Consider the following 229153-nt stretch of genomic DNA (forward strand, 5'->3'; position numbering starts at 1 on the left):
ACCAGGCCGCCGCCTCCGGCCATCGCGGCCGGTCACGGAGCGAGGGCGGTGAACCGCTTGAGGTAGGCGAGCTCGTCCTCGTCGAGCCTGCGGGGGCGGGCCTCCGCGGCGTCGTAGGCCACCAAGACCGTGCGTGCCTCGGCGTAGAGCGTCTCGTCGTCGCGGATCTCGTACGCGAGGGTGAAACGCACACTGGAGATCTCGGTGACCCACATCTCGACGCGGACGGGATCGGCGCGGAAGGTCAGGGGCCGCCGGTAGTCGATCTCATGCCGGGCGACCACCAGGTCCTGCCGGCGGCCGGCGAGCTCGCGCGGCCGCTCCCACAGCATGGACACCCGCGCGTCCTCAAGGTAGTCGAGGAAGCGGACGTTGTTGACGTGGCCGAAACTGTCGATGTCGGCGAAGCGCACCTTGCGCTCGAAGACGAAGCGGGTCAGCTGCTCTGGAGGATGGCGTAGCTCGGTCACCGGTCAAACCTAACGGGCCCCCGTCCCCCGCCGTGGCGGCGGGGGACGCAGGCGACAGGCCCGCGAACGGGCAAGGGAACTCGGATCAGTCGCGGGTGAGCTTGCGATAGGTGACGCGGTGCGGGCGGGCGGCGTCCGCGCCCAGCCGCTCGACCTTGTTCTTCTCGTAGTCGGCGTAGTTGCCCTCGAACCAGAACCAGTTCGAGCCCTCTTCCCACGCCAGGATGTGGGTGGCGATGCGGTCGAGGAACCACCGGTCGTGCGAGGTGATCACCGCGCAGCCCGGGAAGTCGAGCAGCGCGTTCTCCAGGCTGGACAACGTCTCGGTGTCGAGGTCGTTGGTGGGCTCGTCCAGCAGCAGCACGTTGCCGCCCTGCTTGAGGGTGAGGGCGAGGTTGAGCCGGTTGCGCTCGCCGCCGGACAGGACCCCCGCGAGCTTCTGCTGGTCGGGGCCCTTGAAGCCGAACGCCGCGACGTACGCCCGCGAGGGCATCTCGACGTTGCCGACCTTGATGTGGTCGAGCCCGTCGGAGACGACCTGCCAGACGTTCTTGTTCGGCTCGATGCCGGCCCTGCTCTGGTCCACGTAGGAGATCTTGACGGTGTCGCCGACCGTGATGGACCCGGTGTCCGGAGTCTCGGACCCCGTGATCATCCGGAACAGCGTGGTCTTGCCGACGCCGTTCGGGCCGATGATGCCGACGATGCCGTTGCGCGGCAGGTCGAAGGACAGCTCGTCCATCAGCAGCCGGTCGCTGAAGCCCTTGCTCAGCTTCTCGGCCCGGATGACCGTCGTGCCCAGGCGGGGGCCCGGCGGGATCTGGATCTCCTCGAAGTCGAGCTTGCGGTACTTGTCGGCTTCGGCGGCCATCTCCTCGTAGCGCTGGAGACGGGCGCGGCTCTTGGTCTGGCGGGCGCGCGCGTTGGAGCGCACCCACTCCAACTCCTCCTCCAGGCGCTTCTTGCGCTTGACGTCCTTCTGGCCCTCGACCCTCAGACGCGCGGTCTTGGCCTCCAGGTAAGTGGAGTAGTTGCCCTCGTAGGCGTAGCACCGGCCGCGGTCGAGCTCCAGGATCCAGCCGGCCACGTTGTCGAGGAAGTAACGGTCGTGGGTGACGGCCAGAACGGTGCCGGGGTACTTCTCCAGGTGCTGCTCCAGCCACTGGACGCTCTCCGCGTCGAGGTGGTTGGTGGGCTCGTCGAGCAGCAGCAGGTCGGGCTGCTCCAGCAGCAGCTTGCACAGGGCGACCCGGCGCCGCTCGCCACCGCTGAGCGTGGTCACCTCGGCGTCGGGCGGCGGGCAGCGCAGCGCGTCCATGGCCTGTTCGAGCTGGCTGTCGAGGTCCCACGCGTTGCTGTGGTCGAGCGCGTCCTGCAGGCGGCCCATCTCCTCCAGCAGCTCGTCGCTGTAGTCGGTGGCCATCTGCTCGGCGATCTCGTTGAACCGGTCGAGCATCGCCTTGGTCTCGGCGACGCCCTCCTCGACGTTCCCGAGCACGGTCTTGGACTCGTTGAGTGACGGCTCCTGCAGCAGGATGCCGACGGTGAAGCCGGGCATCAGCCGAGCATCGCCGTTGGACGGCTGCTCCAGGCCCGCCATCATCTTGAGCAGCGTCGACTTGCCCGTGCCGTTCGGGCCCAGGACACCGATCTTGGCGCCCGGCAGGAACGACAGCGTGACATCGTCAAGGACCACCTTGTCACCGTGCGCTTTGCGCACGCGCTGCAACGTGTAGATGTACTCCGGCATACCTTCAAGCCTAGGGGATCGCACCGGCAGCGCCGTCCGCGCTGCGCGGGGGTGGGGCCACTGGGGCGGCGGGGAGGCAGACCCTGTCCCTGCCGAGCTCCTTCGCACGGTAGAGCGCGAGGTCGGCCGCGGCCAGCAGTTCGATCAGGTCCTCACCGTGAACGTTCATGATGGCCACCCCGGCGGAGACCGTGACCGTGACCATCGCCTGCTCGGTGGGGACCACCATCCGGCCGACGCGGGTGCGCAGCCGCTCGGCCACCCGCCTGGCCTCGTGGACGTCCGCGCCGGGCAGCAGCACGACGAACTCCTCTCCGCCGAACCGCCCCACCACGTCGTACTCGCGCAGCTGCGTCCGGAGGGCGGCCGCCATCTGGGCGAGGACCTGATCGCCCACCAGGTGGCCGTAGGTGTCGTTGACCTTCTTGAAGTGGTCGATGTCGACCAGGACCAGCGCGAGGGCGTCCCCGGTCCGCTGGGCCCTGGCGATCTCCGTGTCCGCCTCCCGCTGCCAGGCGGCCGCGTTCAGCAGGCCCGTCTTCGGATCCGTACGGGCCGCGGCCTGGAGCTGGGCGTGCAGCAGGCTCCGCTGGAGAAGCACGACGGGCGGCAGCACGAGCAGCAGCAGCGCCAGATTGAGGCCGCAGACGACCGCGACGAGCACGCCGAGGCAGAGCTCGACCGCGTCGAGCAGGACGCGTTCGCGGTCCCACAGGACCTCGCACCAGCGGCCCTCCGGGTCGGACGCGTGCGCCGCCACCGCGATCAGAGCGGTGTTGAGCACCGTGAACAGCACCGCGCAGGCCGCCGCGACCGCGATCGGCCCGCCCTCCCCCGCCGACAGGTGTTGCGGGACGTGGACCCAGTGATGGAAGACGACCGAGGCGGAGGCCGCCGCGAGTCCGATCGCCGCCGCGCTGAACACGCGGCGGTACAGCACGGTCGCCCGCACCCTGAGCTGCAGCAGGATCTGCATCGGTATGGGCGCGAGCAGGGCGTAGACCGGCGGAAGCAGGAACGCCACCGGCAACCACCAGGCGGACAGCAGGTCGCGGGACACACCGGCGGGCATGCCGAGGCGGCGGGTCGCCTCGATGCACACCGCACCGCACGCGGTGAGCGCCCCGAACATGGCGAGGTGGTGAGCGTGGAGCGGGGTCGCCTTCGCCAGCACCGCGATGAGGACCGCGTCGAAGGCCACGATCGCACAGACGTAGGCCACGAGGGCGGGCGGCTGGGCCAGCAGCGGCCAGCGACTTCGCAAGCAGATCGCGCTTCGCGGCCTGGCCGAGGTCTGACCGGTTGCCGTCATCCCGCCCCCCAGTAGCCGAAGCCAGTCTCACGATGAGTAACACAATAGTTGCGGAGTGTGCGATGCGCGACGGGAACCACTACCTTGGCACGATGGCCATCTGCATCCGATGGGCCGAGGAGGCGTCTGCGGCGGTTTACCCGACCTGCCTGGCGCCGGCTCCGGCGCAACCGGGTCGCGCAGGCTGCGCCCGTGCCCGCGGAGTCGCCCAGGGCGGCCAAGAGGCGGCCGAGAGCAGGCCGGCTCCACCCGCCGGATGCTACGCGGTGGGGGGAAGCGGCGGCAACGGCAGGGGCAGACCCGGCAGGCCGTCGACACTGGTCGCGACGTGCTCCTTCTTGTGGAAGTACGCGTCGAGCGACTCGTCGGTCTCGCGTTCGAACCGCGAGCCGTGCAGCGGACGGTCCCCTTCGTAGGTCATGAACGGGACGGCGTACCCGCACGTGTCACGGATCTTCTCGGCGGTCACGACGATGATCGCGCGCAGGCCGTGCCGGGCGGGGTCGATGTCCGGAAAGCAGCGCATCAGACCGGCCCAACGGGGATCGTCGCGGAAGACCGGCTCTCCGCGACCGTGCACCCGCACGATGGTGGGAGGGCCGTCGAAGGCGCACCACATCAGGGTGATGCGGCCGTTCTCGCGGAGGTGGGCGATCGTCTCGGCGTTGCTGCCGGCGAAATCCAGGTAGGCCACGGTGAGTTCGTCGATCACGGCGAACGAACCGGTCAGGCCCTTGGGTGAAAGGTTGACGGTGCCCTCGCCGGCCAGCGGCGCGGTCGCGGTGAAGAAGATGTGCTGCGCCTCTATAAAGGCGCGCAATCTGCCATCTATCCGCTCGTAGCTCTTCCCCATGGCCCGATTATGACCGGGGCGCGACGCAGAGGCGGGGACGGCGCGGTGGGAGCGAGGGCGTGGGAGCGGGGACGGCTCAGGGTCGCGAACACCGAAGTCCTCGGCGGGGTCCCACGACGAGGGATGCGGGTCAGACGCCCGGCGGGGCGAGCACGATGTCGAAGCGCACCCTGGTCCAGGTGCCTTCGATCATCCGCCCGTCGGGGGTCGGAGTGCCGGCCGGCTGCCGATCGAACTTCTTGATCAGCGACTCCTTGACCCCGAAGACGGAGTCGTTCCAGCCGATCGGGTCGCCCTCGGGAAAGACGTGCGTCACCAGCGTGCGCCCGCTTTCGTGGCTGACCATGAAGTGCAGGTGCGATGCCCGCAGCGGGGAGCGGCCGACCGCGGTGAGCATCTGCCCGACCGGGCCGTCGTCCGGGATCGGGTAGGGCGTCGGGGTCAGCGCCCAGAACCGGTAGCCGCCGTCCTCGGCCGAGAACAGGTGACCGCGTGCGGAGCGCCTGGGCACGTCGTACTGCACGTCATAGAGGCCGGCCTCGTCGGCCTCCCAGACCTCGATGCGCGCGCCCTCGAGCGGGTTGCCGTCGGTGTCGGTCACCGTGCCCTCGACCCAGCAGGGCTCTCCCGGCGCGCCCAGGGCGACGTCGCCGCCGAGCCCGACGTGCGGGGCGTCCTCGACGAAGAACGGGCCGAAGACCGTCGCCTCCGTGGCGTCCTTGTACGCCGCGTTGTTGACGTTGATGGTCTGCATCGAGGCACCGAGGGTGTCCGACAGCAGGATGAACTCCTGACGCACGTCGTTGGTGATGTGACCGGCCCTGGTGAGGAAGTCGATCGCGGCGCCCCACTCCTGCTCGGTCAGTCGCACCTCGCGGATGAAAGCGTGCAGGTGCTCGACCAGGGCGACCATCAGCTCCTTCAGCCTCGGGTCGGGGCAGTCGGCGAAGGAGGCGACGACGTTCTCGACCAGCTTGGCCTCGACGGCCTCCTGCCCGGCACCGATCTCCCGATGGACGCGGCCCTGAGTGCCGGCCTGGGCCGATCCCGGGTTCCCATGGATGCTCATCGACGCTCTCCTTCCCACGCGGCACGCAACAGCGCAGTGAGGTTCTCTTCGGTCACGGGGGTCGGGTTGCCGGCCGGTAGGGCGGCCATGATCGGCGCGACCGCCTTGGTGATGCCTTCTTCGGGCATCCCGTAGTCCTTCAGCGCACGCGGCGCGCCGACCTCCGCCCGCAGCGCCGCCAGCCCCTCGACTGCGGTGGCGGCGCCGAAGGCCGCCGCCATGCGCCGCTCGGCCTCGGGCGCGCCCGGAGCGTTGAAGGCCAGCACGTGCGGGAGCACGACAGCGTGGGTCTGCGCGTGGGGCAGGTCGAACATGCCGCCGAGAACGTGGCAGATCTTGTGGTGCAGTCCCGAGCCGGCCGACGCGAACGCGACCGCGGCGAGGTAGGCGCCGTACAGCGTCTGCTCGATGCCCTCGATCGCGCCGCCGTCCGCCGTGACGACGGGCAGCCCGGCGGTCAGTGCGCGGATGCCCTCGCCCGCCAGCGCCCGATCGACCGGGTCCGCCCGCGGTCCCCACATCGAGTCGACGCAGTGGGCCAGTGCGTTGAGCCCCGACGCCACGCTCATGTCCGCGGGCAGCAAGGTGAGCAGCCCGGCGTCGTAGACGATCGAGCGCGGCAGCACCTTGTCGTCGGCGCCGGTGGTCTTGGTCCCGCCCTCGGTCAGGCCCCAGACGTTGGTCGCCTCGGAGCCCGCGTAGGTGGTCGGGACGGCGATGACCGGCAGGCCGGTCGTCATGGCGACGGCCTTGCCCAGCCCGGTGGCCGACCCCCCGCCCACGGTGACCACGACGTCGGCCTCGGCGGCCGCGGCGGCCCTTCGCGCCCGGCCGGCCACCTCGACCGGGACGTGCATGACGACCTCCTCATGCCGCAGCACGACCGGCAGCCGTGCCGCGATCGAGTCGGCGAGGGCGGCCGCGCGGCCGGAGGCGATCAGCATGACCCGCCGGGCGCCGAGGAGGGAGACCTCCTCGGCCACCGCCTCCGGCGAGGCGCCGGAGGCGAAAACGACGCGCTGCGGCAGCGTCGCGTGGACGAACCTCATGCCCGCCCCAGCGGCTTCGGCGGCGCCGCGCACAGAGCGCCGGCCGGGTCGTCGGGCAGGCTCATCGCACGCCGGGCGATGTGCGCGTCGGGGCGGACCAGCAGCACGCCTGACTCCTCTGTCTCTCGAAGTTTGGCCCGGTCATAGTACAGATCGGTGATTTCAGGACAGGGATCGACCCGGCCAAGACCCGTGAGGCCCTGAGGTCCGTGGACACCCCACTAAGCCGCCAGTGCGGGCGGGAGCCAGGCGGCGTCGCCGTTGTCCCGCACGGCACGTTCCGGGTCCGTCGCCCCGTCCGAGGCCGGGTCCGTCACCCCGTCCGTCGTGCTTCCCGTTGTGCCTTCCTCGGCGTCGATCTCCGCCGCTCCGCCGGTCCGCGGCGCCTCGTCGCCCTGCCAGGCTCCGGCGGCCGCCAGCGTTCCGGCCACCGACGAAGCCGCGTCGTTCGCGCCCCGCGCGCCGACGAGGGCGTCGAACGCCTCGTCGTCTCCGCCGCCAACGGACGCCGCGCTGGGCCCACTGAGCCCGCTGGAACCGCTGGGAGCGGTCAGCTCCCATTCCCGCGTCGCGTCTTCCATCGCGTGGCGCTCGCCGTCGCTCGGCGCTCCCGCCGAGTAGGCCCGGATCGGCTTCTCGAACGTGGCGATGCCCCACTTCAGGTCATGGCCCACCGAGCTGGCCTCGATCTCCGCCCAGAACCGCTGCTCGCCGTCGCGCTCGAACTGCTTGATCCGCAACTTGCCGTACACCACGACCGGGTGTCCCCTGCGGATCGACTGCTGCACGTTGTCCGCCAGCCCGCGGTAGCAACGAACGGTGTAATAGGTGGTGTCCCTGGTCTGCCAGGTGTTGGTCTGCTGGTCGAGGACGCGCCTGTTGACGGCCATCCGCATCGAGGTGACACGCGAGCCGTCGCGGAACTGATACTGCCGGGGGTCGTCGGTGACGTTCCCGCTCAGCGTGACGTAGATGTCGTTCATCGAAGTGCCTCCCCGGCCCGGTCACTCGCCGGGCTCGGGGGACACACTGGCCGCGCATCGCACCGCCTCACGGGCCAGAAACCCGTTCTGTGGACGAGGCCACGCCTGTGGACAACCCGCCTGGTCGCCTGCTGGTACGCAGGCGGGCGGCGGACCGTTCAGCGCCGGGTGGCCGCCATCGCGCCGAAATACTCGTTGTAGCGGTTCAGCTCGCGCTCGACCGGCTCGACGACCATGTTCTGCGCCAGGACGCCCACACGGCGTCTCATGTCGCGCTCAAGCCGGTCGCGTTCCTTGCCCGCGGCGAGCACCACGAAGTTCTTGCTCGCCATGGCCGAGAACAGGCCGAGCCCGAGGACGCTGATCATCATCAGCCCCACCCAGGGCAGCACGGCCACGTCACCGAGGACCTCGGCCGGCGGACGGCCCGCCTTGAACACGCCGTACGCCAGGATCGCGCCCGCCCAGACGAGGCTCGCGACGAACATGACCACCAGGAGGTACTGCCAGATCTTCAGGAGCCACCACCAGACGGGCACCCGGTCGAGCGGCGGAGCCACCTCCGCCAGCTCCTCCGACAGCGCCTCGGGAAGCTCGTCCACCCGCGAGCGGGCCGCCTCGCGGACGCCGTCGCGCCACACCTCCGGCATGCCGGCCGTCAGCCCGTCGGCGAGCGCCTGCACCGCGTTGTCCACTTCGGCGGGCTGAGCGGTGACCGAACTCGCGACAAGGCCGCGGATGTCGTCCTTCACGCCCCCCAGCCGCAGGCTCTTGAGCGGATCGGGCCGCAGCCGGGCCGCCCAGCGCGCGTACGGCCAGCCGACCCAGTCGGCCGACCGGACGGCGTGCACGTTCTCGAGCGCCTCACCGAGAGCGGAGACGCCGACGGCGTCGCACAGCGCTTCGGCCAGCCCGGCACGCCGCGCGCCGTCCACCGTGGACTCCACCCGCAGCAGCTCCGGCACGTCCTTCACCAGGCGCAGCACCAGCCGGTCGAGGTCGGCCTCCAGGCGCTGGTAGGCCGCCCGCCGGGCGGCCACGGACTCGGCCAGGACGGCCTTCAGGCTGTCGACGCCCTTGCCGGTGGTCGCGGACGTCGCGACCACCCGGGGATGGGCCACGCCCTCGCGCCGGAGAAGGTCCTCCAGGTCGGCCACGCACTCCGCCTGCTCCTCCGGGGTGAGCCGGTCGGACTGGTTCAGCACGAAGACCGTCACCGCGTCGTGCCCGGTCAGCTCGGTCACGTAACGCCGGTGCACCGAGGCGTCGGCGTACTTCTGCGGGTCGAGGACCCACACGATGAGGTCGGCCGTCTGGATCAGCCGGTGGGCCTCGTGGTCGGTGAGCGCGCGGATCGAGTCGTGGTCGGGCAGGTCGAGCAGGATCAGCCCGTGCAACTGGCTCTCGCCCTTGTCGAGGGCGCTGGCGCGGGCGAACCGGTGCCGCCACTGGATCTGCAGCCAGTCGAGCAGCGGGCCCGCGCCGTCGATGCCCCACACGCAGGCGTGGGTGCGCGCGGTGGTCGGCCTGCGTACGCCGATGGGCGAAAGCTCCAGCCCGGAGACGGCGTTGAACAGGGACGACTTCCCGCTGCCCGTGCCACCGGCGAGCGCGACGACCGTGTGGTCGGACGACAGCTTGAGCCGGTCGCCCGCGCGCAGCAGGAGCTGGGCGGCATCCGTGACCAGCGCCGGGTCGAGCCGGCCCTGCCCCAGCTCAACGATCCTGGCCAGGGCGGCGAGCCTGGAGCCGAGCCCGTGCCGCCTCTCGGCGGTGCTGACAGCCGTCATGGATTCCTCACCGTGGTGCCGGAGACGTACCCGAGCGTGATCTGCCGGATCGGCTGCGTCATCGTGCGACCTCGAGGTTGTACGTTGCCTGGTAGAGCCGCGTCGCCGCGGCCTCGTCCGGGATCCCGGCGCTGTCGAGCACGTCGACATACCGGAGGGTCTCCTCGTCGAAGAGCAGGCCGACGCGGGCGCGCAGATCGCTGCGGGCCTTGGCGCTGATGTTGCGCAGCGACTCGGCGCCGAGCAGGCCGCGCAGCAGCCGCTGGGGCAGTGCGCCGGCGCCCGCGCCCGCCGGCGCGTCCGTGGCGCCGTAGCCAAGCAGGCCGATCATGAAGATCAGCGAGAGCGACTCGACATCGAACGAGATCAGCTTGGCCACCGACCGCTTGGTCACGCCCTCGGTGCGGATCAGCTCGGTGACGTGGTCCTGCCAGGCGGCGATGGTCCTGGTGGTCCTGCGGGCGATCTCCTCCGCCGGGCGGCCGAGCCCCGGAGTCGCGGCCAGGCGGTCGCCCGCGCCCGCCCGCTGCCGCCAGCGCGCCACCGCCTCCTCGGTGGCCTGCTGGACGGCCGAGTTGACCAGCGCTTCGAGGCCCGCCCGCACGGCGGCCCTCAGCCCGCGCACCCGCTCGGGGCCCTGCGAGTGGCCCTTGCCCCCGCGGCGCAACCGGAGGGTGCGCATGAGGTCGCCCGAGCCGGCGAAGTCCTGCCACCGGGCGAGCACCTCCCCGCGCAGCAGCGAGCCGTCCCTGGTCGCCTCGTCGATCCGCGCCAGGGCGCCCATGTAGGCCGCGTCGACGTCGGAGCGCAGATCGGCGCGCAGGGCGACCTGGGTCTCAAGGTGCCGGGCGAGCGCGGGCAGCCGGGTGCGGAAGCTGTTCAGCACGCCGTTCAGCGTCGCCTTGACCGCCGCGTCCCGCCGCTCGTCGTCGACGGACAACGCCGACAGCCACATGCGGAGATCCGCGATCTCGATCTCGGGCAGCCGCCCGTCACGTACGGACGTCTCGTTGATGACGAAGCGTTCGACCTCGCCCAGGCCGTACTCGTGCAGCATCCGGCCGAAGTGCTTCACGACGACCTCGCGGGACCTCGGCGGCACGCGGGACAGCACGATGACCAGGCGCGCCCCGCGTTCCTTGGCCCGGCGCAGCAGGCTCCAGGACGGCGCATCGGCGTACCGGGACGCCGTGGTGACGAAGACCCACAGGTCGGCGGCGTCCAGCATGCGGTGCGCGATCTCGTGGTGCTCCTCCACGACCGAGTCGATGTCGGGCGTGTCGAGCAGCGCGATTCCCCGGGGCAACGACGGGCTCGACGTCAGCACCACGCTGTCAGCCGGGGCGTCCCGTGTGGGTTCTGCGAGCCTTTCCACGCCTCCGAGAAGATCTCCGCGCGCATACCACTCGCGGTTGTCGGGGTGGCAGACGATCAAGGGCGTCGACGTGGTCGGGCGGCGTACTCCCGTGGCCGAGACCCTCCCCCCGGCGAGCGAGTTGACGATGGTGGACTTGCCCGCTCCCGTCGAGCCGGCCACGGCGATCAGCGCGGGTGCGGTGCTCATGTGGACGCGCGGGATGACGTAGTCGTCGAGTTGCGCCAGGACCGCCGCCTGCGCCTTGCGCGCCTCATCGGAGCCCGGCACGTCGAGACCGAAGTGCAGGCCCTTCACCGCCGTGCGGAGCTGGTTGAGCGCCTCGGTCAGCGCCGCCGAGACCGGCTCTGGCATCGCGAATGAACCGGCCCGATCGCCGTCGGGATCGTCGCCGTCAAGCTCGTCGGTGTCGGGATCGTCGGTGTCTGGATCGTCGGCGGCGTGCTCCGTGCCCTCGGCGTGCTCTGTGTGCTCGGCCCGCTCTGTGCCCTCGGCGTGCTCTGTGCTGTGCTCGGGGTTCTCGGCGGGCTCAGCGTGCTCGTCGGCGTCTTCAGCGCCCTCCGGGCCGTCCTCAGGGTCCGCCGAGTAGTCGGCGTCCGCCGGGCCTTCGGCGTCCGCCGAGTCGTCGGCGTCTGGTGCGTCCTGTTCGCCGTCGCCGGCCGCCGGCCCGCCGTCGGTCTCCTCGGCCGCCGCGTCGGTCGGGGCCCTGCCGGGCCCGGCGGGCCGTACGGGGTCGTCCTCGGCCTCGGGGACGTCCTCATGGGAGGGCTCGCCCTCGGTCGCGTCCACGGCGAACCCGGCGTACGGCCGCCCGCCCGGACCCGAGTGAGGCGAAGTGAGCTCCGGCGCGGGCTCGTCGTCGCGAATCGGGCGGAACGCGATGGTCTGCTCACCCGGCGACTCCGGGTGCTGCGCCATGTCCGGCTCCTCGGTCACAGCATCGCCGGAACCCGCCCCGGCCCCGTGGTCGGGCGTGTTCCTGGCTGCCGATCTCACGGGACCCGCTCCGCTCGCACCATTTCGATCTCCTGGCCGACCTTGACGACCTCGCCGACGATCACGATCGCCGGAGGCCGCACTCCGGCCGCGGTCATCCGTTCCGCCACAGTCGACAACGTCGCGGCAACGGCTCGCTGGGTCGGAAGAGTACCGTCCTGTACCACCATCACGGGAGTTTCCGGTGAACGTCCGTCTCGGACCAGCGTTTCGGCGATCTCCTTGATCCTTTCGACCGCCATGAGAAATATCAGGGTTCCCGTCGATCGCGCCAATCCGGGCCAGTCGACGGTGGACGCGGGGTCGTCGGGCGCGACGTGCACGGAGATGACGTGGAACTCCTGGCTCACCCCACGATGGGTGACCGGGACTCCGGCCGCCCCGGGCACCGCGACCGCGCTGGTGATCCCGGGCACCACGATCACCGGGATGCCCGCCCGGGCACAGGCGATCATCTCCTCGCCGCCCCGGCCGAAGACGAACGGATCCCCGCCCTTCAGCCGTACGACGAACCTGCCCTTGCGGGCGTGCTCGATGAGCAGTTCGTTGATCTTCTCCTGGGGCAGCGACCGGCCGTAGGGCACCTTCGCCGCGTCGATCAGCTCGACGTCGGGCGACAGCTCGTCCAGGAGCGCGCGGGGCGCGAGGCGGTCGGCCACGACCACGTCGGCCTGGGCCAGGAGCTGGCGTCCCCGCACGGTGATCAGGCCGGGGTCGCCGGGACCGCCGCCCACCAGTGCGACACCGACCGGCTTGGTGCGGTGCCGCCGGGCGTCCACGGTGCCGTCGCGCAGCGCGCCCACGATCGCGTCGCGGATGCCGGCCGCCCGGCGGGGATCGCCACCGGCGGTGACCGCCACGCCGACCTCGTCCACCCGCCCGCTGGCGGGGGTCCAGGCCGCGGAGGCGTCCTTGTCGTCGGCCCGCACGCACCAGATGCGCTTGGCCTCGGCCTCGGCGGCGACCGCGGTGTTGACGTCGCGGTGGTCGGTGCAGGCGTGCACCAGCCAGGCACCGTCGCAGTCGCCGACCTGGTAGGGCCGCCGCTCCCAGGTCACCCGGCCCGTGGCGATGAGATCGTCCAGCGCCGGGGTGACACTGGGCGAGACCAGGGTGACGGAGGCCCCGGCGTCGAGCAGTGCGGGGATCCGTCGCTGAGCGACGTGTCCGCCGCCGACCACGAGCACACGCCGCCCATCGAGGCGGAGGCCGAGCAGGTAGGGCGCCATGACCCCTGTCTCCCTATCGCGTCAAGCGTGCATTGTTAGGAGGCAAACCTACCCGCTGGGCTCGGGCGACATTCACGGGATGAGACTTGTGAGTCCACGGGGCGGTCGCCCGCGCCCCGCGCGGCGCTCACTCGCCCTTGTCCGCCACGCCCGCGGAGTCGAAGGTGGCGACCTCGTGCATGACCCGCGCCGCCGCGCTGACCAGAGGGTGGGCGAGCAGCCCGCCGGTTCCCTCCCCGAGGCGCAGCCGCAGGTCGACGAGCGGGTCGAGGCCCAGGTGGGCCAGCGCGACCGCGTGACCGGGCTCGGCCGAGCGGTGCCCGGCCAGGCAGTAGCCGATCGCGTCGGGCGCGAGCGCGCCCGCCACCAGGGCCGCGGCTCCGGCGATCACCCCGTCGAGGATGACGGGCACCCGGGCCGCGGCGGCGCCGAGCACGAAACCGGCGATCGCCGCGTGCTCCAGGCCGCCGACCGCCGCGAGCACCCGCAGCGCCTCGTCGGGCCCGGTGGGTACGGCTGCCGCCTCGGTGATCCCGTTGGCCCGCAGGCCCCGCCGTACGATTTCGATCTTGTGCTCATAGGTGGCGTCGTCGACGCCGGTCCCCCGGCCGGTGACCCCGGCGGCGGGCCTGCCGGTGAAGGCGCAGATGAGGGCGGCCGACGCGGTGGTGTTCGCGATGCCCATGTCGCCGGTGACGAGGCAGCGCCCACCCGCGTCCACCAGGTCGCGGGCGACCTCGATTCCGGCCGCCAGGGCGGCGGTGGCCTGCTCCCGCGTCATCGCGGGCCCCTGCGACAGGTCGGCCGTGCCGTACGCGACCTTGCGGGCGAGCAGCCGGGGCGCGGGCGCCAGGTCAGCCGCGACGCCCACGTCCACCACGGTCACCGACGCGCCCACCTCGGCGGCGAAGGCGTTGGCGACCGCTCCTCCCGCGGTGAAGTTGGCCACCATCTGCGCGGTGACCTCCTGCGGCCAGGGGCTGACCCCCTGCGCGTGCACGCCGTGGTCGGCGGCGAAGATCGCCAGGGCGGCCGGGACCGGGAGCGGCGGCGGGCACGTCCCGGCGATGCCGGCGAGCCGCACCGCGACGTCCTCGAGCACTCCGAGCGAGCCGCTGGGCTTGGTGAGCCTGTCCTGGTAGGCCCTGGCCTCCGTCATGGGGCCGGGCTCGACCGGGCGGATGGCGCCGATCGTCTCGCCGAGGGACGTCATGCTCTCTCCTTCTGCGCGGCGGCTACACCGCGCTGGCGATTCCGGGCTGGGGGAGCGGCCCGTCCGGCGCATCGCCGCGGGGCTCCTCCCCCGCCTCGCCGCGGCCGGCCACGCCGATCATGCTATCGGCCTCGATCTCGCCGTCCGTTTCCGGTTCCGGCGTCCCGGCGCCGAGCGTATCGGCGTCGAGCGCCTCGGCGCCGAAGACGCCCACGCCGAGCGACTCCAGCTCCAAGGGCGCAGGGTCGGCAGGCTCGCGGCTCAGCGGCTCTGCGCCGGCGTTCCGGGTCGCGTCCAGCCGAGCGCCGATGTCGGTCACGCGGCCGGCGCCGTTCCCGGCGTAACCCGCGGCAGGCCTATGCCCCGGGGGGAACGGCCGGGCCGGCGACAGCACCGCGGACGGGCGGCGCGCGGCCGGCGCCGAGGACTGGCCGCCTCCGGCGAGGGCCTCCTCATACCTGTCGATCACCACGTCGGCGAGGCCCTCGCAGTCACCGATCACCTCGGCGCAGCGGATGTCGAGGCCCTCGTGGTTGGCGCCGTACGCCAGCGCCTGCGCCCAGATGCGTTCGAGGACTCCGCCGGCGAACAGGACGTACGGCAGGACGATCACGCGCTTGGCGCCGAGCCTGCGGCAGCGCTCCAGGCCGCCCGGCACGCCGGGGCGGGTGTGCGACACGTAGGCGGTCTCCACGGTCAGCAGGTCGGGGGCGTGGGTCTCCCAGAACAGCCGCGAGACCCGGTGGACCTCGGCGTTGACGGCGGGGTCGGTGGAGCCGTGCCCGACCAGGACGACCGCGGTCTCGCCGGGCGCGATCTCGGCGGGCGGCTCGTCGGCCACGAACCTCGGCATCTCGGCGCGGGCGTCGGCGAGCCGCTCCGCGAGCAGCTTGAGCACCCGCGGGTCGGGCCCGAGGGGGCGGCCGAGGTCGTATTCGAGCGTGGGGTGCCGCTCCTGCTCCAGGGCCATGGTGCCGGGGATGTCCCCGAGCGCGCGCCGGTCGCCGGTCAGGCTGAGCGGCACAGCGATCAGGTGGTGGTGCCCCCGGGCCACGAGAGAGGCGATGGAGTCGCCGAGCGGGGGGCGGGCGTTCGTGATGAAGCCGCCGCTCACCTCGGCGGGAAGCCCGTCGAGGCGGCAGCGAAGGCGGTGAACGAACCTGCCGAACTCGGCGACGCCGGTCTCATCGTGGGTGCCGTGGCCGATGAGCAGCAGCGGCGGTTTCATCTAGCTGATCTCCCCTGCAGTTGACCTGCGTGTCGTTCACAATCCCCCGCCCCTGCCCCCGATCCGGGCCGGCGCCGCCCGTGCGCATGCCCGGACGGAGTCTCCCGCTTCTGGACGCGCGCTCACCGGCCTGCGGGAGGGTCACGGCTGGCGAGGATAGCCTTCCGGCCCCCAATCATGGTGGCCGCTTGACCGATGGCACAGGGACTAGGGGGATTCTTTACCTATTGCCAGGAAATTTCCCCGTTGAGCATGCCGAACAGGACGGCGTCGGCCCAGCCCCCCGGGATCGGCAGCACCTGCCGCATGATGCCCTCCTCGATGAACCCGGCCCTCCTCGCGACCGCCTGACTCGCGCGGTTGCCCGTCGCGACCAGCAGGTGAACCCGGTGGAAGCCGAGGTCGAACAGGTAGGCCGCCGCCAGCTGCGTGGCCTCCACCGCGTACCCCTTGCGGCGGGCCCACGGCGCGATCCAGTACCCCAGTTCGGCGTCCCCGCGTTCGTGGTCCTCACGCTGCACGCCGATGGCTCCGGCGAGCCGTTCCCCGTCCTTCGGCTGTATCGCGAAGTTGCCACCATAGCCGGGGCCGTTCGCGTGCGCGAGCCGGGTGCACCACTCCAGCGCGCGCTCCAGCGTGTAGCCCTCGGCCCACGGCATCCAGCGGGCGATCTCGGAGTCGCCCTTCACCGCCTCGACGACGTCGAAGGCGTCCCGCCGGGCGAACGGCCGCAGGACCAGCCGCTCGCTCTCGATCCTGCGGCGCGGGACCCAGCGCTCGTCGCCGCGCAGCCGGCCGAAGACCACCAGGTCGTGCGGGCCGTCGTCCTCGAATCCCGCGCCGCGGAGCAGTCCCTCACGGGTGAAGCCGGCCTTCTCCGCGACCCTGACCGACGCGAGGTTGTCGGCGTTGGCCCGCAGCTCGATCCGCCTCAGCGGGCCCTCCCCGAGCAGGCGGCCGACGAGCCCGCGGACCGCCTCGGTCGCGTAACCCCGGCGGCGGTAGGCGGGGTGCACGCCGTATCCCACCTCCGCGGTGCCCGCGCCCCACAGGGTCTTGAAGACGCTGATCGACCCGACCACGCCGTCCCGCGCGTGCATCGCGAGGTGGATCCCCTGGCCCGAGCGCCACAGTTCGTGCACGCCGTGGGACAGCCACTGGGCGATCGCGGACGGGTGCCCTGGCGCGCCCGGCGGCAGCGCGGTGGGGTGCGCGCCGTCCTCGATGACGGCTCGCACCTGGCCCGCGTCCCCAGGCCCGAACGGCCGCAGGATCAGCCGTTCGGTGTTGATCGTCAGCCGCTCGTCGAACAATGCGTCACTCCATCACATAAGCGGATTTTTCGCCCGCCGCAGATTATGTGGGGCACAGCCTCACCTGGCCCGATGTTTGGGGCAGGCGGTCCGGGTACGAGGCACGTCAGTGACCCTAATCGGGAGGTGAGGTCATGAGTATCCAACGCGGCAGCGCCAAGCACGGCCGCCGGATCGACGAGGAGCAGAAGCACGAGACGCAAGGCCTCGTGCAGGGCGGCGGAACCAGCCGGGCGGAGGAGTGGCGCGAACCCGAGCCGACGCAGCAGCCAGAAGAGGACATGTCACCGCCGCGCCGGCAGCCGCCCGGCCGCGAACCCGGGACCCCGCTCGGCATCACCCCCGCCGACGTCGAGCGCCGCAGCCACCTCGCCACCTGGCTCAGCGACACCGGTTTCCCCGCCGACCCGGCCAAACTACTCGCCCACGCGGAACGCAAGAACGCCCCCGAGGCCGTGATCGACGCCGTACGGCGGCTGCCCGACATGAGGTTCCACAACATCGGGGAGGTGGCGGAGGCGCTCGGACTCGGAGTGGAACGGCAGCGCTGGTAGGGAGGGCCCGTGAGACTGGACTTCATTCGCCGGCTGTACGAGCGGGGCGGCCCGTACGCCTCGGTGTACGCGGACACCGACCGGTCCTCCGAGGGTGCGGCCAGCGTGATCCAGCGGCGGTGGGCCCATCTCAGGGAGCGGCTCGCCGAGGAGGGAGCGCCCGCCTCGGCCCTCGACCCCATCGGCGAGCTGCTGCTCGATTCCGGGTGGGCCGCTCCCGGACGCGCCGCCTTCGCCGTGGAAGGCGCGGTGCTGCTCACCGAGCCGCTCGCCGCCCGGCCGCGCCGCCAGACCGCGCGGTGGTCGCCGCTTCCCCACGTGGTGCCGCTGCTCGCGCAGCGCGGCGAGCACGTCCCGCACGTCGAGGTGCTGGCCGACCGGGCCGGAGGCGACGTCGCCGTCGTGGCCGACGGGCGGCGGCGCGAGCTGACGGTGGAGGTGGCGGACCAGGACCGGCCGCTGCAGAAGACCGGCCAGGGCGGCAGGTCGCAGGCCAACTTCGACCGGGAGGTCGAGGAGGGCTGGCGCCGCAACGCCGTGGCACTCGCCGAGGTGGTCGAGAAGGAGGCGCACGGCATCGGCGCGGAGGTCGTGGTGCTGGCCGGCGATCCCAAGGCCCGCGCTCTCGTGACCGACCACCTCGCCAAGGACGTCCTACGGCGGCTGACGGTGGCCGAGCGCGGCAGCCGCGCCCCGGGCGCCGACCTGGACCACTTCCGGCAGGAGGTCGAAAGGGCCTGCCGGGCCTGGACGGATCGGCGCTGCGAGGAGCTGCTGAACACGTACGCCGCGGGCAACGCCGTGACCGGACTGACGGAGACGGCGCGCGCGCTGCGCGACCGGAGGGTGGGCGCGGTGCTGATGCACGACGACCCGTCCTCCACGGCCACGATGTGGATCGGGCCCGAGCCCACGCAGTTGTCCACCGACCCGGAGGAGCTGGCCGCCTGGGGGGTCGAGGAGCCCATGCGGGAACGCGTGGACGCCGCCCTCGCCCGGGCGGTCGCCGCGACCGACGCCGAGCTGTGGTTCGTCCCGCGCCTCGAGTCGCCCGACGGGATCGGCGCGCTGCTGCGCTTCTGACCGCGCCGTGGCTCAGTCCACGATCAGCACTTCGAGCGTGCGCGGGCCGTGGACGCCCTCGACCCGGTTCAGCTCGATGTCGCTGGTCGCCGAGGGGCCGCTGATCCAGGTCTGGGGCCGCGCGGGGGCGAGCCGGGCGACGGCGTCCGGCACCCCCGCGACGACCTGGGCGGCCCGCACCACGCACAGGTGATAGTCGGGCACCAGCGTGAGCGCCCGCCGGCCCTGGCCCGGCCCGGTGTCGAGGACGATAGTGCCGGTCTCCGCGATCGCGACCGCGCAGGTGGTGACCACGCCGTCCACGGCGTCGAGGTCGGCGGCGCTCAGCGGCGGGTCGTCGGCGACCGCCTCCACGTCCGCGACGGCGAGCCATCGCGGGGGGAACCCCGCGGGCACGACGACCCGTCGCGCCCCGCGCCCGGCGAGAGACAGCGCGACGCGCTCCGGCACACCCGCCTCGTCCACGAGGTGGACGACGGCGCGGTAGTCGCGCACCCGCTCCTCGAACAGGCGGATGTCCCCCGGCGTCTGCGAGGGCCCGCGATAGGCGCGGGTGATCTCGACGTCGGGCGCGCCCGCCAGGGCGCGGCGGACCCGGGCGAGGATCAGGTCGCGGGAGCTCATCGGCGTCCTCCGTCCGTGCGGTCCCACCAGGCGCGGAACGACTCTTCCGGCACCTCGGGGAGGTCCCTGGTGTCGGTCCAGCCGCCGAGCGGCCCCGGCAACCGCCGAGGGATGAGCCGGTGCGGCCCACGGGGCGTGAGCCGGCGCAGCAGTCCCCCGGCCCGCTGCAGGCGCGCCAGCCGTCCCGACCGCTCGAACACCCATCCGGCCGCCGCCATCCCGGCGCGCTCCGGCCAGGGGTGGCGGGCCCGGGTCCGCAGGTGCACCAGCACGGACGGGATGTCGATGGCCACCGGGCAGACCTCGTAGCAGGCGCCGCACAGCGAGGAGGCGTACGGCAGCGAGCGGTCGAGCTCGGAGCCCATGCCGCGAAGCTGCGGCGTCAGGATCGCCCCGATCGGCCCGGGATAGACCGACCCGTACGCGTGGCCGCCCACCCGCTCGTACACCGGGCAGACGTTGAGGCAGGCCGAGCAGCGGATGCAGCGCAGCGCCTGCCGCCCCACCTCGTCGGCGAGCACGCCGGTGCGGCCGTTGTCGAGCAGCACGAGGTGGAACTCCTGGCCCTCGGCGGCGCCGGTCCACATCGAGGTGTAGGGGTTCATCCGCTCCCCGGTGGAGCTGCGGGGCAGCAGTTGCAGGAAGACCTCCAGGTCGCGCCAGGTCGGCAGCACCTTCTCTATGCCGACCACGCTGATCAGCGTGCGCGGCAGCGTGAGGCACATGCGGCCGTTGCCCTCGGACTCCAGCACGACCAAGGTGCCGGTCTCGGCGATCGCGAAGTTGGCCCCGGAGATCGCGACCTTGGTCTTCAGGAAGCGCTCGCGCAGGTGGAGCCGGGCCGCGTCGGCCAGCGCGGCGGGGTCGTCGGTCAGGTTTTCGGGGGCGGGCCGGCCCCAGCCGGACATGTGCTCGGCGAAGATCTCCCGGATCTCCGCGCGGTTGCGGTGGATCGCGGGAACGAGGATGTGCGAGGGCCGGTCGTCGCCCAGTTGCACGATGAGCTCGGCGAGGTCGGTCTCGTAGGCGGTGATGCCGTGCTCCAGCAGCGCCTCGTTGAGGCCGATCTCCTGGGTGGCCATCGACTTGACCTTGACGACCTCGGTCTCGCCCGTGGCCTTCACCAGCTCGGTGACGATCCGGTTGGCCTCGGCCGCGTCGGCGGCCCAGCGGACATGGCCCCCGGCCGCCGTGACGGCCTCCTCCAGTCGCACCAGGTATCTGTCGAGGTTGCGGAGCGTGTGCTCCTTGATCGCCCGGCCGGCCTCGCGCAACTCGGCCCAGTCGGGCGCCTCCGCGACGACGCTCGCCCGCTTGGCCCTGATCGTCCGAGTCGCCTTGCGCAGGTTGAACCGCAGCTGCGAGTCCCGCAGGGCTCCCGCCGCGTTGCGCGGGAAGGGCCGGGTCGCCGGCATCCCGAGGAAGGTGACGCTCATCGGACCCCCGCCGTTTCGGTCGCGCACAGGATCTCGGCCAGGTGCATCACCCGCACGCCCGACTTCTGCCGGCCGAGCATGCCGCCGATGTGCATGAGGCAGGAGTTGTCGGCCGCGCACAGCACCTCGGCGCCGGTGTCGAGGACGGCCCGCACCTTGTCGGCGCACATCGCCGCCGACACGTCGGCGTTCTTCAGCGCGAAGGTGCCGCCGAAGCCGCAGCACTCCTCCGCGCCCGGCAGCGGCACCAGTTCGAGCCCCTTGACGTGGCGCAACAGCGTCAGCGGACGGTCGCCGAGATGGATGCCGCGCAGGGAGTGGCAGGTCGGGTGGTAGGTGACCCGGTGCGGGAAGTAGGCCCCCACGTCGGTCACCCCCAGCACGTCGACCAGGAACTCGGTCAGCTCGTACGTCTTCGGCACGACCTGCGCCGCCGCGTCGGCGAAAGGACCGGACGACCCGGCCAGCTTCGGATACTGCTCGCGGATCATGGCCGCGCACGAGCCCGAGGGGACGACGACCGCGTCATAGCCGCGCAGCGCCGCCACGCTGCGCCGGGCCAGCCGTACGGCCTCGTCCCGGTAGCCGGTGTTGGCGTGCATCTGGCCGCAGCAGGTCTGGGCGCGGGGGAAGTCGGCCTCGACGCCGAGACGACGCAACAGGCGCACGACCGCCCGCCCGGTGTCCGGGAAGAGCGTGTCGTTGACGCAGGTGACGAACAGGGCTACCCGCACATGCCCTCCCGGCGTGTATGGTCAGACCAAATATGGTCAGACCATACATCCTGGTCTGCCCCCGGCGACACCGGCATCACGAGGAGCCGTAGTGACCACCGACGAACGCCGGCGTCCCGACGCCCGCCCGCGCGCCTTCGAGGAGGTGCTCGCCCGCATCGAGGAGCGGATCGGGGCCGACGGCCTGACCGTGGGCGACCGGCTGCCGGGCGAACGGCAGCTCGCCGAGCAGCTCGGCGTCGGCCGGTCGTCGGTCAGGGAGGCGCTGCGCGTGCTGGAGACCCTCGGGGTGGTCGCGTCGCAGGCCGGGCGGGGCCCGGACGCCGGGGCGGTGCTCACCTCCCGCCCGGGAAACGCGCTCACCGACCTGCTCCGGCTGCATCTCGGCCTCGCCACGCTCTCGATGCGCGAGGTGATCGACACCCGGCTGATGATCGAGCAGTGGGCCGCGGCCCGCGCGGCGACGGCCACCGCGGCGGCCAACGCGGCGGCGGAGGCGCGCACCGCCGAGGCAGAGACGGCGACGGCGCGGATGGCGGAGGCGGTCGCGGCCATGGACGCCGCCCGCGACCCCGCCGAGTTCGTCGAGCACGACATCGCGTTCCACCTGGCCCTCGCGGAGGCGGCGGGCAACCGGCTGATCGTGGCGGTCATGCGGGCGCTGCGCGACGCCCTGCGCCGCTACGCCGTGGACGCGGTCGTACGGCTCGGCGACACCGGCGGCCTGCAGGACGACCACCGGCGCATCCACCGGGCGATCGAGGACGGCGACGCCGGAGCCGCGGCGGCCGCGGTCGCCGAGCACCTCGCACGCGCCTATCCGGACTCCGGCCCGGATTCATAGAACGCGTTCCGATCACGCGTGTGGCCGACGATCCGAGACCCGGGCCGGACCACCTCAGAGCCGTACGGAATCTGGTCCTCGGCTGAGCGCCGCCCGGTCGGCGGCAGCGGCGGCGAACGCGCGCACGAGCGGATGGGGCCGCTGCTCGGCCAGCTCGGGCTGGAACAGCGTGACCAGGTAGAAGGGGTGGCCGGGCAGCTCGGCCACCCGCGTCTCCCCCTCCTCGTCGTGACCGGTGAAGCGCAGGCCGTGGGCCTCCAGGGTCTCCAGATAGGCGGGATCGGGGCCGTAGGAGCAGAAGTAGCGCTCCACGGTCCGGCCGGCGCCGACGATCCGCTCGGCCAGTGAGCCGGGGACGAGCCGCACCGCCGCCTCGTGCCCGGCGAGGGAGCAGGCGAGCTGTCTGATCAGCGGGTCCGGGGCGTCCGGGTCGTTCTCCGCGTGGCTCACGCTCAGCCCGCACACGTTGCGGGCGTACTCGAGCAGCGCGTGCTGGAAACCGGCGCAGGTGCCGAGCAGCGGGATCGCGTTCTCCCTCGCGGTCCTGGCGGCCGTGATCGCGCCCTGCTCGCTGCGGTAGGGGCTGCCGGGCAGGATCCAGACGCCCTCGAACCCGCCGAGATCGCCGACCTCGTCGGTCCTGATCCAGTACGCGTCGAGGTCCAGCCCCTCCCGCTCCCGTAGTGCGTCGAGGATGAGCGGGATGCGGGTGTGGGAGCGTACGGCGGGTGACCGGTCGCCCACCAGCGCGATGCGGGGTCTCATGACCTCCATGCTGGCGACCTGTGAACTTAATGACAAATGATGATTTCTGCGGTCCCCATAAGCGATTCTGATGTCGTGGATCCTCATCTGCTGCGCACGTTCGTGACCGTGGTCGCCGAGGGGTCGTTCTCGGCCGCCGCGGATCGGCTCGGCTACACCCAGCCGGCGGTGTCCCAGCAGATCGCCGCGCTGGAGGCCGACCTCGGGGTGCCGCTGCTCACCCGCCGCCCCGTACGGCCGACCCGGGCGGGCGAGCGCCTGCTGGAGCACGCGGGGCCGCTGCTGCTGCGACTGCGAGCCGCGCGGGCGGACGTGGCACGGCTGTCCGCGCAACCGCGGACCCTCACCGTCGCCGCGGGCCCGCTCACCCTCACGGCCGGTACGGCGGCGGCGCTGGCCGGGGTGACGACGCTGCGTATCGCCTGTGCGGCGGCGGCCGTGGCGCTGGTGGCCTCGGGCGAGGCCGACCTCGCGCTGGCCGACGGCCCGGCCGCGCCCTCCGACCCGCTGAACCTCCCCGACACGGGACCGCTCACCACCGTCGGCGTGCGGGAGGAGGAACTGGTGGTCGTGCTGCCGGAGGGGCATCCGCTGGCGGGCCGGACCGGACTGCGTCTGGACGACTTGGCCGACGCCCTGTGGGTGGACGCGCCGGAGGTGATGCCGCTCGACCGCCTGCGCGCGGCGGCACGGCTCGACGGGCTGCGGCACGGCATCCGTTACGAGGGCCACGACCCGGCCGTCGCGGCGCGCCTGGCCGCGGCCGGGCACGGCCTGACCCTGCTGCCCGCGTCCGCCGCGCCGTTCGGGGTGCGGGTGCCGCTGGTCGCGCCGAGAATCGTCCACCGGGTCGAACTGGTGCACGCGGCCCTCCCGCCGGGCCCCGCCGCCGAGGTCGTCCGCGCGCTCACGTCCTGAGCCCGCCCTGAAGGGGAGCAGCGGTACTTCGCGCGGTGACGGAATCAGCCGGACAGGTCGCCCACCGCGTCGGCGTAGTAGACCGACCCGCCGAGGTGGAAGGCGACCTGGCGGAGCGTCCAACCATCCCCCGGCGAGTGGTCGAGCTGCTCCGGAGTCAGCGCCTCCAAGCGGGCCGTCCAGATCCGGGCGAGCCGGGTGAGCCTGCTGCGGGCCTCGTCGTGGTCCTGCTCGGTGAACGGGGCGAGATCGGCCGCGGTCGTGATCATGGATGCGTGCCAGTGGTCGGGCAGGGGCGCGCGGCCGGCCAGCCGGTCCTCGATCTCCGCCAGGTGGTCCACGAGGTGATCCGCCACCCGGCGGATCGCCTTGTGCGGGGTGTAGATCCGGTCCTCCGACGGCACCGGACGGCCGTCCCAGGCGGTCCAGGTCGCCGCCAGGCGGAGCACATGGTCGATCATCTCGGTCACGACCCGCGCGGGCTCTCGATCGTCGGTCAGCGGGGCGTCGGTCATGTGCGGCCTCCAGGGTGCGAGGGGATGTGCCCGTGCAGGCTAGGGCCGTGTCGTTCGACGCCCGCCGAAAGATCCTGCCGAGTCCGGAAACAGGCGACCGTGCCATCCGAGGCGATCGCCCAACTCCCGGCCAACCGTGATCACGACGGGAAAGATCTGGATCGACGGACAGGTGAAATCGGATATCGGCTCATGAGGATGCCGCATGGTGGAGAGAGTTAAAGAGGATGAATCCAGGTAGAAGCCTTGCATTCGTGAGTGGGTGACGGCTTGCCCGCAAAGGGGATGTCACGACGACGGAGGCCCCGCAGGCTCCTCCGGCCTCGCACTTGACACGGCCGACATTTGGGTGATTTATGGATTTATGGGGCATTTGGCCGATGCCGATCATATAACTGATGAAGGGTCCGATTTCTGTCGATCATCGTGGCCCGGCTGGCGTGGCCGCGCCCGGGAGTGGACGATCATCACCGGATTACTGCAGGAAGCCCAGGCAGGCCGGGGCGCCGTCCTACTGGTCGAAGGCCGGTCAGGCATCGGGAAAAGCCGCATGCTCCACATAACGACCACCGCGGCAGCGAGGGCCGGGCTAGGAGTCGCACAGGGCGCGGCGGACGAACTCACCCAGCTGATCCCCCTCGCTCCGCTCACAACAGCGCTCGGGAACACCAGCCGCGTGCTCCCCCCGACCTCTCACATCAACCTCTGCGGTCAAGCCGACCAACGACTGCTGCTCGTAGAACAACTGCAGGGACAGCTGGAACACCGGGTGGCCCAGAAACCGACACTCCTCGCGCTGGACGACCTGCACTGGGCCGATCCGATCACTCTGCTGGCGCTGCGGTCGATGACCAGAGACCTCGCCTCCTACCCACTGGTCTGGATGCTGACCCGCACGACCGGCAGCGCCGACTGCCCCCGCCTCAACCGCCTGTACGACCTGCTGGAACATGACGGCGCCATCCGGATCACGCTGGGAGCCCTGGACCGGCAAGCCGTGACGGACGTCATCACCGACATCCTCGGAGCCACACCCGAGCCGGACGTGCTGGCCCTGGCCGGCATAGTCGACGGCAACCCCTTCCTGCTCGTCGATCTCCTCGAGAAGTTCAAAAGCGAGGGCGTCTTCCACATCACCGAAGGTCATGTGCGGATGGCGGCGTCCCCGCCGCGTACTCACGCGATCATGCAGGAACGCCTGGAAGGGCTGTCCGCACGAACCAGGTATCTGCTTCAGTGCGCCGGGATCTTAGGTCGCTCGTTCTCAGTGAAGGACCTGACCGAAATGCTCGGCGAACCGACCAACACTCTGCTGCCGATGCTGGAGGAGGCGATGTCGGCGGGCATCATCGAACCCGCCGGAGGCGAACTCGCGTTCCGGCACGACCTGCTGTGGCAGGCGGTGGTCAAAACCATCCCCGACTCCGTACGCCGGGCCATGCACCACGACGCGGGAAAGATGCTGCTCAAACGTGGCGGGTCGGCTGTTCCCGCCGCTGCGCACCTCATCCACAGTGCCGGCCGCGGTGATACGCCCGCGCTGCTCGGGCTCGACCGAGCGGCGCGCGAGGTGCTGCGGTCCTCACCGCAGACCGCCGTCGACCTCGCCCTACGAGCACTTGAACTCAGCGACTCCACCGACCCCGACTGGTTCGGTCGCGCCGCCACAGCCGTCGACGCCCTGACGGTCATCGGACGGCTGCCCGAGGCGGCCGATCTCGCCCGTTCCGCACTCGGCAGGGCCCCGCCCCGCCACGCCCCCCGCCTGCGATGCGCGCTGGCGCACATCCTGCTGTTGAGCGGCCGACCAGCCGATGCGATATCCGAGACCGAAAACCTGCTCACCCAGAAAGACATCCCCGATGACCTTCGCGGCATCGCCGAATGGACGATGTTCTGGGCGCTTACCTGTCTGAACGACTTCCGGAAAGGACGGCGGCAGGCGGAAGCCGTTCTGGCCGATCGCGAGCGGCACGCCGATGCCGCGGTCGTCGGAGCACTCCTGCTGCTCGCTCAGTTCGCCATGGCCGATGGGCGGATCGCCGACTCGTTCACGCACCTTTGCGAAGCCCTGCGCATCACCGACCGCGGCGCCGTCGAAGCCATCCAGCGCCCGTATACGCGCCTGATACTGAGCCTCTACTACAGGGCCATGCGCGAGTTCGACGCGGCCGACATCGCCATCCAGGCCGCCGAGGAAGAGATCAACGACCTCGGGCTGACCGTGCTCGCCGCACAACCCGCGCTGTTCCGCTCCGTTCTGCACCTGGGCACCGGCCGACTCGACGACGCCGCCGCCGAGGCCCAGGCCGGGAGCATGACCGCCGAAGAACTCGGCACCCACGGGTTCATCCGCGTCGGGCTGTCCATACTCGCTGTCATCGCCCTGCGGCAGGGCGACATCGACGCCGCGGTCCGGCACATCGAACGCTTCCAGTCCATCCAGGCCGCGCCCGAGATGTTGTACGGATCCGTGTGGGAGAAGTGGGTGATGGCGGCGGTGGCCGAAGCCCAGGGTGATCCCGGGCGCGCGGTCGACATACTCGACGCCATCTACACCGACGAGGAGAAGCGGCGCTGGGCACTCCTCACGACGCCTCTCACGGCCGCCTGGATGACCCGGCTGGCCCTGGCCGCGGCGAACCGTCCATATGCGCGGGCCATCCTTGACACGGCCGAGTACCTGGCCCGGAACAACCCGGACTACCCCGTCTTCTCCGTCACGTTCGCTCACGCCCGCGGCCTTTTCCACCAGGACCCCGGTGCGCTGGCCGCCGCCGCTGATCAACCCGAACCGTGGGCACGCGCCCTGGTCGCCGAAGACCTCGGCGTCCTGCTGGCCACCACGTCCGGCACCGATGCCACCGCGAAGGCCGTCGACAGCCTGGATGAGGCGCTCGACGGCTATGAGCGCATCGGTGCGCTCTGGGACGTGGCCCGGGTGCGAGCCCGGCTGCGGGCGCTTGGTGTGCGGCGCCGCCACTGGGGCCAATCCCAGCGGCCGGCCTTCGGATGGGAGAGCCTCACCGACACAGAACGCGCCGTCGCCAGCCTGATCATCAGGGGGATGACCAACCGCCAGATCGCCCAGCGGATGTTCCTGTCGCCGCACACGGTGTCCACCCACCTTCGCCGGATGTTCGGCAAACTCAACATCGCGTCCCGCACCGAGCTGGCCCGAATCGTCGCCGAAATGTGCCCCGAGCTCATCAAGGATGGTTAAGCGGGTCTTCACGGTGGAGCGGGGTTGCGCTCTCGCTTGATCGCTGAGCGTGATCGCCGTTTTGTTGCTGTTCGTTGCGGGCGCCGAGTCGTGCGGGTGGAGGCGTCGCGGGAGCGATTCTCCCAGTGACCCCCAATCAGCCTCGAACTAAAGAAGAGCCGCAAATGCCGTAGACCACCCTTCCTCGCGAGGTGATCCCGGACCGGATTAGCGCGATCGCGGACGGGATAAGAGTGAGGCAGGTCACACACCCGGCGCGGGGGGAGAACACATGCGGTCCACGTCGTCAGCGGTGAGCCGGGCGGCCGCCGGCGTGTACGCGGCCCTCGCCGCCCAGGTCGTCTCGGTGGCCGCGCTCGCCGTCTTCGAGGAGACCCGGGGCACGCGGCTGGCCACGCAGATCGCGGCCTTCGGCGGCGATCCCGCCTCCCCGGCCGCCCGCACCGTCAGCGGCGCGGCGACGACGTTCGCCGTGCTGGTCCTGGTGGTGATCGGCGCCACCGTGGCGTGCGCCGCCGCCTACCTGTCCTGGCTGCGGCGGGTGCGCCCGGCCACGCCGCCCGTCGCGCTCGCGGCGGCGTGCCTCGTGCCCGGAGTCAACCTCGTGGTCCCGCCGTTCCTCGCCGACCTGGCCTGGCGCGAGGGCCCGGCGGGCCGTACCCGGCGAAGCGGCGGCCCTGTGCACAACGGCGGGCCTGTGCGAAGCGACGTCCCTGTGCGAAGCGGCGGCGTCGCGCGGGACGAGCCGTACAGCGGCAGGGACCGGACGCGGTGGCTGGTCGTCCTCGCCTGCTGGTGGGTGAGCTGGCTGGCCGCGCTCGGGCTGGTGTTCGCCGGCCCGGCCCGGGACGGGCTGACCGGCCTCGGTACGGCGCAGGCCGCCGCGGTCGCCGTCGCGGCGCTCCTGTGCGCCTCGGCCGTCCGCGAGGTCACCGCCCGGCACACCGGCGCCGGACGCAAGCCGGCGGCGCGGCCCGCCGTCCGGCCGCAGGTCCGCCTCGGCAACGGCGAACGGCCGTCCGGCATGCCGACAACACCCACGGCACCCACGGCACCCACCGCACCCACCGCACCCACCGCACCCACCGCACCGGCAGCACCGGGAGCACCGGCGGGAAGCCGGGCGGGCGCCGCCCTCGCGGACGGCGGCGGGGAGGATCACCGGCCGGGCGGCGGCCCGGAGCTGCCGGAGCTGGCGTGCCAGAGCCGCCGCTGGGGCGCGGACGGGTTGCCGAGGAACCGCCCCTCGCGGACGGCCGGAGGGGCGCCGTTGTCGGAGTAGGGCGACACCCGGAAGCCGTTGCCGTACTCGATGGGCCGTCCGCCCACCCCGGCGCCGGGCACGGGCACCTCGCTGATCACGGCGCGTACGGCGTCGAGCCCCTGGGTCCGCCACACGCGGTCGAGGTCGGCGAGGTTCCAGCAGTGGACGGCGCGCAGCGAGACCGCCCTGCCCCCGGTGCGCCGCACCACTCCCCTGGCGGCGAGCAGCCACGACCCGAACACGGTCGCGGCCGTGTGCGCCTGCACCGACTCGAAGAACGTCAGGTCGATCGGGCCGGTGGAGTCGTCCAGGGTGGTGAAGATGACCCGCTGCCCCGACCGCACGGCAGGCGTCTGAGTGGCGACCTTCACCCCCGCGACCAGGATCTCCGCACTGTTGCGCTGCCCGAGCAGATCCCCGGCCCGCGTCACGCCGAGCGCGTCGAGCAGGTCGCGGTAGAAGTCCATGACGTGGTGGCTCACGTCCATGCCGAGGATCTCCAGCTCGGCCTCGACGGCCTCGGCCTCGCTCATCTCCGGCAGTTCTCCAGGCATGACATGTTCGGTGAACCCCATCGGAAGCTGCCCCGCCGCGCCCACCGGAGAGCCGCGGTCGAGCGCGCCGACCTGGGCGATCAGGTCGCGCCTGGTCAGCCGTCCCGGCCGCCAGCGCGGCTCCCCCGGCCGCAGGCCGTGCAGCGCGTCGAACCCGCCGACCTCCACGATCCGCTCGGCGATCGGCCGTGAGGGCCGGGCCCGCTCCCAGAAGTCCGCCAGCGAGGTGTAGGGCCGGCCCGCGACCATTCGGTCCACCTCGGCTTCGCTCACCCCCCGGACGGCCGAGAACGGCACCCGCAGGCCGTGTCCGCGGCCGAACCCCCCGGGACCGTCCTGCGCCGGATCCGTACGCTCGACCAGCCAGGTCTTCCCCGAGCGGTTGACGTCGAGGGGCAGGACGTCCACCCCGCACCGGCGGGCCTCGTCGAGGATGACCCGGCTCGGGTACATGCCGGGGTCGTGGGTGAGCACTCCCGCGAGGAACGCGGCCGTGTGGTGCCGCTTCAGCCAGGCCGACTGGTAGGTGGGCAGCGCGAACGCCGCCGCGTGCGCCTTGCAGAACCCGAACCCGCCGAACGCGTCGAGCACCTTCCACGCCTGCTCGACGACGTCGGGGGCGTAGCCGTTCTCCCTGGCCAGCGGCACGAACCAGGCGCGTACGGCCGCGCGGCCCTCCGGCGTCCCGAGGGCGCGGCGGGCCCGGTCGGCCTCCGACAGCCCCGACCCGGTCATGATGTCGATGACCTTCATGACCTGCTCGTGGAAGACGACCACCCCGTTGGTCTCCCTGAGCGCGTCGCGCAGCGACTCGTGCGGGTAGCGCGCCTCGCGGAAGCCGTGCCTGGTCTCCAGGTAGGGCGTGACCATGTCGGAGTTGACCGGTCCCGGGCGGAACAGCGAGATGTCCACGATCAGGTCGTGCATCGTGCGCGGCTCCAGCTTCGCGACCAGCTCGCGCTGCCCCGGCGACTCGATCTGGAAGCAGCCGATCGTGCGGCTGACGCGGATCATGTCGTAGGTCTCGGTGTCGTCGCGCGGGACGGCGTCCAGGTCGATCTTCCGGTTCTCGACCCGTTCGACCTCCTGGAGGGCGTACGCCAGGGCGGACTGCATGCGCACGCCGAGCACGTCGAGCTTGAGCAGGCCCGCCTCCTCGACGTCGTCCTTGTCGAACTGCGACATCGGGAACTCCAGCAGGCTGCGCTCGACCGGCGTGCGGTCGCGCAGCGTGGAGTTGCCGATCAGCACGCCGCAGGGGTGCAGCGCGATGTGCCGGGGCAGCCCGTCGAGCCGCTCCGCCAGGCGGAACACGGTCTCCAGCGACCGGTCGTTGAGCCCGCTGTCGCGCAGCTCCGGCAGGTCGGACAGCGCGGCCCTGATCTGCCTGGCCCGCACCTGCGGGAACGCCTTGGCGATGACGTCGATCTCGTGCGGCGGCAGGCCCATGGCGGCGCCGACGTCCCTGATCGCGCTGCGGGCGCGGTAGGTCTCCATCATCGACACGCAGGCCACCCGGTCCTCGCCGTACCTGTCGAGGATCGCGCGGTAGCAGTCGAGGCGGCGGGCCGACTCCACGTCGATGTCGATGTCGGGCAGGCCCTTGCGGCCCTCCGACAGGAAGCGCTCCATCAGCAGGCCGTGTTCGAGCGGATCCACCTCGCCGATGCCGATCAGGTAGTTGACCAGGCTGCCCGCCCCCGAGCCGCGGATCGCGCACCGCACGCCCATCCCCCGGATCATGTCCGTGATGCCGGCGACGGACGTGAAGTAGCCCGACAGCCGCTTCTTCTCGATGACGTGGAGCTCGGCGGCGAGCCGGTCGCGGGCCTCGGCCGAGCGCTCCAGGCCCCGCCGGGCCAGTCCCTCCTCACAGCGGCGCCGCAGCAGGGGCACCGGGTCCTCGCCGACCTCCGGCAGGTGGAGCCGGGGCCGCTCGGGGTCGAGCAGGGGCACGACCTCGACGGGGTCGAGCACGCACCGGTCGGCCACGCGGCGCGTCTCGGCCAGCAGCCGCGCGGCCCGGCCGGTGTCGCCGCCGCAGATCCGCGCGGCCACCCGGGCCATGCCGGCGCCGTCCTTGAGGTACGCGTGAGCCGTGGGGTCGTCGAGGTGCCGCCCGTCGAGGGGCACCAGCTTGCGCGCCGCGTCGAGCACGTTGCCGATCTGGTGGTCGGCGGCGTCCAGGTAGCGGACCGCGTTGGTCAGCACGACCGGCACGCCCATCGAGTCGGCCAGCCCGATCATGCGGGCGGCGGTGTTCGCGTCGCGGTAGCCGTACAGGTCGGAGACCTCGACGACCAGGTCGGGGACCACCGCGCGCCAGGCGGCCAGCAGGGCGCGGGCCTGGTCGTCGCGCCGCTCGGCCACCGCGCGGCCGACGCCGGAGCGGGGCCCGAGCAGCACGGTCAGCCGCGGCTCCCCGTCCGGGCCGGTCGCGTGCTCGGCCACCATCCCCGGCGTGACGTACGGCGCGCCGCGCTCCCCCGCGTAATGGGCGGCCGTGACCAGGCGGCACAGCGCGGCCCAGCCGTTCGTGCGCGCGAGCACGACGACCCGCGCCGGCTCGGCCGCCGTCCCTCCGCCGTGCCCAGGTCCGTGCCCGTGCCCGTGCCCAGGTCCGTGCCCGTGCCCGGGTTTGGGTCCGTGCCCGTGCCCGGGTTTGGGTCCGGTGCGGCGGCCGGACGGCAGGCCGCCTCCGAACAGGTCGTCCGGCGTGGAAGAACCCGGCGTGGAAGAACCCGGCGTGGAAGAACTCAGTGTGGAAGAACCCGGCGTGGAAGAGGCGCCGTCGAGGGCGAGATCTACCCCGACGACCGGGCGGACGCCCTGCTCGTGGCAGGCGATGACGTGCTTGACCGCGCCGTAGAGGCCGTCGCGGTCGGTCAGCGCCAGCGTGTCCATGCCGTGCTCGGCGGCCCGCCGGACGAGGGCGGCCGGGAACGCGGTGCCGTACCGCAGTGAGAAGGCGGACGCCACGTGCAGGTGGGCGAAGGCGTGCGTCACAGGCGCACCCCCGTCCGCCCCCCGGCCCGTCCGGCGTTCCGTCCTCCAGCGGCCCGTCCCCCGGTCGTGGGGAGCTGGAGCGTTCCCATCAGTCCCAGGCCCTCAGCAGGAGCCAGCCGCCGCTGGCGGTGTCGAAGCGCAGTTCATAGGTCCCGACCTCCTTGCCGGCCGCGGCCCCCACTCGCCAGAAGCGCCGCTCGCCGGGATCGGCGTCCGAGGTCTTCCACCATTCCCTGACGACCACCCAGTGGTCCTGGATCTCGCGGACGGTGTAGAGCCGGTCACGCCAGACGAACTGAGCAGGGCGCCCGTCCCGGACCCACACCTCGATCGGATCGCCGTAAAGTCTGCTCAAGACTCCTTCTCCCTGTGGCTTCGTGGCCACCCGGGGGAAGACGGGCGGATGATTCGGGCAGAATCGCCGCTACTTCGAACATACGTTCCCAGCGGGGTGAACGCAAGTCGGCGCGGCCCGTTCCCGGGTGCGAAATCCCAGGAAGCGCGCCCGCCGGCGGATCACTCGCCGAGCCAGATCCCGCCGCCCCGGTAGGGCGGCTCCTCCGCTTCGGTGTCGTCCGCCACCGCCGCCCAGACGCGCGCCGCCCCCGGCTCGCCGACGATGGCCGCCACCCGGGTGTGCCCGAGCGGGCCCGCCGGAAACGTCCCGTACGTCCACTTTCCGCCCGACAGGTGACCGACCGCCGTGTTCCACTCGTTCTTCGCGTAGAACAGCCAGAACCCGCCCTTGCCGTCGGCCTCCAGCCGGAGCTGGGGATCGAGCTCGGGCTCGGACGGCAGGCTGTAGCTCCACCGTCCGTTCTCCCGCCGCAGGAACAGCGTGCTGCCGCAGTAGGTCACGTCCTCCTCCTCGGTGCCGCAGACCCACGCGACCCAGCCGACGGCGGCCACCCCGCCCGACTCGTCCACCGCGATGTCCACGAGCTCGGAGAGCTGGCCCCCGTGCGGTGCGGAGGCTCGGTGCAACGCGGGGACCGCGGGGAGCGGGACCGTGCTCCAGGACCAGCCGTTCCATCGGGCGACGGCGGCCCTGCCGCGGCTGGAACCGGCCACCCAGACCTCGCCGCCGGGCAGGCCGTCCAGTCCCTTGGCCACCAGCGGCGGCCGGGCCGTGCGCCATCTCGTGCCGTCCCAGTGCCGCAGCTCCGCCCGGGACTCCCAGGCGCCCTCGGCTCCCCCTGCTCCGTACAGGAAGTTCGCGTTCAGGATCGCCCAGACGTCGCCGGAGGCCGTCGCGTGCACCCGCTGCGGCTCCGCACCCGGACCGGGCGCCACGGTCCACCTCCGGCCGTTCCAGCGCGCGGCGGCGTTCTCGCCGAACAGCCACACGTCGCGGTCGGATGAGGCGGCCACGGCGCGCGGCTCGGTCAGCGGCGGGGCCGGAACCTCGCGCCACCGCCCGCCGTCCCCGCGCAGCACCAGCGGCGCCTTCGTCTCGGGTCCGCACGGCTCCGGCACGCGCGCGCCGGCCGCCCACACGGTCCCCTCGCGGGTCACGGCCAGGCCCCTGATGCGGTCACGGTAGTCGTAGTAGGCGACGCGCCACCCGCCACCCCGGATGGGGCTCGGCCGCGGCGTCGGCGAGCCGGTCAGGCAGGAGGGCGACGGCCGCTCCCGCGCGGCGGCCGAGGCTGCCGCGGCGTCGGTCTCGTTCCAGGTCTCCAGATCGCGAGGCGTGGTCGACGCGCACGCCGCCGGCAGCACCATCGCGGCCAGCGCCGCCGTCACCCACAGAATCCGCGTCCGCATATCCGTAGGACGCGGCGGGCGGGCATCCGGTTCTGTCGCACCCACCCGTGCCGGCCGTGCCCGGTCGATCAGCAACGTGGCGATGCGTGCAAGAGAATCGATGAATCGTCGAACGATCCTCTGGATTCCAGGGGAGGTGAGCGAAGGAGCCTCGCGTGAACCGACCCTCCGGCACCCAGACGGCCTCATCGGCCGCCGCGGTGGTCGCGGCCGTGCGGGCCCGCGATTGCGGCCCGCCCGTGCCCCGTATCGGCCTGGCGCCTTTCGTGGAGGAGAGGGCGTGAACGCGCGGCTGCACCGCTGTGGCGAGCACGCGGTCCTGGTCGAGCTCGACCGGCTCGAGGAGGTGGTCGCCCTCTACGACGCCCTCGTGGCCGGCCCCCCGCGGGGAGTCGTCGACATCGTCCCCGCGGCGCGGACGCTGCTCGTCCGGTTCGAGCCGCCGGCGCGCCACGCCGAGGTGGAGTCCGCCGTCCTGGCCGTACGGCCGGCCGGAGGGCGCCGCACGACGACCGAGGAGGTGGTGATCCCGGTGGAGTACGACGGCGACGACCTCGCCGATGTGGCCCGGCTGACCGGGCTCACCGAACGCGAGGTCGTGGCGGCGCACACCGGGACGCCGTGGACGGTCGCCTTCTGCGGGTTCGCCCCAGGCTTCGGCTATCTGATCGGCGGCGACTCCCGGCTCGCCGTACCGCGGCGGCCGGAGTCGCGCGTACGCGTGCCCCCCGGCGCCGTGGGGCTTGCCGGGGAGTTCAGCGGGGTCTACCCGCGCGAGTCGCCGGGCGGCTGGCAGCTGATCGGGCGCACCGCGACCGTGGTGTGGGACACCGCGGCCGACCCGCCCGCCCTGCTGCGCCCGGGGGTCCGGGTGCGCTTCGCGGAGGCGCTGTGAGCGGGGCGACGGCGAACGGGACGACGGCGAACGGGACGACGGTGAGCGGGGCGACGGTGCGCGGGTCTCGGCGGGCGCTGGTGGTGCTGGCCCCCGGCCCCCTCACCACGGTGCAGGACCTCGGGCGGCGCCGGCACGGCCACCTCGGCGTCGGACGCTCCGGCGCCGCCGACCGGGGCGCGCTGCGGCTGGCCAACCGCCTGCTGGCCAATCCCGAGAACGCCGCCTGCCTGGAGGTCACCCTGGGCGGGCTGAAGGTGCGCGCCACCGGCGACCTGCTCGTCACGCTCACCGGCGCGCCGTGTCCCGCCACCGTCACCTGCCCCGAGGGGCGCACGCGCGGCATCGGGCACGCGTCGGTCGAGCGCCTGCCCGACGGGGCGACGCTGCGGCTCGGCGTGCCGCCCCGCGGGCTGCGGACCTATCTGGCGGTCCGCGGCGGGATCGACGTGCCCGAGGTGCTGGGGTCACGGGCCACCGATCTGCTCTCGGGGCTCGGCCCGGAGCGTCCGGCGCCCGGATCGGTGCTCCCGGTCGGGCCGGCGCCGGCGGAGTTTCCCGTGGCCGATCTCGCGCCGGCGCCCGAGCCGGAGTCCGGCGTCCTCATGCTGGACGTGCTGCCGGGACCACGCCACGACTGGTTCACGCCGGGGGCGCTGGCGGCCCTGTGCGCGGAGCCGTACGAGGTCACCGCGCAGAGCGACCGGGTCGGCATGCGGCTGCGCGGGCCGCGCCTCGAACGCGCGCGCGACGGGGAGCTGCCGAGCGAGGGCATGGTCCCCGGCGCGCTGCAGGTGCCGCCGTCGGGACAGCCCACGCTCTTCCTCGCCGATCACCCCGTGACCGGCGGATATCCCGTCATCGCGGTGGTGCGTGACCATCACGTCGACCGGGCGGCGCAGGCCCGCCCCGGCCAGCGCATCCGTTTCCGGATGGCCGGCGACCATCGATTCACCGGCAGGTGACCGACCGGCGGGACGCCCGGCCGGTCGGTCACGGAGTCAGTCGCCGGCGCGGCGGACGAGGGGGTTGGCGGCGGTGGAGTTGCGGATGCTGAAGGTCACGCTCCCTGCGCGGTAGCGGTCGTCGGAGGACTCGACGGGCCGGCCCTCCTGCGTGGTGGTGACGCGGCGCTGGCGCAGCAGGGGGCTGCCCCGTCGCACGCCGAGCAGCCGGGCGTCCTCGCTGCCGGCCGCCACCGCGTCGATCAGGTGCTCGCCGTAGGCGAAGACCAGGCCGACGGACTCGTAGAGCTCCTGGGTCACCGACTCGCAGCCGGGGTCGAGCCGCTCCACGGCGGGGGCGATCCACCCGGCGTAGACGGTGCGCTCGACCAGCACCGGTTCGCCGTCGAGTCGCCGCAGCCGCAGCACGTCGAGCACCTCCTCCCCCGGCTCCAGCGACAGCCGTACGGCCTCGGAGGGCGAGCACGGGCGGCGCTGGGAGGACAGCACGGTGCCGCTGGCGCGGTAGCCCATCGAGCGGGCCCACTGGGCGAAGCTGTGCAACTCGGCGAAGCTCTGGCTGCGCTCGCTGCCGAGCACGATGCGCCGCGCGCCCTGCCGGGACCCCACCAGCCCTTCGGCGGCGAGCAGGGCGACGGCCTGGCGAACGGTCCCGCGCGCCGCCGAATAGCGTATGGCCAGCTCAGCCTCGGAGGGAAGCTGAGCGCCTATCGGATAGCCGCCCCTGACGATGGCGTCCCGCAGGTCACTCGCAATCTGTTCGTAGCGCGCCATCGTGCTGAGCCCTTCCGTTCACGCGACCGACATCGATATGCGACTTACTAGCTCTGGCTTGTTTGTACAAGTTCGCCTAAGTTCGATCCACGCACCACAGTGGGAGGGACAGTTGTCCACACGTACCGCCGGCCTCGTGGCCGCGCTCACGATAACCACCTCAGTGATCGCGGCATGCGGCGCCGCCCCCACGACCGCCGGCGGCGGCTCGGGGGCGGGTGATTCCAAGGCCGCCTCCGCGACCTCCGCCCAGGACTTCGGCGGGCTGGACAAGCTGGTGGAGGCCGCCAAGAAGGAAGGGAAGCTCAACACCATCGCGCTGCCTCCGGACTGGGCCAACTACGGCGAGGTCATCAAGGCGTTCGAGGCCAAGTACGGCATCAAGATCACCAGCGACAACCCCGACGGCTCCAGCCAGGACGAGATCAACGCGGTCAAGACCCTCAAGGGCCAGGACCGCGCCCCCGACGTGCTCGACCTCGGCAGCGCCTTCGCGCTCAGCGGCGCCCAGGAGGGCCTGTTCGCGCCCTACAAGGTGCAGAGCTGGGACAAGATCCCCGACGGCCAGAAGGAGACCGGCGGCGCCTGGTACTACGACTACGGCGGCTACATCTCCATCGGCTGCGACGCCAAGCGGGTCAAGACCTGCCCCGAGACGTTCGCCGACCTGCTCAAGCCCGAATACAAGGGCATGGTCGCGCTGAACGGCGACCCGACCAAGGCCGGCGCCGCCTTCGCCGGCGTCTACGCCGCCTCGCTCGCCAACCAGGGCTCGTTCGACGACATCCAGCCCGGCATCGACTTCTTCAAGAAGCTCAAGGAGAACGGCAACTTCAACCCGGTCGAGGCCACCCCCGCCACGGTGGAGAAGGGCGAGACCCCGATCACCCTCGACTGGGACTACCTGCAGGCCAGCTACGCCAAGGAGTTCTCCTCCAAGGGCGTGGACTGGAAGATCGCCATCCCCGCCGACGGCCAGTACGCCAACTTCTACGCCCAGGCGATCAACAAGTGGGCGCCGCACCCCGCCGCCGCCCGCCTGTGGCAGGAGTTCCTCTACAGCGCCGAGGGCCAGAACCTGTGGCTGAAGGGCTACGCCCGCCCGGTGCTGCTGCCCTCCATGCAGGAGGACGGCAGCGCGGACGCCGCCATGGTCGCTCAGCTCCCCAAGGTCGAGGGCACCCCCACGTTCCCCACTCCGGACCAGGTCAACAAGGCCAAGGAGGTCCTGGCGAGCGGGTGGGGCGCGGCGGTCTCGGGCTGAGATCGTGCGCGACAGCCGTACGCGATCGAAGAGCCGGTGGGCGGCCGTTCCGCTGCTGGTCTTCGTCGTCATCGTCTTCGGTGTGCCGATGCTGGTCCTCCTCGGTGGCACGTTCACCAAGGAGGGCACGCTCAGCACCGCCAACCTCACCGAGTCGCTCCAGGGCGCGTACCTGACCGCCCTGCTCGGGAGCGTCAAGATCTCGGCGCTCGTGGCGGTGCTGGGCGGGGTGCTCGGCACCTTCCTCGCCCAGGCCGTGGTGACCTCCCGGTTCCGCGCGCTGCGCGAGGCGGTGCTGACCGCCTCCGGCGTGCTGGCCAACTTCGGCGGCGTGCCGCTGGCCTTCGCCTGGATCGCCACGCTCGGCAACTCGGGCGTCGTCACCACCACGCTCGGCCTCGGCCAGCACGGGTGGAGCCTGTACAACTTCTGGGGTCTCACCCTGGTCTACCTGTACTTCTCCATCCCCCTTCAGGTCCTCACCGTCGTGCCCGCGCTCGACGGGCTGCGCCCGCAGTGGCGTGAGGCCGCGCAGAACAACGGCGCGAGCACCTGGCAGTTCTGGCGGTACGTCGGGATTCCGGTGCTGACCCCGGCGCTGCTCGGCGGCGTCGTGCTGCTGTTCGGCGGCGCGTTCTCCGCGTACGCGACGGCGCAGGCCATGGTCGGGTCCACCGTCCCGCTGGTCACGCTGAAGATCGCCGACGCGCTCACCGGCAACGTCCTGATCGGCCACGAGAACGTCGCGCTGGCCCTCAGCCTCGACATGATCGTGGTCGCGGGCCTGGTCATGGCCGTCTACCTCCCGCTGCAGCGAAGGAGCGCCCGATGGCTTCGCTGACCCCACAGGTGACTCCCGGGACGGCGCCCGGCGCCGCCCCGGCCCCCGCACCCTCCCGGCCCGGCCGGCCGCGGCGTCCCCGGGTGTGGCGCGGGGCGGTCCTCCTGCTCGCCGCCGTCTACTTCCTCGTCCCGCTGATCGCGTCGTTCGTCTTCACGGTGAAGGCGCCGGGCCAGGGCTTCTCACTCGACGCGTACGGCCAGATCTTCTCGGCCGAGGGCTTCGGCGGCAGCCTCCTGCTGTCGCTCGGGCTCGGCGTCGCCACGATCGTGCTGGTGCTGCTGCTGACGCTGCCCGCCGTGGTGGCCGTACGGCTCGGCGCGCCGCGGCTGCGGCCGGTGCTCGAGGTGGTCTGCACGCTGCCGCTGATCGTTCCCCCGATCACGTTCGTAGCCGGGATCAGCACCGTGCTGCGGTGGGGGCCCGACTACCTGGCGACCACGCCCCTCTACCAGACGATGATCGCGGTGCAGAACCCGGACTTCCCCGTGGTGCTCGTGCTCGCCTACGTCGTGCTGGCGCTGCCGTTCGCCTACCGCTCGCTCGACGCGGGCCTGGGCGCGATCGACGTGCGCACGCTGTCGGAGGCGGCCAGGAACCTCGGGGCCTCGTGGCCCCACGTGCTGCTGCGGGTGATCATCCCCAACATGCGGTCGGCGATGGCGAGCGCGTCGTTCCTCACGCTGGCGCTGGTGCTCGGGGAGTTCACGATCGCCCGGCTGCTCAGCTTCGAGACCTTCCCCAACTGGATCTACCGGATCTCCGGCTCACAGGCGCAGGTGTCGGTGGCCGTCTCGGTGTTCAGCCTGCTGATCACCTGGCTGCTGCTGCTCGCCCTGTCGTCCGCCGGCGCGAGACAAAGGAGTGGATCATGAACAGCGCCCGGGTCGAGTTCCGCGGCCTGCGGCGGCGGTTCGGCAGCACGGTCGCGCTGGACGGGCTCGACCTCACGGTGGAGCCCGGCGAGCTGATCGCGCTGCTCGGCCCGTCGGGATGCGGCAAGACCACCGCGCTGCGCTGCCTGGCCGGCTTCGAGCAGCCCGACGAGGGCGAGGTCCTGGTGGACGGCTCCGACATCACGCGCGTGCCGGCCAACCGGCGCGACGCCGGCATGGTCTTCCAGTCCTACAGCCTCTTCCCCAACCTCAACGCGCGGGACAACGTGGGCTTCGGCATGCGGGTGCGCAAGGCGCCCGCCGCCAGGCGGCACGCCCGCGCGCAGGAGCTGCTGGAGCTGGTCGGCCTGCCCTCGGTCGGCGACCGCTACCCCCACCAGCTGTCCGGCGGTCAGCAGCAGCGCGTGGCGCTGGCCCGCGCGCTCGCCCTGGAGCCCAGGGTGCTGCTGCTGGACGAGCCGCTGTCGGCGCTCGACGCCAAGGTGCGGGTCACGCTGCGCGAGGAGATCCGCCGCCTGCAGCTCTCCCTCGGCATCACGACGATCTTCGTGACGCACGACCAAGAGGAGGCGCTGTCGATGGCCGACCGGGTCGCCGTGCTGCGCGACGGCCGCCTGGAGCAGGTCGCCGATCCCGCCACCCTGTACGACCGGCCGGCGACCCCGTTCGTCGCCGAGTTCGTCGGAGCGATGAACCACCTGCCCGGCCTGGTGTCGGGCGACCGGGTCACGGTCCTCGGGCAGAGGCTGCCGGTGGAGGGCCCGTCCCCGGACTCCGCGCGGGTGGACGTGCTCGTACGGCCCGAGGCCGTGCTGGTCACGCCGGTCGACGCGTCCGGCGGCGAGGGCGACGGGATCGTCATGGTGTCGTCGTTCCGCGGCTCCACCGCGCGTCTTCGGGTCCGCCTGGACGACGGCACCGAGGTGCTGGCCGACGTCCCCGGGCACGACTCGGCGCGCTTCGCGCCCGGCACCGCCGTACGGGTCGGGCTGGTCGAACGGCCGGTGCTCGTGGCGGCCCGTCCGGAGACCGCGGTCGCGGCGGCGATCCCGGAACCCGATGTCGTCTAGGGAGAGCCCGGCGGCGGTCCTGTTCGACATGGACGGCACGCTGGTGGACACCGAGGACCTGTGGTGGGACGCCTGCGTGGAGGTCGCCGGCGGACTGGGCTCCCCTCTCGGGGAGGCCGACCGGGAGGCGCTGTTCGGCCTGTCGGTCGAGGACGCCGCCCTGCACATCTCCGGAGGTCCGGGGGCGGGGGCCGTGGAGTCCCTGCTGACGGACGCGTTCACCCGCCGGCTGAAGAACGGGGTGACCATGCTTCCGGGCGCGGTCGCGCTGCTGGAGGCCCTACGCGCGGCCGGGATCCCGGCGGGGCTGGTCAGCGCGTCCCCCCGGCCGGTCGTGGACCTGGTGCTCGAGACCGTCGGCGGGCACCGCTTCCGCCTGTCGGTGGCCGCCGGGGACAGCGCCAGGAACAAGCCCGCGCCCGATCCGTACCTGGCCGCCGCCGCGCGGCTCGGTGTCGACCCGGCCGCGTGCGTGGCGATCGAGGACAGCCCGACGGGCGTCGCCTCGGCCCGGTCCGCCGGGTGCGCCGTCATCGTGGTCGGCACCTCCGGCGCTGCCGGCGGCGTGACGGCCGGCGGCGTGAGGGCCGGCGGTGTGACGGCGGGCGGCATGACGGCGGGCGGCGTGACTGCGGTGCCGACGCTGGAGAGCGTCGACCTGCCGCTGCTGCGCCGGCTTGTCTCCGATCCCGGGCCGGTCACTCCTCGGACCTAAGTTCCTTATGGATATCGTCGCAGCATGCACATCGAGAGCACCGTTTGCGAGGACCCGAAGGACGTCTACTCGGCCGCCTGCCCGTGCCGCAACATGCTCGACCTGCTGGCCAACAAGTGGAGCGCGCTGGCCCTGGGCGCTCTGGAGGACGGACCGCAGCGTTTCGGCGCGCTGCGCGCCCGCCTCCAGGGCGTCAGCCCCAAGATGCTCACCCAGACCCTGCGCCGCCTGGAGGACCACGGTCTCGTCCACCGCGACGTGTATCCCGAGGTGCCGCTGCGGGTGGAGTACAGCCTCACCCCGCTCGGCCGGGACGCCAACGTCCCGCTCGCCCACCTGCGGACGTGGGTGGAGCGCAACATCGCACGCTTCCCTGACCAGGGCTGACCCTCTCACCTCGATGGTTCCCGAGAGGTACTCGCCCTCCTTGCGGGTAACCAGGCGTGGGTGGGTACCGTGCAGGTCATGCCGCCGAACCGTACGAACGGCACGAAATCCTTAAGCACAGGGACAGACATGATCGAGAACCAGAACGGGACCATGCCCGCCGTCGCCTTCCGGCGCAGCCTTCCCATCGACGACCCGGAAAGCCTGCTGGACGTTGAGCTGCCGGTGCCCGAGCCCGGCCCGCGCGACCTGCTGGTCCAGGTGGAGGCCGTCGCCGTGAACCCGGTGGACTACAAGGTCCGGCGCAACAGCGATCCGGGCGGCGAGCCCAAGGTGCTCGGCTGGGACGCCGCCGGCACCGTGGTCGCCGTGGGCGACGAGGTCGAGCTGTTCGCGGTCGGCGACGAGGTCTACTACGCCGGTGCGCTCGACCGGCCCGGCGCGAACTCCCGCTTCCACGTGGTGGACGAGCGCATCGTCGGCCACAAGCCCGCCACGTTGTCCTTCACCGAGGCCGCCGCGCTGCCGCTGACCTCCCTCACGGCCTGGGAGGGCCTGTTCGAGCGGCTGGGCCTGCGCGGCGACGCGCTCGGCCAGACCGGGACGCTGCTGGTGACCGCGGCGGCGGGCGGCGTCGGCTCCATCGCCGTGCAGCTCGCCCGCGCCCTGACCGGGCTCACCGTGATCGGCACGGCCTCCCGCCCCGAGACGGTGGAGTTCGCCCGCCGGATGGGCGTCCACCACGTCGTGGACCACCGGGGACCGCTGGCGAAGCAACTGGCCGAGGTCGCGCCCGGCGGCGTGGACTACGTCTTCAGCACGATCGGCACCGACCGCAACCTCCCGGCCTACGCCGAGACGCTCGTCCCCTTCGGCCAGATCGTCGCCATCGACGACCACGACTCCCTCGACATCGGCGTGCTCAAGCCGAAGAGCATCTCGTTCCACTGGGAGCTCATGTTCACCCACTCGCTGTTCCCGACGCCGCGTCAGGTGGACCAGCACCGCATCCTCGACCGGGTCGCCCGGCTCGTGGACTCCGGGGTCCTCACCACCACCGCCAGCCGCGACCTCGGCCCGGTCAACGCCGCCAACCTGCGTGAGGCCCACCGGATCCTCGAATCGGGCACCGCCATCGGCAAGCTCACCCTGACGGGCTTCTGAGGCCCGCCGCGCCGGGCCCCCGCCGTACGGGCCCGCCGCAGTGGCCACCGCACTGGCCCACCGCACTGGCCCGGTGAACAACGGGGGCCGGGGAACAACGGGTACGGCCCGGCCGGTTGGCACCACAGGAACCGAGCCGAAGACAACAGGAGCCGCGCATGCACGCCATCGTCATCCCCGCTTACGGTGATTCCTCGGTGCTGGAGTACGCCGAGCGGCCCGACCCCGAGCCCGGCCCCGGCGAGGTGCTGGTCGAGGTCGCGGCGACGGGCGTCAACTTCATCGACGTCTACCACCGCGAGGGCCGCTACCCGCTGCCGCTCCCGCTGATCCCGGGTTCGGAGACGGCGGGGACCGTCACGGCGGTCGGGCCCGGCGTGACCGACGTGGTGCCCGGAGACCGGGTCGCCTCCGCCAGTGCGGTCGGCGCGTACGCGACCAAGGCCGTGATCCCGGCGGACAAGGCGATCCGGCTGCCCGACGGGCTGTCGCCGGATCTGGCGGCGGCGGTGATGCTCCAGGGGCTGACCGCCCACTACCTGACCCACTCCACGTACGCGATCCGGTCGGGTGACGACGTGCTCGTGCACGCGGCGGCCGGCGGCATGGGCCTGCTGCTCGTCCAGATGGCCAAGCTCCGCGGCGCCCGCGTGATCGGCACGGTCTCCAGCGCCGAGAAGGAGAAGCTCGCCCGGCAGGCGGGCGCCGACGAGGTCGTCGGCTACGAGGGCTTCACCGACGCCGTGAAGGAGATCACCGACGGAGCCGGAGTGCACGTCGTCTACGACGGGGTCGGCGCCGCCACGTTCGACGGGTCGCTCGCGTCGCTGCGGCCGCGCGGCATGATGGCGCTGTACGGCGCGGCCAGCGGGCCCGTCCCGCCGTTCGACCCGCAGCGGCTCAACGCGGGCGGCTCGCTGTTCCTGACCCGGCCCACGCTCGGGCACTACACGGCCACCCGCGAGGAACTGCTGTCACGGGCGGACGACCTGCTCGGCTGGGTCGCCTCCGGCGCGGTGAAGGTGCACGTCTCCCAGCGCTACCCGCTGGCCGAGGCCCGGCGCGCCCACGACGACCTGGAGGGCAGGCGGACGACCGGCAAGCTGCTGCTCACGCCCTGAACGTCCACTCGGCGGCAATGTCGGCCATGTCGGCCAGACGTCGTCACCGGGGTCTTACCGCAAGTCCCCCCGCCGCCTTTACGTTGACAGTGGCGGGGGGACGCCTCGATCAGACCAGAGGGTGGGCCGGCCACTCCAGGAGGCGGGCCCCGAGCACGGCCGTCTCCAGCGTGAACCGCTGGGTGGGGTCGCTCGGCGAGAAGCCGGTCAGCCTCCTGATCCGCTCCAGCCGGTAGGTGATCGCCCGGGTGCTGACGCCGAGCCTGCGCGCCGCCGCCGTGTGGTTGCCCTGGGAGGCGAAGACGGCCTCCAGCGTCTCCAGCAGCGCCTCTGGCCCGCCGCGGGCGGAGGTCAGCGGCCCGAGCACGGTGGAGACGAGGTCCACGATCGCCTCCCTGTCCCGCAGCAGCACCGGGAAGACCAGCAGGTCGGCCGCCTTCAGCACCTGCGCCCGCAGGCCCAGCCGCTCGCCGAGGTCGATGGCGCCCGCCGCCTCCCGGTAGGAGGTGACGATGCCGCCGGGGCCCTGGTGGGGGCGGCCCACCCCTGCCCGCCAGTCCGTGAGCGCGGAGCGTACGTGGTGGGTGAACTCGCCGCTCGCGGCGGTCAGCGCGCCCGGCGACACACACACCAGCAGGCCGTCGCGGACGGCGACCAGGATGTTGTGCGAGCCGAACCTCGCCACCAGCGCCTGCTCGATCCCCTTGACCAGCGGGTCGCCCGCCGTCACCGGGGTGCCGGGCCTGACCACGGTCACGACGTACGCCCCGGCGAGCCGCAGGCCGAAGTGCTCGGCCCGCTCGGCGTCCGCCCTGCCCTGCAGCAGGTCGTCGACGAACAGGCGGCGGGCCTCCTCCTCGTGCCGGAGGGCGGCCCGCTGGGCGTCCTCGTATCCCTCGATGTAGGCGGCCATGCCGCGGCGCACGGCGCCGAAGGCCCCACCGGCGGTGATCTCGGCGGCGTGGAGGCAGGCGTCGGCCAGCACCCGCAGCGGGATGCCGCGTTCGGCGGCGAGGCCGCCGCACTCACGCAGGCCGTCGATGTCGGCGCGGCCGGGCAGCCTGCCGGTGGCGGCCGACGCGGCCAGAACCGACAGGAACCCGCCGAGTAAGTCGGCGGGCACCCCGGTCGCCTCGCTCACGCGAGCGAGAACGCTGTCCATCAGACTCCTACGTCACGCCGTTCGAAGGCGAGCAGCGCCGTCATGAGCAGGACGGCCGTCGCACCCAGCAGGACAAGGTAGTCACCGTACGGCCAGCCCTGATAGAGCGGCCTGCCGTCGAGGTAGTAGTGGACGGGCGAGAGCCAGCGCAGCCAGGAGATCGCGTCGATGCTCCTGCCCATGGTCTCCACGATGTACCCGGCCACGCCCCAGACGCCGACCACGGCGAGCGCGATCTGCTTGCGCCCGAAGGCCGCGCCCACGCACAGTGTCAGCGTCCCGAAGAACAGCACGAGCAGGAACAGCCCGGTGTGCGCGGCGAGGATGCCGCCGAACGGCACCTCCATGTGGGCGGCGGACGACGCCCCCGTGGCGACGGCCAGCGTCACCAGCGCCACGGCGAGCAGGCCGAGCGCCAGCGCGGCCCAGCGCTCCAGGAGCAGCCGCCTGCGGTCGATCGGCAGCGTCAGCGTGAGCTCCAGCGTCTTGGCCTCCTCCGGGCCGGCGATGGCCCGGTTGCCGAGGATCGCGGCGCACATGGTGAACAGCAGCGGGCCGAGGAGCTGGTAGGCGACCGCCTGCAGGTAGCCGCGTCCGGTCGCGATGTCGGACATGCCGCCCATCAGGTCCTTGAACGCGCCCGGATACTTGGCGATGGCCTGCTTGCTGAACGTCTCGGGGTCGTTCATCATGCTCGCGTAGATCGAGATATACATCCCGAGGAACGCGCACAGCCCGACCGTCCACCCGATGAGGGCGCGGCGGTACTCTCCGAGGCTCTTACGCACCAGCGTGGGCATGACGGCCCTCCTCCTCGCTGTAGTAGGTCAGGAAGATCTCCTCCAGGTCCGGCTCCGCGCTGACCATGTGAACCACCGTGTAACGGGCCGCCGCCTTGATCAGCGCGTCGGGCCTGCCGTCGATGGTGCAGCGCAGGCTCGTCCCCTGGACGACCACGTCCCGTACGCCCGGGAGCCCGTCGAACGACTCCCTGGGGACCGGCGCGTCGAAGTGGAGCTCCACGTGCCGTACGGCCCGCTCGCGCAGCGCGGCGATGTCCTCGACCGCGACGAGACGCCCCGCGCGCACGATGCCCACCCGGTCGGCCACGTGCTCCACCTCGGCGAGCACGTGCGACGACATGAGGATCGTGTGGCCGGCCGTGCGCGCCTCCCGGACCATGGCCAGGAACTCCTGCTGCACCAGCGGGTCGAGCCCGCTCGTCGGCTCGTCCAGGATGAGCAGCTCGGGCTCGTGCATGAACGCCTGGATGAGCCCGACCTTCTGCTTGTTGCCCTTGGACAGCTCGCCCATCCTGACCGACAGGTCGGCGTCGAGCCGCTCGGCCAGCTCGTCGATCCTGCCGCGGCTCACCCCGCCGCGTACGTCGGCGAGGAACTGCAGGTAATTGCGGGCCCGCTCCCTGCCCTCCAGGGCCAGCTCGCCCGGGAGGTAGCCGATCCGGGCGCGCACGCGCGGATCGCGGGTGCCGGCGCCGAGGACGGTCGCCCGGCCGGACGTCGGCCGGATCACGTCGAGGAGCAGCCGGATCGTCGTCGTCTTACCGGCGCCGTTGGGGCCGAGATAGCCGAAGACCTCGCCCGGCCGGATTTCGAGGGTGAGGTCCTCAAGGCCCCGCCTCGCACCGTAGAACTTCGTCAGTCCTTCGGTTTCCACCACTGCTGTCATGCCGCAATGGTGGCGCTCCCGTCAGGCGCGGGGTATGCCCGCTTCCGGACACTTGCCGGTCGCGTTCGTTCCCACCTTCGGCAAAGCGGCGGTCAGGACGTGCGGCAGGTGGTGGAGCCGGGCAGCAGGTGCCGGTAGCGGGAGACCAGCCGGTAGCCCGCCTCGGCGAGCCCGCTCACCGGCGGGGCCAGCATCACCCGGCCGGCCGCGCGCCAGGCCACGCTCGGCTGCAGGGCCAGGAGCAGCGCGACGGCGCGCGCGCCGTGGGCGCGCAGCCCGTTCGGGCCCAGGAGCTGCACGGACGTCGCGACCTCCTCGCGCGTCAGGCCCACCGCGCCGAGATCGAGACCCTGCCACGCCCGCACGGCGGGCATGTACGGCAGGAACCGGTGCCCGGCGTTCACGCACGTCTGGCAGAAGGCGCAGTCGCCGTCGAAGACCAGCAGGATCCGGTTGTCTCCGCTTTGTCCGCCCATGCCGTCGAACCTACCAATCCTGGGACGGATCATTCCGATCGCGCGGTGGCGGTGGCGGTGGCGGCGGTGGCGGTGGCGGTGGCGGCCGCCGTGAGGCCCGCACCGCCAGCACGACGATGAGGATCACCGCGACCGCGAGACTGAAGACGACCGCGACGACCAGGAGCAGGACGAGCGCACTCATCGTCGATCCCTTCGCCGGCTCCGGGTGAGGGCGAGCCGGGCGGCGACGGCCAGGCCGACCGACGCGTACGACACCGCGCGCGCCAGCCGTACGGACCTGGGGATGTCGGCGACGGCCGGGCGGGGACCGTCGCCCAGCTCCGGGCGGCGCTCCACCCTGCCGCCGTAGTCGTTGGCCCCGCCGAGGCGTACGCCGAGGGCGCCGGCGAAGGCCGCCTCGCAGCGCCCGGAGTTGGGGCTGGGATGGCGGTGACCGTCCCGCGCGAGGACGGCCGCCGCGCGGCGCGGGGACCCGCCCGCCAGACCGGCGAGGCCCACGGTGAGCAGGGCCGTCAGCCGGGCCGGCACATAGTTGGCCACGTCGTCCAGCCGGGCCGAGGCCCAGCCGAACCTCTCGTAGCGCGGCGACCGGTGGCCCACCATCGCGTCCAGCGTGTTCACCGCGCGGTAGCCGAGCAGGCCGGGAACGCCGAAGACCGCGCCCCACACGAGCGGGGCGACGACGGCGTCTGATGTGTTCTCCGCGATGGACTCGACCGTGCCCCGCGCGAGCTCCGCGGCGTCCAGCCCCGACGGGTCGCGCCCGCACAGGTGCGGAAGGCGTGCGCGGGCGGCGGCCAGGTCGCCCTCCTGCAACGAGTGGGCCATCAGCGTGCCCTCCCTGCCCAGGGTCGTGCCGCCGAGCACCGCCCACGTGGCGGCGGCGGTGACCGCGGTCCGCGCGATCGGGCGTGCCCTGGTCATCCGCTCGGCGAGCAGCCCCGCCGCCGTCGCCGCGCCGACGCAGACCGTGGTGTAGGCCAGGCCCGCCAACCTCGAATCACGATATATGCGCTTTTCGAGGGCGGCGGCACTGCTGCCGAACACCGCGACGGGGTGACCCCGCCGGGGATCCCCCACCGCGGCGTCGATCGCGGCCCCGGCGAGCAGCCCTGCCATCGTGGCACCGTCCATGATCCGGGTCACGCACGCATTCTGCCGTACGTGCGTATTTGTCACGCTATGGGCTCATCGCCGAGGAGACGGCGCTGGATCGCGTCCTCGTTGGCGTCGAGCCAGGCCGCGGCGCGCCTGATCCGTCCGCCCGCGCCGCCGTCCCACATGCGCGCCCAGCCGCCGCCGAGGGTCCTGGCCCGGTCGCGCATGAGCGCGTAGGAGCGGCCGAACCGCATCCTCGCCGTCTCCACCAGCATGAGCCGATCCCGCGCCGGCAGGCCGTACGCGTCGCAGAACGACCGCACCCGGGCCGCCGCGTCCAGGGACCGCTGCAGCGGGTCGCGGTCGAGCGGATCGGCGAGCGGAGCCCAGTGCCGCACCGTGGTGACCACGTCGAACAGCCGCGTGGTCGGCCTGGCCATGTCGAAGTCGATCAGTGCGTACGGCAGGAGCCCCGAGCCGGGCCGCTCACGGAAGACGACGTTGGCCGGGGTGACGTCGCAGTGACCCACGAGTTCGGGAGAGCCCTCCGGCGCCGAGCCGTCCTCCCAGGCGGCGCCGGGAGGCGGGCGGAACGAGGCCGCCGCGTCGTGGAAGCGCCGCAGCAGCCGGGCCAGAGTGGTCAGCGCCTCGTCGCCCACCGCGTACGCCGGCAGGGGATGCGCGGGCACCACGCCCTCGACGTACGTGAGGATCATCCTGCCCCGCTCGTCGATCCCGCGAACCCGCGGCGCCCGGTCGAACCCCACGGCCTCCAGGTGCCGCAGCAGCGCGTGAACCGACGGTGACGTGGGGCGCATCGGCCGCCGCACCGTCGCCCCCACCCGCACGACCCCCTCGGAGACGTCTCCGATGAGCGGGATCTCGCGTACGGACATGGCGAAGCAGTGTAGCCGCGAGATCGCTCAGACGCAGGCGAGCAGGCGACGTTCCCCCTCGTTCCCCCTCGCGCGCTGATCGGGCGCCCTCCCGGAACCTCGTCTCGCGGCCGGCGGCACCGGACGCCCTCACGGAACCGCCCTGCACGAGGGGCCTGAACGGCGTCGGCCAGGGGCCGACCGGGCATCTCCGACGAGCATGACCACCAGGCCCGTGGCCCGTGCGAGGCATGGTGTGGCCCATGTCGGGGAAACCGGGTGTGTACCCGGTCCCCGGATCATGCAGAATTAGGCACGAGCGCCCTTAGCTCAGCTGGATAGAGCATCGGACTTCTAATCCGACGGTCGGGGGTTCGAATCCCTCAGGGCGCGCTCACGAGCCGGTTGACGACCGCGCGTAGGGCGAGGATCGCCCCTCGGATCTGATGCTCGGTCATCTCCTGGCTGCTGTCTGTGCCGTACCGCTCCAAGTCGTCGTGGACCAGGCGGGCCGACGTCGATGTCGTCTCGGCCGGCTACTGGTCCGCGGCGCAGCTCGGCTATGAGGTCGAGGTCGAGCACCCGGTGGCGGTGGACAGCCAGCCCAGGGCTGGCTCACGGAAGAAGTCGTCGGGCCTCACGTTGGCTCCTGCGTGGGCGGGGCGCTACCTGGGCCGCTGCCTCGGTTAACCGCCGCTGCCGCTGAAACGTGGGCAGCCTTAATAACGATCGATGGTGGGAAGGCACGCGGTCTCCCCGCTACATCCGGTAGCCGCGGCGTCCCGGGCACGGGTTGCCGAAGCTGTCCTTGTGCGGGCGAATGACGGTAGAGGTTGTGTCGCGATCAAACACGCGCTGGCAGTAGGCGCACCGCACTCGGTAACGGGGCTCATGCCGTGCCCTCGGCCGGGTGGATCGGCGGATTCCGGACCTGTTCGAGTCGAAGGTCGTGCGCGTGGCGTACTCGCCGGCCTTGGCCAGCTCGATCTCAAAGCGGGGCTCGAACTTAATGTCGGTCCGCACGAGATCCGTGATCTTCCAGTTGAAGAGGCTCTTGATACCAGGGCCGGAGTTGCCACCGGTCACATCCCAGACATAGAGGTACTCCTGGCCAACCCCGCCATTACGCCACTTGAACGCAAGCGAGTAGGGCTCGACGAGCCGTTCGACACCGTCGTAGGTGACCCGTAGCAGGGTCTGGGTACGTCCGGCCTCCATGATCGGTGTGCGCAGCTCGGCCGGGAAGAACGCCAGCTGCCTGGCGTCGCCGTACTGGAAGGTAGAGAAGAGCGACTTCAACTCGCCCTTGAAGCGCTCGACCGCGGTGGTGAAGTCCAGAAGGCTCTCCTCCGCACAAATGATCTTCCCCCAGAACACGCGCATGACTTCGAATGGAACCGCAAGGAGAAGGCCGAGCGCGGCCTGCGGGCTGGGCTCGAAGATGGTCTTGCGCAGAAACGTCTTTACGATCGTGGCCTTGTCGACCGAAACGTCGTTGTTTACGAAGATCGAGTAGACGAGGTCGAACAGGTCGCTGGACATGTGCCGCTGCAACAGGCACTTCAGCTTGTCGGCTAGGGCCTCCTCCAGGCTGACCACCTCGATGCTGGTGGCGCAGTCGGCCTGGTCGGAGTAGGGGTGGATCAGCTTGCGCTGCTGAATCGGGAGATAGAGCCGGCCGTACTCGGTGACGTCCATGCGCATGCTGATGGTCATCTTGCTCGCGTTGCCGTAGAAGTCGTTGAAGTACAGCGCGAATTTGTGCACCGTCTTACCGCTGTCGATCGAGCGCTGATCGACCTGTCGGTTGCGGTCCAGGTCGAACGTGACCCCGGTCCGTGCCCCGATCATTCGGCACACCTCATTGAGGGTGCGCAACAGCTGCTCGGGGTCGAGACCCGTCGGGGCCGTGAAGTCGAGGTCCCCGGAGAAGCGGGTAGCCACGAAGTAGCCCTTACGGAAGGCGTTGCCGCCTTTGAGGACGAGCCGGTCGCGCAGCAGCGGGCTATCGCCGTAGAGGCCAGCGAGCAGCCATCCATACAGGTAGTCCCTCTGCACGTCGGAGGTATTGACGCCGAGCAGGCGGCTCGTCGCGTCGATCTCATCCCGGTCGATCACGCAAGGATTCTCCTCGCCCGCCTGACCCGCGCCAACTGGATATGGCGGGTCAGCGCTCCGGCGGCTCCTGCCCGGGTCAAGAGCCAGTGCCGGAGCAGCGTCGACGCCGCGCACCCGAGGCTGACACAGGAGGATAATCAAGGACCCAAGCCATCCGACGAAGGTGAAGTGTGCACGAAAACAAAACAGTGGTCGTGATCACTCCCATGAACCTTGAGTACAAGGCGATGCGGGCACAGCTCGTCGACCTCCAGCAACGGTGGCATCCGGAAGGCACCTCCTTCGAAGTGGGGACGGTACCCGGAGCTCCGTGGCAGGTAGCGATGATGCTGACGGGCGAGGGCAACATGAACGCGGCGGTGCTGGCCGAACGGGCCATCGCCTCGTTCAATCCGCGAGCGTTGCTCGTCGTTGGCATCGCCGGAGGACTCAAGGACGACATCGAGCTCGGCGACGTGGTGGTGGCGACGTGGGTGCACGGCTATCACGGCGGTAAAGAGGACGACGCGGGGTTTCGGGCGCGTCCACGCGGCTGGGGCGCGGCGCACCGGTTGGAGCAGGTCGCACGGATGGTGGACGTGCGAGGCGAGTGGATAGACCTACTGCCCTCGTCGGTCAAGCCCGCGGTGCACTTCAAGCCGATCGCGGCGGGCGAAGTCGTCCTCAACTCGCGCAACTCGGCGCTCGCCACCCAGTTGCGGACGCACTATGACGATGCGGCCGCCATTGAGATGGAGAGCGCCGGTACTGGGATCGCAGCTCATCTCAACGAGTCACTGCCCGTCCTTACGATCCGGGGGATCAGCGACAAAGCCGACGGCGAGAAGCACCTCAGCGACGCGGCGGGGCTCCAGCCCCGAGCGGCCTCGCACGCCGCGGCCTTCGCAGCCGCATTCCTCAAGGACCTGGCGACCGCCGAGGACGCTGTCGCGGATGCCCCGGCCGAAAGCACCGTACCGAGCGCGGGGGCAGGCGTCGAGACCATCTGGAGGCCGCTGGGCGAGGCCCTGCCGACCTCCTGGCTATCCGAGCTCGGCCTCGAGAACTCGACCATATCGGCCACGCTGGAGTTGCACGTCGTTCCAGCTGACAGGACCCGACGGTTGGAGGCCCGCAGGTTGGCTGCGCTCAAGGACGAACTCGCGGCTCTGGGGCGTGCAGAGCGTCTATTCGCAGTGACAGAGGGGCTGCGGATCTCGGATCCGGCGGTGGTCGTCGCACCGTCCGGGGCCGGGCTGGCGGTCACGCGTGACGGTCAGCGCTCAGTCTGGCAGCCGCTTCCGAAGGACATGCTGGGGGCTGTGCTGGACCCGGCGGACCTCCTCGACCGTCTGACGGCCCTGCTGGCGCTACTCGTCAAAATCGAAACGCCGATCTCCGCGGAGGTAGGCCTCGCGGCCGGTCTCACCCGGAGCCACGCCATCGCGGAAGGCCGCGTGTCTGACCTTCCGCGGACGAGAGCCGCCCTTCGGATGTGGCCGATGCCCGTACGCGTACCGGCAGACGATGCCCTGCCTTTCGCGCACCTCCTCTCTGACCCTCGGGACATCGCAGAAGAACTGTGCGCCCGCCTGCTACGCGCCTTTCGAACGGAAGGCCGATGACGCAACGATCGGTTAGCGCTCAGACGCGCTGATGACCTCGGCGATGCCGTAGGCGTCGAGGAGCAAGAGCTCGTCCAGCAGATCGAGGATCTGCCGCCGGAATCCCACCGCCGGCGCCTGGGCGTAGGCCCTGATTAGCAGTTCACTGACGGACTGCGCGTCGGCTGCAGCCCCGAACCTGATGTCCCCCGCCTGCGCGCCATGTACCTCGATGAAGCGCCGGGCACAGGCCAGCGCAAGATCGTCCACCCGATCCGGTGCCTGCTCGATCGTGATCAGAAGCTGGGGCAGGGCAGGTTCGAACGCGGCCGAATGGAGGAGGCGGATGAGGGTCCTACGAAACGGCCGCAGCCGCGACGCACGTAGGGCGGCCGCGATCTCGGCGGCGGCTTCGCGCACCTCTTTTTCAGGATCGTCAAAGAACGGATCGAGGGCTCGCTCGGCTGTCGCGGTATCGGAGGTGTTCGACAGCCGGTGTGCGCAGACGCCTGCCGCGCCTTTTCGCTGAGCGAGGTCGTGACTGTTCAACACCGCGTCAAGTAGCTCCGGCATGCCCCATTGCATGGCGGCAAACGCGGCGATTCGTCCTCCCGCCGCCCTGGTCTCGAAGGTAGCCGAACGCAACATACGTTCGACCACTGGTCGGACGACTTCGGGATCCTCATTGCCGAGGCGGATCATCAAGCCTTCCATCGGCTGTGTGGCCAGAAGCAGGTCATCGGTGTCGATCAGGAGCTGGAACGCGTGCATGGCCTGCGGTCGAGCATGCCGTAGGGCCGCATGCACAAGATAGGCAGCGCAGGGGCGGACGGTTACTGTCCGGTCGGTGGCGATCACATCTAGGTGAGGAAGGACGAGCGCTGTGCGTGAGCCGTCGGCGTCATAGCTGAGGATGTCCGCCAACGCTTGGGCGGCAATACCCCTGGCGCAGTTGATCGCGGCCATATGGAGGTTCTCGTCGCCGTCGTGTGCACCGTCGGAGTGGTGCACACGGTCGGTGGCCGGATCAGGAGAGCTGGTCGCACGGTCGACGAGGATCTCGATGATGTCCGGCGGGACCGCAGCCAGGTGCTTGCTCAGCGGCCAGCTCAACCAGCGGTCGTTCTCAGTCCTGCGCAGCTGGGCGATATGACGAACGGCGTCGAAGATCGGCGCCGCGTGCTCCGGCCGGTCGGCCTCGCGAAGTCCCATGAGGACGGCGTTCGCGTAGGCGGGATTCATCTCGCGCGTCAGCCGCAGAGCCAGCCGAGCGAACCGTACCGGGTCCTGTGCAACCTTTTCCTGCAGGACCTGAGCGAGTGAAGATGCGCCTCCAGTGAAGGTCTGCCAGTCGGAGTTGTCTTCGGCGTGCTTGGTCATGGCACGAAGCCACTGGTCGTCCGTCATCCGTTCGGCGGCCTCGGCCCGGATCGGTGACCGGAGACCGCCAGCCCGCATGCCCCTGGGCTGGGGAGGCTGGTCCGTTCTGTATGCCCTGCGCAGCTCGGCCAAGCGCCTGCGGCCGAGGTCGGACAGCGGGCCGGCCTCCATCGCCGAGAGCAGCGTGAACACGTACGGGCCTGAATTCTGCCTCGCATGCGGGAGAGAGAAGCCTAGGACGGCCGTCTCGAGGCGAGCAAACACCTCACTCTGAAGCGATGTACTGATCGCGAGGAGGACCTCACGGGCGGTCCATAGCGAGTCGGACACGTACCCGCTCAGGAATCGGTACGGGCCTTCAAGCATGATCTCCGCCGCCCAGGAAGCGAGCTCTTCACCAGCCGCGGCCAGACCCTGGTACAGGAGCCACTGCGCTGCGTCATGTGGATCATCGACCAGTTCTTCGAGGAAAGTCTTCGCCGTACCGGGATCGGATCCAGCGACGGACTTTATCGCGGCGGCCGCCTGGTACAGCAGCACGTCATCGAGATTACGCTCAGTCTTGTCGGGAAGGCGGAAGCCGAAGTGGGGATCCCTGACAGGCCGATCACCGACTTTCCCGGTCATGGCCATCACCCGCTGCATGTAGGGCAGGAACAATCTACAGAACAGTTCCGGAGCGTTCTGCGCCCCCACGCGCAGGAGTTCGAGCGCGCTGTGGTCACCGTTCGTTAAGGCGGACACCTTGCCCTCGCTGTTGAGGGCCAGCGCGTCTGGCCTTTCGAGATGCGCTGCCATGAGCTCCAGCGCCCACTCTGGTCGCCGTTCCCCGAGCTCGTGGACGGAAATCCACAGGTCGCGCTCCGCCCTCGCGTAGTGGCCTTGACGTACGGCCGACAGGACCAAGTCGAATAGAGCTCGGCTGTCTGCCACCGAGGCTGCCAGTACGATCCAGCGCAGCCACCCTGGATACGCCTCGGCCGCCGTGTACGCACCGAGGATCTCGGCCACGCGATTTGGATGCTTCCTGACGCCGCCGCCCATGATCTCGACCGCGCGCGTGCGGAACGCATCGTCCGACCCGATCAGCCACTCCTCGACCAGGCCCTCATCGTCGAACCGCCAAAACCAATCACCGGTGCGCAGCGCGAGCCAGAGCCGGTCGGCGAAGCGCGGACATGTCTGCAGGACTTCAACGACCGAAGCGCACTCCAAGGCGGTCGGCGCGGAAAGCTCGCCCAGCAGCACCAGCGCCACCTCCTTGAGGTGGTACCGCACGGTCGGAGCCAGCAACAGCTCTCGCATCTCGCGGACAAAGCGTTCCTGATCGAGCTCACGGAGATGGTTCATGATCTGCCGGACCTGGGCGCGCCGGAATAGCTCCTGCTCTCCGCCAGCCAGAAAGTCGACCAGCTTCTGGTCGCGCGTGACCCAGCCTCGGGCGAAGGCATGGTCAAAGAAGCTCTCGTGGAAGAAGGCGATGTGCTGGCCATCCCGCACGAGCACATGCTCTGACAACAAGATGTCGGCATCGACCGCCAACTCGTCCTCGTCAAGCACCGCGCTCGGGACGTAGAGCCGCTGACGCTCACTCATAGCCTCGGTCAGCGTCGTGACGACTTTCTGGAAGCGTACGGAGTCGTTCCGCTGCCTGCACTCTAGGAGCTTCCGCCGCCAGAAGGCGTCGAAGAGCTGACGCGTCGTCTCAAAAGAGAGGGCCTCGGCACCGACGCTCTTCAGCAGGGCCAGGTTCAGCGGCACTCGGAGCAACCGCCGCTGCGGCTCGCTGAGCCTCGCCCCGTCGAGGCCCATGTCGGCCACGGACTTCGCCACCTGCGCGTCAGAAAGCTCCGCCACCTCCACCCGCCGCGCGCGGACGTCGTCGGCAAGAGCACGGATGCGATGATCATGATCTGCGTCGAACTTGCGGCAAGCAAGCACGACTCGCATCTCCGGAAAGGCCGACGCCTCATGGACCAGGTCGGCGATCACCTCGAAACTCTTCGGCATCCGGCCCGATAGCAGGCTGACCGCATCGAGCTGGTCGACGATCAGGACGCACGGTGCGTCACCAGCCACCGCCGCAAGCGCGCTCACCGGTGAGTTCCCGAGATCCAGGAGCTCCCCGAGCCCACTCGTCGAAGAGAAAGCGTCGAGACGGTCCAGCCGGAAGCCGAGCGCCGGGATGCCCAGGTTCGACGCCACCTCATACAGCGCCGAACTCTTCCCACCCCCCGCCGGGCCCGTCACCAGGAAGAGTCGATCCGAGCCGCTGAGGAGCTCCACCAGCTCATTGGCCTCCGTCCTGGGAATGAACGGCCGCACGAGCTGACGCCCGATACCGTCGATCCATCCCGCAGTGAGAGCGCGTACTCGCGCACCCAGGCGATCCTCGGGCCTCGTGATAGCTCGCCGCAGGCCATACGCGTCCAGACGCGCCGCGATCGCGGCGGAGTCGAGCCGGACGCCCAGATTCTGAACGACCAGATCCCCCAGGCCCGCGGCGGCGAGTTCGCCGGGAGCACCCTGCAGGAGAAGCCCTGCCAGCGCAGCATTCGTCCGGGCAAGGTTCTGTTCGTCGTACCACTCAACCCACAGCAGTCGTAGCGTCTTCCAGGCCGTCTCCACCGACCCGAAGACGTTAGCCGACGCGAGCTCGTCGAACGGCGCGCGGAGGTCGTCAGAGAGCCAGTGCTCCAGGAACTCGGCTGGGCTCCCCGAGCGCCTGACCCGGTCACTCAGCTCCTGCACGGGCCGGGCCGGGATCGTCGACACGAAGTGGAAGTGCCGCCCGGCCTCCGCGTGTCGTGCAGCTGCGGCCCAGATTCCCTTAGCCCGCAGTGATGCCACCGTCCAAGCGTTGGCATTCCCCTGCTGACGCTTGACCTGGTGGACCTCGATCGCCCCGGCCCGCCGGAGGGTGAATTCGGCACCCTCGGCTCGCTCGCCGACATCCTCGACTGTGATCGATTCGGCACCGCCTTGCAGCACATACAGGAGGTGCTGAACGGTCCAGGCGCTCTCATATCGATTGCCGACCTTGTCGGCCTCACCTGCCGGCCGAGGGCTCATCGTCACTCCGGTGGTCGACTCCAGACCCATATTCTCGCGTACCCGGATCAGCCTGAGGACGCTCAATGACCGACCGGAACCTCACTCGATCGCAGCAATGGAGGGATCAACAGCGACGCGACTCCTCTTCGATAAAGGGCCGCAGGACGGCCAACTTCGGGAAAGCGGCGCTCACCTGTGGGTTCAAGAAACCCGTCCGTTCGTGTCACCTTCCTGCGGAAGTTACTCGGGTCGAGCTTGAATCCCCATACAGCTTCGTAGATGCGGCGCAGGTCGCCGACGGTGAAAGGTTCGGGGCAGAACGCCGCGGCTACCGTCGTATGTTCAAGCTGCCACCTGGCCCGCTCCAGTCCATCGCGGAGTATCGCAGCATGATCGAAGGCTAGCGGCATGCCACCTCCGAGAGCGGTTGAGACAGGCATCCATTGCGCCGCTGCGGCATCCGTGCCTGCGACGGGCAGTGGCAGGTCGGGCCCAAGTGCCAGATAGGCCACCGTGATTATCCTGCCCCGCGGGTCGCGCTCCGGGTCACTGTAGGCGTGCAACTGCTCCAGATGCAGTTTCCGACCGTCGAGCGCGGTCTCCTCCCGCAGTTCCCGCAGTGCTGCCTCATCTAGGGTCTCGCCGTCGCGAACGAAACCGCCTGGCAGCGCAGCACAGCGCCGGTAGGGCTCGTTGCCGCGCTCAATCAGCAGGACCTGCAGTTCGTCCTGCCTGACAGTGAAGATCACCAGGTCCACCGTCATAGTGACCGATGCCGGCGGACGTCGGCTGGACCTTTCTGACACGATCCCACCCTAGCTAAAGGTCACCTTGACTTGAACCAACGGGGCGACTTATGGTCAATTCGACCTAAACAGGAGTGCAGGAGGGCGGCATGGCCCGATTGGGAACGGCACCAGACAAGGACCGGCACGACGGGGCCCTGAGGAAAGATGCCGCCACCCGGCACCTCTGCGCGGGCGTGCACTTCGACCGCACCTTCCGCGGCATCGTCCTTCGGCAGGTGCACAACGACACGGCGCACATGATCGCTCCGTCATACGGCTTCGACCTCGTGCCCGTCGTCAGACACGCATGGTGGGCCTGGGGCCTAGAAACGGCTCAACATCTGTGCGTCCTGATGGTTTTCGCCCTCGGTTGCGCCGTCAATGCGCCGGCCGCCCTCTCCGTCGTCAGCGGACTCGGATTCTGGTTCATGGCCCGCCTGGTGATCAGGAGCGCCCGCACGGTGCTGCCGCTCCGGGCAAAAGCAGCAACAGACAAGTGGCTACATCGGACGAGGTGGAGAAGCGAATCGGACGAGTTGCGGCAGCAGACGCGTCTTCTCCGCCTCAGTGGTGTCGGATGCGTCGTCCTCGCCATGACGCCACCCCTCATGGCCGGGTTCTCCCGCATTCCGCTAGGCGAGATGACGAGAGCGACGGCACTCTTCGCGCTGCTGATCGCCCTCGTGGTGGGCGGAAAGGGTGCAGCCGAGCGGATATGCCTCAATCGAATGCACCATGCTGCCTCATTGCGACCGCGGAAACTCACCCTACGGCAACAAGCGATCCATGATCAACAGTCTCACCCCTACGTGGTCTACCGCAGGCCCTCGCCACCGGAGCCTGAAGCAGACCCGGAGAGATTCACCTTCGAACTGATCGACGAGGCCCGGAGCCCGTTCGTGGGCAGCGGCGAGCTCGTGCACCGATGGCTTCCCCCGCTCACGATCCAGCTGATGCGATCGGCGAAAGGCCTGGAGAATCCCCTGGAACACACGTCGATGGAGGAGCGCGAATATCCCAAAGCCCCCTTCGAGACCCACGAACTCGTCGCCCACCTGAAGAAGGCCATGGCGCCCATGGGGGACAGTGACGATCCGACCGGGTTACGCGGGTTCTCCATGCGCGACCGGCTGTACATAGCAGAATCCGACGTACTACCAAGCCCCGAATGGCTCAGGAAGCGGCCTAATCAGAACGACATAGACAAGACCATCAATGATCCCTACGACCGCGTTCACCACTTTCTGGAGATCGGCGCCAACGTCGCCGGAGAGCTGGTCACCACGGTCTTCCTCCGGGTGACCGTCAAGGGCCGGGCGCTCAGTCTCGACTTCGCCACATGCGCGCTGACACGAACCCCCGTCGACTACCAGGTGCTCAACGCCTTCGCGGAGAGCGGGACAAGCGCGGTGATGCGCTCCACCTTGCGCGGACTGTTCGACCTTCCGTCCCAAGTGGCAGAAATGTGGCGTCTTGTCGAGGCTCCCCTGCTCCTAATCGGTGCCGTACGCGCCCGAAAGAATCGCATGCTGAAACCACGGCGCGGGATGGCCATCGGCCCCCAGCTGAGCATCCGCGAGGAGAAGTCAACCCCGTGGAAGCACGCACAGCTGGACGAGGTCACGATCCACGACCATATGAAACTCATCGAACAGCGTCTACTCAAGGCGACCGAAGACTTCCTCGAAAAACACAAGCTCGATACCTCCGCGTTCAAGAAGAAAGCGGACAGCATCATCAACACGGGCGTGCTCAACATGGGCGGAAAGACCGAGATCAAACAGTCGGCGATCGGCACCAAGGCCCAGGTCCGCCCGGACGCCCGCGAGCCCGACAAGAACACCGAACAGTCCTCGACAAGCGATGAGGGAGAACGATGAACGGCAACAGCGGCATCGTCAACTACGGAGGTTCCATGGACATCAGCCAGTCTGCAGTCGGACACGGGGCGACGGTGAACGTACCGGCCCGCGAAATGGCACCGCCGGACGCCGAACGTGCCGACGTAGGAGTGATCACCATCCTTGGCAAGGAGGCCGGCGCGGTCCACGAAGTGCTCGGCCTGCGGCGCGTCCAGACCGGCGGGCTTCCCTTCTTCGAGGGAGCCGTAGACGTCCGGGGGACGATCACTCGGATCGCCGCGATCCGCGCCCTGTCCCAGGGGCAGCGGTCGACCGTTATGGCCTTCGATCACCTGCGGCGGCACTACAACCCCGCCGTCGTCGTGCTGACCGGTATCGGCGGAGGCATCCACAAGGACACCGCGATCGGCGACGTCGTCGTAACCACCCGGGTCGTCTACTACGACCTGCGCAAGGAAACCCCGGACGGGCCGCGGCGCAGAGGTGAGGAGCGGGAAGCCCCCGCCCCGATCGGCCACGCCGTCAACTCCTTCTTCACCGACTACGGTGAACCGGCCAAATTCCAGGCCACCTACGGCAGCGGCATTAGGCGTGACTACCTGGTGCACAATGGGCCAATCGGCTCAGGTGACGCGGTGATCGCAGATGCCGAATCAGAGATTATCCGGTACCTCAGAGCCTTCAACGACAAGATCCTCGCCGTGGACATGGAAGCCGGTGGCCTCACCCAGGCCTTCCACGAACAGGACGGGCCCCAGGCGGTACGCGGCTGGGCCATCGTGCGCGGGATCTCCGACGACGCCAGCCCGAGCAAAAACGACGACAACCACGACATCGCCGCACGACACGCTGCCACGGTCCTGCGCAGCCTGCTTCCCTATCTCCCGATCGACAAGAAGTGACACTCTGCCTCCTCCTGGCCGCCGTCGATGAAGGAGACGAACATGGATGCGTTCACGCTCGGCGTGGTGAGCTCCCTCCTCGCGACCGCACTCACCGTCGCTGGAGGCTGGGCCTTCTCCATGCGTTCCCGCCAGTGGCCGATCGCGCTCCTCTCCCGTCTGACGGGCCTGGGCGTACGTCGCGTCTTAGCACGTCAACGCCTGGCCTCTCAGGATCTGGAGACTGAGTTGGCCCGTGCGCGGTGGGTGCGTGTCCTCGCTGGACGCGGAAACGAATTGACGCGCGACGGATTCACCGCCGTCTGGGAAAACGCGGGCAGGGGTCTCGATTCTGTACAGGTGCTCCTGCCCGACGCCGACCTCGGCCCCGACTCCTGGCTCGTCAGACGAGAGGATGAGATGCGTCGCGTTGACTTGGGTTTCGCCCCGGGCCTGCTCGCCGAACAGGTACACATCAACGCTGCCTACATCAGTGAGATCGCCCGGCACCGTCCAAACGTCTCGCTGCGGTTCTATGACCTGCCCAACGTGCATCGGGTCATCGTCACGGACAATGTCGCTTTCCTAACCATCTACCAGCATGCGGAGCACGGCCGGAACTCTCCCTGTCTCATCGCACGCCGCCCGGGTCTCATGTATGACTACGCCCTGCTCCTTTTCACGACAGCATGGGATCATGGCCGCCCGGTGAATTGACACTCATCAGCGTGCTCGGTGTGTGCTCGCATGTCCCGAAACCCACCGTCACCATCCACCACGATCCGTAATCAATTCCGGATGAGTCGCGGATGAAACGTCATCTGTCGACAGTGGGAAACCCGAAACTACCACGACCAACACGCGACCGATCTTGCTTCTAATCCGACGGTCGGGGGTTCGAGTCCCTCAGGGCGCGCTCCTCCCATCAGCCCATCCCCTGCCTGACCTGGACTTTTGCTTGATTGTGTCGTGATCGCGTCGGCCCCACCCGCCAGCACGGCTGTCGACGGCGGAGCCAGCCGGAGAGCCGCAACCACAGGGCAGAGCAGCTGCCAGGCGATGGTGTCCGGCCCGGCGTCCAGGCCCTGGCCGGACAGGTCCTTGCGCAGGCGGAGGATCAGTTCGACCGTGGCGGCGTCGATCGCCGTGGGTGAGGTCTTGGGTCGTCTGGATCGCGGCTCGAAGGCACCCTCGCCCTGCTGCCGGTAGCGGGCGACGAGCTTGGACACCCAGCCTTTGGACACGCCGTAGGAGCGGGCGACCTCCGCCTGCGAGCGGCCCTCGACGACGACCGCCGTGATGATGAGTTTGGCCTTCGACACGGGCCGACTGTCGACCGCCCGCAGGTCCTAACTCTCTGTGTTTCCTATCTCTGGAGACATGCTCCACCGGGGTTTCCTATGTCTCGAGACACCCGTTTCCTATGTCCTGAACCAGAACACTGCAGGGCGCGCTCCTATCATCAGCCCATCTGGGCTCTGAGCTGGGCTTCTGCTTGATCACGCCGCGATCGCGCATGCAGCCGGGCGCCACCAGAAGCAGCCCCAGGCGGCCACTCCCGAACATATCCGAAATGATGTTGGTCACGTTTCCGCAGGTCACCAGGCGGATTCCGCCAGCTTCCGGAGCGATCCCGAACCCAAGCACGCCGCAGGGCCCGGCGGAGAACCGGGCCCTGCGTAAGGTGTGATCATGGGCGTCGACGCCATGCTGATGCGGGTGGAACAACCAGGGTCCAGCCCCAAGAGCAGGAGGCTTACGCCCGCTGCCGTGGCGTTGGACCACAATGATTCGTTCGTTCGCCTCGTCGATCAGATCCGTGGGCGCAGCGTGAATCCGATGCTGGAGAGGATCGACCCGTACGGGAGCGTGATCCTGACATCGGCTGAGATGACGCAGTTCATCGAAGAGCTTGCCCGGCTTCGAGCCTTCGCTGTGACAGCCGAAGACATCCGGGTGATCCAGGAGTTCGGGGACCTTGCCCGAGAGTGCGCAGCAAATCCCGCGCTGGAGCTTCATCTGGACGGCGACTGACAGGGCCACCCGACGAGCGCGCTCTATATTCACTGGTTGGCGACGTCGCGTTGGCCGTCGAGGCACTTGGCGTAGACCCTGAGCATCACGTCCACCCCGTGGCCGGCTCGCTCGGCGGCTTCGGGCGCGTGGACCCCTCGTCGGGCCCACAGGCAAGGGCCTGCCCACTGTGGCCGGTCGTGATGGGCTGAGGTAGTGGCCTGACCACCCCGCCCGCCACCGATCCGGGACAAGCCGAGCAGGCCAGGGCGTGCGCGCCACGCGGGAAGGGCCAGGTCGCAGGCTGATCGTCGTTCAATTCGCCAGGATGACAAGGGGACAACCACGATCGCTCATGACCGGCCCCACGCGCGGGTCAGCGCCTCTAACGGCCGTGATCCCTGCTATTCCCATGACAGCGCGGACTCGCTTACGGCCCGATCAGATGGAGCCAGTACTCGCCGGAGTTGTCGCGAACTTCGCAAACTCAGCGACCATCTCGGCCAGGTTCAAGGGACCACACGCGCCCTGGAACAGCCGGCCGTCGCTTCTGATGTGGATCCAGTCATCCTCGGTCCGGTCGAGGGATCGCCAGCCGAAGGCGTGGCCCTCGAGATCGGTGCCGACAAGGTCCACTGCGATGTTCCACCCTGGGTTGTCGAGCGTATCGATCTTGACACCATAGGCGTGCTCCCATTCGCCATCGCACTGAGCGGCATACCACCGCTGCAGGAAGCCAAAGGGATCGCCAGTCATCGCGGCATCTGAGCCCACGGATATTTACGGGATGATCTTCGCTACCAACCGTCCTTCATCACCCGGCTTGGCGGTTCAGAGGCCCTATAGCCCGGTAGACGAGTCATCCAATTCCAATCCGACGGTCGGGGGTGCGAATCCCTCAGGGCGCGCTCCTCTCCCCAGCCTATTTAGCCTCTGACCTAGGCCTTTGCTCGGTCGGGCTGTGATCGCATGTGCAGCCCGTACGCTGCCGAGAGCCGCCGTTTGTCGCCAGTCGCGGGATATACGCAAGATGATCTCGGGTTGCGGGTTGGAGCTGCCGGTACCGACCGACACCTTCAAGCGGCAGACACGGTGCGAGCGTATGACCAAGGTTGAGCGAGCTGCCGTACCTACGGTGATACCGATCCGGAGCGCCGTTTCTACTGGTCAACATGGATGTTCGGCGGCTGTCACCCTGGTCGGCGGCCGGGCCCGCGGGTGACTCGGAGCCGGTTCACCGCCTCGACGACGGGCGCCGCGCCGTCCTCTGCCGAGACCCGGACCGACAGGGCCTGGGCGCGCTGCCGGTAGGCCGGGTCGGTGACCGCGCTGGTGAGCGCGGCGGCCAGCCGCGCGGGCGTCAGGCGGCGAAACGGGATCGCGGCCGGAGCCACGCCGAGTGCCGTCAGCCTGGACGCCCAGAACGGCTGGTCGTTCATGACCGGCACGGCCACGGCGGGCACGCCCGCCCGCACCCCGGCCCCGGTGGTGCCGGCGCCGCAGTGGTGGGCGACGGAGGCCATACGAGGAAAAAGCCAGTCGTGCGGTACGTCGCCGACCGCCAGAACGTCGTCCGAGATGTGTCCCCGTAGGCCGGTCTGCAGTACGCCTCGCAGCCCGGCTCGCCGCAGCGCCTGCACGGCCAGATCCGTGTACTGCTCGGCCCGCGTGCCCGCCAGGCTGCCGAAGCCGACGAAGACCGGGGTGGGCCCCGACGCGAGGAAGTCGCGCAGCACCGGATCCGGCCGCCAGTCCCGCGGCTGGAGCGGCCACCAGTAACCCGTGATCTCCAGCCCCGGCCGCCAGTCGGCCGGGCGCGGCAGCACCAGCGGGCTGACCCCGTGGAAGACCGGCCAGCGTGTGCTCTCCCGGCGCCGGTAGAGGTCGCGCGGGGTCATCGGGGGCAGCCCCAGCCGGGCCCGCATCTTCGTGCTCATCCCGGCGAGCAGCGGGCCGGCGGCGGGCACCTCGAACGCGAGCCGGGCCGCCCTGCGGTTCCCCCACCGCCCGAGCGACCCCTGGAACAAGCTCATGACCGGCGGGAAGTCACCCGTGGGATCGATCGGCTGCAGGTGCACCCCCATGCTCGGCACGCCCATCGCCTCAGCGACGTGAGAGCCCTGCGCGCCCGCCACACCCAGCAGGAGCAGGTCCGCCTTCTGCTGCTCGGCGATCTGAGTCAGGCCGTCCATGAGCTGCTCGCTGTACTCCTTGAACGCGCCGATGGAGATTCGGTCGGTCAACGCGGCGAGCGGATCTCCGGGAAGCGGCAGATGTTCCAGGCCCGCATCGGTCACCGGATCCGCGTACGGCTCGTGCGCGGCGATGGCCACCTCATGCCCGGCCTCGCGTAAGCGCACCCCCAACCCCGCGTACGGTGCCACGTCCCCCCGCGTACCGACTCCTATGATCAGAACCCGCATCCCACGTCACCTGCCTCCTTTTCTCATGCAGTCGCATGATAAAACGAGACGATAAGCTTTTACCATGCAGTCGCATGAGAAAGTGGTGGGTCGTGCCGAAGATTGTCGATCATGACGACCGGCGGCGGCACATCGCCGAGGCCGTGCACCGCATCATCCATGACAGGGGCATGGAGAGCGTCAGCCTGAGGGAAGTCGCCGCCGAGGCAGGAATGTCCATGGGCGCGGTGCAGTACTACGTCACGACGAAGAACCAGATGCTGCTGCTGGCACTGGAACACATCGGGATCTGGATCGGCAACAGGGTGGCAGCCGTGGCCGCGCGCCGGTCCACGCCGCTCGACCTGCTGCGGGACACCGTGCTGGAGCTGTTGCCACTGGACGACGAGCGCGGCTACCTGAACCGCGTCGGACTGGCGTTCCAGGCCAGCTCGGTGGTGGACGACCACCAGGCGGTGGCGATGCGAATGGGGTACTCGCACCTGCTGTCCTTCTTCGCCGAGCAGATCAGGGCCGCCCAGGCCGCCGGGCAGCTCGCCGCCCACCTGGATGCCGCCAAGGAGGCGAGCATCCTGTACGCCTTCGCGCAGGGCATCGTGAACGCCACCCTGGTCGGGCACTACACGCCCAAGGAGGTCGCGGCGTTGCTCGACTACCACCTGGCGCGGCTCCGCGCGGGGTGATGGCCGTAGCGGCAATCTTCGGCCGGTCCAAGCCGTAGCCGACCAATAGGCGTGCGGGATATACACGGGATGATATTGGGCGCATTTCCGCAGGTCGCCAGGCGGATTCCGCCGACTTCCGGAATGATTCCGAGCTTCCCGGAACACGCCGAAGGGCCTCGGCATGGACCGAGACCCTTCGGCAGTGCGTGCTCATATCGCCTCATCCGTCGAGAGCTTTTATGATCCGCTGATTGGCGACGTCGCGTTGCCCGTCGACGCACCTGGCGTGGACCTCGAGCATCACATCCACTCCGTGACGAGGCTGCGACTCGGGCCGCCCACCGCTTACCAGTCGCACCATGCCCTGCACACTCGTCACAGTCAGCACGTGCCCCGCATCAAGCGAGAAAGCCCTGCAATGTCGCTGCACTCGCCCGCCCGAACTGAGCAGACCGGTCGCAGGGCGGTCGGCTTCCGAGCATGACGCAACGTTCGTGTGGCTCCCCTGCCGATCTTGCAGCCCCTTGCGGGCAGGAGGATCATCTGATCATGAATGTGCGGGTAAAACATCTGTTGTGGGGCCTGGCCGGTGTAGTCGCAGCTCTAGCCGCCTATGTTGTCGTGGCCTTCTTTCTCTTCCTACTGACGTTCAGCCTCTACACACTTCCAATTATCTTCGTGTACACGCCGCTTGCTTTTCTGGCAATCGGCGTGCTGGGAGGCGCCGTATCCATGAAGGTGCTGACACGAGCACAGTCAACGACACCGACAGCCCTACCGCCCTTGTCGTTCTGGTGCGGTTGGGCGATATGCCCGACCGGATATCTCCTCCTCCTCCTCTTCGCAAGCTGACGATCAACTAAACGTTTTCGCGTGCGCCGTGCTCGGCCCGCGCCCACGGGAGAGTCGCCCCTACTACCCCGGTTCACACACCAGGGGGTGACCTTCAGCTCCACGAGCCAACCACTGCTGTCGAACCGCGCGCCCCCGAAGCGCCACTCCGACCAGCCACTCACTCATGGTCTTCCTGAACAAGTGCTCCTGCGCCTCGGCATCGTCAATAGTCGTCCGGAAGCCGGAGCTTAACGGCGATAACTCAGTGACGAGGTGGCGGGCTACCTCGACCAGATCAACCGCCTCACTAACGACCTCACCGAGGAGGGCCCCGAGCCCTGGAGCACCGAAGGGCTGCCTGCAATGCCATTCCACTTGGGAGCGCCTGAGAATCCTCGCTCGGGCGGCCCTTGCCCTCATGCCTCCAGCACCTTGGGCCAACTGGTCAGACGACTAATCCCTCCTACATCGAGGGTGCTCTGGCGCTCGCTGAACGACGCACCGGCGTCCGATTGGAGCCTCGCCACCTCCAGCCCGGTGGTTTACCTCACCGCGCCTCCATCGCCCGCTACTACGAAAGCCCTCAAGGCAAATTTCCCGAGCTAGCGTGACATCGGTGTGTGCGACTCGGGTGACGGAAGATTCGACTGGAGAGGCATTCGCACGCCAAGATACATGAGCTCACTCGAGTTGCAGTCGACACTACGTCGAAACTGAGTGGATAGTTGGGTGGAAGGTGTCGATGTCAGAGCCAACACGAATCGATGTAGAGCAGCTCAGGCGGGTGCTTGAGGTGCTCATGAATCACGTAACCGGGGAATCCCGCACCGAGATAACTATCTCCAACGAATATTTCTGGTCGGTTCCATCACCTGAGATTTACAACGCGTACGAGCAGCCGACCGGGCTTACCATCGGACAGATCTCCGAGTCGTGGGACAACCTGCAAAGGATGGTCGAAGACGACGGCGTGATCGGCTGGGGGCTGGTGTGGCTCGGCGACATTCTCCGGGCCATCGGTCACGAGACCATTGGCTGATCGCCCGACGGCCGTCGGGCAGGAGGCAGATAATGTTGCGTCAGCGTAGGTCGATGACAGGGCGGGTGGAGAAGTCCTCGTACATATCCTCGCCGTCCGGCCCATGCACGAACTCGGCGACGCTCGGGTTGTGATTTGCCGTGGCGAGCGGTAGCCAGGCCAGCAGGGTGCCGTAGCCACCACAAACCGCCTCGCCGCCGTCGCCGCCGTGGATCGCGTCGGGGTCACTGGTGACCTCGGCACTGTAGACGCTGTCGGCAATGCGGAGACCGAAGGCGTTGGGTTGATGCTGCGGGCCGGCCTTGTCGCCATAGGGAATTCGGTCCAACGGGCACCAGTCACCCCACCTGAACAGGGTGGCGGCCCCCGCGCCGCAGGCGTGCTCCCACTCGTCGGGGTGGGGCAAACGGAGCCCGCGGCTGGTCAGCGCCGTCGGCATCTCCTCAGGCGGAGCAGTCAGTGGTTCGTCCTCTACCGCCATCAGCAACGTCGGCACGGTGACCGTGCGTCGCGAGCTGAGGTACTGGCCGAGGTGCACGCGCAGGTCCGGGTCGAAGCCGTACCCCTGGCTGAGGCTCTGCTCGCGGTAGCAGTCCAGCATGTCGGGCGCTGGCTGCCATGCGGCCAGGTCGAAGCCGACCGTGACCTTCCCCCCGGGTATCAGCGAGAACACCTGGCCATCGCGCTCGATCAGCACGCGGTGCAGCGTGGTTCCGAGGTGCTCGACTGATTCGACCCGGTCGAGGCGGCCCTCTGACTCGGCGGCAGCCTGTTCGGCGATCCGGGTAGCGGCAGCGAGTTCGAGGCCGCGCCATTCGTTGAAGGTGAGAGATGCCAGGGACACGAGCGAGATTCTGGCATGAGCCGCCGGCAGCGGGGCGGTCGTAGTCCCCCGAAGAAAGACGGCCCTGTATTGCCGTGGGGACACGGCAGTACAGGGCCGCTTGCTTCAAACAGGGCGCCGGCTCGCGGCAGATCAGGGTCGCCGCTTCGGTCAGTGAGGAGCCGGCCGGAGAAATGCTGGGGCTGAAGCCGGTCGCCGTCGAGCTGGATGTATGCGGACCCGGCGTGGGGACTGTCCGGCGAACGGCTCCATCCCGTAATCGGCTCCATCCCGTAATCGGCTCTGTCCCGTAATCGGCTCTGTTTCGCAGGCGGACCCCGAACCGGGGAAGCCGCAGAATGATGGTCGCTCGGAAGGCCGCTCACGATCCTCGCGGGTGGCTTTCCCGCTGATCGTGCGGACGACCAGCCCAGTCAAGCGCCGATTGCCACAGGCTCCATGATCTCGCGGTCCTGGTCGGCGTCGGAGCGGAAGTGCTTCGATTGGTGTGCGGCGATCAGGGTGATCAGAGCATTGGCGCCCATGAAGATGGCGATCGGCCACCAGTGTCCGGCGCCCGCGTACAGGGCCGTCGCTATCAGCGGTGCCAGGCCACCGAGGATCGCGCCGGTGATTTCCCGAGCGAACGCGATGCCGGAATACCGGGTGGCGGCGGGGAAGAGCTCGGTCAGGAATGCGCCCTGCGCGGCCACACCGGTGGACGCCACACCCACCCAGCAGATGATCAGGCCGGCCGCGACGAGCCACGGGTTCCTGGTGTCGATGAGCAGGAACATCGGGACCGTCCAGACGATTCCGAAGCATGCGGCGAACATCAGGAGCTTGCGGCGGCCGATCCGATCACCGAGTTTGCCGAAGTACGGCAGGAACGGGGCCCCGACGAGAAATATCGCCGCGTTGATCGCGAGCCCGATTCCCGCGGCCATGCCGAGGTTGTTCGTCAAGTAACTGAGCGCCCACACCTGGGGGATGTAGGTGAAGCCCGACAGCAGGAAGTTCGACCCCAGTGCGACCAGCAGTCGTCGCTTCTCGGTGGCCAGCAACGTCACGAGGGGGATCTTGTGGGCTGCTTCGCCCGCGGCCTCGTCGCCGGGTTGCCGGGTCTCCGTGACTCGGAGCCGCACGTAGAGACTGATGGCGAGAACAATGATGCTGGCCAGGAACGGGATGCGCCAACCCCAGACGAGGAAGCCATCGCCGGTGAGAGCGTCGAGCGCGTTGAAGGTCAGCAGGCCGAGTGCGCTGCCCAGCCACAGGCCGACTCCGGACCAGGAGGAGTAGAAACCCCGTCGCCCCGGGGTGGACGCCTCAGCCGAGAGGGTGATCGCGCCGGCATACTCCGCCCCCGCCCCGAGACCCTGAATCACCCGCAGCGCGACCAGCAGCACCGGCGCCAGCACTCCAGCAGTGGCGTAGGTCGGCAGAGTGCCGATCAGCGCTGTGCAGATACCCATGATCAGCAGTGTCGTGATCATGACGGGCTTGCGACCGATCCGGTCACCGAGATGGCCGAACACGATGCCGCCGATCGGCCGGGCGAAGTAGCCCACGGCGAATGTCGCGAACGCGGCGAGCAGGCCGGTCAGCTCGTTGTCAGCTCCGAAGAACTGATCCTTGAAGATCAGGGCCGCCGCCGCCCCGTAGAGCGCGAAGTCGTACCACTCGATGAGCGTGCCGACGAGTGCGGCCCCCGCCGCACGGCGGGCCGTCCGCCGACCCGGCGTCGATGCGGTTCCGGTAGCCACAGCGTCCTCCGATCATCTCTTGGGTATAGCGAGTTCCGTAGAATGGGACCATGTTCCGCACTGTAACGGATCCAGTGTGGCGGCGACCACAGTCCCGGCGACGGACTTCTCACCCTCCGGCCGCGTACGGCACGCCTCGCCTGAGGCAGAGCGGCGAAAGCGCGCTAGAGGTGCGGATCCAGCAGCCGGCGAATGCTCGGCTCACTCAGCCGAGGGGCGACTTCGCGCAGATCCTCGCGCAGCACGCCCGCCTCGACGGCCATCCGCTCCGCGATGGCGGCGATACGCTCCGGCCCCATCCGAGTCTCGACGGCGGCGACGCTGAGCGAGGCGATGGGCAGACCGTCCTCGGCCAGCACGGGGACGCCGACACCGACCGCACCAGGCACGATACCGCCGTTGTTCACCGTGTAACCGCGCTCACGTGCCGTACGCGCGGCCTGCAGCACAGACGCGGCGTCCGGCCGCGGATAGCGCGAGCTGGAAGGTGAGCTGGCCAGAACCGCCTCGATCTCGTCGTCCGGCAGCCAGGCGAGCAACGCCATCGCGCCGGCGCCGACTCCGAGGGGGCGCCTGTCGCCGACCTGCAAGGTCAGGGTGCGAATCGGGAAGCTGCCGAGCACGCGGTCCACGCAGAGCGATTCGATGCCGCTCCGGGTGGACAGGAAAACCGTGTCGTGTGTCGTGCGCGCCAGCGCGGCCAACCGCGGCCCGGCTATGTCGACGATCCCGTGCCGGTTCAACGCCTCGGTGCCGAGACCGACGAGCTTGGGGCCGAGGTGGAATGAGCCGGCCTCGGTCTGCTCCAGCCAGCCGAGCTCGGTGAGCGTCGCGAGGATCCGGTGCACCGTGGTCTTCTGCAGGCCGGTCGCGGTCACGACATCCATCAGCCGCGCCCCTTCGGCGCCCCCGTTGGCCACGACGTCGACGATCCCTGCCGCGCGCGTGACGCTGCGAACGCTCTCCATGAGCGACTCCTTCCAATACCCAACGATTCTATCGCTGGTTCCACCTGGCAGTCCGTAGTTCCGAGAAGTGGTACGTTCACCCTATGGATGACGGCTGCAATCAGGTGAACCCGTCGGCGGCCCTGATCGATCTTCGACCTGTCACCGTGCTTGACAGCATTACCGAACTGCAAGCGGGAGATCGTCACAAGGTCGCCGTCACGGGTTCCCACGGCGGGCTGGCCAGCGGACGGCATGCGCTCGCCCACGGTGTCGCGGCGGTGATCTTCAATGACGCCGGCGTCGGACTGAACGGCGCCGGCACGCGATCCCTGGCGGACCTCGACCGTTGGGGAGTGCCGGCCGCCGTGGTCTCGCACCTTTCCGCTCGCATCGGCGACGGCCGGGACACCATGCGGTCGGGAGTCGTGTCCGCGTGCAACGGCACCGCCCAGGCGCTCGGAGTGCGCCCGGGCCACAGCTGCCTCGCCGCGGTGGCCGCGCTCCGCACGTCAGCCGCTCACGCACAGGAGACGGATACGGCCGGCTTCGCCTCGGCGAGCCGTCAGGTCGGCCCTCACCACGTGGTCATCCTCGACTCGGCTTCACTGATCGGGCCGGATGCCGCGGGCAGCGTGGCGGTGACCGGATCGCATGGGGGGCTGCCGGGGCGTCGAGCCGCCAGGGCGCTCAAGCACCCGGCTCGCTTCGCCGCCTTCAACGACGCGGGCGTCGGAAAGGACCAGGCCGGCATCGCGCGGCTTGAGGTGCTCGACTCTCAGGGCGTTCCCGCGGTGACGGTTCGCCACGACAGTGCCGAGATCGGCGACGGGTCGTCGACTCTGCGCTCCGGTGTCGTCTCGTACGCCAACAGCCTCGCCATTCGAAGCGGTGCGCGGGCCGGCGCATCGCTGATCGAAGTGATCCGCCGGTTGCCGGAATAATTCGCGAATCAAGGATGGAGTCAGATGATCATCAATAGCCAGGAGTCCACAAGGATCTGTTCCGGTGGCCGGGCGATCGCCGAGATGATCAAACTCTACGAGCCCGGGCCGATATTCGGCATGGGCGGGTTCCAGATGCTCCCGTTCTACGAGGGGGCGCGTCAGCTCGGGATGCGTCACATCCTGATCAACGATGAGCGAGCCGGTGCGTTCGCCGCCGACGCCTACGCCAGGGCGACCGGGCGACCCGGATTGTGCGACGCCACGCTGGGGCCCGGCGCCACCAACCTGGTGACCGCGCTGGTCGAGTCGTTGAACGCGGGAATCCCGATCGTCGCCTTGGTCGGCGACACCCATCGTTCCCACTCCTGGAAGAACATGACCCAGGAGACGCGGCAGGAGGAGCTGCTGCGACCGGCGGTGAAGGAGTACCTGCGGGTCGAGGACATCGCCCGCATTCCGGAGTTGGTGCGCCGAGCGTTCTCAGTCGCCACGTCGGGCCGGCCCGGCCCGGTCGTCCTGGCCGTTCCGGAGGACATCGCGCACGCCGAGCATCACTTCGCCGCCGCCGACTTCTGGGCCGATCAGCGTGCGACGCGCGTCCCGTCCACCCGGTCCAGCCCCGCGCCCGACGCCGTACAGGACGCTGTCGCTGTGCTCGAGGGCGCACAGCGGCCGGTGATCCTCGCCGGCGGAGGCGTGCACCTGGCCGACGCGTACGCCGAGCTCGCCGCTCTCGCCGAAACGCTCAACGCGCCGGTCGCGCACACCCTCAGCGGAAAGGGCGCGCTCTCCTGTCTCGACGACCGGTCGATCGGACTGTTCGGACGGTACAGCCGATTCGCCAACGAGATCATCGACTCGGCCGACGCGCTGGTCGTCGTCGGGAGCAAGCTGGGTGAGATCGCCACCAAGCGCTACACGATTCCGCGGGCAGGGATCCCGATCGTGCACCTGGACAACACCGCCGAGGAACTCGGCCGCTACACCAAGATCGATGTCGCCCTCTGGGGAGACGCCAAGGAGGGTCTGAGCCGTCTCCACGAGGCGCTGTCGGACCGCGTCCCCCCGCAGCGGACGTCGTTCTGGCAGGAGATCGCCGAGCGGCGCACGGCCTGGGAGCGGGAGGCGGAACCGCGGTACGCCTCCGCGGACAGCCCGGTTCACATGGCCCGGCTGATCAACGAGATGAACATCTTGCTGCCGCCTGAGGCGGTGGTGGTGGCGGACGGCGGTTTCGCCAGTCACTGGACCGGACTGTTGTACAACACCAAGCAGGCCGGTCGCGGCTACATCAGCGACCGCGGGTTCGCCTCGATCGGCTATGGGCTGCCCGGAGCGATGGGCGCCTTCCTGGCGGGCCGGTCGCCGGTGATCGGCCTCACCGGAGACGGTGGGTTCAACATGACGGTCGGGGAGTTGGAGACGGCGGTCCGGGAGAAGATGGAGTTCGTTCTCCTGGTCGTGAACAACGCCGCTTCGGGATACGTCAAGGCGCTGCAACACGCGGTGTACGGACCTGGCAGCTACGAGTCGAGCGACCTGAGCGAGCTGAACTACGCACGGATCGCGGAGGCGTACGGTTGCCTCGGGATCCGGGTGGACGACCCTGGTCAGCTCGCCGGCGCGCTCACCCGAGCCCTCGCCGAACGCGGACGGCCGGTCGTGATCGATGTCGCGGTGACCCGGGATCCGGCGCAAATGCTTCCTGCCGTCGACAGCCGGACGCTCAAGGTCGAAGCCGGGGACAGACCGGCCTGATGAGTCCGGCCTGATGGGTGAGGCGTCAAAGGAGCCGCAAGGAGGATCATGATGGGACCGAACCAGCTCCGCGAGGTCGCGCAGGTGACCGGGCCGGGCGGCAGGCTGCAGGACCGTGTTGTCGTCGTCACCGGCGCCGGCGCGCTCGGCGACGAGATCGGGAACGGGCGCGCGATCGCGATGCTCGCCGCCTTCGAAGGCGCCTCGGTAGTGATCGTCGACCGGGACGCGGCGTCGGCCCGGCGCACGCGCGACCTCCTGGGTGAGGAGTACGCCGATCGGACGCTGGTCGTCCGTGCCGACACCACGTCGGTGGAGGACACCCGCAGGGTCGCCGAGCAGGCCTCCGAGAGGTTCGGCAGGGTCGACGGACTGGTGAACACCGTCGGTGTCATAGGTGCGCCCGGCACCGCGGCCGACGTCGACCCCGCCGAATGGGCACGTGGGCTGGAGATCAACATCACCTCCACGATGCTGATGAGCAAAGCCTGCCTGCCTGACCTGACGCGCGGCGGTGGAGCGATCGTGAACATCGCTTCGACCGCGGCCCTTCGCGGCGGCCACCCGTTCCTTCTCTACCCGACGTCCAAGGGCGCCCTGATCAACATGACCAGGGCGATGGCGGCGCACCATGGGCGGGCCGGGGTCCGCGTGAACGCGGTGGCGCCGGGGCTGGTCGAAACACCGATGGTCGACGCCGCGTCGATGACCGAGGAGTATCGCGAAACGCGCCGGGCGGCGTCACTGCTGGGCACCGCGGGAACCGGATGGGACGTCGCGCGGGCAGTCGTGTTCTTGCTCAGTGAGGACGCGCGATGGATCACCGGAGTGACGATTCCCGTCGACGCAGGATTGACCGCGGCGGCCACCGACCTGCCGCTGGACGTCGAACCGACCAATTGAGACGGCGGAGGGCAGGGCGTTGACGACGAAACAGGACCGGATCGCGGCTCAGTTGGATGGGATCGACCGGCTCAACGGTTCCTACCATGCGGTGATCAGCAAGCTGCCCGAAGCAGCTGTCGTCGCAGCGGAGCTGGACAGGCCCGGCAGCTCCCCCGGACCTTTGGCCGGGCTCTCGGTGGGATTCAAGGACGTGATCGCGACCGCCGGACATCCGACCACGATGGGCTCGGCGATGTATCGCGATCACGTTCCGGATGCCGACGCCGAGGTGGTGGCACGCATCAGGGCGGCCGGCGGGGTGGTTCTCGCCAAGACGAATCTCTCGGAGTTCGCCATGGGCGCCACGTCGCACAACGAGCACTACGGCAACGTCGGCAACGCGTGGGATCCAGCGCGTGTTGCCGGCGGCTCAAGCGGAGGGTCGGCCGCGGCCGTGGCTCTCGGACTGTGTGACGCCGCGCTCGGCACGGACACGGGCGGGTCGATCGTGATCCCTGCGGCTCTGAACGGGTTGACGGGTCTGCGCCCGAGCCTCGGCCTGGTCTCCAACCGAGGCGTCTTCCCCGTCAGCAGCAACTTCGACACCACCGGCCCGATCGCCCGCTCCGTGGGTCAGGTGCGCCGTCTTCTCCAGGTCATCGCCGGATGGGACCCGGATGACCCCGACCAGCCGCCGACGGCCCGTGAGTGGGACGCCGGGCACTGGGACGCCGGGCACAAGGAGACCCGCCTGCCCGGGCTTCGCATCGGGGTACCACGCGGCCACTTCGTCGCCGAAGAGCCGGAGATCGCGGCCCGGTTCGAGGAGGCGCTCGGCGTTCTCGCCGGGCAGGGCGCCAAGCTGGTCGAACTCGAACTGGCCGCCGCGTCCGAAGCGCTGCCGAACATGGCCACCCAGATGTTCACCGACTTCTACGGTGTGCACGCCGAGCGATTCACCACGCACCCCGAGCAGTACGGCTCCGACCTGACTCACAGGTTGCGGCTGGGTGGCGCGACGACCGGCGTCGAATACTCCACGAGCAGGCGCTGGACCGAGCGCTGGCGACATTCACTGGCCCTGACATTCGAGCAGGTGGACGTGATCGTCACCCCGGCCACGTCGATCAGCGCGCCGCTGATCGACGATTCGGCGATGGCCACGACCACGCCACTGCTGACGCGCTTCACCCACCCCTGGTGCCTGTCGCTCGGTCCGACGCTGAGCGTGCCCATCGGTGCGGGTCGCCACAGCCCGGTCGGCATGTTGATCACCGGCCCGGCCTTCGGCGAACGGTTGGTGCTCGAGGTGGGCGATGCGTACCAGTCGATGACCGAATGGCACCACCACACGCCGGAGGCGCGCATCGACATCCCGTGACAGCACGGGCCAAGCCGCCGATCATCACGTCCACACGCTCGCAGATCGGATCAGAAGCGGGGCCTCCGGCCCCGCATGTGCGCGGTCACGACATGGTCCCGGTGAGCTGGGCGTGGAGGCGTCTGCACTCGTGGACGAAGCGCGTCGTCCGGCGGCTCCGCGCGAACTCGCCGATGACCGGGATCTCCCCGCGCGCGCCGGTCCAGCGTGCCACGTCCGCCGCGAAGGCGACGAGTGCGGAATGAGTCACGGTGGCGCGCTGCCCCTCGCCCGGCAACATCCCGGGTAGCAGTGTGCGCAGGATGCGCCACACCTCGTGATGGCCGCCGGCGTCGGCCAGCTCGGTCAGGGCCGCGATGGCGGGACGGGTCTCCCGCCAGGTGCGGCGCAGCACCAGCGCGAGCTGGCGGCCGATCGCCTCGGCGGGCAGTTCGCCCCTGGCGGCCATGCGCAGGACCAGCGGAATCATGTCGGGCACGCCGCCGGCCAGGAGGAAGGCGAGGATCACCGCCGTTGACTCGCCCATCGGGCCATCGGCGATCTCCAGGCCGGCGACGTCCGCCGGAGTCACCCGCCCGCCCCAGTGGCCGCGCAGCAGGAACGGAAGGAAGTTGACGGCCGCGACCTCGCGGTGCGAGGGCAGCATGCCGGGCCATGCCCTCAGCGTTCCGTCGGACTCGTCGATCGTCCAGTCGAACGGCTCACGCAGCAGCACCTCGTCGATCAGCCGATGACCGGTCGGGGCCGTCATCCGCAGCACGGGCCGCAGTCTGACCTCGGTGAAGTGTTCCGGTTCGCCGTCGCCGAAGTCGACCATGGAGGCGTTGACCATATGGCGCCACACGTGGCCGCACTCGGGGTCGGCCATGCCGTCACCGGCGAGCCAGCGGGCGGCCGAGCGCGCCGCCTCCGAGTCGACCTTCGCGGCCCGGTCGGCCGCGGCCTGGTGGCGGCCCCTGGGCAACCGCAGCAGCGCCTGCGCCAGGTCGGCCGGGGGTGGCTCGACGTCGGCGGCGGCGCAGGTCTCCAGCCGGTCGATCAGCACGTCGGGGTCGAGGCGGCCGCTCATCCAGGTCGGCGTGGCCAGCAGCACCGGCGGCAGGGTGCCGTTGCGGAGGGCCTCGGCGAGTTCCGCGTAGCGGTGCAGCAGGAAGTCGTGGGGCGGGGAGACCCGATTGGGATGGGGCAGTTGGTTGCGCCGACGCCACTCGTCGTGCTCGGGCAGTTCCTTGGGCATGAAGGAACGCAGCCGGGGCGGAACGAAGACGACGGTCACCTCCACGAGCGGTTCGCCCGATTGCGGCGGAGGCACCGGCTCCCCCTTTCGCATCGCCGCGATACGGGCGGGGTTCACGCCGAGCTCGGCCATGTGCTCGTAGGCGCGGTCGAGGATGAAGGACGGCATGGCCTCCACGGAGTCGTCGTACAAGGCGCCTGGTCTCGTCCGCACCGGATGGGGGCGATCCGGCAGTTCGTCGTCCCAGATCTCCTCGTCCTCCTCCTCGGCGCCGTCATGCCACGCCTCTTCAACGTCGGTCGGGGAGCCGTTCAGGTGGATCCGGCCCCTGGCGAAGGGGATCCGCCGGTCACCTTCGTGGGCCACCGCTCCGTCAGGGCCGTCGTCACTGGTCCAGGTGATGAAGAAGGCGCGCAGCGGAGTGTCGTCGTCGAGATAGCGGCCAGGCCGGTAGACGCCGCCCACCGTGATTCGCCGGGGCGACGGCTCTGGCTCGGGCTCCTCGCTACGGGTGAGCAGACGCAGTCTCACGGAGTGGTTCGCACTGTCCCAGAATCTCTCCGGCCCGATCGGCGGTAACTCCGGCACGCTGCCGGGGGTGACGAACTCGGCGGACAGCGCCGACTGCCAGTCGCCGGGGTCGGTGCGCACCTGTCTGGACCGCCAGTAGCCCTGGTTCTGCTCGACGTGGGGCTTGAGCGTGCGACGCAGTCCCTCCCGGTCGTCGGCGATTCCGGCGACGAAGGCCGCCAGCCAGCGCTCCTGGCCGACCCAGCGCTCCTGGTAGTCGGGGAAGATCGACGGCTCGGGGAACCGCCGCGTCTCCGCCGGCTCGGGCAGCGGCGGGAAGTCCTTCTGCTCCGGCAGTTCCTCGACCGGGGTGTCCCCGCCGAACTGCCCGGCCAGCTTCGCGGCCAGGTCGGCGGGGAGGTGCCGGGCGCCGTCGAGGATCGCCTCGGCGTGGTCGGCGAACAGGCCGGCGTATTTCAGGGTCAGCTCGACCGCGCGGCCGCGCACGTCGAAGGACTTGTGCGCGTACGCCGTGGTCAGCGCGGTCACGAAGTCGGCGGCCGCCTCGGGCGTGGCCCGGATCGCCTGGTCGAGCCAGCGCAGGCCCGTGGCGGCGAGCTTGGACTCGTCCCGGAAGGTGAGCGCGTCGACCGCCTCGGCCAGGTCGGCGTGGTCGAGCGGCATCGCCCCGCGCACCTGCCCGGCGGCCAGCTCCGCGACCGTGCCCGGAGCCGACGGCAACAACCGCAGGTAGTCGCGCAGGCGAGGCGCGGACTCCGCGGGCGTGGGGTCGAGAAGCGTGTGCAGCCGGACGAAGAAGCGCAGGTCCTGCGCCTCGCCGCCGCGCAGGAAACGGCGCACGCATCCGTCGAGCACCTGCTCCCTGGGCAGTTCGCGGGCGGCGGTGGCCAGCCAGCGAGTCGGCCGGGGCTCCAGCCGCTCGTCACGGAGAGCGCGGCCCGCGCCGTCAGCGGTGAAGACACGGGGCAGCAGCACCGGGGTCAGCGGGTCATCGGCCACGCTCGGCGCGGCCAGCCAGGCGGCCACGAGCGGGTCGTGGTCGGGAGGCACGGCGCCGGACTCGCGCAGCAGCGCCACCGCCAGCGGCGCGATGCGGTCGGTGGGACGGCGCACCCGCTGAGCCAGCCGGACCGCGACATCGCGACGCCACTCCAGGGGACGGGTGGCCGCCACCCGGCACACCTGAGCGATGTTGGGGTCCTCGGCCCAGCGGCGGTTGACGTCGCGGCCGGTCATCCACGTCACGGCGGCCGCCGGGCCGGTGATCACGCCGACACCGGTCAGCAGCAGCGCGCCGGCCAGTTTGTCGAGCAGGTCGCCGACCTCCCAGGAGGCCAGCTCCTCGAAGTCGTCGGGATGCTGGGCGCGCACCTGCTCCGTGCGGGCGTGGCGCAGCTCCTTGACGAGGCCGGGCAACCGTCCGCCCAGCTCGGCGCGCTCCTCCTCGGTGAGCGTGACCAGCCGGTCGGCCAGGCGGGAGACGTGGTTACCGCTGATCAGATCGCGGATCTCCGTCCAGACGGTCATCGGGAGACCTCCACTGCGGCGCGGGCGACGATCCGGGCGGCCAGCACGTGTTTGCACGGCCCACGAGAGCCGCGATGGTCCCACCACCACTCACAGGTGCAGGAGCCGTCGGCCAGTGAGACCCGGCGCGCACCGCCCGGGGTGCGGACGGTGGCCGACTCCCCTTCGAGGTGCACGGCGCCCGCGTCGACAAGCGTGCGCGCCTTGGCCAGCCGGGGGTTGAGCAGGATCACGTTGTCTTTGTCATAGGGCAGCTCACGGTGGAAGTGGGCGGCCTCCGCCAGGTCGTAGCCGACCCGGCCGGCGACGCCGAGCTGCGTCAGCGCGGCACGCACCCGGTCGGCGGGGATGCCCGCGCGGCCCGCCAGCAGGCCGATCTCGACCTCGGGCTCGAAGTTGAGCAGCATGCCCACCACGTCGGCGTCGTTCTCGGCCTCGTCGGTGGCCAGGTCGTCGAGAACCGCGCCCTCGCCGGAGAAGCCGCGCCAGCGCTCGGGCGAGAGGGTGAGCGTGTAGCGCATGCCCGGCAGCTCCAGCTCCCAGGCGCTGGAGGCGGCGTCGGCCGGGCCGTACACCCGGAGGGCCTTCGCGAAGCGCAGCAGCGGCAGGAGGGTGCCGAGCCGGTTGGAGCCGGCAAGCCGGACCGAGCCCGGAACCTGGCGGTCGGAGACCTTCAGCTCACGCCCCGCCTGCGCCACCCACACCGTGCCCTTCCTCGGCAGCCCGCGCAGGAACCGCACCGCCGCCATGCCGGTCAGCTCACCGCGCTGATCCATGCCCGAGGCGATGACCTGAACCTCGGCGAAGCCGCGCAACCACCGCTCGGGCAGCGGCACCTTCTTCTCCACCACCGCGCCGTCCATCGTGGTCACGACCAGCTCGTCGAGGCCCACCCCCAGATGCAGCGGGTCACGCGTGCCGATGCGCGCCAGCGCCTCCCGGAGCGGCGCGTTCACGTCGACGTTGGTGGTGCCCCGGTCGAACACCTCGCCGTCGAGGGTGCCGTTCAGCAGATCGAGCCGGGCATACACGCCGCCACAGGCTGAGAACGACTCGAACCGTAATCGGTCTCCGTTGCACGTCACCACCGGGTCCCGCACCCAGCCGGGCCGCGCCTGCGGCTGGTGGTAGCGGGCCAGCGCCACGTCGGCGACGCCGAGCAGGCCCGCAGCGGCGGGGGCCGCCTGGGTCACCACGCCGCTGAAGAACCGGGGGGCCGTGGCCGGGCCGGACAGGGCCCGGCCGCCGGAGGTCGCCAATCCGAGGCGACCGTCGACAAGGGAGGAGGGCGCGGCGTACGTGTACGCCTGCGTCGCTGGAGTCATGGCCGGGACATTAGAGCGCCCCACCGACATTCAGGCTCGCTCGTGAGCTGCCAGGGCACTTTGGCTGTTCGCGCAGTGTCCGGGCGGGTCCTTCCGATACGGCTTCCGTACCGGCTGTCAGCCCCATCGGCGGGTGAGGGGCCGCCGGGTCGCGGCCTGCGGTGCGGCGGGGTGTTCCGCACCGCAGGCCACAGGTGCGGGCTATCCGTTCCAGGTCCACTTCTGGTTGGCGCCGCCGTGGCAGGAGTACAGCTGGATCTTGGTGCCGTTGCTGTTGGCGGCGCCGACGGCGTCGAGGCACAACCCGGACTGGACGCCCTGGATGGACCCGTCCGAGTTCACCCGCCACTTCTGGTTGTCGCCGCCCCAGCAGGAGTAGATCTGCACCTTGGCGCCGTTGCCGGTGCCGGCCGCGTCGAGGCACTTGTTGCCGTACACCCGGATCTCACCGGCGGAGGTGGAGGCCCAGGTCTGGTTGGTCTGGCCGTTGCAGTCCCAGATCTGCACCTGCGTGCCGTCCGCGGTGCTCGCGGCGGGGACGTCCAGGCAGCGGCCGGAGGCCACCCCCCTGATCGCCCCGCTACCGCCACCGGGGGTCGGAGACACGGTCGGGCTGGGGGACGGGCTGCCGCTCGGTGACGGGGAGGGGGAGGAAGTGCCGCCGTCGAGCGTGAGGTTCTTCTGCTGGACCTGCCACTGGGTGTTGCACAGACCGCAGTTGGAGCCGACGAAGTTGGCGCCGGCCGTCGTGTCGCCCTTCAGCCGCCACTTGAGGTACAGCACCGCCACGCGGCCGAACTCGCCGCCGTTCGTCTGGTCGTAAGTGCCGCCGTGCCCCACGTTCAGGTTGCCCATGAACGCGGGCAGCCCTGACGGCAACTTGCCCCAGTCGTCGATGGCGTTCGGATAGGCGATGTCACTGGGCCCGCCGATGAAGTAGGCGATCGGCTTCGTCAGCCGGCGGAGCTGGTAGTCGTCGGAGTCGTTCAGCAGCCCGCTGCTGAAGATGGTCGTCGTGGTGACACGTGAGTCGTTGGAGACGGCGTAGGCCTCCAACCCTCCGCAGGACCAGCCCCCTACAGCGATCTTTCCGGTGTCGATCCTGCCGTTGTATTTGCTGCCCTGACGGCTGTTCTCCGCGACCGCCCAATCGATGGACTGCGTGAGCATCTGGGACGTCGTCGAACCGGAGCCGTTCGGGCTGCCGCTGGCGATGACCAGGAACCCGTGCGAGGCGATCTCGCGGAGGAAGTTCAACTGCCCCGTCCCGTTGGCGGAGCAGCCACCGTTGCCCCAGACGAAAACGGGGAGCTTCTCGGACGGGAGGGTTCCGGGCCGGTAGATGGTGTGATTGGGCAGGCTGTTCGAGGTCTCGTAATCAGCCGGGTAGGGGCCCGAGCCACCGACCGCCGCGGCGGCCGGGGTCGTGGTGAGCGCCACTACTCCGGCGCAGACCGGGGCGATCGCGGCCGCCAGCACTGCGCTGATGATCGAGCGTTTTCTCATTTCGCCCTCCGAGGGGGTGACGACGGCGCTCTGTGTCGGATCTGGATCACGCGGCTACACGCCGAAGGAGCGCGGCAACGGCACATGACTGCCACCGCGGCCAGGTGGTCGGCGCCGACCGGATCTGGGGATATGGCGGGCCATCGACGGCGAGTCGCGCCCCGCGCCAGGCGAAACAGGCCGATGAGAGCAGCGTGCAGTTAATATCACTACGGTCACCAAAAGTGTCAAGCGACCGTGGTCCGGCACGTCGAGCGGCGCCTTCGCGGACAGGACCCGCCCCTGACGCATTCGGGTGCGGGGTGCAGGCCGATCCTCGGGATGGCGTAGCCGCTCCCCTGCCCGGCGCCAGGAGGACGGACCGGGGTGGAGGCGGCTCCGGCGCAGGTCACCACGACCGGTCTGCCGGAGACGCCGGGGAAACCTCGGTGGGCGGCGGCCGGCCGAAAGTGGACGCGTCGCGACGGTCGCGAGAGACGTTTCCGGGAGCCGGGCCGGCGGCCGAGCGCGTGAAAGTTTCTTCAGCCGTCCCCGCCGGCCCGGGCCGAGACGAAGTTCTCCGCTGCGTGGAAGTGGGTGATCCATGACGCGGCGTCCGGCCAGTACGGCGTCGCTACCTGGATGAGCCGCGCCTCGGCGAGCGAACCCAGAGCCGAATGGATTTCCAGCATGAGGTCCCTGGCGGTTTGGCGGGGCCACGGTGCCGGCAGGAGGTGCTCGGGCAGGTTCGGGTCGATGTCCGGAAACCTCCGCCAGGAATCCATGACGGAGGTCCGGGCCACCAGCGCCCGGCTCGCGTCGATCTCACCGTCGCGGACGGCCACCCGCAGGTCCGAATACTGCGCGATGAATGCCTCGTAGGCCGCGGCGAGGCCGGCCAGGTCGTAGGCGGCGGCCGGTCCATGCGGGCCGGTCTCCTCGTCGAACCGGGTGTGCATCACCGACCATCGACCACCGTCGACGTCGTCCAGAATGTCGTGCAGCGCCTGAGTCACCGGCCCGGTGTCGGATCCGGGCCGGATCCACACGCTGTCGTACAGCCGCGCGAACCCCAGCGACCCCAGAGCCTTGCGGACCGCGTGCCGTGGGGCCTGGCCGGACCACGCCTGGCCGGACTGTCCCTGGCCTGACCGCGCCTGACCGGATTGGGGGATCGAGAACGAGACGGTCACCCAGTCGCCGGTCCACTGCGGCGGGTGTGCGCCGAAGCCGAGGAAATGATCCATCCGGGACCGATGCCGGGCGATCGCCTGAGGCGTGAGGTGATACACGGGTGGCCGTCCGGATCCCCGCACGGCGATCAGGCCACGCTTGGTCAGCCGGGACAGCGCGGCCCGCGCGCTGGACTCGCTGATACCGAACTCCCCGAGCATCGCGACCACCGCCGTCGACGGGAGGCCCGCCTCCGAGGAGTCGAGGTACTCACCGAGCAAGGTCGCCAGCAGGTGCTGCGGGTTGGGGCCGGCCTGCGCACGTGGGGCTCCGGCATCGTCCGGAGGCACATGGACACTCACGTCATCAGCTTGCCTCACGACAACACCCCTGCCGGACGACTCCGGCCCCGCACCGTCGCCCTGGAACGGCGAAGAGCCGCACGGCGGTCCCGGCATCGCGCTGGTCGGCAGCCCGGAGTCGGTCGCCGCATGCATCCGCGAGTATCACGCCCTGGGAATCGACTCGTTCATCGTCTCGGGCAATCCACTGCTGGAGGAGACGTACCGGTCCGATGAGCGCGGGAAGCGTCCCGCTTATGGCGAAAAGGCGACTTCTGAAAATCAGCTCGCCGGCCTCCGTGGCCGTCGCAATCCCGCCTTTCAGAATTTCACCGATCAGCTCAATAGGTGTTGCGCACAAAAGCGCAGACATATCGCGCGATTGCCGCGATACAGTGCGGACATGCCCCTCGCTCCGCTGACGAAAGCAGTTCCGCTGAGCCGAGCGTGGCTTGCCGTTGTCGTTGTCGCCTCCCTCTTCGCCGGCGGTTTCATCGCGACCCGGCTGCCTTTCGGCACCGCGCCGCTCCGCGTGGCCGAGGGTCATGCGTTCCTCACATCGGAGGGTGAGAAGGGGGCTTTCCAGGCGGACAACGGAGTCAGCTCAAGCTTTTACGGCAACCTGGTGTGGACGGATGCCGGTCAGCCCACGGTCGGCGGTCGCCCCTCCTGTCTCTGGGACAAACAGACGAACAGCCCACGACCTGCGGGCGCCAGAGTCGAGGCGGGATACCGATGGGTCAGGACACCGGACGGAGTGAGCCTGCCCATCGTGGCCTGGCTGAAGTGCCTATAGCGTTTTGTCGTGTCCGACGACGGGAGGCCAGGAGATGAAGATCGCTGTCATCGGCGGGACCGGCCTCATCGGATCCCGGGTGGTCGAGATCCTGAACACCCGCGGGCACGAGGCGGTGCCACACTCGACGTCCACCGGAGTGGACCTGCTCAGTGGGCGGGGCCTGCCCGAGGCGCTGGCGGGCGCCGACGTCGTCGTCAACCTGTCGAAGCCGCGGACCTTCGACGACGCCTCGCCCGCCTTCTTCCGGAAGACGATGGACAACCTGCTGGCCGGCGCCGAGGCGGCCGGCGTCGGCCACGCGGTCATCCTGTCGATCGTGGGCGCCGAGCTGGTGCCCGGATCGGTCTACTACCGCGCGAAGGTGCTGCAGGAGGACCTGCTCAAGGCGGGCCCCGTGCCGTACTCGATCGTGCGTTCCACGCAGTTCTTCGAGTTCATCGGCACGGTGCTGTCCTGGACCTCCGACGAGCACACGGTCCGCCTGCCCGCCACCCTCATGCAGCCCATCGCCGCCGACGAGGTCGCCCGGGCCGTGGCCGACGTCAGCGGGGGCGTCCCGCTGCGTGGCACTCTGGACATCGCAGGCCCCGAGGTCCTCGCGCTCGACGAGCTGGGCAGGATCGCCCTCGCCGCCCGTGGCGACCACCGCACTGTCGTCACCGACGACAGCGCCGGCATGTACGCCGCCGTCTCGGGCCACGCCCTCGTCGCCAAGGACGGCGCCGTCATCGCCGAAACCACCTATCGGGAGTGGCTCACGCGCTGACCGGACCGCACCCCACCCCCAACCCACCGGTGCCCGTTCCGCGCATTACCGCAGCCGGAAACGCGCGATCCCGGCGCCGCCTTGTCACAGATCGAGACTCTGCTCTGTCTTCGGGGCGGACCGTACGTTGCACAGCGACAGGAGCAGGACCTTGCCCCCAGCAGGCACCACGATCCGGATCCGGGTCCGGATGAGCGCCCGTGCCATCGATGAGCCGCACCGCGTTTCGAGTCAGCTCGAGCTGCTGTTCGATCTCACCTTCGTGGTCGCGGTCGCGGCCGTCACCGCGCAGTTCGCGCACGACATCGCCGGCGGTCACGGCCTGGCCGGGCTGGTGCCGTTCCTTCAGGTGTTCTTCGCGATCTGGTGGGCGTGGATGAACTTCACGTGGTTCGCCTCGTCGTACGACACCGACGACGTCGCCTACCGGCTGCTGACCATGGTGCAGATGGCCGGCGTGCTGGTCCTCGCCGCCGGCGTGCCCGCCGCGGCGAGCCACTCCGCCTACGGGGTCATCACGCTGGGCTACCTCGTCATGAGAGTCGGGCTCGTCGCCCAATGGCTGCGGGCCGGTCTCGAAGACCCGGCGCGGCGCCGCACCGCGTTTCGCTACGCCGGCGGCATCGCCTTCCTGCAATTGGGCTGGCTGTCGCGGCTCGTCCTCGTGGAGACGGGAGTGCTGCCCGCGTCCTTCGGCCTGCCGTTCTTCGTCTGCCTGGCCGCCCTGGAGCTCGCGGTGCCGTGGTGGGCGGAGCGGGCCAGGGCCACCAACTGGCACCCGCACCACATCGCCGAGCGCTACGGCCTGTTCACGATCATCCTGCTCGGTGAGAGCGTGCTGGCCGCGAGCAGAGGGGTCGGAAGAGCGCTGGAGGCGGACGCGGTCGGCGGTCCCTTCGTCGTGATCGCGGTCGCCGGTCTCATCCTGCTGTTCGCTCTTTGGTGGCTGTATTTCCTCGGGCCTGCGGGGGACGGTCTCAGTGATCGTCGCCATCGGTCCTATTTGTGGGGATATGGCCACTATGGAATTTTCGCGGCTCTGGCAGCCCTCGGCGCCGGGCTCGAGGTGACGGTGGAGAAGAGCGGGCACGGCGTCGCGGCGTCGCCGGCGCTCGGCTACGCGGTCGCCGTCCCGGTAGGGGTGTGTCTCGCCCTGCTGTGGGCGGTGCACGTGATTGTCGTCGCAGAGCCCGTCATGTACCCGGCCGCTGTGTTGGGGTGCGTCGTCATCGTCCTGTCGCTGCCACTCGCGACGCCCTGGATCGGCGTGGCCGGCATGGTCGCGGCGATCGCGGCCGTCTGCGTTCTGCTGGTCGCCGTCACGATCTGGACGGCGGCCGCCGGGTCCCGCACCGGAGCACGCCGTCATGACCACGTGACCGATGACGAGTTGACGTGAACCTGCCGGTTGCCGTCACAACCCCGAGGGCTGTCCGGTCTTAGCTGGCGACCGGGTGACGACGAAGTGACCCGGCGGACAGAAGGAGAGCGCAGTGAAGATCGTGGTAATCGGCGGCACCGGCCTGATCGGGTCCAAGCTGGTGAAGAAGCTGGGCGAGCACGGCCACGAGGCGGTCGCGGCATCGCCGAACACCGGCGTCAACACGCTGACCGGTGAGGGGCTGGCCGAGGTGCTGACGGGCGCGAAGGTCGTGGTCGACGTGTCGAACTCACCGTCGTTCGAGAGGGCCGCGGTGCTGAAGTTCTTCGAGACCTCCACGGGCAACCTGCTCGCCGCGGAGGCGGAGGCGGGCGTGGGTCACCATGTCGCGGTCTCGATCGTGGGAACGGAGCGGATGCCGGAGAACGGCTACTTCGCGGCGAAGATCGCCCAGGAGCAGCTGATCGAGAAGTCGGGGATCCCGTTCTCGCTCGTGCACTCGACCCAGTTCTTCGAGTTCGCCCGGGGCATCGCGGACGACGCCACGGTGGACGGCAAGGTGCACATGGCGCCGGTGCTCTTCCAGCCCATCGCGGGCGACGATGTCGCCCAGGCGGTCGGCCGGACCGCGGTGGGGTCGCCGCTGAACGGCAAGATCGAGATCGCCGGGCCCGAGCAGTCCCTCATGGACGAGTTCTTCCGGCAGGCGCTGATCGCCTGGGGTGACCCGCGCGAGGTGGTCACCGACCCGCACGCGCGTTACTTCGGCAGCGAGCTGACCGAGCGGTCGCTCGTTCCGCTCAACGACGACGACGCGGCCCTCGGCACGATCCGCTACCACGACTGGCTCGGCCGCACCTCCACCGGCAAGTAAGCCGACCAGGCGGTTCATCCCCCCGAGGGCGCACGCGATGACCGCGATCACCGGCCACACCGCCGCTCCGGCCGCGCCGCAGTACCGGCTGCGCCGCGGTCTCCCGCTCCGCTGCTGTCCGGCTGCGCTGCGGCTCGGCTGCGCTGCTGTCCCGGCTACGCGGTGCAGGTCGCCGCGGTCATCGCGTCCCGCCCCTGCCGAGCCATCCGCACAAGACACGGAGAGAGGAACGATGGCCGTTCCGAGCGACGAGAACGAATTCCTGCACGAGCTCGAAATCGAGGTCGAGGCGGAGGTGATCCAGGTCGAGTCCAGCCGTCCGGAGGACGCCGCCGCCCTGCCAGTCACCGACTGGCTCTTCGACCCGGCGGACGCCGAGCGCGAGGAGATCGGCCTGCGGGGTCTGCTCGCCGCGGTGGAGGTGCTGGAAGACGACCTCCGGCCCGGCGATCCCGCCGAGTAGAGCGGTCTAGCAGCGGGCGACACCGACGGCGAGCAGCTCTTCCAGCTCAGCAAGGTCGCCGGTCTGCGCGGCGGACAGGAACGTCCGTACGAGGCGCCGGTGCCCGGTGGTGCTCACCGGGGTGTGCCTGCCGGTGGCGAGGTGGTGGCGGGCGCGCCGCAGGAGTTGCCGCGCGTGGTCCTCGCTCAGATGGAGGATCTCGGAGATCCTGCGGTAGGGGTAGTCGAAGGCCATGCGCAGCAGATAGACCGCTCGTTCGGCGGAGGTCAGTCTCTCCAGCAGCAGCCGGATCGCGGCCTCGACCGCCTCATGCCGTTCCGCCGCCGTCTCGGGGCCGACGGAGCGGTCCGCCGTCTCGGGCAGCCAGGCGCCGGCAGTGGTCTCCCGGCGCCTGCGCGCGGACTGGGCGACGTTGAGGGCGAGCCTGGTGGTGGTCAGCGCGAGGAACGCGGGCGGATCGACGACGATCGAGCGGTCGGCGCGGGCCCAGCGCAGCCACGTCTCCTGCACCACGTCCTCGGCCTCGCCCACGTCGTGCAGGACACGCAGGCCGATCGCGAAGAGCCGGGGTGCGACGCCGGCGAACGCCGAGGCGGCTCCGTCCCATCTTCCGATCGATCCCTGGCCGGTCCGGTCCGCGTGGTCCCCGTGGTCCCCGTGGTCCCCGTGGTCCGCGTGGTCCGCGTGCGGGCCCGACAGGTTCATCGTCACGATCTCGGCTCCGTTCACACCCGGCATCCGGCGGTTGCCGCTGTGCTCACGGTCGCGCCCGGAGCCCTCTCATCGCGCCCTGGAGAGCACGTGGTCGACACCCTGGCCCGCATGCCGCGGGTCCCCAGTGGACCCGGGGCGAACGCCGGGGGCGCGGCAGGGGGGCGGCAGGGGGCGCGGCCCGGGCCGCTTCGCACCGAGGTCGTCGCGCTGGTCGTTATAGGCAGAGTCACCCTGACCGCCGATAATGACCAGGCTGGTGGTGATTGCCGGGTTAACACCGGAAAGGTGGCTGCGCGCCGATCCGAGAGGAAGCGCGGGTAGCCTCCTACGTCCGGCGGTCGACGGTCAACGGTCAACGGTCAACGGGTGAAGGGTCGGCGGGGGCAGTGCCCATGACAGGCGGAGGTTCCGAGTCGCGGCTTCGTGGGCGGCAGATCGAGTGCGAGACGCTGGACCGGCTCATGGCGGCCGTGCAGGCCGGCAACAGCTCGGTCCTGGTCCTGCGCGGCGAGGCCGGCATCGGCAAGACGGCACTGCTGGAATACGCACGAAGCAGCGCGTCCGGCTGCCGGACGGCCAGGGTGGCGGGCGTCGAGTCCGAGATGGAGCTGGCCTTCGGCGGCCTGCATCAGCTGTGCGCCCCGTTCTTGGATCACCTCGGTCACCTGCCGGGCCCGCAACGCGACGCGCTCGGTACGGCGTTCGGCCTGAGCGCCGGACCTCCGCCCGATCGCTTCCTGGTCGGGCTCGCGGTGCTCAACCTGCTGGCCGACGTGGCCGGGAAAGGGCCGCTGGTCTGCCTCGTCGACGACGCCCAGTGGCTCGACGAGGTCTCCGCGCAGACCCTCGCCTTCGTCGCGCGACGCCTGCTCGCGGAGCCGATCGGGCTGGTGCTCGCAGTGCGCGAGCCCCACCTCGAACACGAGCTCACGGGGCTGCCGCGACTCGACGTGGGGCGGTTGAGCGACGGCGACGCCCGCGCGCTGCTGGACACCGTGATCCTTGGGCGGCTCGACGAGCGGGTCCGTGACCGGATCGTCGCCGAGGCCCAGGGAAACCCGCTGGCCCTGCTTGAGCTGCCGAAGGGGTTGACGGCCACCGAACTGGCGGGCGCGCTCGGGCGGCCCGGCGTGCGGGCGCCCGTGGGCCGGATCGAGCAGAGCTTTCTGCGGCGGGTCCGGTCGCTGCCGTCCGAGACACAGCGGCTGCTGCTCGTCGCGGCGGCCGAGCCGGTGGGCGACGTGACGTTGCTGACGCGGGCGGCGGAGCTGCTCGACATCCAGTGGGCCGCGGCCGCCCCGGCCGAAGCGGCGGGGCTGATCACCATCGGCGCCCGGGTGCGTTTCCGCCATCCCCTCCTGCGCTCGGCGGCCTACCGCGTGGCAGCCCCGCAGGACCGGCAGGACGTCCACCGCGCGCTGGCCGACGCGACCGACGCCCGGTCGGATCCCGACCGCTGGGCATGGCACCTGGCCAACGCCACGGCCGGCCCCGACGAGACGGTGGCCACCGAGCTGGAGCGCTCCGCCGATCGGGCGCAGGCGCGCGGAGGCGTCGCGGCGGCGGCGGCGTTCCTGGAGCGAGCGGCCGAGCTGACCCCCGATCCCGCCCGCCGAGGCGCCAGGGCGCTGGCGGCTGCACGGGCCAAATACCAGGCCGGCGGCTACGACGCCGCGCTCGAACTGCTGGACGCGGCCGAGCTCGGCTCCCTCGACGATCACCAACTCGCCCAGTCCAGCCTGCTGCGCGGTCAGATCGTGTTCGCGTCCAGAAGTGCCGGCGCTGCCCTGCCACTGCTGCTCAGAGCCGGGAAGCACCTGGAGCCGCTGGACGCCGGGCTGGCCCGTGAGACCTACCGCGACGCGCTGTACGCGGCTCTCACCGCAGGCCGTCTGCCGAGCGGCGCCCAGTTGCCGGATGTCGCGGAGGCGGTGCTCGGCGCGCCGCCGGGGCCTCGGCCGGGGCGCGACGACCTGCTCCTGAACGGCCTGGCCGTGGTGGCCACCGAGGGCTACCCGGCGGGCGCGCCGATGTTGCTGCAGGCCCTGAGCGCCTTCCGGGCCGAAGCCGTCTCCGCGGAAGAAGGCCTCGGCTGGCTCCCGCTCGCATGCCGCATGGCCCATAACGTCTGGGACTTCGACAGCTGGTCCGTGCTCTCGGCGAGGCTGGTCGATTTGGCCCGCGAGACGGGAGCTTTGTCGGTGCTGCCGTCGGCTCTGCTGCTGCGCCTGTCGAATCGGGTCTTCGCCGGCGAGCTCGACGTCGCCGGCACGCTGGCCGCCGAGGCGATGACGATCGGTGAGGTGACGGGCAGCCGCTTCCTCGCCCAGTACGGCGCCCTGGTGCTCCACCCGTGGAGGGGCCGGGAGGCCGCGACACGTCAGGTGATCGAAGCGATCACCCGGGACAGGGCCCTCGAAGGAGAAGGGAAGGTGCTGACCGCCACCCAGTGGGCGAGCGCCGTGCTCTACAACGGCCTCGGCCGCTATGAGGAGGCCTACGTCGCGGCCGAGCGTGGCTGCGAGCACCCGCAGGAGCTGGGGCTGGCCTCCTCGTCCATGGTCGAGCTCGTCGAGGCGGCCGCCCGGAGCGGACGGCCGGCCCGTGCCGCGGAAACCGCCCGGCGACTCGACGAGATGGCCCGGGCCGGCGGCACCGACTGGGCTCTTGGCACCTCGGCGAGCGCGCGCGCCCTGGTGAGCGACGGACCGGCCGCAGATGCTCTGTATCGCGAGGCGGTCGAGCGGCTCGGCCGCACCGAGGTCCGGACGACGCTCGCCCGCACCCGGCTGCTCTACGGCGAGTGGCTGCGCCGGGAGAACCGCCGCGCCGACGCACGCGAGCAACTGGGCATGGCGTACGAGATGCTCAGCGACATGGGGGCCGAGGCGTTCGCGGAACGTGCCCGGCGCGAGCTCCAGGCCACCGGCGAGACGGTACGCAAACGCACCGTCGAGATGCACACCGCTCTCACCGCCCAGGAAGCGCAGATCGCGCGCCTGGCCGGTGACGGGCTGACGAACCCCGAGATCGGCGCTCAGCTCTTCATCAGCCCGCACACCGTCGAATGGCACCTGCGCAAGGTCTTCGCGAAGCTCGGCATCGCGTCCCGCAGGCAGATCAGCACCGCGCTACTCGAAGGGACCGGGGCCACGGCCTGAGGCCCGGCGGCCGCTGCCGGCCGCGCCCGGCCCCGCCTCGGTCAGGAACCCGCCGCTGCCGAGGTGACGCGCATGGCTCAGGAACCCTCTGCCGCCGAGGTGACGTGCATGGCGACCGGCCGAAGGGCCAGGCCGTCGGTCCATGCCACCGACTCGGGCGAGTCGGTCAGGCGGAGAGCGGGTCGCCCGGTGACCAGGGCTCTGATCGCCTCGGTGAGCTCGACCCTGGCGAGACTGGCGGCGAGGCAGCGGTGCGGACCATAACCGAAGGCCACATGGGGGTTGGGAGGGTGGTCGGTGAAACGGTGGATGTCGAACCGGCCGGGCTCGGGGAACGCCTGCGGGTCGTGGTTGGCCGCGTTCAGGTTCGGCATGACGACCGTCCCCGCGCTCAGCGAGCCGCCGGGCAGGTCGGTGTCCGCCGTGATGCGGCGCATGAAGGCGTTGGCGGGCGGCCCGTCGAAGCGCAGGATCTCCTCGACGGCGGTGGCCGTCAGGCCCGGGTCCGCGACCAGCTCGTCCCACTGGCTCGGGTGGAGGAGCAACCGGAAGACGCCTCGGGCGATCATCGAGGCGGTCGTCTCGTAACCGGCCGTGATCAGGGAGAAGACGGTGTTGACGAGTTCGCCCTCCGACAGCCGGTCCCCGGAGTCCCTGGCCTGGATGAGCAGGTCGATGAGGTCCTCGCCAGGCGAGAGGCGATGCTGGGCGACCAGCTCGGTGGCATAGGCCATGAAGTCGCTGTAGCCCTCGTAACGCGCCTGCTCGGTGGCCGTGGAGGTGGTCAGGAACATGTCCGTCCAATGGACGAACTGCTCGTAGTGGTCCATCGGCACGCCGAGCATCGCGCAGATGACATGGGCGGGCAGCCGCAGCGCGTATCCCTGGACCAGCTCGAAGCGGTCGCCCAGACCGTCGAGGAGCTCTTGGGCGATCGCCGCGACGCGGGGACGCCAGGGTTCGATCTGGCGCGGGGTGAAGGTGCCCTGCATGATCCTGCGGTAGCGCGTGTGCTCCGGCGGATCCTGATTGATCAGCGCGTCCGGGTCGTCGTCGATGCCGACGCCGCTCACGAACCGCGGCAACCCGGGGATGCGTAGATTGCGGCTGGATGTGGGCGAGGCCAGCAGCGCGCGGACGTCCTCGTACCGGACGGCCATCGGGACGCGGTCGCCGCTGGGCATGGTCGCCGGCTCCAACGGCCCCGACTCGCGCCTGCGGGCGAACTCCGGTGGTGGCGTGGCAAGCGGCCCCGGCACGATATCCGGCCCGACGCCGGTCTCGATGGTGGGCCCGATGGTGGGCTCACTCCCGTGCGGATCCAGCTCGGCGGTCATTGCAACCCCTTCCGGTCCGGGTCGCCCGGGGTGCGGCCTACGCGGAACGTACGAAATGCCGCACCATCCGTCAACGGACGGATTCCGAGGAGGAGCTCATAGACCGCGAAGACGTTCGCGGCGGCTGTCACAAGTCCGGCGGCTGTCCGGTCTTAGCGTGCGACCGGCCGGCACCCCGGTGTCCGGCACCCCCTGAGACCCATGCCGCCGGGCGGTCATCTCGCACAACGACCACTTCTGCCAGTGAGGTAGGACTTCGATGAAGGATCTGACACCCCAGAGGACTGTGGCTACCGGGCCGGCGCCGATCACCACTCTCGACGATCTGCGTGAGCACCTTCAGTGGGCGGTCGAGCTGGAACACGCGACGTTGCCGCCATACCTGTGCGCGCTCTACTCCCTGGAGCCGGAGCACAATCCGGAGGCCGCGGAGGTGGTGGGCAGCGTCTTCGCCGAGGAGATGCTGCACCTGGCGCTGGCCGCGAACCTGCTCAACGCCGTAGGCGGCCGGCCGCGCCTCGACATGCCGGAGATGTTGCCGCCGTATCCCCGGCGGCTGCCCCACAGCGACCTGGAGCTGTCGTTACTCCCGTTCGGCCCGCAGGCCCTGGAGATGTTCCTGCGGCTGGAACGGCCGGCCCCGCCCGGCGCGCCGGCGGAGGCCGACGGCTACGAGACGATCGGGCAGTTCTACGCCGCGATCGAACAGGGTCTGCGCCACCTGTGCGAGCGGCTGGGCGAGCGGGAGGTCTTCTGCGGCGACCCCGCGCGCCAGGTGAGCGGCGGCCGTTTCCGGCACACCGCGGGGGGCTTGTTCGCGGTGGAGGATCTGGAGTCGGCGCTGGGCGCGCTGAGGGAGATCGTCGAACAGGGCGAGGGCACGGCCCGGGGTGAGGTCTGGGACGGGGACCAGGACATCTTCCACCCCGATCGGGACGAGGTCGCCCACTACTACCGCTTCCGGGAGCTCCAGCTCGGCCGGCGCTACCGGCGTGGCGACACCCCGCAGTCCGGGCCGACCGGCGAGACGATCTCGGTGGACCCTGCCGCCGTGCGTCCGATGCGGCCCAATCCGCGACTGTCCGACCACGCCCCGGGCAGCGCGATCCGCACCGCTCAGGACGGGTTCAACCGCGTCTACTGCACGCTGTTGAACCAGCTGGAGCAGGCCTTCAATGGCGACCCGAAACGGCTCGGGGCCGCCGTCGGCACGATGTACGCGCTCAAGGCCCAGGCCGACGCCCTGATGCTGATGCCCGACGTCGACGGCACCACGGCCGGCCCCACCTTCGGCTACGTGCCGCCGGAGTCCCGCTCATGAGCGTCTACCGCGCTTCGGAGTCGAGCTCGGCGAGCGCGGTCTTCAGCTCCGCACGCCCTCTGATGCCGAGCTTCGTGAAGACCTTGCGCAGGTGGTATTCGGCGGTGCGCGCGCTGATGAACAGCCGCGCGCCGATGTCCCGGTTGGTGAGTCCCTCACGCGCGAGGCGCGCCACGTTGAGCTCCTGCTCGGTGAGCCGCGCCGACGACCCGTGCACGCGTACGCGCGGGGTCTCGCCGCTCGCGCTCAGCCCGCGTGCGGCGCGCTCGGCGAAGCCGTTCAAGCCACAGCCCGACAGCGCCTCGTGGGCCGCCCGGAGCTGCTCGCGCGCCTCGGCGTGCCGGCCCGCGCGGCCGAGCGTCTCTCCGTACAGCAGGCGGCAGCGCCCCACCATGATCGGAATTCGCTCGTGCTCGAAGCGCTTGATCGCGTCCCGGTACAGGCTCTCCGCCTCGTCGCCCTCGCGCAGCTGCGCCTCCGCCATCGCCAGCACGCCCAGCGCGTAGCCGGTGCCCGCCGGCCGCGTGACGCCCACCAGCCGCTCGAACGCCTGCTCGGCGAGCGCGCGCTCACCCGTCCGCACGGCCGCCTCCACCAGTTCGAGCAGGGTGCGCATCGCGTGGCTCAGCTCGTGCGTGTACGGGAGCTCGCGGCGGCCCGAGGCCACCGCGTCGGCGAAACGCCCGAGGCCGTTGTAGAGGATGGCCTCCGCGAAGTTGACCGCGCTCAGCCCGTAGCCCTCGCCACGGGCGTACGCGTCGGCTCGGATCTGCTCCGCCCAGCGTTCCGTCTCGCCGGCCTGCCCCCGGTAGGCCGCCAGGAAGAGCCGCCCGTACTGCGGCAGCGGGTGCCCTGTGACGTCCTTGATGGCGTCGATCTCGTCGCAGGAGGCCTCCGCCGCGTCCAGGTCGCCGTCGACCGTCTGCGCCAGCATCAGCAGGCTCAGGGCGATCGGCAGCACCGTCACCACGCCGTCGGCGCGGGCGAGCTCGACCTGCCGGTCGGCGAGCACGCGGAGCATGCGGGTGTCCCACAGATCCTGCGCGGCGCGGGAGGCGAACCACATCCAGTGCAGTTCGAGCGAGTCCGGGGCCTGTTCGAGGAACGCGCGCTGCGCGCGGCGCAGGACCGCGATCGCGGCCTCCTGCCCCCTGGCGGCGAGCAGCGCCTGGCCGCGCAGGATCAGGTCCCGCGCGCGGTCGGACGCCTCGGCGCCGGGCGTCGCCTCCAGGATCGCGTTCGCGACGGCGGCCACCTGCTCGGCGTCGCCGAGGCGGCCGCCGTAGATCGCGGCCGCCAGCGCCTCGATGTAGGTGTCGCGGGCGAGTATCGGGTCGAGCCCTTCGAGACCCTGCGCTGCGGCGAGGAGGAGCGCCGCCCCGCTGCTGTCGCGCCGCAGCGCGTATCCGGCGCGGGCGCGCAGCCGGGCGACGAGCGCCTCTTGCAACGCGGTGAGAGGAAGGTCGCGGGCGGTGTCGAGCAGGCGCAGGGCCGCCGCGGGTGCGCCCGCGTCGTGCTTGGCCTCGGCGGCCGCGATCAGCCGCTGCGTGCGGCGGAACGGCTCCGGCGTCAGCTCCGCCGCCCGCTCCAGGAACGCGCCCGCAGCGGCCGCGCCGCCGCGGGTTCGCGCCCGCAGCGCGGACCGCTCAAGGTCGGCGGCGACCTCCTCGTCCGGGCGCAGCGTCGCGCTGGCCCGATGCCATGCCCGGCGATCCGGGTCGTGCCCGGCGCTGGTGACCTCGGCCAGCGCGGCGTGGACACGCCGCCGGTCCTCCGGCGAGGCCGCCCGGTAGACCGCCGACCGTACGAGCGGATGGCGGAACCCGACGCGCGTGCCGACCACGAGCGCGTCGGCGTCCGTGGCGGCGTCGACGTCCTGCGGGCCCAGCCCCAGCACCGTGCTCGCACGCCACAGCAGCCCGGGATCACCGGTCGGGTCCGCGGCCGCGAGCAGCAGCAACAGGCGCGCCGACGCGGGCAGCGGTTCGAGCTGCGCGACCAGGCTCTGCTCGATGCGGCTCTCCAGCGGCAACGAGCGGGTGAGAGCGAACCCGCCGGCGATCTCGGCCGGGCTCAGCGCCCGGGGCAGCTCCCGCAGTGCGAGCGGATTGCCGCGCGCCTCCGCGATCAGCTGGTCGCGCACCCGCCGGTCGAGGCCGCCGGGGGCCGCGAGGCGCAGAAGTTCACGCGCGTCGTCGTGGCTCAGTCCCTCGACGACCATCTGCCGAAGCCCGGTGAACGCCTCGCCCACCGTACGCATGGCGAGCACGATGGCGACTCCCTCGGCGTCGAGGCGCCGGGCCGCGAACGCGACGGCCCGCGCCGACGCCTCGTCGAGCCACTGCGCGTCGTCGACGACGCAGAGCAGCGCCCGCCGGCCCGCCGCCTCGGTGAGCAGCCCGAGCAGTGCGAGCCCGACGAGGAACGGGCTGGGCGCGGAGCCCTGGCGCAGGCCGAACGCCGCCTCGATCGCCTCGCGCTGCGGGGCGGGCAGCCGCCCGGCCGAGCTCAGCATGTGCCCGCACAACTGGTGCAGACCGGCGTAGGCCAGCTCCATCTCGGACTCCGACGCGACGATGCGCTCGACCCGTACGTCGATCGCGGTGCGCGCCGCCATGTGGTCCAGGAGCGCGGTCTTGCCGACGCCCGCCTCGCCGGAGACGACCAGCGCACCGCTGCGGCCGGCGCGGGCACGGTCCACCAGCGCGTCCAGCTCCGCCGACTCGCGATGCCGTCCCCGCAGCGGCACGGTCTCGGTCACGCGTCACCTTCGCTGGGATCTACCGATGCATGCTGTCCCTGGCGACCAAGATCTTATCTGAGGCGTCGGTGACGCAGGAGCGAGGGCGGCAGGCCAGGGGCGCGCCAAAGCCGAAGGCGGGAACCCGATCCGGTTCCCGCCTTCTCCGCTCCCGCTTCCCCTGCTCCCGCTTCCCCTGCTCCCGCTTTCCCTGCTCTCACGGATCCGCCGTGCGGGCGAGTGCGAGCAGATCACGGACGAGCGCGGTCAGTGCGGCCCTGGTCATGAACGCGGCGCCCGACGGTCCCGCCGAGCTTCCAGCTCCTCCGGGCCGACCACGGTCAGCATCGGCTGCCCGGGCGCGCAGAACATCGTCACCACGAACGCCGACTCCTCGTCGGCGAGGTGGTTGCCGTCCTGGTAGTGGATCACGTCGCCGCCGGGCTCCCAGAACGTCTCACCGGCCCGGACGACCCGCGCGGGCTCGCCTTCGAGCTCGAAGTCCATCGCCCCCTTGACCACGAATCCGTACACCGGCCCGGAGTGGCGGTGAGGCGGCGTGCCGGCGCTGTCCGGCGGCAACGTCACCAGGATCGTCATCGCCTCGGCCCCCTCCGGCACTTGCGGGGCCTCCGGAACGTTGCCGACCATGTCGATCTCCGGCGGCGGACCGCTCTTGCCGTAGTTCTCATAGTGGTGAGCGTGATCGGTGCTCATCGGGCCTCCTTCGCGACACGGTGGCCGACTGGTTCCGGCCGTACACCAGCTCAGACAAGGCAGCTTCCCGATGTGTGACACGTGCCCACGACCGAGGCCGTCACCCGCGAGTCGCACACCATCCGCGGCCTGAGCCTGCCTGCCCCGCTGCGGCCTGAGCTGACGCTCCTCGTCCGCGCGGGCTCGGCAGGCGACCGGATCACCCGCGCTCCGCGACGCCCAGGAGGACAGACTGGTCGTGACCGCGAAGGTCGGCGGTGAACCCCGACAGGAGTGTGTGCCGATGCCGCGAGTGCCACAGGTCGTCGTCATCGGAGGGGGCCTCGGCGGGCTCTGCCTGGCCCACGGCCTGCGGATGGCCGGGATCGGCGTGACGGTCCACGAGCGCGATCCCTCACCCGGCCACCGGCCGCAGGGATACCGCCTCCACCTCGACTCACGCGGCGCGGGCGCGCTGCACCAGTGCCTGCCGCCCCGCCTGTACGAGCTGTTCACCGCCACGGCCGGGCTGCCCAGCAGGCGGGTCACCGTCCTCGACGAACGCCTGCGGGAAGTGCACGCCGTGACGTTCGACAGCGTCTCCGCTGGGGGCGTGCCGGCAGAGGGTGGGTCGGCGGAGCGTGGGTCGGCGGAGCGTGGGTCGGCAGAGGGTGGGTCGGCAGGGGGCGACCCCGCGACCTTCAGCGCTCCGGTCGACCGGATGGTGCTGCGCCAGGTTCTCCTGGCCGGGCTGGACGACGTGGTCAGTTACGGCGCCGAGTTCACGCACTACGAGCACCAGGGCGAGCGGGTGCGCGCCTGGTTCGCCGACGGCGGCAGCGTCACGGGGGACGTGCTGGTGGGCGCCGACGGCGTCGGCTCACGCGTACGCGCGCAGCTCCTGCCACACGCGCGGATCAAGGATCTGGGCACCAGATGCGTCTACGGCAGGACGCTGCTCGACGAGCGGGTGGCCGCCCTGCTCCCTCCCCGGCTGCACGAGGGCTTCGTGTCGGTGCACGCGCGCCGGGCCGGCCTGGCGCTGGGTCTGGTGCGGCTGCGCGAGGATCCCGCGGAGGCGGCCGCCGGGCTCTGGCCGGGGCTGCGTCCACAGTGGCCAGGCGACTACGTGATGTGGGCGCTGACGGTGGACGCGCGCGAGCTGCCGGGCGCCGGCGCCGAACTGCCGGCCGCCGGAGGGCTGCACGAGTTCGTGAAGCGGCGCATCTCCACCTGGCACCCCGACCTGGTGTCCCTGGTGGCCGCCGCCGAAGTGGATCAGACGGCCTGTGTGGCGATCAGGAGCTCCGTCCCCGTCGGGCCCTGGAGACCGTCCAACGTCACCGTGCTGGGCGACGCCGTTCACGCGATGAGCCCGGCCCAGGGCTCGGGGGCCAACTGCGCGTTGCTCGACGCGGCCGTCCTGTGCCGTGCGCTGTCCGGCGCCGTCGCCGCGGGCCTGCCGCTCGACGGCGCGATCGGCGACTACGAACGGCGGATGACCGGCTACGGATTCGCCGCGGTCCGGGCCTCGGAGCGGGCGGCGACGGCGGGGAGCGGCCCTCTGGCCAGGGCGATGTTCCGGCTCGGGCGAATGCTCCGCTAGGACCTTTCCGAGACTCCGTAGCCGGACGCGCGGAAGAGGAAGGAGGCCCAGGAGCGGTAGGGCCGCCATGCCTCGGCCGCCTTCCGGTACGCGGCGGGCGGGGCGTCCTCCGGCAGGCCGTACGCCTCGCGCAGGATCGCGAACAGCCGTGGTTCGTCGCCCGGGAACGCGTCCGGCGCGCCCGCGCCGCGGATCAGGATCAGACCGGCGGAGAACGGCCCCACGCCGGGCAGGGCACGCAGCTCCGCCAGCGCCTCCTGGGGGTCGAGCGCGCGCAGATGCTCGGAGGTGAGCACGCCGTCGAGCGCCGCCCGGGCCAGCCCGCGCAGCCACTCCTCCTTCTGCGCGGGCAGGCCGAGACCGCCGGCCTGCAACAGCGTCATGGGCGGAGGAAAGGCGGTGTAGGTCGCCCCGTCCACCACGACCTTCGCGCCGTATCGCTCCGCGATGCGCTGTTTGAGCCGGGCGGCGATGAGCATCGACGAACGCTGCACGATCACCGCCCAGCAGGCCGCCTCCCAGGGGCTCCAGAAGCCCAGCGGGCGCAGCCCGGGGCTCTTGCGCTGCAGGTCGCCGAGCACCGGGTCGGCCTCGCCGGCCGCGGCGAAGCCGGAGCCGTCCACGTCGAGGGACAGGATGCGCGCCACCTCGCCCCGGATCGGTGGCCCGGCGGCCCGCGTCGTGGCGACGGCGACCCCGTCCGGCGCGGCGGTCACGGTCACGCCGAGCGGCAGCCAGTCGGACTCCGCGCAGTAGGCGAAGCGCAGCGCGTGCCCGTCGGAGGGGAGCCCACTGGTAGCGGGCCAGTCCTCGACGAAGCGCAACGTCGCGCCGAAGTCGAACGGGCCCTGCGCCGTGAGCGTGAAACCGTGCCTGGTCATGCGCGCATCGTACGAGGCCCGACCGACAGACGATCATGCCGGGCGGCGTGGGCACGACCCCCCCGCGGGCCGTACCGGATCCGCCCCGCAAGACGCCCTGCGATCCCCATGCGATCCGCCCCGCGATCCGCCCCATCGGATCCTCGGGAACGAGGACCCCGGCGAGAGCGGGGAAGTACCATGTCGGCAACCGTCCGCAGGATGATCACGTTCGGCGTATCGGAAAAGAGGTGGCCCCGCGCCTCGGAAACGCCTTCCTTCGAAAGCTTTCGGCAGGAGACTTGCGACTTTCACTGTCGCCTCTCCGCTCCTGTTGCCTATTCTTCCGTTGCACGGCGACGTCCGGCGTGACCAAAACCCGGACCAACTGGCATGTCCGTGTCGATCATGGAGTGGGCATCGTGTCGAAACTTTTCGGTGACAGCATAGAGACCGGCCGCGGCGGCGAGCCGGCCTTCCAGGGGATGACGGGCTCATGGTGACGGTGGCGTTCAGCGGCACGCGGGAGGGCCAGGCACCGCTGACCTGGGGACAGCGGCTGATGTGGCGGGCGGTCCACCTGATGGGCGACAGCCAGACCTTCCTGAGCTGTCCATGGGTGCTCCCGGTGTACGGCAGGCGTGACCTCGGCAGCGTCCTGGACGCGCTGCGCGTGCTGCTCGAACGCCACGAGAGCCTGCGTACGACCTTCGCTCTCACCCCGGAGGGGCCGGTGCAGCGGGTCGGCCGCGGCGGCGAGCTCACCGTCGACCTGGTCGACGCGGGACAGGACCGGGCGCTGCGGGTCGCCGAGCGGCTCGCGGGCGAGCTGGGCCGGACGCCCTTCGCCCACGACCGGGACCTGCCCCTGCGCTGCGCCGTCGTCGTCAAGAACGGCCGCCCGATGGCGCTGGCGATCGCCTTCTCCCACCTGGCGGTGGACTTCCAGGCGCTGAACACGCTGTCGGAGGAGTGGAAGGTACTGCTGCGGGGCGAGGGACTGCCGCCCGCCGAGTGGCAGCCGATGGACCAGGCGGCCGCGGAGCGCGAGGAGCCGTACCCCGCCCGTTCGGCCAAGTCCGTCCGATACTGGCACTCCGTGCTGGCCGAGGGGCCGCTCGACGTGTTCGACCATCCGCCGCGTGAGGCGGACGACCCGCGGTTCATCGAGGTCGGCATGGAGTCGGTGGCGCTCGCCATCGCGGCGCAACGGCTGGCCGAGCGCTGGACGATGAGCACGACCAGCGTGCTGCTCGCCGCCTGCGCCACGGTGCTCACCGTCGTGAGCGGCCGTCCGCGTGCGGTCATGCAGCTCGTGCACAGCAACCGCCGCGACGCGCGCGTCCGCGCGATGGTCGCCACCGTGGAGCAGGACGGCCTGTTCGTGCTCGACCTGCCCGCCACGGACTTCGCCGCCGTCTGCCGGGCCGCGCAACGCGGGGCGCTCAGGGCATACCGCAACGCGCACTACGACCCCTTCGAGATGCAGGCGATGCGGGAGGAGATCGGCCGCCGCCGCGGCCGGGAGCCGGATCTCGACGCGTTCTTCAACGACAGGCGGACCGTCGGCACCTGGCCCGGCCTGCCTCCCGTCGGCCCCGACGAGGACGTGGCCCGCCTCACCGAAAACACCACGACGTACGTCACGAACGCCTGGCCGGGTGTCCGGTTCAAGGCGTTCTTCACGGTCGTCTCGGCCCCCGACACCGGGAAGCTCAGCCTCATCGTGGACACCGCCTACCTGCCCTCCGGCACCGCCGAGGCGATGCTGCGCGGCGTCGAGAACCTACTGGTCCGCGCCCTCACCGAGGAGGTGCCGATCGCCGCCGTCCCCGAGGTGTGCGGGATCGGCCCCTACGATGAGCGGCTCAGGACTGCTGGGTCGCCAGGCGCAGACCGAAGCCGATGACGACGAGGCCGGTCAGCCGGTCCAGGGCGCGCCCGACCGGCGGCCTGCGCAGCCACCCGCGCACCATCCCGGTGAACCCGATGAGCACGGCGCTCCAGACCAGCGCCTCGCACACGTGGACGCCCGCCAGCAGCACGCCCATCACCGCGTGCGGCACGCCCCGGGGCATGAACTGCGGCAGCACCGCGACGTAGAACGCGCCCACCTTCGGATTGAGCAGGTTGGTCAGCAGGCCCCGCCGGAACGCCCGTCCCCATCCGGCCTCCGGCGGGCCGGGCGGCGCCGCGTCGTCCGCCTGGCTCGTGCGGCTGTGCCAGAGCATTCTGGCGCCCATCCAGATCAGGTACGCGACGCCCGCCCACCGCAGCACCTCGTACGCCACCTGGGAGGCGGTGAGGAGAGCGGACAGGCCGGCGGCCGTGAGCATCCCCCACGACAGGGTGCCGCCCTGGATGCCGAGCACCACGGCCCAGGCCGATCTCCGGCCGGCGAGCAGCGACGTACGCAGGATCAGCGCCGTGTCCAGGCCCGGCGTGAGCGTGAGCAGCGCCACGATGGCGGCGAACGAGGCGAGCGCACCATAGACGTCCACGGGCGGTCACGGTAGCCCACGCCCCTGCACAACCGACACCCACCCGATCGCCGTGGATTATCGCGGCAGGCCAGGAAAGCCATCGGCGGCTTAGCATCGAAGGCATGGACGAACCGCAGCCGGTCACGCTCCCCAACGGCCGCAATCTGAAATGCGACACGTGCGAGAACGAGCTGTTCGAGCCACGCCGGTGGAAACTCCAGACCACGGGCATGACGTTCATGAATCTCGACTGGGCCAACCGCGACGCCACCTGCTTCGTGTGCAGCAGTTGCCGCCGTATTCACTGGTTCCACTGGTGATCGGAGATCAGAGGTAGCCCCAGGCGGCGGCGATCTCTCGCAGGGCCCCGGGCACCTCCTCCGGGGCGGGGAGCGGACGGCCCGGCTGGACCCGCCCGCTGCGGATCTTGTCGCGCCAGTCGCCGATGCCCTTCACGAAGTCGCCGTGGTCCTTGTCGCCGTACCGGACCATTCCGGGCTCGTACTCCACGCCCAGCCAGGCGCACAGCCGGCGCAGCTCGCCTTCCGTGTCGTCGACGAGCCGCTCGTATCGGACGTCGATCCCGTCGTGACGGCGCCTGGCATCCTCCAGGTGGCGCATGTACTGCAGCGTGTGCCGCACGGCCTCGTCCATGGGCCGGGCCCGCGGGTCGGCCTCGTGCCACGACCGGGCGATCGACGCGGGGTGGCGCAGGAGGAAGACGAATCGAGCATCCGGCCAGCACGTCGTGATGCGGCGGCAGGCGAAGACGTTGCTGGGCGTCTTGTCCACGATGACCTCCTTTCCGCTCCTGACCAGCTCCCGATGCAGCAGTCGGTCCCACAGGATGTGCTCGATGTCGCTCGTGCGGTGACCGGCCGCCTCCATGGCCTGCCGTACGGGATCGGTGGTGAGGGTGACGGCGATTCGCCGGACGTGCAGTTCGTGCGGTGCGTGGATCCTGCTGTGGCTGTTCAGCAGCACACGCAGGAGCGTGGAGCCGGACCTGACCGGTGAGAGCACGAAAACGGGCGCGCGCAGCAGGCGGTCGGCGGCGGGATCGGCGGGCGGGCGTGGCTCGTCTCGCGGCTCCGCGGCCGGTACGGCCCGTGGCCTGGCTCGTGTGATGACGTAACCGGTCATCCCCTCGACGGCGGCGTTGACCCTGCTCTTCCATGCCATGGCCGCGACCGTAGGCAGGCGTGGTGGCCTCGCGGTTAACGGAGGCTGGGGATTTCCGAAGTCGAGGCGGCCGAACCGGATGCGCAGGTCACGGTCACGCGGGCGACAGGACCAGGACCGCATAGCCGGGCGCCACGCTCGCCAGCCGCAGGCGGATGTCGCCGATCCTGCCGGGCCGTCCCGGGGCCAGCGTCAGCCCGCCCTGCGTCCGGCAGCGGCCGTTGACGCAGTCCTGGCTGACGCCGGTGTTCATGCCCTCGACGCGGAAGGCACCCGCGCCCGCCTTGAAGCGCAGCCGCAGCTCGCCCTGGTCGAGCGAGACGATCGTGATCGCGTCGAGGCCGGTCTTCCGGTCGAGCCGCAACCGATCCCCCGGGCGCACCGCCACCTCGCAGGCGGCGTTCCGGCACGCCTCCGGATGGTCAGCGGCCGAGACGGCCGACGGGCCGGGTGAGGGTGAGGCGGGAACCGCGGTGGACACGGGATCGCCCGGGGACACCAGACCGCCCGGGGACGCCGGGCCGTCCGTGGCCACGGGCCGCGGCCGCATCTGCGGCTCCGGGGTTCCGCACGCCGTGAGCAGCACGATCACCGGTAGGGCGACGAGGCCGGCCCAGCCGATCAAGCGGGACGCGTACGGTCCTCGACGCATGACTCTCCCCGAGACCACGACGACTCCGCCGGTTCCTGACACCGGCGGGCGGAGCGCCCCAGGCCCAGGCCGCTCGACGCGTTCGAGCCTTCCCCGAGCCCGGCGGCCCCAATCCCCGAAACGGGGATCACATGAGGAGGGCGCCGGTGATCTGGTGCGCGGTCCTGCGCACGGCCGCGCCCATACGCGGCAGCGCCGCCGCCCCCACCGGCGCGGCGACCGCGACGGCCATGCACACGCCGCCGTCCGGGCCGAAGACGGGCGCGGCGGCGCAGCACACCCCCTCGGCGAACTCCTGCCGCGCGTACCCCACGCCCTCGCCGCGGATGGCCGCGAGCTCGCGTTCCAGCGCGGCCGGTCTGGTCACCGTACGGCCGGTCATCCGCCGCAGGGCCGGGGCGGCGAGGAACGCGGCGCGCAGGCCCGCGTCGTAGGCGAGCAGCACCTTGCCCGTGGCCGTGCAGTGCAGCGGCGCCCGGTCGACGCCGTCCGACGGCGACGTGACCCGGTTGTGGCCGTACAGCCGCTCGACGTACGCGACCTCGAACTCGTCCCGCACGGCCAGGTTGACCGTCTGCCGGGTGGCCTCGTACAGCTGGAGCAGATGCGGCAGGACCACCCTGCGGGAGCCCGGCAGGCGACGGCCCTGGACCGCCCAGCCGCGCGGAGGCACGAGGTCGGCGAGGCGTCCGCCGACCGTGTAGTCGCCGCCCGTGCGCGTGACCAGGCCCCGCCGCTGCAGGCTCCCGAGCAGGCGATGCGTGGTGGTCTTGGAGAACCCGGTGGACCGGTGCACCTGGGTCAGGTTCATCGGCCTCATGCCGGCGGCGAGACACAGGAGGATTTCCATCCCGCGTTCCAGGCTGCCCAGGGCGGAGGCCGCCTCCGCCCGGCGGGCGCGATCCAACGGTACGAACAACCTCACCCCGCGACGCTCGTGAATCACATCTTGATCGGCCAGCGGTCACCTTAGCCGTGCAGCACGGCGCATGAGGGGCGAACGCGGTTGCTACGCCGAGGCCGCGAGCTCGACCTGGCGGCCCACCCCGTCGCATTCGGCCGCGGCCAGCACGGGAGCGAGCAGCCCGGGGAACCGGGTCTCCAGGTCGTCGCGGCGCAGCACGACGAAGCAGCGGGTGCCCTCCTGACGCGTGCGGGTGATCCCGGCATCGCGCAGAACCTTGAGGTGATGACTGAGCGTCGACTTGGCGACCGGGGCCCGCAGCTCTCCCCATCCACGCTCCCGCCCGTCGGCCAGCAACCGGACCAGACCCACCCGGATCGGGTCACTGAGCGCCGCCATGACCGCGGTGAGGGAAATCTCGTCCAGTTGGGGGTGGTGCGCCTGCTTCATGCACTGATGGTAGCTTGTTCGATGTTTGCCGAACATCGAACAATGGGAGTCGCGTTGACCGGACAGCCAACCGGCCGCTTCGCCGGCCGGATCGTCGTCGTCACCGGTGCGGGCTCGGGCATCGGGCGCGCCACCGCCCTCGCCTTCGCGGAGGCCGGCGCCCAGGTCCTCGGGGTCGGCCGCCGCGCCCAGGCCCTTGAGGAGACCGCCCGGCAGCACCCGCGCATCGCCGCACTCGCCGCCGACGTCCGTGTCGCGGGCTCGCCCGAGACGATCGTGCGTACGGCCGTCGACCGCTGGGGCCGGTTGGACGTGCTGGTCAACAACGCCGGCGCGACCACGGTCATGCCGCTGGCCGAGACGACGGCGGCGCGCGTCACCGACCTGTTCGACCTCAACGTCACCGCGCCCAGCCTGCTCGCCCGGGCGGCGCTGCCCCACCTGCGCGAAACGGGCGGATCGATCGTCAACATCTCGAGCACCTTCGGCCACCGGCCGCTGCCCGGCGCGGCGCACTACGCCGCGTCGAAAGCCGCGATCGAGCAGCTCACCCGCAGCTGGGCGGTGGAACTCGCCGGAGACGGGATCCGGGTCAACGCCCTGGCCCCCGGGCCGACCGAGAGTGAGGCGCTCACCGCCGCCGGTCTTCCCGAGGCCGTCGTCGAGCAGACCAAGCAGGACGAGGCCCGCCGCATCCCCCTCGGCAGGCGTGGCGAGCCCCGCGAGGTGGCCGAGTGGATCCTCCACCTCGCCGACCCCGCCGCGACCTGGCTCACCGGCCAGGTCCTCACCCTCGACGGCGGTCTTGAGCTCACCTGATCCGGGGAACCGCCTCCGGCCGGTGCGCTCGAAGAGCACCCCGGCCGGAGGCGCACCTCAGTTCACCTCGACGCTTTCCAGGATGCCGAGGGCGTCGGGGACCAGGACGGCCGCCGAGTAGTAGGTGGTCACCAGGTAGGAGAGGATCGCCTTTTCGTCGACGCTCATGAAGCGCACCGACAGACCGGGCTCGTACTCGTCCGGCAGCCCCGTGCGGCGCAGCCCGACGACGCCCTGTTTGTCCGCCCCGGTGCGCATCACCAGGATCGAGCTGAGCCCTCCCTCGCTGATCGGGATCTTGTCGCAGGGCAGTATCGGCACGCCCCGCCAGGCCATGACCGTCGCCCCGTTCACCTCGGTGACGTCCGGATACACGCGGCGCCGCGTGCACTGCCGTCCGAAGGCGGCGATGGCCCGGGGATGGGCGAGGAAGTAGTGCGAGCTGCGCCGGCGGGCGAGCAGCTCGTCGAGGTCGTCGGGGGTGGGCGGGCCCGAACGGGTGTGCAGGCGCTGCTTGAGATCGGCGTTGTGCAGCAGACCGAAGTCGCGGTTGTTGACCAGCTCGTGCTCCTGACGCTCCCGCAACGCCTCGATCGTCAGCCGCAACTGCTGCTCGGTCTGGTTCATCGGCTCGTTGTACAGATCCGCCACCCGCGAGTGCACCCGCAAAATCGTCTGCGCCACACTCAGCTCGTACTCACGCGGACCCAGCTCGTAGTCCACGAACGTCCCCGGCAGCGTCGCCTCACCCACATGCCCCGCCGCCAGAGCGATCTCCGCCTCGCCGTACCGGTTCACCGGCCGCGCCTCGGCGGGACGGCCGAGATGCTCGCGCAGGCCGCCGGCCAGCGCGGTCAGATTGTCCAGCGCCGACCGGTCGAGGACGAGAACGATGCAGGAGGTGACCGCCTTGGCGGGCGGGGCCCCCGGGCCGGTGAGGTCCCCCAGGTGGTCTCCGTCGGCGAGGACCTGGAGCAGGGCCTCACCGCCGTACGCGCCCGCGCCGACGCGTGCGACCTTGCCGTGGGCGACGAGCACCACCTGTCCGGGTGGCACCGGCTCGCCCGGACTCAGGTCGTGCTGGACGAACCGGTCGGCCAGCGCCCGGAGCGTGTCCAGGTCGCCGTAGTCGTGCAGGGACGGCAGTTCGCACAGCTCGGCCGGGATGACCCGCACCCGCGCCCCGGTGGAGACGAAGCTCACCCGCCCGTCCCCCACCGTGCAGGTGAGCCGGCGGTTGACCCGGTAGACGCCGCCCTGGACCTCCGTCCACGGGAGCACCCGCAGCAGGTGCCGGGGAGTGATCTCCCGCATCTGCGGCGGCGTCTTGGTGGTCGTCGCCAGGTTCCGCGCGGCGGCCGTGCTCAGGGTCAGGCGCGACTCGGTCATGGCGCCCCCACCGGCAGCGCGTGAGCCGACAGCGACCCGTGAGCCAGGGAAGCCGGTGAAGCCGGCGGAGCCAGGGAAAGAACGCGTGCGGTGGCCGTGCCGAGGCCCGTCGGGCCCTGGGACCACCGGGCCGCCGGACCCCTGCGCAGCTCCTCCTCGAAGTAGCGCCGGGACCGCTGGTGCCAGCGCAGGATCGCCGCCATCCAGTTGCGCAGGTCGGCCACGTATCCCCCGACCGACTCCCGCACGGCCTCCCCCACCTCGATGCGGTCGAGCAGGGCGGGCAGGTCGACGGTGGTGATGTGCTCGAACTGCCTCATCCGGCTGGTCATGAGCGCGTCCACCACGGTCACCGCCTCGCCCGGCGCGCAGTCGAGGAAGGTGCCCAGCACCACGACGCCGTTGTGCAGCTCACCCTCGAACTGGGTCTCCTTCTGGTAGGAGAACAGGTCGTTCAGCAGGCACGCGTAGTCCTGCGCGGCGTCGGTCATGCCGAGGAACTCGCGGGTCCGGTGGATCTCGTCGGGGATGACCCGGCCCGGCGCCAGCCTGGCCAGGCTCATCGTCATCTGCGAGCCGAACGTCCTGCGCCGCATCTCGATGTAGTCGACCGGATCGGGCACACGGTTCTGGGCCTGGTTGGCCAGCTCCCACACCCAGCTGTCGATCATTTCCTCGACCGCGACGCGGAAGGCCTGGCGGGAGCCCTCCGGCAGCGGCCCGGCGGTGCGCCGCCACAGGTCGGCCAGCCCGCGCTCCAGCCCCGTCATCGGGGTCAGGCGCGGGACGAGGTCCAGCGGCATGAACTCCTTGAGCCGCCGGTTGCCGAGCTTCGCGCCGACCAGGTCGCGCGCCGCCCCGTAGACCCGGGGATAGTAGTCGTCGCCGTACGTCCCCCAGGCCAGCCAGTTGGTGGCCAGGATCAGTTCGTCGGCCGTGGCGTCCGGGTTGATGCCGGACGCGCACAGGGCGAGGTCGAAGCCGACGAGTTGCGGTTCGTTCCACACGGCGGTCGCCGGGATGCCGGGGACCCCGTCGAAGAAGCCCATCTCGGCACACCATTCGACGTCCGCCGCTCGCGCCGCGTCCAGGTGCGGGTTGTCGCGCACCTCGAACGGCATGTACGGCTGCGGCAGCCGCACCGCGGCCTCGGTGAAGGGCCGATGGGTGTGGTTGCGCAGGCCGCCCGCGCCCGTGAGGTGGGCGCGGGCCACGTTCATCCCGAAGAACCCGGCCTGTCCCGCGGTCTTGGTGTAGCGGCTGGAGGCGGTGTGCCAGGCGTGTCCGCCCGCCTGCCAGTCCTGCAGTCCCTTGACGTAGCTCAGGACCAGCGCCTGCTCGGGCGGCAGCACCCCTTCGTCGGCGAACAGCGCCGGAAGCTCGGTCAGCGCGGTGTGCTCGAACTGGTGCAGCCGGGAGGTGAGCAGGTCATTGGTGATCTCCACGGCGCGCTCGGTGTCGCAGCCGAAGAAACGCTCGCTGACCAGCACACAGTTGGACAGCTCGCCCTCCCGCAACACCTCCCGTTCGTAGGAGAACAGGTCGTTGCGCAGGTGCACGGCGTCGGCGAACGACTCCGTCAGCACCCGGATCGGCCGGGAGTCCGCCAGCCGCGCGGGCAGCTCCGCGCCGGCCGCGTGCTCCACCAGCGCGGCCGACCACGGGGCGCCGCCGACCTTCCTGCGTTCCTCGATGTACTCGATCGGGTTGGAGACGGCCTCGCGCTCGATGTGGAACAGCTCCCACATCGACTCCTGAAGGAGGTCGCGGGTGACCCGGACGAACCGGCGCCGCCACGCCTGCGACATGGCCGGCACGGTGCGGGGCCACAGATCGGCCAGGCCCCGCTCCACCGGGTTCGTCGGCTCGGGCGGGTCGTCCGCCATGAACGCGTCGAGCCGGTCCAGGTAGTCCTGGGCGCCGTCCAGGTCCCTGCTGCGTTTGAAGGTCTCCAGGAAGTGGTCGTCGAAGTAGAAGACCCACACGTACCAGTCCGTGACGAGGTCCAGTTCGGTGGCGGAGCAGTCGGGATGGGTGTAGGCGCACATCAGGCCGTAGTCCATCGCGTCGAGCGACTCCCCGGTCCAGATGTCCGGGTCGTCGAGCATGCCCATGTCCGCCGCCCACCCCCGCGTGTGCGCCCGGGCGGTCTCCACGTGCGGGTTCAGCCGGGGCGGATAGGGGAGGTAGAAGTCCGGCAGCCGGTAGGAGGACATCACAGGACCTCGACGCTCTCCAGGACGCCGAGGGCGTCGGGGACCAGGACGGCCGCCGAATAGTAGGTGGTCACCAGGTAGGAGAGGATCGCCTTTTCGTCGATGCTCATGAAGCGCACCGACAGACCGGGCTCGTACTCGTCCACCAGTCCGGTGCGGCGCAGGCCGACGACGCCCTGGTCCTTCTCCCCCAGGCGCATGACCATGATCGAGCTGATGCCCTTGTCGTTCACCGGGATCTTGTTGCACGGCAGCATCGGCACCCCGCGCCAGGCCGGGGCCTTCTGACCGTTGAACTCCACGGTCTGGGGGTAGATGCCCCGGGCGTTGCACTGGCGGGCGAAGGCCGCGATCGCCTTGGGGTGGGCGAACATGACGTTCGGGTTCTTCCAGACCGTGGCGAGCAGCTCGTCGAGGTCGTCGGGGGTGGGCGGGCCCGAACGGGTGTGCAGGCGCTGCTTGAGATCGGCGTTGTGCAGCAGACCGAAGTCGCGGTTGTTGACCAGCTCGTGCTCCTGACGCTCCCGCAACGCCTCGATCGTCAGCCGCAACTGCTGCTCGGTCTGGTTCATCGGCTCGTTGTACAGATCCGCCACCCGCGAGTGCACCCGCAAAATCGTCTGCGCCACACTCAGCTCGTACTCACGCGGACCCAGCTCGTAGTCCACGAACGTCCCCGGCAGCGTCGCCTCACCCACATGCCCCGCCGCCAGAGCGATCTCCGCCTCGCCGAACCGGTTCACCGGCCGGTCCGGGTCCTCCCGATAGGCCTGCACGTGCTCGCGCAGGCCGTCCGACAGCGTGAGCAGCCGTTCGAACTCCTCCCTGCCGAGGGCGAGCACCGTGCACGCCGTCACCGCCTTGACCGTCCACTCCCACCGCGCGTCCGCGTTCACCAGCATGTGCTCGCCGACGTACTCGCCGTCGGCCAGCACCCCGAGCCGCGTCTCGTTGCCGTACTCCCCCTCGCCGAGCCTGTCGACCTTGCCGTGGGCCAGGAGCAGGACCTCGTCCATCGGGGTGCCGGCCCGCTCGATGACCTGGCCGGCCTCGTACTCCCGCTGGGTGAACAGGTCGGCCATGGCGGCGAGCACGTCGGCGTCGGCGAAGCCGCGCAGGGCGGGCAGCTCGCACAGCTCGGCGGAGATGACCCGCACGTCCGCCCCGGTCGAGACGAACGTCAGCCGCCCGTCGGCCATCTGGTAGGTCAGCCGCCGGTTGACCCGGTAGGCGCCGCCCACCGCCTCGACCCAGGGCAGCACGCGCAGCAGATGACGGGAGGTGATCTCCTGCATCTGCGGCGGCGTCTTGGTCGTCGTGGCCAGGTTGCGCGCGGCCCTGGTGCTGAGGCTCAACCGGTTGTCGGTCGGCATCGTGTTTTCGGTCACGGCACATCACCCCATCTGTGATCGGCACGGCGGCCGGTTGTTCGGTGACTGGACACGCTCGTCGCCGAGCGGCGGAGGGGGAAGGAAAGATCAGAGTCGTACCGGCCCGCACAGGGCCGCGCCGCGTGCACCGGCGGCATCGCCCGCGCCGCCTGCGCCACAGGCACGGGCTGCGCCGCATCCCCCAGGCGCCCGTACGGCGGATGCCCGTACGGCGGGTGCCCGAACGGCCGCGTGCGGAGGCCGCCGGAGCGTTCTGGTGGCGGGCGTTCCGGTGGCGGGCGTTCCCGTGGCGGGCGTGAGGAGACAGGCGGGCGTTCCGGTGGCGGGCTTGCGGAGACAGGCGGGCGTACCGATCGCGCGCCTCACCGGACGCGGCGGGTGAGCCGCTCCGTGAGCACCGCGAGCGCCCGCGCCGCCTCCGGGGCGATCGCGCAGTCGCGCAGCGCGTCGAGCGCCTGCACGGCCCGCAGGGCGATGAGGCCCTCGACCTCGCCGAGGGCTCCGGTGTCCACGATGATCTGCCTGAGCTCGGCCGCCCGCCGTTCGTCCAGGTCGGGGGCACCGTGCCAGGTCCGAAGCCGGTCCCGTTCCGGTCCTCGCGCCCGCGCGAACGCGTACGCCATGAGCACGGTCCGCTTTCCCTCACGCAGGTCGTCGAGCACCGGCTTGCCGGTGACGGCGGGGTCACCGAAGACACCGAGGACGTCGTCGCGCAGCTGGAACGCCTCCCCGAGCGGCAGGCCGAACCGGGAGTACGCATCCAGCAGGGCGGGCGGGGCCCCGGCGAGCGCCGCGCCGATCTGCAGCGGGCGCTCCACCGTGTATCGGGCCGTCTTGTAGCGGATCACCGTCAGTGCCCGTTCGACGTCCGCGTCCTCGCGGGCGTGCGCCAGGATGTCGAGATACTGCCCGGTGACGACCTCCGTGCGCATCCGGTTGAACAGCTCGCGCGCCGCCCGCCCCCGCGAGTCGGCGGCGACGGCGTCCGCGAGCAGCTCGTCCGCCCACGCCTGCGCGAGCACTCCGAGCAGGATGGCGGCGGACTGGCCGAAGGTCTCCGCGCCCGTCCAGCGCGGGGCCCCGGCGAGCCCCCGGTGGATGGTGGGGCGCCCGCGGCGCAGCTCGCTGCCGTCCATGACGTCGTCGTGGATCAGCAGACCGGCGTGGTAGAGCTCCAGCGCCGCGCCGGTGATGACGGCCCGCTCCTCGTGCGGCTCCTCGCCGCCCGCGCCCCGCCAGCCCCAGTAGCACAGCAGCGGCCGGATGCGCTTGCCCCCCTCGACGACGAACTCGCGCAGCAGCCGGTAGCCCTCGGCGACGTCCGGATCTCCGACCGGGGGGCGCCGGGCGTCGAGGAAGCCGGCCAGCAGCTCGTCGACCCGTCCCCGGACGGCGCTCGTGACGGCGGCGATTCCGCCGTCATCACCGATGCCGGTGGTCCCCTTGATGGACGTGTCCACGGTGTCCGCGGTCATGCTCGGCCTCCTCGCTCGGCGAGCCGGTATCCCTTGCGGAAAGTTACTTAATGAACACGCAAAGTAGAACCGGCCGTTCCGATAGTCGGAACTTCTCGCCGACGAGTGCGGCTCAGTTCGGTTCGGTCCGCTGCTCCGCACCGCGTTCACGAGGGCCGTGGCGCCGGACGACCCCGGAGGGGAGGGCGATCAGCAGTGCGATCGCGACGAGAAGCGCGCTCACCCACAGTGGGCCGAGGTCCGCGGCCCCTTTGCCCAGGGCGGCGGTGCCGAGGGTGGCCGCCGCGAGGAGCGGCCCGGCGGCGGCGCCGACGTTGAGCGCCGCCGTCGCGTACGAGCCGGCCATGGTCGGCGCTCCCGCCGCCTCATAAAGCACCCGCGTGATCAAGGTGCTGCCCAGGGCGAACGACAGCGCGCCCTGGACGAACACCAGGATGAGCAGAACGACCGGCTCTCCGGCCGTGACGGCCAGCGCGGGCCAGCCGATGAGGAGCAGCGGACCGCCGATCGCGAGAACCAGTCCGGGGTGCCGGTCGGACAGCCGTCCCGCGATGGCGACGCCCACGAACGAGCCCACGCCGAAGAGCACCAGGACGACCGGGATCCACAGCGGCTCCAGCCCCGCGGTGCCGGTCACGATGGGGGCGAGGAAGGTGAAGCTCGCGAAGGTCGCCGCGTTCACCAGCGCGCCGAGCAGCATGACCAGGATCAGGCGCCGGTTCCCGAGCTGTGCGAGTTCCGATCGCAGGACCCGCCCGTCGGCCTCGCCCGCCTGCGCGGAACGCGCCGGGATCCCGCGCAGGATGCCGACGGCCGCGGGCACGCAGAGGACGGCGACGGCCCAGAACGTGACCCGCCATCCGAGCAGCGTGCCGAGGACCGCCCCTCCCGGGACCCCCGCGACGGTCGCCACCGTCGTTCCGGACAGCAGCACGGCGACAGCCCGCCCCTTCCGGTTCCCGGGGACGAGAGCGGCGGCCGTCGTCACGGCCACGGCGAGGAACCCCGCGTTCGCCAGCGCGGCGACGATCCTGGCCGCGAACAGGACGGGGAAGCCGGAGGCGGCGGCGCCCGCGACGTGGGCCGCCACGAAAACGAGGACGAAGCCGAGAAGGCCGGACCGGGGAGACCGGTCGCGGGCGAGCCCGGCCATGAGCGGGGCGCCGACGATCATTCCGATCGCGAAGGCCGAGGTGAGCGTGCCGGCCGTTCCGACGGTCACGCCGAGGTCTGAGGCGATGTCCGGAAGAAGGCCGGCGAGCATGAACTCCGAGGTGCCCATGGCGAAGACCGCCAGGGCGAGCGAATACAGCGGAAGAGGCATCGAGTGGCTCCGAGGCGATGAGAAGCACGAGAAGGAGACGTCTCGTCACCGCGGTCAGCACCCGGGAGCGCGTTCGTCCGGCCGCGGACGCGGCGGGACGACGGATTCACGAACTCAGTGGTGCAGGGGGCTGACGGCGTGACCGAAAGCCCCCTTCTTGGATGCCTCAGGGCTCGACATGGCCCACACCATAGCGAACCGGCGCCCGTCGGCGTCCATCGGCTTCACACACCCCTGCCCGTGCCGTCGGACGCTCAGTCGGCTCTGCCGCACTGTGCTGATCAGTCGGCTCTGCCGAACCGCGCCGATCAGTCGGCTCTGCCGAATTGTGCGATCGCGGTCGCCAGCAGGGCGAGCCCGAGGACCGCGAGGACGGCCACCTCGACGAGGATGGGCACGTGCCACCCGCCCCACGTCAGCCCGGGCGCGAGCCGGGCCCGTACGGCGGGCGTCAGGTTCAGGTGCGCGAAGACCAGCCGCCTGATGGGATCCACGGCGTACGAGAGCGGATCGATCCGGTTGAGCACGGTCAGCCACGCGGGCAGGTTCGACGCGGGGAACATCGCGCCCGACATGAAGTACAGCGGCATGATCAGCAGCTGGTTGAGCGCCATGAACGACTGCATCTGCTTGACCCGCACGGACATCGCGACACCGAAGGCCGTGATGGTGAAGGCCAGCAGCACCTGGATGCCGAACACGCCGAGCATCAGGCCCGGCGCGTACGGCACGCCCACGGGACCGGCGATGCAGATGACGACGAGGCCCTGGAAGGACGCGACGGTGGCCCCGCCCAAGCATTTGCCGAGGACGATGGACCCTCGGGACACCGGCGCGACCAGCATCTCGCGCAGGAAGCCGAACTCCCGGTCCCAGACGATCGAGGCGGCCGAGGACATCGCGGTGAACAGGACGGCCATGGCGAGGATGCCCGGGTAGAGGAAGGTCCGCAGGCCGAGCCCGCCGGTGCCGCCCGAGGTGAGCTGGGACAGGCCGGTGCCGAGGACGAACAGGAACAGGAACGGCTGCACGAGAGAGGTGAGGATGCGCAGCGGGCCGTTGAAGAACCGGATGATCTCGCGCTGCCAGACCACCTTGACGGCGCGCAGCTCGCTCGTCGCGCTGCGCCCGGGCACCCGGACCGCCGTGACGGGCAACGTCATCGCCGGCCTCCTCGCGCCGCGGCGAGCGCGGCCGGGCCGCGTGCGCCGCCGGGCGACTCCGCGTCGCGGATCGACCGGCCGGTGTAGGACATGAACACGTCGTCGAGGCTGGGCCTGGCCACGCTGACGGACCGGATCGGCAGCCCCGACCGCGAGAACAGCTCCGGGACGAACCGCTCCCCCTCGTCCACGTGGAAGACGACCACGCCCCCGGACGCGACGGCCTTGATGCCGAACCGATCGTCCAGGGCGGCGACGGCCGCCGTACCGTCATCGGTCTCGATCTGGACGCGGTCCTTGCCGACACCGGCCTTCAGCGCCGCGGGGGTGTCGAGCGCGATGATCTGGCCGCCGTCCATGATGGCGATGCGGTCGCAGTGCTCGGCCTCGTCCATGTAGTGGGTGGTCAGGAAGACCGTGATGTCCTCGGCGTCCTTGAGCTCCCGGATGTAGGACCAGATGGAGCTCCTGGTCTGCGGGTCCAGGCCCACCGTGGGCTCGTCGAGGAACAGCACCCGCGGCGAGTGCAGCAGACCGCGGGCGATCTCCAATCTTCGTCTCATGCCGCCCGAGAACGTCGCGACCCTGGCGTCGCGCCTGTCCCACAGCCCCACCATCTCGAGCACTCCGCGCAGCCGTGGACCGACGTCCGCGCGGGGCACGCCGTACAGCTCGGCGTGGAAACGCAGGTTGCGCTCGGCCGTCAGATAGCCGTCCAGCGTCGGGTCCTGGAACACCAGCCCGATCGAGCGCCGCACGCTGTCGCGTTCGCGCACCACGTCGTGTCCGGCCACCCGCGCCTCGCCGGACGTGGGCGTGGTCAGCGTGCAGAGCATGCTGATCGTCGTGGACTTCCCGGCCCCGTTCGGGCCGAGGAAGCCGAAGATCTCCCCTTTACGCACGGTCAAATCGATGCCGCGCACGGCCTCGACGTCGCCGTAGTGCTTGGCCAGGCCGGTGGTGTGCACCGCCGGATGCGTCATCCTGCCTCCCCATTTGTTACACTTGGTGCAACAGTACACCAGGTGTAACCAACGGAGGCCGATACGCTGTGCCCATGAGTGCGGGCGGGCTGCGGGAGCTGAAGAAGAACCGGACCCGGCAGCTCATCGCCGACACCGCGAACGCGCTCTTCCGGGCCCGGGGGTTCGACGAGGTCACCGTGGACGAGATCGCGGCGGCCGCGCAGGTGTCGAAGAAGACGGTGTTCAACCACTTCCCGACCAAGGAGGACCTGGTCTTCTACCGGGCCGAGGACCGGGAGGCCATGTCGCTGGCGGCGGTCACCGACCGCCCGGACGGGTTCTCCATCCTCGACTCCTTCCGCGCGCTGTGCCTGGCGCAGACCAGGTTCATCCCGGGCATGCGGCGCGACCTCGTCCATCCGCGCAGCTTCTTCGACCTCGTGAGCGGCAACCCGTCCCTTGAGCGGAAGATGCACGAGGTCAACGAGCGCATCATCCGGGTGCTCGCCGACGCGCTGGCGGCCGAGGCGGGCGCGGAGCCCGGCGACCCGCTGCCCCGCATCGTCGCCTCAACGCTGGTCGGCGCGCAGCGGGCGCTCTACCGGCGGCTGCGGCAGCGGGTCCGGGAGGGCGGGTCCGACGAGGAGATCGGGCGCGCCCACCGCGCGGACGTCGAACGGGTCTTCGGCCTGCTCGGCAACGGCCTCGGCGGCTACCCGCCGGTCTGATTCGTCCGGGCAGGCCTCATTCGGCCACCGCGACCCTGGCCTCCTGATCCTCTGCGGTCACGGCGTGCTCGCGCCGCCAGGGGCCGTGGAACAGGAAGACGGCAGGGGCGAACAGCGCCAGGCACACCAGGGAGACCACCAGCCAGGTCTGCCAGCTCGTGGCCTCGACCACGTGCGGGATGACCAGCAGGCCGACCACGGCGATCGCCTTGGTGAGGAAGCCGAACAGGCCCCACGCCGTGCCCTGCAGCCGGGGGTCGACGTCCTCGGCGTCCTCGGAGTAGTTGGCCATCCAGGGGGCGTACGCCACGCCGAGCGAGCCGCCGAGCAGCGCGCCGACGATCATGAGCATGCCGCTGGAGACGCCTTCGCCGCCGAGGATGTACGCCAGGTAGGCGGTGACCACCACGGCCGCGACGGTGCCGACGAGCGTGATCGGCTTGCGCAGCTGGGTGCGGTCGGAGACGCGGCCGGCGACGATCAGCGTGATCAGGTTGAGGCTCCAGAAGCACGCCATGATCGTGGACGCCTCGGCGGTCGTGATGCCCAGGGCGCCGACCAGCATGGTCTGCCCGAAGAGCGTGAGCGTGATGTAGAGCACCAGCCACAGCGAGATGCCGACCACGTGGGCCCAGATGTTGGGCCGTACGAACAGCGAGGAGACCCTGGCCGGCCTGGTCAGGTCGACGACGTCGGCGGCCTTGCGCTCGGTGTGCTGGATCTGCGCGCGCAGCTCGGGCGACAGGTCGGCGATGTTGAAGGCGATGACGATCGAGATGACCAGCGAGAAGCAGCCCATGATGACGAACTGCGACCGCCAGGAGTCGTCGAAGATCGGCAGCGTCCAGCCCGCGACGGCGGCGGCGAGGAAGTTGGCTCCCACCGGGCCCCAGGTCCAGAAGCCGAACGCCTGAGCCCGGCCGAGGCGCGGTGAGAAGTCGCGGACCAGCGGCGCCGTGCTCGCCATCGCCACCCCGTCGACGAAGGCCAGCGCGATCCTGGCGATCAGCAGGTCCCGTGGACTGTGCACGAGCGTCATGCCGAAGCAGCACACGGCGGTCAGCAGCATCAGCGGGACCAGCAGGCGCACCCTGCCGATCCGGTCGGTGAGCCTGCCGCCGAGCGCCGACGCGAGCGCCCCCGCGACCGCCGCCGCCCCGGACACCGCGCCGTACGTCGCGAGGGACATGTCGAGGTCCTTGAGAAGCAGCGGGACCACGGGGGCGATCTGCGCCTCGTAGGAACCGATGAGGACGGCCAGCACGGCCATCGTGAGGATCTTCATGCGGCGGGCACCCGTTGGGTACTCGTCGAGCTCGCGTACGTAGGACAGGCCCATTGACACGCCTTTCTCGTCAGCCCCCGTCCCTGAGATGAGTTCTAGAAGCAAGCTCTAGAATTCATTTCCACGAATGCTCCGCCTCCTCACGGCTGGAGTCAAGGGTTGTGAGCACGTGTTTCCTGGGGATCGACTGACTAGAATGAGATTCTAGGATTTCGATCGAAGGAGGACGGGTGGACATCGCCGAGGAACTGGCCGGACTGGACGCGACCTTCGACCACACCGCCGTCGCCGCGCCGCGCATCAGGGACCTGCTGCCGCTCTATCGAGACCTGCTGGGAGGCGCCTACCTCGGCGGGGGCGACAACGTGGTGAACGGCTACCGGACGCTCCAGCTCAGGTACGCCAACGGCAGCAAGATCGAGCTGATGGAGCCGCTGGCCGGATCCTCGTTCTTCGACAGCTTCTTCGACCTCACCCGCGGCAGAGGCGGGGTCCACCACCTCAACTTCCACGTCACCGACATCGAGGCGGCCGTGGATGCGCTGCGCGGGCGCGGCTACCGGCTGTTCGGCCTCAACCTCGCCGAACCCCGCTGGCGCGAGGTCTTCCTCCACCCGAAGGAGGCGCACGGCGTTCTGGTCCAGCTCGCCCAGCCGGGGCCGCGCGCCACCGAGCCGGTGCCGTCCCTCGACGACCTGCTGGCCGGTCGCGGCCGGCGCGGCAACGGCGTCCCGAGCCCCTGACGACAAGGCCCTCGCCAACTCTAGACCAGAGTTCTAGAATCCGACTCTAAGACTTCCTCCGCCTCCGAGGAGAACGATGACCGCATCACACAAACCCGTCCCGAAGCCGACGCCGGAGACCCAGCCGTTCTGGGACGGCACGGCGGAGGGACGGCTGCGGATCCAGCGCTGCGACGCCTGCTCGCGGCACTTCTTCTATCCACGGCCCGCCTGCCCGCACTGCGGCTCCGACGACGTCACATGGGTGACGGCCGGCGGCAGGGCCACCCTCTACTCGTATGTGATCAGCCATCGCCCGGCTCCCGGCTTCGAGCAGGACGGGCCGTACGCGATCGCGGTCGTGGAGCTGGAGGAGGGCGTGCGGATGATGACGAACATCGTCGGCGTCGAGATCACGCCGGAGAACCTGCCCCTCGACATGGAGCTGCGCGTCGTGTTCGAACAGCGCGGCGACGTCCACGTCCCCCTCTTCACCCCCGCTTCCGCCGTCGACGACGCCCCCACCGGAGCCGCCGCGTGAACATCGTCATCGCGGGCGCGGCCGAGACCGACGAGCTCGGCAAGCTGCCCCACATGTCCACCGCGCAGCTCCACCTCCAGGCCGCGCGCAACGCCCTCGCCGACGCCGGAATGACCAAGGACGACATCGACGGGATCGCCACCGTCGGCGTGCCCGGCCCGATCCAGATCGCCCACGCGCTCGGGATCGCTCCGGCCTGGCTCGACGGCACGGGCGTGGGCGGCTCGTCCTTCCTCTTCCACGTACGGCACGCCGCCGCGGCCATCCGGGCCGGGCTGTGCACGACCGTGCTCATCACGCACGGCGAGTCCGGGCGGTCGCGGGTCGGCGCGCCCCGGCCCGCCCTCGGCCCCGACTCGCTGATCGGCCAGTTCGAGATGCCGTACGGCGTGCTCGGCCCGCCCACCATGTTCACGCTGACGGCGCTGCGCTACATGAAGGAGACCGGGCTCACGCACGAGCAGCTCGCGGAGGTCGCGGTCGCGCAGCGCCGGTGGGCGCACCGCAACCCCCGGGCCATGTTCCAGGACCTGATCACCGTCGAGGACGTGCTCGCCTCCCGGATGGTCGCCTACCCCTTCCACCTGCTGGAGTGCTGCCTCGTCACCGACGGCGGCGGGGCGCTGATCGTGACGACTGAAGAGCGCGCCCGCAGGTCGCCGGTCCATCTGCTCGGCTCCGGCGAGTCCGCCGAGTCGCCGATCATCTCCCAGATGGAGGACTTCACCACCTCCGCCGCCTTCCGCCGCTCCGGCGAGGCCGCCTTCGCCGAGGCCGGAATCTCCCACGACGACGTGGACCATCTCATGATCTACGACGCCTTCGCGCACGTGCCCATCTACGGGCTGGAGGACCTCGGCTTCGTCAAGCGCGGCGAGGCCGGGCCGTTCATCGCCGAGGGCCACACCTCCCCCGGCGGCCGGCTGCCGCTCAACACCAACGGCGGCGGCCTCTCCTACACCCACACCGGCATGTACGGGATGTTCGCCATCCAGGAGTCCGTACGGCAGTTGCGCGGCGAGGCGGCCGCCCAGGTGCCCGGCGTCGAGGTCGGCGTGGTCCTCGGCAACGGCGGCATGTTCGCCTCCGCCGCCACGCTCGTCCTGTCCAACCACCGCCCCTGACCCCGCCCGGCCCTTTCGGCCCTCCCCCGCTGCCGGAGGGCCGACGGCGGCGTACGCCGCTGTAATGGTCGACGCCCGCCCGGCGACTACATGTCGGGGGCGTTGACGTCCGGCCGGCCGGACCTTCCGGGGAGCCCGGAAGGCACAGGAGCAGCAGATGAGAATTCAGCGGCGACTCGACGATTTCCTCGATCTGATCGATGAAATTCTCAGCGGAGAAAAAGAGATTTCTCCGGACACAGCGCTCCGGCCGAGACTCCGGCGGCTCCTGAAGAGAATGCTGATCCAGGAGGAAATTCGAAACTCGATGGCCGATGTGGGCGCCGAGGGAGGCCAGCTGCTCGAGATCGCCTCCGGCATGCTCAAGCAGATTCCATGCGAGGCCCCGGACGAGTACGACCGGTTTTGCAGAGCACTCGGTGACTATCAAGCGGCTCTCAGCACCGCCAGGCAGGACGCCGCGGACGACACGTGGAACCGCGTTGTGCCCCGGTTGGCCGCGTATGGAGGCATCGCGGGTGGCGCGATTCTGTTGATCGGCCTGCTGGCAGGCGGCCTGTTCGACGTCCTCGGCGAATTCCGGTTCGTCGGCGGCCTGATACTGCTGGCCGCCGCACTCGTCGCGATTCATCTGCGCGTACGGAAGACGATGACCGGGCAGCGATTCCTGTTCATCGTCACCGGCAATTGGGATCGCAAGTTCTACATCTCGCGACGGCAGGCGCTCCTGTCCGCCGTCGTCGAGCGCGATCTGGTCGTTCCCACTCTCCGTCTGGCGTTGAACCAGGCGCGCGAAGACAGGTTGAGCCGGCGTTTCGCCGTCAAGGCCAGTCCCGGCCTCGGGGATCTGCACAGCACGTTGTATTACGTCCCGACGCCCGTCGAGCGGGAGGTGGGCGAGCTCATCCGCCAGCTCACCGGCGGAAGCATCGGAATAGCCGGACCGCGCGGGTCGGGGAAGTCGTCGTTGCTGCGGCTCTATTGCACCCCTCGACGGCACGCCTCCTCCGCGGACATCTGCTGCCTGGTGTCGGCGCCCGTCGACTACCTGGCTCGCGATTTTGTGCTCCATGTGTTCGCGGCGCTGTGCCGCTCCGTCGCCGTCAAGGTCGGGCGGAGAGGGCTAGGCCGGCTTTTACTGGGACAGCTGTTCATATTGATCGTGTTCGGCATCCCCGTGAACGCGATATTCGGCGGCATGGTCTGGTTTGGACTCCATAATCTTTCCGGATCGTCTCCGCAGCACGCGCTGTCGCCCGTGGCGCTAGTCACCGGGGGCCCCGTCGTGCTGTACTTCTACGGCGCCTGCGGGATAATCTTCGTGAAAGAGTGGTCGAGGCTCCGCGCGGACCGCCGGCTGCGGAGGGCCGCGCTACGAAATCTCGCCCGGATTAGATATCTCCAGACGCACACCGAATCGTGGTCCGGGACCCTGAAGGCGAGCCTCGGGACGAAGCTGGGCCTGGGTCTCGACGGGCAGAGATCGCGCGGCGTCTCCCGGGCGGAGCAACCCCTGGGATATCCCGAGATCGTTCGCCTGTTCCGCGTGTTCGCGAGTATGACGTCCGCACACGCACGAGAACAGGGAGGCCGTGTCCTGATCGGCATAGACGAACTCGACAAGATCGCCTCCGCCGATCAGGGGGAGAAGTTCCTCAATGAGATCAAAAGCATCTTCGGGGTTCCCGGAGTTTACTTCCTGATCACCGTGTCCGATGACGCATTGACGGCGTTCGAACGCAGGGGCATACGTCTTCGCGACGCTTTCGACAGCTCTTTCGACGAGATCCTGCGAGTGGAGCTGCTCGGCTATGGGGAGTCACGGCGCATGCTCTACAGGCGGGTGATCGGTCTGTCGGAGCCGTACGTGGCGCTGTGCCATGCACTCTCCGGCGGGTTGGCCCGCGACCTTATTCGTTCGGCTCGGCACGTCATCCGATCGGCCACGGAACACGGGAAGCCCGACGAGTTCGATTCGATCGTGAGACGCCTGATCAGAGACGACGTCCGGCGGAAGACGGGAGCGTTGAGCCAGATTGAGGCGATCAGGAATGACACCGCGCTGCTTCACGTGCTCCACAGGATCAAGGTCGGATATTACGCCGAGAAGGAGCTGTCCGACCTGCTCCATGACGTCCGGGCCGCACCACCAAAAAATCAGCGGAAGCCAGATTCGGAAGCCGATCTCCTGCGCCGAGAATTGTTCGCCTTCCTCTATCTGTCGATGACGTTGGAAGACGTGTTCAACGAACACCTTGATGAGGACCTCGTGAGGGCCGCCGCCGACGACTCACACGGGCAGTGCCTGTTCGACCTGCTGGCGTCCGCTCGCTCGGCCCTCGGCACGAACACGGAGTTGGCATGGAGACTGACGAGTGAAGCGCGCTCGGCCTGGGGTCTGGACAGCTGGGACAGTGGGGCCGGAGGGCATGCCCACCGACCCCGAGGCCGCCCCTTCGGAGTGCAGCCGTCTCCGACTCCCTGACAGCTCCGTCGGCGGCGCTTCGGCACGTCAGCCCATGGGCTTGGCTCCGTCGAGTGGACAGTGACGAGGAGACGCCGGCTGCCGCTGCCGCGAGACAGTCGGCTTCTCAGCATCCGCCCTCAGCCGCCCGCGTCACCGCGGAGGAGTACGACGCGCTCCCCGAAGAGATCGCCAAGGCTATCGAGATCGTCGATGGCTACGTGGTCTACTGCGCGGCTCCCACGCCTGATCACCAGACGGCCGGCAGGCGACTGGCCAACCTGCTGGAGCGACATGCCCGCGCCGCCATGAGAAGGGGCATGAGCGCCTCACCGTCAACAACGATGTGGATCTGCGCCTGAGGGACGTGCCGTTGCTCAACCGCAGGCCCGATGTCGCGCTCTACCGGTGCCTCGACCGAGAGCGCAGCGAGCGTCTGCGCGCCGAGCACGCGCTGCTCGTCGTGGAGATCGTGTCTTCGGGATCGGAGACCCAGGACACGACCGACAAGCTCGGTGAGTATGCCAAGGCCGGCATCCCGCACTACTGGATCGTCCGTCTCGACAGCACCGGCGTATCGGCGATCGAACGCTATCGGCTGGACCGGGCGGCAATGCTCTACAAGCACATCGGCACCCTCATGAAGGACGAGCCCGGGAGGCTCCCGTCGTGAGCAACCCGATCCCCATCACCGTCGACTGGACCGAACTGCAGTTCTGAACTCAACGGACCATTGAGCTACCGCGTAGCCCTCGTTCCGTCGGTGCTCGTCTACATGAAGAATCTCCCGCCGTAGGCATCGGACCGCGCTGCTGTCAGTAAGGCGCAAAGGTCACCGCGCAGGGGACGCCGTTGAGCGTGAAGCCACTGGGGTGTTCGTCGGCTCCGTTGGCGTTGAAGCCGATCCAGAAACTCGTGCCGGGATCGATGCTCGGCTGCCAGATCGGATTGGCGGCCTGGACGCTGGGCGGGGTTTCGGAGAAGGTCGCGTTCCACCCTTGCATGAGCGTCTGGCCTCCGGGGAAGACGAACTGCAGGATCCAGGGGCTGAACACCCGGGTCCCGGTGTTGGTGATCGTCACTCTGGTCGTGAAACCCGTGGTCCACCCCACGCTGGCGTAGGTCACCGCGCAGTCGTAACCGGCCGGCACGTCCGCGGGCGCCGCCTGGGCGGGCCCCGTCAACACAGTGGCCAGGAGAAGCCCGGCAATACCGATCCCCGACGAAGCCCGCAGAAAACGCATCGATCCCCCTCAGGGCGGCGTTCCATCAAACCGGTTTCGATGTGATCGTGAGCCACTCGAAATACGCTGTCAAACAATTCCCCGGGCATATTTCCCGGTTCTCCGGCCCTGTCGTGCGTACGCTCGCCGCTTCAGGGGGCCGAGCTGGGAGTTTCACCGTCGGCCACATACCGGTCACGTGACGGAGGCCGGCGGGAACGCCCCTACTCGACGTCGCGAATCATGCTTTTCAGGCGCGCTGGAATGGTGGTCTCGCGACCGGTGCGGTAGCGGCCCGGAGTCGTTCCGATGATGTCGGTGAACGCTGCGATGAAGCTGCTGGGGTTGGCCCATCCGCAGGCATAGGCGGTCCGGGTGGTGTCGTGGCCGTCGGCGAGGAGCACGAGCGCGTGGTGGACGCGTAGCTGCGTGCGCCACTCGTAGAAGGTCATGCCGAGTTCGTTGCGGAACAGCCGACTGAGCGTGCGGGTGCTGGCTCCGATCGTCTTTCCGAGCTCGGCCAGAGAGGCGTTGTCGGACGGATTCTCGTACAACATTCGGGCGATGGCCTGCAGTCGGTCGTCCCGTGGCTCCGGCAGGTGCAGTGGCTGTTCGTGTGCTTCGCGTAGTTCGTCGACGAGGACGCGAAGGAGGCGGGAGCGCGCGGAGCGACTGTAGGCAGGCGCGTCGTCGTGGTCGCGGGGGCCGGTCAGGGCGAGCAGGACCTCGCGGGCGAGGTTGGAGGCCAGGAACACGGCGGGATGCTCTGGTATGAGCCGGGCGAGGGATGGCGCGAGAAAAACGATCCGCATGTCGGTGTCGCCGTGGGCGCGGTGACGGTGCGTGAACCCGGCGGGGGTCCAGGCGACCCGGTTGGCGGGAACGATCGAGGTGCCGCGCTCGGTGTGGACTGTCAGGACGCCGCCGGCCGCGTACACCAGATGTCCCCGTGCGTGCGACTGCACTGCATTTGTCTCACCGGACGGCCACAGGTGGCGCCCGCCGGACGGCCAGATATGCGACGTCACACCGGCCGTCAGGCGAGGTTGGCGGCGAACAGGCATCGGTTGGCATCCTATCGGTGGCCCGCCACGGCTTGATCTCATGACACTTCCTCCATGCGGAGTGGTTCCCGGTCGCGCGAAGCGCCCGGCCGGACCACACGGCGTCGCGGCGCACCTCGACGCCGCGACGTGAGAGAGAAGGAGAAACGTATGGCGACGTTCGTTCTCGTGCCCGGCGGCTGGCACGGCGCCTGGTCGTTCGAGGCGGTGGTCCCGCTGCTGGAGCGCGCCGGTCATGCGGTGCACGCCCTGACCCTGACCGGTCTGCGGCCGGACGACGACAACGCGACGGTCGCGACCGCCAACCTCGACACGCACGCCGGCGACGTGGTGCGGCTCCTCGACCGCGCCCGCATCACGAGCGCGACGCTCGTCGGCCACAGCTACGGGGGGATGGTGATCGCCGCCGCCGCCGATCGCGCCGGCGGCCGGGTCTCACGACTGGTGCATCTCGACGCCTACGTACCGCGCGATGGCGAGTCCTGCTGGTCGTCGACGACCGAGCGCTACCGGGAAGCGTTCGCCGCCGGCGCTGCGAGCGCGGGTTACGCCGTCCGGCCGCCGGACGGCGGCGATCCCCGCCGCCGTCCCCATCCCCTCGCCTCGTTCCTGCAGACGATCCGGCTCACAGGCGCGCTCGCCCAGGTCCCGCGCCGGGAGTTCGTCTACTGCTCGGGATGGGAGGACCGGACGCCGTTCGCCGAACTCCGCACCCGGCTCCACGCCGATCCCGAATGGCAGGTCCACGACCTCCCCACCGGCCACGACGCGATGCACGAGGCCCCGGAGGCGGTCGCCGCACTACTGCTCGGCGACGCGGGCCACGACCTCCGCGACGGCGTCGAGATCGGCGGGCTCGGTGCCACGAGCGCCCCGCGGTAGCGCGGCATCTCGCCGCGTCGCGCCGCAATTGGCTGGATGCGTGTGCCGTCCGTCCGCGCGCGGCGGCGGGCGCCGGACGCGGACGGACGACCAGGCGTCACCCCCGCCAGGTGATGAGCGCGTCGAGCGCCTCCACATGCGAGCCGCGCACGAGCAGAGGGTTGATCTCCAGCGACTCCAGGTCGTCGCCGAGGCTCTCGGCGAAGGCGGCGACGCGGGCCACGACCTCGGCGACGGCGTCGAGATCGGCGGGCTCGGTGCCGCGTGCGCCCCGCAGCAGCGCGGTGCCGCGCAGCTCGTCCAGCGCCCGCCGCACCTCGGCCGCGTCCACCGGCAGGACGCGCAGCGCCGTGTCGCGCAGCGCCTCCACCCAGATCCCGCCCAGGCCGACGGCCAGGGTGAGCCCCCACGCCGGGTCCCGTACGAGGCCGGCCAGCAGCTCCACGCCGCCGCCGCGCTGCGGCTGGACGAGCGCGCCCACCCGGCCCGCGCCGGGCACCGCCGCGGCGGCGGCCACGACCTCGCGGTAGGCCCGCTCGACGTCCCGCGCGTCGGACAGGCCCAGCCGGACCCCGCCGATGTCGCTCTTGTGCCCCAGCCCTTCGGCGGCGGCCTTGAGGACGACCGGGTAGCCGAAGCCGACCGCCGCCGCCACCGCCGACTCCTCGTCGTGCACCAGCTCACCGGGCACGACCGGGATCCCGGCGGACGACAGCAGGGCGGCGGCGCGGTGCTCGGCCCACACGCCGGTCCCCGCCTCGACCGCCGGCTCGACCGTCCGGGCGCTCGCCGGGGTGATCGTCGCGGCCTTCGCCGGGACGGCTCCGTTCGCCGCCTCGACGGCGGCGCGGTAGGCCCGGGACCACCGCACCGCGGCCCCGATGGCGTGCATGCCGTGCTCGATGCCGCCCGCGACGTACGGGAACCCGGCCTCCCGCTGGACGCTGCGGCCGAACTCGGTGACGTCGGTCAGCACGTTGCTCACGACGACGACCGGCATCGGGGCCTCGGCCATGCGCTTGGCGCTGGCCGCGAACGTGGCGTACACGGGCGCGGGGTCGGGCGGGGCGAGGCGCGGAAGGTCGGAGAGCAGCATGACCGCGTCCACGCCGGGGTCGGCGGTGACGGCCTCCAGCGCGCGGCCGAGCAGCGTGCGGTCGATGAGCACGTAGCCGGTGACGTCGAGAGGGTTCTGCACGGTCCCGAAGGCGGGCACGATCTCCCGCAGCCGGGCGACGGTCTGCGGGGCGAAGGCCGGCAGTTCCAGCCCCTCGTCCTCGGCCCGGTCGGCGATGATCTCCGACGCGCCGCCCGAGGGCGTGACGACGCCGATCCGCGGGCCCGGCAGCGGGCCCACCTCGGCGAGCAGCCCCGCGGTGATGATGAGGTCCTCAAGCGACCGCACCCGCACCACTCCGAGCTGCCGGAACGCCGCGTCGATCACATTGTCGTCGCCGACGAGCGCGCCGGTGTGGGCCTGGGCGGTGCGGGAGGCGAGCCGGCTTCGCCCGATCTTGAGCGCGACGATCGGTTTGCCCGCCAGCAGCGCCCGGCGCGCCGCCCGGGAGAAGGCGGCCGGGTCGCGGACCGACTCCAGGAACAGTGCGATGGCCCTGGTCGCCGGGTCGTCCACCAGGTAGTCGATCACGTCGGTGACGGTGACGAGCGACTCGTTGCCCATCGAGGTGAGCAGGCTGATCCCGACGTTGCGGGCCTGGGCGAAGCCGAGCACCGAGCTGGCCAGCGCACCGCTCTGCAGCACCACGCCGACCGACCCGCGCAGCAGAGGGGACGGGATCGGCAGGCCGTACGGCGTGACGTCCGCGGCGGCGTTGATGAAGCCGTTGCCGTTGGGGCCGAGCACGGTGAGGTCGTTCTCGCGGGCGAAGCCGACGATCTCCGCCTCCAGGGCGGCCCCCTCCGGGCCGGTCTCGCCGAAACCCGCGGTGAGGATCACGTAGTGACGGATGCCGAGCTTGGCCCCCTCGCGCAGCACGGACAGCACGGCCGTGGTCGGCACCATCACGTACGCGAGGTCGACCTGGCCGGGGATGTCGGACAGGCCGCGGAATGCCTGCTCGCCGTGCACCACGCCGCCGCGCGGGTTGACCAGGTGCACCGGTCCGCGGAAGCCGTGCGTACGGAGGTTGGTCAGCGTGCTGATCGACCAGCCGGACTTGTCCGTCGCCCCGACCAGGGCGATCGACCGGGGGTTGAACAGCTCTCCTACCGGCATCCTCACTCCCCGATCGTGCCGAGGCGGGCGTGGCCCCTGAGCAGGTTGCGGGCGATCGTCCGGCGCTGGATCTCGTCGGTGCCCTCGAAGATCCGCAACAGGCGCAGCTCGCGATACCACCGCTCGATGGGCAGTTCCTTCGTGTAGCCCATGCCCCCGTGGATCTGCAGCACGCGGTCGACGACCTGGTTGGCCATGACCGCGCCGTTCAGCTTCGCGATCGAGGAGGCGTGCCGGGCGTCCATGCCCTCCCGCACCCGCCAGGCGGCGTGGAGGGTGAGCCACTTGGCCGCCTCGATCTCCACCTGCGAGTCGGCGATCATCCACTGGATCGCCTGGTATTCGGCGATCGGCTTGCCCATCGACATGCGGATGTTGGCGTAGTCGATCGCCATCTGGAGCATGCGCTCGGCCGAGCCGACCGCCCGCGCGGGGATCATGTACCGGCCCTGGCCGATCCACTGCATCGCCAGCTCGAAGCCCCTGCCGAGCTCGCCGAGGATGTTGTCCTCCGGCACCCTGACGTCCTCGAACACCAGCGAGGCCGGACCCCACTGCCCCATCGTCGGGATCGGCTCGGACTTCCAGCCCATGTCGCGGTCGGCCAGGAAGCAGGTGACCCCGCCGTTCGCGCCCTTGTCCGGGTCGGTCACGGCGAACACCATCACGAAGTCGGCCTCGTTGCCGCCGGTGATGAAGGTCTTCTCGCCGTTGATGACCCAGTCTCCGCCGTCCTTGACGGCACGCGTACGGATGCTGCGGGCGTCCGAGCCCGCGCCCGGCTCGGTGATGGCGAAGCAGGAACGGCGCTCGCCCTCGATGGTGGGGATCAGGTAGCGCCGCTTCTGCTCCTCGGTGCCGGCGTAGAGGATGTTGTCGGCCGACCCGCCGAAGCTGAAGGGGACGAACGTCCGCCCCATCTCCATGGCGATGATCGCGGACATGACCGGGCCGAGGGCGGCTCCGCCGTACTCCTCGGGGGTGTTGATGCCCCAGAAGCCCATCTTCTTCGCCTTGAGCCGCAGGTCTCTCAGGACCTCGGGATCGAGCCCGGGGCCGCCGGTGCGCTCGCTGCGCAGCACCTCGGGTTCGAGCGGCATGACCTCCCGCTCCACGAACGCGCGGATGGTGTCACGGATCTGCAGTTCCTCTGGGCTCAGGGAGAAGTCCATCGACGCGACTCTTTTCTAGAATTGCTCTCTAGGAATCGATTCAAGCCTGGTTCCCCGCCGAAGGAGTGTCAAGAGGTCTGGAATCAGTTTCTAGAATTTCACCGGCTACGATGGCATCGTCCCTGGACAGACGCGGTCCCAGGAAACACGCTGTTGTTTCCGGAGACCGCCGTCCCCTGGAAACGCGGTCCCTGGAAACCGCGGTCCCTGGAAACGAGGAGCCCAGATGGCACGCAAGCCCGGCGGCAGGAGCGGCTCGTGGGAGTGGAGCCGCACCGCCCAGACGCGTAAGAGCATGCTTCAGGCCGCCCGCGAGATCTTCTCCGAGCACGGCTTCGCCGACGCCAACGTCGCGGACGTCGTCGAGCGCGCGGGCTCCAGCGTGGGCAGCCTCTACCACCACTTCGGCGGCAAGACCGAGCTGTTCCTCGCGCTGTGGGAGGAGCACCAGGCCGCCCACGAGGAGGCCGCCGCGTCCAGCGTCGCCGCGGCGAAGCAGGCGGGGGTGAAGGACCCCGTCGAGCTGTTCATCGCGGGGGCCAGGGCGTTCCTCGAAGGGTCCTGGCAGCGGCGCGACCTCGCCCGGCTGTTCATGGACGGCGACGGCCCGCCGGGGTTCGAGCTGATGCGGCGCACCCGCGGCCGGGAGTGGGTCCGGCAGAACGCCGTCCTGCTCGGCGCGGCGAACACGCCGACCGACCGCCTCACCGTCTCGGTCCTCACCAGCGTGATCGGCGAGGCCGGACGCGAGGTCGCGACGAGCGAGACCGAGGAGGAGGCCGGGGAGGTCGTCGATGCGGCGATCGCGCTGATCCGCCGCTTCGGCGACCCCCTGGCCACCCACGCCGACACCCACGCCGACACCGACACCGACACCGACACCGACACCGACACCGACACCGAAGGCTGACCCCGCGCGCCGTTCCTCCGGGTCAGGCGGGGCGGAAGGCGGCCCTGCCTCGGTCGATCACGACGGTGCCGTCCTCCTTCGCCGTACGGAACAGGGCCGTCGCACCGCCGTCGGACGTCCTGGCGGACACCCAGATCGACACGGTCAGCGTCTCGCCCGGGAACACCGGCTTGCTGAACCGCCCCGACATGGCCGCGAAACGGGCCGGGTCGGACCCCGCCACCGCGTGCAGCAGCGCCCGCCCGGTGATCCCGTACGTGCACAGCCCGTGCAGGATCGGCCGGGGGAAGCCGGCGCGGGCGGCGAAGGCGGGGTCGGAGTGCAGCGGGTTGCGGTCGCCGGACAGGCGATACAGCAGCGCCTGGTCCGGGCGGGTCTCGTAGGTCACCGTGTGGTCCGGCGGCCTTCCGGGCTCGGCCCACTCGTCGCGGGGGCCGCGCTCACCGCCGAAGCCGCCCTCGCCCCGGATGAACACCGAGCTGCGGCTTGTGATCAGCGACTCGCCGCTTTCGGCGTCGGCCGCCCTGGCCTCGGTCGTCACCAGCGCCCCCGAGCCCTTGTCGTAGATGCCGGTCACCGTCGAGGTCGTCCGCACGCGACCGGCGGGCGGCAGCTCGCGGTGCAGTTCGAAGGCCTGCTCGGCGTGCACGAGCATGGCCGGGTCGAAGTCGCCGAGCCGCCGCCCTTGTCGCTGCCCGTGTCTCTGCCCTGTGGGTGCCTGGGCGGCCAGGACCGCGAAGGTCGGCAGCACCCGCTGACGGATATCCGCCGAGTTCTCCGTGGTGAAGGCGAGCTCCTCGGTGCCCGCCCCGACGCCCAGCGCGTACAGCAGGGTGTCGGCGGACGTCCACGACCGCTCGTGCGGCGCGCTCTCCACCCCGATGAGACTGTGGTCGAGCGGCATGTCAGTCCTCTCCCTCCGGGATGCGCCCGCTGGTGAGGGCGTTCGGCGCGGCCTTGTCCACCAGGGCGGGGATCACCTCGCCCAGCTCGGCCGGATCCCACCGGGTGTCCTTGTCCACCCCCGGCCCGGCGTGCCAGCCCTCGGCCACGCTGATATGCCCGCCTCGCACGTTGAAGACGCGGCCCGTGATCCCGCGCGACTGGGCGCTCGCCAGCCACACCACCAGCGGCGCGATGTTGTCCGGCGCCGCCGCGTCGAAACCGCCCTCGGCGGGCCGCCTCCCGCCCGGGATGAGGTTCTCGGTCATCCGGGTGAGCGCGGCGGGGGCGACCGCGTTGACCGTCACGCCGTAACGCGCCAGTTCCTTGGCCGCGATGATCGTCAGTGACGCGATTCCCGCCTTGGCCGCACCGTAGTTGCCCTGGCCCGCGTTGCCGTAGATGCCGGACGACGACGTGGTGTTGATCACCCGGGCGTCCACCGGCTCCCCGGCCTTGGCCCTGGACCTCCAGTAGGCGGCGGCGTGCCGCAGCGGGGCGAAGGTGCCGCGCAGGTGCACCCGGATGACCGCGTCCCACTCGTCGGCGGTCATGTTGACGAGCATCCGGTCGCGCAGGATGCCCGCGTTGTTGACCAGGACGTGCAGGTCGCCGAAGGTCTCCACGGCCCTGCTGATCATCCGTTGCGCGCCGCCGAAGTCGGAGACGTCCTCGCCGTCGACCACGGCCTCGCCGCCCATGGCCCTGATCTCCTCGACCACTTCGCCCGCGGCGCCGGTGGACGACCCGGTGCCGTCGACCTCGGCGCCCAGGTCGTTGACGACGACCCTGGCGCCCTGGCGCGCGAACTCCAGCGCGTGTCCCCGCCCGATGCCCCGTGCGGCGCCGGTGACGACCACGACACGGCCTTCCATGATTCCGCCCATGCGCAGCTCCTCTGACTCGACCTTGACCCGACCGCGTATGAACGTGATTCTAGTAATGGAATCTAGAATTCGGTAGGGAGGAGCCGGTCATGATCCAGCTCGCCGTACGATGACGGCCGTGCCGCAAACCGTCGCGGCGGACCCCGGCGAGCGGGAGCGGCTGCGCCACGCCTGGCGGACGCTGTCGGTCGTGAGCATGGCCAGCGTCCTGACCGCGCTCGGCGGCAGCGCGCTCAACGTGGCACTCCCCCAGGTCGTACGGCAGACGCACGCGAGTGCGGACGCCGCGAGCTGGATCCTGCTCGCCTTCCAGCTCACGACGACCGTGCTCATGGTCGTGTTCGGCCGCCTCGCCGACCTGTTCGGGCGGCGGGCGATGTATCTCGGCGGCCTGGCCACCTACACCGTCGCCAGCCTGCTGGCCGGGCTCGCGCCGGACGCGTGGATCATCGTGGCGCTGCGGGTGGTGCAGGCGGCGGGCGGGGCCATGCTGCTGACCAACAGCGCCGCCCTGGTGACCGCCGCCTTCCCCAAGTCGCGGCTCGGCGAGGGGATGGGCGTCTACACCGCGTCGTTCTCCATCGCCCAGCTCGCCGGCCCTGCCCTCGGCGGCCTGTTCACCGAGCACCTGGGCTGGCGCTGGGTGTTCTGGTACAACGTGCCCCTCGGCATCGCGTGCCTGGTCTGGGGCGCGGTGGCCCTCCGTCCCGGACCGCCGCAGGGCCGCGACCAGGGGCTCGACCTGTCCGGCAACGCGCTCGTGCTCGCCTGCCTCGGCGGCCTGCTGCTCGCCCTGTCGGAGGTGACCAGGCTCGGCTGGGGACATCCGATGGTGGTGTCCGGGCTCGTCGTGTTCGCGGTGACGCTGCCGCTGTTCGTGGTGCGGGAGCTGCGGGCCCGTCATCCCGTGGTGGACATCCGGATGTTCCGCGATCTCACGTTCGCCCTCGGCACGCTGGCGTCGTTCCTCAACTCGACCGCCCGGGTCGGGGTGGTGCTCCTCGTGTCGCTGTTCTACCAGGCCGTCCGCGGGGAGGACCCGGTGAGCGCGGCGGTGAAGGTGCTGCCGCTCTCGATCGCGGCGATGGCGGCGTCGGTCGCGTCGGGCTTCCTGCTGCGCCGCCTCGGCCCGCGCACGGTGGCGTTCGCCGCGACCTCGCTGACGACGGCGGGCCTGGCCGTCCTGCTGTGCCTGATCTCCCCCGACCTGTCGCTGGCGGCGCTCACCACCGCCCTGGTGCTCATCGGTGTCGGCTCGGGCATGTTCCTGCCCTCCAACACCACCGCGATCCTGGACGGGGTGCCGTCACACCGGCTGGGGATCGTCAACGCCATGCGCCTGATGCTGCAGAACACCGGGGTGGTGGTCGGCACCGCGCTGGTCCTGTCGATCATCACGGTGCCGTTGCCGGCCGGGCTGCACGACGCCGTCTTCGCGGGAACGCTGTCCCACGTCTCGACCACGGCGGTCGAGCAGCTCGTGACCGGCTACCGCTGGGCGCTGGCCTGCATGACCGCCGTCTCCGCGCTGGCCGTGCTGACCTGCTTCACCAGAAGGCGGGCGGGCTCGACCGTCAACTGAGGACGTGGCCGTGCCGGTCGCGGGCCTTCAGCCGCACGGTGGGCATCTCGGGGGCCGGAAGCGGCTCCTGCCCTCCCGGGACGACGCCGAAGCGGCCGCCCCGCATCCAGTCGTCGCGCGCCCGCGCGATCTCCTCGTGCGAACGGCCGACGAAGTTCCACCACATCACCAGGGGTTCCTCGAACGGCGTGCCGCCCAGCACGAACAGCCGGGCCGGACCGGCGGCCTCCATCGGCACCTCCGTACGGCCCTGCCCGAGATAGAGCAGCGAGCCCGGCGCCATTGCGACCCCGGCCACGTCGGCCGTGCCCGACATGACCAGCACCGCCGTCTCGAAGGCCGGGTCCACCGGCAGCCGGTGCTCTCCAGGTCCCGCGAACAGCACCTCGGCCCCGAGCAGCGGGGTGTGCACGAGGGCGGGCGAGCGCAGCGGCCCGGCCTCGCCCACCACGACGGTCACCGTGACGTCCCCGTCGCGCAGCACGGGGAGCGCGTCGTGGTGCTCGAAGCGCGCCTCGCCGTGCCGTGCCTCCTCCGGCAGCGCGACCCACAACTGCAGCCCGTGCATGCCCGGCGGGTGCTCCGCCGGCGACTGCTCCGAATGGGCGATCCCGTGGGCGGCCGTCATCAGGTTGAGCTGGCCGGGCACGATCGCCTGGACGTTGCCGAGGCTGTCGCGGTGGAGGATCTCGCCCTCGGCGAGCCAGGTGACGGTCTGCAGGCCGGTGTGCGGATGCGGCGGCACCTGCATGCCCGGCCGGTCGCTCACGTCGTCGGGCCCGAAGTGGTCGACGAAGCACCATGCGCCGACCATCCGGCGCGGGCGTTGCGGGAGCAGCCGGCGCACGACCGTGTACCGGCCGAGCGGCACGTCGTGGCCGGGCAGGAGCACGCTCTCCGGCTCCGCCTCGGCCGCGCCCGTGCCGCCGTGCGACACGGTGCAGCCGTACACCGTGGCCGTCCCGGCGGGCTCCCCCTGGCTCACTCCGATCCCTCCCCGCCGTCGAGGGAGAACCTGGCCCGCTGGTCGGCGGGCACCAGGTCGAGGTAGTCGGCGTGCCGCTGGATGAACCGCTGCACGAACGGGCAGAACGGCAGGACCGACAGCCCGGCGTCGCGGGCGGCGTCGAGCGCCGCCCGGACCAGCGTCGAGCCGAGACCCCGGCCCTCGAAGGCCGGGTCGATCTCGGTGTGTGTGAAGGAGATCCTCGGCCCGGCGAGCCGATAGTCGGCGAAGCCGGCGAGCGCGCCGTCCACGGTGATCTCGAAGCGGCGCGCCTCCTGGTTGTCGGCGACCTGCGGTTCTGACTGCGGCATCGGGATACCTTCCAAGATTGTCGTCAGGCGGCGATCGTCGCGTGCATCTCCCACACGAGGATCTCTGCGGGCTCCGTCGCGGTGACCTTCTGCCCGCCGGTGGCGGTGAAGCGTACGGCGTCGCCGGTCTCCAGGATGCCCGCACCCTCCAGGGTGACCTTCCCCCGGGGTACGAACAGGTGCAGGAACGGCGCCTCCGGCAGCTCCACGCTCTGGCCCGGCTGGAGGCGGGCGGCGTACAGCGCGGCGTACCGGTTCTTGATGCGGATGGCCGCCTCGCCGGCGTGCTTGTCCATGCCGCTGGCGATCGGCACCAGGCCGCCGGCCAGCAGCTCGTTCTCGATCTCCAGCTGCTCGTAGCCGGGCGTGATGCCGGGCTCGTCGGGGACCACCCACATCTGAACGAAGTGCACCGGCTTGTCGTGGGTGTCGCCGCCGGTCAGCCGCCAGGAGTCGTTCTTCTCCGAGTGCAGGATGCCGGTGCCGGCGCTCATGCGCTGGGCCAGGCCCGGGTAGATGACGCCGGAGTGGCCCTCGGAGTCCTGGTGGACCAGGGAGCCCTGGAGCACCCAGGTGACGATCTCCATGTCGCGGTGCGGGTGGGTCTCGAAGCCGGTGCCCGGGTGGACGACGTCGTCGTTGTTGACCAGCAGCAGCCCGTGGTGGGTGTTGTCGGCGTCGTAGTGTCCGCCGAACGAGAACGAGTGCTTGGAATCCAGCCAGGAGATGCGGGTGGCGAAACGCTCGCCCGCCCGGCGGACGTCCACGCGAGGGGTCGGCCTGGTGATGGTCATGGGGTGCCCTTTCCTCGTCGCCATGTAGATGATGTGTCATCTACTGGTGCCTGACAACATACATGACGAGTCATTCATTCCGGCTAGCCTGGGGACCATGAACAGCCCTCGGTGGCTCGACGCGGACGAGCAGCGCGCGTGGCGGGCGTACCTGCGCATGCAGGGCCGCCTGACGGCGCGGCTCAACCGGCAGCTGCAGGCGGACTCGGGTCTGTCCCTGGCGGACTACGACGTCCTCGTGCACCTCACCGACCGGGAGGAAGGACGGCTGCGGCCGTACGAGCTGCAGCGCGACCTCCAATGGGAGCAGAGCCGGCTGTCCCACCACCTGACCCGGATGCAGCACCGGGGGCTCGTCACGCGGGAGGAGTGCGCGGACGACGGCCGCGGCGCGTACGTCGTGATCACCGAGGAGGGCCGCCGGGCCATCGCCGCCGCGGCCCCCGGGCACGTGGAGACCGTGCGCCGGCTGTTCTTCGACGGCCTCACCCGCGAACAGGTCACCGCGCTCGAACGACTCGCCGCGGACGTGCTCGACCGGCTCGACTAGGTTGATCAGCCATCCGGCCGGAGGGGTACGTGCGCACGACCAGCCTCGTCGCCGACGCGAGACGGGACGCAATGGCAACCATCGCTCGTGCGCCGGCCGTGCCGCCTGGGTAGCGTCGGAACATGCTTCGCAGTGGCGGCTGGGCGGCGGTCAGCCGGCCCCATGTGGTCGACGCAGGGCTCATGGTCTCAGCCGTCGTGATCACTGCTCTGACGCTCCGGGAGCCGGCGTATGTGCCGGCGGGACTCGCGGTCGCCGCACCGGCCCTGCTCGTGCGGAGAGCCCGGCCTGCGCTGGTCGCCGCGATCACCGTGGGGGCGGATCTGGCGGCCATGTCCGCGCTCGTCGCCGAGGGTGCGGCCGCACCGCTGCTGGTCGGGGCCGCGGCCACGATCGCGCTGTACAGTCTGGGCCGCCACGGCGAGAGGGTGTGGCTGACGGGTACGGCGCTCACGGTCGGCTACGTCACGGTCGTCATGATGGTCGATCCGGTGAACCTGGTGGGCAAGGTCATGCAGATCCTCGCAGCCCTCCTGCTCGGCAGACTGCTGCTGTTGCGGCACCGGCTGCTGGAGCGCCGGAAGCGGCGAGCGGCCGAAACCGCCGTGTCGACCGAGCGGCGCCGCATCGCCAGGGAACTGCACGACGTGGTCGCTCACCACATCACCGTGATCAACGTACTGGTCGGGGCGGGGCGCACGACGATGGCGAGCGATCGGGCCGCGGCGGAGGAGGCGTTCGTGACGGCCGAGCACACCGCCCGGCAGGCCATGGCCGAGATGCGGCAACTGCTGCACGTGCTGAGGGCCGATGACACGGCAGAACCCCCGGATCACACGGGGATCGGTGCCGCGGGCGTACCCGCCCTGGTCGAGCAGGCCCGGCTGCCCGCCGAGCTGGACGTCATCGGCAAGGCCGTGCCCCTCCCCGCGGCCGTCGACCACGCGGTGTACCGGATCGTCCAGGAGGCGCTGACCAACGTACGCAAGCATGCTCCGGCGGCGCGTGCGCGGGTCCGGCTCTCGTACCTGCCGGGCTCCGTCGAGGTGGAGGTCACCGATGACGGGACGGGAACGCCCGTGCGAAGCCGTGGTGGTTTCGGGCTGCGCGGGATGGCCGAACGGGTGGCGCTGGTCGAGGGGGTTCTGACGACCGGTCCTCGATCCGAGGGAGGCTTCCGGGTGCATGCCACATTGCCCCTCGCCATGCCGGAGAGGAGACCGGACGTTGATCACAGTGCTCCTCGTGGATGATCAGGTGTTGGTCCGCAAGGGATTCGGGATGATCGTGAACGCGCAGGGCGACATGCGCGTCGCGGGCGAGGCGGGTGAGGGCGAGCAGGCGGTGCGTCTGTGCGCCGAGCTGCGCCCTGACGTGGTGCTGATGGATGTGCACATGCCGGGCCTGGACGGAATCGCCGCCACCGAACAGATCACGGCGGCGCTGCCGGGGGTCCGGGTGCTGGCGCTGAGCATGTACGACCTGGACGAGCACGTCGTGAACATGTTGCGCGCGGGCGCGTCCGGATTCCTGCCCAAGGACATCTCGCCCGAGGACCTGGTCGAGAGCGTGCGAATCGTTCATCGCGGCGAGTCCGCGGTGGCGCCGCGTCTGCTGACCCGGCTGATCGGCGCGTTCGTCCGGGCCGGCAGGCCGCGCAGGTTCGGCGGCGACGGCGCGGTGGCCATGCTGAGCGAGCGCGAACGCGAGGTGCTTCTGCTCATCGGCAGGGGGTTGTCCAACTCCGAGATCGCCAGGGCTCTGTCCCTGGCGCCCTCCACGGTGAAGAACCACGTCACCAACGTCTTCGCGAAGATCGGAGCGCGCGACCGGGCGCAGGCCGTGATCGCCGCCTACGAGGCCGGCCTCATCACCCCGGGCGACTAGGGCCTGTATCAACTAGGGCCTGTATCGAATGGGGAGCCGGGACCACGCTCCCAGCGGCTCCGGTCGCGATACCGGGCTCCCAGCGCGAGACCGTGCCGCCGGAGGACGATTTCCGCACGCCCGGCCGAGAGGCTGGACGAGTGATAACCGCAGCGAATCTCACCAAGCGCTACGGCCGGACCCTCGCCGTGAACGGGCTGTCCTTCACGGTGAAGAGCAGCCGGGTCACCGGCTTCCTGGGTCCGAACGGAGCGGGTAAATCAACCACGATGCGCATGATCCTCGGGCTGGACCGGCCCACCGCGGGCGGCGCGCACATCGACGGCAGGCCCTACCGGGAGTATGAGCAGCCGCTGCGCAAGGTGGGGGCGCTGCTCGACGCCAAGTCCGTGCATGGCGGCCGCTCGGCCCGTAACCACCTGCTGTACCTCGCCCACAGCAACGGGCTGCCCGCCTCCAGGGTCGGCGAGGTGCTTGAGGAGGTCGGGCTGGCCTCGGTGGCCGACCGCAGGCTCGGCGGGTTCTCCCTGGGCATGTTCCAGCGGCTGGGCATCGCAGGAGCGCTGCTCGGCGATCCGGAGGTGCTGCTGTTCGACGAGCCGGTCAACGGGCTCGACCCCGAGGGGATCTTGTGGGTACGCACGCTCCTGCGCCGCCTGGCCGCGGAGGGGCGGACCGTGCTGGTCTCCAGCCACCTGATGAGCGAGATGGCGCAGACCGCCGATCACCTGATCGTCATCGGCAAGGGCCGGCTCCTCGCGGACGCGGGCGTCTCCGACTTCATCGGGCGCGGTTCCCAGGGGTACGTACGGGTGCGCTGCGCCGATACGGCCCTGCTGGCGTCGCACCTGCCCGAGGGGAGCACCACCGCGCACGACGACCATGTGCGGATCACCGGCATCGGCGCCAGGGCGGTCGGCGAGGCCGCGGCGGCGGCCGGGATCGCATTGCACGAGCTCGTTGAGGTGCAGCCCACCCTGGAGGCCGCCTACATGGAGCTGACCCAGGCCAGCGCCGAGTTCACGACGGGGCGGTCATGATCGGCCTTCTGCGCTCCGAATGGATCAAGCTCCGCTCCATCCGCTCCACCATGTGGACGATGGCCGGCCTCGTCGTCGTCATGATCTCCTTCGCCTACCTCAACAGCGCCATCGCCTCCCGCCAGGCGGAGCGGCTGCAGGCGGGCGAGGTGACGCAGACGGCCCTCGGCGCGGCGCCGTTCGCGTCCCTCATCGTGGCCTCGCTGGGCGTCCTCGCGATCAGCTCGGAGTACCGCACCGGCATGATCCGCACCACCCTGCTCGCGGTGCCGCGCAGAGGGCGCATGCTGGCGGCCAAGGCGACCACGTTCGCCGCGTTCACCTTGGTCGTCAACCTGCTCTCGTGCCTGGCGGCGTTCCTGGTGGGGCAGGCCGTGCTCGGCTCCCACGGCGCGTCCCTGGAGGAGCCCGGCGTCCTGCGCATGGTCGCCGGATGCGCCCTCTACCTCACCGGAGCCGGACTGTTCGGGCTCGCCCTCGGCACCCTGGTCAGGCACACCGCGGGCGGCGTCGTCGCCGTCATCGTGACGCTCTTCGTGCTGCCGCAGCTCGTCGGGATGCTCCCGAACGGGGCCGGCGCGCGGCTCATGCCCTACGTCACGAGCGTGGCGGGGATGCGGATCATGTCCTCGGCCCCGGGCGTGCTGACCCCGTGGGCCGGGTTCGGTGTCTTCTGCCTGTGGATCGCTGCCGCCGCGCTCGCCGCGCTCGTCCTGCTCAGAAGGCGCGACGCCTGACGCCGGCGCCGGACGGTACGGCGGGACAGCGGGACAGTGGGACGGCGTGCACCCGGCGACCTAGCTGACGAGGCCCTCGGGGAAGACGACGTCGGCCACGCCGGGGACGGTCCTGGCGACGAGCCCGGCGATGCGGGCCGACCGTTCGTCGCCGGAGCCGTACAGCTCGACGACGCCGTCCCGCACGGCCGCGCCGAACGACGCCGTGTCGGCGCAGTCGCGCAGCGCCGCCAGCACGTCCTCGCGGATCCGCTCGTCCCCCTGGGCCAGCAGGCCCATCAGGTCGCGGCGGCTGACGATCCCCACGAGCTCGTCGTCGCGCAGGACGGGGACGCTCTTCACCCCGGTTGTGATCATCAGTTCGACCAGGTCCATGGTGTCGGCGCCGTCCCCGACGGTGGCGACGCGCGGCGTCATGACCTCCTCGACGAGCGCCGGCGGCCCGCCGGTGGGCAGCGCCTCGGGACGCAGGAAGGCCCGGGGGTTGGCCCCGAACTCGCCGCGCAGCAGGTCCATCTCGCTGACGATCCCGACCATCCGCCCGGCCGTGTCCACCACCGGCGCGGCCGTGATGTCCTGCTCGTACAGCAGGCGGACGGCCTGCTTGATCGTCGCCGTGCGCCGGACCGTCACCACCGGCGTCGTCATGATCTCGCGGACCAGCATCGTGACCACCTCCTACGCGGCCGGTGCGAGGGCGAGCGTGCCGCCGGGCGCCGGTGCGACCCGCGCGCCGAACTCCCGGCAGATACCGTCGAGCGTCGCCCGCAGCCACTCGCGGTCCTCGCCGCGGGCGTGCCGCAGCCGCATCCGCGCGGCCCGCATCGGCGCCATCCGCAGCTCCAGCAGCCGCCCCGACGCCGCCTCGGCGGTCGCGAAGTACAGCAGCCGCAGGTCGTCGCGGTACTTCTCGTAACCGGCGATGCCCTCGTAATCGTCGATGAAGTCGCCGCAGCCGTAGAGGATCAGCCGCTCCCGATACACCTCGGCCGGGCGGGGATGGTGAGAGGAGTGGCCGTGGACGAGATCGACGCCGCCCTCGACCAGCGCGTGCGCGAACTCGACCTGGTCGTCCTCGACCTCATAGCCCCAGTTGGAACCCCAATGGATGGAGACGACCACGATGTCCCCCGGCCGCCTGGCCTGCCGGACACGGTGGACCGTCGCCGCCGCGGCGTCGCGGGACGGCCCCGGCAGGAAGGCCACCCCCGACCGGTCGCGGGCCGCCGCCCACTCGCCGGGGACTCCGCTGGACGGCATCGCGACCGCGAACACCAGGACCCGCCCGCCGCCGGGGAGCGCCACGACCGCGGGCCGCCGCGCCTCGTCCTCGTCCCGTCCCGCGCCCGCCTGGTCGAGCCCCGCCCCCGCCAACGCGTCCAGCGTCTCGGTGAGCCCGCCTGCGCCGAAGTCGAGCACGTGGTTGTTGGCCAGCACGCACACGTCGGGCCGGGCCACGGCCAGGGCGGGGAGGTTGGCCGGGTTCATCCGGTAGTGCACCTGCTTGCCCGGAGCGAAGTCGCGGCCACGGGTGACGCTCGTCTCCAGGTTCAGCACGCGTACGTCGGGGGCGGCCTCGTCCAGCACCTCCAGGGCGTCGCCCCAGGGCCAGGAGTAGCCGACCGGCCGCGGGATCGGGCCGTTCGCCTCCTCCGCCAGCTCGACGTACGCGCGGGCGTCCCGGACGGACGACTCCTCAAGCGCGGGATCGCCGGGGTGCGGGAGGATCTGGTCGACGCCCCGGCCCAGCATGACGTCGCCGCACAGGAACAACGTCACCGGGTCCCCGGCGGCCGACCGCATCTCACCCCTCCTCGGGCAGCGCGCGGCAGCCAGTCACACCTCCATCCTGCCCCCTGGCTTCCGGCGGGCGCGGCCGGGTCAGGTCACGCGGCAGAGGATCTCGCCGTGCGGGACGCTGAACCAGCCGTCCTCGCTCGCGGCCCACTCCCGCCACCCGCCGGCGATCCGCCGCAGGTCGTCCTGCGTGGCGTGGCCCCCCTCGACGGCACGGTCCGCGTAGGAGGACTGGACCGTGCGGTCGGCCCACAGCCCGCCCCACCAGTCCCGCTCCTCCGGGGCGGCGTAGCACCAGGTGGACGATGACGAGGTGATGTCGGTGAATCCGGCCTCCCTCGCCCAGGCCCGCAGGCGGCGCCCGGCGTCGGGCTCGCCGCCGTTGGCGCTGGCCACCCGGCGATAGAGGTCGAGCCAGTCGTCCAGGGCCGGGATCTGCGGATACCACACGAAGCCGGCGTAGTCGGAGTCGCGGACCGCGACGATCCCGCCCGGCTTGGTCACCCGCCGCATCTCGCGCAGCGCGCCCACCGGGTCGCCGACGTGCTGCAGGACCTGGTGGGCGTGCACCACGCAGAAGGAGGCGTCGGGGTAGCCGAGCGCGTTGACGTCGCCCGTCGTGAAGCTCACATTGCCCAGGCCGCGCGCCTGCGCCTCCCGGCGCGCCTGCTCCAGGATGCCCGGCTCGCTGTCGAGGCCGATCACCTCGCCCTGCGGGACCAGTCCGGCCAGGTCGGTGGTGATCGTGCCAGGACCGCAGCCGACGTCCAGGATCCGCATGTGGGGCTTCAGCTCGCCCAGCAGGTACGCCGCCGAGTTGGCGGCCGTACGCCAGCGGTGGGAGCGCAGCACGGACTCGTGGTGGCCGTGGGTGTACACGGCCGTTTCGTTCGCCATGTCGTCCACGATCCCACGCGTCTCGCCATTCGAGCAATTATGTTTCAATATTCGAGACAGACAAGACCCGGCGCAGGCGGCGCAGCGGGCCCGGGGCCCACCAGTTGGCCGGGCCCGCCAGCCGCATCAGCGCGGGCATGAGCACGCCGCGGATCAGCGTCGCGTCGACGGCGACCGTGAGCGCCATACCGACACCGAGTTGCTGCAGGAACACCACCCGTCCCGTGGCGTACGCCGCGAACGAGGCGGCCAGGATGGCGGCGGCCGCGGTGACCAGCGGCGCGCTGCGGGCGATGCCCGCGGGCACGGACGCCACGGCGTCACCCGTCCGGTCCCACTCCTCCTTGATGCGCGCCAGCAGGAAGACCTCGTAGTCCATCGACAGCCCGTAGGCCACGCAGAACATCAGGATCGGGATGCTCGGCTCGATCGACCCGGTGGGTGTGAAGCCGAGCAGCCCGGACAGGTGGCCGTCCTGGAAGACGAACACCAGTGCGCCGAACATCACTGACAGGCTCAGCAGGTTGAGCGCCGACGCCTTCAGCGGCGCCACGACGCTGCCGGTCATGACGAACAGCACCGCGAACGTCACCAGCACGATCAGCAGGCCGATCAGCGGCAGACGCGCGGTCACGCCGTCGCGGTAGTCGGTCAACTCGGCGGGGTAGCCGCCCACCTCCACCGCGAAGGGCGCCGGGACGGCCCGCACCCGGCGCACCAGCCCGGGCGCGTCGGCGTCGAGACGGTCGCTCGTCGCCACCACCGACAGCCAGGTGCCGCGGGCGGCGGCGAAACGCGTGTCCGCGGGCCCCGGGACCGGCCGGCCATCCGTGTAGGACCCGGCGGCCGAGTCCACCCGCACCACCCCGTCGACCCGCGACAGCGCGGCGGCGTACGGCCCCGCCTGGGCGGCGCTCCCCTCCGGCGCGACCAGGTGGACCGCGTCGGCCTCCTCTTGGGAGAAACCCGCCCGGATCTGGTCGTACATCTGCCGCACGGGCGCCGAGGACGGCAGCACCCGGTCGTCGGGCAGCCCGAAGCGGACGCCGAGGAAGGGCGACCCGAGCAGCAGCACGACCGCCAGCGCGGCCCCGCCGAACACCAGCGGACGGCGCACCACGCGCAGGGCGAGACCGTGCCAGAACCCGCGGCGCTCGACTCGGGCAGAACCAGCACGGGCCACTCTGTGACCCAGCAGGGCCAGCGTGGCCGGGAGCGCGACGGTCGCGCCGGCTATCGCGGCGACCACGACCGCGACCCCCGCGTACGCGAAGGAACGCAGGAACGGGAAGGGGAAGGCGAACAGCACCGACAGCGAGGCGGCGACGGTGACCCCGCTGAACAGCACCGTGCGCCCGGCGGTGCGGACGGTCCGCGTCACCGCCTCGGGCACCGGCAGGCCCCGCCGCAGTTCCTCACGGAACCGGAAGATCATGAACAGCCCGTAGTCGACCCCGAGCCCGACGCCCATGACCAGGGCGATGTTCGAGGCGAACGTCGAGACCTCGGTGACAAGCACGACGCCGCGCAGCAACGCCAGCGACCCGGCCACGGCGAAGATCCCGACGCCGAGGGTGACCAGGGCCGCCGCGATTCGCCGATACACCAGCCACAGCAGCAACAGGACCAGCGGCAGCACGACCAGCTCGGCCCGGACGAAGTCCTGCCGGGCCTGTTCCATGACCGCGCGGAAGACCTCGTCCGAGCCTCCGGCCCGGACGTCGATCACGGCGTCGCTCCGGGTGAAGCGCGGGGTCAGGGCCGGCAGCACGGCACGGCGCACCCTGTCGGCGTCGCCGGGCACCCAGGCGAGCACCATCGCCTGCCGGCCGTCGCCGGAGCGCAGCGTCGCGGGCGCACCTCTCGTCCAGTACGACCAGGCGTCGCCGACGCCGGGATAGGCCGCGAGCTCCCGGGTCAGCGCCCGTCCCGCGGCCTCGACCGGGTCGCCGTCCACCGTCCCCCTGCGCGCGGTGACCAGCAGCGCGACATTGGGGATTCCGGTGCGGAACAGCCGGGCGAGGTCGTCGCGCGCCCGCACCGACTCCGAGCCCGGCGCCTCGAACCTGTTGAGGGACAGCGCGCCGATGGTCCCGGCGCCGACGACCCCGGCGACGAGCGTGATCAACACGCTCACCACGACGACCCACCGCGCTCTGCGTACGACGATTCCGGACGGCACGAGCCCCCCTGATAGTTTTACGAGCAATCATTCGTGTTTACTGCGAGAGAATACGAGCAATCGCTCGTATTGACAATGAGGAGTGCCATGGAGAGCGAGGAGGCGCGGCCCCGGCGGCGGCAGGCGCGCGGCGAGCGGCGAATGAGCGAGATCCTCGACGCCGCGGCGGCGGTGTTCGCCGAGCAGGGCTACGAGAAGACCACGACGAACGCCGTCGCGGCGGCGGCCGGGATCTCCCCGGGGTCGCTCTACCAGTTCTTCCGCAGCAAGGAGGCCGTCGCCGAGGCACTCGCCGACCGGTTCACCGCTCAGATGCGCGCGGCGCACGGGGAGGCGTTCGCCCCCGCCGACGTGGCCGCCATGGACCTGGACGAACTGATCGACCGGGTCGTCGATCCGCTGGTGGCGTTCAACATCGCCAACCCGGGGTTCAAGGCGCTGTTCGCCCGCCCGGACATGCCGCCGGGTCTCGCGACGGCGGCCGGGCCGATCCAGTCGGCGCTGCTCGGCCGGGTGGAGGCGATCCTCGCCGTACGGTCGCCCGGCCTGTCCGCCCCCGAGAGGACCCGCAGCGCGCGGGTGCTCGTGCAGATCTTCCAGGCGATGACGCCGGTCGTGGTGGCGGCCTCCGCGGAGGAGCGGGAGGCCGAGGTGCGCGAGCTGAAGAAGGTCCTGCGCGGCTACCTGGCCCCGCTCGACGGTTGATTCCCCAGCCCGAGCGGGGGCATGGTGAGGCGATGACCAGCGATGAGGTGCGCGACGGAGTCACGCTGACCAACCTCGACCAGCCGTTGTTCGACGGCGCGGGTGCGACCAAGCGCGACCTGGTCGACTACCTGGACGCGGTCCGAGACCGCGTCATCCCGGTGCTGCGCGAGCGCCCGCTGTCGGTGGTGCGGGTGCGACAGGGCCAGGCGCCGTTCATGCAGAAGAACGTGCCCTCCTACGCCCCAGACTTCGTGCGGACGGTCACCGTCTGGGCCGAGTCGTCGCAGCGGCGGGTCTCGTACGCCCTGTGCGACGACCGGCGCACCCTGCTGTGGCTGGCCAACCAGCGCGCGGTGGAGTATCACCCGGCCCTCGTCCACGCTGGCGACTGGGACCGCCCCACCCATCTCGTGCTCGACATCGACCCGCCGTCGGCCGAGGCGTTCCCGCAGGCCGTCGCCGCCGCGCGCCTGGCCGGCCGGGCGCTGGCCGACGCCGGCCTGGCGGGGGCGGTGAAGACCAGCGGCGCCAAGGGCCTGCACGTGTTCGTGCCGCTGGAGGCGCACACCACGCAGGACGTGGCGGCGGCCACCCGCGCGCTCGGTGTGCGCGCCGAGCGCCTCGACCCCGCCCTCGCCACGACGGCGTTCATCCGGGAGGACCGCGGCGACAGGGTCTTCATCGACTCGACCCGATCCGGCGGGGCGACCGTGGTCGCCGCCTACAGCCCGCGCGTACGGCCCGGCGTCCCCGTGTCGTTCCCGGTGGCCTGGGACGACCTGGACCGAGTCACGCCCGGCGACTTCACCGTCCGCACGGCGGCGGGGCTGCTACGGGACGGCGACCCGTGGGCCGCGCTCATGCCGGAGCCCCAGTGGCTGCCCCGCGAGCTGATCGAGGAGGGCCACACGATCCCGGTCGCCCGCGTCCAGGCAATGCACGAGGGCAAACGCCGGGCTCGCGCTCGCCGCGCTCCCTCGTGAGCGGCTTGGCGACATGATGTTGCTATAGTTCGCGACATGCCGTCGCCAACCTCGCGCCAGAGCTGGATCCCCCTCGTCGTGCTCGCGACCGGCGTGTCGATGGTCGTCATCGACGCCACGATCGTGAACGTGGCGGTGCCCGCGATCATCGCCGATCTGGGTCTCGGCGCCACCGACGTGGAGTGGGTCAACTCGATCTACTCGCTGATGTTCGCGGCGCTGCTCATCCCGTTCGGCCGCGCCGGCGACCGGTACGGCAGGCGCCGCCTGTTCGCCCTGGGTGTCGCGGTCTTCCTGCTGGCGAGCGTGCTGGCGGCCATGTCGGTGAACGGGCCCATGCTCATCGGCGTACGAGCCGTGCAGGGGGTGGGGGCGGCGATGGCCGTTCCGATGACCCTCGCGATCATCAACCGCGTCTACGTAGGCCGACGGCGGGTGATCGCCTTCGCGGTGTGGGGCTCCATCATCGGCGGCATGGCCGCCGTCGGCCCGCTGGTGGGCGGCTGGCTCGTCACCGAGCACGGCTGGCGGGCCGCGTTCTGGATCAACCTGCCCATCGGCGCGCTGCTGCTGCTCGGCTCGCTGCGGGTGCCCGAGTCGCGGGACGGCCATGCGGCGGGCGGCGACCTGGCCGGGCTCGTCCTCGCCGTGCTCGGCACGACCGGCGTCGTCTTCGCGCTCATCGAGGGCCAGAAGTACGGCTGGCTGGAGCCGCGGCGGACGGCGGACCTGTTCGGCCTGCGGTTCGAGAGCGTCTCCCCCGTGCCGTTCGCCTTCGGCATCGGCATCATCGCGCTGATCGCCCTCGTCGTGCGCGAACGGCGGCGCGAGCGCGCCGGCCTGCCCGTGCTCGTCGACCTGACGCTGTTCGAGCTGCCGAGTTTCCGCTACGGCGCGATGGCGGCGGTGATCGTGGCGCTCGGCGAGTTCGGCATGATCCTCGTGCTGCCGCTCTTCCTGCAGTCCGCGCTCGGCTACACCGCCTTCCGCGCCGGTCTCGTCATCGCCGCGCTGGCCCTCGGCACCTTCCTCGCGGGCGGGCTGGTCCCCCCGCTGTCGAAGACGCTGGCACCGCGGACCATCGTGCGGATCGGCCTGGGCCTGGAGGCCGTCGGCGCGGCCGGCATCGGCCTGTCCCTGGCGCCGGACATGGGCGCCTGGCGGCCCGTGCCGTGGCTGCTCCTCTACGGCGCGGGCATCGGCTTCGCCACGGCGCAGCTCACCGGCGTCCTCATGGCCGACGTGCCGGCGCGTCTGTCCGGCGGCGCGTCCGCGCTCCAGAGCACGGTCCGCCAGCTCGGCGCGGCGCTGGGAGTCGCCATCCTGGGCGGCGTGCTGGTGTCCGGGCTCGGCTCGGCCGTCGAGCGCGGGCTCGCCGGCCGGCCCGAGCAGGTGCGCACGAGTGCGGCGCGCGCGGTCGAGGAGAGCGCCGGCGCCGCCATTCCCGCGCTGCGCGACCCGGCGATCCACGCGGTGGCGGTCGAGGCCGCCGCCGAGGCGACCCGCAGGGTCACGTTCATCACGGCGCTGACGCTGCTGGCCGGGGTCGGCATCACCCTCCTGCTTCCCCGCACACCGGTCGCCCAGGATGAGTCGCCGGAGCGAGTCGCGGCGGGCGGGCCGGATACTGGAGGTCGCGACCTGGACATTTAGCGACTCTGGAGGGGGTAATGCCGAGGATCAGCGCGGCGACCGTCGCGGATCACCGGGCCAACCAGCACGCCGCCCTGCTGGAGGCGGCGCGGGAGATCCTGGCCGCCGAGGGCGTGCACGCGCTCACCCCGGCGGCCGTCGGCGCCCGGATCGGCCTGGCCCGCTCCAGCGTCTACCGCTACTTCGCCTCCACCGCCGACATCCTGGCGCAGCTCGTGGAGGACGCCTTTCCCCGCTGGTCGGCCCGCCTGCGCGCCGCCATCGCCCCCGGCGGCCCGGACGATTCGCTGCCCGGCAGGATCCGCACGTACGGCAGGGCCGCGCTCGACTTCGTCGGCAGCCCCGACTACGCGCTGATCCCGGCGCTGCAGGCGATCGGGCTGCCGGGCGAGTGCCGGGTCCGCGTGGACGAGATGCACGGCGCGCTGATCGCACCGCTGGCCGACGCGCTGCGCGAGGCCGGGGCCGACCATCCGGCGCTGCGGGCCGAGCTGGCGTGGGGGGTGCTGCGGGCGGGGGCCCGCCGCCTCATGCCCGACGCGGCGGCACACAACCCGGCCGCACACAACCCAGTGGCACACAATGTGGCGGCACACGACGCGGCCGTACACGACCCGGCGGCACACGACGCGGCCGCACATGCCCCTGCCGCAGACGACCCGGCGGCACACAACCCAGTGGCACACGACGCGGTGGCACACGACCCGGAGCCCACTGCCACGGCGGACGACATCATCGAGATCACCCTCGACGTGCTCACCCGCACCCTGCGCTGATCCCCGCGCCAGCCGCAGCCCGTCCATGACGTCACCGCGACGCACCATGACGCCATAGCCGGTTGACGTGACGTCATTATGACGTCATAGTTGGGTCATGGATCTGATGCCGTACGTCGAGAACCTTCGCCGTCAGCTCGCCGTCGCCGCCGAGGCCGGCGGTCCGGATACCCGCGCACTGGCAGAGCACCTCACCTCCGCCCTCGAATCCGCCACCAGGCTCACCCTGCTGGAGGCGCTGTCGGCGGCGGCGGACGAGATCACCCGTGATCTCGCACCGGGCTCGGTCGACGTGCGGCTACGTGGCGGCGACCCGGCGTTCGTGGTGACGCCACCGCAGTCGGCGCCGTCATCGGAGGGCGGGGCCGGCGGGGCGGAGACCGCACCGCCGGCCGCACCGCCGACCCTGCCACCGGCCCTGCCACCGACAGCGCCGACGACGGCGCGGGAGGCCACCCCGCCCGCCGGGCCGCCGTTCGGCGAGGAGGGGGGCACCGCGCGGGTGACCCTGCGGCTGCCCGAGCACCTCAAGGTGCGGGTGGAGGAGGCGGCCGCCCGGCAGGGAATATCGGTCAACGCCTGGCTGGTCCGCGCTGTGTCCGCCGCGTTCGAGCCGGGCGCCGGAAGCGGTCCCGCCGACCGGCCGCAGCAGCCCCGGAGCGGACGCAGCTACACCGGCTGGGTGCGCTAGCCGCACCCGCCCGGTCTCATCACCTGTCACCACTCTTCGCCCGGCCCCGAGGCCGGGATGTTCCACCGGACCCGTGAGGAGGGCTCCGCCATGCCTGCTTTCGACACCCCCGAGCCGATCACCGCCGACATCCAGATCTACCTCGGCCAGGTCCGCGTCCACGCGAGCGACCGCGCCGACACCGTGGTGGAGGTGCGCCCCAGCGACCCGTCCAGCGAGGCGAGCGTGCAGGTCGCCGAGCGGACGATCGTCGAGTTCTCCGCCGGACGGCTGCTGATCAAGGACCCCAAGCCCAAGGCCCTGAGATACCTGCTGCCCTGGCGCGGCTCCATCGACGTGACCGTCGAACTGCCGGCCGGCTCCCGCGTCGAGACCCAGGGCGCAGCGGATCTCGTCGCCACCGGCCCGCTCGGCCAGACCGTCCTGCACAGCTCGTACGGCGACCTGCGCCTGGAGGAGACCGGCCCCCTGGAGGTCAAGGCGTCGTACGGCAACATCTCCGTCGACCGGGTGATCGGCCCCGCCGAGGCGACCACCTCCACCGGGACGATCCGGGTCGGAACCGTCGACGGCCCCTGCACGCTGAGAACCTCCACCGGTGCCATCAGCCTCGGCGAGGCGACCGGTGACCTGCAGCTGAAGACCGCCCACGGTGACATCGTCGTCGACCGCGCGCTGGCCGGCCTCACCGCCAGGACCGCGCACGGGGGGATCCGGATCCACGCGGCGGTGAGCGGCGCCCTCCACCTGGAGACCGGCTACGGCAAGGTCGGCGTCGGCATCGCCGAGGGCACGGCCGCCTGGCTGGACCTGCACACCAAGAACGGCGTGGTGCGCAACACCCTCGACGCCGCCGAAGGCCCCGAGACCACCGACACGGTCGTCGAGGTGCACGTGAACACCAACTGGGGCGACATCGACGTCCACCGGTCCTGACCTCCGAACACACCAGCAAGGAGACCCCCATGAGCGACGCGATCACGGCCGAGGGACTGGTCAAGAGATACGGCGAGGTGACCGCTCTGGACGGGCTGAGCCTGTCTGTCCCGCAAGGGACGGTGCTCGCCCTGCTCGGCCCGAACGGCGCCGGCAAGACCACGACGGTGCGGGTCCTGACCACCCTGCTGCGCCCCGACGGCGGCCGTGCCACCGTCGCCGGATGCGACGTCGTCGGCGACGCCCGGCGGCTGCGCTCGTCCATCGGGCTGTCCGGCCAGTACGCCGCCGTCGACGAGCACCTCACCGGCGCCGAGAACCTGGAGATGATCGGGCGGCTCTACCACCTGGGCGCGAGGCGCAGCAAGGCCCGCGCCCGTGAGCTGCTCGAACGCTTCGACCTCACCGACGCCGCGGACCGTCCGGTGAAGGGCTACTCCGGCGGCATGCGCCGCCGTGTCGATCTCGCCGGCGCCCTGGTCGCCGACCCGCCGGTGCTCTTCCTGGACGAACCCACCACAGGCCTGGACCCCCGTGCCCGCGCCGCGCTGTGGGACACCATCTCGGAACTCGTCGCGGCCGGCAGCACGCTGCTGCTCACCACCCAGTACATGGAGGAGGCCGACCACCTCGCCGACCAGATCATGGTGGTCGACCACGGCCGCGCCATCGCCCGGGGCACCGCCGACGAGCTCAAGGACCAGGTCGGCGGCAACCGCGTCGAACTGACCGTGACCGACGCCGCCGAACTGGAGACCGCCCGGCAGATCCTCGCCCGGTTCGCCGTGGGCGCCGTACAGACCGGGCCGGAGTCGCTCCAGGTCACCGCCCCGGTCGCCGACGGCCCCGAGTCGCTCCGCCAGGTCCTCGGCGGGCTCGCCGACGCCGGCGTGCGGGTGCGCGACGCCGGCCTGCGGCGGCCCACCCTCGACGACGTCTACCTCACCCTGACCGGGCACCAGGCGTCCGGCACCGACCCCCAGGCCCGGGAGGCCATCCGATGAACGCGCTCACCATGCCCATCGCCGACGGCTGGACCATCGCCAGGCGCAACACCCTGAAGATCAGGCGGTCGCCGGACCTGCTCGGCTCCGCGATCACGTTCCCGATCGTGTTCGTGCTGATGTTCGCCTACGTCTTCGGCAGCGTCATCCACATCCCGGGGATGTCCTATCGGGAGTTCCTGATCCCCGGCATCTTCGTCCAGGCCGTGCTCGTGAGCGCGCAGGTCACGGGCTACACACTGACCCTGGATCTGCAGAAGGGGATCTTCGACCGGTTCCGCTCGCTGCCCATGGCCCCGTCCGGGGTGCTGATCGGCCAGACCGTCAGCGACCTGCTGATGAACCTCGCCAGCCTGGTCGTCATGGCGGTGATGGGGCTGATCGTCGGCTGGCGGGTGCACACCGCGCCGCACGAGGCCGTCCTCGGCTTCGGGCTGCTGCTGCTGTTCGCCTACGCGTTCTCCTGGTTCACCGCGACCGTCGCGCTGGCCCTGCGCACCCCGGAGAGCTTCAACAACATCGCCACCACGCTCTCCTTTCCGCTGATGTTCGTCTCCAACGCCTTCCTCGACAGCTCCGAACTGCCCACGCCGCTCCGCGTCGTCGCCGAGTGGAACCCCGTCTCGACCATCACCCAGGCCGCACGCGAACTGTTCGGCAACACCAGCACCGCGATGAAGACCGCGGACGCCTGGCCCCTGCAGCATGCCGTTACCGCATCGCTGCTCTGGATCGCCGTCATCCTGGTCGTGTTCATCCCGCTGGCGACCCGCCTCTACAAGAAGGCCGTCAGCGCCTGACCACCCGCGCCGCCGGTCGGCGACGGGCCCGCCGCGCGGTCAGAGCTTGCGGCCGACGGCTCCCACAATGCCGGCGTCGCCCGGGTCCGCCGGCACCTCCCAGGGAACGTCGGGCCGCCACGCCTGCACGGGGACCAGGCCGGGCTCCAGGATCTCCAGCCCGTCGAAGTACGACGTGATCCGCGCCAGCGACCGGCCCGCCAGCCCGCCCGAGGATGTCGCCGAGTAGACCTGCTTGCTCGCCTCGACGACCTCCTCCCGGATGTCGCCCTTGTAGATGTGCGACAGCACCAGGTGGCCGCCCGGAACCAGCCGTTCCCGGATCTCCGCCACGATGCGGGCGGCGGTCTCGTCCTCGGTCACGAAGTGCAGCACCGAGACCAGGAGGACGGCGAACGGCCGGGTGAAGTCGATGTGGGCCCGCACCGCCGGGTCGTCGAAGATGACGCCGGGGTCGCGCAGGTCACCGCTCATGACCATCGTGTCCGGGTTGTCGGCCAGCAGCGCCCGCGCGTGGACGAGGACGACGGGGTCGTTGTCCACGTACACCACCCGCGATCCCGGGGCGTGCCGCTGCGCGACCTGGTGGACGTTCTCCTGCGTCGGCAGCCCGGCGCCGATGTCGATGAACTGGGTGACGCCCGACTCGGCCAGGTGCCGCACGGCGCGGCCGAGGAAGCCGCGGTTCTCCCGGGCGACCTCCCGCCCGTCGTTGCCCATCTGGCGGCCGATGGCGAGCATCTTCTCGGCGGCCTCCCGATCGGCCGGGAAGTTGTCCTTGCCGCCCAGGTAGTAGTCGTACATCCGGGCGACGCTGGGGACGGTGGGATCGATGCCCGCCGGTGCCTGTCCGAAGTCGTCCATGCGTTCCATTCCTCGCCGATGGGATCGCTCCCACGATCCTGTGACTTGAAGATCATCCCCTGAGATTCATCCGCGGGCAACGGGGCAGCAGCACGGCGACGATCCCGGGAGGACGCATGACGCCACGCATGACCCTGACGGCGGCGGTGCTCGACGCACCCGACGCACGCGAGCTGGCGGTCTTCTACCAGCGGCTGCTGGGCTGGCCGATCGACGACGACGAGCCCGGATGGGTGACGTTGCGCGTCCCCGGCGGCGGGACGGGCCTGTCGTTCCAGACCGAGAAGCTGTACGAGCGGCCCGTATGGCCCGCGGCGCCCGGCGGGCAGCGGATGATGCTCCACCTCGACATCGAGGTGGACGACCTCGACGCCGCCGGGGCCCACGCCGTCGAGGCGGGCGCGACCCTCGCCGGCCACCAGCCGCAGGACGACGTGCGGGTCTACCTCGATCCGGCGGGGCACCCGTTCTGTCTCTGGGTCAGGACGGCTGACCGGCGCCCCGATGATCTGGCGGCAGAGGCGACGGGCGTGTGAAAGCGGATTAATGCGGGCGACATTCCACGGACCGTGACCGCGTAACAACGCCGGGTCAGACTCCCGGGATATGAGCGAACCGAGAAATGCCGCCGACGGGGGCGGGCACGCGTCTCCCGGCCCGCATCACGGGCTTCCGTACCACGGGCTTGCGAACCACGGGCATCCGAACCACGGGCTCCCGCAGCACCGGCACCACGGCGTCCGGTCCTGGCGACGGGAGGTCGGGGAGCTGGCCGCGCTCTTCATCGCCGTCGGCCTCGCCCACCTGCTCACCACCCTGCTCGGCCACCGGGACCCCGGTCCGGTGGTCCTCGTCGGCCTCGGCCTGGCACTGATCCTCGGCTCGGCCGTGCACCGGCGGCTGTCGGCCTCGGGAGGCCTACGGGCACGCGCCCGCGTCAGGGCCGCGCAGTCCACGAGCCTGTGGCGGGTTCGGGCCAGGGTCGCCGAGCGCCCCGGCCGCCTCGCCGAGCTCGCCGGGGCGCTCGCCCGGCTGCGCTGCAACATCCTCGCCCTGCAGATCGCGCCCGCCGGGAGCGCGTCGATGATGCCGGGAGGCTGCGACGCCCTGGACGAGTTCATCGTCGAGGCCCCGGCCTCGCTGACGCCCCTCGACCTGTGGCGCGCGGTCGACCGGGCCGGCGGCGCGGAGGCCGTCATCGTCCCCGCCCAGGTCAGGGACCTCATCGACCCCGGCATCCAGGCGCTGCTGCTAGGCCGGCGCGTACGCGACGACCCGGGCGAGCTGGTCGCGGCCATGACCGAGCTGCTGCGTACGGCGGACATCCGCAGGTGCGGCCCCGGCGAGCCGGCTCCCGAGGAAGGACCGACCGTGATGGCCGTTCCCCTGCCCGCCGGCGGCGTGCTGGTGGCGCGGCGGCCGGACCTGCCGTTCACGCCGACCGAGACGGCACGGGCCGCCGCGCTGGCCGCGGCGGCCCGGCACCGTCAGTGGGCGGACGAGTGAGGTGATCCTCAGCCCGCCGCGTCGAGCCGGGTGAGCTCCTCGGCCGACAGCTCCAGGTCCGCCGCCTTAACCGAGTCGGTGATGGTCTCCGGCCGCGACGAGCCGGGGATCGGGATCACGACCGGTGCCTTGGCCAGCATCCAGGCCAGGCACACCTGCTGCGGGCTCACGTTGCGGGCCTGCGCCACCTCCGCGAACGGCGCGAAGCGCGAGCCCAGCTCGCCCGCCCTGGAGATGCCGCCGAGCGGGCTCCAGGGCAGGAACGCGATGTCCAGCTCGGCGCACAGCTCCAGCTCCGGCTCGCTGGAGCGGAAGGCCGGGGAGAACTGGTTCTGCACGCTGACCAGACGGCCGCCGAGGATGTCGTTGGCCTGGCGGATCTGCTCCGGGTCGGCGTTCGAGATGCCGGCGTAGCGGATCTTGCCCGCGTCCAGCAGGTCGCGGATCGCCCCGACCGAGTCCGCGTACGGCACCTTCGGGTCGGGCCGGTGGAACTGGTAGAGGCCGATGGCGTCGACGCCCAGCCGCTTGAGTGAGGCGTCGCACGCCTGCTTGAGATAGTCGGGTGAGCCGTTGAGCGTCCAGGAGCCGTCACCCGGCCGCAGGTGTCCGCCCTTGGTGGCGACCAGCACGTCCGAGGTGTCGCCGCCGTAGCTCGCCAGAGCCTTGGCGATCAGCGCCTCGTTGTGGCCCACCTCGTCCGCGTGCAGGTGGTAGGCGTCGGCCGTGTCGATGAGCGTCACCCCGGCGTCCAGGGCCGCGTGGATGGTCGCGATGGAGCGCTGCTCGTCGGGCCGCCCCTCGATGGACATCGGCATGCCCCCGAGACCGATCGCGCCGACCTGCACGTCGCCGATGCGGCGAGTCCGCATAGGAAGATCCCCCCTTGAAAGACACAGATCAGAGTTCTGTGTCCTATCCTGCGAATTCGGCATTAAGCCGTCCAACAGAAGATTTCGATCGCATTGAGCAGCATAGGTGATGAACGGTGGAGTTACGGCAGCTCAGGTACTTCGTGGCGGTCGCCGAAGAGAGCCACTTCACTCGGGCGGCCGATCGTCTGCACATCGCGCAGTCGGGCCTGTCGGCGTCCATCCGTGCGCTCGAACGGGAGCTGGGCGCCGACCTGTTCCGGCGCAACACCCGGCAGGTGCGGCTCACACCCGAGGGCCGGGCGCTGCTGGTGGAGGCCCGCAGGGCGCTCGCGGCGAGCGACGCGGCCCGTGACGCCGTGGCCGCCGTCCAGGGCCTGCTGCGCGGATCGCTGTCCATCGGCTCGCTGCAGTGCCTGCACGCGGTGGACCTGCCGACCGTGCTCGCCGGGTTCGTGGCGGCCCACCCCGGCCTCGACATCCGGCTGCGCCACGGCGGCTCGGGCGAGCTGGTCGAGCAGGTGCGCGAGGGGCGCCTCGACCTCGCCCTGGTGCTTCGCCCGGCGCGCGAGCCCGACGACCTCGTGGTGGCCCCCCTCGCGTCCGAGCCGCTCGTGCTGGCCTGCGCGCCTGGGCACCCGCTGGCGGCATGCGGGAAGGTGGGGCTGGAGGCGCTGCGAGGCGAGCGGTTCGTGGACTTCCCGCCGGACTGGGGCACCCGGACGCGGGCCGACGAGGCGCTCGCCTCCGCCGGCGTCGACCGGCACGTGGCCCTGGAGGTCACCGACGTCCACTCTCTGCTCGCCCTCGTGGGGAACGGCCTCGGCGTCGCCCTGGTCCCGCGGTCGTTCTCGGCGAAGACCGCTCGCGTGCGCTTCCTGGAGCTGGCGGATCCGGCTCCCATGTGGGAGACCGTGGCGGTGAGCGGGGCGGTGAGCGGGGCGCCCGGCGGCGGCGCGGCCGCGGCGTTGCTGAACGAGATCTACCGCGTCGCTCGATAGCTTTCTGGTCAAAAATCGCCCATTTTGGTATATAACACCCATAAGGCTTCAGGGGTTCGGCCCCAGGGCCGTCCGAACAGTCGACGACCACGAAGGCGACTCCTATGAGCGTGCACGTCCACGTCCGCCTCACCGACGGTTACGCCGTCACCGAGGACGGACAGCTGCTGGAGCGGAGCAGTTGCCACTGCGGCGCCGCGTGGGAGACGACCTACCAGGTGGACGAGGGCGAGCCCGAAAGCATCTGAGCCGCCGGGCGCCGCGGGCCGCGGCCTTCGCCGGGAGACACACAACCGTCACCCTTTGAGGCCTCTGGTGGTTCACCCGGCGTTGGCGATACTGGGGCGATTTGTTCACGAAGCATCACCAGCCCGTGTCCCGGCGGCAGGTTGGAGACGGCTTGACCACCAAAGTGGCCGTGATATCGCCAGGCGACGAGGACGCCCCCGCACCATGGATGTCCCACAGGCGGATCGCCCTGTTGCTGAGCTGCATCTTCTCCGAGATCGGAGCCGAAGCCACCTGTTTCGCGGAAGGGGCCGCGGCACGCACGCGATTTCCGCTGTCCGGCTTCCGATCGGCGGTGCGCATTCCGCCGGGCACGGTTCCCCTCCCCTCGGCCGCCGAGGCGATCGTGCGGACCCCGGGCATCGGCATGTGGACCACGGTGGTCGCCCGGAGACCCGCGCCGTGCGGGGTGAGCTTCGGCGAAGCGGCGTTGGAGGCGCTGAACGGCTGCCGGCATCTGCCGTACGACCTCATCGCCACGCGTCCCGGGACGCTCGCCCGGCACCTCGTGGCCGGCCACGACGTTCCCGCGGCGAGGATGCGGCGTGGCCTGGCCGTTCTCCAGGACCCCTGGCAGCGCTCCCGCGCGTTGCTGGGAGGCAAGGACGTGACGCTGCGAAGACTTGCGTCTCTCCTGGACGGCAGCAGGATCGATCCGGGGCTCAGCATCGACTGGGAAACCTGGAGCTTCGACCCGGACGGCACGAGGAAGCGGCTGGCGAACTTCTCCGGCAGGGACGCGGTCATCGTCCGCAGTTGCGGTGACGGCGAGGACGGCTGGGAGCAGTCCCACGCCGGTGAGTACGCGAGCGTCGTCGTGGAGCCCGGGGCCGACGCCACCGGCGCGATCGACCGGGTCTTCCACAGCTATCCGGCCCTGCGGGGGCGCAGCCGGGTCTTCGTGCAGCGATGGCTCGATCCCGTGGACGCGGCGTGCGTCATCACCACGAGAACGTTGGGGGGAGCGCCCTACTACACGGTGGTCGTCGACGAGGTCAGCGGCCGGTCGGACCGGATCACCAGCGGAGCCGGTGACCTCGCCGGCATCCGCTACGTACACAGAAGCCACGGGCAGGACGGTGGAGGGGCCGGGATCCCCGAGACGGACCGGCGCCTGATCGCCGCGACCGCCGAGGTGGAGCAGGTGACCGGGTCGGACAGCCTGGACCTCGAACTGGCCGTGGCCGGCGGAGCCGTTCACCTGCTGCAGGTGCGTCCGCTCGTCTCCGCCATGATGCGTGAGGCCGAAGAGGGAGACTCGTACGCCCTGGTCGAGCGTGCGATGCACCGGCTGCGGAAGCTGGGCGACGGGCTGCTGCTGTCCACCATGGCGGACTGGAACCCGGCCGAGATGATCGGCCGGCGCCCGTCCCCTCTGGCCATGTCGTTGTACCGGACGCTCATCACCGACAGGACCTGGGCGCGTCAGCGCGCGGAATGCGGTTACACCGATCTCCGGGGCACGCCCCTGATGCGGATCGTCGCCGGTTCGCCGTACATCGACGTCCGCGCCTGCCTCGCGTCCTTCCTGCCCTCGGCCCTGCCGCGCGAGGATGCGCAGGCCATCGTGCGGGCTCAGGGCGAGCGCCTGCGCGGCGAACCCGGCCTGCACGACAAGGTCGAGTTCGCCGTCGCGACCACCTGCTGGACGCCCGATGCGGGAGAGCGGCTGGCGCGGCTCGGCCGCGAGGGGGTGCCGGGCGGGGCGCTCCGGCGCCTGCACGGCGGTCTGATCACGGTCACCAGGAGCATCCTCGACGGCTTCAGCGGTCACGCCGCCGCGCTGGCGGCCTGCCGGTCGCCGGCACTTGTGGACGCGCACCCGGACCGCCTGACCGACACCCTGGCCGTGGCCAGACGGATCGCCCTCATCTTCGCCCATCTCGCACGGGCCGCGTTCGTCGCGGTCGACCTGCTGCGCTCCCTTGAGGAACTGGGGCTGGCCGGGGACCGCACCGAATGGATGCGGAGCATCCACTCCGTGGCAAGCGGCCTCCGGCGAGATGCCGCAGCGGTCGACGACGGCACCCTGACGTGGGCCTCCTTCGTGGAGCGCCATCAATGGACGCGCCCCGGAACCTACGACCCCACGGTGCCGCCCTACGGGCAGCAGGCGGAGAAGTATCTCAGGCCCCTCCTGCGTCAGCCTCTCCTCACCTATGGACCACCGGAGCCGAGCGTCCCTCTCGTCGCCGATCCCGCGGCCGTCGGCAAGGCGCTCGCGCCCCTCGGGCTGGACGCCACTCGCGCCGAGGCGTTCTTCCGCGAAGCGATCCGCGCCCGAGAGGCGGGGAAGACGATGTACGCGGCCTGGGTCAGCGCGGCGCTCGAGTCGGCGGCCGCCCGTGCGGCCCGGGCGCACCTCAGCCGATCCGATCTGACCTACCTCCGGCTGTCCGAGATCGGCGAAGACAACCCGGCCTGCGCCTCGCTGGTCGTCCGCCGGCGCGAGGAGCTACGACGGCAGGCGGCGCTGCTGGAACTGCCGGATGTCATCACTCAGCCCGAGGACCTCCTGTCCTTCAGCCGAGCCCCCGGCAGGCCCAGCTTCGTCGGTACGCGGAGCGCCACCGGTCCGGTCCACCTCGACCCGACGGCCGACCACCCACCGCCGCCCGGCGCCGTCGTGCTGGTCGAAGCGGCGGATCCCGGCTACGACTGGGTGCTCTCTCGTGGCATCGCCGCGCTGGTGACGGCTTACGGAGGGGTGAACTCCCACATGGCGATCCGATGCGCCGAACTCGGCGTCTGCGCCGCGATCGGCGTCGGGTTGCAGCAGTTCGAGTCGTGCAAGTCGGCGAAATGGATGTGCGTCGACGCCCGGGCACGTCGGCTGATCATTCCGTCCTGATGCCGCTCAATCCGAAGGGCCATCGATGATCCTGACGTTGCCTCCCTCCGCAGGGCCCGCGGACTATCTCGCGGCATGCACGTCGTTGGGTTCGCCCCCCGGCGGGCGTCTGCTCCTGGTTGGGGAAGATCCGGCGATCCGTCGGGCGCTGCGGGAACACGGCTTCGCCCTCGGTGCCGCGGCGGCGGACGTCATCGTCGGGCTGCCGGGATGCGATCGGGCGGACATACGGCGAGCGCTCACGGCCAATCCCCGGTCCGATGTGGTGCACGAAGCCGTCCGTGAGCCGTTCGTGGGCGTGGTCGCGCTGCACAAAAGCGGGACCAATCTCGTGGCCGCGCTCATGCGGGCGCTGGGCTACACCGTCTCGGGCGAGGGAACCGGGCCTTCTCCGTACCCCGGCGGACTCTGGGAGAAGAACGAAGCGGACTACCTTCCCACTCTGGGACCCGGCTCGGCCTACCTGGTGCACTCCCTGCCGATGCCCACGGTCGGAGGACCGCTGCAGTATCCACGCCCGCTCTTCTCGCTGTGGTGCGAGAACGACTTCCCTGTGATCTACCACTACCGGGATCCGAGGGCGGTGATCTTGTCCCTCATCCGCTACCTGCTGAAGCAGAACGTCTCCGGCGGCTTCACCGGGCTGCCGTTCCACACCATGTACGCTCGCGTGCTGCGGAGCCTCCCCACGGGCGAGAGGCGGCTGACGCACGCGATCGACAACCTCGACTCCTATTTGACCTGGTCGTTCCGGGACAACGCCTGGCTGCTCGATCACCCCGACGTGCTGACGACCTCCTACGAGACGCTGGTGGGCGCGCGGGGCGGCGGCGGCGACCACGAGCGCGATCTCGCCGTGGCGCAACTGATGGTCACTCTGGGCATCTCGGGTGACCCGGCCGACATGGCCCAGCGGGCCTACGACCCTCTCGCGAGGACGTTCTCACAAGGCAGGGCGTACGGCTGGGTCGACGAGTTCTCCGAGGAGCATCTCCTCCGCTTCCAGCGCAGGCACTCCGACATCCTCGAACGCTACGGCTATCCGGAACGAGGGCGATAGATGCCGCACGCTGTCACGATCGCGCTCCTGGGGCACCTGCCGTCCAGGGACAACCGCAGCGGGCTGCGCTCCCGTGACCAGGACGTCGCCGGGGAATCGGCCCGCGAGTTCACCGCCCGGCTGGCCACGGCGAGGCCGCTTCTCGGGGCGATCGGTCCGGTCTTCCGAGCCGTCTACGCGCCGCAGACGCTACGGCACCTGTCCAGCGCCCGCCTGGTCGCCGAGCTCCTGGGCATCGCGGCTCCCGTTCCGGACGCCAGGCTCAACAACGTCGACTACGGCACGTTCAAGGGCAGACCATTGGCGGAGACTCCGAAGAAGGCGGCCTTCGCGGAAACGCCCTACCCCGGCGGGACGAGCTGGGCCCAGGTCGCCGAGCGGTGGCACGACTTCTTCCTGGAGCGGATGCGGCGGCACGACGGCGGGACCGTGCTGCTGGCAGGGCAGTCGGGGGCCGCACCGGTGATGCTGGCCCACATCTGCGATGGCGTCCCACTGGCCGAGGCCCTGGCCGACGACCGGCTCGACGTCCCCTTCCTCGACGCCGAGCCTGCCTCGTTCTTCAGGTCCGTGTGGACCTACCGATGGCGATGACCTCCAGTAAGGCGTCGTGCGTCTCCCGGTCGGCCGCCACGACGAGCCCGCCCGCGCCGGTGTGCGGCGGCTCGCCGTAGATGCCGGTCACCACGCAACCGGCGGCCTGGCACAGCGCGATCCCGCTCGCGAAGTGCACGCTGTCGCGCAGGTGGCCGTCGGTGACGTACGCGGCGCGCCGGCCCGCGGCGACCCACGCCACCGCCAGGGTCGTGGAGACGACCCGCGGGCGGAAGCGCTCGGCGAAGCCCGGGTCGCCGAGGAGCCCGGCGGCCCGGAAGGCCGGCGCGTTCGGGAACGGCGGATCGAGGTTGACGTCCACCAGTCGTGATCCGGCCGACGGCGTGAGCAACTCGTCCCGAGCGTCGCGGCGGACGTAGGCGTGAGCGCCGTCCGTCCAGAACGCCTCGCCGGCGAAGGGGTCGGCGCAGGCCGCCGCCGTGACGGTGCGCGGGTGCGGCACCCTTGGCGTGCCGCGGCGCCCAGGACTGTCGCAGCGCGGGCCGTCGCAGCGCGGGCCGTCGCGGACCTGGCCGTCGCACAGCGGGCCGGGGGCGGCCCTCTCCCCAGGGTGATCGGTTCTCACTAGGCTGATCCAGAAGATTCCTCTGTTCAGGTGTTGGAGCCGCTCATGTCCCCCGCCTCGCCGGATGTCGCCCTCGCCCGCCGCCAGTCGCTCGCGGACCTGCTCCGGCGCTCCGCCCGGCGGCACCCCGGCCGTCTGGCCGTCGCGGACGCGGCCCACTCCCCGGCCGCTCGATCCCGTACGTACGCGGAGCTCGACGAGGACGTGACGCGGGTGGCGGGCGCGCTGATCGCCCGGGGCGTGCGTCCCGGGGACCGCGTGGCGGTGCTGTCGCGCAACAGCGTGGACTACGTGCGGACGATCTTCGGCGTGGCCCGCGCCGGGGCCGTCCTCGTGCCGGTCAACTTCATGCTCGGCGCCGACGAGATCGCCTATGTCCTGTCCCACTCCGGCGCGGTCGCGCTGATCGCGCAGGACGCCCTGCTGCCGGTGGCGCGGGAGGCGGCCAAGCGGGCCGGCGGACTGCGGCTGCGCATGGTGTACGGCCCGGCGCCCGAGGAGGGCTGGGAGCCGTTCGACTCGTTGCTTCAGGTGGACGTGGCCGAGCCGGTCGAGCCGGTCGAGCCGATCGGTCCCGACGATCCCGCGCAGATCCTCTACACCTCGGGCACGGAGTCGCGCCCGAAGGGCGCCGTGCTGTCGCACGCCGCGCTGATCGCGCAGTACGCGAGCTGCGTCATCGACGGCGGCATGACCCGCGACGACGTCGAACTGCACGCGATGCCGCTGTTCCACTGCGCCCAGCAGCACTGCTTCCTGGTGCCGGACATCCAGCTCGGCGCCTCCAGCCACATCCTCCCCGGGGCCGACCCGGCCGCCGTACTGGAGGCCGTCGAGCGCCACGGCGTGACCAAGTTCTTCGCGCCGCCCACGGTGTGGATCTCGCTGCTGCGTCACCCCGACTTCGACCGGCGCGACCTGTCCTCGCTGCGCAAGGGCTACTACGGCGCGGCGATCATGCCGGTCGAGGTGCTGCGCGAGATCGGCGAGCGGCTGCCGGACGTGCGCCTGTGGAACTTCTACGGCCAGACCGAGATGGCGCCGGTCGCGGTGATGCTCCAGCCGGAGGACCAGATCCGCAAGGCGGGCTCGGCCGGCCAGGCCGCGCTGAACGTCGAGACCCGGGTCGTGGACGCCGACGGGAACGACGTTCCTCCCGGGGAGATCGGGGAGATCGTGCACCGCAGCCCGCACGCGATCCTCGGCTACCTGGACGACCCCGAGAAGACCGCCGAGGCGTTCCGCGGCGGCTGGTTCCACTCGGGCGACCTCGGGGTGATGGACGAGGAGGGCTATCTCACGGTCGTCGACCGGATCAAGGACATGATCAAGACCGGCGGGGAGAACGTCGCGAGCCGCGAGGTCGAGGAGGTCGTCTACGAGCACCCGGCGGTCGCGGAGGTGGCCGTCGTCGGGGTCCGCCATCCGAGCTGGATCGAGGCCGTCGTCGCGATCATCGTGACCAAGCCGGGCACGGCCGTCACCGAGGAGGAGCTGCGAGCCCACGTACGGACGCGGCTCGCCGCGTTCAAGGTGCCCAAGGCCGTGGCGTTCGTGGACGCGCTGCCGAAGAACCCGAGCGGCAAGATCCTCAAGCGCGAGCTCAGGGACCGCCACGCCGCCCTCGCCGACCGCATCCCCGGCGTGCGGGTTCCGGGAAACCAGGAGGGGTAGCCGTGGAGGCGGGGTGCGGCTTCGGGGACGTCAGGAGGGGTAGCCGTGGCGGCCGTGGAGGCGGACGAAGCGGGCCAGCATGAGGACCTGGCGCGGTTCGAGGCCGATGACGGTGCGCTCGAACAGCACGACCTCCTCCCGGCCCCCCGTGCCGATGGGCTGCACCAGGCGCCCGCCGAGCCGCAACTGCTCGACCAGCGGCGCGGGGACCGTGGGAAAGGCGGCCGAGACGATGACGGCGTCATAAGGGGCGTGCTCGGGCACCCCCTGGCCGCCGTCGCCGACGAGCACCTCGGCGTTGCGGACGCCCTGCCGGGCGAGGTTGCGGCGCGCCGCGCGCACGAGGTCGGGCCACAACTCGACGCTGACCACGTCGGCGGCCACGCGGGCGAGCAGCGCGGTCTGGTATCCGAGACCGCTGCCGACCTCCAGCACGTGCTCCCGCCCGGTGAGCCCCAGTCCCTCGATCATCGTGGCCGACAGCGACGGCTGGGTGGTCACCTGCCCGTGGGCGATGGGGATCGGCACGTCCTCGTAGGCGTGGGCGATGTGCTCGGTGGGGACGAAACCGGCTCTCGGAGTGGAGCGCACGGCCTGGAGCAGGCGCTCGTCACGCACGCCCACCGCCCGGACGGCCTGGACGAGGTCTTCGGGACAGGCGGCTGCGGTCACGTCCACCACGCTCACGTTCAGACGGCGAGCGGCGCCGTCCCCACCCGCGGCGCGCTCCCCCTCGGTGATGCCCTCTCAGCCGCGCCGGAACCTGAGCCCGCGCCAGAACCTCAGCCGCGCCAGAACCTCAGTCACACCGGAACCTGAGCCCGCGCCGGACCCTTAGCCTGCGTCGGACCCTCAGCCCGCGTCGGCGAAGGTCACCTCCGCCGTGCCGGCGGTCCCCGCGCGGCGGCCGGGGGCGCTCTGCCACTGCCAGTAGAGGTTCGTGTGTGCGATCACCTGCTCCGGGGGCGGTGCGCCGTAGGCGCTGAGGTCCTCGGTGGTGTGCGCGTCGGAGACCAGCGTCACGTCGTAGCCCCGGACGAAGGCCCCATGGAGGGTCGAGCGGATGCACGCGTCGGTCTGGGCGCCCGTGACGACGAGACGGCCCACCCCGCGCTCGGCGAGCAGCGCCTCCAGATCGGTGTCCTCGAACGAGTCTCCGTACCTCTTGTGGACGAGGGGCTCCGCGTCGCGGCGGACCAGCTCGGGCACGTACCGCCAGTTGTCGCTGCCCCGCTGGAGATCGTGGTCGTCGGAGTGCTGCACCCAGATCACCGGCACGTCCTCCGCGCGTGCCCTGCCGATCAGGCTGCCGATGTTCGCGATCACGGTGTCGCGGTTGGGGGTGCCCGCCACCACCCCGTTCTGGACGTCGATGACCAGCAGCGCGGTGTTCGGGCGATCGGCAAAGGTCGTCATGGGATTCCCGTTCTCGTCGCGGATCCTGTTCCGCCTCACCCTAAAACCGGCCACCGACAACTTCAGGCCACCCTGCGAAGCACCCCAAATTGGAGTGCTACATACCGATTTGCTAGCGTCAGGGTATGCGGTTGACGAAGTTCACGGACCTGGCCCTGCGCGTCACCATGCGCCTGGCGGTCCTGGAACCGGGGGCGTCACTCACCACCCGCCAGGTGGCCGACGCGATGGCGATCCCCTACAACCACACCGCCAAGGCCATCGCCCGCCTGCAGCACCTCGGCGTCGTGGAGGCGCGCCGGGGACGCGGCGGAGGCCTGGAGCTGACCGACTTCGGCCGCACAGCCTCGATCGGCTGGCTGGTCCGCGAGCTGGAAGGAGAGGAGGAGGTCGTGACCTGCGAGGGAGAGATTCCCTGTCCGCTGCGGGCCGTCTGCAGCCTGCGCGGCGCGCTGCGCGTGGCACAGCAGGCCTTCTACGCCTCCCTCGACCCGATCACCGTGGATCAGCTCACCTCCTCGTCGTCGAGGCCGGTGCTGCTCAGCCTCTCCTGACCTGCATCACTGGGAGCACCCAGCAGGTTCATGGCGTTAAATATGCATTTCACATACTAATTTGGAGGATGTCATGCTCTCCCCGGACTCGGCCGCGACCGTCCGCGCCACCCTGCCCGTGATCGCGGGCGCGATCCAGGACATCACCGCCCGCTTCTACGACACGATGTTCGCCGACAACCCGGAGCTGCTGCGCGACCTGTTCAACCGCGGCAACCAGGCCAACGGTGAGCAGCGCGTCGCGCTGGCGGGCTCGATCGCCGCGTTCGCGACCGTGCTTGTGGAGCGCCCAGGGGTGCTTCCCGGCACGATGCTGTCCAGGATCGCCAACAAGCACGCCTCTCTCGGCGTCACCGAGGAGCAGTACGCCGTGGTGCACAAGTACCTGTTCGGCGCGATCGTCGAGGTGCTGGGCGACGCCGTGACGCCCGAGGTCGCCGAGGCGTGGGACGAGGTCTACTGGCTCATGGCCGAGACGCTGATCGGCCTGGAGCGCGGCCTCTACCGCGAGGCGGGCCGGGGCTGGACACGGGCCACCGTGGTCGAGCGTCGCGAGGAGACGGCGGACACGGTCTCCTTCCTCCTGCGCCCGGACCTGCCGATGCCCTTCCTGCCGGGACAGTACGTCAGCGTGCGGGTGCCGCTGCCCGACGGGGCGCGGCAGATCCGGCAGTACAGCCTGTCGAACTCCCCGGAACGCGGCGACTGGCGGATCACGGTCAAGCGGGTGCGCGGCGAAGGCGCCCCCGAGGGCGAGGTCTCCACCTGGCTGTACGAACACGTCCGGGCCGGTGACGTGCTCTCGGTCTCCGCCCCCTTCGGCGACCTGACCCTGCCCAAGGGCGACGGCCCGCTGCTGCTCGCCTCGGCGGGCATCGGGGTCACCCCCATCCTGTCGATGCTCGACCACCTCCTGGCGACCGGGTCGCAGCGGCGGGTGGTGGTCGTGCACGCCGACCGATCCCCCGGCGCCCACGTCCACCGCGAGGAGCTCGCGGAGCTGGTCGCGGCCCTGCCCGGCGCCACCCTGCACCGGTGGTACGAGGACCTGCCGCAGGCGCAGGCGGGTGACGCGGCGAACGGCGCCGGCCATGCCACCGCCGTGGGCCGGGCCGACATGTCGGCGATCGATCTGCCCGGGGACGTCGTGGCCTGCCTGTGCGGCCCGCTGCCGTTCATGCGGGCCGTGCGCGCACAGCTGGTCGAGCTGGGCGTGCCCGACTCCGGCATCCACTACGAGGTGTTCGGCCCCGACCTGTGGCTCGCGGCCGCCTGATCCGGCGACCGGCCCGCCGCTCGCCCGCGGCGGGCCGGCCCGCCGACGGCCCCGTCAGCGTGCAGAACCCGTCGGCACAAGAACCCGACCGGTACAAGAACCCGTCGGTTGTGAAGCTCCGGTCGGTGTGAAGAGCTGTCAGCGCAGCAGGCCGACGCCGGCGTAGCCGTCTACACCGGGAATCCTCGGCAGCTTCGGCTCGTCGGGCTCGGGCCGCCACTCCTCGGTCACGACCAGACCCGGCTCCACCAGGTCGAATCCGTCGAAGAACCGCAGCAGTTCGGCGTGGGTGCGCGGGGTGACCGCCCCGGCGGAGGTGTTCTTGTACAGCTCGCGTCCCTCGCGGATCTTGTCCTCGTCGAGGTCGCCGTACGACAGGTGGCTGATCGCCATCGCGCTGCCCGGGGCGAGCCGGTCGCGAAGCGTGGCGACGACGCGCCCGGCGTGCTCGGTGCCGGGGACGAAGTGCAGCACGGCCACCATGAGCAGGCCCACCGGCTTGCCGAAGTCGATGTGCTCGTTGATCCGCGGGTCGCCGAGGATGGCCTCGGGCTCGCGCAGGTCGCCGTCCACGACGATCGTCCGATCGTTGTCGGCCAGCAGGGCCCGCCCGTGGGCGAGCACGATCGGGTCGTTGTCGACGTAGACCACCCGCGCGTCGGGGGCTTCGCCGAGCGCGACCTGGTGGACGTTCTCCTGGGTCGGAAGTCCGGCGCCGATGTCGAGGAACTGGCGGATGCCCTCCCGGGCCATGAGCGTCACGGCCCGGCGGATGAAGCGCCTGTTGGTCCGCACGCCTTCACGCGCGTTCGGGGTCAGCTCGATCAGCTTCTCGGCCGCCGCCCGGTCGACGGCGAAGTTGTCCTTGCCGCCGAGGAGGTAGTCGTAGATCCGGGCGACGCTGGGGACCGTCACGTCGATTCCCGGCGGCCCCTGCTCCATGTTCATCCGTCCTGCCCCTGATGCGCTCGTACGTTGATCAAAACGTAGCTGATTAATCAGGATTCGGCGCACCAAAAGGGGAATTGACCGGCACGCACCCTCGGTGCGTGCCGGTCAACCCGGAGCCCTGTGGGCTCCTCAGTCCCCCGCCGGTCGGTTCCCGCGGGTCAGTCCCCCGCCGGGCGCTCACCCCCCGGGGTGCCCGCGACCAGGATGTCGACCGGGCTCGTCGTGGCAGGACCGGCGACGACCGGGTCGGCGATGAAGTCGCGCATCCAGTGGAAGCTGGCCTTCGGCGTACGCGCCTGGGTCTCGTAGTCCACGTGCACCAGGCCGAACCTGGCGGAGTAGCCCCGCGCCCACTCGAAGTTGTCCATCAGCGACCAGCAGAAGTATCCCCGCACGTCCGCACCCGCCGTCATCGCGTCGCGGGTCGCCGCCAGGTGGTCGCGCAGGTAGTCGATCCGCCCGCTGTCCTCGATCACCCCGTCGTCGCCGTACCCGTTCTCGGTGATGTAGACCGGCGGCAGGTCCGGATAGCGGGAGGTCAGCCCGACGAGCGTCTCGTACAGCCCCTCGGGCTCCACCACCCAGCCGAGCCCGCTGGTGCGCGCCTCCTCCGGCGCGACGGTGCGCACGCCCAGGTCGAAGGCCGAACGCCGGGCGGGGTCGGCCTCCTCGTACGGCGCGGCCTCCACGTGCAGGCGGTAGTAGTAGTTCACCCCGAGGAAGTCCACCGGCGCGCCGATGACGTCCAGATCGCCGTCCTGCCGGAAGGAGAAGTCGGTGATCCGGCCGAACGTCTCGGCCATGTCGGCGGCGTAGGCCCCGCCGAAGAGGGGTTCGGTGAATTGCCGGTTGACCAGCAGGTCCATCCGCCGTGCGGCCTGGACGTCCTGCGACGAGGAGGTCACCGGCACGGTCGGCGACATGTTGAGCGTCACCCCGATCTGCTGGCCGGGTTTGGCCATCTCCCGCAGGCGCGCGACGGCCAGGCCGTGGCCGAGCAGCAGGTGATGGGCCGCGGCCAGCGCGCCGTGCCCCTCCTTGGCGCCCGGCGCGTGCCGGCCCTCGCCGTAGCCGACGATGGACGAGCAGTAGGGCTCGTTGAGAGTGATCCAGTTCGAGACCGAGTCGCCGAGGGCGTCGTACATCACCTCGGCGTAGTCGGCGAAGCGCTCGGCGGTGTCACGGACCCGCCAGCCCCCGCGATCCTCCAGCGCCTGCGGCAGGTCCCAGTGGTAGAGGGTCACGTACGGCTCGATGCCGCCCTCGCGCAGGGCGTCCACGAGCCGCCGGTAGAAGTCGAGCCCGCGCCGGTTCACCGGTCCGCGGCCGTCGGGCAGCACCCGCGGCCAGGCCACAGAGAATCGGTAGGCCCCCGCCCCCAGATCTTTCATTAGATCGACATCCTCTTGCCAGCGGTGATAGTGGTCGCAGGCGAATTCACCCGACTCGCCCCGTGCCACCGCGCCGGGCACCCGGCAGAAGGTGTCCCATATCGAGGGTCCCCGGCCATCGGTGTCGACGGCCCCCTCGATCTGGTACGCCGCGGTGGCCGTGCCCCACACGAAGCCGGCGGGAAAAGTCCGCAGCATGGCGAGGCGTTCGTCGGTCGCCGTCATTCCCTGTTTGCTCCAGGTTCTGTGCCCGCTCCGGTGAACAGCCCGGACACGGCGAGCAGCCGTGCGGGCGATGGGACCGTTCCCCCGAAGGCCGCGGGACCCGCCGAGCCGTACGGCGGGCACACACGCGGGCAAACGGAGTTCCGCAGCGGACACCTGAACTCCCTAGCAGGAGAAAGGGGAAGCGGCTGCGAGACACGACAGCGGCCGAGCCGTGGCAACGAAAAAGCACCGGCCGATGCCCGCCATCACACATAGGAGGACGGTCGGTTGTCAAGTCACAAAAACATGACGAAGGGAAATTTCGCTTACTGGTTGACGGACTTCCCCACTGTTGCCTATTTTAGGGAAACCGGTTGCATGAAACCGGTTACAGCGAGATGCGATAGCGTTTGGTCCGTGGCAACGATCAGAGAGCTGGCGCGCCTGTGCGGTGTGTCTCCGGCGACCGTCTCCCGCGTTTTCAACAACCCCGAGGTGGTGAACGCGAAGACCAGGGAGCAGGTCCTGCGGACGGCCCGCCAAATCGGCTACCTGCCCAACGAGTCCGCCCGCACCCTGGCCACCAAGAAGTCCTTCATGGTCGGCCTGGTGTGGGACACCGATCACCGCCGTCCCGGCTGGCGGCACCCGTTCTTCCAGGAAATCCTCATCGGCCTGAAGACGGCGCTCAGCGGGCGCGGCTATCACCTCCTCATGCTCGCCACCAGCGGGGACACGAGCGGAGAAAGGACCGAGGACGCCTACGTACGCGCCGTGCGCAGGCACAACCTGGACGGCGTCGTGATGATAGACAGCGGCACGTGGGATCCCTCACTGCGGCGGCTGTCCGAATCAGGCATCCCCTGCGTCAGCCTCGACCGTCCCGTCGAGGGTTCCCGCGCCACGTACGTGACCTCCGACAACGCGGGCGGCGCCCGCCTGGCCGTACAGCACCTGCACGAGCGGGGACGGCGAGCCATCGCCACGATCACCGGCCCGGCGCACACGCGCCCGGGCGCCGAGCGCCTGCGGGGCTACCAGGACGAGATGTCGCGGCTGGGGCTGCCGCGCCGGCCCGACTTCGTGGTGGAGGGTGACTTCTACCTGTCGGGGGGCCACACCGCGATGCGCCGCCTGCTCGACGCGGACGATCGGCCCGACGCCGTGTTCGTCGCGGGCGACGAGATGGCCGTCGGCGCGCTGCGCGCGATCGGCGAGGCCGGTCTGAAGGTGCCCGAGGACATCGCCCTGGTCGGGTTCGACGACATCGAGGTGGCCGCGCTCGTGCCGCCGGGCCTGACGACCGTCGCCCAGGACAAGGCCGGGTTCGGCACCGCCGCCGCCGAGGCGGTGGTCGCCATGATCAACGGCGCGGAGGCCCCGCCGCCCCAGATCCTGCCGACGACACTCGTCGTACGCGGCTCCAGCACGCCCCCGCTCTGACCCGCTCCGCCCTCGGCCGGTCCCGCGCGTACGGCGGCGAGGCCGCGGTCCTGTTCGCCGGAACCCGCGCCGGCACGGCCCAGGTACCCCTCTCCGCACACCCGGGCCGGACATCCGTGTCGGCGCGGGCTGCGATTGGCACTGCCCGCGCGCTGGGCCGCACCGGACGCGGACGGACGCTCCCGCTTAAGGTGTCGCCCTCTCTGCGCGTTCTAGATTCTTGTGCTCCCGGAGGCGCTTATGGTGATGAGGCACCCATCACCCTTGACCCTCCGGGGGACTTCTGTGTCCGAGCAGTCCTGGCCTGTCCGCATCCGCGCCGAGTTCGCGCAGCGCGTGCTGGACCTGCGGCATCAGCATCCCGGGATCCTCGCCTCGCTGGACCAGCACATGACCGCCGTCAAGCACGTCATCGCGGAGCTGGGCGAGAGGGTCGGGCCGGCCTCCCTGCTCGCCTATCTGATCGGCTACTGGGACGGCGCCCGGGAAAAGGGCTGGCGGGCGCCGGCACCGGAGCAGCCCCTCGACTTCGCCACCCTCCGCATGACCGCGGTCTGCCTGATGCTCGACGCCAAGGCCGAGCCCGCCTGACTCCATATCGCTTCCGACACGGCGACGGGGCATCCCTCCCGGTGAGAGACGCCCCGCGCGACGGAAGGGGGTCACCGGCGCGGCGACGGCGGCTCCTCCGGGGGATTCGGCCGGGAGGAGATGGGCCGTGCCACCTCACCCGGCGCGTCCTGCGGCATCGGGGCGCCTGGGGTTCCGGGGGTGCCCGGAGGGACCGCGCCCGCGGGGGGAATAGGAGTCGTCGGCGCGCCCGGAGCGACCGGCGGCGTGCTCTCGGGGTACGCGGGCCCGCTCGCCCGCGCGTCCCCGGCGCCCTGCCCGCCCGGGACGTTCCCGCTGGCGTTCTGAGGCCGCGCGGTGCTCTTCGGGGACGCGGTGCTCTTCGGGGACGCGGTGGAGGCCGGCTGGGCGAAAGCCCCCACCCGCTGCCGCGGCTGCTCGGGCCGCGGCATGGCGGCGGTCTCCATCGCGTCGGCGCGGCCCCGGCTATAGGCCGCGGCCTGGGCGCGGATGGTGTCGGTCTCGGCCTCCGCCCGGTTCAGCCAGCGGTCCCAGCGCTGCTGCATCGGCCGTACCAGGCCGCCGCCCACGCCGACGATGAGGATGCCGGCCACGGTGGCGAGGATCGCGATCAGCACGGGCGTCGTGACGGTGGTCGCGACCTCGATCTGGTTGAGCGCGGCGATGACACCGAGGCCGATGATGAACACCGACGCGATCGTGGCCAGCGCCCGGCCGTACGACAGGGAGCCCAGAGCGGCGGTGACGATGTCCTTGACGGCCCTGGCGACGGCGGTGGCGACCACGATGATGACGATCGCCACGGCGGCCTTGGGCAGCCATGCCACCACTCCGGAGAGCAGCTCGCTGACGGGGTTGGGCCCGAAGACGGAGAAGGCGATCTGCAGCGTGATCAGCAGGACCGCGTAGTAGACGAGTTTCGCGAGCAGGCCGGACGCGTCGTACTTGCTGCGCGCCAGGGCCCGCCCCACGGCCCCGCGCTCGACCCACCGGTCGAACCCGACGCGTTCGAGTACGGCGTCCACAACCTTCTGCAGTGCCTTGGCGACCAGCCAGCCCACCACGAGGACGACGACGAATGCGAGGAACTTGGGGACGAACGTGGCGACCGACGACCAGGCGTCCGCCACTCCTCTTCCCCAGTCGACGGGAGCGGCCATGGGTCCTCCTGTTGAGAGCCTTCCACGACATACGAGGCCCACGGCTACCCGATGATCCGCGTCTCATACCCTGCCGTGTCCGGCCCGGCACGCAAGGCGACGCCCAGCCCCGCAGCAGTGCACGTCAGTCCCGCCGTACCGGGTTGAGGGCGTTCCACTCAGCCGTCCAGTACCAGGGCGTGGCTCTGCCCCTGGCTTACCGCGAAATGATGTGCGGCCTGAGCCGCTCGGCCGCCCGTCGCCTCACGCGCCGGCCTCGCTTCCGATCCGGCCTCGTTCCTTCCGATCAAGATAGAAGGTGATCGAGGACCCGGCCTGTAGCGGATATCTGTAGTGGGCGTGTGCGGCCAGCCCGCGGTGGAGGTCCGAATAGGTGCTGCCCACCGACGATTCGCCCCTCGGTCCGAGTCCGGCGACGTTCGCGGCCACGGATAATCGGTCGCAGGCCACGGACCCGTCCAAAGTGCAGTAGAACTCCGCGTCGGTGACGTTGGCGAAGAGCACCACTTTGACGATCACGTGGGCGTCCATGATGTACTTCCTGGTTGCGACCGCGATCTCCACCCGATTGCTGCTCGACCTACGAAGGTGGCGCGGGATCTGGTACACGTACTCGCAGATCCGCATTTCTCGCACCATCTTCGGGCGGACGCTGCAGCTCACCTCCTCACCGTCGACCGTGAGGCTCCCAGGGGCGAACATCGCACGATCGTCGGGCATCAGGTGTTCCTCTATCTGCCACCGCATCAGGTATCTGTCCGGGTCGGCGTACGGGTCGGCCGCTCGATCGTCCATGGAGGCGATGCAGACCATCGATACCTGGGCCGGCAGAGTGCGCCTGGTATAGGCGAGCCGGATCAGTTGCACCGCGTACTCGGGGTGAGGGTCGTCCGCAGCCGGGGCCGTCAGATGCGTGACGAACCGGTAGTGGCCGATCGCGCCCACGTCGAGAACGGAACGGATCGGCATGAAGACCTGCCGCAGCACGCGCTCCAGGATGACGTCCATCTGCTGCTCGGCCTCTCTGGAGGCGAGCGTGTTGAAGATGATCGCAGTAAGGGCTCCAGAGAACAGCGCGTTCGACACCAGGCCAAGCATCAGGGCGGGAGAGGGCTGTTGACCCGGGGACGGAAACAGGGTGATCAGCATTCCACTGAGACCCACCACACCGACGGCCGTGAGCACGCTGATGCCTCTGGCCAGACGGAGACGCCGTTCCTTATCCGAACTCATCGACCCTGCCTCCGAGCTCCCGCCATATCGTGAACACCATGTCCCCGATCTCGATAGCGGTCGTTGCGGTGTCCTTCTGTCCGTCCGTCAGGACCGACACGGCGAGATGAAGACCGCCGTCCCGGATCAGGGCCACGTCGTTCGCCACGCCGTTCAGGGAACCCGTTTTGTTCGCGATACGGAGGTCTTCGGGGAATCGAAGCGCCGTACGCGATTTGCGCAGCCCGTTCTCCATCGCGAGCAGCACCTGTTCGTCCTCCGGAGACCCGTGAAGATAAGAGAGCAACCGGACCTGGTCTGCGGCGGTGGTGATGTTCGCGCGCCCGATCGGACTCAGCTCGAAGTCCCTGAAGCCGACCTGCAGCCTGGAGGCGTGACACCCCAGTGAGCTGAGGAGATCGTTCACCGCCGGGGGGCCGACCGTTTCCAGAAGGTACTGGGCCGTGAGATTGTCGCTAGTGGCGAGAGTGATGCCGCAGAGCTCCTGAACCGTGAATTCGTGATCCCAGCGGAAGACGTTGAGCAGCGTGGGAAAAACGGTCTTGCCCAACTCCTCTCTTCGCACGCGGTCGCAACCGCCGATGATCCCTTTTCTGATCCGGCGCAGCACCTCGATCACGATCGGGACCTTCAAAGTGCTAGCCGCGGGGCGTGGCACCTCCGCATCCACCGAGACGTCCAACTCGGGTCCCCGAAGCGTCCGCAACGCGACACTGCGGCCGGCTTCCCGGCCCACGAAATCCGACACCACCGCCCTTATGTGAGCAATATTGCGCACAGCGCTGCCTCCAAAAGCGAACTGTCTTCTTACCGACCGGAAATGCCCGTTCCTCGATAGTGAATGAACCGGCGGCAGGGTTCAATACGACAAGGCGTTCGGCGATTCCCGCATGTCGGACGGCACACCGTGCGACAGAGAGGGGCGGTCTCCCGATGAACCTGGTCACCGAAGCGTTTGGTCCGTGGCAACGATCAGAGAGCTGGCGACGGCCCGCCAAATCGGCTACCTGCCCAACGAGTCCGCCCGCACCCTGGCCACCAAGAAGTCCTTCATGGTCGGCCTGGTGTGGGACACCGATCACCGCCGTCCCGGCTGGCGGCACCCGTTCTTCCAGGAAATCCTCATCGGCCTGAAGACGGCGCTCAGCGGGCGCGGCTATCACCTCCTCATGCTCGCCACCAGCGGGGACACGAGCGGAGAAAGGACCGAGGACGCTTACGTACGCGCCGTGCGCAGGCACAACCTGGACGGCGTCATCATGATCGATCTCACCGGCGGCGGCGAAGCCGGGCGTCCTGCAGCGCGGGCGGCGTGGTGGCGTAGTTGTCCTCGGGGTTGAGGTCCGTTCCCGGCGGCACGATGGCGTCGATGCGGTCCAGGATGTCGCCGGTCAGGTCCACGTCGGCGCCGGGCAGGAGCCCGTCGAGCTGGTCGGCGGTGCGCGGCCCGATCAGCACGGATGTCACGGCCGGGTGCGCGCGGGCGAAGGCGATCGCGAGGTGCGGCAGCGTCATCCCGGCCTCTGCGGCGAGGGCGGCGAGTTCGGCGAGCGCGACGGTCTTGCGCCTGCCGGCCGGAGTCGTCGTGTCGTAGTGCGACGGTCGCGACGAGGCCCGGTGGCCGGTAGTGAAGTCGGCCCGGCCGGAGAGCCATCCGCCGTTGAGGGGGCTGAAGGTGAGGACGCCGAGCCCGTGGCGCTGTGCGGTCGGGAACACCGCGCCCTCCGGCCTGCGGGTGAACACGGAGTACATCGACTGCTCGGTCAGGAACCGGTGTGTCCCCGTGCGCTGCGCCGCCCACTGTGCCTCCGTGATCAGCTCCGCGGGGAACATGGAGGACCCGAACGCCCGGATCTTCCCGGCGCGGACGAGGTCGGTCAGGGCCGACAGCGTCTCGCCGACGTCCGTCTCATGGTCGGGGCGGTGCATCTGGTAGAGGTCGATGTGATCGATGTTCAGGCGACGCAGGCTGTCCTCGACGGCGCGGACGATCCACCGCCGGGAACCGCCTCGCCGATTGGGGTCCTCGCCCATCGGCAGCCCGAACTTCGTGGCGATGACGAGGTCGTCGCGGCGGCCCTTGATCGCCTTCCCGACGATCTCCTCACCTTCACCCTGGGAGTAGACGTCGGCGGTGTCGATGACGTTGATGCCGGCGTCGAGTGCGCGATGGATGACGCGGACAGCGTCGTCGTGGTCGCGGTTTCCCATGCTGCCGAACATCATCGCGCCGAGCGAGAGCTCACTGACGGACGTCCCGGTGGCGCCGAGAGTTCTGCGTTTCATGTCGTACGTGCCTTCTGGATTCGCGGGGCTGCTGACCTGTTCATCTCACCAAGCCGGCCCGCCGTGCCGTGAACCCGATCCTGCCGCCGCCTTGCACGATCCTGTCAATCTCGCACGTCGGGGGCCCTCGGGCGTGGCGCTGTCGCCTGGTCCGGGGTGGTTGACTGGCGCGCATGGACCTCCTTGACGAGATGCGGGGGCTGATCACGCGCCACACCGCCGACGGCCTTCGCCGGAGGATCGCGGACGGAGTGACCATCGCGTCCGCGGACCGGCCCACATCCCCGGTCGGCACGTTTTCCTCGCCGTCGCTCGCGATCGTCGCGCAGGGTGTCAAACGCACGGTGCTCAACGGGGTCCCGTACGACTACCGCGCCGGGCAGTACCTCGTCGTGTCGGTGGACCTCCCGGTGATCGGCCAGGCCCTGGAGGCCAGCCCGGACAAGCCGTTCGTCGTCTTCAGCATGTCGCTGCGCCCGGCGGACATCGCGCCGCTCCTGCTGGAGGCGAGCGCGGCCGGCAAGCCCCCGGCGTTCACCGGAATGGCGGTGAGCGACGCCTCGCCGGAGTTGCTGGATCCCGTCGTACGTCTGCTGCGCCTCGCGGACCGGCCGGACGACCTGCGCGTGCTCGCGCCCGGATACCAGCGGGAGATCCTCTGGTGGCTGATCAACGGCGACCAGGGTGCGCTCGTACGGCAGATCGGCCTCGTCGACGGCAATCTCGCGCACATCTCCCGGGGAATCCGCTGGATCCGCGAGCACTACCGGGAGCAGCTCACCGTCACGGATCTGGCGGAGCTCTGCGGTATGAGCGCGTCGTCCTTTCACCGGCACTTCCGCGCGGCGACGTCGATGACGCCGGTCCAGTTCCAGAAACAGATCCGTCTCCAGACGGCCCGCACTCTGCTCATGACCCGGTCGGGGAACGTGGCGGAGATCGGCTATTTCGTCGGTTACGAAAGCCCGTCACAGTTCAGCCGGGAATACCGCAAGGTGTTCGGGGCCTCTCCCGGCCGGGACGCCGCGCAACTGAGCGCCATGGGACAGGACGGACACGACGGGCAGGACGTCGCGAGGCCGCGGGAGTTGGTGGACGAGCCGGCGTGAACGCGGCGAGCGAACGCCGGGCGCGACCAGACGACAGGCGCTCGTGGCAGGGCGACCCGTTCGCCCGCGCTCGGCCGGCGCCTCGCCGCTGCTCCTGCTGAAGGCTGGACGAGGGGGCGATGCGGTGCACTCCGGGCAGTTGTATAAGCTTCCTATGTAATTCGGATCCCGTCCGGAGGAACACCTGTGTCCGTCACCCCGAGCGCCGATTCCCCTGATGAGCCCCAGACGGTGGCCGCCGTCCTGGACGAACTCGCGGTGCTCGCCGTGCGGCGGCTGTCCGTGCAGGGCGACCTCAGCCTCACGGCCGCGACGACCCTGTCGTACCTGCACCGCAACGGCCCGCAGCGGCTGAGCGTCCTGGCCGCGCGGCAGGCCGTCACCCAGCCGTCGATGACCCAGCTCGTGCAGCGCCTGGAGCGCGAAGGCCTGGTACGCCGGGCGGTCGACGACCTCGACGGCCGCGCGGTGCGGGTCAGCGTCACCGACGCCGGCCGGGCCCTGCTGGCCGAGCGGCGACGGCGGCGCAGAGAGCGGCTCACCGAGATGCTCGGCACGCTGTCCCCCGGCGAGCTGCGTGAGCTCACGCGGGTCGCCGGCGAGTTCCTCCCCCTGCTCCTGCGCCTGCTCCAGGGCACGGCGGACGAGTAGGGATCAGGGCGCTCCCCCTCGCTGACTCCCAGGAGGTCCGGTGAGCTCTGCTCATGCCCCTGTCTCAAACCCCTTCAAGCAGCCGAAGGCGGTCTGGGCCGTCGCCTTCGCCTGCGTGATCTCGTTCATGGGGATCGGGCTGGTGGACCCGATCCTGCCCGCCCTCAGCACGAAGCTGCACGCCACGCCCAGCCAGGTGTCGCTGCTGTTCACGAGCTACCTGGTCGTCACCGCCGTGGCGATGCTGGTCACCGGGTGGGTCTCCAGCCGGATCGGCGCCAAGCGCACCCTCATCGTGGGCCTCGCCCTGATCGTGGTGTTCGCCGCCCTCGCCGGGACGTCCGGCGGCATCGGCGGCATCGTCGGCTTCCGCGCCGGCTGGGGCCTCGGCAACGCCCTGTTCATCGCCACCTCGCTCGCCGTCATCGTCGCGTCGAGCAGCGGCGGCTTCGCCGGAGCGATCATCCTGTACGAGACCGCGCTCGGCGTCGGCATCGCGGTCGGCCCCCTGCTGGGCGGCGTGCTCGGCGGCATCAGCTGGCGCGGCCCGTTCTACGGCGTCGCGGTCCTGATGGCGATCGCGCTGATCGCCACCATCACCCTGGTGCGGCCCACGCCCACGCCGGCGAGGAAGACCGGCATCGCGGCGCCGATCAAGGCCCTGCGCCACCGCGGCCTGCTCATCCTGGGCCTGACCGCGCTCTGCTACAACTGGGGCTTCTTCACCGTGCTGGGCTACGCGCCCTACCCGATGGAGCTCGACGAGCACCAGCTCGGCCTCGTCTTCACCAGCTGGGGAATCCTCGTCGCGATCTTCTCGGTGTTCGGCGCCCCACGGCTGCAGGCCCGCTTCGGCATCGCCCGCACGCTGTACGCCAACCTCGTGCTGTTCAGCCTCGACATCCTGGTGATCGCGCTGTTCACCGACAACCGGATCGCCGTGATCTGCGGCGTGATCGTCGCCGGCATCTTCATCGGCGTCAACAACACGGTCACGACCCAGGCGGTCATGACCATCTCGCCGGTCGAGCGGCCCATCGCCTCCGCGTCGTACGGTTTCATCCGCTTCATCGGCGGCGGGCTCGCGCCCTTCGTCGCGGGCGAGCTCGCCGAGCACTTCGACAGTCAGCACGTGCCGTTCTACTTGGGAGCCGCGGCCGTGCTCCTCGGCGCGCTCGTCCTGACCACCGCGCACCGGCAGCTCGGCGAGGCCGAGCGCGCCCAGGCCGCCGAGGCGGCCGCCGCCGGTCCGGCCGCCGCTCGGCGGGAGGAACTGGAGGAGGAGGCCCTGGCCGAGGACCTCGGTTCGGCCACCTGATCGGGCGCCGGAGCACCGGACGCGGCGGCCCCCAGCGGCTCAGGGTCGCGTCAGATCCGTGTGAGCAGGTCCGGGGTGAGCGCGGCGACCCCGGCGCAGCCGGAAAGGGCCAGGGTGAGATCGGTCTCCGCCAGCACGCAGCGGATCACGTGTTCCACGCCCGCCTGGCCGTCCAGGCCCAGCCCGTACGCGTACGGACGGCCGAGCAGCACGGTCCTGGCACCGAGCGCGAGCGCCTTGACGACGTCGTCCCCGGTGCGGATGCCGCCGTCGAACAGCACGGTGAGCCGGTCGGCCACGGCGTCGGCGACGGCCGGCAGGGCGTCGGCCGCTCCGATCGAGCCGTTGACCTGACGTCCGCCGTGGTTGGAGACGACGACGCCGTCCATCCCGGCGTCGGCGGCCAGCCGGGCGTCGTCGGGGTGCAGGACGCCCTTCAGCACGATCGGGCCGTCCCAGTGCTCGCGGAGCATGGCGAGGTCCGGCCACGTCTTGCCCGGGTCGCCGAACATGCCCACGAAGTGCAGGACGGCGGCGTCCGGGTCCTCGTGCACGGGCCGGGCGAGCCCGGCCTGGAACGCCGGGTCGGTGAAGTAGTTGGCGGTGCCGACGCCCCGCAGGAACGGCAGGTAGGCCTGGTCGAGGTCGCGGGGCCGCCAGGCCAGCAGCGGCGTGTCGAGGGTGACGACCAGCACGGTGAACCCCGCCGCCCTGGCCCGGGCGAGGAAGCTGAGGGTGACCTCGCGGTCCTTGCCCCAGTAGAGCTGGAACCACCGCTCGCCGTCCCCCATGGCCGCCGCGACGTCCTCCATCGGCGTGCTGGAGGCCGACGACAGGATGAAGGGCACGCCCGTCACGGCGGCCGCGCGCGCGGCGGCCCGCTCGGCCTCCGGATGCATGATCGACAGCACGCCGATCGGCGCCAGGGCCAGCGGCGCGGGCAGCGCCCTGCCCAGCAGGGTCACCGACAGGTCGCGTTCACGCACGTCGCGCAGCATCCTCGGCACAATCCGCCAGCGGTCGAGCGCCTCGCGGTTGGCGCGCTCGGTGCGCCCGCTGCCCGCGCTGCCGGCGACGTAGCCGACCGGACCCGGGCCGAGCCGCCGCTCGGCCATCTCCTCCAGCCGGGTCAGGTCGGCCGGCAGCCGGGGCACGGTCCCGGTCATGCCGTTGAGGTAGATCTCGTACTGGAAGTCCGCCCAGGTGGTCATCGTCGCCCTCGTTCCGCCGCCGAACCGACAGCGGCACGCTACCGAATCACCCCCCAAAAGCTGACAACTTGCTCATACCGGCTCATCGAGGTCCGGGGGCGCGGCGGAAGGCGAAGGGCCCGCTCTCGCGGCCGGGCACCACGAACCAGCACTCGCCGGTGCCCTCGCTCGCCAGCAGCGAGAAGAACGCGTCGACGACCGTCCCGACGTCGAGGATCGGGAACTTCAGCTCGTCCAGCAGCGCCCTGACCTCGGCGTCGAGGATCGGCGTGTCCGCGAACGACGGGCACAGCCCCTGCACCCGGACGCCGAGGGGCTCCAGTTGCGGGCCGAGCGAGCGGACGAGCCCGACGACGGCGTGCTTGTTGGCCGCGTAGACGGGATCGGAGGGGATGCCCACGATTCCCGCCATGCTCGCGGTGGCCACGATCACGCCCCCGGCCCGCATCGCCTGCAGCGCGGCGTGCACGCCGAAGACGACGCCGTCGAGGTTGACCCCCATCGCGCGCCGGTAGCGGTCGAGGTCGAAGTCCCCGCCGAGCCCGAACCCGGAGGCGACACCGGCGTTGAGGAAGGCGAGGTCGAGCCGCCCGTGCCGCTCGACCGCGAGCGCGACCGCGGCCTGGTTGTCCTCCAGCCGCGACACGTCGGTCCTTACGAACGTGGCGCCGATCTCCTCGGCGGTACGCACGCCGGCCTCGGCGTCGACGTCGGCCAGCACGACGTGCGCGCCGTACGCGGCCAGGCGACGGGCGACACCCGCGCCGATGCCGCCCGCACCCCCGGTGACGAGCGCGACCTTGCCGGAGATGTCGTCGGTGTTCACAGCGGCAGTCCTCCCGTCGCGGCCCTGGTCGAGCCGGTGGCCCGGTACGCCTCGATGGTGCGTTGCGCGATGCGCATCTGGTGGATCTCGTCGGCGCCGTCGGCGAACCGCGCCCACCGCGCGTGCTGGAACATGTGCGCCAGCGGAGTGTCGGTCGAGTAACCGAGCGCCCCGTGGACCTGGATGGCGCGGTCGACGATCCGGTTCAGGCTGTTGGCCACGAAGTGCTTGGCCATCGAGACCTCGGTGCGGAAGTCCTCACCCTTGTCGATCTTCGAGGCGGCGTGCAGGACCATGAGCTTGCACTGGTAGAGCTCCATGGCCGAGTCCGCGATCATCCACTGCACGCCCTGCTTGTCGGCGAGCGGCGATCCGTGGCTGACCCGGTCCAGCGCCCTGCCCACCATCATGTCGAGGGCCGTCTCCGCCTGGGAGATCCACCGCATGCAGTGCGCCAGCCGGGCCGGGCCGAGGCGGTACTGCCCAAGCCGATGGCCGTTGCCCCGGCCGCCGAGCACGGCGGAGTCCGGCAGGCGCAGGTCGGTGATGACGATCTCGCTGTGGCCGGTCGAGCCGTGCATGGTCTCGATCTCGCGTACGTCGTTCCAGCCGTCGGCGGGCAGGTCCACGAGGAAGGCGGTGTTGGCGCCCCGCGCGCCCTCCGGCAGGTCGAACTCGGTCTTGGCGATCAGGATGGCGAAGCTCGCCCTGCGGGCGTTGGAGATGAACCACTTGTGCCCGTTGATCACCCATTCGTCGCCGTCCTGCACGGCGTTCGTGCGGATGAGCGTCGGGTCGGAGCCGGCCACCTCGGGCTCGGTCATCGCGAAGCACGACATCTTCACGCCGTCGAGCAGCGGCCGCAGGTAGCGCTCCTTCTGCTCGTCGGTGCCCCAGTGCAGCAGCGTGTGCATGTTGCCCTCGTCGGGCGCCGCGCAGTTGAGCACCCACGGGCCGAGCCGGGTCTTGGCCGCCTCGGCCTGCACCATGGCCAGCTCCACGTGGCCGAGGCCCATGCCACCCCACTCCTGGGGCATGTGCGGCAGCCAGAGCCCCTCCTCCTTCGCCCTGCGGCGCAGGCCGACGATCGTGCGCAGGTATTCGTTCCTGGTGAGCGCCTTGTCCTCGGAGTCCTCGAACGGCTTCACCGCCGGGATCACCGTCTCCTGGACGAACGTCCGCACCCGCGCGCGTATCTCCTCGTGCTCGGGGGCGAGCGTGAAGTCGATGGCCATGGCCCTCCCTCGGCCGCTAATGCGGCTGACACACCGAATAATGCGATCGCCTGAAATACCGTATCCTTCGGCCGTACGGGCGACAAGGGAGGCGTGATGGCGGCGGAGACCACGGTCCGGCGGCTCGTGGACGCCGCGGAGCGCCTGTTCGCCGAGCGCGGCATCGACGCGGTCTCGCTGCGCGAGATCAACGCCGCCGCCGGGCAGCGCAACTCCACCGCGCTGCAGTATCACTTCGGCGACCGCGCCGGTCTGCTGAAGGCGGTGCTCGCCAAGCACCGGCCGGAGATCGAGGCGCGGCGCCACCAGCTTCTGGACGAGTACGAGGCACGCCGCCCGCTGCCGCCGGCCCAGGCGCGCCGCACTCTCGCCGCCGCGCTCGTCCGCCCGGCCGCCGCCAAGCTGGCCGACGCCGACGGCGGCCGGGCCTACCTGCGGGTCATGGAGCAACTGGTCCACCGGATGCCGCCCAGCCTTCCCGAGGACGGAGGCGGCAGCATCGGCCGCTGGCGGGAGCTGGTCGCCCCGCTGCTCCCCGAGGCCGCCGTACGCCTGCACCAGCGCTTCATGGCGATCCGCATGACGTACGTCGAGCTGGCCCGCCGGGCGAGCGGCCCCCCGGCCCGGGACGACCGCCTGTTCACCAGCCATCTGATCGACGTGGTCTCGGCGGTGCTCGCCAGCGAGGTCTCCGACGAGACCGCCCGCCTCGTCGCCGAGCGCGAGCAGCACTCCTGAGACGGACTTTTGCCCTGTCTGGGGAATTCGCTGCCGGAGCGTGACGGCATCGGGGGCACACATTCCCTAGGACGACCGCCGCACGGCGGTGTCATCGGGAATCAGGAGTTCCGGCGGCGGACATGATCCCGCGTCCGTCTCGCGGGTCGCGTCGGACACTCTTCATGCGGATCGACGAACCCGCCCCAAGTCACATGCGATCGGCCAAAGGGTGATCATGCCGAGTCACGCATCGCGAACAGCAGGGGTCGGGGGCGGCTCACGGATTCCGTCCAGGCGATCACGCGGACGGCTGCACCACGTCTTCGAGGCACGTTGCGACCTGACGCCAGGGGCGACGGCCCTGGAGTGCGGACGGGTGAGGCTGACCTACGCCGCGCTGGAGGCCCGGGCGAACCGGCTGGCGCACGTGCTGCGCGACCTGGGGATCGGAGGCGGATCCCGCGTCGCGATCCTGCTGCCGAGGTCGGTGCACACGTACGTGGCGCTGCTCGCGGTGGGCAAGGCGGGCGCGGCGTTCGTGCCGATCGACCCGCAGTCGCCGCCGGACCGGGTCGGCTACATCCTCGACGACGCCGGCGTCGACCTCGTGCTCACCACGTCGGACCGGTCGCCGGCCGTCGTCGCGCCGGGGCACCGCGTGCTCGACCTCGACGCCTCCGCCGGCCTCGCCGCCGCCGCGCCGGTCACCCGCCCGCTCGACGGCCCGCTCGACGGCGCGGCCGACGGCGCGGCCGACGACCCGGTCGCGTACGTCATGTACACCTCAGGGTCGAGCGGCCGGCCGAAGGGCGTCGAGGTGGCGCAGTCGAGCATCCGCAACTTCCTGGACGTCGTGCCGGGCCTGTACGGCGTGCGGCCGCACGACCGGGTCTACCAGGGGATGACGATCTCCTTCGACTTCTCCATCGAGGAGATCTGGCCGACGTGGTCGGCGGGCGCGGCCCTCGTCGCGGGACCGGCCGGCTTACCGCAGTTCGGCGCGGAGCTCGCGGACTTCCTGGACCGCGCCGAGATCACGATGCTCTACTGCGTCCCGACGCTGCTCGCGACGATCCCGCGTGAGCTGCCGCGCCTGCGCACGCTGATCGTCGGGGGCGAGCCCTGCCCGCCCCGCCTGGTGGAGCGGTGGAGCCGGCCGGGCCGCCGGATCCTCAACACGTACGGGCCCACCGAGGCGACCGTCACCGCGACCTGCGCCGAACTGCTGCCGGGGCGGCCGGTCACCATCGGCCGGCCGCTGCCGACCTACTCCGTGGTGCTGCTGGACGAGCGGCGCGAGCCGGTGCCGGACGGCGAGACCGGCGAGATCTGCATCGGCGGACCCGGCGTCGCCCGCGGCTACGTCGGCCGTCCCGACCTGACCGCCGACCGCTTCATCGAGCATCCGCTGGCCTCCCCCGGCCGCAGGTTGTACCGCACCGGGGACCTCGGCCGCGTGACCGAGACCGGGGACATCGAGTATCTGGGCCGCGCCGACTCCGAGGTGAAGATCCGGGGACATCGGGTGGACCTCGGCGAGATCGAGAACGTGCTGCTGGAGGACGCCGGCGTCGCCGAGGCCGTGGCCGCCCTCGTGCCGGTGCCCGGCGCGGACGCCTCCGCGGGCGAACTCGCCGCCTACGTCGTGCCCGCGGCGGGCGGCGGGGACGGCGATCCGGCCCTCGCCGGGCGGCTCCACGACCTGCTGCGCCGCAGACTCCCGTCGTACATGCTGCCCTCGTTCCTGGATGTCGTGGCCGCGCTGCCCGCCATGCCGAGCGGCAAGGTGGACCGCGGGAAGCTGCCCCCGCCGACCGGCCGGCGCCTCGTGGGCTCGGGGCCGGTGACGCCCGCCGAGGGCGAGCTGGAGACACGCCTGCGTGAGGTGTGGGCCGAGGCGTTCGGCCTCGCCCCCGAGTCGTTGTCGGTCGAGGCGGACTTCTTCACCGACCTCGGCGGTCACTCGCTGCTGGCGGCCCGTGTGGTGTCCTTGCTGCGCGCCACACAGATCGGCGCGTGCCTCGCGGTGCGCGACCTCTACGCCAACCCCACCGTGCGCCGTCTCGCCGCGCACCTGCTCGCCGCGCGCCTGGGCGCCACCCGCCTGGGCGGCCGTGCGGGCGTGCCGGGGCCGGCCGCCCCGCCCCGCCCGGCTCCCCTGCGGCACGGCGGCCGCCGGATCGCGTCGGCCGGGGCCGCGCAGAGCGTGGTCGTCTACCTGCTGCTGCTCGTGATCACACTGCCGGTCTCCGTCACGTTGTACGGGTGGACCAACCCCCGCCCGATTCCCGGCGTCCCCAGGAGGGACGAGGGATGGCTGCTGCTGCCCGGTGACGGCGCCGGCCTGCTCACCGCGCTGGCGCTGGCCGCGACGACCGCCTACGTCTGCGTGCACTGGCTGCTGCCGGTGCTGCTCGCGCGACCGCTGGCGGCCGGCGTCCGGCCCGGCCGATATCCGCTGTGGGGCGTCACCTACGTGCGGCTGTGGGCGCTGCAGTTGCTGCTGTCGGTCTCCCCGCTGCCGCTGCTGAGCGGCTCCCCCATGATGGGGGCCTACCTGCGGCTGCTCGGCGCGCGGGTCGGGCCCGGCGCCGCCGTCGCGACGGCCGACGTCAACCTCCCCTCGATGCTGCGGATCGGTGCGGGCGCCTCGGTCGGATACCGGTCCTCCCTGCACGCGTGGCTCGTGGTGGACGGCTGGGTGGTCGTCGCCCCCGTGGAGGTGGGTCCGCACGCGTTCGTCGGCAACGGCGTCGTGCTCGGACCGGGCGCACGGGTCGCCGCCGACGCCGGGCTCGGCGACCAGTCGGCGCTGACACAGGGCGAGACGGTGCCCGAGGGAGCGCGGTGGGCCGGGTCGCCGCCGATCCCCGTGGAGTCGCTCGGGCCCGTGGTGGAGACGATGCTTCGCGCCCCCGCCCCGGCCGGGTGGAAGGCGCGTCACGTGGCCGCGGCGGCGGTGGTCCTCGGCTGCCTTGAGGCGGTCACGGTGGCCTCGATCGTGCCGAGCGTCCTGGTCGTCTGGGCGGCCGTGGCCGCCTGGGGTCTGGCGGCCGGCCCGGCCGCCGTCCTGGTGGCGGGCCCGCTGTACGTGGTCGTCGTCTGCGCGGCCGTGGCCGCCGGCAAACGCCTCGTCCTGCCGAAGGCGCCGGTCGGCGTCCACCCGGCGCGTTCCTGGCTCGGCGTACGCAAGTGGGCGGTGGACAAGCTCCTGGAGTTCAGCCTGCGGTCGACCAACTCGCTCTACGGCACGCTTTACACCTCCCCGTGGCTGCGGCTGCTCGGCGCGCGGATCGGCCGTCGCACGGAGGTGTCCACGGCCGCGCAGCTCGATCCCGATCTCCTCACACTGCGGGAGGAGAGCTTCGTCGCCGACATGGCGAGCGTGGGAGCCGCGGACTTCGCCCGCGGCCGGGTCGCCTTCCTGCCGACCGAGGTGGGCAGGCGCGCGTTCGTCGGCAACGCCGCGGTCGTCCCGGCGGGGACGCGGATGGGACCGGGGTCCCTGGTGGGCGTCAGCACGATCCCGCCCTCCGACGGGGTCCCCGAGGGCACCTCGTGGCTGGGTTCTCCCCCGATGCACCTTCCCGTGCGGCAGGACAGCGGCTCGTTCTCCGAGGACCAGACGTTCCGGCCGCCCCGCCGGCTGGTGCTCCACCGCCTGGGCGTCGAGTTCTTCCGCGCCACCCTCCCGGCGACGCTGTTCGCCACGGGCTTCTACCTTTACCTGCTGGGCGTGCACGCGCTCGCCCGCGTCCTGTCCCTGCCCGCGGTCGCGGTCTTCGCCCCGCTCGTCGCCTGCGCGGCGGGGCTGGCGGTGATCGGCTGCTGCGCAGGGTTCAAGCGACGCCTCATCGGCGTCTATCGCCCGAGAGTGGAGCCGTTGTGGAGCAGGTTCGTCCGGCGCACGGAATTCGTCACCGGGCTGTACGAGGCCGCCGCGGTCCCGGCCGGGGTCGCTCTCCTGGCCGGCACCCCGTTCCTGCCGCCCGTGCTGCGCTGGTTCGGGGCCCGCATCGGCAGGCGCACCTGTATAGCGACCACCTACATGACCGAGTTCGACCTGGTGGAGATCGGTGACGACGTCGCGATCGGATCGGGGGTGTCCCTGCAGACCCATCTCTTCGAGGACCGGGTCATGAAGATGTCCGCCGTGACCGTACGGTCCGGCGCGAGCATCGGCGCCCGCGCCGTCGTGCTCTACGACTCGGTGGTGGGCGAGGACGTGTCGCTCGGTGCTCTGTCGCTGCTGATGAAGGGTGAGCGGCTCACGCCGGGAACGAGCTGGCGAGGCATCCCGGCGCAGGCCGCGTGACAGATGTGTGAGGAACACCATGAGATCAACCGGCGTCCGCGGGGCCCTGCGCCGCCTCTTCCGCCAGGAGAAGGCCCCTCCGCCGCGCTCCGGGCGGCCGATCGCGCTCGTCTACCGGGGCCCGGCCTCGATCCCAGGTTGCTCCGAGGCGGTCGCCGGGTTGCTGGAGGCCAGCCGCTGGGGCTTCGACGTCCGCTACACCGGCCCGCACGAGGAGATCCCGCTCTCGGCGGAGGCGCTGGCCGGGGCCGCCGTGTACGCCCAGCCCGGTGGCGGGGATCTGGACCGCGGCTACCGGCATCTCAAGCGGCATCGCGGCCTGCTCCGCGACTACGTCGCCCGAGGCGGCCGTTATCTCGGCTTCTGTCTCGGCGGCTATCTCGCCGGAGCCACCCCGGGGTTCGCCCTGCTGCCCGGCGACACCGACCAGTACATCGTCTCGCCGGGCGCGACCGTGGAGGGCGAGGAGGACACGCTCGTCGACGTGCGGTGGCGCGGCCGGGACAGGAGCGTGTTCTTCCAGGACGGACCCTGCTTCCTGCTCGACCCGGGCAACAAGGCCAGCGTCCTCGCCACCTACCCCAACGGCGCCGTGGCCGCCCTCGTCGCGCCGTACGGCGCGGGCCGGGTCGGCGTGGTCGGCCCGCATCCGGAGGCCACCGACGACTGGTTCACGGACGCCGGCCTGCCGGTGCGGCACGCACAGGACCTCGGCCTCGACCTCGTGGACGCGGCGATGGCCGAGTGAGCACCGTGACAGGTGTGCTTTAAAGAGGAAATTGGCACAAATGTGACTAGTAGGGATGAATTACCGCTTACTACCAAAAATCCCCATTATGGGGAGATGGTGCGTAAATTGGCCGCCCTCGCCGCGAGCCTCACCGTGATGGCGTCCTCGGCGGCTCCGGCCGCCGCGGAACCGGTCACCTTCCTTCCCGGGGCGGCGGGGGCGGGCGATCCCTACTACCCCCTCCAGGGCAACGGCGGCTACGACGTCGGACACTACGACCTGCGCCTGCGGTTCGATCCCGACGACCACCAGGTGGACGCCACCACGACGATCACCGCGACCGCCGTCCAGAACCTGTCGCGGTTCAACCTCGACTTCTCCGGGCCTTCGATCAGCGACGTACTGGTGAACGGCGCCCGGGCCGCATACCGGCGCGACGGCCAGGAACTGGTGGTCACCCCGCCGAACGGGCTGAGGTCGGGAAGCACGTTCACGGTCGCGGTCTCCTACGCCGGCGCCCCGAAGGCGGTCTCGGACGCGACCGGCGAGCAGGGATGGATCAGGACCAAGGACGGCGCGTACGTGGCGTCCCAGCCGGACGGCGCGCGCAGCTGGTTCCCGGCCGACGACAGCCCGGCGGACAAGGCCACCTTCTCCTTCCGGGTGTCCGCACCCGGGGATCTCACCGTGCTGGCCAACGGCGAGCGTACGGGGACCGGCGGCGCGGACGCCGACGGCTACCGGACCACGCGATGGGAGATGAGGCAGCCGATGGCGCCCTATCTCGCCACGGTCGCGATCGGACGCTTCGTGGTGAGCGAGGGCACGGTCGACGGCATGCCCAACGTGACCGCCTACGACCCGTCGCTGGCGGATGAGTCGAAGGACCTGCACGACTTCACGGCGAAGGCGGTCGCGTGGGAGACCGGGCTCTTCGGCCCCTATCCGTTCTCCTCCACGGGAGGCATCGCCGACGGCGACGGCTCCGTGACCGCGCTGGAGACCCAGGGCCGGCCCGTCTACAGCGGCGGCCCGACCGACGACCTGGAGATCGTGCACGAGCTGGCACACCAGTGGTTCGGCGACAGCGTCGGCGTGCGGAGCTGGCGCGACATCTGGCTCAACGAGGGCTTCGCGACGTACGCCGAATGGCTCTACCAGGAGCAGCACGGCGGGCCGACCGCCAAGAAGATCTTCGACCGGCACTACCGGAAGACCGGCCACTTCTGGAACCTGAAGACCGGCGATCCCGGTCAGGCGCACATGTTCGACGAGCACGCGGTGTACCTCCGGGGCGCGATGACCGTCCAGGCCCTGCGTACGAAGATCGGGGACAAGGTGTTCTTCCCCCTGCTGAAGACCTGGGCGCAGGGGAACAGGCACGGCACGGCGACCACGGCCGACTTCGTCGCCCTCGCGGAGAGGCTCAGCGGGCAGAACCTCCGCCCCTTCTTCGACGCATGGCTCTACCAGGCGAAAAAGCCCCGGCTCTGAACCCGGCACGCCCGGCGTGGCGCCGGCGAGGGCGTTCGGGCGGGGGGCGTGTGCACGCCGCGGATGTATCCGGGAGTCGCGATCGACACTGACACATCTCCTCCGAGGATGATCCGCCGCAGTCACCCGCCGGGTAGCCTTGCAGGCCGGTGTGCCCGCTCCGTCCGCGGCCGCGGACACAGGGGACATGGCCTTCAGCAGTGCTTTATATGCTTTCTTTCTCCTGTTCATGACGGTGATCGCGAGGGTGGACATGGTCGAGAGGGCAGGCACCGCGAAGCGTGCGCGATCACGCGCCGCCGGCGGTGACCCCGAACTGGATCTGCGGCAGCTCCTGGCCGGCCTCACCGCCGTACGGGACGGCGACTTCGGCACCCGGCTCCCCGAGGACGGCGACGGCCTGCTGACGGAGATCGCGACGGTGTTCAACGGGATGGTCGACCAGCTGTCCCTGTTCACCTCCGAGGTGACCCGCGTGGCGCGGGAGGTGGGCACCGAGGGCCAGCTCGGCGGCCAGGCCGAGGTGCCGGGGGTGTCGGGCACCTGGAAGGACCTGACCGACTCGGTGAACGCGATGGCCGGCAACCTCACCAGCCAGGTCCGCTCCATCGCCGAGGTCACCACCGCCGTCGCCAAGGGCGACCTCTCCCAAAAAATCACCGTCGACGCCCGCGGCGAGATCCTCGAACTCAAGAACACCGTCAACACCATGGTCGACCAGCTCTCATCCTTCGCCGACGAAGTCACCCGCGTCGCCCGCGAAGTCGGCACCGAAGGCCAGCTCGGCGGCCAGGCACAGGTGCCCGGCGTCGCCGGAACCTGGCGCGACCTCACCGACTCCGTCAACTTCATGGCCGGCAACCTCACCAGCCAGGTCCGCTCCATCGCCGAGGTCACCACCGCCGTCGCCAAGGGCGACCTCTCCCAGAAGATCACCGTCGACGCCCGCGGCGAGATCCTCGAACTCAAGAACACCGTCAACACCATGGTCGACCAGCTCTCATCCTTCGCCGACGAAGTCACCCGCGTCGCCCGCGAAGTCGGCACCGAAGGCCAGCTCGGCGGCCAGGCACAGGTGCCCGGCGTCGCCGGAACCTGGCGCGACCTCACCGACTCCGTCAACTTCATGGCAGGCAACCTCACCAGCCAGGTCCGCTCCATCGCCCAGGTGACCACGGCCGTGGCCCGCGGCAACCTCTCCCAGAAGATCACCGTCGACGCCCGCGGCGAGATCCTCGAACTCAAGAACACCGTCAACACCATGGTCGACCAGCTCTCATCCTTCGCCGACGAAGTCACCCGCGTCGCCCGCGAGGTCGGCACCGAGGGCCAGCTCGGCGGCCAGGCCGACGTCAAGGGCGTGTCGGGCACCTGGCGCGACCTCACCGACTCGGTGAACTTCATGGCCGGCAACCTCACCAGCCAGGTCCGCAACATCTCCCAGGTCGCCACCGCGGTCGCCAAGGGCGACCTCTCCCAGAAGATCACCGTCGACGCCCGCGGCGAGGTCGCCGCGCTCGCCCAGACCATCAACACCATGGTCGACACGCTCAGCGCGTTCGCCGACGAGGTCACCCGCGTCGCCCGCGAGGTCGGCACCGAGGGACGGCTGGGCGGCCAGGCCGACGTCAAGGGCGTCTCCGGCACGTGGAAGGCGCTGACCGAGTCGGTGAACGTCATGGCCGACAACCTCACCGACCAGGTGCGCAGCATCGCCGAGGTGACCACGGCGGTCGCCAAGGGCGACCTGTCGCAGAAGATCCGCGTCGACGCCCGCGGCGAGATCCTGGAGCTGAAGGAGACCATCAACACGATGGTCGACCAGCTGTCCTCGTTCGCCGACGAGGTCACCCGCGTCGCCCGCGAGGTCGGCACCGAGGGACGGCTGGGCGGCCAGGCCACCGTACGCGGCGTGTCGGGCACCTGGAAGGACCTCACCGACTCCGTCAACGTGATGGCGTCCAACCTCACCAGCCAGGTGCGCTCGATCGCCCAGGTCGCCACCGCGGTCGCCAAGGGCGACCTGTCGCAGAAGATCACCGTCGAGGCCAAGGGCGAGGTCGCCGCGCTCGCCCAGACCATCAACACCATGGTCGACACGCTGAGCGCGTTCGCCGACGAGGTCACCCGCGTCGCCCGCGAGGTCGGCACCGAGGGCCAGCTCGGCGGCCAGGCCCGGGTGCCCAACGTCGCGGGCACCTGGAAGGACCTCACCGACAACGTCAACTCGATGGCCGACAACCTCACCAACCAGGTGCGCTCGATCGCCCAGGTCACCACGGCCGTCGCGCAGGGCGACCTGACGAAGAAGATCGACGTCGTCGCCCGCGGCGAGATCCTCGCGCTGAAGACGACCATCAACACGATGGTCGACCAGCTGTCCTCGTTCGCCGCCGAGGTCACCCGCGTCGCCCGCGAGGTCGGCAGCGAGGGACGGCTGGGCGGCCAGGCCGAGGTCGAGGGCGTGTCGGGCACCTGGAAGCGGCTGACCGAGAACGTCAACGAGCTGGCCGGCAACCTCACCCGCCAGGTGCGCGCGATCGCCGAGGTGACCAGCGCGGTCACCTCCGGCGACCTGACCCGGTCGATCACCGTGGACGCCGAGGGCGAGCTGGCCGACCTCAAGGACAACGTCAACTCCATGGTGGAGTCGCTGCGCGAGTCGACCAGGGCCAACCAGGAGCAGGACTGGCTCAAGACCAACCTCGCCCGCATCTCCGGGCTCATGCAGGGCCACCGCGACCTGTCGGCGGTCGCCGAGCTGGTCATGAACGAGCTGGCCCCGCTGGTCAACGCCCAGCACGGCACGTTCCTGCTGGCCGAGGAGACCGCCGCGGACGCGGAGCTGCGGGTGGTCGGCTGCTACGGCCACCGCGACGCCTCGCGCCGCCACGCGTTCGGCGAGTCGCTGGTCGGCCAGGCCGCGCAGGCCAGGCGCACGATCCTGGTGGAGGACATCCCGCCGGGCTACCTGACCGTGTCGTCCAGTCTCGGCGAGGCCGGGCCCGTCAACCTCATCGTGCTGCCGATCGTGGTCGAGGACCAGGTGCTCGGCGTGATCGAGCTGGCCAGCCTCGGGCGCTTCGCCGGCATCCACCGGAACTTCCTGGAGCAGCTCGTCGAGACAATCGGCGTCAACGTCAACACGATCGTGGCCAACGCCCGCACCGACGCGCTGCTGGCCGAGTCGCAGCGGCTCGCCACCGAGCTCCAGGTGCGGCAGGAGGAGCTGCAGCGCTCGAACGCCGAGCTGGAGGAGAAGGCGGAGCTGCTGGCCCAGCAGAACCGCGACATCGAGACCAAGAACAGCGAGATCGAGCAGGCCCGCCAGGAGCTGGAGGACCGGGCCCAGCAGCTCGCGCTGGCGTCCAAGTACAAGAGCGAGTTCCTCGCCAACATGAGCCACGAGCTGCGCACGCCGCTCAACTCGCTGCTCATCCTGGCGCAGCTCCTCGCCCAGAACCCCACCCGCAACCTCACGCCCAAGCAGGTGGAGTACGCCAACGTCATCCACTCGGCCGGCACCGACCTGCTCCAGCTCATCAACGACATCCTCGACCTGTCCAAGATCGAGGCCGGCAAGATGGACATCACGCCGGAGCCGGTCAGCCTGCGTCAGCTGCTCGACTACGTGGACGCCAACTTCCGCCCGCTGACCACCCAGAAGGGGCTGCGGTTCGGGGTGACGGTGGCCTCCGACGTGCCGGCCCAGCTGCTCACCGACGAGCAGCGACTGCGGCAGGTGCTGCGCAACCTGCTGTCGAACGCGGTCAAGTTCACCGAGGCGGGCTCGGTCGAGCTGCGCATCGAACGGGCGGCCGACGTGGACCTGCAGGACGCCGACGGCCAGGAGATCCTGGCCTTCCACGTGGTGGACACCGGCATCGGCATCGCCGCGGAGAACCTCTCGCAGATCTTCGACGCCTTCCAGCAGGCCGACGGCACGACCAGCCGGAAGTACGGCGGCACCGGCCTCGGCCTGTCGATCAGCCGGGAGATCGCGACCCTGCTCGGCGGCGAGATCCGCGCGACCAGCACACTGGGCGAGGGCAGCACGTTCACGCTCTACCTCCCGCTGGCCCACGTCAACGGCGCGCAGAGGGACGAGCTCGCGGCGTGGGAGGAGGAGCCGTCGCTGATCGTCCCGCGCTCCGCCGCCGCGCACGACGCGCCCGCGGCGGCGCCGGCCTCGGGCGGCCGGGACGGCGGCAGGGCGGGGCGCCGTCTGCTGGTCGTCGAGGCCAAGCCCGGCGGCCTGCTGTCCATGCTGGCCCAGAGCGTGGCGGCCGACCTGCACGACACCCACGGGCGGGTCCAGGTGTCGACCGCGAACGACGCCCACTCCGCGCTGTCGATGCTGCGGCAGGAGAGCGTCCACTGCGTCGTGCTCGATCTCGGCATGCCGCACGACACCGCGGCCGACTTCCTCAAGGGGCTCGACTCCGATCCTGCGTTGCGCGCGCTGCCGGTGCTCGCGCACCACTCGCGCAAGCTGTCGCGGCCCCAGGAGGACCTGCTGCAGGTGCGCTCCCGCAACCAGCCGCTGGAGCGCCTGCCCAGCCTCGACGAGCTGCGCGAGCGGATCACCCTGCACCTGTCCGCCGAGGAGCCCGGCAGCGTCCTGCCGCTCGTGCAGCCGGCCTCGGAGGAGGGCGCGCAGGAGTTCGGGAAGGTCGACAGCGCGCTCGTGGGCCGCAAGGTGCTGGTCGTGGACGACGACGTGCGCAACGTCTTCGCGCTCACCACGATCCTCGAACTGCACGGCATGCAGGTGCTGTACGCGGAGGACGGCCGCAAGGGCATCGACGTGCTGATGCGCAACGACGACGTCGACCTGGTGCTGATGGACATCATGATGCCGGAGATGGACGGCTACGCCGCCACCACCGCCATCCGGTCCATGCCGCGCTTCGCCCAGCTGCCGATCATCGCGGTCACCGCCAAGGCCATGCACGGCGACCGGGAGAAGACGCTGTCGTCGGGCGCGAGCGACTACGTCACCAAGCCGGTGGACGCCGAGGAGCTCATCGTTTGCATGCAGCACTGGCTGGACCTGCCCGGCAACGCGGACAGGTAGGCGCGGCGCCCCCGGAGATGAGAGGTCAGATCTGTGATCGTTCACAGATCTGACCCGGCATGCGGGACTGAAAATTTCACTGATCGACGCGCGGCGTCGAGGTGCAGGTGACACCCCCAGGCCTGCTTCTACCAGCCGCGATCGACTTACCCGGACGCGTCCGATGATTGCGTTCACATCGGTGAATCGGAGCCGATTGACCACACCGCCGATATCGCGTTGTGATGACGCACCCGGCGCATCTCGTCGCACCGCACCCGCCGGGGGCAGGTCCGACCCGGGAGGTCCCGCCTCGGAGAACCCGATCACGCCCGTGCTTCCGGCGCCCTCACGGCCGAACGCTGCGCCCCCATCGGCACCCCCTCATGGAGTTCCAGATGACCACACGACGAAGATCCGCTCTGGTCGCCGCCGTGGCCTGCGCCGCCGCGCTCGCCGGGGCCGGGGTCCTGCCGGCCCTGCCCGCCTCGGCGGCGGCGGGCTGCCGGGTGGACTACCAGGTGACCAACCAGTGGCAGGACGGCTTCGGCACCGCCGTCACGATCACCAACCTCGGCGACGCGATCAACGGCTGGACGCTCACCTGGTCCTACTCCGCGGGCCAGACCGTCACGCAGGCGTGGAACGCCACCGTGACCCAGAGCGGCGGCCAGGTCAGCGCCAAGGACGCCGGTTACAACGCCTCGATCCCCACCGGCGGCACGACGTCGTTCGGCTTCAACGGCTCGTGGAACAACTCGTCCAATCCCGTGCCCGCGAGCTTCGCGCTCAACGGCACCACCTGCACCGGCGGGGTCACGAGCAGCCCCTCTCCGAGTCCCAGCGCGAGTCCCAGCGCGAGTCCCAGCGCGAGTCCCAGCGCGAGCCCGAGCGTCAGTCCGAGCGCGAGCCCGACCCCGTCGCCCTCCGCCAGCCCCACGCCGAGCCCTTCCGCGAGTCCCACGCCGAGCCCCTCCCCCAGCCCCACGAGCATCCCGGCGGGCGCGCGGCAGATGGAGGACCTCGACCGCGGCCTGATCAGCGTGCGGTCGGGCAGCGGCAACCTGGTCTCCTGGCGCCTGCTCGGCACCGAGAGCATCGGCACCGGGTTCAACGTCTACCGGGGATCGACGAAGCTGAACTCCTCGCCGATCACCACCTCCACGAACTACCTCGACTCCGGGGCCGCCGCCGACGCCACGTACACGGTGCGGGCCGTGGTGAACGGCGCGGAGCAGGCGGCGTCGCAGACGTCGCTCCGCTTCACCGGCGGCGACCACCTCGACGTGCCCATCCAGCCGCCGTCCGGCGGCACCACTCCCGACGGGGTGGCCTACAGCTACAGCGCCAACGACGCGAGCGTGGGCGACCTCGACGGCGACGGGCAGTACGAGTTCGTGCTGAAGTGGGACCCGTCCAACGCCAAGGACAACTCCCAGTCGGGCTACACCGGTGACGTGTTCGTCGACGCGTACCGGCTCAACGGCTCCCGCATGTGGCGGATCGACCTCGGGCGCAACATCCGCGCCGGCGCCCACTACACGCAGTTCCAGGTGTACGACTACGACGGCGACGGCAGGGCCGAGGTGGCGATGAAGACCGCCGACGGCACCAGGGACGGCGCCGGGAGAGTCATCGGCAGCTCCTCGGCCGACTACCGCAACTCCTCCGGCTACGTCCTGTCCGGTCCCGAATACCTGACCATGTTCAACGGCCAGACCGGCGCGGCCATGTCCACCGTGAACTACGACCCGCCGCGCGGGACGGTCTCCTCCTGGGGCGACTCCTACGGCAACCGCGTGGACCGCTTCCTCGCCGCCACCGCCTACCTCGACGGCGCCCGCCCGTCGCTGATCATGTCGCGCGGCTACTACACGCGTACGGTCATCGCCGCCTGGGACTTCCGCAACGGCTCACTGGTCGAGCGGTGGAAGTTCGACTCCAACTCCGCGGGCAGCCAGTACACGGGGCAGGGCAACCACAACCTGGCCGTCGCCGACGTGGACGCCGACGGCAAGGACGAAATCGTCTTCGGCGCGATGGCGATCAACGACAACGGCTCGGCGCTGTGGAACACCCGCAACGGCCACGGCGACGCCATGCACGTCGGCGACCTCGATCCGTCGCGCGCCGGGCTGGAGGTGTTCAAGGTGGACGAGGACACCAGCAAGCCCGCGGCGTGGATGGCCGACGCCCGCACCGGCTCGATCATCTGGAGCAACGCCTCCTGCGGCTGCGACAACGGCCGCGGCGTCTCCGACGACGTCTGGTCCGGCAGCCCGGGCGCCGAGTCGTGGTCGTCCGGGGTCGGCGGCGTCTTCAACACCAGGGGGCAGAACGTCGGGCGCAAGCCGGGCTCGGCGAACTTCCTCGCGTGGTGGGACGCCGACCCGGTCCGCGAACTGCTCGACGGCACCCACATCGACAAGTACGGCACCGGCGGCGACACCCGCCTGCTGACCGGCTCGAACGTGCACTCCAACAACGGCACCAAGTCCACCCCGTCCCTGTCCGCCGACCTGTTCGGCGACTGGCGCGAGGAGGTCGTCTGGCCGACGAGCGACAACACCGCCCTGCGGATCTACAGCACGACCACGGCGACGAGCCGGCAGATCTACACGCTGATGCACGACCCGGTATACCGGGTGGCGGTCGCCTGGCAGAACACCGCCTACAACCAGCCGCCCCACACGGGCTTCTTCCTCGGGGACGGCATGTCCACCCCGGCCAAGCCGAACATCTATCTGAGGTGAGACCCCGGTGGCGGTCGCGGACACACCTGGCGATGTCCGCGGCCGCCGCCGTGCCGGGCACGCCCGGAGCACTCAGCGCGCGACCTCCGCGAGGCACAGTCCGAGCTGGGTGTACAGCTCCAACTGGTCGAAGTACTCCCGGTGAGTTTTGATCTTGCCGTCCTCGACGAAGGACGCGCAGGTGCCACGGAAGGTGACCGGCCGATTGGTCGCCTCCAATTCGCGCCCGTCCGGCAGCAGGATCGGCCCGAGGTGGGTGCCCGTGGCCGTCCACTCCACCATCATGGGCGCGTCACAGGCGGTGGCTTCGTACCAAACGATAAGCTGGAAGTCGGGAAAGCTCCTGAACACCTGCTCGTACATCCATCCGATCTCCTCGTGTCCCTCCGCCACTCCGAAGGGCGAGACGAGGACGGCGTCCGGACTGAAGACTTCGAGCACAGCCTCCAGATTGTGTTCGTTGAGCGCATCGGCCAGCTGACGCTTCACAGCCCATAGATCCGACATGACGACAGTCCTTCGACGGTCGGTATACAGTCCAACAACTCTAGTCAGGACCTGGTCAGACGTCTCTCCGGATTGCGTTACCGGAGCACCACAAGCGGGTTCCGATTTCACACGATTACGCAATCTCGGCACAGCGGTTCCGGCGGCGTCCCGCTGACCGCGCGTCGAACCCTCCAGGCCCCCCTGCCACCGCGTGACCAGCGCCTTTGTGGGTAGGCCAGTCACTGCGGAGGGCCGAGGGGGTGGCATTATGCGATCGTCGATCAGTCTCGGCCGCGTGGCCGGGGTCCCGGTCGGGCTCAACATCAGCGTCGTCGTGATCGTCGTGATCCTGGTGATCGGACTGGCCTTCGGCCGTTTCCCCATCGCCTTCCCCGGCCTCTCGACCGCGGCGTACGTGCTGGCCGCGGTGGTGTCGGCCCTGCTCTTCCTGGCCTCGCTGCTCGCGCACGAGCTGGCCCACGCGATCGTCGCCAAGCGGCACGGGCTGGAGGTCAACGGCATCACCCTCTGGCTGCTCGGCGGGGTGGCCGAACTGCGCGGGGAGCCCCGCTCCCCCGGCGCCGACCTCAAGATCGCCGGGGTGGGGCCGCTGACCAGCGTCGTGCTCGGCGGCGTCTTCGCCCTCGTGTCCTGGGGGGTTTCCGCCGCCGGCACGCCACCGCTGATCAGCGGGATGTTCGGCTACCTGGCCGCGGTGAACGTGCTGCTGGCCGTGTTCAACCTCGTGCCCGCCGCGCCACTGGACGGCGGCCGGGTGCTGCGCGCCTTCCTGTGGGCGCGCTGGCACGACCGCCTGCGGGCCGCCGTGGCCGCCGCCCGGGCCGGCCGGGTCTTCGGCTACCTCCTGATCGCGATCGGCTTCCTCAACCTCGTCTCCGGCCTCAGCCTTCAGGGGTTCTGGCTGGCCCTGATCGGCCTGTTCCTGGTGAACGCGGCCACCGCGGAGGAGCAACAGACGCAGATCGACGCCGCTCTGCACGGGATCACGGTGGGTGAGGTGATGTCGCGCGACCCGGTCGTCGCCCATCCCGACGAGACCGTGGCCGGTCTGGTCGACCGGCTCGTGCTGCGCCACCACCTGTCCACCTATCCGCTGCGGGACGACGACGGCCGATTTTCGGGGCTGGTGACGCTGGGCCGGGTCCGGCGCGTGCCACCCGACGATCGCGCGATCACCAGACTGCGGAAGATCGCATGCCCGCCGTCGGACGTGCCCACCGCCCGCCCCGGCGACCAGCTCACGGAGCTGCTCCAGCGGATGAGCGGGTGCACGGACGGCCGGGCCGTGGTCCTCGACGACGACGGGCACCTGGTCGGCCTGGTCACCCCCACCGACATCAGCCGGACCATCCAGACGGTGGACCTGCGGGCGCGCGAGCCGTACCGGACGCCGCGCGGCGCCGACCTCGCTCCGCCCCCTCCCGGAGACCGCACCCCCGGAGGACCCTCTTCCGGAGGTCCCGCTCCCGGCGGTCCCGCTCCTGGAGGGCCCGCTCCTGGAGGCCCCGCTCCTGGGGGCACGGTCCCGCCGGCCGGTCGCCGCGACGCCGCCTGACCGACGCCGCCTGACCGCGCCGTCCATACGCGCCCTCTGAATGCGCCGCCTGAAAACCGCCGCGGCGCGCGTCACCGGCCCGCGTGATCCGGCCGCCGTGATCCGGTACGGGTTATTCGGTGCGGGTCATTCGTCGGCGGGTTCATCGACGTCGTCGGGCGAGTCGGCGCCGGGGGCGTGCCAGTCGCCGGACACGCCGCCGTCCAGATCCGCGCCGTGCTCCACGTCGGCCGACTCCGCCAGTGGCGGCAGCCGGTCGGGGATCAGGTTCTCCGGCTCCGCGTTGTCCTTCGGCATGGCCTCCTCCTCGGACTGCTGCCTCTCCGTCTTCGCGTACCCTCCAGTGGCGCCGACATTCGGTCAGGTCGCAGAGACGGACGTGACAGCCGAAAACAGATTCGCGAGCCGTGTCGAACGAGGGACCAGGGGTAGGCGGACGGTGCGACCGGACCGGACAAAGCGGTCGTAAATGATAGAGGCAGGCTCTCAAGGAGGTGGGGATATGACGATCGTCGACGACACGGCGGTCGAACGGCGGCGGCTGCGGTTCGAGCGGGACGCGCTGCCGTACATCGACCAGATCTACGCCGGCGCCCTACGGCTCGCCCGAAACCCCGCCGACGCCGAAGACCTGGTGCAGGACGTCTACCTGCGGGCCTTCAGCAGCTTCCACCAGTTCCGCGAGGGCACGAACCTACGGGCCTGGCTGTACCGCATCCTGACCAACACCTACATCAACACCTACCGGCGGCAGCAGCGGCAGCCGCAGCGGTCCGCGGCCGAGGACGTGGAGGACTGGCAGCTCGCCGACGCGGCCTCGCACACCTCGTCGGGGCTCAAGTCGGCCGAGGTGGAGGCCCTGGACGGGTTACCCGACTCCCGGGTGAAGCAGGCGCTGCAGGACCTGCCCGAGGACTTCCGGCTCGCGGTCTACCTCGCCGACGTGGAGGGCTTCGCCTACAAGGAGATCGCGCAGATCACGGACGTCCCCATCGGCACCGTCATGTCACGGCTGCACCGGGGACGCCGGCAACTGCGGACCAAGCTGGAGGACTACGCCGCCGAGCTCGGCCTGCTCCGGGCGGCGAGCGCCGCCGCCCGGAACGGTGAGAAGACCTAGGCAGGCCACTCAGGCGTCCCCGCGCCTTACCCTGAGGCCTTCCCGGGCAGGCGCACCCAGGCGGGGGACTCCTCCCCCGGCGCGTACGCGGAGCCGAGGCGCTTGCCCACCACACCGGGCAGGCCCTGCTCAGCCGCTGCCCGCCGCACCGCGTCCACCTCACCCGGCCAGGACGGCGCCGTCTGCCAGCGCGGCCCGTCGACCGCGAGGTCCTTCAGACCCAGCCGGCGCCGCTCGAACGGCTCGCCCAGCAACGACCGGCCGTCGTCGTAGAGCAGGTCGTAGGCGACGTAGACGGCGGTGCCCGCGAACGTGACGACCTCGCCGTCGAGCACGGCGGCCCTGCTGCCGAACGCCTCGGCCAGCGGGCGCAGCCAGCGGTGCTCCCCGGTGACGTCCGCGCCGCCCGCGTCGCGCAGGGTGAGCCTGCCGCCCTCCACGTACGCGAGCGCCCGCGCGCCGCCCCACCAGAACTCCCAGGCGTACGCCTCCGGGTCGCGCGGCACGCGGGCGCGGGTGACCGGCGTCATCGGCGCGAGCGAGGCGGGCGGGGGCTCCCACCGCCCGCTGGGCGGATCCATCCGGTGGATCATCCAGTTGCGGCCTCGGGTCCGGAACAGCACGTAGCGGCCCGCGACCCGGGAGCCGGTCAGCACGATCTTGACCTCGCGGTCGCTCCACTTCTCGGTCGCGTAGTGGCCGCGGTCCCAGATCGTCATCGTGCCGCCGCCGTACTCGCCCTTGGGGATCTCGCCCTCGAACCGGGCGTACTCCATGGGGTGGTCCTCGGTGTGGACGGCGAGGTGGTTGGTCGCGGGGTCGGGCGGCAGGCCCTTGGGGATCGCCCAGGAGACCAGCACCCCGCCCCGCTCCAGGCGCAGGTCCCAGTGCAGGGACCGGGCGTGGTGCTCCTGGATGACGAACGTGTCGTCCTCGCCCCGCGGCAGCGGCCCTTCGGCGGGGACCGGCTCGCCGGTGCGCGTCGCGTCGCGCTTGGCCCGGTAGGTCTCGAGTTTGTCGGCCATCTCACTCGTCCTACCCACGGCGCGACTCCCCGTGGGTGACAAGCGTGTCACCTTGTAGCGACATGTCCGGTTAAGGACTTCGTGACCACTTGGTGATTGGCAGTCACTATCGTCACCCAGCATGAGTTCAGCGATCAGGTTGACCGTGGGCGCCGGCGTCGTGGCCCTCGGTCTCCTTCTGCCCGGCACCCCCGCCACAGCGGCCCCGAGCCACACGGTCAAGATCACCATCATGGCCAGCTCCGACGTCCACGGAAACGCGCTCAACTGGGACTACTACAAGAACGCGGAGTACGACGACAGCACGCACAACGACGTGGGTCTGGCGAAGATCTCGACGATGGTGTCGAAGATCAGGGCCGACCGCGGCGCCGACCACACCCTGCTGTTCGACTCCGGTGACACCCTTCAGGGCACGCCTCTGGACTACTACTACGCCAAGGTCGAGCCGATCACCTCCACGGGCGAGATCCACCCCATGGCGAAGGCCATGAACGCCATCGGGTACGACGCCGTGACGCTGGGCAACCACGAGTTCAACTACGGCCTGCCGCTGCTCGGCGCGTGGGTCACGCAGATGAAGGCGCCGGTCCTCGGCGCGAACGCCGTCTCCGCCACCACCGGTCAGCCGGCCTACCAGCCGTACGTCATCAAGACCATGAAGGTGAAGGGCGAAAAGCCGATCAAGGTGGGCGTGCTCGGCCTCACCAACCCCGGCGTCGCGATCTGGGACAAGGCGAACGTCGACGGCAAGCTGAGGTTCCTCGACCTCGTCGAGACCGCCAAGAAGTGGGTGCCGGTCATCCGCGGCCTCGGCGCGGACGTGGTCCTGGTCACCGCCCACGCGGGCGACGACGGCATGTCCTCCTACGGCTCCGACCTGCCGGTGGAGAACGCCGCCGCCATGGTCGCCGAGCAGGTGCCCGGCGTGGACGCCGTCCTCTTCGGCCACGCGCACAACGAGGTGCCGCAGCGCTTCGTCACCAACAAGGTCACCGGCCAGCAGGTGCTGCTGACCGAGCCCGGCAAGTGGGGCCAGCGCCTCAGCGTCGTCGACTTCGCCCTCGCCAAAGAGCGCGGGAAGTGGACGGTGACCGGCAAGTCGTCCACCACGCTCAACACCAACACGGTGGCCGAGGACCCGAAGATCGTCGCGCTCATGAAGGAGTCGCACGACAAGACCGTCGGCTACGTCAACAAGGTCATCGCCCAGTCCGCCCAGGAGCTGTCGGCGGCCGAGTCGCCGTACAAGGACACGCCGATCCTCGACTACATCCAGAAGGTCCAGACCGACCTCGTCGGCAAGGCCCTCGCCGGCACCGCCGACGCCTCGCTGCCCGTGCTGTCGATCGCCGCGCCGTTCAGCCGCACCGCCGTGTTCCCGGCCGGGCCGGTCAGCGTCCGTGACATGGCCGGGCTGTACGTCTACGACAACACGCTGCTCGGCGTCAAGCTGAACGGCGCCCAGATCAAGGACTTCCTTGAGTACTCGGCGAAGTACTTCGCACAGGTCGCCCCGGGCGCGCCGATCGACCTCGCCACGCTCACGAACGCCGGCGGCATGCCCGACTACAACTACGACCAGCTCTCCGGAGTGACGTACGACATCGACATCTCCAAGCCGGTCGGCCAGCGCATCGTCGGCCTGTCCTACCAGGGCAAGCCCGTCACCGCCGACCAGCAGTTCGTCGTGGCCATCAACAACTACCGCCAGTCGGGCGGTGGCGGCTTCCCGCACGTCTCGACCGCCCCGGTCGTCTACAACGCGCAGGTGGAGATCCGCCAGGCGCTGATCGAGTACGCCGCCGCGAACGGCACCATCGACCCGGCGACGTTCGCCGAGGCGAACTGGAAGCTCGTCCGCGACGGGGTCCCCGTCTTCGAGAAGTGACCAGTGGGGGTGGTCCGCGTCCCGGGCCACCCCCCTTTTTTTCTCCTGAGTGGTCGTACTCAGTCGATCCGGGTGATCCCGCTCATGCCCGCGCGCCGATCCGGCGGCGACACTGACGTGTCCGAACGCCGAGGGAAAGGGTGGCCGTGAGCAGAAACGGGATCGTCTTTCTCGCGATCGTGTCCACGATCGCGGGGCTTGTCCTGGTCTACGTGGCGGACGTGCCGCTGCCGGTGGTCGTCTCGCTGGGCTTCGGAGCGCTGTGCCTGCTCTGGCTGATCGTGCTCCTGACGGTGCCGTGGAACCTGTACTTCCAGGCCCATGCCCTGATCCACGAGATACGGGTCAGCCGCGAGCGCGGGATGGAGGTCTCGCCGGAGCGCGAGACCGAGGCCCTGCGCATCGCGGGGCGCATGCGCCGGGCGGCCGTCGCCGCCCACCTGCTGTCGGCCGCCCTGCTCGCGGTCGTCGCCTATTTCTCCGGCGAGACCGTCGGCTACTACTTCGCCGTCTTCTACCTGGTCGCCACGCTCTTCAGGCCCGCCGGGGCCTGGTTCTCCCACCTGCGCGACCGCATGACCACGATGCTGGCGGAGGTCCGGTATCCCCGGGAGGACGTCGTCACGCTCGTCGAGCGAGTCACGGCGCTGGAGGGGCGGGCCGAGGAGTCCGAGGCGCGGGCCGCCGAACTGGCCGGGCACCTCGACGCCCTCGCCGTGGAGACGCGCGCCGGGTTCCACGCGGCCACGGCGCGCGCGGACGATCTCGACCGCCGGCTCGACGCCATGGGCAGGACGTTCGAGGGCTCCCTCAGCCGTCTCACCGACAACCAGGAGGTCCTGTCAGGCATCAAGGCGTTCCTCCGCCTGATCAGATCCGAGACGGCGTAGTCCGCGAGCTTCCCCGCTGCTCGTGGGCGCGGCGGCCGGTCCGCCGCGGTAGGCGGTCCCGGCTCTCAGCAGCGTAAAACCGGAAATTCCCGATTTTGTGGACGGTCCCGTCAGTGCCCGATACCCTCTGCCGGGTCAAGATTGTCAGATCTTCAACAACAGGGCGGGAACGGCGTGGCACGCTCGTGGAGGGAGCTTCCCACGGGCCGGGTCGTGTATCTGCACGGCGACCCGGACGCCGTCGCACTTGCGGTCGACCCCCTGCCCGACGACGCGCCCGCGCTGGTCACCTACGTCCCCCGCCCGGCCGGCACCCCTGCGGCCTCCGGAAGCACTGGGGCCGGCACCACTGGGGCCGTGGTCGCCGACGTGCTGAGTGAGCTGGAGTCCGCCGCGCTCGCGATGTTCCCCGCCTGGCTGCCCGGGGCGGACGGCATCACCGGATCCGGCGGCGCGGCCGTCGCCGCCGTCCGCGCCCTCGCCCTGCGCACCGGCTCCGCCACCGGGCACTTCGGGCCCTTCCTCGCCCACCTCGCCGAACGGGCCCTGCGCGAGCGGGCCGCCCTGGGCGGGGTCAGGCGCGGGGTCGTGGCCGGAGGCCGTACGGCGGGCCGGGCCGGGACGTTCCCGCCCGAGATCCGCGCCGCCGGGCTGGCCCGGGTGCTCCGCGCGGGCTACCGGCGGCCGGAGACCGCGATCCTCGTACGGGTTCCCTCCGGGCTCTCGCCTGCCTCCGAGGAGGTGCTGGTCGCGGCCTGCGAGTGGCTGGCCCACCACGGCGGGTTCGGCGTCTGGCTCACCGGGCCGCCGCCGCGCTCCGTCGACCGGATCGAGACCGTGACCGCCCCGATCCCCGAAGGGGTGGCGGCGCTCGCCCGCGAGATCGCCTCCGGCGCCCGCGAGGAGTCCGCCCCGCCTGCACTCGCCTTCCCACCGCTCGCCTTCCCGCCGCTCGCCGGATCGCCGCACCCGGGCAGCGCCGCCGAACGGCGGCTGGAGGCGGCGCTGTCGCCGTGCGCCTGGGCGGCGGGTCGTGAGTGGAACCAGCTCCACGCCTCAGGGCCGCTCAGCAATCCGATCCGCGTCGACCTGCTCTGGCGTGCCGAGCGGTGCGTGGTCGAGATCGACGGCCCCGAGCACCTGTCGCCACTCCGCCTCGCCGCGGACAGCCGGCGCGACCTGAGCCTGCGCCGGGACGGTTACGCCGTCCGCCGCTTCACCAACGAGCAGGTGCTGGAACGTCTCGGCACCGTGCTCGCCGAGTTGGAGCGCTTCCTCCACCAGTGCCGCAATGGAACGTTCGAAGGGTCACCCCATGCCTGACGCGTCGCTATCCCAGCGCGAGACCGCCATCCTCCTGCTGCTCATGGCCGAGGCCCGCGAGTTCACCAACCCGGAACTCAAGGAGCGGTTCGGCTTCGAGATCGGCAAGAAGGAGCGCGAGCACCTGCAGCAGCTCAAGCTGATCGAGGTCGGGAAGAGAGGCCAGGCGTTCACCTGCACGTTGGCCGACGACGGCTGGGCCAGGGCGGCCGTGATGTTCCGTGAGGGCATCCCCAAATCCAGCCGTCTTGCGGCACGACTGCTCGAAGCGGTCGTCCGGGCCATGGCCTCCGGCCTCCAGCGGCACATGGATCGGAGCGGCGCCCCGCTCGCCGAGATCTTCGGCCAGGAGGACCTCGCCCCGGCGGTCACCGAGTCACGGGGTGCGGAACCGTCCGCCGCGCGGGCTGCGGCAGAACCGATCGCGCAGTCGCCGGTCGCGAACGTGCCCCCGGACGAGAACGTGCCCCCGGACGCGGACGTCGAGACGTTGATCCGCAAGGCGTACGCGCAGCTCGCCGAAAAGCCGTACGCCTGGGTCAGCCTGACCCGGCTGCGTCCCCTCCTGGGCGACGCCTCCAGGAACGAGGTCGACACCGTCCTCCGTCACATGATCGGCCTTCCGGACGTTCGCCTGGTGCCCGAGTCCAACCAGAAGATGCTCACCGACGAGGACAGGGGCGCGGCTGTCGTGATCGGGGACCAGGCCAAGCACCTCATCCTGATCGGAGCATGATGACGAGCGACGAACTCGACGCCCTTCGGGCCCTGCGGTTCAACTACACGCGGGTCGCCGACGATGTATGGCGCCCGTTGCCGTTCCATGTCGAGGCGATACACCGGGACGCCGCGCAGGTCATCCTGGACGGCCTGCTGGAGGCGGAGGAGAGCGTCGCCGCGAGCCCCATCGGCGTCGCGATACAGGGCCAGCGGGGAACGGGCAAAACACATCTCCTTGGCTGGGTCCGCCAGAAGGTACACGAAGAGGACGCCTACTTCTTCCTCGTCAGCCTGCTCGACGCGAAGGACTTCTGGGAGAGCGTGCTGCTCTCCATGCTCGACAGCCTCTCCCGGCCGATGGCCGGGGACGGCAGTCAACTGAGGGAACTCCTGTGGCGTCTCTGCGTGCTTGCCGAGGTGCCCCAGGCGGCACGCGGCCCGATCATCGGCGACGTCCCCCTGTCCCGCGCCGACCTGGACGCCTTCATCAACGCCCTGCGTCGATACGACTCGCACGTCGGCCGCGATGTGCAGGACACCGCACGGGCCCTCACGCTGCGCGCCTCGCACGACCTGGCGGCGCAGGACATCGGCGACGCCTACCTCATCTCGGCGCCGCAGGGTGAGCCGGGCGAGCGCGCGGAGTGGGGGTTCCGGACAGTCGGGAAGACACCGCAGGAGATCGTCCACGACCTGTCCATGCTTCTCGCGCTGACCGGTCCCTCCGTCATCGCCGTGGACCAGGTCGACACGCTGATCGCCCAGTCCGCGGCCCTCACCGGGGGCGGATTGGCGGAGGACTTCGAGCATCACCGGACGATCGAAAGCGTCGCGGGCGGCCTGATGACCCTTCGCGAGATGACCCGCCGCACGCTGACAGTCCTGTCCTGCCTCCCCCTCACGTGGACGTTGATCGAAGAACACGCCACGGACACCGTCCAGGACCGCTTCCGGATGACCCTGCCGCTGCGGACGATCCCGGACGCGAAGACGGGCCGCGCGCTGGTCGAGAAGCGGTTCGGCGCACAGTACGGCGCGGCGGGGTTCACGCCGCCGTATCCGACGTGGCCGGTGAAGCCGGAGGCGTTCGAGGAGGCGCACCAGTACACGCCTCGCCAGTTGCTCATCCGGATCGACAAGCACGTCCGGTCGTGCCTGGCGAGCGAACAGGTCGTGGAGCTGGAACGGCTGACCGGCGCGCCTTCGAACAAGATCGACCCTAAACCCCGGCCGCCGAAGCAGGAACCCGACTTCGGCGAGCTGGACAGGCGGTTCGCGGAGCTGCGGAAACGGGCGGACGTAGCGGAGGCGCTGGACCCGATCACGGAGGACGCCGTGATGCCGCGCCTGCTGTCGGCCGGGCTGTCCGCCTGGATCACCGAGCAGGGCGAGGACGGGCGGCTCTTCACCCAGGACCCGCCTCCGAGCACGAAGCCGCCCCTGCACGCCCGCCTGCGCCGGACCCTGGACGAGGCGACGGAGAACGAGGCCCACTGGTGCTTCCGGGCCATCTCCGCGTCCCATCACATCGCCGCGCTCAACCGGCTGAAGGCCGCGTCCACGGCGGCCGGGCTCGACGAGCGGATCCCCGCGCGCAGACTGTTCGTGCTCAGGAACCAGAGCTGGGCCAGGGGACCGGTCACCCAGGAGACCCTGGCCGCCTTCGAGCAGGCGGGCGGCCGGATGCTCCAGATCGAGGAGGACGACCTCCGGATCTTCGCGGCGCTCCGTGACCTGGAAGCCGAGAACCCGCCGGACCTCCAGGCGTGGCTCGTCTCGCGTAAGCCGACGAGCGAGGTGAAGCTGTTCGCCGAAGCGCTGAGCGACGCGGCCGTTCCCCGCGTGTCCGGCACCGGGATGTCCGCCCGGCCGAGCCGGTCGCAGGACCGCCCTCGGCGCACCGCCAATCCCGAACGGCGTCTGCTCCGTCTGGAGGTGGTGCAAGGACTCACGACGCTGCCGGTGACCGGAGCGCCGCCCCTGCCCTCCGCTGACACACCGGCCACTGACACACCGGCCACTGACACACGGGCCACTGACACACCGGCCGCTGACACACGGGCGACTGACACACCGGCCGCGGCTCCCGGCACCGCCCCGTCCCCGGTCCCCGCCGCCGCTCTGTCGCCGGCCGGTGCGAGCGCCGCGATTCCCGGCGGCGTCACCCTGGGCCCGGCCGTTCCCGATCTGCAGGTCTGGCCGCCGCTGCCTTTCTCTGAGGCATCGCCGGTCGAAGCCCCGGCCGCGGAGGTACCGGTCGCGGAGGTACCGGTCGTGGACGAGCCGGTCGTGGACATGCCGACCGTGGACGAGCCGGTCGAGGCGCCCTTTGCGGAGATGCCGGCAGCGGAGGCGGCGGCCGTTCCCCGCCCGCGCACGCCGCAGTCGGCGGACGAGCCTCCGGCCGCTCCCTACCTGACGATCGGGGCGGCGACCTCGGACGACCGGCCGGTGCGGATCCGGCTGGAGACCCTGCGCAAGCACACGGCGATCTTCGCCGGCTCGGGCTCCGGCAAGACGGTGCTGATCCGCCGCCTCGTGGAGGAGTGCGCCCTTCAGGGAGTCTCGGCGATCGTCCTCGACGCGAACAACGACCTCGCGCGGCTCGGCGACCGGTGGCCGGAGCCACCCGCGGAGTGGGGTGAGGGCGACGCCGCCAGGGCCGACGACTACCTGGCGAACACCGACGTGGTGATCTGGACGCCGCGCAAGGAGTCGGGACGTCCGCTGAGCTTCCAGCCGCTGCCCGACTTCGGCAGCGTCGCCGACGACCCGGACGAGTTCGGCGAGGCGGTGGACGCCGCACTCGCCGCGCTCGTCCCCCGGGCGAAGCTGGAGGCCAAGACGGCAAGGGCCCATCTCGGCCAGGCGGTGCTCCGCGAGGCCGTCGCCCACTACGGACGGCGCGGCGGCACGGGGCTGGGCGGCCTGATCGCCCTGCTCGACGACCTTCCTGACGGTGTGAGCAGTCTCGAAGGGGCGCCCAGGCTCGCGACCGAGATGGCCCAGCACCTGAGGGCGGAGACGATCAGCGATCCCCTGTTCGCGGGGACCGGGACGCCCGTCGATCCGGGCCTCCTGCTGACGCCGCCGGAGGGCAAGCGGGCCCGCGTGTCGGTCATCAGTCTGACCGGCATGACCTCCGACGCCCAGCGGCAGGGCTTCGTCAACCAGCTGCAGATGGCGCTGTTCTCCTGGATCAAGCGGCATCCCGCCGGAGACCGGCCGCTCGGCGGGCTGTTCGTGATGGACGAGGCCCAGACGTTCGCACCGTCGGGGACGGCGACCGTGTGCACCCAGAGCACGCTCGCCCTCGCCGCGCAGGCCCGCAAGTACGGCCTCGGGCTGGTGTTCGCCACCCAGGCGCCGAAGGGCCTGCACAACCGGATCACGGGCAACGCCGCCACCCAGTTCTTCGGCCTGCTCAACGCGCCGGTCCAGATCACGGCGGCGCGGGAGCTGGCCAGGGCCAAGGGCGGCGACGTCCCCGACGTGGCACGGCTGCGGTCCGGCCAGTTCTACGCGGCGTTCGAGGGCGGGTCGTTCACGAAGGTCCGTACGCCGCTGTGCCTGAGCCACCACCCGAGCAGCCCTCTCACGAGCGAGGAGGTCGTGGCCCGGGCGAACCGGTCCTGAATGAGAGCGCGCGGAGCCGGCGCCGTCCTCGGACGCGACGCCGGCTCCGCTACACCTGCTCTGCTCCGGAAATCCGGCTGGGCGGGGTGACCGGCCGGCCGTAGAGGATCGATGCCCAGGCGTTGGTGAGGACGTCGACGAGGACCTCCTCGTCGTCGAACGGGGGGACACCGGCCGCGGCCAGATAGTAGAGCCGTTCACCCATCCAGGTCAGCGACGCGGCGACCGCGCGCACGTCCATGTTCCCGAGCCGCCCGCGGACCTGCGGGTCGGACTCGATACGGGCCGTGGCGGCGTCGGTGAACAGGTTCATCTGTTCCAGCCAGAGGGCTCGCAGCCCCTCGTCCGAGCCCTGGCTCTCCACGATCGCCATGAGGATGCCCGCGTTGTCGCGCCACAGCCGGGCGCCGTCCCGCACCCCCGCACGCAGCGCGGCGACGGGGTCCTGCGACCCGCCGATCCACGGGTCCGCGGCCTGCTGCCCCTGCGCGACGGCGTCGCGCACCAACTCGCCGAGCACGGCCTGCTTGCTCGGGAAGTAGAAGTAGAAGCTCGCCCGGGAGACCTCCGCGGCGGTGAGGATGTCGGCGACGCTGAGAGCGTCGAAGCGGCGCTCCCGCAGCAGCTCGCGGGTCGCGGACAGGATCCGCTCCCGCAACCCGGTGGACGCCGGCTCCGCGGCCGATCTACGGGCCGGCTGCGCGCCGGGCTTCGAAGGCATGCCCCTCAGGATACCGACGTGCTGTACGGACGCCTTGTACATACATTGTGTCCATACATCATGTATGGTGCTTCCATGACACATTCTGCCATCGGCATGAGGTACCGCACCTTGGGCACGAGCGGCCTTCGGGTGCCCGAACTGATCCTGGGCGCGATGACCTTCGGAGAGCAGGGCGGGGTGGGCGCGCCGCTAGCGGAGTGCCGGCGGATGCTCGACCTGTACGCCGAGGCCGGCGGCAACATGATCGACACGGCCGTCAACTACCGCGACGGAGCCAGCGAGGAGATCCTCGGCGAGCTGCTCGAGGGCAGGCGCGAGTCGTTCGTCCTCGGCACGAAGTACACCGTCTCCCGCGACCGCTCCGACCCGAACGCCGCGGGGAACCACAGGAAGAACCTCCGGGCCTCCCTGGAGACCAGCCTGCGCCGGCTGCGTACGGACTACCTCGACCTCTTCTGGGTGCACATGTGGGACCGTGACACGCCCATCGAGGAGACCATGCGCGCGCTGGACGACGCCGTCCAGGCCGGCAAGGTGCTCTACGTGGGCATCTCCGACGCCCCCGCCTGGGTCGTGGCCCGCGCCAACACTCTTGCCGAGTGGCGCGGCTGGAGTCCCTTCATCGGCCTGCAGGTGCCGTACAGCCTGCTGCAACGGGACATCGAGCGGGAGCTGCTCCCCATGGCCGAGTCCCTCGGGCTCGGCGTCACGGCGTGGAGCCCGCTCGGCGGCGGGGTGCTGTCCGGCAAGTACACGCTGCCCGGTGGACACACCCGCCAGGACGGGGCCGCGCCCACGGGACGGCTGAAGGCCGAGTCGCTCTCGGCCCGCGACCACGCCGTCGCCCGGGCCGTGCAGGAGGCCGCCGACGACCTCGGCGCGACCCCGGCACAGGTCGCGATCGCGTGGACGATGAGCCGCTCTCCCGCCGTCCATCCGATCGTCGGGGCGCGTTCCGCCGACCAGCTACGTGGCAATCTCGCCGCTACCGGCCTCGCGCTCCCCCCTGAAGTGCGCACGCGCCTGGAAGATGCCACCGAGTTCACCCTCGGATTTCCCGGCGACTTCATCGCCCAGACCTCGCCGTGGGTGTTCGGCGCCGCGCTCGCCGACCCCCCTTCCGGCACAGTCCGGCGATGAGAGCCGCGTCAGCGCCTGCGGCCCACTCCGCCGAGGAACCGCCTGCTTCCCCGGCGCGACCACGACCGTTCCCTCCTACCGGTGGCGGAAGGCGGCGGCACCGGCGGCGGCGATCGCCACCGACAGGACCACGACGACCGTGAGCGCCCCCAGGGGGTTGCGGTGCCGTACGGGCGCGATCGCGCGCATGGCCGGCACCCGGTAGACCGGTGACCTCGACGGTGACGGGGTGGGGCGCGGCGTCGGACGAGGGCGGGGGGACGGCACCGCGACGGGCGGCCGGGGCGCGGCCGCCACCCGATGCGGGGAGTGCCGTGGCGCCGGTGCGGGCTTCTCGGGGGCCCGTGGCGGTGGCGGCGGCTCGGGGGAGGGCGCGGGCGGCGGTTCCGGAGGGGGCACGGCGGTCGGCGGCGTGCAGCCGGGTCTTCCGATGCCGATCTCGGCGTGCAGGTCGACGATCACGCCCACGTCGAGGCAGACGCCGACCCGCAGGCCCGGTACGCCCGGGTCGTCGGCCGTGAGGGACGCGCCGGCGGCGGCCCGCACCGGGGCGGGAGACGCGGCGGTCAGCGTGGCGCACGTCAGCGCGGCGCAGGCGGAAGCGGCCGCGACCGCGACGGCCGCGCGCGGGCCCGCCGTCCTGCCCATGTCAGTGGCCCTCGGGGATCCGCTGGAACTCGTGCAGGGCGCTCACGAACGCGTCGGGCTTCACCGCCAGGCCTCCGCTGAAGGGGTGGGAGATGTTCCAGGCGAGATAGACGCCGACGCCGAGCAGGACGGCCATCGCCGTCACCGGTACGAGCGTGAGCCCCCGGGGGCGGGCCCCGGCCAGGAACGGGAAGACGACGACGAGGACGCCCGTGAGGACCGTCAGCAACATGACGCCGGGAGGCAGCGCGGTGCCCACATCGGCGGCGCGCTGCCGGCGGGCGGCGGACAGGTCCCCCATCCGCTCCAGCACCGTGTCCCTGGCGTCGCGCGCCTCGTCGGTCGTGATCGGCAGTTCGGTCACGCGGGCGCGCAGCGACTCCAGCCGCGCCGTCCCCTCGGTGCCGAGGTGTCCTGCCGCCATCTGCGGCCACTCGTCCTCGAGGACGTATCTCGCGTACTCGCGCAGTCCCTCGCGCACCTGGGCGGCGTCGGGGGCGGGGAGCGGCGCGGCGGCCCAGTAGGCCTCCACCAGCGCCTGGGTCTCCGCGTAGGTGTTCTGCCGCGCCGAGTCGGCCGAGGTCCACGGCACGACGATCGCGATGGCGAACACGAGCAGGAACAGCGAGGAGAGCATCGAGCCGGCGTGACCGGCGGACGCGCCGCCGGGATCGCGATCGTCGGTGCCCCGGCCCAGCACCCGGAACAGAAGGGCCGCCACGGCCACCAGCCCGACGGCCGCCGCGACCGCGAGTACGCCTATGAGCATGTCATCTCCACAGACACTTTGCTGATTACAAGTAGTGACATGACTATCACATGAAGTAACCATTGACCAGCGAGGACGGGTAAGTGACGGCGCGGCCTGCCCCGGCGGCGGGGACCTGTCATGGCAGGATCGGCGCGGAGGTGAGCGCATGCGCGTAGTGATCGCGGGCGGGCACGGGAAGATCGCCCTTCGGCTGGCACGTCTGATGAGCGGGCGGGGCGACGCGCCGGTGGGGCTGATCCGCAACCCGGATCAGATCGCGGACGTGGAGGCGGCCGGCGCCGAGGCGGTGCTGTGCGACCTGGAGCGGACCACGCCGCAGAAGGTGGCCGAGATCCTCCGGGGAGCCGGAGCCGTCGTCTTCGCCGCCGGGGCGGGACCGGGCAGCGGCGCCGCGCGCAAGTTCACGGTGGACGAGGGCGCCTCGGTGCTGCTCGCCGACGCGGCCGAACGGGCCGGCGTGGCCCGCTTCGTCCAGATCTCCTCGATGGGCGCGGGATCGCCGCCCGCGCCGGGCAGCGATGAGGTCTGGGCGGCCTACATCACCGCGAAGACGGCCGCGGAGGAGGACCTGCGCGCCCGCCCGCTCGACTGGACGATCCTGCGGCCGGGGCGGCTCACTGACGGGCCGGGGACCGGCCTGGTGACGCTGGCCGATCCGTCGCTTCCCTCCGGGGCGGTGCCGCGCGAGGACGTCGCCGCCGTGATCGCCGCGCTGATCGACGCCCCGGAGACGCGGCATCGGGTCCTCGAACTCATCGGCGGGGGCGTGCCCGTCGACGAGGCCGTGCGCCTCGTGCTGATGCGGTGACGGACCGGACCTCGCCGGTCCCGTTACCCATGTTGCCTCAGATGGCAAGGGGCCTTAAATACCCAATCGAGCACTAAGTTATACCGTTACGGAAAAATCCCATATGTGGGGCGTTCATGCGCCTTGACGCCGTTTTCGGGGTGACAAAGACTTCCCTCGAACTCGCGTGATCACTCCGGGCCGGCCCCCCTTCCCGGAAGGCACGCCAGATGGAGGAAACTCGATGAGTAGCTCTCCCCGGCGAGCGCGGCGCTACGCCGCCGCGCTGGCACTCCCCCTGGCGATCGCCCTGAACGCCCTCCCGGCGTTCGCCGATCCCTCTCCCGCTCCGGTCCCGCCCGACCGCGCGTCCAGCACCGCGCAGAACGGCGTCGCGCTGATGCGCGTCGTCGTCGCCGACCAGTCGGCCGTGGACAGGCTGATCGCCCTGGGCGTCGACCTGGCCGAATACAGCAAGCCGGTCGACGGCGGCATCGAAGTGCACGCCGTGCTCAGTCCCGAAGAGGCGCGGAATCTGCGCGACCGGGGCTTCGACGTCCGCGACGCCATCTCCGACCAGAGCGACTACGCCGCGAACCTCACCGAACGCCGGCAGGCCCTCGCCGCCGCGTCGGCCGACGCGGCGGAGACCGACACGCTGACCCCGCTGCGCGCCGAGTGGTTCACCAGCCTCGACAACCAGCGTTTCCTGTCGGTGGAGGTGAAAACGAGCGCCACCGACGCCCAGACGGTGCTCACCGCCACCTGGGACAGCGGCCCCGGCACGGCCCCCGACTCCGGCGGCTCGACGACGATGTCCCGCTTCACCGACGCGGGGCAGTACATGTACCACCGGTTCAACTCGCCGCTGCCGATCACGGAGGCCCCCGCCCAGGTCACGATCACCAGCAGCCGGGGCGGCTCGATCACCGTGCCGGTGACCAAGTGGCTGGGCGAGCCGCGCAAGGCGCCGAGCAAGCACTACGTGCAGGACTTCGTCGACCACTACATGGACCCCACCGAGGTCACCAACCGGATCGTGTGGCTGTCCAAGCAGTTCCCGGAGATCTCGGAGGTCGTCGACCTCCCGTACAAGACGAACGGCTACCGCCGCCAGGCGCAGGCGCAGTTCGGCGCGGGCTCGGGAAGCGCGCTGGCGAGCACGTTCTACGTGACGTCGAAGGCGTACGGCAGCGAGGGCGGCAACGACGTCAGCGTCGCGCTGGTGAACCCCGGGACCGCCTCGGCCCCGCTTTCCGTCGCCGTCAACGGCAAGGACGTCGTGGTCAACCTGGCCACGGACGCCTCCGGCGCGGTCAGCAGCACGGCCGCCCAGGTCGTGGGCGCCGTCAACGGCGACTCGGCGGCGTCGACGCTGCTGACCGCCGACCTCTACCGGACCGGCAACGGCTCCGGTGTGGTGACCGCGGCTCCGGCGACGAAGCTGACCGACAACCTGAAGGCGCCGGCGAGCATCTCGCGTCAGCCGTTCCAGATGAAGGCGCTGCGCATCGGCAAGAGCCGGGACGGCTCGAAGACCGGGGTGTTCCTCTACTGCCAGGAGCACGCCCGTGAGTGGGTGACCCCGCTCACCTGTGTGGAGACCGCCGAGCGGCTGCTGCGCAACTACGCGCTCGACGCGGACACCAGGAAACTGGTGAACAACCTCGACATCTTCATCGTGCCGACGATCAACCCCGACGGCGCCCACTACTCGATGTACGACTACAACATGCAGCGCAAGAACATGGTCAACTACTGCGCCGCCGACGGGTCGGACCCGGCGCGCCGCAACTCCTGGGGCGTCGACCTCAACCGCAACTTCTCGGTGGGCAGCGTCTTCGACGGATTCAACGGCGGCTCGACCACCTGCACCGGCGAGACCTTCTCCGGGCCGGCGGAGCTGTCGGAGCCGGAGACGCGCAACGAGGTGTGGCTCACGGAGAAGTTCCCGAACATCAAGTTCGCGATGAACACCCACTCCTACGGCGGCTACTTCATGTGGCCTCCGGGGGCGTACAAGACCGCCGGTCGGGAGACGCTGCCGCGCCCCGATCTGGGCACGGAGGAGTACTTCTGGAACGCCTCCACCCACATCCTGTCCGCCGTCCAGGGCTGGCGCGGCACGGCGATCTGGCCGGGGCGCACCGGCCCGGTGATCGACGTGCTCTACTCGGCGGCCGGCAACAGCGCCGACGAGTTCTGGTACAACAAGGGCATCATCGGCTGGGACTTCGAGGTCGGCGCCGACGTCTACGACCCGGCGACCAAGAGGTACAACGCGGTCGGCTTCCAGCCTCCGTTCGAGGAGGGCCACGAGGAGGCGATGGAGTTCTCCAACGGCCAGATCGGCATCCTTGAGGTCGCCCAGATGTACCAGAAGGACAAGCAGAAGCCCGAGTCGAAGCTCGTGGTGACCGACAGGGCCGACACCTCGGCGACGTTCACCTTCACGGTGGACGAGCCGGCGAACGTCTACTACACCCTCGACGGCAGCCGGCCGAACCTGAGCTCGCCCAAGCTGACCTCCGCGGGCATGCGCGAGGGCGCCGCGAAGATCTCGATCGACAAGACCACCGAGGTGCACTGGTTCGCCATGGACCTCGCGGGCAACGTCGAGAAGAACTACAAGCCGAACGGCAACGGCAAGAACTACAACTCGGAGACCGTCACGGTCGAGACGGCTCCGGCGCTCGCGCTGACCGCGACCGCCTCGTCCCGCTGCATCGGCACCTCGGCGTACGTCGCTGTGACGGCCGTCAACGGATCGGACGCACCCGCCACGGTGACGCTGACGACCCCGTACGGCAACAAGACGGTGGCCGACGTGGCTCCGGGCAAGCAGGCCTACCAGTCCTTCAACACCCGGGCCGAGCAGCTCGACGCGGGCACGGTGACCGTCACCGGCACCGCGACGGTCAACGGCAAGCAGGTCACCTCGTCCTACGACGCGCCGTACACGGCGGCCGGCTGCCGCTGAACCGCCCAGGAGCGTCAACCACGACTCAGCACAACCCGGGGCCGGCCGACAAGCCGGCCGGCCCCGCCCCCCCATATATGGAGCGATGACCACATGAGAATCACCAGGACCACGCAGGTGCTCGCCGCGTCGGTGCTCGGCCTCGCCCTCGCCGGCCTGGCCACCCCCGCGCTGGCCGACGACCCCGGCAGCGGCAGCGGCATCGACGTGTCGGTGACGATCGAGCCCACGACCACCCCCGGCCAGATCTCCATGACCGTCGCCGACAACGACGGCGTGTCCCTGCAGGAGAACGGCTCCGACGCCACCGCCCGCCAGTTCGTCGGCACCCTGCCCACCGTCACGGTCACCGACACCCGCCGGCCCGAAGACATCCCCGCCGGGGAGTTCTGGGCCGTCGTCGGCCAGTCCAGCCAGTTCGTCGCGGCCGACGACCCTGCCAAGACCATCGGCCCGGAGTACCTGGGCTGGAAGCCGCGCCTGCTCAGCGACTCCTCCACCGGCGCCGTGGCGGCCGGTGAGCCGGTCTCCAGTGTCATCGGCGACGGCACCGGAGCCCCCGAGGTCGGTCTGGAGAGCCAGGAACTGCTGGTCTCCACCGCCAACTCCGCCGACGAGATCGGCACCTCCCAGGTCAACGCCGACCTCGCCCTGCGCACCTCCACCGACGTCGCCGCCGGTGAATACCACTCCACCCTGACCCTGTCCCTGTTCAACCAGTCCTGAACCGGAGGCGGGTGACAACCGCCGCCTGTGGACGTCCGCACCGTGGGCGAGTCCGGCCCACGGTGCGGACGTCTGTGATGAGACCGTTCCCGGGGCGCCCTCGCCCTCCTCGCCGTCCTTCCCACTTCGGTGCGACCGCGTTCGCCCGCCGAACCCGCCCCGTTCGGCACGAGGTGACACAGGGTTAGGAAATCCTGACTTAGCGGAATGTTGACCGGGCGGTCAATCAGGCAGACCGTCGGGTCAACAGGTCACCTCTCCCCCCGTACGGAGGCACGGATGGATCTCACGAGATCGTTGTCCGACATCGTCGCCCTCGTCGCCGGGCTGGTCGCGGTGCTCGCGCCGTTCTTCTGGGCCGACGCCCAGGCCGCCGCGCAGCCGCTGCTCATCCTCGGCGCTCTGCTCGTCGTCTCCGCCCTGTGGTCCATCCTGGGCGCGGGCGGCGCCGGCTCCTGGGTGACCGCGGCGTTCGGCGCACTGCTGTTCGTCTCCCCCTGGGCGTTCGGCTTCGACGGCGACGCCGCCTCGGCGTGGACCGCCTGGATCACCGGCGCGGTCACCGTCGTCGTCGGCCTGCTCACCGTCCTGCAGGTGCGCGGCCGCACGACCGCGGCCGTCTGACCCCTCACCCGCACCGCGTACGGCCCCGCCGCCCGTCGCCCCTCCGGCGACCGGCGGCGGGGCCGTACGCCTTTCCGGCCTTTCCGGTTCGCGCGGTCGGCAGGAGCGGTGAACAGGCGTCTCACCTGCGCCGGGACCAGGGTCGCGCTTATCACCCCGCGGGCGATGTGTCGCCACTTGACTTTGGCGCGATCTCCGCTCAATCTGTTGCGTATAGCGCTTCCTGTTCCACCTTACGAAACCGGAAACCTCCGCATGATTCCTGCGTGCCCCATCGCCGCCCTGCCCAGGGGCGAGGCTCTCCGAATCGAGACAGATCCCCCGATCGCCGTCTTTCACACCGAGGACGGTGAACTGTACGCGGTGGACGACACCTGTACGCACCAGGACGCGTCGCTGGCGGACGGGTGGCTGGAAGGGTGCGAGGTGGAGTGCCCCCTGCACGCGTCGCGCTTCGACCTGCGCACGGGCCGGGTGGACGCTCCTCCCGCGAAGCTTCCGGTGCGCACCCACCAGGTGGTGGTCCGGGACGAGACCGTCTACGTCGTGCCCTCGGACCTGCCGCCGAACCTGCCGCCCGGCGTCCGCACCGGTTCGGCCTGAGCCACCGTGAGGGTGCCGTGAAATCCGTCGCCATCGTCGGCGCGTCGCTCGCCGGGCTGTCGACGGCCCGCGCGCTGCGCGCCCAGGGCTTCGGCGGGCGCCTGACGATCGTCGGGGCCGAGCCGCACCGCCCCTACGACCGGCCCCCGCTGTCCAAGGAGTTCCTCGCCGGCCAGATGACGACGGCGGACCTCGCCCTGGAGGGCGACGGCGAGGACCTCGCCGCCGAGTGGCGCCTGGGCGTCGCCGCGACCGGGCTGGAGCAGGGCCGGTCGCTGCGGATCGCACTCGCCGACGGCTCCGCGGTCGAGGCCGACGGCGTGGTGATCGCCACCGGCGCGGTCGCCCGCACCCTCGGGGGCGACCTCGCCGGGGTGCACACGCTGCGCACGATCGAGGACGCGGCGGCCCTGCGGGCCGATCTCGGCGCCGCCCGGCGCCTCGTGGTGATCGGGGCGGGCTTCGTCGGCGCCGAGGTCGCCTGCGTCGCCCGCACGCTCGGGCTCGACGTGACGATCGTCGAGGCGGCGCCCGCGCCGTTCGCCCGCGCGCTCGGGCCCGAGATGGGCACCGCGCTCGCCGGACTGCACGAGGCGCACGGGGTGCGCCTGATCTGCGGCGCCGCCGTACAGACCCTGACGGGCGAGGGTCGCGTCGACGGCGTGCTGCTGGAGGACGGGCGCCGCCTGGACGCCGACGTGGTGCTCGTCGGCATCGGCGCGCGGCCGGCGGTGGACTGGCTCGACGGCAGCGGCGTGACGGTCGGCGACGGCGTCGTCTGCGACACCGGCGGCGCGACGAGCGTGCCGGGAGTCGTCGCGGTCGGCGACTGCGCCGCCTGGTTCGACCCCGCTCTCGGCGCCCACCTGCGCGTGGAGCACTGGACCGGCGCGGCGCGGCGTCCCGCGACCGCCGCGCGGACGCTGCTGTCCGGCGGCGCCGCCGTTCCGGACGCCCTCGCACCGCCCTACCTGTGGTCCGACCAGTACGGCATGCGCGTGCAGTTCGCCGGGCACACGCTGCCGGGAGACGAGGTGAGCGTCGAGGAGGGCGACCTCGTGTCCCGCCGCTTCCTGGCCGTCTACCGGCGGGAGGGCCGCACGGTCGCGGTGCTCGGCGTCGACCAGCCGCGCTCGTTCACCCGGTGGCGGCGGCGTGTGAACGAGCCCGCCGGGGCGCGATGAGCGCCGTCGCGCCCGCGACCCGCGTCATCCCGCGTGGCCGAGACGGTGGCTGATGTCGGCGGCGCCCGCGACGAGCACGGGCGCGAGCTCGCGCATGCGCTCCTCGCTGAACCGGTAGGCCGGGCCGGAGGCGCTGACGGCCGCCACCACCTCGCCCTCGTGGGAGCGGATGGGCGCGGCGATGGCGTTCAGCCCGATCTCGTACTCCTCCGCGGTGACCGCGTAGCCCCGCCGCAGCGCCTCGTCGAGCTGCCGGCGCAGTACGGCGGCGTCGGTCACCGTGGCGGGGGTGAAGCGCTCCAGCCCGGCGGCGGCGATGAGCCGTTCGCGGCGCCGCTCGTCGAGGTGGGCGAGCAGGACCTTGCCACTCGACGTGGCGTGCAGCGGGGTGGGCTGGCCGACCCAGTTGTACGCGGTCACGGCCGCCTGGCCGCGCACCTGGTCGAGGTTGATGGCGTAGTGGGACCGCGCGACGGCGATGTTGACGGTCTCGCCGATCTCCTCGGCGAGCCGCCGGCACACCGGGCGGCTCTGCTGGACGAGGTCGAGGCGCGCGGCCACCCCGGCGGCGAGCCGGACGACGCCGAAACCGAGGCGATACTTGCCGCGGTCCTCGGCCTGCTCCGCCAGGCCGCGTGCCTCCAGGGCGCCGAGGAGCCGGAACGCGGTGGACTTGTGGACGCCGATCTCCGCGGCGACCTCGCTCACACCGGCCTCACCGCGCTGGGAGAGGATTTCCAGAATCGTCACGGCCCGGTCCACCGACTGGACGCCGCCGCTCCCCTCGGGCCGTACGGCGGCCTCACCGGCTTCCGCGAGATCGGGGCCCGGCGCGTGACGTTGCGAATGCTGCACTCTATTGCGCATATCAATATCATCCTGCCCGGGAGGCGGACATGTATGACTTTGTCATCGTCGGTGGTGGATCAGCGGGGAGCGCTCTCGCGAACCGGCTGTCGGCCGACCCCTCGAACCGCGTACTCGTGCTGGAGGCGGGCCGTCCCGACTACCTGTGGGACGTGTTCATCCACATGCCGGCCGCGCTGATGTTCCCCATCGGCAGCCGGTTCTACGACTGGAAGTACGAGTCCGAGCCCGAGCCGCACATGAACGGCCGGCGCATCTACCACGCCCGGGGGAAGGTGCTCGGCGGGTCGAGCAGCATCAACGGCATGATCTTCCAGCGCGGCAACCCCATGGACTACGAGCGCTGGGGCGCCGACCCGGGCATGGAGACCTGGGACTTCGCCCACTGCCTGCCGTACTTCAAGCGCATGGAGAACTGCCTGGCCGCCGACGCGTCGGATCCGATGCGCGGGCACGACGGGCCGCTGGTGCTGGAGCGCGGCCCGGCCAGGAATCCGCTGTTCACGGCCTTTTTCGAGGCCGTGCAGCAGGCGGGCTACCCGCTGACCGACGACGTGAACGGCTACCGCCAGGAGGGCTTCGCGCCGTTCGACCGCAACCTGCGCCGCGGGCGCCGCCTGTCGGCCGCCCGGGCCTATCTCCACCCGGTGATGAACCGCCCGAACCTCACGGTCAAGACCGGGGCGTTCGTCACGAAGATCCTGTTCGAGGGCACGCGCGCGGTCGGCGTCGAGTTCGACGGCAAGCGGGTGCGGGCCGGCGAGGTCGTCCTGTGCGGCGGCGCGATCAACTCCCCGCAGCTCCTGCAGCTGTCCGGCGTGGGCGACGCCGACCATCTGAAGGCGCACGGCGTCGACGTGGTCCACGACCTGCCCGGCGTCGGCGAGAACCTCCAGGACCACCTGGAGGTCTACATCCAGTACGCCTGCAAGCAGCCGGTCTCGATGCAGCCCGCGATGAAGTGGCGCAACCGGCCGATGGTCGGCGCCCAGTGGCTGTTCCTGCGCAGGGGGCCCGGCGCGACCAACCACTTCGAGGCCGGCGGCTTCGTCCGCGGCAACGACGACGTCGACTACCCCAACCTGATGTTCCACTTCCTGCCCGTCGCCGTGCGATACGACGGCAGCGCGCCGGCCGGCGGGCACGGCTACCAGGTGCACATCGGGCCGATGTACTCCGACGCCCGCGGCACGGTGAAGATCAAGAGCTCCGACCCCCGCGTGAAGCCCGCGCTGCGGTTCAACTACCTGTCCACCGACCAGGACCGCCGCGAGTGGGTCGAGGCCGTACGGGTGGCCCGCGACATCCTCAACCAGTCCGCCATGAACGGGTTCAACGGCGGCGAACTGTCCCCCGGCCCGGAGGTCGAGACCGACGAACAGATCCTCGACTGGGTGGCGAAGGACGGCGAGACCGCCCTGCACCCCTCCTGCACGGCGAAGATGGGCGTCGACGAGATGTCCGTGGTCGACCCGCTGACCATGGGGGTGCACGGTCTGGAGGGCCTGCGGGTCGTGGACGCCTCGGTCATGCCGTACGTCACGAACGGCAACATCTACGCGCCGGTGATGATGGTCGCGGAGAAGGCGGCCGACCTGATCCTCGGTAACACTCCCCTGGCCCCCGAGCCGGTGGAGTTCTACCGGCACAGGAAGGACGCCTGACATGAAGGACCTGTACATCGGCGGGCAGTGGCGCGACGCGGCCGAGGGCGGGCGGCGCGAGATCCACTGCCCGGCCGACGGACAGCACGTGGCCACCGTCGCGGAGGCCGGCCGCGCCGACACGGAGGCCGCGATCGCGGCGGCCCGGCAGGCGTTCGACGAGGGCCCGTGGCCGCGCACGCCGGAGCGGGAGCGCGGGGCGTTGCTGCTGCGGGTGGCCGATCTGCTGCGGCGCGACAAGGCCGAGATCGCGCGGGCGGAGTCGCTGGACACCGGCAAACGCCTGGTGGAAAGCGAATACGACGTCGATGACGTGATCGCGAGTTTCCGCTACTTCGGCGGGATCGCGGGCACCGACGCCGGGCGGGCGGTCGACACCGGCCGCGCCGACGCGATCAGCCGCGTGGTCTACGAGCCGGTCGGGGTCTGCGGCCTGATCACGCCGTGGAACTACCCGCTGCTGCAGACCTCCTGGAAGGTGGCGCCCGCGCTGGCGGCGGGCAACACCTTCGTGCTCAAGCCGAGCGAGCTGACCCCGTCCACCGCGATCCTGCTGATGCGGCTGCTGGAGGAGGCGGGCCTGCCGCCGGGGGTGGGCAACCTGGTGCTCGGGGCCGGCGCGGAGGCGGGCGCGCCGCTGGCCGAGCACCCCGCGGTGGACATGGTGTCGTTCACCGGCGGTCTGGCGACCGGGCGGCGGATCATGGCCTCCGCCGCGCAGACGGTCAAGCGCGTCGCCCTGGAGCTGGGCGGCAAGAACCCCAACATCGTGTTCGCCGACGCGGACTTCGACGCCGCGGTCGACTTCGCCGTGACCGCGGTGTTCCTGCACTCGGGACAGGTCTGCTCGGCCGGCGCCCGGCTGCTGGTGGAGGACTCGATCCACGAGAGGTTCGTGGACGCGGTGGTGCGCCGGGCCGAGCGGATCAGGCTGGGCGGGCCGTTCGACCCCGAGGCCGAGACCGGGCCGCTGATCTCGGCCGGGCACCTGGCCAAGGTCGAGGCGTACGTCGAGGCGGGGATCGCCGAGGGCGCGAACCTGCGCTGCGGCGGGCGGCGCCTGGAGGGGAAGGGCCACTTCTTCCCGCCGACGGTGCTGGACGGCTGCCACCGCGACATGCGGGTGGTCCGGGAGGAGTCCTTCGGGCCGGTGCTGACCGTGGAGCGGTTCTCGGGCGAGGACGAGGCCGTCGCCCTGGGCAACGACACCGACTACGGCCTCGCCGGGGCCGTGTGGACGACGGACGCGGGCAGGGCGCAGCGGGTGGCCGGCCGGCTGCGGCACGGCACCGTGTGGATCAACGACTACCACCCGTACGTGCCGCAGGCGGAGTGGGGCGGGTTCAAGCAGTCCGGCGTCGGCCGCGAGCTCGGCCCGACCGGCCTGAACGAATACCGCGAGATCAAGCACATCTGGCAGAACACCGATCCCCGCCCCCAGCACTGGTTCCGCCCCTGAGTCAGTCGCCTCGCCCGTGCGCGGCGAGGAACTCCCCGATGCGCGCGTCCATCTCGGCCGGCGCCGCCAGGGGAAGGGTGTGATGGGTGGCCCCGGGCAGCACGGCCGTCTCCACGCGGGGCAGCAGCGCCGCGGCGGAGGCGGCCACCCGGCCGATGTCGTGCGCCCTGCTGCGCTCGGCCAGCAGGAGCAGCACCGGGAGCCGCAGCGCCCGCAGCGCCTCCGGGCCGGGACGCGGACCGGTCAGGGGCCGGGCGGCGGGGAAGGCGGCGGCGTGGTCGTAGAGGCGCAGCCACGTCTCGTCCAGCGCCGCGCCCCGGGTCTCCCATTCGAGGAACGCGCGGCGTCGCCGTACGGTCGGGCGCAGCAGCATCGGCAGGGCGCGCAGCAGGTAGCGGCGGGAGAAGCCGGTGAAGCAGTTCGTCGGGTCGACCAGGACCAGCGCCCTCACCCTTGCGGGTGCGTGCGCCGCGTAGTGCAGGGCGCTCCACGCCCCGTAGGAGTGGCCGCACAGAGACACTGCCGGGGACACTCCTGAGGCGCCGAGCCCGTCGAGCACGGCGTCGAGCCAGGCCATCTGGTCGCGCAGCGTCCGGATCGCCCGCTCGCCGGCGACGCTGCGTCCCGCCTCGCCGGCGGTGTCGACCGCGTGCACCCGGTGGGCCGTGCCCAGCGCCCTCGCCGTGCCGGACCAGACGGTCGAAGTGGTGCCGCCGCCGTGGAGGAGGACCACCGGCGGCGCGTCCGCGGGGCCGACGGAGTTGACGTGGGTCGTGCCGTAGAGCGTGCGGATCTCCGCCGCCTCGGTCGAGGCGGGCCAGCGCGCCGCCAGGACGGCGTCGTAGGCCGCGAGAAATCCGTCGTCAGTGCTCTCCATGACCGCCTCCAGAATGCCTCGCTGAGCGATAATCTCGTTCAACGAGATAATAGGAGGTTTCATGATGACGCGCGGCCACGAGGGCCCGGAGATGGAGATCTTCCACCTGCTGCGGGCGGTCACGGTGGAGTACGGCCTGCGGCAGGCGGAATTCGCGGCCGAGCACGGCATGCACGTCACCGACGTGCGGGCGCTCATCTGCCTGCTGGACGCGGAGCGGGCCGGGATCGACGCCACCGCCGGCTTCCTCGGCGCCGGGCTGGGCCTGAACTCGGCGGGCACCACGGGGGTCGTCGACCGGCTCGAACGGCTCGGCCTGGTCAGCCGGGCCCGCGACGTCAGGGACCGGCGCCGGGTCCTGCTGAGAGTCGAGGACCGCGCCAAGGAACTGGGCTGGAGCTACTTCGGCCCGCTCATCGACAGGACGGTCGGGGTGTTGTCCGGGTTCGACGAACGGCAGACGGCCGCCGTGCGGCTCTTCCTCACCACCGCGCTGGACGCGTTGACGGCGCGAGACCGATGAGCCGACGCGGGGAGCATGCTGGGGGTATGGAGGTGTCCGTACGCTTCTCGCCCGAGCTGTGGATCTTCCTCGCGCCGCGCGACCGGCGGCCCGAGGTGCGCCTGCCGTACGACGGGACGTCCTCGCTCGGCCACCTGATCGAGTCGGCGGGCGTTCCGCTGACCGAGATCGGCGAGCCGCTCGCCGGAGGCCGCCCGGTCGAGCGGTCGTATCGGCCGGGACCGGACGAGGTGGTGGAGGTGCCGGCCGTGCCCAGGCCGCAGGCCGTGCCGGACTGCCGGTTCGTCCTCGACGTCCACCTCGGCACGCTGGCGCGGCGGCTGCGCCTGGTCGGCCTGGACACCGCCTACCGCAACGACATGGACGACGACGCCCTGATCGCGCAGGCCTGCGCCGAGGACCGGGTGCTGCTCACCCAGGACCGGGGCATCCTGCGCCGCCGGTCGCTGCGGTGCGGCGCGTACGTGCGCGGCACCCGGCCGGACGACCAGTTCCTCGACGTGCTCGACCGCTTCCGCCCGCCGCTGACTCCGTGGACCCGCTGCACGGCCTGCAACGGGCGGCTCGCCCCGGTCGGCAAGGCCGAGGTGGCGGACGCGCTGGAACCCGGGACCCGGCGCAGCTACGACGAGTTCGCCCACTGCCTCGCCTGCGGCCGGATCTACTGGCACGGCGCCCACGGCGGGAATCTGGCCGCCGTCGTCGACCGCGCCCTCCGCGCGGCCGGGTTGCGTCTCCAGTAGGGGGAGGCGCGAGGGTGGGGGCATGGACGGCGACACGCTCTACTCGATCGGTGAGCTGGCCCGGCGGACCGGACTGACGGTCAAGGCCATCCGGTTCTACTCCGACTGCGGGATCGTGCCGCCCACCGGCCGCAGCCCGGCCGGCCACCGCCTCTACGACATCGACGCCGCCGCCCGGCTGGAGCTCGTACGCACACTGCGCGACCTGGGGATCGACCTGCCCACGATCCGCAAGGTCCTCGACCGGGAGCTGTCCCTGGCGCAGGTCGCGGCGGCGCACGCCGAGGCGCTGGCGACGCAGATCCGGGTGCTGCGCCTGCGGCGCGCGGTGGCGACGGCGGTGGCACGGCGCGGCTCCACCCCTGAGGAGATGGATCTCATGCACAGACTGGCCAGGCTTTCCGACGGCGAGCGACACCGCCTGATCGACGGCTTCCTCGACGCCGCCTTCGGCGGCCTGGACGCCGACCTGACGGGGATCAGGCGCACGATGACCCCCGAGCTGCCCGACGACCCCGAGGACGGGCAGGTCGAGGCGTGGATCGAGCTGGCCGAGCTGGCCGCCGACCCGGAGTTCGGGGCGCTCATGCGGCGCGTCGCCGAGCAGCACCTGACAGACCACGTGCGGGGAGACGTCCCGCGCCCGGGCGCGGTGGCGATGGTCCGCGACCACGTCACCCCCGCACTCGCGGCGGGCGTCGACAGCGCCTCGCCCCAGGGCGGCGCGATCGTCGCCGCCGTCACCGCGCGGTACGCCGACCTCGTCGGCCACCCGGACGACGCCGCCCTTCGACACCGGCTGCTCACCCTGCTGGAGACCGCGAACGACCCGCGCAGGGAGTCATACCTCCGGCTGCTCGCGGTGGTCAACGGCTGGCCGTCCCCGGACCCGCTGGCCCCGGCCCTCACCTGGTTCGTCGCCGCCCTGCGCGCTCGCACTTCGTGAGACGCGCCCCGGTGCCTTCTGCAAAGATCACTCCGAAATGTCCCCGCGCGCTCCGGAGTGTCCGCCATGACCGATGGCCGCTCAGCCTTCGCCGAGGTGTTCTCCCACTACCGGGAGCTGCTGCGGAAAGAGCCGTGGCTGGAGACGGCCGTCTGCTGGACGGTCGTCGTCCCGCACGAGCCCCGGCCGTTCTCCGCCGCCGACCTGGGAGCCCGGGTGAGCGGCGGAACCCCGCACGAGGTGCACGAGGCCGCCCCGCTGGAGGCGCTCC

The 229153-nt window shown here is 70.9% G+C and carries 200 protein-coding genes and 1 tRNA gene (1 of these 201 cut by a window edge); 106 read left to right on the plus strand and 95 right to left on the minus strand.

Going from position 1 to position 229153, the window contains the following annotated elements:
- Nucleotides 1-32 precede the first annotated feature (32 nt).
- From ACGFIB_RS21145 to ACGFIB_RS21205, 13 genes are all read right to left on the minus strand, one after another.
- The gene (locus ACGFIB_RS21145) at nt 33-470 is read right to left on the minus strand and encodes an acyl-CoA thioesterase (RefSeq protein ID WP_229689732.1); all 438 of its coding nucleotides are present in this window, start codon (nt 468-470) and stop codon (nt 33-35) included.
- Between the two features lie 85 nt (nt 471-555).
- Nucleotides 556-2220, minus strand: a complete 1665-nt coding sequence (gene ettA, locus ACGFIB_RS21150; RefSeq protein ID WP_357244915.1) for an energy-dependent translational throttle protein EttA — start codon at nt 2218-2220, stop codon at nt 556-558.
- A 10-nt stretch (nt 2221-2230) separates the two neighbouring features.
- On the minus strand, nt 2231-3532 hold the full coding sequence (locus ACGFIB_RS21155) for a GGDEF domain-containing protein (protein WP_393374211.1): 1302 nt from the start codon (nt 3530-3532) through the stop codon (nt 2231-2233).
- A 259-nt stretch (nt 3533-3791) separates the two neighbouring features.
- The gene (locus ACGFIB_RS21160) at nt 3792-4385 is read right to left on the minus strand and encodes a pyridoxamine 5'-phosphate oxidase family protein (protein ID WP_393374213.1); all 594 of its coding nucleotides are present in this window, start codon (nt 4383-4385) and stop codon (nt 3792-3794) included.
- Between the two features lie 130 nt (nt 4386-4515).
- Nucleotides 4516-5454, minus strand: coding sequence for a dioxygenase family protein (locus tag ACGFIB_RS21165; RefSeq protein ID WP_393374216.1), 939 nt, complete (start codon nt 5452-5454; stop codon nt 4516-4518).
- The gene (locus tag ACGFIB_RS21170) at nt 5451-6503 is read right to left on the minus strand and encodes a maleylacetate reductase (protein WP_393374219.1); all 1053 of its coding nucleotides are present in this window, start codon (nt 6501-6503) and stop codon (nt 5451-5453) included. The genes ACGFIB_RS21165 and ACGFIB_RS21170 overlap by 4 nt, the downstream gene beginning before the upstream one ends.
- Before the next feature lie 221 nt (nt 6504-6724).
- Complete coding sequence (locus ACGFIB_RS21175) at nt 6725-7486, minus strand: single-stranded DNA-binding protein (RefSeq protein ID WP_393374221.1); 762 nt, start codon at nt 7484-7486, stop codon at nt 6725-6727.
- 158 nt (nt 7487-7644) lie between these two features.
- On the minus strand, nt 7645-9276 hold the full coding sequence (locus tag ACGFIB_RS21180) for a GTPase (RefSeq protein WP_393374223.1): 1632 nt from the start codon (nt 9274-9276) through the stop codon (nt 7645-7647).
- Between the two features lie 58 nt (nt 9277-9334).
- Nucleotides 9335-11569: a dynamin family protein gene (locus tag ACGFIB_RS21185; protein WP_393374225.1), complete on the minus strand. Its 2235-nt coding sequence runs from the start codon at nt 11567-11569 to the stop codon at nt 9335-9337.
- Nucleotides 11570-11643: 74 nt separating this feature from the next.
- Entirely contained in the window at nt 11644-12876 is a 1233-nt protein-coding gene (cobA, locus tag ACGFIB_RS21190) for a uroporphyrinogen-III C-methyltransferase (RefSeq protein ID WP_393374228.1), read from the minus strand.
- A gap of 127 nt (nt 12877-13003) precedes the next feature.
- Nucleotides 13004-14089, minus strand: a complete 1086-nt coding sequence (gene cobT / locus ACGFIB_RS21195; protein ID WP_393374231.1) for a nicotinate-nucleotide--dimethylbenzimidazole phosphoribosyltransferase — start codon at nt 14087-14089, stop codon at nt 13004-13006.
- 22 nt (nt 14090-14111) lie between these two features.
- Nucleotides 14112-15317, minus strand: a complete 1206-nt coding sequence (locus tag ACGFIB_RS21200; protein WP_393374234.1) for a sirohydrochlorin chelatase — start codon at nt 15315-15317, stop codon at nt 14112-14114.
- 224 nt (nt 15318-15541) lie between these two features.
- Nucleotides 15542-16630 (minus strand): GNAT family N-acetyltransferase, encoded by a 1089-nt coding sequence (locus ACGFIB_RS21205; protein WP_357263730.1) that lies wholly within the window; start codon nt 16628-16630, stop codon nt 15542-15544.
- Nucleotides 16631-16764: 134 nt separating this feature from the next.
- Here ACGFIB_RS21205 and ACGFIB_RS21210 point away from each other — a divergent pair, with 134 nt between their 5' ends.
- The gene (locus ACGFIB_RS21210; RefSeq protein WP_142572188.1) at nt 16765-17184 is read left to right on the plus strand and encodes a DUF2795 domain-containing protein; all 420 of its coding nucleotides are present in this window, start codon (nt 16765-16767) and stop codon (nt 17182-17184) included.
- 9 nt (nt 17185-17193) lie between these two features.
- Complete coding sequence (locus ACGFIB_RS21215; protein WP_357244937.1) at nt 17194-18267, plus strand: baeRF2 domain-containing protein; 1074 nt, start codon at nt 17194-17196, stop codon at nt 18265-18267.
- Between the two features lie 12 nt (nt 18268-18279).
- Here ACGFIB_RS21215 and ACGFIB_RS21220 read toward each other — a convergent pair whose 3' ends face one another.
- From ACGFIB_RS21220 to ACGFIB_RS21230, 3 genes are read right to left on the minus strand one after another with little or no spacing between them, the layout of a single operon-like run.
- Complete coding sequence (locus ACGFIB_RS21220) at nt 18280-18891, minus strand: LutC/YkgG family protein (RefSeq protein WP_357244939.1); 612 nt, start codon at nt 18889-18891, stop codon at nt 18280-18282.
- Nucleotides 18888-20327: a lactate utilization protein B gene (locus tag ACGFIB_RS21225; RefSeq protein ID WP_393374238.1), complete on the minus strand. Its 1440-nt coding sequence runs from the start codon at nt 20325-20327 to the stop codon at nt 18888-18890. Before ACGFIB_RS21225 ends, ACGFIB_RS21220 begins: the two co-directional genes overlap by 4 nt.
- Nucleotides 20324-21061, minus strand: a complete 738-nt coding sequence (locus ACGFIB_RS21230; RefSeq protein ID WP_357244943.1) for a (Fe-S)-binding protein — start codon at nt 21059-21061, stop codon at nt 20324-20326. Before ACGFIB_RS21230 ends, ACGFIB_RS21225 begins: the two co-directional genes overlap by 4 nt.
- A gap of 91 nt (nt 21062-21152) precedes the next feature.
- On the opposite strand from ACGFIB_RS21230, the gene ACGFIB_RS21235 reads away from it, so the two are divergent.
- The gene (locus ACGFIB_RS21235) at nt 21153-21905 is read left to right on the plus strand and encodes a FadR/GntR family transcriptional regulator (protein ID WP_393374241.1); all 753 of its coding nucleotides are present in this window, start codon (nt 21153-21155) and stop codon (nt 21903-21905) included.
- 54 nt (nt 21906-21959) lie between these two features.
- Here the strand turns inward: ACGFIB_RS21235 and ACGFIB_RS21240 are convergent, their stop codons facing one another.
- Nucleotides 21960-22670 carry a CTP synthase C-terminal region-related (seleno)protein gene (locus ACGFIB_RS21240; RefSeq protein ID WP_393374243.1) on the minus strand — a complete coding sequence of 237 codons (711 nt, stop codon included), beginning with the start codon at nt 22668-22670 and terminating at the stop codon, nt 21960-21962.
- Nucleotides 22671-22745: 75 nt separating this feature from the next.
- Here ACGFIB_RS21240 and ACGFIB_RS21245 point away from each other — a divergent pair, with 75 nt between their 5' ends.
- A complete protein-coding gene (locus tag ACGFIB_RS21245; protein ID WP_393374246.1) occupies nt 22746-23588 on the plus strand; it encodes a LysR family transcriptional regulator in 843 nt (280 codons plus the stop codon).
- A gap of 44 nt (nt 23589-23632) precedes the next feature.
- Here ACGFIB_RS21245 and ACGFIB_RS21250 read toward each other — a convergent pair whose 3' ends face one another.
- On the minus strand, nt 23633-24103 hold the full coding sequence (locus ACGFIB_RS21250; RefSeq protein WP_142572196.1) for a hypothetical protein: 471 nt from the start codon (nt 24101-24103) through the stop codon (nt 23633-23635).
- Nucleotides 24104-24467: 364 nt separating this feature from the next.
- On the opposite strand from ACGFIB_RS21250, the gene ACGFIB_RS21255 reads away from it, so the two are divergent.
- Nucleotides 24468-27326 (plus strand): helix-turn-helix transcriptional regulator, encoded by a 2859-nt coding sequence (locus ACGFIB_RS21255; RefSeq protein ID WP_393374251.1) that lies wholly within the window; start codon nt 24468-24470, stop codon nt 27324-27326.
- Nucleotides 27327-28484: 1158 nt separating this feature from the next.
- Here ACGFIB_RS21255 and ACGFIB_RS21260 read toward each other — a convergent pair.
- From ACGFIB_RS21260 to ACGFIB_RS21270, 3 genes are all read right to left on the minus strand, one after another.
- The gene (locus tag ACGFIB_RS21260) at nt 28485-32150 is read right to left on the minus strand and encodes a DNA polymerase III subunit alpha (protein ID WP_393374254.1); all 3666 of its coding nucleotides are present in this window, start codon (nt 32148-32150) and stop codon (nt 28485-28487) included.
- 88 nt (nt 32151-32238) lie between these two features.
- Nucleotides 32239-32505, minus strand: a complete 267-nt coding sequence (locus tag ACGFIB_RS21265; RefSeq protein WP_142572199.1) for a DUF6504 family protein — start codon at nt 32503-32505, stop codon at nt 32239-32241.
- 161 nt (nt 32506-32666) lie between these two features.
- Nucleotides 32667-33917, minus strand: a complete 1251-nt coding sequence (locus ACGFIB_RS21270) for a hypothetical protein (RefSeq protein WP_393374257.1) — start codon at nt 33915-33917, stop codon at nt 32667-32669.
- Between the two features lie 155 nt (nt 33918-34072).
- Between ACGFIB_RS21270 and ACGFIB_RS21275 the strand changes: the two genes are divergently transcribed.
- Genes ACGFIB_RS21275 through ACGFIB_RS21285 form a run of 3 tightly spaced genes read left to right on the plus strand, consistent with a single transcriptional unit; the run spans nt 34073 to nt 35777 of the window.
- A complete protein-coding gene (locus tag ACGFIB_RS21275; protein ID WP_263407692.1) occupies nt 34073-34201 on the plus strand; it encodes a hypothetical protein in 129 nt (42 codons plus the stop codon).
- Nucleotides 34198-34812, plus strand: coding sequence for a 5-oxoprolinase subunit B family protein (locus ACGFIB_RS21280; RefSeq protein ID WP_393374260.1), 615 nt, complete (start codon nt 34198-34200; stop codon nt 34810-34812). Before ACGFIB_RS21275 ends, ACGFIB_RS21280 begins: the two co-directional genes overlap by 4 nt.
- On the plus strand, nt 34809-35777 hold the full coding sequence (locus tag ACGFIB_RS21285; RefSeq protein ID WP_393374262.1) for a 5-oxoprolinase subunit C family protein: 969 nt from the start codon (nt 34809-34811) through the stop codon (nt 35775-35777). Before ACGFIB_RS21280 ends, ACGFIB_RS21285 begins: the two co-directional genes overlap by 4 nt.
- Before the next feature lie 36 nt (nt 35778-35813).
- Here the strand turns inward: ACGFIB_RS21285 and ACGFIB_RS21290 are convergent, their stop codons facing one another.
- Nucleotides 35814-36551: a GntR family transcriptional regulator gene (locus tag ACGFIB_RS21290; protein WP_393374264.1), complete on the minus strand. Its 738-nt coding sequence runs from the start codon at nt 36549-36551 to the stop codon at nt 35814-35816.
- A 112-nt stretch (nt 36552-36663) separates the two neighbouring features.
- On the opposite strand from ACGFIB_RS21290, the gene ACGFIB_RS21295 reads away from it, so the two are divergent.
- From ACGFIB_RS21295 to ACGFIB_RS21330, 8 genes are all read left to right on the plus strand, one after another.
- A complete protein-coding gene (locus tag ACGFIB_RS21295) occupies nt 36664-37815 on the plus strand; it encodes an ABC transporter substrate-binding protein (protein ID WP_223854083.1) in 1152 nt (383 codons plus the stop codon).
- A 4-nt stretch (nt 37816-37819) separates the two neighbouring features.
- Entirely contained in the window at nt 37820-38656 is an 837-nt protein-coding gene (locus ACGFIB_RS21300; protein WP_229689729.1) for an ABC transporter permease, read from the plus strand.
- The gene (locus tag ACGFIB_RS21305; protein WP_357263701.1) at nt 38644-39531 is read left to right on the plus strand and encodes an ABC transporter permease; all 888 of its coding nucleotides are present in this window, start codon (nt 38644-38646) and stop codon (nt 39529-39531) included. The genes ACGFIB_RS21300 and ACGFIB_RS21305 overlap by 13 nt, the downstream gene beginning before the upstream one ends.
- A complete protein-coding gene (locus tag ACGFIB_RS21310) occupies nt 39528-40622 on the plus strand; it encodes an ABC transporter ATP-binding protein (RefSeq protein WP_393374268.1) in 1095 nt (364 codons plus the stop codon). Before ACGFIB_RS21305 ends, ACGFIB_RS21310 begins: the two co-directional genes overlap by 4 nt.
- Nucleotides 40612-41337: an HAD family hydrolase gene (locus tag ACGFIB_RS21315; RefSeq protein ID WP_393374270.1), complete on the plus strand. Its 726-nt coding sequence runs from the start codon at nt 40612-40614 to the stop codon at nt 41335-41337. Before ACGFIB_RS21310 ends, ACGFIB_RS21315 begins: the two co-directional genes overlap by 11 nt.
- Before the next feature lie 24 nt (nt 41338-41361).
- On the plus strand, nt 41362-41724 hold the full coding sequence (locus tag ACGFIB_RS21320) for a winged helix-turn-helix transcriptional regulator (RefSeq protein ID WP_357244975.1): 363 nt from the start codon (nt 41362-41364) through the stop codon (nt 41722-41724).
- 129 nt (nt 41725-41853) lie between these two features.
- Nucleotides 41854-42888, plus strand: coding sequence for a zinc-binding alcohol dehydrogenase family protein (locus ACGFIB_RS21325; RefSeq protein ID WP_393374273.1), 1035 nt, complete (start codon nt 41854-41856; stop codon nt 42886-42888).
- 158 nt (nt 42889-43046) lie between these two features.
- Nucleotides 43047-44009, plus strand: a complete 963-nt coding sequence (locus ACGFIB_RS21330; protein WP_142572209.1) for a quinone oxidoreductase family protein — start codon at nt 43047-43049, stop codon at nt 44007-44009.
- A gap of 109 nt (nt 44010-44118) precedes the next feature.
- Here ACGFIB_RS21330 and ACGFIB_RS21335 read toward each other — a convergent pair whose 3' ends face one another.
- The 7 genes from ACGFIB_RS21335 to ACGFIB_RS21365 form a co-directional block, all read right to left on the minus strand.
- Complete coding sequence (locus tag ACGFIB_RS21335; protein ID WP_393374276.1) at nt 44119-45171, minus strand: PucR family transcriptional regulator; 1053 nt, start codon at nt 45169-45171, stop codon at nt 44119-44121.
- Entirely contained in the window at nt 45171-45971 is an 801-nt protein-coding gene (locus tag ACGFIB_RS21340; protein ID WP_393374279.1) for an ABC transporter permease subunit, read from the minus strand. The genes ACGFIB_RS21335 and ACGFIB_RS21340 overlap by 1 nt, the downstream gene beginning before the upstream one ends.
- The gene (locus ACGFIB_RS21345; protein WP_142572212.1) at nt 45952-46860 is read right to left on the minus strand and encodes an ABC transporter ATP-binding protein; all 909 of its coding nucleotides are present in this window, start codon (nt 46858-46860) and stop codon (nt 45952-45954) included. Before ACGFIB_RS21345 ends, ACGFIB_RS21340 begins: the two co-directional genes overlap by 20 nt.
- A 92-nt stretch (nt 46861-46952) precedes the next feature.
- Nucleotides 46953-47336, minus strand: coding sequence for a thiol-disulfide oxidoreductase DCC family protein (locus ACGFIB_RS21350; RefSeq protein ID WP_357263682.1), 384 nt, complete (start codon nt 47334-47336; stop codon nt 46953-46955).
- A 10-nt stretch (nt 47337-47346) separates the two neighbouring features.
- Nucleotides 47347-47520 (minus strand): hypothetical protein, encoded by a 174-nt coding sequence (locus tag ACGFIB_RS21355; protein WP_393374283.1) that lies wholly within the window; start codon nt 47518-47520, stop codon nt 47347-47349.
- Nucleotides 47517-48473 carry a cobalamin biosynthesis protein gene (locus ACGFIB_RS21360; RefSeq protein WP_357263767.1) on the minus strand — a complete coding sequence of 319 codons (957 nt, stop codon included), beginning with the start codon at nt 48471-48473 and terminating at the stop codon, nt 47517-47519. The genes ACGFIB_RS21355 and ACGFIB_RS21360 overlap by 4 nt, the downstream gene beginning before the upstream one ends.
- Before the next feature lie 41 nt (nt 48474-48514).
- Nucleotides 48515-49333 carry an aminoglycoside phosphotransferase family protein gene (locus ACGFIB_RS21365; RefSeq protein ID WP_357263676.1) on the minus strand — a complete coding sequence of 273 codons (819 nt, stop codon included), beginning with the start codon at nt 49331-49333 and terminating at the stop codon, nt 48515-48517.
- A gap of 298 nt (nt 49334-49631) precedes the next feature.
- On the opposite strand from ACGFIB_RS21365, the gene ACGFIB_RS21370 reads away from it, so the two are divergent.
- Nucleotides 49632-49705, plus strand: a tRNA-Arg gene (locus tag ACGFIB_RS21370).
- Between the two features lie 81 nt (nt 49706-49786).
- On the plus strand, nt 49787-50002 hold the full coding sequence (locus ACGFIB_RS21375; RefSeq protein ID WP_357263673.1) for a hypothetical protein: 216 nt from the start codon (nt 49787-49789) through the stop codon (nt 50000-50002).
- Between the two features lie 69 nt (nt 50003-50071).
- Here ACGFIB_RS21375 and ACGFIB_RS21380 read toward each other — a convergent pair whose 3' ends face one another.
- Entirely contained in the window at nt 50072-51430 is a 1359-nt protein-coding gene (locus tag ACGFIB_RS21380; RefSeq protein ID WP_357263670.1) for a nucleotidyl transferase AbiEii/AbiGii toxin family protein, read from the minus strand.
- A gap of 170 nt (nt 51431-51600) precedes the next feature.
- Here ACGFIB_RS21380 and ACGFIB_RS21385 point away from each other — a divergent pair, with 170 nt between their 5' ends.
- A complete protein-coding gene (locus tag ACGFIB_RS21385; protein WP_357263667.1) occupies nt 51601-53034 on the plus strand; it encodes a 5'-methylthioadenosine/S-adenosylhomocysteine nucleosidase in 1434 nt (477 codons plus the stop codon).
- 12 nt (nt 53035-53046) lie between these two features.
- Here the strand turns inward: ACGFIB_RS21385 and ACGFIB_RS21390 are convergent, their stop codons facing one another.
- Nucleotides 53047-57531 (minus strand): NACHT domain-containing protein, encoded by a 4485-nt coding sequence (locus ACGFIB_RS21390; RefSeq protein ID WP_393374286.1) that lies wholly within the window; start codon nt 57529-57531, stop codon nt 53047-53049.
- Nucleotides 57528-58211 (minus strand): NUDIX hydrolase, encoded by a 684-nt coding sequence (locus ACGFIB_RS21395; protein WP_357263658.1) that lies wholly within the window; start codon nt 58209-58211, stop codon nt 57528-57530. The genes ACGFIB_RS21390 and ACGFIB_RS21395 overlap by 4 nt, the downstream gene beginning before the upstream one ends.
- 131 nt (nt 58212-58342) lie before the next feature.
- Between ACGFIB_RS21395 and ACGFIB_RS21400 the strand changes: the two genes are divergently transcribed.
- The 3 genes from ACGFIB_RS21400 to ACGFIB_RS21410 are packed head-to-tail and all read left to right on the plus strand — an operon-like array spanning nt 58343 to nt 61695.
- Nucleotides 58343-60115 carry a hypothetical protein gene (locus ACGFIB_RS21400; RefSeq protein ID WP_357263655.1) on the plus strand — a complete coding sequence of 591 codons (1773 nt, stop codon included), beginning with the start codon at nt 58343-58345 and terminating at the stop codon, nt 60113-60115.
- Nucleotides 60112-60999: a 5'-methylthioadenosine/S-adenosylhomocysteine nucleosidase family protein gene (locus ACGFIB_RS21405; protein ID WP_357263652.1), complete on the plus strand. Its 888-nt coding sequence runs from the start codon at nt 60112-60114 to the stop codon at nt 60997-60999. The genes ACGFIB_RS21400 and ACGFIB_RS21405 overlap by 4 nt, the downstream gene beginning before the upstream one ends.
- Nucleotides 61000-61041: 42 nt before the next feature.
- Nucleotides 61042-61695, plus strand: coding sequence for a hypothetical protein (locus ACGFIB_RS21410; protein ID WP_357263650.1), 654 nt, complete (start codon nt 61042-61044; stop codon nt 61693-61695).
- A 128-nt stretch (nt 61696-61823) separates the two neighbouring features.
- Here the strand turns inward: ACGFIB_RS21410 and ACGFIB_RS21415 are convergent, their stop codons facing one another.
- On the minus strand, nt 61824-62300 hold the full coding sequence (locus tag ACGFIB_RS21415; RefSeq protein ID WP_357263647.1) for a helix-turn-helix domain-containing protein: 477 nt from the start codon (nt 62298-62300) through the stop codon (nt 61824-61826).
- Between the two features lie 370 nt (nt 62301-62670).
- Here ACGFIB_RS21415 and ACGFIB_RS21420 point away from each other — a divergent pair, with 370 nt between their 5' ends.
- Nucleotides 62671-63012 carry a hypothetical protein gene (locus tag ACGFIB_RS21420; protein WP_393374291.1) on the plus strand — a complete coding sequence of 114 codons (342 nt, stop codon included), beginning with the start codon at nt 62671-62673 and terminating at the stop codon, nt 63010-63012.
- A 420-nt stretch (nt 63013-63432) separates the two neighbouring features.
- On the opposite strand, the gene ACGFIB_RS21425 is transcribed toward ACGFIB_RS21420, so the two are convergent.
- The gene (locus ACGFIB_RS21425; protein ID WP_393374293.1) at nt 63433-63747 is read right to left on the minus strand and encodes an immunity 53 family protein; all 315 of its coding nucleotides are present in this window, start codon (nt 63745-63747) and stop codon (nt 63433-63435) included.
- Nucleotides 63748-64181: 434 nt separating this feature from the next.
- Nucleotides 64182-65414, minus strand: coding sequence for a glycosyltransferase (locus ACGFIB_RS21430; RefSeq protein WP_393374296.1), 1233 nt, complete (start codon nt 65412-65414; stop codon nt 64182-64184).
- A gap of 74 nt (nt 65415-65488) precedes the next feature.
- Here ACGFIB_RS21430 and ACGFIB_RS21435 point away from each other — a divergent pair, with 74 nt between their 5' ends.
- The 3 genes from ACGFIB_RS21435 to ACGFIB_RS21445 all read left to right on the plus strand — a co-directional run bounded on the left by ACGFIB_RS21435 (nt 65489) and on the right by ACGFIB_RS21445 (nt 67952).
- Nucleotides 65489-66097 (plus strand): TetR/AcrR family transcriptional regulator, encoded by a 609-nt coding sequence (locus ACGFIB_RS21435; RefSeq protein WP_393374299.1) that lies wholly within the window; start codon nt 65489-65491, stop codon nt 66095-66097.
- Between the two features lie 462 nt (nt 66098-66559).
- A complete protein-coding gene (locus ACGFIB_RS21440; RefSeq protein ID WP_357263632.1) occupies nt 66560-66931 on the plus strand; it encodes a hypothetical protein in 372 nt (123 codons plus the stop codon).
- Nucleotides 66932-67655: 724 nt separating this feature from the next.
- Nucleotides 67656-67952: a hypothetical protein gene (locus ACGFIB_RS21445; protein ID WP_357263629.1), complete on the plus strand. Its 297-nt coding sequence runs from the start codon at nt 67656-67658 to the stop codon at nt 67950-67952.
- A gap of 40 nt (nt 67953-67992) precedes the next feature.
- Here the strand turns inward: ACGFIB_RS21445 and ACGFIB_RS21450 are convergent, their stop codons facing one another.
- The 3 genes from ACGFIB_RS21450 to ACGFIB_RS21460 form a co-directional block, all read right to left on the minus strand.
- Nucleotides 67993-68796 carry a hypothetical protein gene (locus ACGFIB_RS21450; RefSeq protein ID WP_393374303.1) on the minus strand — a complete coding sequence of 268 codons (804 nt, stop codon included), beginning with the start codon at nt 68794-68796 and terminating at the stop codon, nt 67993-67995.
- Between the two features lie 413 nt (nt 68797-69209).
- On the minus strand, nt 69210-70541 hold the full coding sequence (locus tag ACGFIB_RS21455) for an MFS transporter (RefSeq protein ID WP_393374306.1): 1332 nt from the start codon (nt 70539-70541) through the stop codon (nt 69210-69212).
- 164 nt (nt 70542-70705) lie between these two features.
- Nucleotides 70706-71509: an IclR family transcriptional regulator gene (locus ACGFIB_RS21460; protein WP_142572220.1), complete on the minus strand. Its 804-nt coding sequence runs from the start codon at nt 71507-71509 to the stop codon at nt 70706-70708.
- 83 nt (nt 71510-71592) lie between these two features.
- Between ACGFIB_RS21460 and ACGFIB_RS21465 the strand changes: the two genes are divergently transcribed.
- Genes ACGFIB_RS21465 through ACGFIB_RS21480 form a run of 4 tightly spaced genes read left to right on the plus strand, consistent with a single transcriptional unit; the run spans nt 71593 to nt 76459 of the window.
- Entirely contained in the window at nt 71593-72432 is an 840-nt protein-coding gene (locus ACGFIB_RS21465; RefSeq protein ID WP_393374308.1) for a hypothetical protein, read from the plus strand.
- A gap of 24 nt (nt 72433-72456) precedes the next feature.
- A complete protein-coding gene (locus tag ACGFIB_RS21470) occupies nt 72457-74193 on the plus strand; it encodes a thiamine pyrophosphate-binding protein (protein ID WP_393374310.1) in 1737 nt (578 codons plus the stop codon).
- 48 nt (nt 74194-74241) lie between these two features.
- Nucleotides 74242-75096: an SDR family NAD(P)-dependent oxidoreductase gene (locus ACGFIB_RS21475; RefSeq protein ID WP_208762280.1), complete on the plus strand. Its 855-nt coding sequence runs from the start codon at nt 74242-74244 to the stop codon at nt 75094-75096.
- Nucleotides 75097-75115: 19 nt separating this feature from the next.
- Nucleotides 75116-76459 carry an amidase gene (locus ACGFIB_RS21480; RefSeq protein ID WP_393374313.1) on the plus strand — a complete coding sequence of 448 codons (1344 nt, stop codon included), beginning with the start codon at nt 75116-75118 and terminating at the stop codon, nt 76457-76459.
- 85 nt (nt 76460-76544) lie between these two features.
- Here the strand turns inward: ACGFIB_RS21480 and ACGFIB_RS21485 are convergent, their stop codons facing one another.
- From ACGFIB_RS21485 to ACGFIB_RS21500, 4 genes are all read right to left on the minus strand, one after another.
- Nucleotides 76545-79754, minus strand: a complete 3210-nt coding sequence (locus tag ACGFIB_RS21485; protein WP_393374315.1) for a DUF7824 domain-containing protein — start codon at nt 79752-79754, stop codon at nt 76545-76547.
- Complete coding sequence (locus tag ACGFIB_RS21490; protein WP_393374318.1) at nt 79751-81079, minus strand: SWIM zinc finger family protein; 1329 nt, start codon at nt 81077-81079, stop codon at nt 79751-79753. Before ACGFIB_RS21490 ends, ACGFIB_RS21485 begins: the two co-directional genes overlap by 4 nt.
- 201 nt (nt 81080-81280) lie before the next feature.
- Nucleotides 81281-82585 (minus strand): ricin-type beta-trefoil lectin domain protein, encoded by a 1305-nt coding sequence (locus ACGFIB_RS21495; RefSeq protein ID WP_393374320.1) that lies wholly within the window; start codon nt 82583-82585, stop codon nt 81281-81283.
- Between the two features lie 521 nt (nt 82586-83106).
- Nucleotides 83107-84099, minus strand: a complete 993-nt coding sequence (locus tag ACGFIB_RS21500) for a PaaX family transcriptional regulator (protein WP_357245020.1) — start codon at nt 84097-84099, stop codon at nt 83107-83109.
- 809 nt (nt 84100-84908) lie between these two features.
- Here ACGFIB_RS21500 and ACGFIB_RS21505 point away from each other — a divergent pair.
- The 4 genes from ACGFIB_RS21505 to ACGFIB_RS21520 all read left to right on the plus strand — a co-directional run bounded on the left by ACGFIB_RS21505 (nt 84909) and on the right by ACGFIB_RS21520 (nt 88361).
- The gene (locus ACGFIB_RS21505; RefSeq protein WP_393374323.1) at nt 84909-85643 is read left to right on the plus strand and encodes an SDR family oxidoreductase; all 735 of its coding nucleotides are present in this window, start codon (nt 84909-84911) and stop codon (nt 85641-85643) included.
- A 151-nt stretch (nt 85644-85794) separates the two neighbouring features.
- On the plus strand, nt 85795-87042 hold the full coding sequence (locus tag ACGFIB_RS21510) for a low temperature requirement protein A (protein WP_393374325.1): 1248 nt from the start codon (nt 85795-85797) through the stop codon (nt 87040-87042).
- Between the two features lie 94 nt (nt 87043-87136).
- Nucleotides 87137-87898: an SDR family oxidoreductase gene (locus tag ACGFIB_RS21515; protein ID WP_142572236.1), complete on the plus strand. Its 762-nt coding sequence runs from the start codon at nt 87137-87139 to the stop codon at nt 87896-87898.
- Between the two features lie 232 nt (nt 87899-88130).
- Nucleotides 88131-88361 (plus strand): hypothetical protein, encoded by a 231-nt coding sequence (locus ACGFIB_RS21520; protein WP_142572237.1) that lies wholly within the window; start codon nt 88131-88133, stop codon nt 88359-88361.
- Nucleotides 88362-88367: 6 nt separating this feature from the next.
- Here the strand turns inward: ACGFIB_RS21520 and ACGFIB_RS21525 are convergent, their stop codons facing one another.
- Complete coding sequence (locus tag ACGFIB_RS21525) at nt 88368-89066, minus strand: sigma-70 family RNA polymerase sigma factor (protein ID WP_393375073.1); 699 nt, start codon at nt 89064-89066, stop codon at nt 88368-88370.
- Between the two features lie 401 nt (nt 89067-89467).
- On the opposite strand from ACGFIB_RS21525, the gene ACGFIB_RS21530 reads away from it, so the two are divergent.
- Nucleotides 89468-92236: a helix-turn-helix transcriptional regulator gene (locus tag ACGFIB_RS21530; RefSeq protein WP_393374328.1), complete on the plus strand. Its 2769-nt coding sequence runs from the start codon at nt 89468-89470 to the stop codon at nt 92234-92236.
- A gap of 77 nt (nt 92237-92313) precedes the next feature.
- On the opposite strand, the gene ACGFIB_RS21535 is transcribed toward ACGFIB_RS21530, so the two are convergent.
- Nucleotides 92314-93573 (minus strand): cytochrome P450, encoded by a 1260-nt coding sequence (locus ACGFIB_RS21535; RefSeq protein ID WP_393374331.1) that lies wholly within the window; start codon nt 93571-93573, stop codon nt 92314-92316.
- A 286-nt stretch (nt 93574-93859) separates the two neighbouring features.
- On the opposite strand from ACGFIB_RS21535, the gene ACGFIB_RS21540 reads away from it, so the two are divergent.
- A complete protein-coding gene (locus tag ACGFIB_RS21540; protein ID WP_393374334.1) occupies nt 93860-94894 on the plus strand; it encodes a ferritin-like domain-containing protein in 1035 nt (344 codons plus the stop codon).
- Between the two features lie 4 nt (nt 94895-94898).
- Here ACGFIB_RS21540 and ACGFIB_RS21545 read toward each other — a convergent pair whose 3' ends face one another.
- Both ACGFIB_RS21545 and ACGFIB_RS21550 read right to left on the minus strand, forming a co-directional pair.
- Nucleotides 94899-97655: an AAA family ATPase gene (locus ACGFIB_RS21545; RefSeq protein ID WP_393374337.1), complete on the minus strand. Its 2757-nt coding sequence runs from the start codon at nt 97653-97655 to the stop codon at nt 94899-94901.
- A gap of 261 nt (nt 97656-97916) precedes the next feature.
- Nucleotides 97917-98351, minus strand: a complete 435-nt coding sequence (locus ACGFIB_RS21550; RefSeq protein ID WP_142572240.1) for a cupin domain-containing protein — start codon at nt 98349-98351, stop codon at nt 97917-97919.
- Nucleotides 98352-98634: 283 nt separating this feature from the next.
- On the opposite strand from ACGFIB_RS21550, the gene ACGFIB_RS21555 reads away from it, so the two are divergent.
- Nucleotides 98635-99936, plus strand: a complete 1302-nt coding sequence (locus ACGFIB_RS21555) for an FAD-dependent oxidoreductase (RefSeq protein WP_393374340.1) — start codon at nt 98635-98637, stop codon at nt 99934-99936.
- Here ACGFIB_RS21555 and ACGFIB_RS21560 read toward each other — a convergent pair.
- Nucleotides 99933-100817 (minus strand): DNA-3-methyladenine glycosylase family protein, encoded by an 885-nt coding sequence (locus ACGFIB_RS21560; protein WP_357263584.1) that lies wholly within the window; start codon nt 100815-100817, stop codon nt 99933-99935. The genes ACGFIB_RS21555 and ACGFIB_RS21560 overlap by 4 nt on opposite strands.
- A gap of 475 nt (nt 100818-101292) precedes the next feature.
- Between ACGFIB_RS21560 and ACGFIB_RS21565 the strand changes: the two genes are divergently transcribed.
- The gene (locus ACGFIB_RS21565; protein ID WP_393374342.1) at nt 101293-102705 is read left to right on the plus strand and encodes a condensation domain-containing protein; all 1413 of its coding nucleotides are present in this window, start codon (nt 101293-101295) and stop codon (nt 102703-102705) included.
- Here the strand turns inward: ACGFIB_RS21565 and ACGFIB_RS21570 are convergent.
- A complete protein-coding gene (locus ACGFIB_RS21570) occupies nt 102665-103297 on the minus strand; it encodes a LysE family translocator (protein ID WP_393374345.1) in 633 nt (210 codons plus the stop codon). The two genes, ACGFIB_RS21565 and ACGFIB_RS21570, sit on opposite strands and share 41 nt — an antisense overlap.
- A 104-nt stretch (nt 103298-103401) precedes the next feature.
- Here ACGFIB_RS21570 and ACGFIB_RS21575 point away from each other — a divergent pair, with 104 nt between their 5' ends.
- On the plus strand, nt 103402-103599 hold the full coding sequence (locus tag ACGFIB_RS21575; RefSeq protein WP_142572245.1) for a hypothetical protein: 198 nt from the start codon (nt 103402-103404) through the stop codon (nt 103597-103599).
- Between the two features lie 7 nt (nt 103600-103606).
- On the opposite strand, the gene ACGFIB_RS21580 is transcribed toward ACGFIB_RS21575, so the two are convergent.
- The 4 genes from ACGFIB_RS21580 to ACGFIB_RS21595 form a co-directional block, all read right to left on the minus strand.
- Entirely contained in the window at nt 103607-104461 is an 855-nt protein-coding gene (locus tag ACGFIB_RS21580) for a sulfotransferase family protein (protein WP_142572246.1), read from the minus strand.
- Between the two features lie 94 nt (nt 104462-104555).
- Nucleotides 104556-105113 carry a hypothetical protein gene (locus ACGFIB_RS21585; protein WP_393374347.1) on the minus strand — a complete coding sequence of 186 codons (558 nt, stop codon included), beginning with the start codon at nt 105111-105113 and terminating at the stop codon, nt 104556-104558.
- Between the two features lie 127 nt (nt 105114-105240).
- Nucleotides 105241-106038 (minus strand): IclR family transcriptional regulator, encoded by a 798-nt coding sequence (locus ACGFIB_RS21590; protein ID WP_142572248.1) that lies wholly within the window; start codon nt 106036-106038, stop codon nt 105241-105243.
- A gap of 84 nt (nt 106039-106122) precedes the next feature.
- Nucleotides 106123-106467: an ArsR/SmtB family transcription factor gene (locus tag ACGFIB_RS21595; RefSeq protein WP_393374350.1), complete on the minus strand. Its 345-nt coding sequence runs from the start codon at nt 106465-106467 to the stop codon at nt 106123-106125.
- Between the two features lie 54 nt (nt 106468-106521).
- Between ACGFIB_RS21595 and ACGFIB_RS21600 the strand changes: the two genes are divergently transcribed.
- Nucleotides 106522-107286, plus strand: a complete 765-nt coding sequence (locus ACGFIB_RS21600; protein WP_393374353.1) for an SDR family NAD(P)-dependent oxidoreductase — start codon at nt 106522-106524, stop codon at nt 107284-107286.
- Nucleotides 107287-107343: 57 nt separating this feature from the next.
- On the opposite strand, the gene ACGFIB_RS21605 is transcribed toward ACGFIB_RS21600, so the two are convergent.
- From ACGFIB_RS21605 to ACGFIB_RS21615, 3 genes are read right to left on the minus strand one after another with little or no spacing between them, the layout of a single operon-like run.
- Nucleotides 107344-108675: a family 2B encapsulin nanocompartment shell protein gene (locus tag ACGFIB_RS21605; protein ID WP_393374356.1), complete on the minus strand. Its 1332-nt coding sequence runs from the start codon at nt 108673-108675 to the stop codon at nt 107344-107346.
- Nucleotides 108672-110891 (minus strand): terpene synthase family protein, encoded by a 2220-nt coding sequence (locus tag ACGFIB_RS21610; protein WP_393374358.1) that lies wholly within the window; start codon nt 110889-110891, stop codon nt 108672-108674. Before ACGFIB_RS21610 ends, ACGFIB_RS21605 begins: the two co-directional genes overlap by 4 nt.
- Entirely contained in the window at nt 110891-112264 is a 1374-nt protein-coding gene (locus tag ACGFIB_RS21615) for a family 2B encapsulin nanocompartment shell protein (RefSeq protein WP_357245211.1), read from the minus strand. The genes ACGFIB_RS21610 and ACGFIB_RS21615 overlap by 1 nt, the downstream gene beginning before the upstream one ends.
- Nucleotides 112265-112404: 140 nt before the next feature.
- Here ACGFIB_RS21615 and ACGFIB_RS21620 point away from each other — a divergent pair, with 140 nt between their 5' ends.
- Nucleotides 112405-112581, plus strand: a complete 177-nt coding sequence (locus ACGFIB_RS21620) for a hypothetical protein (protein ID WP_393374361.1) — start codon at nt 112405-112407, stop codon at nt 112579-112581.
- Nucleotides 112582-112644: 63 nt separating this feature from the next.
- Here the strand turns inward: ACGFIB_RS21620 and ACGFIB_RS21625 are convergent, their stop codons facing one another.
- From ACGFIB_RS21625 to ACGFIB_RS21640, 4 genes are all read right to left on the minus strand, one after another.
- The gene (locus ACGFIB_RS21625) at nt 112645-113757 is read right to left on the minus strand and encodes a polyprenyl synthetase family protein (protein WP_393374364.1); all 1113 of its coding nucleotides are present in this window, start codon (nt 113755-113757) and stop codon (nt 112645-112647) included.
- Between the two features lie 112 nt (nt 113758-113869).
- Nucleotides 113870-115081, minus strand: a complete 1212-nt coding sequence (locus tag ACGFIB_RS21630; protein ID WP_393374367.1) for a Cmx/CmrA family chloramphenicol efflux MFS transporter — start codon at nt 115079-115081, stop codon at nt 113870-113872.
- 308 nt (nt 115082-115389) lie between these two features.
- A complete protein-coding gene (locus ACGFIB_RS21635; RefSeq protein WP_357245060.1) occupies nt 115390-116244 on the minus strand; it encodes an ABC transporter permease in 855 nt (284 codons plus the stop codon).
- The gene (locus tag ACGFIB_RS21640; protein ID WP_393374370.1) at nt 116241-117227 is read right to left on the minus strand and encodes an ATP-binding cassette domain-containing protein; all 987 of its coding nucleotides are present in this window, start codon (nt 117225-117227) and stop codon (nt 116241-116243) included. The genes ACGFIB_RS21635 and ACGFIB_RS21640 overlap by 4 nt, the downstream gene beginning before the upstream one ends.
- Nucleotides 117228-117301: 74 nt before the next feature.
- Between ACGFIB_RS21640 and ACGFIB_RS21645 the strand changes: the two genes are divergently transcribed.
- Entirely contained in the window at nt 117302-117937 is a 636-nt protein-coding gene (locus ACGFIB_RS21645; protein WP_357245064.1) for a TetR/AcrR family transcriptional regulator, read from the plus strand.
- A 16-nt stretch (nt 117938-117953) separates the two neighbouring features.
- On the opposite strand, the gene ACGFIB_RS21650 is transcribed toward ACGFIB_RS21645, so the two are convergent.
- The gene (locus ACGFIB_RS21650) at nt 117954-119276 is read right to left on the minus strand and encodes an MFS transporter (RefSeq protein ID WP_142572258.1); all 1323 of its coding nucleotides are present in this window, start codon (nt 119274-119276) and stop codon (nt 117954-117956) included.
- Between the two features lie 176 nt (nt 119277-119452).
- Here ACGFIB_RS21650 and ACGFIB_RS21655 point away from each other — a divergent pair, with 176 nt between their 5' ends.
- From ACGFIB_RS21655 to ACGFIB_RS21680, 6 genes are all read left to right on the plus strand, one after another.
- Complete coding sequence (locus tag ACGFIB_RS21655) at nt 119453-119965, plus strand: VOC family protein (protein ID WP_393374374.1); 513 nt, start codon at nt 119453-119455, stop codon at nt 119963-119965.
- A gap of 76 nt (nt 119966-120041) precedes the next feature.
- The gene (locus ACGFIB_RS21660) at nt 120042-120485 is read left to right on the plus strand and encodes a Zn-ribbon domain-containing OB-fold protein (protein ID WP_142572260.1); all 444 of its coding nucleotides are present in this window, start codon (nt 120042-120044) and stop codon (nt 120483-120485) included.
- Nucleotides 120482-121609 (plus strand): thiolase C-terminal domain-containing protein, encoded by a 1128-nt coding sequence (locus ACGFIB_RS21665; RefSeq protein ID WP_393374377.1) that lies wholly within the window; start codon nt 120482-120484, stop codon nt 121607-121609. Before ACGFIB_RS21660 ends, ACGFIB_RS21665 begins: the two co-directional genes overlap by 4 nt.
- A gap of 157 nt (nt 121610-121766) precedes the next feature.
- On the plus strand, nt 121767-124094 hold the full coding sequence (locus tag ACGFIB_RS21670; protein ID WP_393374379.1) for a hypothetical protein: 2328 nt from the start codon (nt 121767-121769) through the stop codon (nt 124092-124094).
- Between the two features lie 53 nt (nt 124095-124147).
- Nucleotides 124148-124435, plus strand: a complete 288-nt coding sequence (locus tag ACGFIB_RS21675) for a hypothetical protein (protein ID WP_357245072.1) — start codon at nt 124148-124150, stop codon at nt 124433-124435.
- Nucleotides 124420-124746: a Uma2 family endonuclease gene (locus tag ACGFIB_RS21680; RefSeq protein WP_357245074.1), complete on the plus strand. Its 327-nt coding sequence runs from the start codon at nt 124420-124422 to the stop codon at nt 124744-124746. The genes ACGFIB_RS21675 and ACGFIB_RS21680 overlap by 16 nt, the downstream gene beginning before the upstream one ends.
- A gap of 142 nt (nt 124747-124888) precedes the next feature.
- Here ACGFIB_RS21680 and ACGFIB_RS21685 read toward each other — a convergent pair whose 3' ends face one another.
- Both ACGFIB_RS21685 and ACGFIB_RS21690 read right to left on the minus strand, forming a co-directional pair.
- Entirely contained in the window at nt 124889-125260 is a 372-nt protein-coding gene (locus ACGFIB_RS21685) for a cellulose binding domain-containing protein (protein ID WP_393374383.1), read from the minus strand.
- 260 nt (nt 125261-125520) lie between these two features.
- Nucleotides 125521-126234 carry a helix-turn-helix transcriptional regulator gene (locus ACGFIB_RS21690; protein ID WP_393374386.1) on the minus strand — a complete coding sequence of 238 codons (714 nt, stop codon included), beginning with the start codon at nt 126232-126234 and terminating at the stop codon, nt 125521-125523.
- 276 nt (nt 126235-126510) lie between these two features.
- Here ACGFIB_RS21690 and ACGFIB_RS21695 point away from each other — a divergent pair, with 276 nt between their 5' ends.
- A complete protein-coding gene (locus ACGFIB_RS21695) occupies nt 126511-127242 on the plus strand; it encodes an alpha/beta fold hydrolase (protein WP_357245080.1) in 732 nt (243 codons plus the stop codon).
- Between the two features lie 97 nt (nt 127243-127339).
- Here ACGFIB_RS21695 and ACGFIB_RS21700 read toward each other — a convergent pair whose 3' ends face one another.
- Both ACGFIB_RS21700 and ACGFIB_RS21705 read right to left on the minus strand, forming a co-directional pair.
- Nucleotides 127340-129478 (minus strand): acetate--CoA ligase family protein, encoded by a 2139-nt coding sequence (locus tag ACGFIB_RS21700; RefSeq protein ID WP_393374389.1) that lies wholly within the window; start codon nt 129476-129478, stop codon nt 127340-127342.
- A gap of 2 nt (nt 129479-129480) precedes the next feature.
- A complete protein-coding gene (locus tag ACGFIB_RS21705) occupies nt 129481-130650 on the minus strand; it encodes an acyl-CoA dehydrogenase family protein (RefSeq protein WP_142572265.1) in 1170 nt (389 codons plus the stop codon).
- Nucleotides 130651-130876: 226 nt separating this feature from the next.
- On the opposite strand from ACGFIB_RS21705, the gene ACGFIB_RS21710 reads away from it, so the two are divergent.
- On the plus strand, nt 130877-131560 hold the full coding sequence (locus ACGFIB_RS21710; RefSeq protein WP_393374392.1) for a TetR/AcrR family transcriptional regulator: 684 nt from the start codon (nt 130877-130879) through the stop codon (nt 131558-131560).
- A 22-nt stretch (nt 131561-131582) separates the two neighbouring features.
- Here ACGFIB_RS21710 and ACGFIB_RS21715 read toward each other — a convergent pair whose 3' ends face one another.
- Nucleotides 131583-132464: a MaoC family dehydratase gene (locus ACGFIB_RS21715; RefSeq protein WP_393374394.1), complete on the minus strand. Its 882-nt coding sequence runs from the start codon at nt 132462-132464 to the stop codon at nt 131583-131585.
- 1 nt (nt 132465) lies between these two features.
- The gene (locus tag ACGFIB_RS21720) at nt 132466-133389 is read right to left on the minus strand and encodes an SDR family oxidoreductase (protein WP_393374397.1); all 924 of its coding nucleotides are present in this window, start codon (nt 133387-133389) and stop codon (nt 132466-132468) included.
- Nucleotides 133390-133507: 118 nt separating this feature from the next.
- Between ACGFIB_RS21720 and ACGFIB_RS21725 the strand changes: the two genes are divergently transcribed.
- Nucleotides 133508-134971 carry an MFS transporter gene (locus ACGFIB_RS21725; RefSeq protein WP_393374400.1) on the plus strand — a complete coding sequence of 488 codons (1464 nt, stop codon included), beginning with the start codon at nt 133508-133510 and terminating at the stop codon, nt 134969-134971.
- On the opposite strand, the gene ACGFIB_RS21730 is transcribed toward ACGFIB_RS21725, so the two are convergent.
- The 3 genes from ACGFIB_RS21730 to ACGFIB_RS21740 are packed head-to-tail and all read right to left on the minus strand — an operon-like array spanning nt 134964 to nt 137082.
- Nucleotides 134964-135956, minus strand: a complete 993-nt coding sequence (locus ACGFIB_RS21730; protein ID WP_393374402.1) for a pirin family protein — start codon at nt 135954-135956, stop codon at nt 134964-134966. The genes ACGFIB_RS21725 and ACGFIB_RS21730 overlap by 8 nt on opposite strands.
- On the minus strand, nt 135953-136288 hold the full coding sequence (locus ACGFIB_RS21735) for a GNAT family N-acetyltransferase (RefSeq protein WP_393374404.1): 336 nt from the start codon (nt 136286-136288) through the stop codon (nt 135953-135955). Before ACGFIB_RS21735 ends, ACGFIB_RS21730 begins: the two co-directional genes overlap by 4 nt.
- Before the next feature lie 23 nt (nt 136289-136311).
- Nucleotides 136312-137082, minus strand: a complete 771-nt coding sequence (locus ACGFIB_RS21740; protein ID WP_357245093.1) for a pirin family protein — start codon at nt 137080-137082, stop codon at nt 136312-136314.
- A gap of 97 nt (nt 137083-137179) precedes the next feature.
- Between ACGFIB_RS21740 and ACGFIB_RS21745 the strand changes: the two genes are divergently transcribed.
- The 5 genes from ACGFIB_RS21745 to ACGFIB_RS21765 all read left to right on the plus strand — a co-directional run bounded on the left by ACGFIB_RS21745 (nt 137180) and on the right by ACGFIB_RS21765 (nt 141296).
- A complete protein-coding gene (locus ACGFIB_RS21745; RefSeq protein ID WP_142572271.1) occupies nt 137180-137632 on the plus strand; it encodes a MarR family winged helix-turn-helix transcriptional regulator in 453 nt (150 codons plus the stop codon).
- Nucleotides 137633-137754: 122 nt separating this feature from the next.
- Nucleotides 137755-138885: a sensor histidine kinase gene (locus ACGFIB_RS21750; protein WP_393374408.1), complete on the plus strand. Its 1131-nt coding sequence runs from the start codon at nt 137755-137757 to the stop codon at nt 138883-138885.
- Complete coding sequence (locus tag ACGFIB_RS21755; RefSeq protein ID WP_393374411.1) at nt 138860-139519, plus strand: response regulator; 660 nt, start codon at nt 138860-138862, stop codon at nt 139517-139519. Before ACGFIB_RS21750 ends, ACGFIB_RS21755 begins: the two co-directional genes overlap by 26 nt.
- Before the next feature lie 140 nt (nt 139520-139659).
- Entirely contained in the window at nt 139660-140559 is a 900-nt protein-coding gene (locus ACGFIB_RS21760; protein ID WP_357263507.1) for an ABC transporter ATP-binding protein, read from the plus strand.
- On the plus strand, nt 140556-141296 hold the full coding sequence (locus ACGFIB_RS21765; protein ID WP_393374414.1) for an ABC transporter permease: 741 nt from the start codon (nt 140556-140558) through the stop codon (nt 141294-141296). Before ACGFIB_RS21760 ends, ACGFIB_RS21765 begins: the two co-directional genes overlap by 4 nt.
- A gap of 60 nt (nt 141297-141356) precedes the next feature.
- Here ACGFIB_RS21765 and ACGFIB_RS21770 read toward each other — a convergent pair whose 3' ends face one another.
- From ACGFIB_RS21770 to ACGFIB_RS21785, 4 genes are all read right to left on the minus strand, one after another.
- The gene (locus ACGFIB_RS21770) at nt 141357-141962 is read right to left on the minus strand and encodes a CBS domain-containing protein (RefSeq protein WP_191049783.1); all 606 of its coding nucleotides are present in this window, start codon (nt 141960-141962) and stop codon (nt 141357-141359) included.
- A 12-nt stretch (nt 141963-141974) separates the two neighbouring features.
- Nucleotides 141975-143099 carry a CapA family protein gene (locus ACGFIB_RS21775; RefSeq protein WP_393374417.1) on the minus strand — a complete coding sequence of 375 codons (1125 nt, stop codon included), beginning with the start codon at nt 143097-143099 and terminating at the stop codon, nt 141975-141977.
- A gap of 78 nt (nt 143100-143177) precedes the next feature.
- On the minus strand, nt 143178-143990 hold the full coding sequence (locus ACGFIB_RS21780; protein WP_393374420.1) for a methyltransferase domain-containing protein: 813 nt from the start codon (nt 143988-143990) through the stop codon (nt 143178-143180).
- Nucleotides 143991-144027: 37 nt separating this feature from the next.
- Complete coding sequence (locus ACGFIB_RS21785) at nt 144028-146172, minus strand: MMPL family transporter (protein WP_393374423.1); 2145 nt, start codon at nt 146170-146172, stop codon at nt 144028-144030.
- Nucleotides 146173-146259: 87 nt separating this feature from the next.
- On the opposite strand from ACGFIB_RS21785, the gene ACGFIB_RS21790 reads away from it, so the two are divergent.
- From ACGFIB_RS21790 to ACGFIB_RS21825, 8 genes are all read left to right on the plus strand, one after another.
- Complete coding sequence (locus tag ACGFIB_RS21790) at nt 146260-146877, plus strand: TetR/AcrR family transcriptional regulator (RefSeq protein WP_208762288.1); 618 nt, start codon at nt 146260-146262, stop codon at nt 146875-146877.
- A 32-nt stretch (nt 146878-146909) separates the two neighbouring features.
- Entirely contained in the window at nt 146910-147863 is a 954-nt protein-coding gene (locus tag ACGFIB_RS21795; RefSeq protein WP_393374426.1) for a DNA polymerase domain-containing protein, read from the plus strand.
- A gap of 36 nt (nt 147864-147899) precedes the next feature.
- Nucleotides 147900-149516, plus strand: a complete 1617-nt coding sequence (locus tag ACGFIB_RS21800; protein WP_393374429.1) for an MFS transporter — start codon at nt 147900-147902, stop codon at nt 149514-149516.
- Nucleotides 149517-149533: 17 nt separating this feature from the next.
- Nucleotides 149534-150292, plus strand: coding sequence for a TetR/AcrR family transcriptional regulator (locus ACGFIB_RS21805; protein WP_393374432.1), 759 nt, complete (start codon nt 149534-149536; stop codon nt 150290-150292).
- Between the two features lie 97 nt (nt 150293-150389).
- On the plus strand, nt 150390-150983 hold the full coding sequence (locus tag ACGFIB_RS21810; protein WP_393374435.1) for a toxin-antitoxin system HicB family antitoxin: 594 nt from the start codon (nt 150390-150392) through the stop codon (nt 150981-150983).
- A gap of 90 nt (nt 150984-151073) precedes the next feature.
- Complete coding sequence (locus tag ACGFIB_RS21815; RefSeq protein WP_393374438.1) at nt 151074-151919, plus strand: DUF4097 family beta strand repeat-containing protein; 846 nt, start codon at nt 151074-151076, stop codon at nt 151917-151919.
- A 29-nt stretch (nt 151920-151948) separates the two neighbouring features.
- A complete protein-coding gene (locus tag ACGFIB_RS21820; RefSeq protein ID WP_393374441.1) occupies nt 151949-152923 on the plus strand; it encodes an ATP-binding cassette domain-containing protein in 975 nt (324 codons plus the stop codon).
- Complete coding sequence (locus ACGFIB_RS21825; protein WP_393374444.1) at nt 152920-153723, plus strand: ABC transporter permease; 804 nt, start codon at nt 152920-152922, stop codon at nt 153721-153723. Before ACGFIB_RS21820 ends, ACGFIB_RS21825 begins: the two co-directional genes overlap by 4 nt.
- 39 nt (nt 153724-153762) lie before the next feature.
- On the opposite strand, the gene ACGFIB_RS21830 is transcribed toward ACGFIB_RS21825, so the two are convergent.
- On the minus strand, nt 153763-154587 hold the full coding sequence (locus ACGFIB_RS21830; RefSeq protein ID WP_393374447.1) for an SAM-dependent methyltransferase: 825 nt from the start codon (nt 154585-154587) through the stop codon (nt 153763-153765).
- Between the two features lie 116 nt (nt 154588-154703).
- On the opposite strand from ACGFIB_RS21830, the gene ACGFIB_RS21835 reads away from it, so the two are divergent.
- A complete protein-coding gene (locus tag ACGFIB_RS21835; RefSeq protein ID WP_357245122.1) occupies nt 154704-155123 on the plus strand; it encodes a VOC family protein in 420 nt (139 codons plus the stop codon).
- 70 nt (nt 155124-155193) lie between these two features.
- Entirely contained in the window at nt 155194-156093 is a 900-nt protein-coding gene (locus ACGFIB_RS21840) for a hypothetical protein (RefSeq protein ID WP_393374450.1), read from the plus strand.
- Between the two features lie 8 nt (nt 156094-156101).
- On the opposite strand, the gene ACGFIB_RS21845 is transcribed toward ACGFIB_RS21840, so the two are convergent.
- Nucleotides 156102-156965: an aldo/keto reductase gene (locus ACGFIB_RS21845; RefSeq protein ID WP_357245126.1), complete on the minus strand. Its 864-nt coding sequence runs from the start codon at nt 156963-156965 to the stop codon at nt 156102-156104.
- A 116-nt stretch (nt 156966-157081) separates the two neighbouring features.
- On the opposite strand from ACGFIB_RS21845, the gene ACGFIB_RS21850 reads away from it, so the two are divergent.
- The 5 genes from ACGFIB_RS21850 (at nt 157082) to ACGFIB_RS21870 (ending at nt 162759) form a co-directional block, all read left to right on the plus strand.
- Entirely contained in the window at nt 157082-157966 is an 885-nt protein-coding gene (locus ACGFIB_RS21850) for a LysR family transcriptional regulator (protein ID WP_357245128.1), read from the plus strand.
- Between the two features lie 104 nt (nt 157967-158070).
- On the plus strand, nt 158071-158214 hold the full coding sequence (locus ACGFIB_RS21855) for a hypothetical protein (protein WP_167748310.1): 144 nt from the start codon (nt 158071-158073) through the stop codon (nt 158212-158214).
- Nucleotides 158215-158366: 152 nt separating this feature from the next.
- Nucleotides 158367-161105 carry a PEP-utilizing enzyme gene (locus tag ACGFIB_RS21860; RefSeq protein WP_393374452.1) on the plus strand — a complete coding sequence of 913 codons (2739 nt, stop codon included), beginning with the start codon at nt 158367-158369 and terminating at the stop codon, nt 161103-161105.
- A 265-nt stretch (nt 161106-161370) separates the two neighbouring features.
- Nucleotides 161371-162165, plus strand: coding sequence for a hypothetical protein (locus ACGFIB_RS21865; protein ID WP_393374455.1), 795 nt, complete (start codon nt 161371-161373; stop codon nt 162163-162165).
- Nucleotides 162166-162759, plus strand: a complete 594-nt coding sequence (locus tag ACGFIB_RS21870; RefSeq protein WP_142572293.1) for a histidine phosphatase family protein — start codon at nt 162166-162168, stop codon at nt 162757-162759.
- On the opposite strand, the gene ACGFIB_RS21875 is transcribed toward ACGFIB_RS21870, so the two are convergent.
- Nucleotides 162728-163345 (minus strand): inositol monophosphatase family protein, encoded by a 618-nt coding sequence (locus tag ACGFIB_RS21875; protein WP_393374457.1) that lies wholly within the window; start codon nt 163343-163345, stop codon nt 162728-162730. The genes ACGFIB_RS21870 and ACGFIB_RS21875 overlap by 32 nt on opposite strands.
- A gap of 45 nt (nt 163346-163390) precedes the next feature.
- Here ACGFIB_RS21875 and ACGFIB_RS21880 point away from each other — a divergent pair, with 45 nt between their 5' ends.
- On the plus strand, nt 163391-165019 hold the full coding sequence (locus ACGFIB_RS21880) for a fatty acyl-CoA synthetase (RefSeq protein ID WP_393374459.1): 1629 nt from the start codon (nt 163391-163393) through the stop codon (nt 165017-165019).
- Nucleotides 165020-165049: 30 nt separating this feature from the next.
- On the opposite strand, the gene ACGFIB_RS21885 is transcribed toward ACGFIB_RS21880, so the two are convergent.
- Together ACGFIB_RS21885 and ACGFIB_RS21890 are read right to left on the minus strand one after the other, a co-directional pair.
- Complete coding sequence (locus tag ACGFIB_RS21885; protein WP_357245136.1) at nt 165050-165697, minus strand: protein-L-isoaspartate(D-aspartate) O-methyltransferase; 648 nt, start codon at nt 165695-165697, stop codon at nt 165050-165052.
- Between the two features lie 174 nt (nt 165698-165871).
- Nucleotides 165872-166435, minus strand: coding sequence for a cysteine hydrolase family protein (locus ACGFIB_RS21890; RefSeq protein WP_393374461.1), 564 nt, complete (start codon nt 166433-166435; stop codon nt 165872-165874).
- Nucleotides 166436-166560: 125 nt separating this feature from the next.
- Between ACGFIB_RS21890 and ACGFIB_RS21895 the strand changes: the two genes are divergently transcribed.
- A complete protein-coding gene (locus ACGFIB_RS21895) occupies nt 166561-166989 on the plus strand; it encodes an RrF2 family transcriptional regulator (RefSeq protein ID WP_142572296.1) in 429 nt (142 codons plus the stop codon).
- Nucleotides 166990-167062: 73 nt separating this feature from the next.
- Nucleotides 167063-168265, plus strand: coding sequence for a globin domain-containing protein (locus ACGFIB_RS21900; RefSeq protein ID WP_393374464.1), 1203 nt, complete (start codon nt 167063-167065; stop codon nt 168263-168265).
- A gap of 138 nt (nt 168266-168403) precedes the next feature.
- Here the strand turns inward: ACGFIB_RS21900 and ACGFIB_RS21905 are convergent, their stop codons facing one another.
- Together ACGFIB_RS21905 and ACGFIB_RS21910 are read right to left on the minus strand one after the other, a co-directional pair.
- A complete protein-coding gene (locus tag ACGFIB_RS21905) occupies nt 168404-169213 on the minus strand; it encodes an SAM-dependent methyltransferase (RefSeq protein ID WP_308424413.1) in 810 nt (269 codons plus the stop codon).
- A gap of 161 nt (nt 169214-169374) precedes the next feature.
- Nucleotides 169375-170832 (minus strand): GH1 family beta-glucosidase, encoded by a 1458-nt coding sequence (locus ACGFIB_RS21910; protein ID WP_208762290.1) that lies wholly within the window; start codon nt 170830-170832, stop codon nt 169375-169377.
- Between the two features lie 399 nt (nt 170833-171231).
- Between ACGFIB_RS21910 and ACGFIB_RS21915 the strand changes: the two genes are divergently transcribed.
- Nucleotides 171232-172257: a LacI family DNA-binding transcriptional regulator gene (locus ACGFIB_RS21915; protein ID WP_393374467.1), complete on the plus strand. Its 1026-nt coding sequence runs from the start codon at nt 171232-171234 to the stop codon at nt 172255-172257.
- A 285-nt stretch (nt 172258-172542) separates the two neighbouring features.
- Nucleotides 172543-172848 carry a DUF6401 family natural product biosynthesis protein gene (locus tag ACGFIB_RS21920; protein ID WP_357245144.1) on the plus strand — a complete coding sequence of 102 codons (306 nt, stop codon included), beginning with the start codon at nt 172543-172545 and terminating at the stop codon, nt 172846-172848.
- 71 nt (nt 172849-172919) lie between these two features.
- Here ACGFIB_RS21920 and ACGFIB_RS21925 read toward each other — a convergent pair whose 3' ends face one another.
- The 3 genes from ACGFIB_RS21925 to ACGFIB_RS21935 form a co-directional block, all read right to left on the minus strand.
- Entirely contained in the window at nt 172920-174008 is a 1089-nt protein-coding gene (locus ACGFIB_RS21925; RefSeq protein WP_393374469.1) for a mechanosensitive ion channel family protein, read from the minus strand.
- 243 nt (nt 174009-174251) lie between these two features.
- Nucleotides 174252-175241 (minus strand): hypothetical protein, encoded by a 990-nt coding sequence (locus ACGFIB_RS21930; RefSeq protein WP_393374471.1) that lies wholly within the window; start codon nt 175239-175241, stop codon nt 174252-174254.
- Complete coding sequence (locus tag ACGFIB_RS21935; protein ID WP_393374473.1) at nt 175228-176019, minus strand: serine hydrolase; 792 nt, start codon at nt 176017-176019, stop codon at nt 175228-175230. The genes ACGFIB_RS21930 and ACGFIB_RS21935 overlap by 14 nt, the downstream gene beginning before the upstream one ends.
- A gap of 184 nt (nt 176020-176203) precedes the next feature.
- Between ACGFIB_RS21935 and ACGFIB_RS21940 the strand changes: the two genes are divergently transcribed.
- Entirely contained in the window at nt 176204-176581 is a 378-nt protein-coding gene (locus ACGFIB_RS21940) for a LacI family DNA-binding transcriptional regulator (RefSeq protein ID WP_357245152.1), read from the plus strand.
- On the opposite strand, the gene ACGFIB_RS21945 is transcribed toward ACGFIB_RS21940, so the two are convergent.
- Nucleotides 176511-177527 carry an aldo/keto reductase gene (locus ACGFIB_RS21945; protein WP_393374476.1) on the minus strand — a complete coding sequence of 339 codons (1017 nt, stop codon included), beginning with the start codon at nt 177525-177527 and terminating at the stop codon, nt 176511-176513. The two genes, ACGFIB_RS21940 and ACGFIB_RS21945, sit on opposite strands and share 71 nt — an antisense overlap.
- 173 nt (nt 177528-177700) lie before the next feature.
- On the opposite strand from ACGFIB_RS21945, the gene ACGFIB_RS21950 reads away from it, so the two are divergent.
- The 3 genes from ACGFIB_RS21950 to ACGFIB_RS21960 all read left to right on the plus strand — a co-directional run bounded on the left by ACGFIB_RS21950 (nt 177701) and on the right by ACGFIB_RS21960 (nt 180605).
- Complete coding sequence (locus ACGFIB_RS21950; RefSeq protein ID WP_393374478.1) at nt 177701-178636, plus strand: AraC family transcriptional regulator; 936 nt, start codon at nt 177701-177703, stop codon at nt 178634-178636.
- Nucleotides 178637-178822: 186 nt separating this feature from the next.
- Nucleotides 178823-179287, plus strand: coding sequence for a MarR family winged helix-turn-helix transcriptional regulator (locus ACGFIB_RS21955; protein ID WP_317984513.1), 465 nt, complete (start codon nt 178823-178825; stop codon nt 179285-179287).
- A 40-nt stretch (nt 179288-179327) separates the two neighbouring features.
- A complete protein-coding gene (locus tag ACGFIB_RS21960) occupies nt 179328-180605 on the plus strand; it encodes an MFS transporter (RefSeq protein WP_393374481.1) in 1278 nt (425 codons plus the stop codon).
- Between the two features lie 50 nt (nt 180606-180655).
- Here ACGFIB_RS21960 and ACGFIB_RS21965 read toward each other — a convergent pair whose 3' ends face one another.
- The 3 genes from ACGFIB_RS21965 to ACGFIB_RS21975 all read right to left on the minus strand — a co-directional run bounded on the left by ACGFIB_RS21965 (nt 180656) and on the right by ACGFIB_RS21975 (nt 183877).
- Nucleotides 180656-181816: a lactate 2-monooxygenase gene (locus tag ACGFIB_RS21965; protein ID WP_393374483.1), complete on the minus strand. Its 1161-nt coding sequence runs from the start codon at nt 181814-181816 to the stop codon at nt 180656-180658.
- Nucleotides 181817-181898: 82 nt separating this feature from the next.
- A complete protein-coding gene (locus ACGFIB_RS21970; RefSeq protein ID WP_393374486.1) occupies nt 181899-182642 on the minus strand; it encodes an SDR family NAD(P)-dependent oxidoreductase in 744 nt (247 codons plus the stop codon).
- The gene (locus ACGFIB_RS21975) at nt 182639-183877 is read right to left on the minus strand and encodes an acyl-CoA dehydrogenase family protein (RefSeq protein WP_393374488.1); all 1239 of its coding nucleotides are present in this window, start codon (nt 183875-183877) and stop codon (nt 182639-182641) included. Before ACGFIB_RS21975 ends, ACGFIB_RS21970 begins: the two co-directional genes overlap by 4 nt.
- A 96-nt stretch (nt 183878-183973) precedes the next feature.
- Between ACGFIB_RS21975 and ACGFIB_RS21980 the strand changes: the two genes are divergently transcribed.
- The 6 genes from ACGFIB_RS21980 (at nt 183974) to ACGFIB_RS22005 (ending at nt 198945) form a co-directional block, all read left to right on the plus strand.
- Complete coding sequence (locus tag ACGFIB_RS21980; RefSeq protein WP_357245166.1) at nt 183974-184615, plus strand: helix-turn-helix domain-containing protein; 642 nt, start codon at nt 183974-183976, stop codon at nt 184613-184615.
- Nucleotides 184616-184832: 217 nt separating this feature from the next.
- The gene (locus ACGFIB_RS21985) at nt 184833-188912 is read left to right on the plus strand and encodes a Pls/PosA family non-ribosomal peptide synthetase (RefSeq protein WP_393374492.1); all 4080 of its coding nucleotides are present in this window, start codon (nt 184833-184835) and stop codon (nt 188910-188912) included.
- A 19-nt stretch (nt 188913-188931) separates the two neighbouring features.
- Entirely contained in the window at nt 188932-189660 is a 729-nt protein-coding gene (locus tag ACGFIB_RS21990; protein ID WP_357264453.1) for a BPL-N domain-containing protein, read from the plus strand.
- A 96-nt stretch (nt 189661-189756) separates the two neighbouring features.
- Nucleotides 189757-191136 (plus strand): M1 family metallopeptidase, encoded by a 1380-nt coding sequence (locus tag ACGFIB_RS21995; RefSeq protein ID WP_393374495.1) that lies wholly within the window; start codon nt 189757-189759, stop codon nt 191134-191136.
- 229 nt (nt 191137-191365) lie between these two features.
- Nucleotides 191366-196213, plus strand: coding sequence for a HAMP domain-containing protein (locus ACGFIB_RS22000; protein ID WP_357245172.1), 4848 nt, complete (start codon nt 191366-191368; stop codon nt 196211-196213).
- 377 nt (nt 196214-196590) lie between these two features.
- On the plus strand, nt 196591-198945 hold the full coding sequence (locus ACGFIB_RS22005) for a rhamnogalacturonan lyase family protein (RefSeq protein WP_393374499.1): 2355 nt from the start codon (nt 196591-196593) through the stop codon (nt 198943-198945).
- 72 nt (nt 198946-199017) lie between these two features.
- Here the strand turns inward: ACGFIB_RS22005 and ACGFIB_RS22010 are convergent, their stop codons facing one another.
- On the minus strand, nt 199018-199452 hold the full coding sequence (locus tag ACGFIB_RS22010; RefSeq protein WP_357245176.1) for an ester cyclase: 435 nt from the start codon (nt 199450-199452) through the stop codon (nt 199018-199020).
- Nucleotides 199453-199702: 250 nt separating this feature from the next.
- Between ACGFIB_RS22010 and ACGFIB_RS22015 the strand changes: the two genes are divergently transcribed.
- A complete protein-coding gene (locus ACGFIB_RS22015; protein WP_393374502.1) occupies nt 199703-201010 on the plus strand; it encodes a site-2 protease family protein in 1308 nt (435 codons plus the stop codon).
- Nucleotides 201011-201136: 126 nt separating this feature from the next.
- Here the strand turns inward: ACGFIB_RS22015 and ACGFIB_RS22020 are convergent, their stop codons facing one another.
- Nucleotides 201137-201307: a hypothetical protein gene (locus ACGFIB_RS22020; RefSeq protein WP_393374505.1), complete on the minus strand. Its 171-nt coding sequence runs from the start codon at nt 201305-201307 to the stop codon at nt 201137-201139.
- 205 nt (nt 201308-201512) lie between these two features.
- On the opposite strand from ACGFIB_RS22020, the gene ACGFIB_RS22025 reads away from it, so the two are divergent.
- A complete protein-coding gene (locus ACGFIB_RS22025; protein ID WP_393374508.1) occupies nt 201513-202130 on the plus strand; it encodes a sigma-70 family RNA polymerase sigma factor in 618 nt (205 codons plus the stop codon).
- Between the two features lie 26 nt (nt 202131-202156).
- Here ACGFIB_RS22025 and ACGFIB_RS22030 read toward each other — a convergent pair whose 3' ends face one another.
- Entirely contained in the window at nt 202157-203155 is a 999-nt protein-coding gene (locus ACGFIB_RS22030; RefSeq protein WP_393374510.1) for a DNA polymerase ligase N-terminal domain-containing protein, read from the minus strand.
- A gap of 121 nt (nt 203156-203276) precedes the next feature.
- On the opposite strand from ACGFIB_RS22030, the gene ACGFIB_RS22035 reads away from it, so the two are divergent.
- From ACGFIB_RS22035 to ACGFIB_RS22055, 5 genes are all read left to right on the plus strand, one after another.
- On the plus strand, nt 203277-205046 hold the full coding sequence (locus ACGFIB_RS22035) for a 5'-nucleotidase C-terminal domain-containing protein (protein ID WP_357245186.1): 1770 nt from the start codon (nt 203277-203279) through the stop codon (nt 205044-205046).
- Nucleotides 205047-205192: 146 nt separating this feature from the next.
- Nucleotides 205193-205936: a hypothetical protein gene (locus tag ACGFIB_RS22040; RefSeq protein WP_393374512.1), complete on the plus strand. Its 744-nt coding sequence runs from the start codon at nt 205193-205195 to the stop codon at nt 205934-205936.
- A gap of 174 nt (nt 205937-206110) precedes the next feature.
- Nucleotides 206111-207259: an endonuclease domain-containing protein gene (locus ACGFIB_RS22045; RefSeq protein ID WP_393374514.1), complete on the plus strand. Its 1149-nt coding sequence runs from the start codon at nt 206111-206113 to the stop codon at nt 207257-207259.
- Nucleotides 207252-207995, plus strand: a complete 744-nt coding sequence (locus tag ACGFIB_RS22050; RefSeq protein ID WP_393374517.1) for a hypothetical protein — start codon at nt 207252-207254, stop codon at nt 207993-207995. The genes ACGFIB_RS22045 and ACGFIB_RS22050 overlap by 8 nt, the downstream gene beginning before the upstream one ends.
- Nucleotides 207992-211615, plus strand: coding sequence for a helicase HerA domain-containing protein (locus ACGFIB_RS22055; protein ID WP_393374520.1), 3624 nt, complete (start codon nt 207992-207994; stop codon nt 211613-211615). The genes ACGFIB_RS22050 and ACGFIB_RS22055 overlap by 4 nt, the downstream gene beginning before the upstream one ends.
- 49 nt (nt 211616-211664) lie before the next feature.
- On the opposite strand, the gene ACGFIB_RS22060 is transcribed toward ACGFIB_RS22055, so the two are convergent.
- Nucleotides 211665-212336, minus strand: a complete 672-nt coding sequence (locus ACGFIB_RS22060; RefSeq protein WP_393374523.1) for a TetR/AcrR family transcriptional regulator — start codon at nt 212334-212336, stop codon at nt 211665-211667.
- 96 nt (nt 212337-212432) lie between these two features.
- Between ACGFIB_RS22060 and ACGFIB_RS22065 the strand changes: the two genes are divergently transcribed.
- Nucleotides 212433-213479, plus strand: coding sequence for an aldo/keto reductase (locus tag ACGFIB_RS22065; RefSeq protein WP_393375075.1), 1047 nt, complete (start codon nt 212433-212435; stop codon nt 213477-213479).
- A gap of 75 nt (nt 213480-213554) precedes the next feature.
- On the opposite strand, the gene ACGFIB_RS22070 is transcribed toward ACGFIB_RS22065, so the two are convergent.
- Together ACGFIB_RS22070 and ACGFIB_RS22075 are read right to left on the minus strand one after the other, a co-directional pair.
- Complete coding sequence (locus tag ACGFIB_RS22070) at nt 213555-214127, minus strand: hypothetical protein (RefSeq protein WP_393374525.1); 573 nt, start codon at nt 214125-214127, stop codon at nt 213555-213557.
- Between the two features lies 1 nt (nt 214128).
- A complete protein-coding gene (locus tag ACGFIB_RS22075; protein WP_142573734.1) occupies nt 214129-214896 on the minus strand; it encodes a bestrophin-like domain in 768 nt (255 codons plus the stop codon).
- A gap of 148 nt (nt 214897-215044) precedes the next feature.
- Here ACGFIB_RS22075 and ACGFIB_RS22080 point away from each other — a divergent pair, with 148 nt between their 5' ends.
- The 6 genes from ACGFIB_RS22080 (at nt 215045) to ACGFIB_RS22105 (ending at nt 221803) form a co-directional block, all read left to right on the plus strand.
- Entirely contained in the window at nt 215045-215707 is a 663-nt protein-coding gene (locus ACGFIB_RS22080) for an SDR family oxidoreductase (protein ID WP_357245201.1), read from the plus strand.
- Between the two features lie 223 nt (nt 215708-215930).
- Complete coding sequence (locus ACGFIB_RS22085; RefSeq protein ID WP_393374528.1) at nt 215931-218666, plus strand: M14 family metallopeptidase; 2736 nt, start codon at nt 215931-215933, stop codon at nt 218664-218666.
- Between the two features lie 93 nt (nt 218667-218759).
- A complete protein-coding gene (locus tag ACGFIB_RS22090; RefSeq protein WP_393374531.1) occupies nt 218760-219392 on the plus strand; it encodes a hypothetical protein in 633 nt (210 codons plus the stop codon).
- 279 nt (nt 219393-219671) lie between these two features.
- Nucleotides 219672-220016 (plus strand): SPW repeat domain-containing protein, encoded by a 345-nt coding sequence (locus ACGFIB_RS22095; protein WP_357264400.1) that lies wholly within the window; start codon nt 219672-219674, stop codon nt 220014-220016.
- Nucleotides 220017-220271: 255 nt separating this feature from the next.
- Nucleotides 220272-220619 carry a bifunctional 3-phenylpropionate/cinnamic acid dioxygenase ferredoxin subunit gene (locus ACGFIB_RS22100; protein WP_142573744.1) on the plus strand — a complete coding sequence of 116 codons (348 nt, stop codon included), beginning with the start codon at nt 220272-220274 and terminating at the stop codon, nt 220617-220619.
- 17 nt (nt 220620-220636) lie between these two features.
- The gene (locus ACGFIB_RS22105; protein ID WP_393374535.1) at nt 220637-221803 is read left to right on the plus strand and encodes an NAD(P)/FAD-dependent oxidoreductase; all 1167 of its coding nucleotides are present in this window, start codon (nt 220637-220639) and stop codon (nt 221801-221803) included.
- 24 nt (nt 221804-221827) lie between these two features.
- Here ACGFIB_RS22105 and ACGFIB_RS22110 read toward each other — a convergent pair whose 3' ends face one another.
- Nucleotides 221828-222658, minus strand: a complete 831-nt coding sequence (locus ACGFIB_RS22110; RefSeq protein WP_357168592.1) for an IclR family transcriptional regulator — start codon at nt 222656-222658, stop codon at nt 221828-221830.
- 41 nt (nt 222659-222699) lie between these two features.
- Between ACGFIB_RS22110 and betA the strand changes: the two genes are divergently transcribed.
- Together betA and ACGFIB_RS22120 are read left to right on the plus strand one after the other, a co-directional pair.
- Nucleotides 222700-224334 (plus strand): choline dehydrogenase, encoded by a 1635-nt coding sequence (gene betA, locus ACGFIB_RS22115; protein ID WP_357249754.1) that lies wholly within the window; start codon nt 222700-222702, stop codon nt 224332-224334.
- A 1-nt stretch (nt 224335) separates the two neighbouring features.
- A complete protein-coding gene (locus ACGFIB_RS22120) occupies nt 224336-225793 on the plus strand; it encodes an aldehyde dehydrogenase family protein (protein ID WP_357249757.1) in 1458 nt (485 codons plus the stop codon).
- Between the two features lies 1 nt (nt 225794).
- Here ACGFIB_RS22120 and ACGFIB_RS22125 read toward each other — a convergent pair whose 3' ends face one another.
- On the minus strand, nt 225795-226670 hold the full coding sequence (locus ACGFIB_RS22125; RefSeq protein ID WP_393374540.1) for an alpha/beta fold hydrolase: 876 nt from the start codon (nt 226668-226670) through the stop codon (nt 225795-225797).
- A 61-nt stretch (nt 226671-226731) separates the two neighbouring features.
- On the opposite strand from ACGFIB_RS22125, the gene ACGFIB_RS22130 reads away from it, so the two are divergent.
- The 4 genes from ACGFIB_RS22130 to ACGFIB_RS22145 form a co-directional block, all read left to right on the plus strand.
- Nucleotides 226732-227193, plus strand: coding sequence for a MarR family transcriptional regulator (locus tag ACGFIB_RS22130; RefSeq protein ID WP_208762365.1), 462 nt, complete (start codon nt 226732-226734; stop codon nt 227191-227193).
- Between the two features lie 26 nt (nt 227194-227219).
- Nucleotides 227220-227936 carry a Mut7-C RNAse domain-containing protein gene (locus ACGFIB_RS22135; RefSeq protein WP_393374542.1) on the plus strand — a complete coding sequence of 239 codons (717 nt, stop codon included), beginning with the start codon at nt 227220-227222 and terminating at the stop codon, nt 227934-227936.
- Between the two features lie 22 nt (nt 227937-227958).
- A complete protein-coding gene (locus ACGFIB_RS22140; protein WP_393374545.1) occupies nt 227959-228882 on the plus strand; it encodes a MerR family transcriptional regulator in 924 nt (307 codons plus the stop codon).
- A 66-nt stretch (nt 228883-228948) separates the two neighbouring features.
- On the plus strand, nt 228949-229153 hold the start of the coding sequence (locus ACGFIB_RS22145) for a DUF6461 domain-containing protein (RefSeq protein WP_393374547.1). It continues 932 nt past the right edge of the window; only the first 205 of its 1137 coding nucleotides appear in the window; the start codon lies at nt 228949-228951; the stop codon falls past the right edge of the window.

The sequence above is a fragment of the Microbispora bryophytorum genome (assembly GCF_043197435.1).
In the GTDB taxonomy this organism is placed as follows: domain Bacteria; phylum Actinomycetota; class Actinomycetes; order Streptosporangiales; family Streptosporangiaceae; genus Microbispora; species Microbispora bryophytorum.

What these genes read in the sequence shown, in the direction of transcription:
- ettA (WP_357244915.1), bottom strand. Translation starts at nt 2,220, where the DNA reads ATGCCGGAGTACATCTACACGTTGCAGCGCGTGCGCAAAGCGCACGGT.
- ACGFIB_RS21155 (WP_393374211.1), bottom strand. Translation starts at nt 3,532, where the DNA reads ATGACGGCAACCGGTCAGACCTCGGCCAGGCCGCGAAGCGCGATCTGC.
- ACGFIB_RS21160 (WP_393374213.1), bottom strand. Translation starts at nt 4,385, where the DNA reads ATGGGGAAGAGCTACGAGCGGATAGATGGCAGATTGCGCGCCTTTATA.
- ACGFIB_RS21165 (WP_393374216.1), bottom strand. Translation starts at nt 5,454, where the DNA reads ATGAGCATCCATGGGAACCCGGGATCGGCCCAGGCCGGCACTCAGGGC.
- ACGFIB_RS21170 (WP_393374219.1), bottom strand. Translation starts at nt 6,503, where the DNA reads ATGAGGTTCGTCCACGCGACGCTGCCGCAGCGCGTCGTTTTCGCCTCC.
- ACGFIB_RS21175 (WP_393374221.1), bottom strand. Translation starts at nt 7,486, where the DNA reads ATGAACGACATCTACGTCACGCTGAGCGGGAACGTCACCGACGACCCC.
- ACGFIB_RS21180 (WP_393374223.1), bottom strand. Translation starts at nt 9,276, where the DNA reads ATGACGGCTGTCAGCACCGCCGAGAGGCGGCACGGGCTCGGCTCCAGG.
- ACGFIB_RS21185 (WP_393374225.1), bottom strand. Translation starts at nt 11,569, where the DNA reads ATGGCGCAGCACCCGGAGTCGCCGGGTGAGCAGACCATCGCGTTCCGC.
- cobA (WP_393374228.1), bottom strand. Translation starts at nt 12,876, where the DNA reads ATGGCGCCCTACCTGCTCGGCCTCCGCCTCGATGGGCGGCGTGTGCTC.
- cobT (WP_393374231.1), bottom strand. Translation starts at nt 14,089, where the DNA reads ATGACGTCCCTCGGCGAGACGATCGGCGCCATCCGCCCGGTCGAGCCC.
- ACGFIB_RS21200 (WP_393374234.1), bottom strand. Translation starts at nt 15,317, where the DNA reads ATGAAACCGCCGCTGCTGCTCATCGGCCACGGCACCCACGATGAGACC.
- ACGFIB_RS21210 (WP_142572188.1), top strand. Translation starts at nt 16,765, where the DNA reads ATGAGTATCCAACGCGGCAGCGCCAAGCACGGCCGCCGGATCGACGAG.
- ACGFIB_RS21220 (WP_357244939.1), bottom strand. Translation starts at nt 18,891, where the DNA reads ATGAGCTCCCGCGACCTGATCCTCGCCCGGGTCCGCCGCGCCCTGGCG.
- ACGFIB_RS21225 (WP_393374238.1), bottom strand. Translation starts at nt 20,327, where the DNA reads ATGAGCGTCACCTTCCTCGGGATGCCGGCGACCCGGCCCTTCCCGCGC.
- ACGFIB_RS21240 (WP_393374243.1), bottom strand. Translation starts at nt 22,670, where the DNA reads ATGAGACCCCGCATCGCGCTGGTGGGCGACCGGTCACCCGCCGTACGC.
- ACGFIB_RS21250 (WP_142572196.1), bottom strand. Translation starts at nt 24,103, where the DNA reads ATGACCGACGCCCCGCTGACCGACGATCGAGAGCCCGCGCGGGTCGTG.
- ACGFIB_RS21255 (WP_393374251.1), top strand. Translation starts at nt 24,468, where the DNA reads ATGGGGCATTTGGCCGATGCCGATCATATAACTGATGAAGGGTCCGAT.
- ACGFIB_RS21270 (WP_393374257.1), bottom strand. Translation starts at nt 33,917, where the DNA reads ATGCGGACGCGGATTCTGTGGGTGACGGCGGCGCTGGCCGCGATGGTG.
- ACGFIB_RS21290 (WP_393374264.1), bottom strand. Translation starts at nt 36,551, where the DNA reads ATGGCGCGCTACGAACAGATTGCGAGTGACCTGCGGGACGCCATCGTC.
- ACGFIB_RS21305 (WP_357263701.1), top strand. Translation starts at nt 38,644, where the DNA reads ATGGCTTCGCTGACCCCACAGGTGACTCCCGGGACGGCGCCCGGCGCC.
- ACGFIB_RS21310 (WP_393374268.1), top strand. Translation starts at nt 39,528, where the DNA reads ATGAACAGCGCCCGGGTCGAGTTCCGCGGCCTGCGGCGGCGGTTCGGC.
- ACGFIB_RS21315 (WP_393374270.1), top strand. Translation starts at nt 40,612, where the DNA reads ATGTCGTCTAGGGAGAGCCCGGCGGCGGTCCTGTTCGACATGGACGGC.
- ACGFIB_RS21320 (WP_357244975.1), top strand. Translation starts at nt 41,362, where the DNA reads ATGCACATCGAGAGCACCGTTTGCGAGGACCCGAAGGACGTCTACTCG.
- ACGFIB_RS21325 (WP_393374273.1), top strand. Translation starts at nt 41,854, where the DNA reads ATGATCGAGAACCAGAACGGGACCATGCCCGCCGTCGCCTTCCGGCGC.
- ACGFIB_RS21330 (WP_142572209.1), top strand. Translation starts at nt 43,047, where the DNA reads ATGCACGCCATCGTCATCCCCGCTTACGGTGATTCCTCGGTGCTGGAG.
- ACGFIB_RS21335 (WP_393374276.1), bottom strand. Translation starts at nt 45,171, where the DNA reads ATGGACAGCGTTCTCGCTCGCGTGAGCGAGGCGACCGGGGTGCCCGCC.
- ACGFIB_RS21340 (WP_393374279.1), bottom strand. Translation starts at nt 45,971, where the DNA reads ATGCCCACGCTGGTGCGTAAGAGCCTCGGAGAGTACCGCCGCGCCCTC.
- ACGFIB_RS21345 (WP_142572212.1), bottom strand. Translation starts at nt 46,860, where the DNA reads ATGACAGCAGTGGTGGAAACCGAAGGACTGACGAAGTTCTACGGTGCG.
- ACGFIB_RS21350 (WP_357263682.1), bottom strand. Translation starts at nt 47,336, where the DNA reads ATGGGCGGACAAAGCGGAGACAACCGGATCCTGCTGGTCTTCGACGGC.
- ACGFIB_RS21355 (WP_393374283.1), bottom strand. Translation starts at nt 47,520, where the DNA reads ATGAGTGCGCTCGTCCTGCTCCTGGTCGTCGCGGTCGTCTTCAGTCTC.
- ACGFIB_RS21360 (WP_357263767.1), bottom strand. Translation starts at nt 48,473, where the DNA reads ATGGACGGTGCCACGATGGCAGGGCTGCTCGCCGGGGCCGCGATCGAC.
- ACGFIB_RS21365 (WP_357263676.1), bottom strand. Translation starts at nt 49,333, where the DNA reads ATGTCCGTACGCGAGATCCCGCTCATCGGAGACGTCTCCGAGGGGGTC.
- ACGFIB_RS21395 (WP_357263658.1), bottom strand. Translation starts at nt 58,211, where the DNA reads ATGACGGTGGACCTGGTGATCTTCACTGTCAGGCAGGACGAACTGCAG.
- ACGFIB_RS21400 (WP_357263655.1), top strand. Translation starts at nt 58,343, where the DNA reads ATGGCCCGATTGGGAACGGCACCAGACAAGGACCGGCACGACGGGGCC.
- ACGFIB_RS21405 (WP_357263652.1), top strand. Translation starts at nt 60,112, where the DNA reads ATGAACGGCAACAGCGGCATCGTCAACTACGGAGGTTCCATGGACATC.
- ACGFIB_RS21410 (WP_357263650.1), top strand. Translation starts at nt 61,042, where the DNA reads ATGGATGCGTTCACGCTCGGCGTGGTGAGCTCCCTCCTCGCGACCGCA.
- ACGFIB_RS21420 (WP_393374291.1), top strand. Translation starts at nt 62,671, where the DNA reads ATGGGCGTCGACGCCATGCTGATGCGGGTGGAACAACCAGGGTCCAGC.
- ACGFIB_RS21425 (WP_393374293.1), bottom strand. Translation starts at nt 63,747, where the DNA reads ATGACTGGCGATCCCTTTGGCTTCCTGCAGCGGTGGTATGCCGCTCAG.
- ACGFIB_RS21430 (WP_393374296.1), bottom strand. Translation starts at nt 65,414, where the DNA reads ATGCGGGTTCTGATCATAGGAGTCGGTACGCGGGGGGACGTGGCACCG.
- ACGFIB_RS21435 (WP_393374299.1), top strand. Translation starts at nt 65,489, where the DNA reads ATGAGAAAGTGGTGGGTCGTGCCGAAGATTGTCGATCATGACGACCGG.
- ACGFIB_RS21440 (WP_357263632.1), top strand. Translation starts at nt 66,560, where the DNA reads ATGACGCAACGTTCGTGTGGCTCCCCTGCCGATCTTGCAGCCCCTTGC.
- ACGFIB_RS21445 (WP_357263629.1), top strand. Translation starts at nt 67,656, where the DNA reads ATGTCAGAGCCAACACGAATCGATGTAGAGCAGCTCAGGCGGGTGCTT.
- ACGFIB_RS21460 (WP_142572220.1), bottom strand. Translation starts at nt 71,509, where the DNA reads ATGGAGAGCGTTCGCAGCGTCACGCGCGCGGCAGGGATCGTCGACGTC.
- ACGFIB_RS21465 (WP_393374308.1), top strand. Translation starts at nt 71,593, where the DNA reads ATGGATGACGGCTGCAATCAGGTGAACCCGTCGGCGGCCCTGATCGAT.
- ACGFIB_RS21470 (WP_393374310.1), top strand. Translation starts at nt 72,457, where the DNA reads ATGATCATCAATAGCCAGGAGTCCACAAGGATCTGTTCCGGTGGCCGG.
- ACGFIB_RS21475 (WP_208762280.1), top strand. Translation starts at nt 74,242, where the DNA reads ATGATGGGACCGAACCAGCTCCGCGAGGTCGCGCAGGTGACCGGGCCG.
- ACGFIB_RS21485 (WP_393374315.1), bottom strand. Translation starts at nt 79,754, where the DNA reads ATGACCGTCTGGACGGAGATCCGCGATCTGATCAGCGGTAACCACGTC.
- ACGFIB_RS21490 (WP_393374318.1), bottom strand. Translation starts at nt 81,079, where the DNA reads ATGACTCCAGCGACGCAGGCGTACACGTACGCCGCGCCCTCCTCCCTT.
- ACGFIB_RS21495 (WP_393374320.1), bottom strand. Translation starts at nt 82,585, where the DNA reads ATGAGAAAACGCTCGATCATCAGCGCAGTGCTGGCGGCCGCGATCGCC.
- ACGFIB_RS21505 (WP_393374323.1), top strand. Translation starts at nt 84,909, where the DNA reads ATGAAGATCGCTGTCATCGGCGGGACCGGCCTCATCGGATCCCGGGTG.
- ACGFIB_RS21520 (WP_142572237.1), top strand. Translation starts at nt 88,131, where the DNA reads ATGGCCGTTCCGAGCGACGAGAACGAATTCCTGCACGAGCTCGAAATC.
- ACGFIB_RS21525 (WP_393375073.1), bottom strand. Translation starts at nt 89,066, where the DNA reads ATGAACCTGTCGGGCCCGCACGCGGACCACGCGGACCACGGGGACCAC.
- ACGFIB_RS21530 (WP_393374328.1), top strand. Translation starts at nt 89,468, where the DNA reads ATGACAGGCGGAGGTTCCGAGTCGCGGCTTCGTGGGCGGCAGATCGAG.
- ACGFIB_RS21535 (WP_393374331.1), bottom strand. Translation starts at nt 93,573, where the DNA reads ATGACCGCCGAGCTGGATCCGCACGGGAGTGAGCCCACCATCGGGCCC.
- ACGFIB_RS21550 (WP_142572240.1), bottom strand. Translation starts at nt 98,351, where the DNA reads ATGAGCACCGATCACGCTCACCACTATGAGAACTACGGCAAGAGCGGT.
- ACGFIB_RS21555 (WP_393374340.1), top strand. Translation starts at nt 98,635, where the DNA reads ATGCCGCGAGTGCCACAGGTCGTCGTCATCGGAGGGGGCCTCGGCGGG.
- ACGFIB_RS21560 (WP_357263584.1), bottom strand. Translation starts at nt 100,817, where the DNA reads ATGACCAGGCACGGTTTCACGCTCACGGCGCAGGGCCCGTTCGACTTC.
- ACGFIB_RS21565 (WP_393374342.1), top strand. Translation starts at nt 101,293, where the DNA reads ATGGTGACGGTGGCGTTCAGCGGCACGCGGGAGGGCCAGGCACCGCTG.
- ACGFIB_RS21575 (WP_142572245.1), top strand. Translation starts at nt 103,402, where the DNA reads ATGGACGAACCGCAGCCGGTCACGCTCCCCAACGGCCGCAATCTGAAA.
- ACGFIB_RS21580 (WP_142572246.1), bottom strand. Translation starts at nt 104,461, where the DNA reads ATGGCATGGAAGAGCAGGGTCAACGCCGCCGTCGAGGGGATGACCGGT.
- ACGFIB_RS21585 (WP_393374347.1), bottom strand. Translation starts at nt 105,113, where the DNA reads ATGCGTCGAGGACCGTACGCGTCCCGCTTGATCGGCTGGGCCGGCCTC.
- ACGFIB_RS21595 (WP_393374350.1), bottom strand. Translation starts at nt 106,467, where the DNA reads ATGAAGCAGGCGCACCACCCCCAACTGGACGAGATTTCCCTCACCGCG.
- ACGFIB_RS21605 (WP_393374356.1), bottom strand. Translation starts at nt 108,675, where the DNA reads ATGACCGAGTCGCGCCTGACCCTGAGCACGGCCGCCGCGCGGAACCTG.
- ACGFIB_RS21610 (WP_393374358.1), bottom strand. Translation starts at nt 110,891, where the DNA reads ATGTCCTCCTACCGGCTGCCGGACTTCTACCTCCCCTATCCGCCCCGG.
- ACGFIB_RS21615 (WP_357245211.1), bottom strand. Translation starts at nt 112,264, where the DNA reads ATGCCGACCGACAACCGGTTGAGCCTCAGCACCAGGGCCGCGCGCAAC.
- ACGFIB_RS21625 (WP_393374364.1), bottom strand. Translation starts at nt 113,757, where the DNA reads ATGACCGCGGACACCGTGGACACGTCCATCAAGGGGACCACCGGCATC.
- ACGFIB_RS21630 (WP_393374367.1), bottom strand. Translation starts at nt 115,081, where the DNA reads ATGCCTCTTCCGCTGTATTCGCTCGCCCTGGCGGTCTTCGCCATGGGC.
- ACGFIB_RS21635 (WP_357245060.1), bottom strand. Translation starts at nt 116,244, where the DNA reads ATGACGTTGCCCGTCACGGCGGTCCGGGTGCCCGGGCGCAGCGCGACG.
- ACGFIB_RS21640 (WP_393374370.1), bottom strand. Translation starts at nt 117,227, where the DNA reads ATGACGCATCCGGCGGTGCACACCACCGGCCTGGCCAAGCACTACGGC.
- ACGFIB_RS21645 (WP_357245064.1), top strand. Translation starts at nt 117,302, where the DNA reads ATGAGTGCGGGCGGGCTGCGGGAGCTGAAGAAGAACCGGACCCGGCAG.
- ACGFIB_RS21650 (WP_142572258.1), bottom strand. Translation starts at nt 119,276, where the DNA reads ATGGGCCTGTCCTACGTACGCGAGCTCGACGAGTACCCAACGGGTGCC.
- ACGFIB_RS21660 (WP_142572260.1), top strand. Translation starts at nt 120,042, where the DNA reads ATGACCGCATCACACAAACCCGTCCCGAAGCCGACGCCGGAGACCCAG.
- ACGFIB_RS21670 (WP_393374379.1), top strand. Translation starts at nt 121,767, where the DNA reads ATGAGAATTCAGCGGCGACTCGACGATTTCCTCGATCTGATCGATGAA.
- ACGFIB_RS21695 (WP_357245080.1), top strand. Translation starts at nt 126,511, where the DNA reads ATGGCGACGTTCGTTCTCGTGCCCGGCGGCTGGCACGGCGCCTGGTCG.
- ACGFIB_RS21700 (WP_393374389.1), bottom strand. Translation starts at nt 129,478, where the DNA reads ATGCCGGTAGGAGAGCTGTTCAACCCCCGGTCGATCGCCCTGGTCGGG.
- ACGFIB_RS21705 (WP_142572265.1), bottom strand. Translation starts at nt 130,650, where the DNA reads ATGGACTTCTCCCTGAGCCCAGAGGAACTGCAGATCCGTGACACCATC.
- ACGFIB_RS21710 (WP_393374392.1), top strand. Translation starts at nt 130,877, where the DNA reads ATGGCACGCAAGCCCGGCGGCAGGAGCGGCTCGTGGGAGTGGAGCCGC.
- ACGFIB_RS21715 (WP_393374394.1), bottom strand. Translation starts at nt 132,464, where the DNA reads ATGCCGCTCGACCACAGTCTCATCGGGGTGGAGAGCGCGCCGCACGAG.
- ACGFIB_RS21720 (WP_393374397.1), bottom strand. Translation starts at nt 133,389, where the DNA reads ATGGGCGGAATCATGGAAGGCCGTGTCGTGGTCGTCACCGGCGCCGCA.
- ACGFIB_RS21735 (WP_393374404.1), bottom strand. Translation starts at nt 136,288, where the DNA reads ATGCCGCAGTCAGAACCGCAGGTCGCCGACAACCAGGAGGCGCGCCGC.
- ACGFIB_RS21740 (WP_357245093.1), bottom strand. Translation starts at nt 137,082, where the DNA reads ATGACCATCACCAGGCCGACCCCTCGCGTGGACGTCCGCCGGGCGGGC.
- ACGFIB_RS21745 (WP_142572271.1), top strand. Translation starts at nt 137,180, where the DNA reads ATGAACAGCCCTCGGTGGCTCGACGCGGACGAGCAGCGCGCGTGGCGG.
- ACGFIB_RS21750 (WP_393374408.1), top strand. Translation starts at nt 137,755, where the DNA reads ATGCTTCGCAGTGGCGGCTGGGCGGCGGTCAGCCGGCCCCATGTGGTC.
- ACGFIB_RS21765 (WP_393374414.1), top strand. Translation starts at nt 140,556, where the DNA reads ATGATCGGCCTTCTGCGCTCCGAATGGATCAAGCTCCGCTCCATCCGC.
- ACGFIB_RS21770 (WP_191049783.1), bottom strand. Translation starts at nt 141,962, where the DNA reads ATGCTGGTCCGCGAGATCATGACGACGCCGGTGGTGACGGTCCGGCGC.
- ACGFIB_RS21775 (WP_393374417.1), bottom strand. Translation starts at nt 143,099, where the DNA reads ATGCGGTCGGCCGCCGGGGACCCGGTGACGTTGTTCCTGTGCGGCGAC.
- ACGFIB_RS21780 (WP_393374420.1), bottom strand. Translation starts at nt 143,990, where the DNA reads ATGGCGAACGAAACGGCCGTGTACACCCACGGCCACCACGAGTCCGTG.
- ACGFIB_RS21790 (WP_208762288.1), top strand. Translation starts at nt 146,260, where the DNA reads ATGGAGAGCGAGGAGGCGCGGCCCCGGCGGCGGCAGGCGCGCGGCGAG.
- ACGFIB_RS21795 (WP_393374426.1), top strand. Translation starts at nt 146,910, where the DNA reads ATGACCAGCGATGAGGTGCGCGACGGAGTCACGCTGACCAACCTCGAC.
- ACGFIB_RS21800 (WP_393374429.1), top strand. Translation starts at nt 147,900, where the DNA reads ATGCCGTCGCCAACCTCGCGCCAGAGCTGGATCCCCCTCGTCGTGCTC.
- ACGFIB_RS21805 (WP_393374432.1), top strand. Translation starts at nt 149,534, where the DNA reads ATGCCGAGGATCAGCGCGGCGACCGTCGCGGATCACCGGGCCAACCAG.
- ACGFIB_RS21810 (WP_393374435.1), top strand. Translation starts at nt 150,390, where the DNA reads ATGGATCTGATGCCGTACGTCGAGAACCTTCGCCGTCAGCTCGCCGTC.
- ACGFIB_RS21815 (WP_393374438.1), top strand. Translation starts at nt 151,074, where the DNA reads ATGCCTGCTTTCGACACCCCCGAGCCGATCACCGCCGACATCCAGATC.
- ACGFIB_RS21820 (WP_393374441.1), top strand. Translation starts at nt 151,949, where the DNA reads ATGAGCGACGCGATCACGGCCGAGGGACTGGTCAAGAGATACGGCGAG.
- ACGFIB_RS21825 (WP_393374444.1), top strand. Translation starts at nt 152,920, where the DNA reads ATGAACGCGCTCACCATGCCCATCGCCGACGGCTGGACCATCGCCAGG.
- ACGFIB_RS21830 (WP_393374447.1), bottom strand. Translation starts at nt 154,587, where the DNA reads ATGGACGACTTCGGACAGGCACCGGCGGGCATCGATCCCACCGTCCCC.
- ACGFIB_RS21835 (WP_357245122.1), top strand. Translation starts at nt 154,704, where the DNA reads ATGACGCCACGCATGACCCTGACGGCGGCGGTGCTCGACGCACCCGAC.
- ACGFIB_RS21840 (WP_393374450.1), top strand. Translation starts at nt 155,194, where the DNA reads ATGAGCGAACCGAGAAATGCCGCCGACGGGGGCGGGCACGCGTCTCCC.
- ACGFIB_RS21845 (WP_357245126.1), bottom strand. Translation starts at nt 156,965, where the DNA reads ATGCGGACTCGCCGCATCGGCGACGTGCAGGTCGGCGCGATCGGTCTC.
- ACGFIB_RS21855 (WP_167748310.1), top strand. Translation starts at nt 158,071, where the DNA reads ATGAGCGTGCACGTCCACGTCCGCCTCACCGACGGTTACGCCGTCACC.
- ACGFIB_RS21870 (WP_142572293.1), top strand. Translation starts at nt 162,166, where the DNA reads ATGCCGCACGCTGTCACGATCGCGCTCCTGGGGCACCTGCCGTCCAGG.
- ACGFIB_RS21880 (WP_393374459.1), top strand. Translation starts at nt 163,391, where the DNA reads ATGTCCCCCGCCTCGCCGGATGTCGCCCTCGCCCGCCGCCAGTCGCTC.
- ACGFIB_RS21890 (WP_393374461.1), bottom strand. Translation starts at nt 166,435, where the DNA reads ATGACGACCTTTGCCGATCGCCCGAACACCGCGCTGCTGGTCATCGAC.
- ACGFIB_RS21895 (WP_142572296.1), top strand. Translation starts at nt 166,561, where the DNA reads ATGCGGTTGACGAAGTTCACGGACCTGGCCCTGCGCGTCACCATGCGC.
- ACGFIB_RS21900 (WP_393374464.1), top strand. Translation starts at nt 167,063, where the DNA reads ATGCTCTCCCCGGACTCGGCCGCGACCGTCCGCGCCACCCTGCCCGTG.
- ACGFIB_RS21905 (WP_308424413.1), bottom strand. Translation starts at nt 169,213, where the DNA reads ATGAACATGGAGCAGGGGCCGCCGGGAATCGACGTGACGGTCCCCAGC.
- ACGFIB_RS21910 (WP_208762290.1), bottom strand. Translation starts at nt 170,832, where the DNA reads ATGACGGCGACCGACGAACGCCTCGCCATGCTGCGGACTTTTCCCGCC.
- ACGFIB_RS21925 (WP_393374469.1), bottom strand. Translation starts at nt 174,008, where the DNA reads ATGGCCGCTCCCGTCGACTGGGGAAGAGGAGTGGCGGACGCCTGGTCG.
- ACGFIB_RS21930 (WP_393374471.1), bottom strand. Translation starts at nt 175,241, where the DNA reads ATGAGTTCGGATAAGGAACGGCGTCTCCGTCTGGCCAGAGGCATCAGC.
- ACGFIB_RS21945 (WP_393374476.1), bottom strand. Translation starts at nt 177,527, where the DNA reads ATGAAACGCAGAACTCTCGGCGCCACCGGGACGTCCGTCAGTGAGCTC.
- ACGFIB_RS21950 (WP_393374478.1), top strand. Translation starts at nt 177,701, where the DNA reads ATGGACCTCCTTGACGAGATGCGGGGGCTGATCACGCGCCACACCGCC.
- ACGFIB_RS21965 (WP_393374483.1), bottom strand. Translation starts at nt 181,816, where the DNA reads ATGACCACCTGGGCGGACTTCCAGTACGAGATCTACCTCAACGGCATG.
- ACGFIB_RS21975 (WP_393374488.1), bottom strand. Translation starts at nt 183,877, where the DNA reads ATGGCCATCGACTTCACGCTCGCCCCCGAGCACGAGGAGATACGCGCG.
- ACGFIB_RS21980 (WP_357245166.1), top strand. Translation starts at nt 183,974, where the DNA reads ATGGCGGCGGAGACCACGGTCCGGCGGCTCGTGGACGCCGCGGAGCGC.
- ACGFIB_RS21985 (WP_393374492.1), top strand. Translation starts at nt 184,833, where the DNA reads ATGCCGAGTCACGCATCGCGAACAGCAGGGGTCGGGGGCGGCTCACGG.
- ACGFIB_RS21990 (WP_357264453.1), top strand. Translation starts at nt 188,932, where the DNA reads ATGAGATCAACCGGCGTCCGCGGGGCCCTGCGCCGCCTCTTCCGCCAG.
- ACGFIB_RS21995 (WP_393374495.1), top strand. Translation starts at nt 189,757, where the DNA reads ATGGTGCGTAAATTGGCCGCCCTCGCCGCGAGCCTCACCGTGATGGCG.
- ACGFIB_RS22000 (WP_357245172.1), top strand. Translation starts at nt 191,366, where the DNA reads ATGACGGTGATCGCGAGGGTGGACATGGTCGAGAGGGCAGGCACCGCG.
- ACGFIB_RS22005 (WP_393374499.1), top strand. Translation starts at nt 196,591, where the DNA reads ATGACCACACGACGAAGATCCGCTCTGGTCGCCGCCGTGGCCTGCGCC.
- ACGFIB_RS22010 (WP_357245176.1), bottom strand. Translation starts at nt 199,452, where the DNA reads ATGTCGGATCTATGGGCTGTGAAGCGTCAGCTGGCCGATGCGCTCAAC.
- ACGFIB_RS22015 (WP_393374502.1), top strand. Translation starts at nt 199,703, where the DNA reads ATGCGATCGTCGATCAGTCTCGGCCGCGTGGCCGGGGTCCCGGTCGGG.
- ACGFIB_RS22020 (WP_393374505.1), bottom strand. Translation starts at nt 201,307, where the DNA reads ATGCCGAAGGACAACGCGGAGCCGGAGAACCTGATCCCCGACCGGCTG.
- ACGFIB_RS22025 (WP_393374508.1), top strand. Translation starts at nt 201,513, where the DNA reads ATGACGATCGTCGACGACACGGCGGTCGAACGGCGGCGGCTGCGGTTC.
- ACGFIB_RS22030 (WP_393374510.1), bottom strand. Translation starts at nt 203,155, where the DNA reads ATGGCCGACAAACTCGAGACCTACCGGGCCAAGCGCGACGCGACGCGC.
- ACGFIB_RS22035 (WP_357245186.1), top strand. Translation starts at nt 203,277, where the DNA reads ATGAGTTCAGCGATCAGGTTGACCGTGGGCGCCGGCGTCGTGGCCCTC.
- ACGFIB_RS22050 (WP_393374517.1), top strand. Translation starts at nt 207,252, where the DNA reads ATGCCTGACGCGTCGCTATCCCAGCGCGAGACCGCCATCCTCCTGCTG.
- ACGFIB_RS22055 (WP_393374520.1), top strand. Translation starts at nt 207,992, where the DNA reads ATGATGACGAGCGACGAACTCGACGCCCTTCGGGCCCTGCGGTTCAAC.
- ACGFIB_RS22060 (WP_393374523.1), bottom strand. Translation starts at nt 212,336, where the DNA reads ATGCCTTCGAAGCCCGGCGCGCAGCCGGCCCGTAGATCGGCCGCGGAG.
- ACGFIB_RS22065 (WP_393375075.1), top strand. Translation starts at nt 212,433, where the DNA reads ATGAGGTACCGCACCTTGGGCACGAGCGGCCTTCGGGTGCCCGAACTG.
- ACGFIB_RS22070 (WP_393374525.1), bottom strand. Translation starts at nt 214,127, where the DNA reads ATGGGCAGGACGGCGGGCCCGCGCGCGGCCGTCGCGGTCGCGGCCGCT.
- ACGFIB_RS22075 (WP_142573734.1), bottom strand. Translation starts at nt 214,896, where the DNA reads ATGCTCATAGGCGTACTCGCGGTCGCGGCGGCCGTCGGGCTGGTGGCC.
- ACGFIB_RS22080 (WP_357245201.1), top strand. Translation starts at nt 215,045, where the DNA reads ATGCGCGTAGTGATCGCGGGCGGGCACGGGAAGATCGCCCTTCGGCTG.
- ACGFIB_RS22085 (WP_393374528.1), top strand. Translation starts at nt 215,931, where the DNA reads ATGAGTAGCTCTCCCCGGCGAGCGCGGCGCTACGCCGCCGCGCTGGCA.
- ACGFIB_RS22090 (WP_393374531.1), top strand. Translation starts at nt 218,760, where the DNA reads ATGAGAATCACCAGGACCACGCAGGTGCTCGCCGCGTCGGTGCTCGGC.
- ACGFIB_RS22095 (WP_357264400.1), top strand. Translation starts at nt 219,672, where the DNA reads ATGGATCTCACGAGATCGTTGTCCGACATCGTCGCCCTCGTCGCCGGG.
- ACGFIB_RS22100 (WP_142573744.1), top strand. Translation starts at nt 220,272, where the DNA reads ATGATTCCTGCGTGCCCCATCGCCGCCCTGCCCAGGGGCGAGGCTCTC.
- betA (WP_357249754.1), top strand. Translation starts at nt 222,700, where the DNA reads ATGTATGACTTTGTCATCGTCGGTGGTGGATCAGCGGGGAGCGCTCTC.
- ACGFIB_RS22120 (WP_357249757.1), top strand. Translation starts at nt 224,336, where the DNA reads ATGAAGGACCTGTACATCGGCGGGCAGTGGCGCGACGCGGCCGAGGGC.
- ACGFIB_RS22125 (WP_393374540.1), bottom strand. Translation starts at nt 226,670, where the DNA reads ATGGAGAGCACTGACGACGGATTTCTCGCGGCCTACGACGCCGTCCTG.
- ACGFIB_RS22130 (WP_208762365.1), top strand. Translation starts at nt 226,732, where the DNA reads ATGATGACGCGCGGCCACGAGGGCCCGGAGATGGAGATCTTCCACCTG.
- ACGFIB_RS22135 (WP_393374542.1), top strand. Translation starts at nt 227,220, where the DNA reads ATGGAGGTGTCCGTACGCTTCTCGCCCGAGCTGTGGATCTTCCTCGCG.
- ACGFIB_RS22140 (WP_393374545.1), top strand. Translation starts at nt 227,959, where the DNA reads ATGGACGGCGACACGCTCTACTCGATCGGTGAGCTGGCCCGGCGGACC.